This is a genomic window from Shivajiella indica, assembly GCF_042683085.1.
In the GTDB taxonomy this organism is placed as follows: Bacteria; Bacteroidota; Bacteroidia; order Cytophagales; family Cyclobacteriaceae; genus Shivajiella; species Shivajiella indica.
The window spans coordinates 1-230,264 of the sequence record NZ_JBHUIV010000002.1; the positions used below are offsets into that span (position 1 = coordinate 1).

Genomic DNA, 230,264 nt, shown 5'->3' on the forward strand with positions numbered 1-230,264 from the left:
TGGGAATGAAGAATGAAGAATTAGGAATTAAGAATGAAAGAATTAAGGATATAAAAAAATATTTTTTCCCTAAGCAATTAGGAAACTAAGAAACGGTCTATTTGATTTACTGAAAAGGCTGCCCGGTGTCCGGTCAGCTTTTTTTCTTTTTATGATGCTTTTGATCCGGAAATCTAATTGTTTCCTTTAGGATTGACATCGAGCTTTAAAATTCAAGAGGGCGAAAATACCTCCCTCCATCTTAAATAAAAAATATAACTGTTTATTATTTGTTTATATTACAAAAACTTCTGACTAAATAAGAAAATAAAAAAGGTAGGCCAAATTTGAATTTTTGATCTACCACTTTTATCCGAAAAAGAAAATTTTGCAAATAAAAAGGTAACCACTTTATTTCTTGGCCATCAATTTATCAGGTTTTTCTGAATAAGGAATGTTGGCAATTTGTTGTATTTTTTCGAGTTTCGCTTGATCGAAAGCCAATTTATTTTCAGGAAGTATTGGGTCTGAAGGAGGAATTTTCTCTTTAAGCCAATCAACTTGTTTGCCGTTTTTCCAGAATCTAAAACATAAATGAGGTCCAGTTGCAAGGCCTGTACTTCCCACATATCCAATGACCTGTCCTTGTTTTACCCTTGTTCCAGGTTTAATTCCTGAGCCGATTTTTGACATGTGAAGGTATTGGGTAGTATATGTTCCGTTGTGTTTGATTTTCACATAATTTCCATTAGCGCTGGTAAACCTTGCTTCCACTACTGTCCCATCACCGACTGATCGGATTTCAGTTCCAGTGGGAGCAGCATAATCGGTACCCAAATGGGGCTTATACCTTTTTTGAACCGGGTGGAACCTGTTAAGATTATATCTTGAACTTATTCTGGTATATTTTAAAGGGTCTCTAAGAAATGCTTTTTTAAAGCTATTCCCCTCCTGATCAAAAAAACTGACTTCACCATTTTGTTCGAAAGGGATTGCATGATAGGCCTGACCCATGTGTTCAAAAAAGGCGGTTTCAATATCTGTGATTCCTACTACTTGGCCATCTACCACTTTCTCTTTGTATACTACTTTGAATTTATCCCCTTTTTGTAACCTTTGGAAATCAACATTCCAGCCATATAAATCCGCAAATTGATCTATCAAATCAGGTGTTATTCCCAGTTCAGTCATATTTACATAAAGATTACTGCTGATTATTCCACCTACTTCTATAGGACGGTATTCCACAGGTTTTTCTTCTTTGTAAATCTCAATTTCATCCAATTTAAAAACCACATATTCGGCAGGATTCGGCTCATAAATAAAAAATTGTGCCTGTGAAGAATCTTTTGGGGACAGTACCGTGAATTTTTTGTTGAAAGCAATTTTACGGACATCAAAAATATCTTTCGATTTTTTGGCAATTTCATCGATGATCTGATAAGGGACATTGAAAGGTGCCAAAATTGTTGATAAAGTCTGATTTTTACCGACCACCCCTTCAATGACATCTAGTTCATTTATATTGATGCCATAAAGCAGATTTTCCTCAATGGGTTCTTCTTCAAAAACTAACGGTTCTTCTATTTGATAGGTCTTGGAATTGTAATGGTTATCTACGATATAGAAACCACCTGCCAATAACAATAATATTGCTCCGGCACTTATCCATTTTTTATTCATTATTACTTAAAATGTTATTTTGACGGGAAGTGATTGATCAAATAAATTTAAATTCTGGTCAAATTCCAAATTTTTAGAACTTTATCATGGAAATTTAACATTTGAAAAAAGTACTAAAATCCAATAAAGCATTGTTGGAATGGTATTTTCAATTTTAGTTTTTTCCAATAAAAGTGAGATTCTTTATCCTTTTTTTAGCTTTTTAAGCAAAAACGTTGCCAAGAAATAAACTTTTGTCCCTTTCTTTTCATCATTTTAGTATTCTGACAAAGCTTTTTTTATCTTTGTCCACTTTAAAAAAACAAGGCAAAATCATGCTTAGAACACACACTTGCGGAGAATTAAGGATAGGGCATATCAACCAAACGGTCGTGCTGACAGGTTGGGTGCAAAGAGTCAGAAATAAAGGAGGACTTATTTGGGTAGATTTAAGAGACAGATATGGCCTTACTCAGTTGATTTTGGAGGAAGGTTCCACGGATAAAGCATTATTGGAAAAAGCGGCCTCTTTAGGACGTGAATTTGTAGTTCAGGCTGAAGGCAAGGTAGTAGAAAGGGCATCCAAGAATGATAAAATGCCTACAGGAGATATTGAAATAAAAGTTGAGAACCTGCTTGTCTTGAATCCCGCAAAGGTTCCTCCATTTATCATTGAGGATGAGACAGACGGAGGTGATGAGTTGAGAATGAAATATAGATACCTTGATCTCAGAAGGAATGTGGTTAGGGAAAAACTGCAGCTACGCCATAAAATGATGCAGGAAACCCGAAAGTACATGGATGCTCAGGATTTTATTGAGGTGGAGACTCCTGTCCTGATTAAATCTACTCCTGAGGGGGCTAGGGATTTTGTAGTGCCTAGCAGGGTCAATCCGGGAGAATTCTATGCGCTTCCACAATCTCCACAGACTTTCAAACAATTGTTGATGGTCAGTGGGTTTGACCGGTATTTTCAAATTGTCAAATGTTTCAGGGATGAAGACTTAAGGGCTGACCGACAGCCTGAATTTACCCAAATAGACTGTGAAATGTCATTTGTCACTCAGGAAGATATCTTAAAGACCTTTGAAGGATTGGTGAAGCATTTATTTCTTTCTGTCAAAAAAATTGAATTGGAAGAGGTTAAAAGAATGACTTATGCTGAGGCCATGAAATTTTATGGAAATGATAAACCTGATCTTAGATTTGACATGAAATTTGTTGAGATTAATGATCTTGCCAAAGGGAAAGGGTTTTCCATATTTGATCAAGCAGAACTAATAGTTGGAATTTGTGCCAAAGGAGCAGGGGAATATACTAGAAAGCAATTGGATGATTTGACCAATTGGGTGAAAAGACCTCAGATCGGAGCAAAAGGTCTGGTTTATGTAAAATGCAATTCGGATGGCACCTTCAAATCTTCTGTGGATAAATTTTATTCCCATGATGACCTGAAAGTATGGGCAGATAAGATGGGTGCTAAAGCAGGAGATCTCTTACTTGTTTTGAGCGGTGATGAAAAATCTACCAGAAAGCAAATGTCAGAACTAAGACTTAAAATGGGCGAAGAACTTGGGTTGAGGGACAGGACAGTCTTTAAACCTCTTTGGGTGGTTGACTTCCCTCTTTTGGAATGGGATGAAGAAACTCAACGATTCCATGCCATGCACCATCCTTTTACTTCTCCTAAAAAAGAAGATATTCCATTGCTGGAATCAGATCCGGGATCCGTGCGTGCCAATGCCTACGATCTGGTGATCAATGGGGTGGAAATCGGAGGCGGTTCTATCAGAATACATGACAGGCCAACACAACAATTGATGTTCAAGCACTTGGGATTCAGTGATGAGGAAGCTCAAAAGCAATTTGGATTTCTCATGGAGGCTTTCGAATATGGAGCACCTCCTCACGGAGGAATAGCTTTCGGTTTTGATAGGCTATGTGCTATTTTTGGAGGGTCGGATTCCATCAGAGATTATATCGCTTTTCCAAAAAATAATTCTGGAAGGGATGTCATGATAGATACACCTAGTTCAATTTCTGACGAACAGCTGAAAGAACTATCCATTAGGTTAGCTTTAGATCAAAAAACGTAAAACAATACTCTTAGTTCAAAACCTTGAGGCCATCAATTTTTTATATGTTGATGGCCTTTTTATTCCCTTTATTTAAGGGATTTTTAAAATCTTTTTTTGCCTTTCAAACTTCTTTAAATCCATTTAAAATTTTGGGTATGCCCTAATTAAACTTTTTTGTATTTATCCATGTCTAAACGGCATCCTTTAACTTGTTTTGAAAATGAAAATTTCTACCCTTAAACTATTTTTATTTCTTTCTTTTGTCCTTTTTTCTCTGGATATAAAGGCCCAAAGACAGGAAAGGAGAGGACAAGATGTAGTCCTTAAAGGACAGGTAATTGAAGGGCAGACCAAAGAACCAATGATAGGAGCCAATGTTCTGGTAAAAACAGTAACAGATTCATTGTTAGTATCAACCGTGTCTGGAGTAGATGGAAGTTTCGAAGTAGCAAGGCCTATGATTCCAAGTGTAAAATTGGAAATTACTTTTTTAGGTTACCAAAAGATCACCAAAATTCATAACAGGGGAGATGCTTTGGATTTAGGAGTTTTGGTATTGGTTGAAGACAGTAAATTATTAGGTGAGGTGCTAATTGAGGGTCAGGTTCCGGTTGGGGAAGTCAAGGGAGACACCACCTCATTCAATGCGAATGCTTTTAAGACAAGGGAAAATGCAGATGCAGAAGACCTGGTCAGGAAAATTCCAGGGGTTACCATTCAAAATGGAGAAATCCAGGCAAAAGGAGAACAGGTTCAAAAAGTGCTGGTGGACGGGAGGGAATTTTTTGGAAGTGATCCCTTTTTGGCTTTGAGGAATTTACCTGCGGACGTGATTGACAGAGTTGAAATTCTTGACCAAAGATCAGATCAATCCAGATTGACGGGATTTGATGATGGGAATTACTCAAGGACAATCAATATTGTAACCAGACCAGATAAAAATAGTGGTCAATTTGGGAGGGTGTATGCGGGAGCTGGATCTCAGGATAGGTATTCACTAGGTGGCAATTACAATATTTTTAAAGGAACCAAAAGGATTTCAATAATTGGTCTTTTCAATAACATCAATCAACAAAATTTTTCTTCACAGGATTTGGTAGGAGTAACAAGTGGAGCAGGCGGAGGAGGTGGGGGAAGACCTGGCGGTGGGGGAGGTGGACGTCCTGGCGGCGGTGGTTGGGGCGGAGGCAACAACAACTTCCTTGTAGGGCAGGATCAAGGTATTATTACAACAAACAGCCTTGGGTTAAATTATAGTGATAAGATCGGCAAAAAGATGAACTTGACTGCCAGTTATTTCTTCAATTCCACAAAAAATAACCTTTTCAAGCTTACTAATCGGGAAATAATCTTATCCGAGACCAATAGGCAATATTATGAGGAAGTTTTGTTAAATACCATTAATAATAATAACCATAGGGTAAATGCCAGAATTGAATATGACATCAATGAAAAAAACGCATTGATTATTACACCTTCAATGAACTTTCAGAATAATAATACCTATTTGGAAAGGGATGCTTTGACTTTGACAGCTACAAGAGATCCTTTAAGTAGTCTGTTGTCCAAATCAGATGCCAATACCAATGGCCATAACATCTCCAATAATCTGGTCTATCGGTATAAATTCGAAAAACAGGGAAGAACAATTTCTACCACAGTGTTTACCACTTGGAATAAAAGGGATCAGCTTTCTGAATTGATTGCAGCTAACCGTGATTTTATAAGGGACATTCGGGATACCATCAATCAGGAGACCGTTGGTCTTTCTGATGGGTTTAATTACCGCGCTACTTTACAATATACAGAGCCTTTCCTTGAAAAAGGATTGATTACTGCTTCTTACCAAGTTGGAAATAATAAGACCTCAGCGGATCAAAGGACAATGAGTATGGTTCCAGAGCTTGGTATTATGGTTTTGGATACTGCATTGAGTAATGTGTTTGATAATAAATTCATTGTCCAAAGACCAAGTGTGGGGATGAGTTATAGAATTAAGGAATGGAATCTGAACGCCAATATTGATTACCAATATGCCGTCCAGGATAACGAAAGTCTGTTTCCTTTAGAAAGGACCTTCAATAGGTCTTTCAGCAATTTCCTTCCCGGAATGAATGCATTCTACAGGAATCAGGAAAAGGGAACCTCCTTCCGATTGAGGTACAGGACGAATACACAGGAACCCAGCGTCAATCAATTGCAAAATGTCATTAATAACCAAAATCCATTACAATTATCTATAGGTAACCCTAATCTTGGACAGTCTTTTTCCCATTCTGTATTTACCAATTTTTCAAAAATCAATCTAGAAAAATCAAAAACATTCTTCACCTTTTTATTTTTATCCCTTACTGAAGATTTTATAGGAAACAGTACTTTCATAGCCCAAACAGATACACTTTTGAATGGAGAAACACTATTGAGATCCGGTGGACAGTTGACAAGACCAGAGAACCTCTCGGGACAATTCAGGTCCCGATTGTTTGTCACCTATGGGACCCCCATACCAAAAATCAAATCCCAGTTTAATCTGAATTCCAGCGTCTCCTTCAATAGAACACCTGGTGTGGTGAATTTTCAAAAGAATTTTAACGATAATATCGATCTAAGCCAAGGTTTGACATTGACTTCCAATATTTCAAAAGATGTTGATTTTACCCTTTCCACAACTGGAACATATACCATTGTGAACAGTAGTTTGCAAACAACACTGGAGAATAATTATTATATTCAAAATTCTAATATAAGATTTTATTACTCCCCCAATAACGGGAAGCTTTTTGTTTCCAATGTTGTCAATAACATGTTGTACAGAGGTCTATCAGCCAACCTTGACCAATCTGTTTGGTTATGGAATATTGAAGCCGGCTATAGATTCCTAAAAGATAATAAAGGAGAACTTAAGTTGACCATATTTGATTTACTGAACCAGAACAATGCCATAGGCAGGACAATCACAGACGTTGCCATTGAGGATACATTTACCAGAGTTTTGACGAGATATGGACTGATTTCTTTTACGTATATCATCGGTAATTTCAAACCACAGGAAAGTAATCAGGGACCTCCCATGGGAAGACCATGGGGAGGAGGAGGAAGAAGTTGGTAAAAAGATACCCCAAGAAAATTTATTTTACCAAAACAGTGAAAAGCTCCATTTGGAGCTTTTTTAATAGCCTGTTTTTGATGCTTTATATCATTTAGTAATTCGGAAGAAAGTGTAATTCCCATCAATTATTTTAGATTTGTGGTTCCGAAAACAATTTATCACATGCACCAGGAAAAAATAGAAGCCATCAAGTCCTCCATTCATGCAGCAGATGCGGCCAACCAGGATGAGCTTGAAGCCTATAGAATAAAATTTATAAGTAAAAAAAGTGTGGTAGGAGAACTTTTTGCCTTAATGAAGGATATTCCGAATGACCAAAAAAGGGAGTATGGTCAATTAGTGAATGAAGTGAAGCAATTGGCAGAAAACAAATTCCAGGAACTGATTGAAAAGGTCAATTCATCTTCCAAAAAGTCTAAATCAATGGATTTGGATCTGACCCTTCCTCCCTCCGCTGTTGCTGTAGGAGGCATTCATCCCCTAACTGCCACCAGACAAAGGATTATAGAAATATTTGAGAGAATTGGGTTCAGTTTGTCAGAAGGTCCAGAGATTGAAGATGATTGGCATAATTTTACAGCTTTAAATTTCCCTGAAAATCATCCGGCCAGAGAAATGCAGGATACTTTTTTTATTGAAAAGAATCCTGATATTGCTCTGAGGACCCATACCTCTTCTGTTCAGGTTAGGGTGATGGAAAACCAAAAGCCGCCTATCCGTACCCTCTCACCAGGTAGGGTTTATAGAAATGAGGCCATTTCTGCCCGTGCCCATTGTATTTTCCATCAGGTCGAGGGACTTTATGTAGATGAAAATGTTGGTTTTGCAGATTTGAAAAATACCTTATACCATTTTGCTAAGGAAATGTTCGGGAAAGAAACCAAAGTGAGGTTCAGGCCTTCTTTCTTTCCATTTACTGAGCCCAGTGCAGAAATAGATATCAGTTGCTTGTTGTGCGGGGGTAAAGGCTGCAATGTTTGTAAAGGAGCGGGTTGGGTTGAAATCGGAGGTTCAGGAATGGTAGACCCAAATGTCCTTGAGAATTGTGGAATAGATTCGAAAAAGTATACAGGTTTTGCATTTGGGATGGGCATTGAACGAATAGCAATGCTCAAGTATCAGATTAAAGATTTACGGCTATTCACTGAAAATGATGTCAGGTTTTTGAAGCAGTTCCGGCCGATGATATAAATCAGATTTTCCAATTAAAAAAGGCTTCATGTTTAGCATGAAGCCTTTTTTAATTAGCCATTACCCTGGTAGATTCCAAAAATTCAGAAACTTCATAAAGTAGGTTTAAATTTTTTTCTGCTCCGTTTCCTATGACTACCAAGTCTGCTCCTGCCTGAAATGCTGATTTTATTTTGTCAAGACTATTGAGACCACCTCCTACAATCAGCGGTGCATCAATTTTCCTTTTAACCGCCTTAATAATTTCTGTGGATACAGGGAAAGGAGCTCCGCTTCCTGCATCCAGATAAAAATATTGAAGCCCTAAAAACTTTCCCGCCAAGGCAGTGGCAACGCTTAATTCCGGATGGTGATTGGGTAGGGGTATGGTCTGGCTTATGTAATGGACACTGGTCGTCTGACCTCCGTTTATCAACATGTAACCTGTAGGCAGAACTTCCATGCCACTCTTTTCCAAGAGGGGGGCTAGGCTTACATGCTGGCCGATCAATAGGTCTGGATTTCTTCCTGAAATGAGTGAAATAAAAAGAATAGCATCCGCTAGAGGGGAGAACTGAAGAGCGTTACCGGGAAATAAAATTACTGGTATTTCCACGCAAACCTCTTTGATTTTTTGGATGATTTCAGAAATCCTGTTTTGGTGGATAAGGCTTCCTCCCAAAAAGAAAAAATCAATCTTTAATTTATTGGCTTCTTGGAGCTGGGATTCGAATTTTCGGATGGATTGAAAATCGTCAGGATCGATCAACCAAGCAACTCCTTTATTGCCGCTTGTATGGATTGCCTGTAATTTTTCACTTACTTTTCTCATCCTGTACCTCCATTGGTCCACCTTCATTAAATTTTTTGATTATTTGTTCTCTACCATAATTGATGGCAATGGGTACCAATACCGCACTGAGGCGGCCTAAAAAGCCAGGCTGGTTTTTTTTGGTCAGCTTAGATTGTATTTCTTCATCCAAGAGGCCTTCTTTTTCCAATACTTTCAGAATTTTTTCTGTCTTTTTGTCTTTTTTTCTAAAGAACAAACGCACAGCTAAAAAGGCAATTACTCCACCCACCAATATGGCGCCACCAACCTTAGCAAAGTCCTCCGATTCTTTCTTGGCAAGGCTCAATTGCATCTCTAAGGTTTGCTCCAGTTCCTCTGCCTTTTTTTTTAGTTCTTCGTTCATGGCATTAATTTTCCTTTCTTTTTCTGAAAATAAAGTGCTTTAAAAATTTCTGGAATGATTCTACAATACTCTTTGCGTCTTTCAGAAAGTAAAAAAAGACAAAAATCAATACATAAAGGAGGGAAACATAAAGAAAACCTTTGTAAGTTGAATACAACAACTCACTTAAATAAAAGGCAAGGGAAAGACTGGCAAAAAGCAAAACCATAACTGAAACTGTGGCCATCAAAAGCAACAACATTATCCTTGTGAAAACTGAGGAAAGTTGTTCGGTAATTTCGTCTTGAATAAGTTGGATCCGGACTTCAACCAACTGCTTGATAGTTTGGATCATTTCAGAAATGTTTAGCATAAAAACCAATTTTTTTGGTGAATATTATCCCCAATATACATCAAAAAGCTTGCATCAAAAATTTTCCGATGTTTCAGGTTCCTGGTTTTCCTGGTAAAATTTATAAGTTAAAACGGCCTCAATGGCTTTTTTGATCGCTCTATTGATCGGCATTTGTTCAGAGGTCAATTGAAAATCAATGTTATACAGCTTAGAATAAGTACCGCTGCTGGAAGGTATGGGCATAAGTCCGTTGATTTCAACAGCAGCTTTTTGGTATTGGTCTTTTTTGTTCTCTTTTATTTTTTTACAGGTAATTATCTCTTTTTTACCCTCTTTATTTTTCCTATAAGAGGAACTGAACAACCTACATATCAAACCCCTGTTTTTGTAATCAGAGCAAAATCCCAACCCATTGTCTGGAGAGACTGACTTGTAAATAATACAATGGTCATCCTCACCCAAATTTTCAAGGAGTTCCAAGGCATTTTCAGCCTTCCCTTTTTCATACAGATCGAAGGCCAAGGGCAAAAACTCCAGTACTGATGCACTTACTTTTGGATTGGAACAGCAAAACCCGCAGCCGGTAATACAGGTAAGTTTACTTGCGTCTAAAAACGCTTTGATTTCAAGGTCAAGCTCATCAAACACTTGTCTAACTTCCTGGGATTTTTCCTGTAGATTCATGGATTGGAATTAAAAGCCTGCGAAAGTAAAAAGAGTTAATAATCAAAACAATAGGTGTCGAAAATGTATTTTAATTCCAAAACTTGGCTCATCTTGGGATTATCGGATTTCCGATTCATTTGAATTATTTGGAATGTTGTTTTCACCCAATATTTCTAATTTTTTTTCGTTTGGTAAGGAGCAATTGATCACCTTGATTAAATTTATCCCAAATATTCAATTACCTGAAATAACCTAACTTGAGAAGATATCATCTTTTTATTTTATACGGCCTAATAGCTGTTTTATTTGGAATTTTGCTTTATAAGCATTTTGAGCAGCCCCTCCAACAAGCTGATCAAGTGATTATTGAATCTCTTGATGGGGAAAGGGTTCAGGTATTGGTACCTGAGGCTAAAGTCCGGATTTTTGATTTACCGAAGAAGATTACTTTTGCAGGAGAACCCGTTCCGCTGGATAAGAGGGATGTGTTGGAAAGGTTTGAGCGGGAGATTTATGTGAATGCTTATTGGCAATCCAATATGGTATTATTAATGAAACGTTCTGCCAAATTTTTACCTATCATTGAAAAGATATTACATGAAAATGGTGTTCCGGAAGATTTTAAATATTTGGCTATGGCAGAATCCGGTTTGATGAATGTGGTTTCTCCTGCAGGTGCAAGGGGATTTTGGCAAATCATGCCGGCAACCGCAAAAGAGAATAACCTTGAAGTCAGTAATGATGTGGATGAAAGATATCATTTGGAGAAATCTACTTTAGCCGCTTGTAAATACCTAAAATCTGCATTTTCTAAATTTGGTAATTGGACTTCTGTTGCAGCTAGTTATAATATGGGGATTGCTGGATTGAGAAAAAGAAAGGAAGAACAAAGTTTTGACAATTACTATGATCTTTACCTGAATGATGAAACAAGCAGATATCTTTTTAGGATTCTAGCCTTTAAGGAGATTTTTGAGAATCCAGAAAGGTATGGATTTGAGTTGAAGAGCGTTGATTATTATGAGATGCCACTTTACAGGGAATTAAAAGTAAATCAAAGTATTCCAAATTTGGCCCAGTGGGCTATTCGTCATAACAGCAATTATAAAGAGCTTAAAATACATAATCCATGGCTGAGATCCTCTAAATTATCCGTTTCAAAAAACAAGGATTATATCATCAAAATACCCATAGAATAAATAATTAAATTTTAATTTTTGGATTATTTTTTTTGGTAATTTCAAGCACTAGTCCAATAAATATGAAGAAATTTTGGATTTTGCTTATAGGATTTTTTATACTAATACTTCTTATTTTAAGAGGTATACCATTTTTAATTAACCAATACCTTAATGCCAATGCAGACAGGATTGTTACCAATTTAATTACCAGGACAAGTTTTTTTGGAGGACATGAAATTTCATTTGGGAATATTCGTTTGGACTACAATTACTTTGGCACATACCTGAAAATAGAAAATATTAGAGTGTTTCCTTCAAAGGAATTGGCTGAAGATGATATAAAGGTTGACCTTACTATTGACAATTTGAATGTAACTGGATTCCAGTGGTCAGATTTTTTTATGAGGAATTCCATTTCAGTGGACTCCGCATTGATAAATAACATCCGGGTTGTTTCATCCGGCCCCCCAATAGATTCTTTGGATTTAAAACCAAAAAAGAAACCAAAAAAAGAAAAATCAAAAGATTATGATTTGATTGAGGTCAAGCACTTTGATTTAAACAAATTGAATATCGAAGTGGTCAACAACCTTTATGATTCGGTAAGGATTTCATTGAAGGACATGGATCTTCATGCCAATAATTTCCAATTGACAAAAGAGGATATTGAAGACCCAAAATCACTATTCCATGTAGATTGGGTCAAGGGTAGCATACAAGGGGCTGAATTTCACTTTGATAAATTCAGGCAATATGCCAAAGTTGAAGGAATAACCTTGGATACAAAAGCCAATACGATGTCTATTGGCTATTTGGGTTTATTGAATAAATTGGGCAGATATGAGTACACTTCACAATTTGCAGACAGGCAATCATGGACCCAAATTACCGAGGCACAAATGGACATGAAGGGGGTTCATTTCAGCAGTTTTTTTAGAAAAGGAATCGTTGAAATTGATACAGTTTATGCAAACAATATGCATGTGGAGATATTTGTGGATAAAAGGAAACCAGAAGATTTGGAAAAAAGACCACAGATGGTCCATCAGATCTTCGGTAACTTGAGACAGATTATTCATATCGATCATACTTTTATCAAAAATGGTTATTTGAAAATTGAAGAAAGACCGGATAATAAATCCCCAAGGTCGGGTTACTTGTATTTTTCAGATATGAATGCCCATGCAATTAATGTGTCGAACTATATTGAAAAAAGAGGAGAAAATAAATTATTAAGGTTGGAGGCCAGTGGGAAATTGATGGGACTAGGTTTACTGAATGCCGTTGTTCAATATGATTTAGAAAATGTAAAGGGTAATTTCAGCTTGAAAGGTTCTTTGGGAAAAATGGATCTGACTAGCTTAAGAACCATGATTGAACCACAGGCAAAAGCTAGCATTAAGTCCGGGCAATTAAACAATCTGAGTTTTGATATACAGGGTAATGATTATGACGGAACAGGAAAACTCACCTTTTTATATGAGAATTTAGAAGTCGAATTGCTTAACCAGGATTTTGAACGAGATAGGAATGTGTTTAGGCAAATTGGGGCCTTCATTGCCAATAATGTGGTAATCAAATCCAACAATCCTAAAAAGAACGGTGAAACCATGTCTGGAACCGTGTATTATATCAGGGATACTCATAAATCAATGTTCTCATATTGGTGGAAATTGATTTTTTCAGGGCTTAAATCTACTTTGACTGGGGATGATCTTGAAAAATTGAAAAAGAAAGAACTTGAGAGGGTATCTGGAGACAATGGTCCAAAGAATACAGAAAAGGAAAGTAATGCGCAAAATAAATCCCGACCTCAGGAAGAAAAACTCAGTCGAAAAGAAAAAAGGGAAGCCCGGAAGGAAAGTAAGAAATCGGATTAAATTTTTTTGATTAAAACCTTGTTGTTGAATTGAGGTTTTAATGATGGATGATCTTTGGGAATCCCTCAGTTAAATTCGTATTTTCGCAAGCTTAATAGAAATGCAAAATCCTCCATGTCAGACCTGTTGATAGAGAAAAAAGAAGAGTTTATCGAAATTTTTGGGGCCAGAGAACATAATCTCAAAAATATTGATATCAGTATTCCAAGAAATAAACTGGTCGTAATAACCGGTCTAAGTGGCAGTGGGAAAAGCTCCTTGGCATTTGACACAATATATGCGGAAGGACAACGTCGGTACATGGAAAGTTTTTCTGCCTATGCCCGGTCATTTTTAGGGGGGATGGAACGCCCTGATGTAGATAAGATCAACGGTCTTTCCCCGGTTATTTCCATAGAGCAAAAGACCACTTCAAAAAATCCCAGATCTACTGTGGGCACCGTTACAGAAATCTATGATTTTATGCGACTGCTTTTTGCAAGATCAGGAGAAGCTTATTCCTATCTTTCTGGGCATAAAATGATCAGACAAACTGAAGATCAGATCATAGAACAGTTATTTGGAAATTTCAAAGGGAAGAAATTATATATCCTTGCGCCGATAGTCAAAGGACGTAAAGGGCATTACAGAGAGCTTTTTGAACAGATTAGGAAAATTGGATTTTCTAAAGTCAGGGTAGATGGTGTAGTGATGGAAGTGGTGCCGAAAATGCAAGTCGACCGTTACAAAATTCATGACATTGAAATTGTAGTGGATAGGATCATTGCAGATGAGGAAGACAGATTCCGCATTACCCAATCTTTGAAAACTGCCTTACATCACGGGAAAGGAATAATGATGTTAAGGGATGAAGAGGGTAATATCCATCATTTTTCAAAATATCTGATGGATCCTACTACCGGTTTATCTTATGATGAACCAGCCCCCAATTCCTTCTCTTTCAATAGCCCATATGGAGCCTGTCCTACTTGTAATGGCCTGGGAATAATAGAAGAAATCACGAAAGAAAGTATTATTCCTGACCCCACTTTAAGCATTAGTAGAGGTGGTATTGCCCCTTTGGGGGATTACCGGGATATTTGGATTTTTAAGAAAATCGAGGCTATTCTCAAGCATTATAAGTGTAGCATCAGCACTCCCATTGAAAAACTTCCCGAAGAAGTAGTAGAGGTTTTACTATATGGGGACAAAATAGAAGTTGCTGTGGATTCGGTAAAATATCCAGGTACACAATGGCATACTACCTTTGAAGGAATTGTAAACTTTCTTCAGAAGCATCAGGAAGGAAGTTCTGATAAAATTCAGGATTGGGTGAGTGAGTTTACCATAACCAAAGTTTGTCCTGATTGTGAAGGTTATAGGTTGAAAAAAGAGGCTCTTCATTTTAAAATTGACAATAAACATATAGGTGAGCTTTCCATGATGGATATTTCAACTTTGGGGGATTGGTTTGATGGACTTGAAACCAGAATTTCGGAAAGACAACAAATAATCGCCAAGGAGGTCTTAAAAGAAATCCGTAAAAGAATAGGTTTCCTATTGGATATTGGTTTGGATTACTTATCCCTAAACAGACCCCTGAAAACGCTTTCGGGTGGGGAAGCACAAAGGATTAGACTGGCTACCCAAATAGGGACCCAATTAGTTGGAGTATTGTATATTCTTGACGAACCAAGTATTGGACTGCACCAAAGGGATAATGTGAAATTAATTAAAGCTTTGAAGGATTTGAGGGATTTGGGCAATTCAGTGATCGTGGTGGAACATGACAAGGATATGATGATGGAATCAGACTTTGTGGTGGATATTGGCCCAGGTGCAGGAAGGCATGGAGGTCAGATTGTGGCTGCTGGTACTCCAATTGAAATTTTAAAGAAAGGGAGTACAACGGCCAAGTACCTTTCCGGCGAACTTACTATAGATGTTCCCAAAACCAGAAGAAAGGGAAATGGTAAAACTTTATATTTAGAAGGAGCTTCAGGCCATAACCTCAAAAACGTAAATCTTAACTTACCGCTTGGAACAATGATGTGTGTCACTGGAGTTTCCGGTTCAGGAAAAAGTTCATTGATCCATGAGACCTTGTTTCCCTTATTAAACCAACACTTTTACAGGTCAAAAAAAGAGCCCCTTCCTTATAAAAAAATTGAAGGGCTTAACCACTTGGATAAAGTTATTGAGGTAGATCAATCTCCTATTGGGAGGACTCCACGGTCAAATCCGGCCACTTATACAGGAGTTTTTACGGATATAAGGGCTTTATTCACTGAATTGCCTGAATCTAAGATCAGGGGATATAAGGCAGGAAGATTCAGTTTTAATGTAAAAGGGGGAAGATGTGAAGATTGTGAAGGGGCAGGGATGAAACTGATTGAAATGGATTTTTTACCTGATGTCCATATTCCTTGTGAAACCTGTAAAGGGAAGCGGTATAATCGAGAGACATTGGAGGTGCGTTTCAAAGGAAAATCCATTTCAGATGTACTCGATATGACCGTAGAGCAAGCAGTTGAATTTTTTGAATTCCAACCTAAAATTCTCAGAAAAATAAAAACCCTGAATGATGTGGGATTGGGATATATCACCCTTGGGCAGCACGCAACTACTTTATCAGGAGGTGAGGCACAAAGGGTGAAATTATCTACAGAATTATCGAAAAAAGATACCGGAAATACCTTTTACATATTAGATGAACCTACAACAGGTTTACATTTTCAGGATGTGGAGCATTTGCTTGAAGTTTTAAATAAATTGGTGGATAAAGGGAACACCGTTTTGATTATCGAGCATAACCTAGATATTATTAAAGTGGCTGATCATATTATAGACCTAGGCCCTGAAGGAGGAGATAAAGGCGGGATAATCATTGCAGAAGGTACTCCGGAGCAAGTCTCTGCGCACAAAGGAAGTCATACTGCAAGGTTTTTAAAAGCAGAATTAGATTGGGCACCCTGATTGACCTATCATTGCTGAAATTGAACCCTGCTGTAAAAAATATAGGTGACCATATTATTGCTTGGTTATATTTGAAACCTCGCAATGAATAGAATACAGTTATATTGGAGTTTACAGATTTTAGGATGGTCCAGCTATGCCTTGATCAACCTGTTTTTTGTTTCCTTGGACAGAGGGATTTCCCCTGTTCAGGTGGGTGCTTTTTCTTCATTGGCTGCTTATTACCTTCTTTCAACCCATGGACTTCGTAAGATTGTTAAAAAATATGGTTGGTTCAACCTGACCTTCGGTCGCTTGGTGGTAAATACCCTCATAGCTCTGGGTATTCTAAGTTTATTGAACATGATCGCTCAGATCATCATCAATCTGATTTTTGATACTTTAGACCCGGAGGTAGACCTGAGGCCTTTAGTAATCTCTGTAAATATTTTTGTCAGTTTTCTTTTTTATGCGCTTTGGTCAATGCTATATTTTCTTTTTCATTTTTTGGACAACTATAACCAGTCTTTGAAATACCAAGCAAAAATCAATGAAATTCAATTGAATCACTTAAAAAGCCAACTTAATCCTCATTTCATTTTCAATGCCTTGAATTCAGTGCGGGCTCTGGTAGATGAAGATCCCAAAAAAGCAAAATTGGCAATAACCCAACTGTCCAATATTCTGAGGTTTTCATTGATGATGGATAAAAAAAGGACAATTGATTTTGAGAATGAAATCAATACAGTAAAAGACTATCTCAATTTGGAATCCATTCGATTTGAAGAAAGATTGATTGTAAAATATGATATTGAATCTTCTGCTTATGATTATAAAGTGCCGCCCATGATGCTTCAAACTATTGTGGAAAATGCCATCAAACATGGTATTTCAAATAGGGTAAAGGGTGGAAGCATTGAAATCAAATGCTATGAAGGAATTACTGATGATTTGATTATCCAAGTAAAAAATAGTGGACAACTTAGGCCTCATGCAATGAACAGAAGGAAGGAGGGGGAAGGCCATGGTATCAGCAATACAATCCAGCGTTTAAAATTGATATATGGCAATAGATCTTCCTTTAAAATTTTCAATTTTGGTAACGATTTTGTCATAACTGAAATAAAAATTCCAAAACAAACCCTTACATTAGTTTAAAATTCCAACAAAATGCGAGCACTAGTTATCGATGATGAAAGATTAGCCAGAAAAGAGCTGATCAACCTGCTTTCTCAATTTGACCAAGTTGAAGTGGTCGGTGAGGCCAATAATGTAGACGATGCAAAAGAAAAAATCGAATCTTTATCTCCTGATGTGGTGTTTTTGGATATTCAAATGCCGGAAAAAACAGGTTTTGATTTGTTGGAGGAATTGGACAATGTGCCACATGTTATTTTTACGACAGCCTATGATGAATATGCTTTGAAAGCTTTCCAGGTAAATGCTCTTGATTACCTTTTAAAACCAATAGAAACAAAAAGGCTTGGTGAGGCAATCGAAAGGCTACAGAAAAAAATCAATGAAGCTTCGGAAAGACATGATGAGGCTTCATTGGCCCATCAAAATAAAAAGCTGACTTTAGATGATCAGGTTTTTGTGAAAGACGGTGATAGGTGTTGGTTTGTGAAATTGTCCAATGTAAGGTTGTTTGAATCTGATGGCAATTACATCAAAGTGTATTTTGACAATAATAAACCCATGATCCATAAATCACTGAATGCATTGGATGAAAGATTGGATGAAAAATCATTTTTCCGGGCCAGTAGAAAACATATTATTAATTTAAGTTGGGTTGAGGCTATTGAGCCTTGGTTCAATGGGGGTTTGGTAGTTACCCTAAAGGGTGGAGACAGAATTGAGGTTAGCAGGAGACAAGCGGCAAGATTCAAGGATATGATGAGTCTTTGATCATTTTCATGGGCACAAAACGACAAAAATCAAAACATTTATTGATTGTCAAAAGTAAATTTTGTAAATAGGCATATATTCGTTTATATACATAAAAATTAATTTAATAATTTTAATACCGTATTATTTCCCACGAAGAACCTATGAAAGAGGAAAGAATTCTTATCGTTGAAGACGATGTAAATATTGCCGAAAATATTGAGGAGATTCTGGAGCTTTTGGGTTATGTTAACATAGACATCGCCAATTCAGCAAATCAGGCCATCAAAATAGTCAAAAAATATAAACCGGATTTGGTGTTCATGGACATCAAACTAAAAGGAGACAAAGATGGTATTGAACTTGGTGAGATCATCAAACAGATGATCGAAGTTCCTTTGGTTTATGTTACTTCCTATAGTGACCCTACCATTATTGAAAGGGCTAAAAGAATCAATCCAGCAGGATTTATTGTAAAGCCTTTCAATACCAACGATATTCATGCTATAGTTGAAATCGTTCTTTATAATAAGCGCACCAAACCATCTATTGAGGCAGTAGCCACCAAAGCAAAGGATGAAAGCCCTTACCTTGTTACTGATGCTGTCTTTATAAAAGCAGACAATGCTTACGAAAGGGTTCCATATACAGACATTTATTATGTGGAGGCCAATGGAAATATGGTGACGATTTTCACCAAAAACAGAAACTTTACCATTAGAAAATCCATGAAGGATATGGAAGATAAACTTCCATCTCATCTGTTTTTGAGGGTTCAGAAATCATTTATTGTTCAATTGGGCCAAATTGAAAGTTTCAATACAAAAGATATTAACCTCATGTCCGGAGCAGTAGTCCAAGTTGGCAGACAGTACTATAACAGTTTCTTGGCAAAACTGAATACAATCACTGAAAGTTAATGAACAAAAAAAGGTGAGTAAAACTCACCTTTTTTCACTTTCAAAAAACCAAACAATCAATAGAATTATCCTATAAGGTAAAATTCGTGCTTACCATATTTGGTAAGAATACTACTCCTTTCAAATGTTTCTTTAAATTTCTTTTCCAATTCACTTTTTTCACCGTAAAACTCCGCTACAACTTCACCGTATTTATTGATAAATGTGATAGTCGGCTCTGTTTTAATATCAGAAAGTTCAAATTCTATCATAGGTATAATTTCTTCCTGAGTAATTTCAAATCCCTCTTTCAATTCCATTGGGATTACCTCGTTGATCTGATCAACTTTCGCTTCCGCTTTTGCGGTCCATAAGATTGTCAAGGCCATCATAAATCCTAAAAAGGCACAGACATTTTTTTGAGTTAAAATAGTTGGTTTCATTTTCTTTTATTTTTTTGTTTTAATTTTCTGATTTTTACCACATCGGTGATGTTCGGTATTTGATATATGCCAAATTCTGGCCCATATTTTTTAAAACACTGAAAATCAGTATTTTAAATAAAATAAAGACTTTAGAATGTGTTCGGTATCGTACATGAATTTCTTGGTATTGATACATCTCTATAGACAAAAAATCCATAAATAAGGTTGCATAGCAATAGTTAAAAAATCAAAAAAACCGATAGAAAACAAAATATTCTATCGGTTTAATGAATTTGATGCCTAAAATTAAAACAATATTTTATTTAATATAATTATCGAATATATTAATGTAGGTGTAAGGATTTACTGACATTATAAAAGATCATTTGCCAAATTCGCAAGCTCTGAACGTTCACCTTTTTCCAATTTGATATGGGAATACAGGGGATGATCTTTGACCCTATCAATCAAATAGGATAAACCGTTACTTTGACTGTCTAGGTAAGGCGTATCAATTTGGAATATATCTCCCGTGAAAATGATCTTTGTGTTTTCACCAGCCCGGCTTATGATTGTTTTGATTTCATGTGGAGTCAGGTTTTGGGCCTCGTCAACGATAAAGAAAATATTTGAAAGAGATCTCCCTCTTATATAAGCCAAAGGTTGGATAACCAGTTTTTCCTGATTCACCAATTCTGTAATTTTTTGATATTCTTTGTCTGATTCTTTGAACTGATTCTGGATAAACTTAAGGTTGTCCCAAAGGGGTTCCATGTATGGGTTCAGTTTGGATTTAATATCTCCAGGTAAATATCCTATATCTTTATTGCTTAAGGGAACAATTGGCCTCGCCAGATAAATCTGCTTGAAATCCCTTCTTTGCTCTAATGCACCTGCCAATGCCAATAAGGTTTTTCCTGTACCTGCTACCCCTTGAATGGAAACCAGTTTTACCCTTGGATTCAGGATGGCATGAAGCGCAAAGGTCTGTTCAGCATTTTTTGGTTTGATGTTGTATGCTAATTTTTTATCCACCCTTTCCATGGTGTTATCCTCAGCATTATAATAAGCCAGTACGGAATTTTTTTCACTTTTCAGGATATAATAGGCATTGGCTTTTCTTTTCCGCGTTCCTAAAATTAACTTGGCTTCCACAGAATGGTTTTCATATAATCTGTTGATAATAGCAGGGTCAAGATCGTCCAAAAGAAACTTACCGGTATTTTCAAGTTCGGTTATGTTTTTGATTTTACCTGTTTCATAATCTTCGGCATGGATATCCAAAGATTTTGCCTTTAATCTCAGGTTAATGTCTTTACTTACAAGAATGACCCTCCTGTTTTTCTCGGTCTGTTTCAGGTGAAGTGCAGCATTCAGGATTTTATGGTCATTTTTTTCCTCACCAAAAATAATATTGGCATTGATATTATTGTCAGGGTTCATCAATACCCTGAAATTCCCCTTTGTTTTTCCATTCAAAGGCGTCCAATTATGGATCATATTATCTTTTGCCAAGGTGTCCAGCAGTCGAATAAATTCCCTAGCTTCAAAATTTTTGGTATCATTACCCTTTTTAAACTGATCGAGCTCTTCCAATACAGTAATAGGGATGACCACATCATGTTCGGCAAAGTTCATGATTGAATTATGTGCATATAAGATTACCGAAGTATCAAGCACAAAAATTTTGCGGTCCTTATCGGATTTAGCTCTAGCCATAAACAATGAAATTTTAGTTGCTATTAGTTAGCAATAAGTTAGAAAAATAAAATTTAGATAACCATTTTCCTAACAGAAATTAAGATTATTAATAAAAGTAAAATCTTATCTTTTTGACTATCAGAATGATTAAATTTTTCTTATTTTTCAACATGCACTGGAATGATGATCCTATCTATGTTTCTGCAATGCTTTGTATTGCAGTTTTTTTTGCCAGTTGGTTAAATGGATTCAAAGGCTGGAAAACAATTGGGACTCCGATTTTAGCCATCCTTCTTTGTTCAATAGCTGCTAATTTGAATATTATCCCAACTGCTACATCCGGCCATCCGATTTACAATGGGGTATTCATGTATATAGCTCCTTTGGGTATTTTCATTGCTTTATTGGAGGTGGACTTGAAAAGCCTCAAAAATGCCGGAATCCCCATTTTAATGATGTTTTTTCTCGGGACAATCGGCACTGTCACAGGGGTTTTCGTCGCTTGGTTCTTAGTAAACCCAGTCACTGAAATCGGAGCTTTGGCCCCAGCAATTGCCGGAATGTTTACAGGAACTTATATAGGGGGAAGTATTAATTTTAATGCAGTCGCTCTACATTACCAAGTGAATGACAGTGGAGCCCTCTTTGCCGCTTCTACAGTGGTGGATAACCTATTGGGTACACCTTGGATAATTGCTACTTTGTTATTACCTAAATACTTGTTTAAATTTTTCCCGCGTAAAAAACTGGAATCTTCAAAGACAGGAGATAAAATCAAAATGAATGAGCATATTTCAATTTTCTCACTTTCCCTTATTCTTGGTCTTGGATTATTGGGTATCACTATATCAAAAGTGCTCGCCAATTATTTCCCCCAAATCCCTGAAATAATTACCCTGACGACCTTAGCTTTGGTATTGGCGCAATTTGAATTTGTAAAGGGACTTTCTGGAAAGCACACTTTGGGCTTTTTCTTTATTCTGGTTTTCCTTGCAGTTATTGGTACTCTTTGCGACCTGGAAGCCTTATCAGGAATTGGTTCTTTGACCGGTACTTTGATTCAGTTCGTAGCGGTTATCATTTTGGTCCATGGATTGGTTATTTTTGGGGTGGGAGCACTGTTCAAAATGGATTGGGATGTGATAGCCGTTGCATCCCAAGCCAATGTTGGGGGCAATACCACGGCCCTTGCTTCAGCAGAAAGTTTAAACCGTCCTGATCTTCTGATTCCCGGAGTCTTGGTAGGAAGCTTGGGAAATGCCTTGGGGACTTATTTGGGATTTCTGGTAGCGGGTATATTGTGAATTTCCCCTTTTTCAGTTATTGAGTTATCGCTGCAGAAAAACAGGTTTCTTCTGCAGCGTAAATATTCTCTTAGGATTTGCTTAGGTGTTGTGACCTTACTTCCCCCTCTAGTTCCATCAAAAAAGTGTCAATGGTACCGGGTTTGACATGCGGCATCACTACAATTTTGTACCATTCCGGCTCAAACTCATAAGTATTTGCTACCAGATAGTATTTATTTGCAAGCTCCTTGCTCATGTATTTTGCCTTGATGGCTATGATATTGAGGTATGGATTCCTAAAATATTCTATCCCCATTCCTTCCAATTTTTTACAGATATGTTCTGTCTTGTCACAAAGAGTTTCCATCTTATATTTCCAACCTTCCGAACCATGGATCTGTAAAATCATCCATATGGAAATCGCATTGGCTCCTGACCGGCTTCCACTGATGGTGAAATCTTTCCCGGGAATATATTGGGCCTCATCAGTTTTTACATAATCAAAGAATCCTTTTCTAATCAAAAATAGACCAGTTCCGTAGGGAGTTTGCAACATCTTGTGGCCATCCGCTGTAATTGAATTCATATAGGGATTCTGAAATGTAAATCTGCTTGTAGGGTTTGTAAATGGATAGATGAATCCTCCATAAGCAGCATCTACATGGATCTTGAAGGGCATGTTCATATCGGTAAAGAAATCTCCTAGCATATCGATATCATCTACTGACCCAAACATAGTGGTTGATAGATTGGCAATGACAATAAAGTATTTAATGCCCTCCTGGATAGCTGCTTTAACTTTACCTTCCAATGATTCTTTTGTGATCTGTCTTGTTTCAGGATCAACTTCAAGAATTATACTGGTCAGATTAAGGATATTAGCCCCTTTTGGCATAGAGTAGTGGCTGTCCTGAGAATATACCAGTCCAATTTCCCCAATCCTAGCTCCAAATTCTTTTTTAAAGTAATTCCGGTATATCCACATGGCTTGAATATTGGCTTCAGTTCCACCTGTGGCTACATAACCATCCTGCTGGTTGGGGTCTCCATTGAAAATTTCCTCTGCTACTAACTTGATCAGCTCTTTTTCAATCTTCTGAGTTCCTTGAAAAACTTCCAACACAGATTGCTCACTTAAAGTATGAACGCCAATATGGTTGGGATTACGTACCATTGCTGACATATACGGTGCGTCTTTAAGGAAGGGAGCGTCAGGGTAAAATTCAGTAGTATCAAGATAAGTCCCAGGGATGCCCAATATAGGATGGTCTCCTCTATAATCGAGGTTTTCATCCAATGCCTTAAATATATGTTCCTTTACTTGTTCGTGTGATAATTTTTTCCAGTACATGATAATATATAAATGGGTTAAGAAATCAATTCCAAATCTTCCAGGCAGCTTCTGCCTGAAGTTGCAGCATTTCCAGTCCATTTTTTACTATTGCCCCCCTGGCTTCCAATGAGCGCATTAAAAATGTTTTTTCCGGATTATAAACCAAATCATATACCTTGTGCATTGGGGTGATACACTCGGGGTTAATATCCGGCATTTCTTCTGTTTTGGGATAGGTTCCCACAGGAGTAGTATTGATGATCAAATGATTTTGTAGGAGAATTGATGGATTATTTTTTAAGTCCTCGTAGGTCAATTGCTCGCTTTTTTCTGATTTGCTTCGGGAAACCAACTTATATGGGATTTGTAAATCCTCCAAAGCTTTTACTACTGCTTTGGAAACTCCCCCTGTACCCAAAACCAAAGCGGAGGGTTTTTCACCCTTAAGCCAATTTTCAAGTGAATTCCTGAATCCCAAATAATCAGTATTATATCCTGTCAATTGGTTTTTTTTTATCCGGATGCAGTTGACAGCTCCAATTTTTTCGCATGCAGGGTCCAAAAAATCCAAATAGGGGATTATTTTTTCTTTATAAGGTATTGTAACATTTAATCCTTCTAATTCCGGATTTTCATCAAGTACCTTAGGGAATAAAGAAATATCCTCAATTTCATAGAGATCGTATGTGCAGTCCTTTATTCCCTCTTTTTCAAATTTGTTGGCAAAATATTTTTTTGAAAAAGAGTGACCTAACGGGTAACCTATCAATCCGTACTTTCTCATTGTCTGTTGATATAATAGGCAGTTCTTTCAATTCCCACTACAAGGAAAATTCCTAATAGAAAGGCCAATGCTGCATATAGGATTAAGGATTCTTCACCTGTTACAGCAAGGTAATTATGGGGTAATATATTTTCGGTAATAAAGGGTTTTTGAGCCCCGGAGGAAGAAACCCTGTAAGAAATCACCTGCTTCCAAGGCCAAATTTTATTAATGGAACCCAGCATAAATCCTGACAACAATCCAATGGTAAGGGCATGGTAATTCTTCAAAAGCCAGGAAATTAATCTGCTGAATGATAATAAACCAACAATACAGCCCAAAGCAAATAAAGCAAGGGTCAAAATATCCTTGTCCGTTACAGCTTTAAGGATCCTTTCATATTGGCCAAGTATCAATAATAAAAAACTTCCGGAAATTCCGGGTAAAATCATGGCACAAATGGCTATGGCACCTGCAAAGAAAACAAACCAAAAGGCTTCAGGGCTACTCATGGGAGGTAAATCTGTTACCCAATAGGCTATTAAAGTTCCAATGATAATTGAAAACAGAACTGAAATATTCCACCTTTTGATATCCCTCAAAATGAGAACGGCAGATATAATAATCAATCCACAAAAGAAAGACCAAATAGGTATGGGGTGATTGTCCAATAAATAGGTGATAAATTTGGACAGGGTGAAAATACTGGTGAGTATACCAAGTAAAACTGTTATCAAAAAGTTTCCATTGATGTGACGCCAGAAAGCTTTGCCATCAAACCTAAGCAGAAATGACAATGCAGTTTTATCAATGGACTTGATGCTATCCAGAAGTTTTTCATAAATGCCGGTGATAAGTGCAATTGACCCACCTGAAACGCCAGGTACAATATCAGCTGCACCCATAGACATGCCTTTTAGAAATAAAAGAATGAAGTCTTTGAGGTGATGCATAGCAATAAATAAAAAGGACTGTGAGACCTAACGTAAAACAGTCCAGAATATTGAGTTTCTAAAATTTATGATCTCCGAGAAAATGATCAAAAGTATCTCCTCTTAAACCCAGCCGAATGGTTTCCAATGGGATTAACTCATTAGGAGCTATATTTCCAAGGTTCACGTTGGCTCCTAATAACTTAACAAACCAAACCTGTTGTTCTTTCTGGGGAGCTTCCCAAATTATTTTTTCTTCTGGGATTTTGGTCAATATTTCTTCTACCAAACCTTGTCGGACTTCTCCTGAATCCCTGAATAGACCCACAGTACCTCCCTCTCTTGCTTCTCCAATTACCTTCCATGAACCTGCATCCAATTCTTTTTGCATCTGTTCAATCCATTTGTAAGGAGGAATGATTTTAGCAGCATCTTTGGACCCAACTTCCGAAAGTACAGTCACATCCTGAGAGAGAACCCGAATAAATTCACATTTTTGATCATGGGGCATGCTGATTGATCCATCAGAAACTTCTGCAAAATTCAAATCATATTTTTCCAAGACCCTTCTGTAATCATCAAATTGATCCCGTATTACAAAGGCTTCAAATAAAGTGCCCCCAAAATAAACTGGAATCCCGGAATCTTTATAAATCTGGATTTTTTCTCCCAAGTTTTTTGTCAGGTAGGAAGTAGCCCATCCTAATTTAACAATATCTACAAAATCACTATTGGCACTCACAAAATTTTCAACCTCTCTTAAACTAAGGCCTTTGTCCATAACCATAGTAAAGCCATTATTACGTGGCTTTTCAGTACGTAAAGGCAGATTCTTAAGAACGTAATTCATCCTGCTGGAATTTCAAATTAGTAACCATTACTTTTAAGAAGATGCGGAATCTTCTCTAAACTGTGAGATAATCTTGAATATTGCTTTTTGCTTATTAATCTCAGGCATCAATTCATACAAGATTTTGTGTTTCTCAAAGTCCAAAGTTAATGCATTTTCCAAATATGTAAAGGCTTCCTTATATTTCCCTGTTTTCAGCAGGTAAACTACTATTCTGTAATAAAGCTCGGATTCCTCAGGTAATTCTTCAATACCTTCTTTCATTACATCAATTGTTTCTTCAAATCTGTTTTGATCGAAATAAATGATGGAAAGATTGATGTAAGTTTCCATAATTCCGGGTTCAAGATTGATGGCCTCTTCATAGGCCTCAGCACTAGCCTGTAAGTTGCCCAACTGATATTCAGCATCCGCCAGTCCTACCCAGTAATTGGGGTTTTCCCCACTCAGCTTTATGGCTTTCTTGAAATAATGTATAGCTTCAAAAAATTTTTCTCTTTTAAGCATACACATGCCTAAACCAAACCAGGCATCGTCATACTCCGGATCAAACTTTGCGGATTTTTTGAAATATTTAAAAGCAAGATCAATTTGATCCAATTTTTCATATGCAGCAGCCAAATAACAACAGTTTTCAGCATTGGCACCTTCGCAATTGATGGTATTTTGATAAGCTTCCAGCGCGAGATCAAATTGCTGGGTATTCATGTAAGCATTTCCCAGGTTAAAATAGGCCGAGGCAAAAGCGTCATCAATGATCAATGCATAGTCATAGGCTTTGATGGCTTCTTCATACCTTCCCAGCCTATTGTAAACTACCCCAAGATTATACCAAGCACCGGCACTGTAAGGATCCTGATCAATAAATTCCTGGTAAAATTGGAGGATTTCATTGAAGGAACCCTCTTCTTCAGTAATCATGGCCAATTGGAATAGCGCATCCTCATGATTTATCCGGATTTTTACGCATTCCTTATAATAATAAATGGCCTTTTCGGTGTCGTTTTCTGACCTGTAAAGGTTTCCCAATAAGTAAAAAACTTCTGCTTTATCATCTGCCAAAGGAATGAAATCTTCCAACATGGTGATTGCATCCTTTGAATTACCGGACATCATCAAAGCATTGGCATAAGCAAGTAAGATATCCTCATTATTGGGAGAAAGGTTATTGATGTTTTCAAGAATCTCTAACCCTTCATCCAATTCATCATTGAAAATCAGGCAGCTGGCTTTTAATAATTTAATTTCTATGCTGTAAGGAAACTTGCCTAAGGCGTATTCGGCGGCTTTTAACGCTTTGACAAACTTCTGTTGGTCAAAATAAAACCGGATGATATTTTCTAATTCTTCTTCTTCAAAATATAAATCCAGATTGGATTTTAGCGAGTTTTCAAACCTTTCTACTAACTCCCTGTCTTCTTCCCATTCGTTTTCAAAGTCTCCGGTCATCGGCTAAATTTTATTTGATAATTAAGATACCAAATTTATGGTTCTATCAAAATCCCTAGGAGATTATTTTTTACCAGGCTAAATGATTTTGGCAGATTTTTCTCCATACTTGTAGGTATCCTTCGATCAATAAACGGCGTGTCAGTTTATTTCGTTCGCTTTTGCCCAGGAGAAGGTATCTTCGAGCGGCCTGAAATTAAAATCCAAAAGTTCCAGAACTTTGCTGTTATCCATATACACCTCAAGTTGGGAAAGCATTGCAGTCTGTTTGTTGAGTGGGCTTTTTGACAAACCCAATTTTTTGCCAATCCAGGAAATTGCTATGACTAAATTCAGCATCCAAGGTTTTACTTCTTTATGAGGGGCTTTTGTATTGAATACTTCAGACATTTTCTCAAAAAATACTTTGTAGGGTAGACTTTCTTTGTTCAAAATATAGCCTTCATTCCAAACTCCCTTTTGATATAATTGCCAAACTATTTCTGCTGCATCCCTTACATCGATGTAGTTTACGCTGCCTTTTGGATAATAAGACCGGCCTTCAAGAACGTAATTATAAATTTGGGAACTGCTTCTTTGATCAGAAATTTTTCCCAATAGGACACTAGGGTAAACAATTAAAGCATCAATTCCTTCCTGTACCCCTCTCCAAACTTCAAGGTCTGCAAAATATTTGGAAGTAGCATAGGGTGTATTAAAATCAGATTTGGTCCATCTATTGGTTTCATTTATACTCTTTACTTCCGGACTTCTACCTAAGGCAGAAACAGAAGATATATGGATCAATTTCTTTATTCCCTGCTGAAGCATGGAATTGACCAAATTTGCTGTCCCTTCTGTATTTACTGACATCAACATTGAATCTTCTTTCGGGTCAAATGATACATGCCCTGCGGCATGGATAACCATATCCATATCTTTAAGGGCTTCTTCCAAAGAGACAACATCATTTAAGCTTCCTTCATGCCATATAATCTGATCAGAATAATCAGATATCAAGTCCTTGTTGCTATCTTTTCTAACCAAGGCATGAATTTCCGCATGAATGGCAAATTTTCTCACCAAATGATTACCAAATAAACCAGTGGCACCTGTAATGAGTATTTTCATAAAGTTCGATTGAGCAAGTCCAATTTTTGGATCTTGGCGAAATATTTTGATTGATTCAGACTTTCCAACATATCAAGATACCGGTGATTGTGGCAGTCAGTACCCATAAGTTTTACTCTATTTTCATCTATGAGCAATTCTGCAAAGTGCTTTACAGGTTTTGAATAGAACCCTGTTAATGACAAAAGGTTAATTTGAAAATAAATTTCCCTATCAAAAAGATCCTGCAAAAGTTTTTCGTCGTGAATTAAGTAATGATACCTTTCGGGATGGGCCAAGATAGGACGATACCCATTCATTTCCATTGCAAAAAACAATTCTAAAATGATTTGGGGCTTATTGATGAAACCTGTTTCTACTAAGACGTAATTATCTTTTATTGTGAGCAATTCCTCCCCAGATTCAATTTTTTCATAAAAAACTTCATCAATGTAATATTCTGCAGCGGCCTCAATATGTATATCAATTCCTTCTTTTTCCAAAGCGAATCTTACTTCCTTAAGACCCTTGCGGATGATTTCAGGGGTATTACGGTAATATTCGGACATAATATGAGGGGTGGTAATAATTTTTCTCAACCCGAATGATTTAAGCCTTTTTATCAGGGAAACAGAATCCTCTAGGGTTTTTGCACCATCATCGATTCCAGGGATCAAGTGGGAATGCATGTCCACTTCAAGCCATTTCAGGCTGAATTCCTCTGGAACTGCTTTCTCTTGTTTTTTGAAAAAATCAAAAATTCCCATCTTTACTTCTCTGTAGCCTTTATTTTGTCTAAAAAAAGCCTTTCTTTATTCTTAGGCAAATCTTTTTATTTGATTTTAAGTTATTCTGCCAAATTGGGTTAATAATTTAAACGAACCCTTCATTTAATTGTTAAAAACAGCATTCAAGTTATTTCTAATTTAAAAAGACATCATATTTCATTCTCCGTTCTAAAGGGTGCATTTAGGGAGACGGATAATGGGGTTTAAACTTTTTTTGTCAATAATATAGTATAATAACTTCAAATATAATAGGAATTCCCTCTAGGTTGGTAAATTTACCTCATAATCAAGGGGAACTAAATGGAACTTTCCAAGCTTCAGTTATTATATGAATAAATATTCCAAAAAACTCCAAAAATTATTTGAAACGGCCCCAAAGAAGGAAACCGCTGTTCTGGTAGCCATTATTCACCAAGGACAGACCGAACAACAAGTGGAGGAATACCTTGATGAATTGGCATTTTTGACTGAGACTTTAGGAGCTGAGACCGTCTATAAATTTACGCAGAGATTAGAAAAACCTGATATGAGGACATTTGTAGGTTCTGGTAAATTAGAGGAGATCATTGCCTATGTCCAGCATTTTGAGGTGGACATGGTCATATTCGATGACGATCTTTCTCCTTCCCAGATGCGTAACCTCGAAAATGAACTTAAAATTAAAGTATATGACCGCTCACTGCTCATATTGGATATTTTTTTAAACCGCGCTCAGACTGCTCAGGCTAAAACTCAGGTGGAACTGGCAAGGTATCAATATTTACTTCCCAGGTTGACCCGAATGTGGACTCACTTGGAAAGGCAAAGAGGAGGAACTGGTACAAGAGGTGGGGCTGGTGAAAAGGAAATTGAAACTGATAAAAGGGATATTAGGAATAAAATAACCTTATTGAAGGCCAAATTAAAAGAAATAGAAAAGCAAGGAGCAACACAAAGGAAAGGCAGAAAAGGAATTGTTAGGGTGGCTTTGGTGGGCTATACAAATGTGGGGAAAAGTACTTTGATGAACCTGATGACCAAATCCAATATTTTGGCAGAAAATAAACTTTTTGCCACAGTGGATTCTACAGTAAGGAAAGTTGTTTTAGATAATATACCATTTTTACTTTCTGATACGGTTGGTTTTATCAGAAAACTTCCCACACATCTTATTGAATCTTTCAAATCCACATTAGATGAAATAAGGGAGGCTGATTTATTGGTCCATGTGGTAGATATTTCACATCCCGGTTTTGAAGACCATATTTCGGTTGTTAAAAACACATTGAATGAAATAGGAGCTGGAGATAAACCCATGCTGTTGGTTTTCAATAAGATTGATAAAGTACCTAAAATGCCAAGCGAAGAGGAAATGCAGCATATGACAGATATAGAAATCGAGGAAAGTAATTACCTGGATTTTGATAAACTTTCCAAGGCTTATGAAAAAAAGACAGGAATAGCACCTGTTTTCATTGCGGCACAAGACGGCACAAACATCGATCAGTTTAGGAATTCCTTGATCAGGGAAGTGAAAAAGCAGCATTTGAAAATCTATCCACACTATTTGGAAAGTGAAACAATTGATTTGTCCCAGTTTGACGAACAATAAGTTTGAAGATTATTTATTCCTAATTCTCCACTCTTTGGGATAATAATTATTGACCCTGTTCCCAAGATTCTTGAGCCAACCAAGAGGAATATCTTTAAAAGTCACCAATATCCAGCCCTCATGTAAATCAGGAAGATGAATATCTTCTTTTCTGAGGAATGATAATGCTTGTTCTTTGTTCAATTCGAATTTTTCAAATCCATTTTTATCAAAAATACTGACTGCCCATTCATGATTGGGTATAAATTGATTCTTGTTGAATTTACCCAGTTCAATTCCAAAATACCTGATATTCAAAAACCTGGTGAGATATTCAAAAGAATATTGGAATGTGGGGTTAAACCAAAAATAACTTTCCTGAACGCTGTAAAGTATGCTTTCTTGGGGTAATCCTAGTTTTGCGATTAAATTTTGGCATTCCTGGTTCCCAATAGATTTAATATAAGGGTGTTTGAAGTCTTTGGTTTTTTTTGGGGCCATTGAAGGGGCTTTTTCCGGTCTTTTCAAAACAGTAATGAAAAATCCTTCCCCATCAACAAGATGGGGATAAAATCTGTAGCCATAATAGAATTTCCCATCTATTTCCAATTCACTTTCAACAATTCCCCATGAGGGATCATTTGAGATTCTCACCGGCTCATAATCAAATTCAGCACATATGAATTTCAACATCTCTTCATTTTCCTGGGTGTTGAAAGTACAGGTACTGTATAACAGGTAACCACCGCCTTTGACCAATCCTCCTGCCCTGTCTAAAATTCTTTCCTGCCTTAATGCACATAAACTTACATTTTCGGGAGACCATTCTGATCTTGCATCAGGGTCTTTTCGGAACATTCCTTCTCCTGAACAGGGGGCATCCACAAGGACTAGATCAAAAAAACCTTCTAAACCTGAAAAATGCTCTGGGTCATTTTGCGTCACCAATGTATTTCCCAAGCCCCATTTAATGATGTTTTCCTTAAGGATATTTGCCCGGGATTTGATAACCTCATTGGCAACTAAAAATCCATTCCCACCTAAATAACTGCTTAACAAAGTAGCCTTTCCTCCAGGAGCTGCAGAAAGATCCAGAAATACGCCTTCCACAGGAACCTTTATTTGGTTCAGAATATGATCGATATACATGGAGGATGCTTCCTGAACGTAATAACAACCTGCATGAAATAATGGGTCTAAGGTGAAGGAGGGTCTTTCCTTTAAAAAATACCCTGAATTTGACCAAGGGACTTTCTTATCCAGAAATTCGGGCTGAACTTTTTTAAAGGGGTTTAGTCTGACCGAAGTATTTGGTTCTTTTTCTAAGGAATCGGCTAATTTTTGGAAACCGTCCTCTCCAAGGAAATTTTTCATCCTTAATTCAAAAGCTTCAGGCAATCTGGTCTCAGGCATGGAGAATTTATAAGCTAAATTGGAATTTTTTATTGAACTGAAACGGTGTTTAAATAAACTGATTTTTTTAACTCCTTTTTTGATCTGATGAGTTCTTTGGTAAGGATTTTAAATTCCATAATTTCGGATTTACTTCTTTGGCTTTTTTTCAATCTTTTTATTCTTTGTTCCAAATCATTCCAATTACCTATTTTATTCTGCATTTCATCCAGGTAGGACAAATTCAGCTTTAATGAGCCCGCACTGAATTTGGACAGGAGAGTGTGTAAATTCAATATTACCTTAATTATTTTTCGTGCTTCATGGAAGTTTTCTTTGTTAAAGTATTTGAAAACTTCTGAAATACTGGTTTTTAAATACACAATTAGTTTTCCTTCAGGACAATTGGTAATTTTTGAGTCGATATTTGGATAGGTATTTTGCACAATATCAATCCATTTTTTCTTTTTTTTCAAGAAGCGAATAGTTTCTGCCTCTATTTGTTTGTTTAATTTTTTCGCTAAAAGTGATTTGTCTTTATTCTCTTTTTTTAATTTTTCAAAATGGATTTGTAGTTCCCTTATTTTACCTGCTTTTCGAAAAAGGGTTTTTACAGGTTTGAAACTTCTCTTAACCTCCTGGGATTCATTTAAATAAGCTATAAAAATAACAAGGGCATGAATTTTTTTTATATGGATCCGCATTTGGTGTAGGTCATTCATTTCCCTGGCGTTTAAAAACTGGGAAAAATGATGCCGCATATTGTGCCAATGGGTAAATAAATAAGATTTTTGCTTGGCTTTACTTGGCATTTTTTTAAATATTTCCTTTTCCCAATTTAATTTTTAAAATGTAAACCGCATAAAAAAGCCTTCCCTTTATTTAGGAAGGCCATCTTAAAATATCCAAGTTTTTCAGAGATCATCCTCTTCAAAATCATCCTCAGATGCACCCATATCAAACATTGAGCTAAAGAGGTCTTTAAACTGCATTCCAGTATCCAACAGTTTTTTACTCAACTGACTATATTCGGCCAAACCGTGCAGCAGAAATTCCATAAAAAATTCTTTTTCCCTATCCTTCAAACCTTTTATACCATTGGTTACAATCTCTTCCAAGCCCGGCACTTTGTACAAAGAGGACTTATATTCTTTGTCTGATTGTGAGGCCAAAATATCTAAGGAATTACCCTCCCCAAACCAAGATAAAGGCAATACATAGGGATTTCCTTCCTTGTCTTTCTTTTTTTGTTCAGGGGAAGGAAAATAATCAGTAAAAATGGTTCTGATTGCTTTACCGATTAAATTGTAAGCCACAAGACCGGCACCTTCCTGTTCCCCTTCATAAACCAATTCCACTTTTCCTGTTATCGCAGGGATGACTCCAATTAGGTCGGCAACCCTGACAACGGTATTTTCTTCATTGTTGAGATAAATTCTTCTTTCAGCCGCAGAGATCAAATTCTCATATGCTGAAATGGTCAGTCGTGCGGAAACCCCACTTTTTTCATCTACATATTCACTTTTCCTTGCCTCAACCGCAATCTGTTCAATCAAGTCCTTCATCAGTTCAGGGACATGAATTCTCTCAATGGGTTTACCATTTAGATTTGCTTCCTGAGATGTAATTCGCTTTCCAATTTCAATGGATTTTGGGTAATGGGTAATAATTTGACTTTCTATTCGGTCTTTTAAAGGGGTTACAATAGACCCTCTATTGGTATAATCCTCTGGATTGGCAGTAAAAACAAACTGTATATCCAGGGGCAATCTCAATTTAAAGCCTCTAATCTGAATGTCTCCTTCCTGAAGGATATTGAACAATGCCACTTGTATTCTTGCTTGCAGGTCAGGTAATTCATTGATCACAAAAATGGAACGGTTAGATCTTGGTACCAAACCATAATGAATGACTCTCTCATCGTTATAGGATAGCTTCATGGTTGCAGCCTTGATCGGGTCCACATCTCCAATAAGATCAGCGACAGAAACATCAGGAGTTGCCAGTTTTTCTGTGTACCTATCTTCCCTATGCCACCAGATAATGGGAGTGTGATCTCCTTTTGTTTTGATCAAATCTTTCGAATAGGTAGATAAAGGCATTAAAGGGTCATCATTCAATTCAGAACCTTCAACTACAGGGATAAATTCATCCAGTAATTGTGTCATCATTCTGGCAATCCTGGTTTTAGCCTGACCTCTAAGACCGAGTAAATTGATGTTGTGCCTGGAAAGGATTGCCCTTTCAATATCTGGTATGACAGTATCCTCATATCCCCAGATCCCTTCAAATACACTCTCCTTATTCCTTATTTTTTTTATTAGGTTTTTCCGAAGTTCCTCTTTGATGGATAGTGCCTGATACCCTGCAGTCTTCAGTTCACCAAGGGTCTTTATTTTTAATAATTCCTTACCTGGGAGTTTCTCGTATTCCATGATTAAAATTTTTTTGTTCGGTTTCTTCTATAATCTTCAAAAATTAAATTGCCCAAACCCTTTAAACTACTGTAATATGCATTGCCATTGTTCACTTTGGTGAATTCTTTGACAAATTCCTTTAGGTAGGGATCTGAAGCAATCATAAAGGTAGTTACAGGGATTTTCAATTTCCGGCACTGGGCTGCAAGTTTGAGTGTTTCACTTAAAATTTTACTATCTATACCAAATGCGTTTTTATAGTATTTGATCCCCACTTTCAAGCAAGTTGGTTTACCATCTGTTATCATAAATATCTGCTTATTGGGATTTTTTCTCCTTCTGAGCAAATCCATGGCAAGTTCCAAACCGGCCACTGTATTGGTATGGTAGGGACCAACCTGTAAATAAGGAAGATCTTTAATTTCAATTTGCCAGGCATCATTCCCAAAAACGATAATGTCCAGGGTATCTTTAGGATACCTGGTTTTGATCAGTTCCGCAAGGGCCATGGCTACTTTTTTAGCAGGAGTGATGCGGTCCTCACCATACAAAATCATAGAATGGCTGATGTCTATCATTAATACTGTGGAAGTCTGGGTTCTGAATTCTGTCTCAACCACTTCCAGATCATCTTCAGTTAAGAGATAATCTTCTGTAAATCCATGGTTCACTTGGGCATTGCGTATGGAGTCTGTTAGGGCTATCTGGTCCAAGTTATCTCCATAACTATAAGGTCTCCTGTCGGTACCTCTTTCCTCCCCTTCCCCAGAATGTGCGGTTTTATGCCTGCCGCCTTTTCCCTTTTTAAGTTTACCAAAGATTTCTTCTAAAGCATTTTTTCGGATAGTCTGTTCTGCTTTAGAGGTGATTTTTATTTCTCCTTTTTGATTTTCTTCAGTGAGATAACCTTTTGTTTTTAAATCTTCAATAAAATCCCCAATGCCATAATTTGGATTGGTGAGATTATAACGCTTATCCAAATTGCTTAACCAGGATAAGGCTTCGGCCACATCTCCTCCTGTCATGGTGATCAACTGAAGGAAAATATTTAATAGATTTTCAAACGTATTCTTCTCAGGATCCTGAGGGGGAACATATTGGGTGAATCGAAATCCTTTCATGATATTCCTGTAACAAATTGGAGGGCGTATGAGTTTATATAGTATACGTAATTAATTGATAATCATGAAAAACTATTTGTTTCCTGTATATTTAGTCACCTCCTTTCTGATGGTGTATGTGACAGCCATCCAGGTTAACCTTAACACAGGAATTATCCTGTTCTTCTTCTCTATTTCTCCCCTACCTATCATTTGGATGGTTTACAAGGTATTAACCGCTGATGTACAAGTAAACTCAACATTTGAAGAAAAATGGTACGAGGATATGTGATAAAAACCCTTAATAATATACAAATTTAAATCATTCTTCGTTAATTATAACAAATTCTAAATATTGTCAAGATAAAAATTAGTTGAATATAATTTTTTTCTAAAAAAAATTGTATTTACCGAATATAAAAACCTTGCTAAAATCTGAAAATGATTTTATATTTTTGTTAAAGCTTAATTTTCACCAAGAGTTTTATTCGACAGAATATGAACAGGCGTATAAAAGTGCATGGCAAGGTACAAGGTGTTTTTTTTAGAAGGAACACCCAACAAAAGGCTATTGAATTGGGGTTGAGAGGATGGGTTAAAAATGAAGAGGATGGAACCGTTACTGTAGAAATTGAGGGGGAACTACATTCTATCCTTGCCATGCAGTCCTGGTTAAGGGTTGGTCCACCTGATTCAACTGTTGAAGGTTTGGAAATCAGTCAGGGAGAAGACCAAGGCTATTTGGAATTTTTAATTTTGCAATAACCGGTTTTTGTAATCAATTTACGAAGGATTGATTTTTAGACAGCCATTTTAAATAGCGTTTCCCGGGCTTGTTGAACAGGCATCCATTCTCAATAATTTTACTAATTTTGCCCTTCAAAAAACCCCGTATATCATGCTTGATAAATTACAAGCAATAAAAGATAGATTTATTGAAGTTGGTCAGCTCATCATTCAGCCGGATGCCATGTCTGACATGAGCAAATACACCAAATTGACCAAAGAATACAAAGACTTGGAAAAAGTCGTGGCCTTGTATGATGAATACAAATTGGTTCTTGATAATATCGCTAGCACAAAAGAGATTTTGGAAAAAGAGAAAGATCCGGATTTCCGTGAAATGGCGAAAGTAGAATTGGATGAACTTAAGGAAAAGGAAGGACAACTTGAATCTCAACTCAGACAACAACTTATACCCAAAGACCCCAATGATTCCAAGGATTGTATATTGGAAATCCGTGCAGGGACAGGGGGGGATGAGGCTGCCATCTTTGCCGGTGATTTGTTTCGGATGTATGAGCGATTCTGCGAAAAACAAGGTTGGAAACTTACTGTCCTTGATTTGACTTTTGGTTCATCGGGGGGCTATAAAGAAATCATAAGCACTGTTAGCGGGGCCGATGTCTATGGTATGCTCAAATATGAGTCGGGAGTACACCGGGTTCAAAGAGTTCCTGCTACTGAAACCCAAGGAAGAGTGCATACCTCCGCAGCAACAGTAGCAGTATTGCCGGAGATGGATGAAGTGGAAGTGGATATAAATATGAACGATATCAGAAAAGATACTTTCTGTTCCTCAGGCCCGGGAGGACAATCAGTCAATACTACTTATTCTGCAGTTAGATTAACCCATAATCCTACGGGTTTGGTGGTAACCTGTCAGGATGAAAAATCCCAGATCAAGAATTTTGAAAAAGCTTTGAAAGTACTTCGTTCAAGGTTATATGAAATCGAATTGGCCAAGCATAATGAGGCAGTTGGGGCACAACGGAAGTCAATGGTAGCTAGTGGGGACCGTTCGGATAAAATCAGAACCTATAATTACCCTCAAAGTAGGGTAACAGATCACCGCATCAATAAAACTGTTTATAATCTTCCTGATGTGATGGATGGAAACATCGAAGATTTTATTTCTGCTTTAAGGTTTGCTGAAAATCTTGAAAAAATGAAATCCACTGGGATAGAGGAATAGAAAATAAACTAAATTCTTCCCTTTGATAATTTGGCCAATTTTAAAAATTGGTAGATGTAAAAAAATGGGAAATGTCTTTGAATGCCACAAAAGGGAATTAATTTAACGGGATAATGAAGATTGAAGGAAAGAAGAATGTAAGCTTGGTAACGTGGAATGATGGACATTTCCATCAGCTGTATCCTTTGGCCAATAATCCCAATATTGCAAAGAACCTAAGGGATAGATTTCCTTCTCCTTATACCATTCATGATGCCAGGCATTGGATAGAGCATAATATAAAGTTTAATCCTCCTCAAAATTTTGCAATTGAATATGAGGGTAAATTAGCAGGCTCAATTGGTTGTGAAATAGGTAAGGATGAATTGCGTACCAATATGGAGGTCGGTTTTTGGATTGGGCAGCCTTTTTGGGGCAAAGGGATAGCCACTGAGGCTTTGATTCTTTTTATTGAATATGCACTTGACAAATTTCCCGGAACGAAAAGGATTTTTTCCCAAGTTTTTGAAACAAATATTGCATCTATGAAAGTCTTGGAAAATGCAGGGTTTGAGCCAGAAGCTATTTTAAGGCATGCCTACATTAAAGATGGCAAAATCGGGGATCTTTTTCAATATGTAATTATCAGGGAAGAAGTAGAAAAACACCAATAAAAAAACCTCTTCTAGATGAGAGGTTTTTTTATAAATCAACAATTCTCCAGGGCTTGGGAAATATCCCAAATAATATCAGAATAATGCTCGACGCCTATGGATAGCCTAATCAATCTTTCACTTATTCCCATAGTTTCTTTATCTTCCGCTGAGACATCGCTATGGGTCATGGTTGCAGGGTGCTCGGCCAAAGATTCTGTACTTCCCAAAGAAACTGCCAGTTTTATCAGCTTTAAATGATTTAAAAAGGTAAAGGCTTCCTTTTTTCCACCTTTAATGTCAAAAGATAACATAGCACCCGCACTGAACAATTGTTTTTTGAATATGGCATGCTGTTTTGTTCCGGCCTCCAAATGACCTAGATAATAGACCTTTTCAACTTTTGGGTGATTCAACAAAAAATTAGCGACTTGCTCTGCGTTTTCGGCTTGTTGGGTCATCCTTACTTTCAAAGTTTCAAGGCTCCTCATCAAAAGCCATCCAGTCCAGGGTCCGGCCATATTGCCTAAAAATGTCCTTAAAGTCCTAACCCTTTTCATATGTTTGGATCGGCCCAAAACAGCACCTGCAATCAAATCTGAATGCCCCCCTATATATTTTGTAGCAGAATAAACCACCAAATCAGCCCCAAGTTTCAATGGATGTTGCCATAAAGGACCCATATAGGTATTGTCTACACAGACCACAATATCATTTTCCTCATTTGAAAATGCATCCGCTATTTTTCTGCATTCATCTAAATCGAAAAGTGCATTTGTCGGATTTGCCGGAGTTTCCACATATACCATTTTTAATTTTTGTCCCAATCCTTTGGTTTTCATTTCCATAATAATTTCTTCCGAAGATTGGGTATTGGTAAATCCAATTCCTTTAATCCCATATTGAGGCAATACTTTGTTGATGAAGTGATCTGTTCCTCCATATACGGGTTTGCTATATAATAAAATATCACCTGGCCTAAGGAACTCCAACATGACTGTGGAAATCGCAGACATACCGCTTTCAAAGACAGCACATTCGTCGGCTCCATCCCAAAGACAAAGTCTTTCTTCCAATATTTGAAGATCAGGATTATTTAATCGGGAATAGATCAGCCCTAATTCTTCATTGGGTCCTTTTTCCCTTTGACCATAGGCCACCTCAAAAAAGGCCTTACCTTCTTCTGCTGAATTAAAAACAAATGTGGAAGTTTGGAAAATTGGGCATTTGATGGCTCCTTCTGATAAAGCTGGCTTATAACCATGAGACATCATGAGGCTCTCTGGGTGAAAATATCTGTTGTCCATTAATTTTGGGTTTATGGACGTAAATCACCGTAAAAGCCCTGAAATAATCAAGTGGTGATATAAAATATTATTTTGATAAAACTAAAATCACATTGATTAAATTCTATAAAAACACAATTAAATTTTGCATATGAGGAAATAAAGAATTTTTATTTTTATCATTCGGTTTAGGAATCCTTTCTTGGCAATAAAATAAGGAAAGTCCCATTTTACCTGACCAATACTTTTTTGATATATTCTTTTTCCCTGGTTTGAATGATGATATTGTAATACCCTTGAGGCAAGTTTCGGAATTGGTAGTCATTAATTCCAATCTCTGGAATGACCTGGTTCAAGGTTTGACCGAATGCATTTACAATCCGAATTTGTTGGATAGTGGTGATTCCCTGTATATTGATTTTAAAATCGCCGGAGGATGGGTTTGGATAAACCTTTATATTTTCTTCCTGGAAGATTTCCTCGTCAATGGAAGTAATGATATTAACATTTACTGAAAGTTCATTCGATTCTCCCTCATTGCAGCCGTTCATTGGTGTGACAGTGATAGTGAAATCCCCTTCTCTCTCCCAAATTACAGTTATTCTGTTACTTCCCTGACCTTCCAAAACTCTTCCGCCCTGTCCGCTGATCGTCCATTGGAAATTCACCTCCGGTACTGAGGTTATTTCATAGATTTCTTCGGTAAAGCCAACCATTACCGGACCTGAAATATCAGATGGTTTTGAGGGAGGGGATTGAACAACAATTTCTTTAGTAAATGTCTGGCCCTGTCCACAAGGGTTGTTTGGAGTGACTTGAACATTGGATTGGGTTGTTCCTGTCCACCTTACTTTAATCTGGCTCTCTCCTTGTCCTTCCAATATTTCTCCACCCATTACTTCCCAAACGAATATGGTGCCCGGTATATCAGGAACAGCATAAACTTCCTCCGTATTCACACATACCGCCCCTTCGCCTTCAATTTCTCCAATAGTTTGAGGAGTAGTTGATACAATCACTTCCAGACCTGTCGTACCACTGTTGCCACAAAAGTTTTTGCCTCTTACCAAGACTGCATTCCTTCCAGGTATATCCCATTCCACCACGATTCTACTACTTCCCTGTCCTTCTAAAATGCGGCCACCGTCAACTCTCCATTCAAACTCCACTTCCAGGCCAATAGGTTCCTGAACAGTATATACCTGCTGACTTAGACACACATTGTTTTCGCCGAATATAAGGGTAGGTTGTTCAGGAACCTGACAATCATAGCTGAACAAAGTTCCGTTCTCTCCCACAGCAAATCCATTGCTTAAAGTACCAAAGCTGATTCCTGTAAAATCCTGAAAAGTAGCAGTCGTTAATTGTTCCCATGACTCTCCGCCATCTTTAGTCTGAATCATCAGACCTTTTTCTCCTGCAACAAATCCCACCTGTTCATCTAAAAAGGTCACATCATTAAAGTTCTGATTGTAAGCAAGATTGATTCTTGACCAGGAAACTCCTTTATCAATAGTTTTAAAAATTGTTCCTGACTTACCGACGATAACGGCCGAATTTTCATCTAAAATGGAAATGGCATTTATATCCTCTGTAATGTTTATGGATATTTTTTTCCATTCCCCGTTATCCAGAATTGCCACAAAACCGGATGAACCGATAATAATTCCTGATTCTTCATTGAAAAAAGCGATTTTACTGAAATTAAAGTTGGTGTTTCCAATTGAAATAGATTCCCAATTCACCCCTCCATTTTCTGTTTTGGTTAAAAAACCGCTGTCTCCAACGGCATAACCCAAATTGTTGTTGAAAAAATATAAGCCATTGATGTTTACATTAGTCCCCGGATTAAGTGAAGACCAGTTTACCCCTGAATTGGTGGTCCTCAGAATTACCCCCCCATTTCCACATACATATCCAAATGCATTTGTTGTAAAAAATAAGTCATTGAAAGTATTGGAAAGTGGTCTTGAACGATCAACTAGGGAGTTTCCTCCATTGCTTGTTACAAAAAAACTTCCATTCTCCCCAATAATGTAGCCTAAGGTGGCAGTCCTGAATTGTGTTCCCTGATAATCGATTTCCCTTCCCGATAACCTAAGTCCCCAGCTGCCCCCTGAATTGTTGGAAGTCAGTAAAAAGCCGTTGGTTCCTACGGCAAAAACCACATTGGCATTTGCCCTAAAACCTGCATCTACATAATTCTGTTGGTTGTTGACATTGATGGCATCGAAAGTTGTACCTGCATTCAAAGTTCTAAGTAAGGTGGCGTTTTGTCCTGTTACTACTCCTAGATTCGGGTTTGACCGGTTGAATGCCACTGCAAATAAATCTCTTTCTGTACCCGATGTAATTTCGGACCAAGTCTCCCCGGCATCTAAAGTCTTAATGATAGTTCCTTTTTGCCCTACAGCATAGCCAACTTGGGAGGTGACAAAATAAGTGTCATTGAGTCCATTTGTTTGTCCAGTTGTTTTTATACTCCAATTATTCCCACCGTTGAAAGTCCGTATAATTTCTCCTGCTGAGGTAGTAACATATCCAGTATCCGCGTTGAAGAAATAAAGACTTTTTAAGTCATCCAAAGTGCCTACGTTTTGTTTCGACCAGGTCTGACCAGCATTGGTAGATCTGTAAACTTCCCCATTATCTCCAACAATATAGGCTCTGGTCCCATTGAGGAATTTTACTTTGTTAAGCCTGATGTCTGCGCCGATATTAAGTAATTGCCAATTGGCCCCACCGTTGGTAGTCCTGAAAATATTACCGTTTTCTCCTACCATTAAACCAAGCGTTTCATTAAAAAAATCAACAGAAAGCATTCTGACCTTATCCGGTGCTTCCTGTTCGAACCAACTCAATCCACCGTCCAAACTTTTTAAAATGATCTGATTTCCTGAAATATATCCTACTTCTTCATTGACCCAAACAATTCCTGTGAATTGATTGCCCCATCCGCCTAATCTTCTCCAGGTCTGAGCTTCAAGTACAGAGAAAAAAAATAAGAATAAAAATGTGAGATATAAATGATGCCTCATTTGTTTTCAATCAACTAGATATTACAAAAATAGGATAATTAAGCTAAAATGAAAGGCTATTCAGGGAACAGAAATAAAAATATACTAATTTGTTAGTTTAATTATCGCATGAACTGCATTTAAGTTTTTAGAAATTCACAATAATGCGCTATTTTTAAGTAATGAATTCAATAAAGCTATGGGAAAAAATTTTTACATTCTTTTACTTTTAATCGGATTATTTGGCTGTGGGTCAAATGAAAAGGTGAGTAAAGAGGTTTTTGATCAGGTCAACAAAAGCATGGAAATAAAGAAAGTTAATGAAGCGGATTTGATAAAAGAAGCTTTGAAATGGGGGGATGAAATTTCCTTGGAAGCACAAAACCAATTGATAACGGCATTGCAAAATGCTATTGAAGAAAAAGGAGTACCAGGAGCCATTGATTTTTGTAATATCAGGGCATTACCAATTTTAGATGAAGTGGGTTCCCGGTATAACGTCAAGATAAGAAGGGCTTCCCATCGCTACAGAAATCCAAATGACAAACCTCTCGAATTCGAGGAATTGATATTGGATGCCTATGCTTACAATTTGGAAAATAATATTTCCAATGAACCTAATATTCAAAAATTGGAAAATGGAGAAATTCTTTTTTATTCTAAAGCTATTCAAATTCCCAGCACGCTCTGTTTAAATTGTCATGGAAATATTGGAAAAGAAATAAGTCCGGAAACGGAGAAAAAGCTGAAGGAACTTTATCCTGAAGATAAAGCTACTGGCCATCAATTGGGTGACCTTCGAGGCATGTGGAGTATTCAGATACCTAAAAAGGAAGTGGTAAAAAGAATGTGAGCGGTGACTAAAATTGAAATTGGAGAAAAGAAAGCCAATTATTTTTGCTTTTTTTATACATAATATTAACCTCATAGAATAAATTGCTTTTCATTCTTAGGGATTTGCTTTAATTTTCTTTTTTCTCACTAGAACCAAATGAATAATCTTCAAAAAATATTAAAGGCGATTTATTTGCCTTCAGCTTTAATTATTATCACGTTTTTGTTTGCGTGGAAGTTGCTACCTTTTATTCAGTTTGAGCCTTATACTCAGGAAATCCCTGATTCAAAGCAGACATTTCAAATGGTTCCAATTCCTGGAGGGACATTTAAAATGGGCAGTTTTTCCCAAGAAGATGAACAACCTGTCCATGAGGTAGAAATATCCCCATTTTGGATGGGGGCACATGAAATAACCTGGGATATTTTTGAATTGTTTTTGGATAAAAATTATGAACAGGCTATAGCAGATAAACCCTTACCCGCTCATGTTGATGGTCTTAGCCGTCCAAGTATCCCTTATCTGGACATGACTTTTGGTATGGGAAAGGAAGGTAAACCGGCCATTGGAATGACACAATATGGAGCCATCCAGTTCTGCAAATGGCTTTATTTAAAAACCGGGATATTTTACCGATTACCTACAGAAGCAGAATGGGAATTTGCAGCAAAGGCAGGAACTCAGACAAAATACTTTTTTGGAGATGATGAAAAGAGTTTGGGGGAATTTGCTTGGTTCGAGGAAAATAGTGGCGGTATCACCCATCAAATAGGACAGAAAAAAGCAAATCCCTGGGGATTGTACGACATTTTGGGTAATGTCATGGAATGGACGGCCGATCAGTATGTACCTGATGTATATAAAAAACGAACAGATGCTATTGAAAAAGATCCAAAAGTACTGATTCAGAATTTATATCCCGGAGCAATTAGAGGGGGGAATTATAAAAGTTCACCTGAAGAACTCAGAACCTCCAAAAGATTTTTTTCAAAGGCAGAGTGGAAAAGGATTGATCCTCAGATACCGAAAAGTCAATGGTGGTTTCCAGAGGCCCCATTTCTTGGATTAAGGGTTGTCAGACCCTTAAATCCTCCCAGTGAAGAAGAAATAATGAAGTATTACAACCGAGCACCAATAGCAGATTATTAACCATTAACGATAAACCTATGGAACAACTTAACAAAAATCCCAGGAGGGATTTCCTTAAAACCTCAGCAATCGTAACCGGAGGACTTATGTTACAGCCATTTTCCCTTCCAGGAGCCTTTGCTGCAGGGTCTGATGAGATAAAAATTGCTGTAATTGGTTGTGGAGGCAGGGGAACAGGTGCTGTTTTTCAGGCCTTTGATACTGGCCATAATATAAAACTTGTCGCCATGGCAGATGCTTTCAGGGATAGAATTGACAAGAGTTACGAACCTATTTTCAATAAATATGGCAAAGATAAAGTAGATGTTCCGGAAGAGAGAAAATTTGTTGGATTTGAAGGTTACAAGGAAGCTATCAAATTAGCAGATGTTGTCATCCTGGCAGCGCCTCCAGGCTTTAGACCTGATCATTTTGAAGAAGCTGTCAGGCAAGGAAAACAGATTTTTATGGAAAAACCTGTTGCTATTGATGCGACCGGGATAAGAAAGGTTCTGGCAGCTGCGGAAGAAGCTAAAAAGAAAAAGCTGAATGTAGTAGTGGGTCTTCAAAGACATTACCAGGAAAATTACCGGGAAACCATCAAAAGAATACATGATGGTGTGGTAGGTGATATTATAGGAGGTCAGGTGTATTGGAACGATGGTGGTGTTTGGGTCAATCCCCGTCAACCAGGGCAGACAGAAATGGAATATCAAATGAGAAACTGGTATTATTTCAATTGGCTTTGTGGTGACCATATTGTAGAACAACATGTACATAATCTTGATGTAGCCAATTGGGTAAAAAACAGTTATCCTGTAAAAGCCTATGGGACTGGTGGCAGGCAAGTTAGGACCGGTAAAGAATATGGAGAAATATTCGATCACCATTCCATTACTTTTACCTATGCCGATGGAACTGTAATATTCAGTGAATGCCGCCATTTTCCAGGTGCAACAAATAGGGTGGATGAGCGATTTCAAGGTACAAAAGGAAATGTTTACCTCAGTGCAGGAAATCACGGAATGTTAACTGAGTGGGGAGGGAAGGAAATATATAACCATAAAAGGGAAAACAACCCAAATCCATATCAGGTAGAACATGATGAATTGTTTGATGCTATTGTAAAAGGTGAATACAAATTTGCAGATGCTGAAAATGCTGCGAAGAGTACCATGACTGCTATTTTGGGTAGGTATGCGACGTATTCCGGTAAGGAAATTACCTGGGATGAAGCATTAAATTCCACTATGGACCTGATGCCTGAAAAATTGGCGTGGGATGCCATGCCAAAAGTGTTGCCAGATGAAGATGGCTTTTATCCATATGCAATTCCTGGTAAAACAAAAGTTATCTAGTTATGGAAAGAAGGTATTTTCTAAAAAACATAGGTTTTGCAAGTGTTGGAACAGCAATGGCAGTGAGTTCAACTGCCAATGCATTTTCCAGAAGTAACAAAGCCAATCCGGCATTTAATCTGGATTACGCACCACATTTCGGCATGTTTAAGGCTCATGCCGGTGATGATTTGGTAGACCAACTGAAATTTATGGCTGATCAGGGATTTAAATCTTTGGAAGATAATGGACTTCTAACCAGATCTGTAGAAGATCAGAATAAAATTGGCAGGACTTTGGAACAGTTGGGAATGAGAATGGGGGTTTTTGTCGTGGATGGTGGGGACAATTGGAAAGTTTCTCTAACTACTGGTAAACAGGAGTTCATTGAAAATTTTGTGAATACCTGTAAAAGGTCGGTTGAAGCAGCTAAAAGGGTCAATGCAAAATGGGCCACAGTAGTACCGGGCTTCTTTGAAAGGAGACTTCCTTTGGGAATCCAAACCGGAAATGTGATAGAAGCTTTAAAAAGAGGTGCTGAAATATTTGAGCCCCATGGCCTTGCTATGGTTCTGGAGCCTTTAAGTGATACCCCTGAACTTTTTTTAAGAAATTCGGATCAATCCTATGCTATTTGTAAAGCAGTGAATAGTCCTTCCTGTAAAATTCTTTATGACATTTACCATATGCAACGTAATGAAGGAAACCTTATTCCTAATATGGAATTATGTTGGGATGAGATTGGATACATACAAATCGGGGATAATCCAGGAAGGAAAGAGCCAGGAACTGGAGAAATCAATTACCAAAATTTGTTCAAATTTATTGATAATAAGGGTTTTAAGGGTATTTTGGGAATGGAACACGGTAATGCATTTCCTGGTAAAGAAGGCGAGGTTGCTTTGATTGCAGCTTATAGAAAAGCTGATCAGTTTAAATGAAAAATTTAAAACCCTTAATTTTTCCTTTAGTCTTGTTATTTGTTTTTTCCTGTGAAAAACAAAATAAAAAATCCGAAGTGAAAAATCCTCTTGGCTGGGATCTGTTGGAGACATCGGTAAATTCCTCCATCAGAGGGCTATCGCCTGTAACTTCCAATATTGTCTGGGCCAGTGGATCAGGAGGGATTTGGTTGAGAACACTGGATGGAGGTGTAACCTGGGATTCCGGAATAATTGATGGATTGGACTCAGTGGACTTCAGAGATATTGAAGGCCTGGATGCGGCTACAGCAGTAGCCGTTTCCGCTGGTCAACCAGCAGTGATATATAAAACAAAAGATGGAGGGATAACCTGGGAAAAGAAATTTCAAGGTTCAGAAAAAGATTTTTTCGATGGTATGGTATTTCATAAAAATCATGGGTTTGTTATCGGTGATGTCGTTGATGGATTATGGAGGATAATTTACACCAAAGATTTTGGAGAGACCTGGATTATCAGCGAAACTAGTCCAAAAGGAAAAATTGGATCCGGTTCTTTTGCAGCAAGTGGTTCAGGGATATTGGTCAATGAGGATGATTTATGGTTTATCAGCGGAGGAGAGGAAAGTAAATTATTCTATTCACCTGATAGAGGATTTCACTGGTCAGAATTTTCAACACCAATAATTCAGGGGGAACCCTCCCAAGGGGCTTTTTCTCTTACTTTAATTGATCAGAATGTATTGTTTGCAGTTGGAGGAGATTTTATGGAGGAAAATTCAAAAGTGAAAAATGCCATGATTTCACTGGATAAAGGAAAGTCATGGTCCCTTCCTGAAGGAAATCCTCCTTCAGGATATAGATCAGGAGTAACATATTATCCATTTCACCATTGGCTTATCTCAGTTGGCCCAAATGGTTCGGATTTTTCCAAAAATGGTGGTCATGATTGGGAGAGGTTTTCTGATGTTGGATTTCATGCGGTCTTTTTAGATAAATCCCAAAGTAGTATTTGGGCCTCAGGACCTGATGGGAAAATAGCCAGATTAAAGTTTTGATTTTATTGGTTAAGATGGTTAATAGGTAACTTTTTGGATTTTGTTCCGAATAATTTTCTTTATTGATTCATCAAATACACCTATCTTATATTATATTTAATAACTATTATTTTCCCAATACTTCAAAATCATACAAATTAGCACTAAATAATTTATCATGTTTGATATTATTCCTTCCATTTGGTTGATGAACGGAAAATGCGTCCGGTTAAAAAGAGGAGATTTTGCTACACAGGAAGTAATTTCCAATAACCCTCTCGAAATAGCCCAGGCATTCCAGGACCATGGGATTCGCTGGTTGCACTTGGTGGACTTAGATGGTGCGAGAAGAGGTTCGCCAAAAAACTACCATATCTTGGAAGCCATAGCAGGCTATACTGACTTAAAGGTGGATTTTACAGGAGGTATTGCTACAGATGGAGATGTATTGAAATCTTTTGAATATGGAGCCTATGCCATCACTGCAGCATCGGTTGCAGCAACTTTCCCAGAGCGTTTTGCACAATGGATCATGTCTTATGGGAGAGAAAAAATATTTCTTGCTGCAGATACCAATCCGGATGACCATAAGATAAAAGTAAGAGGCTGGACAAAAAAAACAGAAATTGACCTTTTTGACCATATTGATTTTTTTTATGAAAGGGGGTTGAAATATCTTAAATGCTCTGATGTTACCAGAGATGGGGTTATGGAGGGGCCTAATTTCGAATTATACAAAGAAATTGTAGATAAGTTCCCAACTATCCATTTGGCAGCTTCCGGAGGTGTTAGAAATACAGATGACTTTAAAAGGTTGAAGGATATGGGAGTTACTGCTGTTGTATTTGGACGGGCATTCTATGAAGGGATTATCACCCTTCAGGATTTGGATAAGTTTATGGCAGAGTATGGTCAATAATAAAAAGTAACCATCTTCAGGGATGGTTACTTTATTAGTGTTTTTTAGCCTCTATCCCATCTCACTTATATTCCAAAATAAACTCTGTTAAGTCCGGTTTTTGGTTCTTTTTTCTGTTCAGCTCCAACTGATAGAGATACTCTCCAAGCTCAGTGAAAAAAGGAAAAGCAATTTCATCATATTCATAGGAATCATCATTCAGAATTTCATTTTCATTGGTGTAAATGACTGCTGAAACAAAAAATTCGATTCCATTATCGAAATCCACAAAATAGGAACCATCCAACAAATGACCATAGGCATTCCCAGTTTTATTAAAGATCCTAAATTGAGCAGGTATGGGGCTTTTATTCGTGCCAAATTTGAAAAATTTGGAATAGCTGTCATAGTATTCCGGGAGACTGTAATGTGGGTAATCGCTTTCTCCGGGCAACATGGACATGTATTTTAAAATAAACTGCCGGTCAATCTCTGGTATTTGGAATCTCTCTTCCTCGATGAATTTTTGAGGGAAAATTATTCTTTTAATTGTTCCATGTAGGTCTGAAAGGGAATATTTATTTTTGTAGGTGAAATCCATTGGTGATTGAATCAGTTCTCCACCACTGTAATAGGATTTTCCAATAACGGGGTTATCATTATTAGCATATACGGATTCTGTATGTCTTTCCGGAAGATCTAAAATTGATTCCCCATTGGTTGTTTCAAAATGTATAGGGTTAAAATACCTGTTTTCTTCTTCACTCATAGGCATACTCAAACGGTGGTTTATAATGGTATGGGTCATGCCTTTTTCCTTCATTTTGCTATTGATATAATCCTGTCCCAATAATTCATATAAGCGATTGTAGGCATCATTATCGCTGACAAGAAGGATTTTTTTGATATAATGAGCAATACTAGGCTGCTTATTAAAAGATGAACTGTCATAGTAGGCAGGAATTTGGGAAGGCCTTACAGAATCAGTCAGCATTATAGATTCCTTATTCAGGTCATTATTCCTTTGCTCATTCAACCATTCCAAAGCCAAAATGGACACTGGTAGTTTTACTGTGGAAGCGGGGTAAAAATAAATGCCATCATCAAGACTGAAGCTGAACTCATTAAATTCAGGTTCATTGTTTTCATTTCTGTCAATTCGAGTGTATAATATTTGAACCTTATATTTTTCGGGATTATCTACGACCTTGTTAAGGACCTTAAACTCGGTAGGGATGTCTTTGAATGGAAGTTCTATGTTTTCTTTGCAGGAAGTATAGATCAAAGAGAAAATGAAGAATATCCCTACATGTATTTTCCTCATCGTATTATTTGAATTGCAGACTAAATTCATGCTTTCCTGGATTTATTCAGCCATTTATTGTCCCTGAATTTTCTCCAATGTTTCATATAGTTTTTTAAGATCGGCCTTTTCGTGATAGCCTGAAAGTACAATCCTATTTGTCCAAGGATCTGTCGGTTCCGGATATGGGAAAGAACTGACAATGATACCTTCGTTTTCAAGCAAGCTGACCCATTTCCTGTTTTCGAATGAAAATATTGGATAACCCAATTCGCCTTCCAAACCATTAATATTTCTGGTAATTGAATTAAAATATTGGGAGTTGGCCTGTAATTTTTCAAATCTTTGCTTATAAATATGCTGAGCATTTAAAAAAGCCCATATATATCCTTGTGGTGCCGGTGAAGCGGACCTAAATATCCTTCTATTGGCCATCCCAATGATGGGGCTTATAGGCCCTAAAGTCACACCACCTGGAATTCCCAATCCTTTTGCCAATGAACCAGAAACCAATAATTGGACGGGTAAAAATTTCCATTTTTTATAAGTTCCAAATATATCATCCCCGACAGTACCAAATGCATGACTGTCATCAATTAAAAAAGAATACTGGTGTTTACGGGTGAGGTGTCCTATCCATGAATAGTCATGAATGGAAGGTTTAAGCGCATCTACAGCATTTCCCAAAATCAAAACCCTTTGGGGTTTTAAAGTTTCAGTCATTTCCTGGACATATTGTACCCATTGCTTAAAGGTTTGGGATGTATCAGGAGAAAGTTCATCCGGCAATATGGCAGGATGTGTGTCCGGCGCCATAAAAATATAATCCGTCTCGTCTAATAAATAATTGACTGTTGCATATCCAGCCAGGTAACCACTGCTCCACAATAACCCTTTTTCAGCACCGGCTTTTTCGGCAAAAAATGTTTCAAATTGATCGTAAACATCAAGCCGGACGTTATTTATCCTGCTCAGTCCATGATTTATGCCCAATCTTTGAATCCCTTTGATAACCAATTCCTCAAATTCAACATTGGCAGCAAGACCCAAGTAGTCCGTACCACTGAAATAAAGATATTCTTTATTATCTCTTTCGATGGTTCTGCCAATTTTTGTTTGTAAATGGAATAAACTCATGGATGTTTTACCTAAATAGCAAAGAAATAAAAGGTGCTTATCAAATAATCAATCAATTAATCCATTCGATTGGACATTTCCAATAATTATTGATTAAAAATCTTCAACAGCCCCTATTACTCCAATTTTTCAGTGTAAATGTTCCCAAACCTGTCTATAACTTCGATCTCTAACTTCGAATTAAGAGAATTTGGTTTGAAAAAAAACAAATGGTCCGTCCTCTGTGCGTTTATCCAAGAATGTTTAGAATCTGAGCTTCTTTGGTTAAAAGTCTGTATGGCAAAAGGGTCATAAGAGGTTTCTCTCCTTGCTTCTCCTTGATAAAGCCCATCCTCTTTCCATCTTATTTTCCATGATGGGTCCCAGTTCCACACGTTGATACAATATTCCTCCAGGAAATCTGGATGCTGGCCAGGTAGGTATATTCTAAATTGAAAGGATTTTTCCTTTCCTATACTTTGATAATACCAAGACAGTTCATTTATAGATTTATATACACCATAACCCCTAGGAGTTCCATCATAACAAATATCAGCCACCCACCAAGCGCCACTTATTGCTGCTGTATTGTGTTCAAAAATATTCTCCTTAAGAATATTTTCATTCCAATGCACATGACCAGATATGAGATGGGCTTTGTAGTTTTTCAAAATTTCATATAAGGCATCCCTATTGATCAAAGATTCTTTATTTTTGTCTCTTCCTGGATTGTTTTCGACCACTTTTGAATAGGAGGGGATATGCAAAAATACAATCAGTTCTGAACCCTCATCTACAGATTCCAAGTCTTGCTCCAACCATTTTAATTGAGTTTCATTTAAGTAACCAACATATTGTTTGTCACCTAATAAATATACATCTGAAAGCACTATATAGTGCCTTTGCCCCCTGTTAAAAGAATAATAGGATGGACCATAGTGATTGGTGAATGGGTATTGGGAAAATTCATTTGACCGTGCCAAAAGGTCTATATCATGATTGCCCAATACCTGAAAAAACGGGATTCCAGTAGATTGGATGCCCTTATTATATTGTTCAAAAAGATCAAATTGGTCAAATACTAAATCTCCTAAACCCACCCCGAATAAATTGGGATCATTCAGCAAATTTTTGGTCTTTATCAGATCAGTGCAAGATTCACGGATAAATGAATTTGCTTCTTCATCAGTCTGTAACTGAGGATCCGCCAATGAAATAAAATGATGCTCTTCCTCAGGATAAGGATTGGGGACCAGGAAAAATTCTACCAAGTTCAATTTTTTTTCATAATCCAATTTTTTGAAAAAATCCACTGAACCGTTTTTCAGTACATTCAATTGATAACCTGCTGGATAGCTGAAGAAAACAAATGGCTGATCTGTTGAAAATTCAAATTTGCCTTCTTGATCAGACTGGTAAATATATTCTCCATCTGAAATGGAAACTTGAGGAATTCCGGTTCCATTTGCCGAAATTCTTCCCTTCACTTGGGTAAAATTGAATTTATGTTTTTCCTTCTTTTCTGCGATAGCTAAATATGGCAATGAATATATGCCACCTGTAAGTAAAGCACTGTTTTGAATGAACCTTCTCCTGCTAATCGATTTCATATGAATGGAATTTATAAGATGCTTAATTTAAAATTCAATTTATTTAAAGCCATAAAAAAAGCCCTCAATTTCTTGAGGGCTTTAATTTTTCAAATTTCAATTAATTGAAGATATATCTCAAACCAAATTGCATTCTCCAAACGTCAACCGGATTGGCAGTTGGTTGGAAAGTGGTAGAAATCAACTGATCTCCAAAGTTTCTCAGTCTAAACTGAGGTACACCACCTGAATTTGTGCCAGCTGGAATCAATGGAGAAGTTGAAGTTACAAAGTTACCTCCTCCCCAGTTATTGTTTAATAAGTTTCCAACATTAAGAATGTCAATTCTGAATTCCAAGGTGTTTTTCTTTCCTCCTAGGTCTGTAAACAATTGTTGTGCAAATGAGAAGTCAGCTCTATATACCATTGGAAGGAAGGCAGCACCTCTTGTGGCAACTTTTCCCCTATTGGCACTTAAATATTTATCCTGTTGGATAAATGCTTCCCATGCATCTGCTTGTTCAGCAGCAGTAAATGTTCTACCAGAAGAGGTAAATTCCTGGAATATCATTTCTCCTTTGTTTTTGTGAATGTAGATCAGGTCATTGGAGAAACCACCGTCTCCATTGAAGTCACCCCCATAAACATAGCTGTAATTTCCTTGGGTTCTTCCTTCCCAGAATAAGGAGAATGAAGTGTTTCCGAACTTGAAGAAGTTCTTATTATAACTGATGGCAGTGAATGCTCTGTGGCCCATTGTATTGGCAGAGAAACCAAGAGTTGGGTTATTAGGATCACCGTTATGAGGATTGTTATTCCAAGAACCAAAAGCGATTGATCCTGCGTCAACAGTATTTTTAGCTTCACCATAGCTGTATGCAGCTTTTACATACAATCCATTTGCGAATGGTTTTTCCAAGGAGATGGAAGCAACCCAAGAATTACCGATAGCTTGGTTGTTCAAGGTTACAGCATTATCAATTTTTTGGTTGATCCTTGTAGCTGAATTACCTCCAACCCATCTTGGTCTTGGATCAGCACCTCCAAATCTAAAGTTTGGAGCAGCAAGGTTGGCATTGTAGTAATTGACGCCATTGACATCAGCATTATAGATGAATTCTGCAGTACCGATAATTCCGTACGGTAATCTCTGATCCAATGCTATATTGGTTCTCCACACTTGAGGGAATTTGAAGTCAGGTTCTGTCAATGCCAATTCATACCTTTCAGCAGGAGCCCCGGTCACAGTAGCTGGTTTGTAAGCATCAGGGTTAGGGTTGAAAGGTCTATCTGTAGTATTGTCCAATCTGTCAAACCCAGTTAAGATACCATTGTTACCTACTTGGTTGGAAATCCAGACATAAGCCGGTCTTCCTGTAAAGATTCCGGATCCACCGCGGATTTGGGTAGTTCTATCACCCGAAAGATCCCAGTTAAAGCCTACTCTTGGAGACCAAAGAATGTTTGCATCCGGTAATTTGTCAGTTCTAAAACTTACATTTTCACCTGCCGGATTTCTGAAGTTTAATCCTTCAACTTCTGTGTTTCTCAATGCAGTATTACCAAAGAATGGGACATCAATTCTAAGTCCATAAGTCAAGCTAAACTGTTCACTGGCAGTCCATTCATTTTGGCCATAAATACCTGCATAGTTTACTTCCAAAGGTTGTAAAGGTTTTACTTGTCCTGGAACATTGGAATACCTCACCTGGAATCTTCTAAGTTCTGTATTTGGGGTAGTACCTGCCAAGAAAGCATTCGCATCTGCGTAGAAATCTTCGAGCGAATTATACACATAAGCAGACTGTGAACCTGGGAAGAATACGTTTTCAGACTGGTAGTTTTCATAACTGAAACCAAAAGTCATAGCATTTTTTCCTTTGAAGATCTGAAGGTTGTTCTGAATCTGGAAAGTTTTATACCTCAGTTCATTGTTCGGAGTAAATGGCTCAAATCCAAAAGTGGTGTAAACGGCATTATCTTTCAATATATCCACCATTGGGAAGAAAGTTCCTCTTGAATCACGGCTTTCATCCTGATAAGTGTAACCAATAATCAAATTGTTGGTCATGTTATCCCTCAATCTTGAGTTCAACTCACCAACAATTGATCTGATGTTTTCCAAGATGATATAATTTGAATTTTGGAAGTTAAGACCGTTTAGGTTGGATCTTCTGCCACCAAATCCAAGAGAAGAGGAATTGGAAAGCAACACATCTGTGGACGAATCCAAGTGGTTGTACCTCAAGCTAAATTTGTTTTTATCATTGATATTGTAATCCAATTTAATCAAGTACTTGGTTGCAGCAGTATTGTGGTCATATCCTTGATAAGGACCGGTCTGATAACCGAAGTTGGTATTTAAGAAATTTGATAATTGGTCTAGATCAGAAGCTAATACCCTTGTTACGTTACCTGCAGCATCCTCATTACCATTATTGGCCCTGAAGGTTGTTCCTGGCTCCGTTGTATTTTCATCCTCAAATGAAGCAAAGAAGAATAATTTGTCTTTGATAATTGGACCGCCTAATCTAAATCCTAATTGAGAGTAATTGAATTCTCCTGGATTGAAGGTGTTTTCTCCAGCTTGAGTTCCCACATTGTTTTGATTTCTCCATAAATAATATGCAGAACCTGAGAATTCATTGGTACCGCTTCTGGTAACTGTATTAACACCTGCACCTGTAAAGTTACCTTGTCTCACATCATATGGAGCCACGTTAACTGAAATTTGCTCTATAGCATCCAAGGAAACAGGAGAAACTCCAGTCCTGTCACCAGGCTGGCTACCCAAACCGAAGGAATTGTTAAAATAAGAACCATCAATGGTGATGTTGTTCAATCTGGAATCTTGACCTGCAAAAGAGTTACCGCTTGCTTGTGGAGTCAATCTTGTAAAATCGTCAATTCTTCTGGAAATGGTTGGTAATCTGTTGATTTGATCATTTCCAATTGCAGTTGTGGCTCCGGTCCTGTCAGAACTGAAAACTGAATTTTTTTCTCCCAAAATAACCACCTCTGCCAATTCAGCATCATCATCTCTCATGATGACATTGACGTTGGCAGCAATACCTAAGCTTAGGTAAACATTTTCAACAGATTGGGATTCAAATCCAATAAATGAAACTGTTACAGTATAAGGTCCACCAACCCTCATGCCCGGGATGGTATATCTACCTTCTATATTTGTCACTGCTCCATACCTTGTTCCGGAAGGTACGTGAGTGGCCACCACGTTAGCACCGGGAAGTGTTTCCCCGGTATTATCGGTTACCCTACCAGTCATACTGGAGGTTGAAACCCCTTGCGAAAATGCCATACTTGTTACAAAAACAAGCAGAAAAGCCGCAAAAAGACTTTTAAGTAAAGATTGCCTCATAATTTTGATTTTTGTGGAAATTGAATTAAAATATTAGTGATAGTCTTTGTTTCCGGATACAAATGTAACCTTGATATCCAAGTTTATTTTTTTGTAAATGTTAAATTTTAACATTTATTCACAATTTTACTTAACAATTTCTTAACATTGAAAAAAGAAGGAAATTTTATTTTTAGACAAAATTTTGCATTTCAATCTGTTTTTATGTGATTTTCTATCTCTATTTGTAGGAATAAGTTTTTTTTTAGCAGAATCGTGTTAAGAAATCTTTACCCAAATGTTAAGCTTATAAATGTGTAAAAACAACTGATTTTGGAGGATTAACTTCTTATATTTAGTGATAAAAATTGGATAAAAATGAAAAACAGAAATATAATTTGGCTTTATTTATTCCTGATTGTCAGTATTCTGGATATCCTATTTACTGCCAATGGAGAGAGAGAATTCCGGTATTATTCCAAGCCTTTGATTTTGGTCATGTTATGGCTTTATTTTTTCTTTTCAAGCAAAGCGTTTAATGGCACTTTATTACGTAAAACAATTTCATCCGCCTTGATTTTTTCCTGGTTAGGGGATGTATTGTTGTTATTTCCGAATTTATTTCTTTATGGATTGGGGGCTTTTCTTATGGCCCATATTTGCTATATCATTGGCTTTAAGGTAGCCCAGCATAATCCTTTTGCAATAGGGCAGGTCAATTTTATCAGGTTATTTTTCCTGAATTTACCAATTTACATATTGGCTGCATTTACTTATTATTTGATTCGAGGAGGCCTGGGGGAAATGCAAATACCTGTTGTCATTTATTTAATTGTTATCGTCATGATGGCGACCACCGCAAGAGAAAGATTCCGAAAGACTAATTCAGGAAGTTTTTGGCAGGTAATGATAGGAGCCATTTTGTTTTTAATATCTGATGCTGTATTGGCGATCAATATGTTCTTCAAATCCTTCCCTGAATCAGGCGTAATTGTCATGGGAACTTATATCACAGCACAATTATTGATTGTCAAAGGAATATTGACCCATTCGAAACCTTCATAACCAAAATTAAACCTTACTCATGATTTCGGGGTAACTGATACCCATATGGCTGTTGTCGTAAACAGCCTGTCCATCCTTAATCAGGATAATTTGAGGGGATTGATGAAACACCCCAAATTCATTTGAAATTTGGTCTGAAATATTCCTGTATCGGATGAGATCAAGGAAGAAAGGAGTGACCTTTTCTGTATCCTCCTGCTTCCAGTTTCTTAGCAGTCTATCGAATGCCATACTGCTAATAGAGCATCGTGTTGAATGTTTGAAAATCAAAACCGGCTTTTCAGCACTAATTTTTTTTATTTCTTCCAATTGAACGGAATTTTCCAATTTAATCCAATCCATTTCTTAATTATTCTTAATCCTTTGGAAAATCAAATAACTTTGGCCTGAAATTAGTTCCCGTTCACATGATTTCCTGATCAATAAAATAGGTTGTTTTACAACTAATTTCACATATAATAGCAACTTAAAAATTATCCATCTAAGGTTTAATAAGAAACAATGTCCTCTAAATATCCTTTATTCCTCATTTTTTTCATATTGATATTGGGTTCCTGCAAAAGCATAAAACCTGAAAATCCCCCTGCTCCCACAAATCAGGATGTTTTCTCCGCAAAATCCATTATTAATGTTCCTATAAGTATCCCATTGAGTCTTTTCGAGGAAAATCTCAATGAAAACTGGAACAGCCAATTGTTTTCGGATAAGGCTTTGAATTTGGGGTCAGGGCTTTTTGCTGATCTGGATGTGAACAGAACTGGGAAAATTTCCCTTAGAGCTTTGGGAAATAATTCCCTCCAGGTGAAAATCCCCATGAATCTTAAAGGTGATTTAAAGATTGAGAAAAAGGTTTTTGGTCAGGTTTTGTCTACCAGTATTCCTTTCAATGAAAATATCAGTCCGGAAATCAGTTTTGTTCCGGAGATTGGTAAAAATTGGGATCTAGTAGTAAAGAATCTAAATATTGACAATTGGGGGAGATCTTTGAAGTATAATCTATTGGGATTTGAAATAGACTTAGATCCAATAGTGAGAGGGCAGCTACACAATGTTCTCGACAAGCAGTTGTCTCTTTCCAATCTGAGCAGACTTGATTTTAAAAATATGGCCCAGGAAACCTGGAATGCTTTCTCAGAACCTTATTCTTTGGAATTTGGGGAAGTACAGGTACATTTTTATGCTGTTCCAACTAGATTAAAAGTGAGGGATAAAGTTTCAATAGATCAAAAATTGAATCTTTATTTAGGTATAGAAGGAGAAATGCATTCAAAAGTTGGTGCTAAGCCCCAATTGAAACCTGTTCCCTTACCCGATATTGAGGATAATGAAAACGAAGATAATGTTCTGGACATCGTTTTACCCCTGACTTTAAGGTACGAAGATTTGGATGTACAATTGAATAAAGCTATTTCAGGTCAAAATATAAGGGCAGATAAGAATACGGTTCTGATACCTGATAACCTTAAAACCCAACAATACGGAGATAAAATTTTGCTGGGAATGGATTTCAAAGCTATCAGAAATGAAAAAAAAGAAGTTAAGGGAAAAATTTTCTTTGCAGGGATGCCTGTATTCGACAGAGATTCAGAAAGCCTGAAGTTTGATAATGTAGAATTTGATGTTAAAACTTCTGATTTTCTGGCTAGATGGGGGATTAAGTCAAAAAGGAGAAAAATCCAAAAGCAAATAGAAAAGCTTGCCATAATTCCTTTGGGAGGTTTCCTGAAAGGAGCAAGTTCAGAATTGGCGCATCAAGGGTATTTGGAAACGGGCTTCGCCACCTTCAAAGTGGTTAATCCAAATCTGGTTGTAGAGGACATTACCAATACAGCTGAAACAATCCAGATTTTTTTGCGGGCAAAAGGAGAGATGGATGTTCAATTAAAGAGTCTGAAATAAAAGAAATATGGAATTTTCAGAAGCATATTTTTTTTTATAGTTAATGGAAGATTTAGCCATTAACTTTGTAAAAAAATTGAGGAGATGCAGGAGTATTTTCTGGAATTAGGAATACCAAAAGAAATATTTGATTATGCCATTATGCCTTTGCTTATTTTTTGTGCAAGGGTAATGGATGTATCCATCAATACTTTAAGGATCATGTTTGTTCTAAATGGGAAAAAAAATGTTGCTCCTATTCTGGGATTTTTCGAAGCCATGATCTGGTTATTGGCTATTGGACAGATTTTCCAAAATGTAAATAACCCTATGTCTTACGTGGGCTATGCTGGTGGATTTGCCATGGGCACCTATGTGGGTATGACCATTGAGGAAAAACTTGCGCTGGGAAGGGTTTTGGTAAGAGTCATTACTCCGGTGCCCATGCCCGAATTGATTGAATATATGAAGGAAAAGAATTTCAGGTTTACCAATGTCGGGGCAGAAGGTAGGTACGGCAAGGTTAATTTGCTTTTTACCGTGATGAAAAGGGAGGACCTGAAGGATTATATTGAGACGGTCAAATCTTTGAATGATAAGGCTTTTTACACTATTGAAAGTGTGAAAAGAGTCAGTGAAGATGATTTGAATGTAATGGAAGATAGGCCAAGGTTTACCACAAAAGTCTGGAGTAGAATCAGGAAGTAATTTTTATGTCCTTTAATCTTCCTGTTTTTTATTCGGCAAACTGCAGTCTAACCAGGTTCGCATAAAATCCATTTTCCTGAAGAGTAAGCTCCTCATGTGTACCTTTTTCCACAATTTCACCCTCTTTTAGGACATAAATTCGGTCAACTTTTCTAATAGTGGACAGCCTGTGGGCTATGATTATGGTGGTCCTGTTTTTCATCAATTCATCCAAAGCTTCTTGTACCAAAGCTTCAGATTCAGCATCCAAAGAAGAAGTTGCTTCATCCAAAATAAGAATAGCAGGATCTTTTAAAATGGCCCTGGCAATGGCTACTCTTTGCCTTTGCCCACCGGATAATTTTATTCCTCTTTCTCCCACCTTGGTATCCATCCCTTCAGGGAATTTGCTTATAAATTGCAATGCATTTGCTTTTTTGGCAGCATTGATGATTTCTTCTTCCGTAGCCTCTGGTTTGGCGTAAGCAATATTTTCGCGGATACTTCCGCCAAATAGCAATACTTCCTGTGGTACTATTCCGATATTGGATCTCAATTGCTTTAAATTCCAATCTTTAATGGATTTTCCATCAATTTCTACTGCTCCATTTTGGACAGGATAAAATTTGAGCAAAAGTTGAATTATGGTTGACTTTCCTGCTCCACTATGACCTGCCAGGGCTACTTTTTCACCGGCTGGAATGGTAAGATTGATGTTTTTCAACACTTCTACCTCTGGTCTTGTAGGGTAGTTAAACCTGACGTTTTTAAATTGAATAGTTCCTTTTACAGGAATTGCCTCGTGATCTGCAGTGGATTCCTCCGGAGATTCCTGGAGTATTTCCAATACCCTTTCAGAGGATCCGATAGCTTTTTGAATCTGTCCATAAATATCTCCTAATCCGGCAATTGACCCCCCGATAAAGGTGGTATAAAGTACGAAGGATACCAGATCGCCAATACTCATATCCCCTGAAGCAACCAGGGTTGCACCGTACCACATGACGGCCACAATACCTCCAAAGAGTGCAAAAATAATAAAGGAAATAAATGCCCCTCTGAACCCTGCAGCCTTAAGGGCTACATTCACTACTTTATTAAGACCTTTGCGATACCTGTTGGATTCATATTCCTCACCAACGAATGATTTCACCGTCATGATGGAGTGCAATGTTTCTTCTACAATAACGTTGGCAGCTGCTAATTCATCCTGGGTTTGTTTGCTTAACTTCCGTATAAATTTCCCGAAGATCATGGCAATAATGATCAATACAGGGAAAGTAGCCAGCATGAATAGCGTCAATTTTGGTGTGGTCACCATTAAAAATATTATTCCTGCCACAAGGGTGATAATCTGTCTGAACAATTCCGCCAAAGTAACCGAAAAAGTATCCTGAAGCATACTTACATCAGCCGTAATGCGGCTTATCAATTCACCGGTTCTCCTTTTGTCAAAAAAGGTCATGGGCAACTGAACAAGTTTGCTGTATAAAGCAATCCGGATATCCCTCATACTTCGCTCCGATACTTTTGCAAACAACCATACCCTAAAGAAGGAGAAAATGCTTTGAATTAAGAGTATCTCCAGTAAAATCAGAGCTATACTATTGATGTCATTTACAAGCCAGGCCTCACCTGATGCTGTATCAATCAATTTACCAGCTACAAACGGAAAAGTTAGAAGGGTTAAACTGGAAAGAAGAAGAAAAAGCATTCCAATAAAAAAATTAATCTTATATGGTAATATGAAGCGGAAAATACCCCCTAACTTACTCAAACTTTCCTTATTGAGTTTCCGCTTTTCATGTTCTTCAAGAGTTGCGCCTCTTTTTTTTGCCATCGATATGGTAATTTGAATTATTTCTAACCTTCAAATTTAGAAAATCTGTTTGGTTTTGGTTTGAGTTCTTTGATTTTCATTCAATATTTTCCAGAGTACAAGAGGGAAATTTATGAATGTCAATGTCTTAGAGCTATTTCTTGATTTTTCTTCCTGTAACTCTTCTTAAGAACTCTTTTTCTTTTTCCCAAAAGAAACCAAATTGACCAAATACAAATCCCCAAAACAGGAGTATTATCTGATACAAAGGAAGCACCAAAAGTAAATAAAGAACCGTTTTCCAAAACCCTCCCCTTTCCATGCTGACCCCCAGAAAATCAAAAATAGGCTTTTTGATAAATAGGATCGTGAATCCTGTCAAAGCAAATACGATTAAGACCAAAACCACTTGAAAAAGGCTTTTGAGTTTCCACTTGGTTTTCAGTTTTTCAAGGAAGTTTGGTTTTGGGTTTTCTGACATCGATTATTTACCAGGTGTTTTAAGGTGTATGTAGTAAATTTAGCGTGTTGATCAATTGGGATAAAATAAACGGTTATTTTTCCAATCTAAATACTGGATATCTATTATGTTCTTTTTCCTTCCAGGGAGAGTGTTCATAAACCCATCGCAATTGGGCCGGTCCTGAATTGGCCAATTCTGGGTTTTGGGATTTAGCCTGCTCTAATGCTTCCCGGATTTCCGGATTTTGTTTCAAAAATTCTGAAGCTAAATCTTCAAAAACATACGCTGAATAACCTTCCTTTGCCTGAAGGATAGTGTCAAAAAAATTCCAGGCAAAAAAACTGTCTTCACTTTCCGGCTCCAGGACTTCTACGATATACCGGTTCTTTTCTTGGTCCATCGGAACTATCCAATCTCCTTCCCTAAAATTGATTGTGGCTTTGGATTTCTCTACTTTTACATTGCTGTGGAGGTAATGGCCTTCATAAGGTCTTTGGGAAGTCTGGAAATCCACTATATGGTACTGGCTGACAATTATGGTGGTGTCATTTTTGAGAGCATTTAACCTAACCCCATTCCTTTGTAGATTTTCTATCACAGGGTACCATCCTTGGGGAATGATGTAAGCCTTGGGTTTTTCTATTGCAACTCCTTCTGCATAGGTATCAAAGAATTTTACTTCTTTGATGAAAGGTTTGTCCCTGTCATAAAATAATCTGGGATGGCCTGAAACTTCAGAGGGCTTTTGCCCTGATTCATATCCCATGTATTCTATTAATTTGTGTTGGTTACGGTCCAAGGTATGATTTAATGAAAAGTAACTTCTTTCCTTTTGGGATTCCCGGTCAATTTTTGCCAGTTCTATTATTTTTTTGCCATCTTGTGTGATAACATCAAAAAAGGTAAGAAAAAGCTGATAGGTAGATTTAACCCTTTGATCATAGGGTTTGAGCATATGAGTTTCTGGCATAAAGCTCAATGTACTGAACAAGGCAGCGTATCCGCTACTGTACCTTCCGCTATCTTTGAATTGCCCCCAACCATCTTCAGGTTTTCTTCCCCAAGCATTCACATAGGGAACCATCGGGAAGTTCTTTTCTTTCATTTTTTTATATAAAAGATGATTCAATTGTGTATCCAAATACTGTCCCAATTCTCCTCCAAGCCTGTGGTGCTGGGTGGAGATCAAAGTCATCACATGTTGGTAATCTGCTCCATTACTTACATGGGTATCAATAAAAATCTGGGGTTTGAGCCAGTTGAAAATCAATTGAAAGGATCGGGAATTTTTGGTGTCTGCCTTGATAAAATCCCTGTTCAGGTCAAAATTTCTTGCATTCCCTCTAAAACCGTATTCCTCTGGACCGTTTTGATTTACCCTGCTGTAACTTCCCCGATTAAGATGACCTCCGATATTGTAAACAGGGATAATTGCCAATGCCAAATCATTGGGTACCTCAATTTTGTCAAGAACCATATCTCTTAACAGCATCATGGAGGCATCTATTCCATCAGGTTCCCCTGGGTGAATCCCGTTATTAATGAATAAAACCAAACGGTCATTTTCATGCCATTTTTTGGGATCAAAATCTCTATTTTTGTCATAGAGTATGACATGAAGTGGAAATCCTGAATCGGTCATGCCCATCTCAATCATCGATACCTCCTCAAAGTCATCAGCAATTTTTTGGAAATAGGCAATTACTTCATCATAGTTTGGCGATTGATTTCCTCCGGTAAGTTCAAATTGCGTCTCATAGAGGTCTTGGGCTTTAAGTGAGAAGCAAATGATCAAGGGAAAGAACAATAAGGTCAAATTCTTCATGCCCAAATTTGGAGAAAATGTTCAGGAAATGCTAATAACGATAAAAGAGCTAGGTTTTCTTAAAATATTATTTTAAATTTCATATATTACGTTACGTAAAAATTGTAATGAAGAATACATTATGTATATTACGTAATTTTATAATAATTAACATATCTTTCCATGAAATCACCGGAAAATCCTTTTGTACTTACCAACCATATCGGAAAGAAGTATTTCTGTAACAGGGAAAATGAATTAAAATCCTTGCTCAGCCATGTAGAAAATAACAGAAACTTAATGATATATGGATGGAGGGGATTGGGGAAGTCTACATTGGTACACCGTTTTTTTGATAAGTTGGAAAACAAAGGTCAATTCGAGACGCTATTTATCGACATGTTACCTGCCAATTCTCTGGAAGACGTGATCAAGTTATTGGCCTCAGCCATTTTTGAAAAATATGGAAGGGGTAAACCTGGTATTTCATCTTCCATGAATAAGCTCTTTTTTGTATTGGGGGCAAGTATTCGATTTGATCCTTATTCTGATATGCCTGATTTACATTTAGGGCCAAGGCAATTGGGAAGAGAAGAGCAATCTTTACAGGCTTTGGGGGAATTTCTTAAAGAAAGGAAGAAGCAGGTGATTATTGCAATGGATGAGTTTCAACAACTAGATTTTTTTGAAGAAAAGAACACAGCATCTGTCTTTAGAAATTGGATGCTTAAATATCCAGAAATCCGTTTTGTTTTTTGCGGAAATCATCCCGGCAAAATGTTGGGAATTTTTGCTGAAAAATCCAGTCCCCTGTACCAAAGTGCCCAATTAATTCCACTATTACCTCTACAATTGGATCATTATACCGGGTTTATTCAAGATCATTTTAAATCTAATGGTAAATATATACCCACAGAAGTTATTGAAATGATTTTCAATTGGTCAAGGGGGCAGACTTACATCATTCAGTTGGTCTGCAATTATCTTTTTGCCCAATGCACAAATGTAAGAGCCGAGGATTTTATGAAAGTTTCTAAAGAAATCATCGAGCAATACCTTCCTGTTTTCGCCACTTTTCCGAAAATGCTTACCAAGGCCCAATGGAATTTACTCAAGGCAATAGCCAAAGAGGAACCTTTATTTAATCCTATGTCCAGCGAGTTTTTGATCAAGCATCAACTAGGTGCAGCAAGTACAGTGAGTACAGCTTTGAAATCACTTCAGAAACAAGAACTTGTTTTCGAGGAAGATGGAGGATTTTTTGTCCAAGAAGTATTGCTCTCCCGTTGGATGAAAAATTTATAAAAAAGGCTGTCCTCAAATTTGAAGACAGCCCTTATACTCCTTAGCTTAAGGTAAACTCCGGTAATGGGATGATTTTACCTCCCGCCATGGCTGATTCATGTGCCAGAATGCCCACGCAAGTAATATTTGCAGATTGCTTGGCATCAGGGTATGGAGCCCTACCTTCATTTAGGGCAGTTAAAAACTCATGTGCCAAATGAGGATGGGATCCTCCATGCCCTGCACCTTGTATGAAAGACAAATGCTGATTGTCATCTGAATCATATACCCCTGCTGTGGTGAAAGAAGCTATTTCTTTGGGGAGTAAATGAGCATAATCCGGGATTTTCACTCTTTCAGGAACTTCTCCAGTATGGATCACACTGTCCTCATGCTCTATCAATGTCCATTCAAAGGATTTTTTCGATCCGTATACATCAAAACTTTCTCTGTATTGTCTGGCGGTATTGAATAAGGAACGGGTAACTTCAGCGGATAGGTCCGAATCTTTCAATTTGATATGACAAGTTTCAATGGCAAAAGGAGATCCGTATTTGGAAATAAGATTTTCATCAATCCTTCCTGAACCAAAACAGGAAACATATTCTGCCTGGGCTTTTGGTAAAGCTAAAACAGGGCCTACACAATGTGTGGCATAATGCATGGGAGGCAAACCTTCCCAATAGCCCGGCCAACCAGCCATTTCCTGTTGGTGGGAAGCACGTAGAAACTGGATTTTACCCAATTCACCTTTTTCATACATTTCTTTTACAAATAGGAATTCCCTGGAATAAATCACCGTCTCCATCATCATATAGGTAAGTCCGGTTTCCTGGCAAGCTTCCACGATTTGCCTGCACTCTTCGACGGTGGTTGCCATAGGTACGGTACAGGCAACATGTTTCCCAGCCCTCAATGCCTTCAGAGATTGTTCGGCATGGGCCTGAATAGGGGTATTGATATGTACCGCATCTATATTTGGATCCTTCAACAATTCATCATAGTCGGTATATCTTACCTCTACCCCAAAAGCATCTCCGATCTGATTAAGTTTCTCTTCATTTCTTTGACAAATGGCATACATATTGGCCAGAGGATGTTTTTGGTATATGGGGATGAATTCCGCTCCAAAGCCAAGCCCTATGATAGCGATATTGATTTTTTTCTGAGTCATGATATTCTGGTTAAGGATTTAATATTTGGTTTAATGTGTAAAAGTCCTGCCTATGATCCAATCTTTCAGGAAGGCCAATCCCTCTTGGGCAAAACCGTCCTGACTTTTTGCCAGAGGTTTCCAAATGCAAACCGCACCGGCAAGTTCCTGTACATTTGGCGTAAAACTTTCTATGGAAATGACCCCGGAATAGTTCACAGCTTCAAGACCACGCTTGAAGGAAGCCCAGTTTGTTTGTCCTGTTCCCGGTATGCCACGGTGGTTTTCAGAAACCTGCACATGGATGAGTTTATCTCCCACATTTCTAAAAGCCTGTTCCAGGTCCCGTTCTTCAATAGTAAGATGAAATCCATCCAAAAGGACTTTAGCTGCCGGATGGTTGATGTCATGGATTAACCTCATCAATTCTTCCGTGGTATTGATAAGATCTGTCTCAAAACGGTTAAGCGTCTCCAAAGCAATTTGCTGACCTGAAGCCTCCGCCATCTGACAAACCTTATAGAGATTCCTGACTGCCCGATCCCATTCTATCTTTCTTTGTTCTTCTGAAACTAACCGTGCTTTACCGACTGCGGAATACATGGGGCCGGCAACAAACTTTGCACCTAATTGGGAGCTGATATCAAAGCATGCTTGCAGGTAGTCAAAACAGATTTGATGGTATCGCGGGTCATCATGTGTTAAATCCCTTGTTGGGCCGAAAGCACCACAAATTACCGGCTTAAGACCATTGTCCAAAAGGGCTTTTTGAACCTCTTTTACCTCTATCAAGGAGGGGTCTTCGACAGGAATTTCTACCGCATCAAAGCCCATTTCCTTGATTTTTGGAAATAAGTCAATGGTTTTATGGTTAAATGGAGAAGTCCAAAGCCAGGTACTTACTCCAAAACTTATATTTAAATACATCTTTTTTTACTTATTCCACAATCATTTTACCATTCATTATCCTCCAATGTCCTGGGACAGTACATACAAATGGGTATTCACCAGGCTGGCTTGGGGCCATGAACATCAAGGTTTCCACATTATCAGGGTCAACCAGTTTTGAAGCGATGATGATTTCAGGAATTTCAGGGATATAATTTTTCTCAATTCCTTTAGGATCTCTTGCCATTTCGTCAGCTGCTTTTCCAACTTTTTCCAAAGAACCCGCCTGAGCGATCAAAATATTGTGCTGCATGAAGTCCTTGTTTTCAAAATCAATGATGACAGGTTGTCCCGCTTTTACTTTAAAGCTGACAATATCATATTTCATTTCATGAGGGATCACTCCGATTTTTACCACTACAGCATTCTCCCTTGAAATAGATGAAGTTCCGGATTCAGTAGCTTTGGCCATGAGAGAACCTAGGTCAAAATCAGGATTCTTAAAACTTATATAGCTTGCCCTGCCCATTCTTCCTCTCAACCAGGAGAAACCTTCGTAATCACCCACCTGATTTTCTCCGCCCATGTCATTACCTACCCGAACATTGGCAGGGGTAACATTTCCCTGGAACAAACCCGGCGTTTTTGCTTTTCCGATTTGTTTATTGTCAATAAAGAGTTGCATTTCCCCATCCTTCAACAAACTGGCATTTACTGTAAAGAGGTTATTGGGGAGGCTTCCTTTAGGAGTAGTAATTTTGTAAGTTTTTCCTTCTTGCTTGACCACCCAGTTCAACATGTCTTCTTTAATGAACATGACATAACCATTCTGTTTGTTGCCCTGAGCCACAATTACACCTTCAATTCCATCATTGCCTTTTGCCAATTCAGCGCGAATATGAATTTCCTTTCCTTTTACATCAGGCGGAAATGCAATGGGCGCTCTTCTATCCAAATTGTATTCCTCTTCTACTATACTTTTGGCAATTCGGTCTGTTAAAGTGTATAAGGAATCCGCTTTTTCACCGGGTAATAAAGAGGCGAGATTAGAATCAAAATAATTTGGATGATTCAAGACACCCGCGAAAATGACCTGGGCTAAATAGGGATCTTTTCCATTAGCCTCATCCAGACTTGCCTGATATAGGAAGTTGCCTACATCATTGGATTTTGGCATTTGTGCAATTGCCTGGAAGGCGGATTTCCTCACATTCAAATCCGGATCCTGGTGAAGTTTGGCGGCTATAATAGCATGATATGTATCGACTGTTTTTGGCAATACTTCAATTGCATTTCTTCTGACCCCGGCAGATGGGTGGGTCAATGCCCTTTGCACAATTTGTAAAGTGTTTTTATCCGATCCATCCAATGTTCCCAATCCATGTAAAGCCCACATGGCATGTATAGATGCTGTATTTAAGCCTAGTTCATCCGTTTTCCTGTTGTCAATCAGCTTGTAAAGGTCTTTGACAATACTTGTATTCTGATTTTCTACAATCAATCTTTGCGCAGTCAATCTCCAAAACATATTGTCTGAGTTCAGCCCTGCGATTAGATCCTTGTTTTTGCCAGGATCAATTGACATTGTTTTATAATCGTTGTTTCCTTTGTAAACCAACCTGTAAATCCTACCATGTTTCGCGTCCCGCATGGGGTTAATGTAAGCATTGCCTGCTCCGTTTTCAAAGCCTCTGGGGGTGGGGTTATGCTGGATGATAAAATTATACCAATCTGCAATCCATAATGCTCCATCAGGCCCCACTTCAGCATGAACAGGTGAGAACCATTCGTCTGAACTGGCCAGTATATTGAATCCGTTTTTCTCCTTAAAACCAGAACCTTCTTTTTCAATGATTGCATTGTGCAGTACCCGGCCTGTTGGCTCTGCAACAAATGCAATTCTGTTCCAGTACTTTTTAGGGAAGTTTCGAGCGGTATAGAAGTTATGCCCCGCGGCTGCAGTATAACCACCGTGGTAATCTACTTGTCTCAAAGCAGGAGTTAAATGGGGCATGTCATAATGGCTATCAATACCAAATACTGTATTGTTCATCCCGCCACTGATTGGTCTTCTGACAAATTCATTACTCATGGCCAAATAGGCACTGTGCTGGCCGTTTGCCGTGGAGATGAATACATTAAAATCTTCAGAAAAACCTAAGCCCCAGGTATTGTTGCTGGTTGAACCCAAATATTCAAATTCAGAAGCATCAGGCGCAAAGCGGTATACTCCTTGTGAAAAGGTGAATTGTTTTCCACCAACTTCGCCGTTGAATCCTGAATAACCCAAAACCCCCCAAATTTTATTATCGAAGCCGTATTTAAGATTAGAAGGTCCTGCATGGGTATCACTTTTTCCCCATCCTGTAATAACTACTTCCCTTACATCTGCTTTACCGTCTCCATTCGTATCTTTTAGGAAGACAAAATCAGGGGCCATGGAAATCAGTATACCGCCATTGACTGCTACCATACTTGTCGGTATGTTTAATCCTTCTGCAAAAACCGTTACTTTATCCGCCTTTCCATCTCCATCGGTGTCCTCAAGTATTTTTATACGATCATTTCCCCCCTTTTGCCTCACTTCATTGGGATAATCCTCTGTTTCTATTACATAAAGTCTTCCTTTTTCATCCCAGCACATGGCCATGGGGTTCACGATATCCGGTTCTGAAGCGAATAACTGTAGTTCGAAACCTACGGGAATCTGAACCAATTTCATGGATTCTTCCGGACTCAAAGGGAATTGGTATTTTGGAGGAGGAACTCTGTTTTCATAATTAGGAATAACAGCCTCTTCAAATTTTGGCTGGGGGATTTCGAATGAGGCAACCTGATTCGCCACTTTTTCCCCAATGGCCCATAATACTCCATTTGCCACCAAGGTATGGAATTCCGGCTTGGACCAGGTTCTTTCATCATGACCATAAGCAGTATAAAAGACACGACCATTGCCTTGGTTTCTAACCCAGGTCCAAGGCTCCCTGTGCCCGTTTTCTTCTCTTTCCATCAAAACGGTCATATCAGGATTGATCATATGGTGCAGATAGGTTTCATCCCATGTTTCAAAAACATTCACTCCTTTCATGACAGGATGGTCAGGAGCGATGATGTCCACCGTAAATTCCCCTGTGCCATGAGATTTGAACTGGCCACCTACAGCTGAAACATACCAATCTGAATTTCTGAAACAATAGGAAGCAGAATGCAATGGAATAAAGCCTTTTCCGCTTTCCACATATTTTTTCAGAGCGGCTTCTTGGGCAGGAGTGATTTCATCATGATTGGCATATATCATGATACCATCATACATGTTCAGATTTTCCTCATTTAGGTCATTGGGGTCTGAGGTGTAAGTCAGGTTGATCCCTTTTGGGAATAAGGCTCTCGCCAGGATTGGCATAAGTTTCTCCGAGTCATGATGCTTGCTGTCATGCCCCAGGAAAAGTATTTCTGCCCTTCTGGGTCCGTCATGTAATGGATTGAAGCTGCTTTTGGATTGGCAGGCTATCAGAAAGATAAGGCCAAACAGGGTGAGTAAACTGTAAATTCTCATGTAGAATAATTTATTGGTTATTTGGGAATCTAATATGATCAAATTCCAATTGTTATTCTCACTGTATTTTAACCAATTCTGACTGTTTTTTGATATATAAATTGAATTTCTTCATTTTTTTTAACATTATTAAGGTAATTATGAAACAGGCGCTTGAAAAATCAAGGATCCCAACCAATAAGGCATTTGTTGTTAAGGAACTGATTGAACCCTATTTTGATAATCACTGGCACTTTCACCAGGAGTATCAATTGTTTTTGGTATTGGAAGGGAGAGGAACCCGGTTTATTGGGGATCAAATGAAACCGTTTAGGGAATTTGATATGGTTTTCACAGGACCAAACCTCCCCCATTTATGGAGGAATGATCCTGTGTATTTTGAAAAAGACAGTACTTTGACTACACATGGAATTGTTATTTATTTCGGAGAAGACTTTTTGGGAAATGCCCTTCAGGAAAAAGAGGAGTTTGAAACCATCCGCCTTTTACTACAGAAGTCTTTGAGAGGTTTGGAGATAGTTGGGAGTACCAATCTTAGACTTCGGTCAATGATGAGGGAATTGGTTCATTCCCAAGGATTGGAAAGTGTGCTGCTGCTTTTACAGATTTTGAAAATAATGGCAGAATCTGAAGAATGCGAAGCCATTACAAAAGTGGGATATACCAACAACAATAAGGAATCAGAAAAAGACCGGATGCGGAAAGTATATGAATTCGTTACAGAAAATTTCCAAAAAAAAATCCAGTTGAGTGAAATAGCGACTTTGGCTAATATGACAGAAAGTGCTTTCAGCCGCTATTTTAAATCCCGGATGAACAAACCTTTTTCAGAATTCCTTGCAGATGTCCGTATCAGTCATGCCTGCAAATTACTTCATGAAAGGGACATTAACATTAGTGAAATCGGGTATGAAAGCGGATTCAATACGCTTTCCAATTTCAATAAGCAATTTAAGGACAGGATGGGGGTTAGTCCATTGGTATATAGAAGTGATTACCAGAAGACTTTGGAGTAAATATGGGAAGTGTGAATTGGAAAAGCGGATTTCGGAATTGGTAAACCAAGCTATACTCACAATCTAATTTATTGAATCGTGAGTATAGCTTGGTCAGATATTAAAAAAGTGTTTATTTCAGAGATGTGTTTTCTTAATAAGTTTAATAATTGATTGTTCGAACAATTACCTTTTGTTATCCATATCAATTTTGGAGGAGGACCGTACAAAATAGTTTTATAGTAAAAATCCTTGTCTTTACTTAATATTGCATCAAAATTGTTTTTAGCAAATTCCCAAATTTCATCGTCTGAAGAAGTTTCTAATCCCAATTCAAAGACATGTCTGCTCATTGGGAAATCTTTTTCGAGTACCAGTTTTGCCAAAACCGAAATATTGTTGTCTATCAGGATTTTTGGCATAATTGATTATGGTGTCAGTTGTATCTTCCTTTCAACATCGGCAGCATAAGCTAAGCATGCCAAAATATCCTCCTTTGTCAGCATGGGGAAATTTTCAATAATTTCTTCCATGGTATCACCGGCTGCCATATAACTAAGCACATCGTATACTGAGATTCTCATTCCTCTGATGCAAGGTTTTCCGGAACGTTGTTCTGGGTTAATGGTGATATATTTTGTGTAGTCTATCATTTAAGTATCAAATTACCCTTCTAATTTACGATAAATGAGAATAGGAAGGCAAAATTTATGGATTAACTAAGGATGAACATTCCTTAATCAGCCGTTCCGGGTTTGATGATCTGCCCAAAGAAAACAGCATTGAGGAAGAGTTTATTGGTCCCATACCAAATGGCCCGGAAATTCGGGTTGTCCACCATTCCGATGACCCGGCCAGTTCCCAGCTTTTTTACTTGAATGATGGCGGTATTAGGGATTTTTGCAAGGTTTTCTGGATGGACATATCCGCTAGCCAAAGGCGCATCTGTATATACCATTGGATTGGCGTATTGGTTTTTTGCTGTTTCCAGGAAAAGATTACTGTTCCGGAATGTAAATAAAGACGCTTTTTCATATCCATAGCCAATGGGATGGGTGATGTCAAGTTTGGCATTGAAAATAGTCCCACTTGTCATCCTCGCTCCTGTATTTTTGGTGAAATCTGCATATAGTTCAGCAGGCTTTTTGGCCTCATTGTCATCTTCTTTAAATTCAAACTTCACCAATTCCTGACTGTTCAACCAACTCATGGCATTACCCCTTGCTATTAAGGTTCCACCTGCTGAAGTCCAGGATTTTATTTTCTCTGCATCCTCTTTTCCCAGTGAATTATAAGGCCCATTAGGCATCACGATAACATTGTATCTACTCAGGTCGGCTGACCCAATTCTTTCTACCGGAAGTAAGGTAATGGGCATTCCCATTCTTTGATCCAATAAATGCCATATTTCTCCTGCTTCCAAACTGACTACTCCCTGTCCCACCAAGAGGGCAACTTCAGGTTTCTTTAACACATCAATTTGAGGAGAACCCAAATTTATTCCTTCAGTATAACCGGTTTTGATGGCATGAATTTCCAACCCGGTTTCTGTTGCGATTTTTTGAAGATCCTCAAAGAGATTTAAATCCGGTTTTTCTTCCTTGGGAAGATTTACCAAAATGCTGCCTCTTTTCAATTCCTTTTTGCCTTCTATTTTGATGGCCTCATTCGTCACCCTTACCAAATACCCTTTTTTCATCAACTGATAGGCAGCTTTTGGGGCATAATAACCTTCCCATCCAAAACCGTAGGCGAAGGCATCTTTTTCACCTTGAATTTTGCCAGGAGTCATTTTGAAGTTTTCATCAAGGGGGCTGACATTTGCAAGATTCAGGATACGGCTACTCAAAGCCATATAGTCCAGATTGAAGGCCATTGGCATGGTCCAGGCCGAAACATCATAGAAAAGACTGTCCTGAAATTGATTTCTGGTTTCAAAAAGTGCCTTAATTAATCGGTATTGAGGCTGATTGAGAGGAACGATAAAGGCTTTGCCTGTCTCAAAAGGCACTCCATTGACCGTAATGTCTTCATTCAATGAAAAAACGTCTACCTCATGCTGGCGGATCATTTCTGCCAAATGGTAACTTCTGGCCCCATCATGCAAATCTCCGAATATGAAGGCTTTGTCTGTGTCTGCCTCTGCCTGTTGTAGACCCTCTTTGTAAAAATCCTGCATGAATTTGTTGAACTCATTTCTCATGGCCTTCCCTGCTTCAAAAGAGCTCAGGCTGGTACGGAACTGGTTGCGGATAGTGAAAGCAAAAGTCAAGGGTCCGTAATTGCTCTCCTGAAGATGACCTCTAGAGGATGCCTGCTCAAATAAAATCCCAATGGAACCCTGTATATCAGGATAAGTGGAACCATAACCGAAATAATATTCATCGAAACTTTCTTTTGCATAGTAGAGGGAGCCTATTTCTTCCATGGCTTTGGCATGGTAGGCTGCCATTTTTTCTGTGAGCTCTACTGTTTTCTTTGGGATCAAGGGGTGGTCACGGCTAGGAATACCCGGTTGGAAAAAGAAAGTGGAATTAGATCCCATCTCATGATAATCCAGGTAAATATTGGGAAGCCATTCCTGAAATTTTTTCACCCTGTTTTTAGATTCCGGATGCTGGGCCAATAACCAGTCTCTGTTCAGGTCAAACCAATAATGATTTCCTCTTCCCCCAGGCCAAGCCTCACTTAGTTCCCGTGTATTTGGATCCCCATTTAGATTGTAAGATCGGTGTGAATTTACCCATGAGGAATACCGGTTGTATCCATCCGGATTAAGGGAAGGATCAATTAATACAACAATATGCTTCAGATCTTCTTCTATTTCTTTGGCCGCAGCAAAATGATATGCTGCTAAAAGTGATGAATTGATACCACTGGCTTCATTGCCATGGACAGAGTAGCCAGCAGCCAAAACCAATGGCATTTCATCCAAGTTTACATTGGCCTTTGGATCCCTGAGCTTTTGTCTATCCTCTTTGATCTTTTCAATTTTTCCCAAATTGTCGGCAGAGCTGATGGTCAGCATTACCTGAGGCCGTTTTTCATAGGAATGTCCAAACACTTCAAATTTCACTCTTGGTGAAGATTCTGCCAGTTTTTCAAAATATCGGATGAGCTGGTCATAGTCTACGGTCCATTCGCCTACTTCAAAACCAAGTACTTGTTTTGGTGTTGGGACTTTTTCATCATAAGTATAATTGGAAGGGAGGTAATAATCCAGTGAAATATCCGCTGTACCTTTGGGGCTTTGCTGGGCAAAACCTATAGATGTTATAAAGGCAAATAGGAGAAAGAATAGATGTGTTTTTTTCATGATTCCTTGGGTATTTCCAATCTAAAATAGGCTAAAGATCAAATTTAATACAAAATGCAAATTTGTTGGTTTTGCTCAATACCAACCATGTAAAATCAACGAATAAGTTTTGTAATGAATCATGCTATCTTATTAAATTTAAGTTCACTGAATTAATTTATTCAATTTATGAAAAACTATATTCTTTTCTTGACCATAGGACTTCTTCTTTCTTGTGCTGGACGAAACCAATCAGGAGATACTTCTGAGAAAGCTGACCAATCGGTAGAAGTTGAATCCATTACGAAAAACACTCCAACTGAAGTAGAAGAATCAAATGCAGAATCTTTTGGTTTGATAGGTAAATGGACCATTCCTTCCTCTTTTGGTGGTGGGGAACTTAAAATTGAACACCATTTGGGTAAATATTATAAAAATGAGGAGTTGAATGATGGTACTGTCAATATTTCTGAGATGGTGATGAAGGAGGAGGGAGGAATGAAAATATTCAGTCTCAAAGACCAATCCTCCCAAGATACTTGGGTAATCACAGAAAGCGGGCGTTTGGAAGTTAGAGGGAAAGATGGTGTGATTTATTCCAGTGAGGCGATTTAAGTTAAAAATCCCGCAAAAAATTGTCGCGGGCATCAAGGAAAATTTCCGTGAGAATAAGATATTCCTTTTAAGAGCAGAAATTTAAAAACTCAAGCGTCGGTATAGAACATCACCCAGATCCTATAACCTGATTTGAGCTTAATTTAGGATACTAGGGAAGATTGGACAATAAAAATCATGTAGCATTGTGTAACATTTCTTTGTTACCTATTGATACATATTCCATAGGTTAGACAAATTCAGGGTTCTATAGAATAATAGGTGTATCTTTTGTCATCGGACTTTTTTACCCTTTTGATCAGATCTTTACCATTTGAGAACCTGTAATTGGTGTTAATGTCCATGATCATTCTTGACCTCCTGACCCTACGGTTGTCAAGATTAGGAATATTATTTATTCCCAAAATGTTGTCAAGGGCGTCAATGTCCAAGGTCTGACCGGAAACAGGCCCCAATTTTTTGATGATGCTGGTGACAACATCAATTTCAGTTTCGTCTCTGCTTGTTTCTTTTATAGGTTCTTTCTTCTTAAATTTTACATAAAAGAATGTGGATAAAAGAATCACTGAAAATCCCAAGAAGATGAGTAAAGGATATCTATACTGTTCAAAAATGTTCCCTGAATTATCCAGGATCTCAATATATCCTACTTTGGTCGAATTGTTGAACATAGACTCAATATCCATTGAATGATGAGCACCCAGAGTATTTTGATAAAAGAGAGTATTATCTATAATTTGTAAGTAGGGTGAACCATAGAGACTTTCGAAGGATACCCTTTTAAAAAAAATTTCAAGAGAATTTTTATCAACCAAGAATAAGCCCTCTTTACTTACGTCAGGGTCGATATTTTTAAATATGAAAAAATCTTTTAGCTCGATATGCCCATCATAATACATGGAGTTTCTAAATTCTAATCTGCTTTTCCTTTCAATATGAACTTTTATTTTATGCCATTCTTTGTTATTCCAATTTAAAAAAAAGCCATGATCTTCCATTTCATTTAACGGTATCCTGGGATTAACATGGTTGCCGAAAAGCACAAAAATGCCAGTATCGGAATTGAATGATTGACCCGTGTAATGCAAAGGTTGATTCAAGGTTGCAACAAATTCCCATGAACCTGTTGATTCATCAAAAACCAACAAATCTGAATTATGATTCCACATTCCATATCCTCCAAGATTATATATTTTTCCATCTCTTTCAAACATTTTTGGCCTACAGAGGTATCCACTGTTATCAAATTTATATAGATTCTCTATTCCATCTTCGGACAGTTGGAATAGGTCAAAAGTACAGCGTACATGGAGCTTATATCCCTTTTGGGAATTGAATATCAAATAAGTTCTTCCTATGTTATTGTAAACCTTATTTAAGCTATCCAAAAATTCCAGATTCAAACCTTCAGGTAAAAAAGAAAAACCATTGATTCTGTAATAATTGAATGGATCAGTTCTGAAAAAATAGTATTCACCGGCTTTGGTGACACCTGTAATAAAGAAAAGAATCAATATCAAAAATCTGGTTCTTCGAGTAAGGGTCATAAGTTCAATAATGGATTTCTACCAGTCTTGAATCCTAAAGTACAAAACAATTCCTTTTTATTGCATCATAGAAACATGATTTTTTAATGGGGAGTTTTCTAAAAATTAATGTGTTAAAAATTTACTCATTTATTGATTTAATGCTTATTTTCAGTTCATTATTTAAACTTATAAAATATCAGTTAGTATGGAAGAAAGAGACCAATACACCGAATATTTCAGTACAGGTGAAATCAAAGAGACCGGTGAAACTATCGAAGGCCAATCCCATGGATTTTTCAAATCTTTTTATAAAAATGGGAATGTTGAAACACAAGGCCATTATAAGGAAGGAATGAAAGATGGTTTATGGGAATGCTTTTTCCCGGATGGAAAGCTTGAAATCAGAGGGCATTATAAAGATGATCAATTCGATGGGGTTTGGGAAATCTTCAATGAGGAGGGGGAATGTATCTCCAAAACAGTGTATGATATGGGGAAGAGGATACAATCCAAAGAATAATATTTAGTAGATTGAAGTATAAAAAAGGGCTGCATAAGGTTGATGGGAGCAGTCTTTTTTATAAATTATTAACTACTATTTTCGTACTTAATTCTATTTTTTAAGTAAATAAAGAGAATGTTAATTTTTTCAAATTGAATTATGGTTTTTATGACCATAAAGAATTTTTCCACTCTCCATTAAATCCCTTTATTTAGATAAGTATCTATACATTAGTAACTTGTATAAAACATCTTTTCTTTGGTGGATAGATTAAGAATAATATTTTATGCCTTCCTCTAAAAAACGGTCTAGCCAAATTTTCATAATAGAAAGATTAAAAATGTGTAACAATATGTAACAGTACTTGTGTTCACAATGCTACACGATTTTTCCTTTTTTTTAACTATTGAAGTGTATTTTAGAATATGTGAACGGCATATTAAGCTGTTTTATGTTTAATTAAATTTTTAGGTCATGAAATCAATAAATTTATCAGGAAAGGCATTGTTGATTGCGGTGTTATTAGCAATGTCTGCATGTTTCGAGATCGAGACATTCACTTCAGAGAATGGCGTTGTGTCATTCAATGGTTTCGGCATAGAATTATTCCAGACCGGAGGAACTAATGACAGGGTTCTTGCAGAATCTACATGGAAGCATGTGTATAAGAATTCGGCCAAGATAGAGATTGAGAACAAGGTCAACGGACAGAAATATACCTTGGATTGCGACCCCAACAATTTTACCCAGGCCTACAGGATCACACTTCCCTATGGAAACTATGCTTTCAGCTCGGTAGTTGAGGGGGGAGAATTCGAGCCTTTTCTTCCTTTTGAGGTGTCGGGAGAATTCACTTTAAGTTCAGAAAGTATGGATATTATCCTGCAGGCCACTACGGATTATGGTTTGATAACGGTAAAGAATCAGTTTGTTACTAGTGCTGTTGTGTCTACGGGAGAAATTAGCCCTGTAAATCTGGCATTGCTTGGAGATGAATCTTTCCGGTTTATCTATGCCAGGGGAGGTACGCCTACCAAGCTGGAGATTATTGAATCCTATTCGGGCACTGCAATTGAAAGAAACCTTGAGATAGTGAAATATAGGCACTATAATTTCATACTCGAACTCAGTGAAGGCAATGTAAATTTTATAGATCTGGTGATGGGAGCATTTGATTATGAGGAGGAGGTAATCTCCATTGGATCAAATCTTCAAGTCGGGGATTCCTTTCAAGGCGGTATTATTGCCTATATCTTACAGCCGGGCGATCCGGGATATGTGGCAAATGAAACCCACGGCATAATAGCTGCTCCAAATGATCAAAGTACAGGTGCAGCATGGGGTTGTTTTGGAACTTTTTTTGATGGTACAAGTACAGCAATAGGAACAGGTGCAGCTAATACCAACGCTATAGTGAGCGGTTGTGCAGAAGCAGGAATAGCAGCTAAGTTATGTAACGAGTTAGTTTTAGGTGGTTATAGTGATTGGTATTTACCCAGCAGAGACGAGTTGAACAAACTTTATCTGAATAGAGTGGCAATTGGCGGTTTTGTTTCTGCCTCCTATTGGAGTTCCAGCGAGAACGATTGGGAAAATGCTAACGTCTACGCTTGGATACAGGGATTCGATAGAGGCGGCCAGGGCGGGCTCACTAAGAACTCCACGGCTAGAGTTCGTGCGGTTCGGGCTTTTTAACCATTTATCCGCTTCGCAGGCGAATTTTTGAGAAACTGGCAGGGAATAAAGTCCTTTTTAGTTTTTATTTTAAGATTAAGAAAAAACATGTAACAATATGTAAGACTACTTGTGTTCACAATGCTATATGATTTTTCCTTTTTTTGAAATATTGAAGTGTATTTTAGAATATGTGAACGGCATAATAAGCTGTTTTAAGTTTAATTAAATTTTCAGGTTATGAAAGCAATAAATTTATCGGGAAAGACATTGTTGATTGCGCTGTTATTAACGATGTCTGCATGTGTTGAGATTGATACATTCACTTCCAATACGGGTGATGTTGTATTCAAAGGCTTTGGCATAGAGTTATTCCAGACAGGAGGAGCTAATGACAGGGTTCTGGCAGAATCTACATGGAAGCATGTGTATAAGAATACGGCCAAGATAGAGATTGAAAACAAGGTCAACGGACAAAAATATACCTTGGATTACAACCCCAACAATTTTACCCAGGCCTACAAGATTACACTTCCATTCGGCGATTATTCATTCAGGTCGGTTGTGGAAGGGGGTGAATTTGAACCTTTTCTTCCCTTTGAGGCCTCAGGAGAATTCACACTCAGTTCAGAAAGCATGGATATTACCCTACAGGCCACCACGGATTATGGTTTGATAACGGTAAAGAATCAGTTTGTTACGAGTGCTGTTGTGTCAACGGGAGAAAATAGCCCGGTAAATCTGGCATTGCTTGGTGACGACTCCTTCCGGTTTATCTACGCCAAGGGAAGTACACCTACCAAGTTGGAGATTATTGAATCCTATTCAGGTACTACAATTGAAAGAAACCTTGAGATAGTGAAATACAGGCACTATAATTTCATACTCGAACTCAGTGAGGGAAACGTTAATTTTATAGACTTGGTAGTGGGGGCATTTGAGTATGAGGAGGAGGTAATTTCTATAGGATCAAATCTTCAAATTGGCGATTCCTTTCAAGGGGGTATAATTGCCTATATCTTACAGCCAGGTGATCCTGGTTATGATGCGAATGTAACCCATGGTATAATAGCTGCTCCAAGTGATCTAGGTAGAGCAGCATGGTACAACGGAATTTACATAACAACAGGGGCAACAGGAACAGCTTTGGGCACAGGGCAATCAAATACAACAGCAATAGTAAATGCTCAAGGAGATGGAATCTATGCGGCATCACTCTGTAATGATTTAGTTTTAGGTGGTTATGACGATTGGTATTTACCCAGCTTAGATGAGTTGAACAAACTTTATCTAAGTAAAGATGTGATTGGAAATTTTGTTGGAAACGGTGCCTCATATTGGAGTTCCACAGAGGCCGACTATATCAACGGCGCATGGGCCCAGAGCTTTACCTATGGGACCCAGTTCGACGACTCTAAGCTCTTCGACTACCCCTATGTTCGAGCAGTTCGGTCTTTTTAACAATTTATTTCCCGGTAGTTCCCAAAATTAACTATTTATTTATTACCTGGAATTTTGCTGTGTGAGGTCGAAGTAAGTGGTTTATTTTGAGAAACTGGCAGGGAGTAAAATCCTTATCAGGTTTTATTTCAAGGATAAGAAAAAAAACATATAACAATATGTAACACTACTTGTGTTCACAATGCTACATGATTTTTCCTTTTTTTGAAATATTGAAGTGTATTTTAGAATATGTGAACGGCATAATAAGCTTTTTTAAGTTTAATTAAATTTTCAGGTTATGAAAGCAATAAATTTCTCGGGAAAGACATTGTTGATTGCGTTGTTATTAACGATGTCTGCATGTTTTGAGATGGAAACATTCAATTCCAATACAGGTGATGTGGTATTCAAAGGCTTTGGTATTGAATTATTCCAGACAGGAGGAGCTAATGACAGGATTCTGGCAGAATCTACATGGAAGCATGTGTATAAGAATACGGCCAAGATAGAGATTGAAAACAAGGTCAACGGACAGAAATATACCTTGGATTACAACCCCAACAATTTTACCCAGGCCTACAAGATTACACTTCCATTCGGCGATTATTCATTCAGGTCGGTTGTGGAAGGGGGTGAATTTGAACCTTTTCTTCCCTTTGAGGCCTCAGGAGAATTCACGCTCAGTTCAGAAAGCATGGATATTACCCTACAGGCCACCACGGATTATGGTCTAGTGACGGTAAACAACCGGTATGTCAGCAGTTCGGTTGTGTCAACGGGAGAAAATAGCCCGGTAAATCTGGCAGTGCTTGGTGACGACTCCTTCCGGTTTATCTACGCCAAAGGAAGTACACCTACCAAGCTGGAGATTATTGAATCCTATTCAGGTACTACAATTGAAAGAAACCTTGAGATAGTGAAATACTGGCACTATAATTTCATACTCGAACTCAGTGAAGGCAATGTAAATTTTATTGATCTGGTGATGGGGGCATTTGAATATGAAGAGGAGGTGATAGAGTTGGTATCGGGAAAGTTTTATGATGCAAACGGCACGATCAAATGTCCGGATGCCCAACCTGGAGACAAGGGTATTGTAAAAGGTAAGATATACGAAGCAGTGGACAGGGAATTACTGATCCAAAGGAGGGATGAAGGTGCTGACCTTACCTGTGTTTGTACTTCTTTGGTGACGGATATGAGTTCTTTATTTGAAGGGAATTATGGTGATTTTATGGTTTATGGGATACAGTATGAATTCAACCAGTCAATATCAAACTGGGATGTAAGCAACGTTACAAATATGAGCTGGATGTTTTCTGTAAGTACATTCAATCAGCCAATATCAAATTGGGATGTAAGCAATGTTACAGATATGTTTTCAATGTTTTTGGGAAGTGAGTTTAATCAACCAATAGGTGAGTGGGATGTTAGTAATGTTACGGCCATGTCCGGGATGTTTTACAAAGGAAAATTTAATCAACCCATCGGTAATTGGGATGTAAGTAATGTTAAAAGTATGAACGCAATGTTCAAAGGCACACCATTTAATCAACCTATCGGTAATTGGGATGTAAGAAAAGTTACAAGTATGGTGCATATGTTTGCAGAAAGCCCATTTAATCAACCCATTGGCAAATGGAATGTTAGTAATGTTGAGAATATGGAAGGGATGTTTAAAAATTCAAATTTTGACCATCCTATTGGTGGTTGGGATGTAAGTAATGTTAGAATTATGATTTCAATGTTCGAATTTGCACCATTTAATCAAAATCTTGAAAATTGGGATATAAGTAACGTAGTTGGTATCAGTTTTATGTTTCTTGGTTCGTCATTTGATCAAAATCTAGGAAATTGGACATTAAATCAAAATATTTCCTCCATAGACAGTTTTCTTTCCTCAAGAACATCAAGATCAAATTATGAAAATACACTTCTTGGTTGGTCAAATAATGCTTTAACTCCCAAAAATGTGACTATGATATCCGGTCTTGAATACTGTGATGAAATAGGGAGAAATGTTTTGATAAACAATTTTGGTTGGGATATTATAGATATTAAAAATTGTGATTAACAAAGCAAATCATAATGTGTCAACGTATAAAGGGACTGCTTCAGGTTTTTGAAGCAGTCCCTTTTGACAATATCTCTATTATCTTGGTTTGTTTTTACTCCACCGTCACCGACTTCGCCAAATTCCTTGGCTGATCGACGTTACAGCCTCTCATGACTGCAATATGGTAGGACAGTTGCTGCAAGGGAACTACAGCCACTAGGGGAACAAAGGCTTCCTCGGTTTCGGGAATTTCGATCACATGGTCTGCCATATGTTTGACCGTTGTATCCCCTTCTGTCACCACTGCAATGATTTTGCCTTTTCTGGCTTTTACTTCCTGGATATTACTCACTACTTTTTCGTAGGAACTGTCCTTGGTAGCAATAAATACCACCGGCATTTCTTCATCGATCAAAGCAATAGGCCCGTGTTTCATTTCTGCAGCCGGATATCCTTCGGCATGGATATAGGAAATTTCCTTCAATTTCAAGGCACCTTCCAAAGCTACCGGGAAATTATATCCCCTTCCCAGGTAAAGGAAGTTTCTGGCATCTTTATATTCTTCAGCGATTGCTTTTACTTTATCATTCAATTTTAAGGCTCTTTCTACTTTGGATGGAATGGTTTCCAGTTCGCTCAATAACTGCATATACCTGCTTTCAGATAGTGTTCCTCTCTGATATCCTAGTTTTAAGGCCATCATAGTTAGTACAGAAATCTGTGCAGTAAAAGCCTTGGTAGAAGCCACTCCTATTTCCGGTCCGGCATGGGTATAGGAACCTGCATGCGTCGCCCGTGGAATAGAAGATCCCACCACATTACATACCCCGAATATGGTAGCTCCTTTGGATTTTGCCAGTTCGATGGCTGCTAAAGTATCCGCTGTTTCTCCGGATTGCGAAATGGCAATGACAAAGTCTTTTTCGTTGATTACGGGATTTCTATATCTGAACTCAGATGCATATTCCACTTCTACCGGAATTCTTGCGAATTCCTCAAAAAGATATTCAGCCACCAATCCGGCATGCCAGGAAGTACCACATGCTGTGATGATGATCCTGTCGGCATTTTGGAATTTGTTCATGTAGTCCCTTAATCCACCCAATACCAACCTGCCGTTTTTGGCATCCAACCTTCCTCTCATGCAATCTGCAATGGATCTTGGCTGCTCGTTGATTTCTTTCAACATGAAATGCTCATAGCCCCCTTTCTCAATGGCTTCAAGCTCCATTTCCAATTGATTGATATAGGGATTGGTTTCTACATTCTCAATGGTTTTGATCTGAAGTTTATTATCTCTGATGACCGCAATTTCATAATCATCCAAATAAACTACCTGATTGGTATATTCTATGATAGGTGTAGCGTCCGAAGCAAGGAAATATTCGTCCTTGCCTACCCCTATTACCAATGGAGAGCCTTTTCTTGCGGCAATCAAGGTATCCGGTTCTTCTTTATTCATGATCACAATCGCATAAGCCCCCACCACTTTGTGTAGGGCAAGCCTAACGGCCTCTTCCAGACTGCAGTGGTTATTGACATATACATCCTCGATAAATTTGATGAATACTTCTGAATCTGTTTCTGAATGAAATTGATATCCTTTATTCATCAGGTCTTTTTTCAGGACATCGTAGTTTTCTATGATGCCATTATGGATCATCGCAAACTTTTCGCTGGAAGAGTAATGGGGATGTGCATTGATATCATTGGGTTCACCATGTGTCGCCCAACGGGTATGGCCAATTCCAATTGTTGAATGAAGGTTCGTAAAACCGTTCAAATGGCTTTCAAGTTCCGATACCTTTCCTTTTTTCTTGTAGACACTTAAGCCCTCAGAGTTCAATAGTGCAATACCTGCACTATCATATCCCCGATATTCCAATCTTTTAAGGCCTTTGATGATGATGGGCAATGCTTCTTGTTGCCCTACGTAAGCTACTATTCCGCACATATTTAAAAATATTTAAAAATCAAATGTAAGTTTTTTAAACAAGCATAGCAAAAAAGAATCCAATAATTCAACTTCTTTAAAATTGAATCATTGGATTGCTATACTTTCTTAAAATTAATATTTTTAGAAGGCTCTGGTCCTAGAGTAATATATTTTTAGAACCGGGCTTTGGGAATCCATTACAAAATCTCTCATGGATTGCCTGTATTCATCCACTCCTCCTACTAAGGGATAAAGTAGGAAGTCGCGTCTTTCAATGTTTTTACGGTAAATGGCATTTACGTGGGATGTGATCGATTGCCGGTAAATATTCCTTTCCCTATCATGGGCCAAAAGGGAAGGTGAATCTGTATAAATAGGTTCACCCGTCGCAGGATCAACCTGAGGCCTTCCATCAGGCTGTACGGCCATTACCCTTCCATCATTCCTCAATATAACCCTATTGGTTTCATTAGTGAACAACATTTGATGGAATTGTGGGGGCCGGTTGGTTACCACATTTTTTTCCAAAGGACCCAATTCCAGGATAACCTGGTTGAATGTGACATTTTGAAGGGTATCCAGGAAAGCACCAAGGGGGCTCATGTCCAATTTGACCAAAAGACCGGTATTATTTTTGGATCCTGCCCTCCCTCCTAAATCATAGGCAACAAAAGGCTCTGTTATAGCCTCTGTAGGCGTTCCGGTTGGGTCATTGATCACCTGATTAAAGTGTCGGGCAATATTGGTATTAATACCTGTAGCAATTGGATAGGTTCTTGAGACGGTATCGCCTTCATTTCTGTAGAAAAACACAAAACCTGTGTTGTTTCCTGGTCTTACGGTGATAGAACCATCTTCTTGTTCATCTCCTTTAAATACAAGTCCTGGAAGATATTCCCTAAAGGTAAAGATGTCTGAAAATACTGTTCCGTCTTTGATTTCCTCAAAAAGCAATTTTGCAAATTCATTGTCGCTGAGGTTAAAATTCACCAAAGTGTCCTGACGTTCTGAAAAGTCAAATGAAGCCTTGAATATCGGATCTCCTTCGTATTCCAAGCTACTGAAATTATAATAATTAATGTCCTGGATTTGTTCATTCAGTCGATGGACCAGTATGCTTTTCGGAGTGGAAATATCATCCGCATTCACCGCTCTGACATTAAAATTGAACCTCACGGAATCCAGTACAGCATTGGCAAGAGGTCTAGGAACGTCCCTATTAAATAGCAACCTGGAATAGGCTATGCCTTCGGTTTTACCGAAAAAGTCACTGACATCACTACCAAATACCAAATTATCGGGATTGGTGGTCAATAAGGAATCTTGCTTGACAACAGTAAGAGATAGGGGTATCTCTTGGTAGACTACCCCTATTTGATTGTTGTTAGGATCCAATGCCAAACCAATATTGGAAGGATCTGCGCATGAACTTATTAAGTGAAAGATAATGAATAGACCTGAGGCCAGCTTAGCCGGCGAGGTCAGTATAGATGTTGTAGTAACTTTCAAAAAGTTGTTCGTCTTCTTCGCTGTTAATCTCACACTTCTTGTCTTTAGAGCACTCTTCTATGAGTTGGCTTAGGTTTTCGGATATTTCTTCGCTCTTGATGACTACATCGGCATATTCCATTCCAATTTTCAGGAACCCTTCGTAATCTTTTGATTTGAGAGGAGCAAGAATGGCATCATCGATATCTACCATTTTCACTTTTTCCAACAAATCGTCGCCAAATTTATGGGTAAATCCGGTATTATAAATAGCAAATACGGATTTTGTATCCTTAAATAATGGCTCATTTTTATAAGTTGTCTTCAAATACATCGGTATTAGGCTGGTCATCCAGTCATTACAATGTACCACATCAGGTGCCCAACCTAATTTTTTAACAGTTTCAATAACACCCTTGCAGAAGAAAATAGCTCTTTCGTCATTGTCTTCATAGAATTTTTCCTGCTTGTCATGGAAAACGCTTTTCCTTTGGAAATAGTCTTCGTTGTCAATAAAGTATACCTGAAGTTTTGCATTCGGGATAGATGCTACCTTGATAATCAATGGTTTCTCTTCCTCTCCTACGGCAATATTAATTCCCGAAAGCCTAACTACCTCATGCAATCTGTTTTTTCTTTCGTTAATTAGTCCAAATCTTGGTACAAGAATACGGATTTCCATTCCTTTTTCCTGCATTGCCTGAGGTAAGGCTCTCACGAAATTGGCTACTTCTGATGTTTGAAGAAATGGATTGATTTCACTTGCAACGTAGAGGATACGAAGTTTTGACATATCTTGTTGTTTTTATTGAGGGATAATAATCGCACAAAGTTACAAAAAAAAACTGGAAAAATCATTGTTTTTCTGAATTATAACATAGTTTTGCCTCTATTTTACGTTTCTTAAAAGCATTTCCGGTGATCATCCTCCACTCCAAAGAAGCCTTTAAATCCTTCAGACAAAATCTGGCAAAAGACCAAATTACCGTTGGTTTTGTGCCAACTATGGGCGCATTACACAATGGTCATTTGGAATTGGTGAAAAAAGCAAAAGATTCTACTCGTGTTGTCATCGTGTCAATTTTTGTAAATCCCACACAGTTCAACAATCCCAGTGATTTTTCAAATTATCCGAAAACGTTGGAAAAAGATTTAGAACTCTTGAGAGCTATGGCGGTGGATTGTGTATTTGTTCCTGATAATCAAGAGATTTACACCCATCAGCCCAAACTTAAAATGGATTTTGGAGATTTGGAAAGGGTACTGGAGGGTTCTTTTAGACCGGGACATTTTAATGGGGTAGGTATAGTGGTTTCAAAATTGTTAAATATTGTTAAGCCCCATAAAGCATTCTTTGGACAAAAGGATTTACAGCAGGTAGCGGTGATCAAAAGATTGGTAGAAGACCTTTCATTTGATGTGGAAATTGAGGTTGTGCCTACCGTTAGGGAAGAGGATGGATTGGCTTTGTCTTCCCGAAATTTGCGATTGGGTAAAGAAGATAGAATAAAGTCCCTGATTTTGTATAAAGCATTAACTTTTTCTAAAACTGAACTTTTAGCAGGGCGTGATTGGTTAGAAGTCCGAAATGTTGTTGAAAAGATGTTTGCTGCTCAGCAGGGGGTGGAATTGGAATATTATGAGCTAGTCCATACCAGTGAAATGAAAATTCTGGACTGTTTAGTGCCGGGAGTTCCAGTTTCCATTTGTACCGCTGCCTATGTTGGAGAAGTGAGGTTGATAGACAATATTTCAGTTTTAGATTAATTTTGCGCAAAATTTCAAAAAATGCACATTCAGGTATTAAAGTCAAAAATACATAGGGTGAAAATTACCCAAGCGGAATTACATTATGTGGGCAGTATCACAGTAGATGAGGATTTGATGGATGCTGCCAATATTATTGAAAATGAAAAAGTACAGATAGTAAACATCAATAATGGGGAAAGGCTGGAGACCTATGTTATCAAGGGGGAAAGAGGTAGTGGAATGATATGTTTGAATGGACCAGCAGCTAGGAAAGCCCAAGTGGGGGACATTGTGATCATAATTTCATACTGCTCAATGGATTTCACTGAAGCGAAAAAGCACAAGCCTGTGGTGATTTTTCCTGATGACCATAATAAATTGATTTAGGGTGAGATTAAATAACAAACAATGGATCCAGGTGTTGTTGTCATTTACAGTGGCTATCTGGATTTTTTGGTTTTTGTATAAGGATATTAAAATCCAAAGTCTATTGGCGGTTTTGAATGAAGCTTCCTTTAGTTGGATAACAGCATCCATATTGGTTTCTTTGTTAGGGTATTGGATAAGGGCTTGGAGGTGGAAGCTTTTATTGGAAGCAGGAGAGAAAATACAAATTAGAACCTTGAGGTCTTTTATAGCATTGATGATCGGCAACCTTACCAATTTATTGGTTCCCAGGGCAGGAGAAGTTGGAAGATGTGTGGTATTGAGCAAAACTGAAGATCAGCAAGTAGGTAAGATTCTGGGAACAGTAATCTTGGAAAGAACTATTGACATGTTTTTTTTAATATTGACCATGTTGCTGGCATTTGTTCTGGAAGGAGGGGTTTTTGTACAATTACTCAATGATTTGGTCTCCTTGGAAAGCTTGTTCAGGAAAATCATGGGCTATTTACCTTTATTAGTAGGAGGTTTATTGGTAGCTGGAATTTTCGTTTATTTTATTTTCCATAAATACAGAGATAGCGGATTTTTGAAGAAGATAAAACATTTTCTAAGGGATTTGGTCACCGGCTTTATCAGCTTGAAAAAAGTAAATAGCCAATTTGCTTTTTGGGCAAGTTCAGCTGCTATTTGGATAATTTATTATTTGATGATGCTTTTTGTAGCATGGGCGATTCCTTCTACTGCCAGTTTGTCATTAAGTTCTTTGTTAATGGTTATGGTAATGGGCAGTATTGGCATGATTGCACCTGTTCAGGGGGGTATAGGTACCTTTCATGCATTAGTGGCCTTTATTTTGATGACCTATGGTTTGACGAATGAGGCTGGGAAAATCTTTGCCGTAATTGTTCATGGAAGCCAGGTTTTGACTGTGATTGTGACAGGCCTTGTTTCTGTTGGGATTTTCTTTAAAATTACTGCGCAAAAGGCATCCAAAACTTATTAAATTCGTAACAAGAAAAGCAAAATTATTAAACTATGATTATACTAATTGTCATTGTATTCGCCCTTTTGGGCTTCGTAGTCAGCAGAAAGCTCAAGAGTAAATTCAATAAATACTCTCAGACAGCTTTAAGGGCTAATTTATCCGGAAAGGAAATAGCAGAATTAATGCTTGCTGACCATAATATTTATGATGTGAAGGTCCTCAGTGTGGAAGGACAGCTGACAGACCATTACAATCCATTGAATAAAACAGTAAATCTAAGTCCGGATGTGTATTATGGAAGAAATGCTGCAGCAGCAGCTGTAGCTGCCCACGAGTGCGGCCATGCTGTACAACATGCAACATCCTATGCCTGGTTAAAAATGAGATCTGCCATGGTTCCCATACAAAATGTAAGTGGTAAAATCCTCAATGTGGTATTGATTGCCTCTTTGTTTGGTGGCTTTGCGTTGGGATTTCCTTATGAATTGATCGGAGCAATTGTAGTTGGTGCTTATGGAGTAATGACTTTATTTACATTGATTACCCTTCCTGTGGAATTTGATGCCAGCAATAGGGCCTTGGCTTGGGTTCGCGACAGAAATATCGTTACCACCGATGAGTATGCCATGTCTAAGGATGCCTTGAAATGGGCAGCCATGACTTATGTGGTTGCTGCTTTAGCAGCTTTGGCTACCTTGGCTTACTACATCATGGTTTTCTTTGGAAATAGGGATTAAGTTCTTAGAAACTGAAAACCTACAAATGAGTTTACATTTAAGGGACAAGAAATTGTCCCTTATTTTTTTTGTTTTTAACTTCCAAGCTGAAATAATTTAAACCCAAATATTCATATGCATTTCGACTATACTGAAGAGCACCTGGCTGTCCGTGATGCAGCTAGAGATTTTGCCCGAACAGAACTTTTACCGGGAGTAATTGAAAGAGATACCGAAGCTAAATTCCCCTTTGAACAAATAAAAAAAATGGGAGAGTTGGGTTTCATGGGTATGATGGTAGACCCAAAATATAATGGAGGAGGAATGGACACCATTTCTTATGTTTTGGCGATGGAGGAAATTTCCAAAATTGATGCTTCTGCTTCCGTTTCCATGTCTGTAAACAATTCTTTGGTTTGCTGGGGATTGGAGAAATATGGTTCTGAATTCCAAAAGGAAAAATATTTAAAGCGTTTGGCGACAGGGGAAATCATCGGGGCTTTCTGTCTTTCTGAACCAGAAGCAGGCTCTGATGCGACTTCTCAGAAGACCGCAGCTGAAAATAAGGGGGATTATTATCTTTTAAACGGTACCAAAAACTGGATTACAAACGGAAGTTCTGCTTCTGTTTACCTGGTCATTGCCCAAACAGACGCATCCAAAGGACATAAAGGTATTTCTGCATTTATTGTTGAAAAAGGCTGGGATGGATTTGTTATCGGAAAAAAGGAAGATAAAATGGGGATTAGGGGATCGGATACCCATTCCCTAATGTTTACTGATGTAAAAGTACCGGTGGAAAACAGGATTGGGGAAGAAGGTTTTGGATTTACCTTTGCTATGGAGACCCTCAATGGAGGCAGAATAGGTATTGCTGCACAGGCTTTGGGAATTGCATCTGGAGCTTATGAACTTGCTTTGGCCTATTCAAAAGAAAGAAAAGCGTTTGGAAAAACCATCAGTCAACATCAAGCCATTCAATTTAAATTGGCTGATATGGCCACACAAATTGAAGCAGCAAGACTTATGGTACTCAAATCGGCATGGTTGAAAGATGTGGGTAAAGATTATGCCCATGCCAGTGCTATGGCAAAGTTATATGCTTCAGAAGTAGCCATGAATGTAACTGTTGAAGCGGTACAGGTTCATGGCGGTTATGGCTATGTAAAAGAGTACCATGTGGAAAGGTTGATGCGTGATGCTAAAATCACCCAGATTTATGAGGGGACCAGTGAGATTCAAAAAATAGTTATATCAAGAGGTATTTTAAGATAATCAAATAATAATTTGATGAAAAGGCATAAAATCTAAATTTTATGCCTTTTTTCATTTAATTTTAATTTTTTATTTACATAATTTACAAGAATGAATAAAATTATTATACTTTTACAGAAAAACTTTAACCTATTGTCTTCATGGAATATTACAATAAAGTCATAGAATCTGTCGGTGTACGTTTTTTAAAGGGGAATAATTTTAAGATAGAAAAAGCAGTATCTGTTTTGGATTATACAGAAACAGAAAATGCCATTATTCTATTGCATCAAGGAGTATTGAAATTTGGGGAAGAGCAGGAGTTAGTCAATGAAGGGGAAATTTTATTTATTCCTGCAGGAAGGCGAATCCCGATTTCTTTCGGATCTACCGGAAAGAAGAGTGAAATCAGCCATGAACATTTTGTTGAAAATAAAAGGAAGTACCTTCAAACGATAAGTTTCAAAGAAATAAAAAATCTGGAAGAGGACAGTATTACGCTTATCAATTTTGAAGCTAAGGTTTTTGATGTGGTTAATTTCTTCCATTCCTTGGGGATACCTCCTTTTGCCATTAGATTCAATGATAGAATTGCCACGATTATTGAGGATATAATTAAAGAATCTGAGCAAAACACTCCCGGTAAAGAAAGGGTGATGAAGATTCAGACTGAACTACTGGTTATTGAAATTGTACGGCATATCCTTAAAAACAGACTATTTGTGGAAGAATTATCCACGAATAGCACTTATTTTAAAGATCCAAGGTTGATTGATTTATTCAATTACATCAAAAAGAATATAGGTGGAGACCTGTCAAATAAAGTATTGGCTAAGGTTGCCAACGTATCTGAAGATTATGTTGGACAATATTTCAAAATGTTGACAGGGATTAATCCTCAGGATTATATTGAGTACCAAAGAATGGAGGCTGCTGTTGAGTTGCTGAGGACCTCTAAGAAAAGTATTAGGGACATTGGAAAAGAAGTCGGTTATAAAGATACCGCTTACTTCTGTAGGAGATTTAAAATGATGTACGGATTGCCAGCTGGAAAAATGAGAAGAAGGGAATCCTTGATTAATGTTTAAGAAAAACATGAATTGATAAAAAAACCTCCATTGTTTATCATCAATGGAGGTTTTTTATTACCTGTCTTTTAAGGCTTCACAGCGGTCATATGACGGGTCAATATCAATAAATACATCTTCTTTGGCAGAAACAAACCATTTACCTAAAATTTCCTCTTCTTTTCGTCTTTTTGTTGCTGCTTTTAGTTTCTCATAATCATCTTCCATATTTGCCCTATGGGCGGGGAATCTATCCTTATAAAATAATATCCTGACTTTGGTACCCTCTCTTTCATCTTCAAATCTCATCGGGGTGGTCAAAGTCCCGACTTTCATACTATCCAAGGTAAAATATAACACAGGATCCTCTAAGGTTCTTAAAGTAAGTCTTGTGGAAGCTGTCTGAGGATCCGTAAAAAATCCCCCATTATCAGAGGTAGCCCGGTCATCTGAATATTCCTTGGCAGCTTTGGCAAAATCTATATTTTTATCAATAATTTGGGTTCTGAGACTGTCAAGATATTTTTCTGCATTTTTAATATCTTCCTCCGAAGGCATTGGTCTTAATAATATATGACGGGTATTAAAAGTATTCCCTCTTCTTTCCAATAATTGGATCAGGTGGAATCCAAATACGGTTTCCACCGGGTTACTGATTTCACCTGGCTTTAAACCCAATGCAGTTGCCTCATATTCAGGAGCCAATTCCCCTCTTCTGAAAAAACCAAGTTCTCCCCCCATCAAAGCTGATCCCGGGTCTTCAGAATATTCTTTAGCCAAAGTCTGGAAATCAGCTGTTCCGTTCATTATCATTTCCTTGAATTCTTTCAAACGGTTCTCCATTTGACTTTTTACTTCTTTGTTGACCTCAGGTTTTTTTACGATTTGGCCCACAATAACTTCAGCAGAGAAAAATGGCAAAGAATCCCTTGGTATGGAATTATAAAATTTCTTAACCTCTGCAGGAGAAACTGCTAATCCCTCAGTAATTTTCTGTTGCATTTTTTGAATGATCATCTGCTCCTTTAGGGATTCTTCTATCTCCGTTTTCATCTGGTCTGCCGTTTTCCCATAAACCTCTGCTAACATACTTTCATCACCGCCAAATTGTGCCATGACCATGGAGAACCTTTGGTCTGCTTGGAAGACCACCTCAGCATCCGTCACGATTACTGAATCAATTTCAGCTTTTGCCACCATCAATTTATTGATCAATAAGGATTCGAAAACATCACACCTTGTAGGTGCCTCAAAACCTTGTTGGGATTGGGCAATTGCTTCCAGATAAGCCTTCTGCACATCTGATTCCAAAAGAATGTAATTGTTTACTTTTGCGACGATTTTGTCAAGTACCTGACCGGTTGGGACAGAGGTATTTTCTTCAGTATTTGTTTGTGAATAAGCGATACTTAAAGTTAATCCCAAAAAAACGCTTAGTATGAACTTTAATTTAATCATATATTTTGAACTCATTGTTTTCAAGTGCACGGTTGTAAATTTCTTTTTGTAATTCTTCGACGAGCTGTACTCTCTTTTTGTTGAGTAATATTTTAATTACCTCATCTTTTACAAAATCCAAAGGAGGAATTTGATCCTGGAGTTTGTAATCCAGAATTCTGAAATAATATTTATATCGATCATCTTCCACCAAAATCAGTTTTTCATTTCTAATCAGGCTTACCAGATTTGGATTGGTTGCCAATGGTGTATTTACTACAATGTCATCAATTCTTACCCAGGTGGAGTCTTCCAGAAAATAGTTGATGGCCTGTTGAAGGGCGATATTGTTGATAGCATCTTTTTGCTGTCCTTCAGGTAAGCGCAATAACCTTTCCAAATTTCTGTTTTGGTTATTGTTCTTTTCCATTTTAAGGAAATTAGTCCTTACAATGATTTCTTTCAAACTGAAATTCTTCTTATTCTCTTCATAATATTCTTCGATTGCCACATTGGAAATTTCTTTATCGAGATTCTTTTCCAAATAAGCTTTCTCAAACTCATAAACCATCAAGGTATATTTATAATCCAGGAGTTTCCTGTTAATTTCAGCCTCATCGAAGGCCATTGTTTTTGCAGCTTCTTTGATCATCAACTGCTTTTTTATCCATGATTGGATATACCTATTGATGATATTGGCGCTATCTACTGGAGATAAACCCTTAGTATTAACCAGATCCAAATCAGATCTCCTTAAATATTGCTGGTCCACAGAGACCATTATAGGATCATCTTCCAGGTCATTTTCTGTTTTAAACTTAAACAGATCACAGGAAGTGGTGATGGCAATCAGCAATAAAAGGGCTACCCTACTTTTCAACGGCGATATCGTAAAGCTTTTGTTTCTCATCCTCATTGATCCGGATGATATAATTTTCTTTTAAAGAAGCAATCAACTTTTCATCCAGAAATTGTTGGTAATCTTGTATGACTTTTCCTCTTGTTTCTGCAAATTTCTTTGGTTCAGGTGCTAACTTCTCCCCAATCAATATAAAATGGATTTTTTCATTAAATTTTAATTCCTGGAAGCTTTTGTTTAGGTCAGCTTTTTGTAAAACTGGATGGGATTCCCACTCAAATAATCCCTCTTCCATCACAAATGCCAGAGGATTATTCAAGAGGAAAGTGTTTTCCAATCTATCTGATAGATCAGGTCTGTATTTTTTGTCAGAAAGGAATCTTCTGACAGAAGCTGTGCTTTCTTCATTTCCCATGGTAACAATCAAAGCCCTGACTCTTTGTTTCCAGGTATATTTATCTTTGTTTTCTTCATAGAATTCCACTTGGCCCACACTATCCATCAAAGCCTTTTGCCAAACATTTTCATTCATCAGAGAAAACAACAAAATACCGTCCCTATATTCATTGAGCAATAACTTGTATTCTTTGTTATTTTCCATGAGATCTTTTTCTTCTTCATTGGAAAGGCTTATTTCAACAAACTTATCATACCAAGCTTCAAAATAACTTTGCATTCCCGGTCTGACATTTTGTTTTCCTGCCTGAATGAAATCCATGAAGTCAATTACAGAAGTTCCTTTTTCCTGTATTGAGAAAATGGTACTATCTGATAGATTCATGGAATCAATAATTTTTGGGACATCATTTATAGGATGTTGTGCATAAAGGTTCTGAATTTCATGAATCACAGGTTCATTCTCTTCAAAAGAATACCTTGATTTTTGGATAGCGACCACTTGTGACTGAATCAAGGTTGAACGGCTATCCCTGAGAATTCTTGATTTAATCACAGGTTCCATTTCCTCATAACTGGAAATGGGCCTCCTATCTTCCAATCTGATAATATGATAGCCATAAGGTGTTTTGACAGGAGGAGAAATTTCTCCTATTTCAGTCAATGAAAATGCCACCCGTTCAAATTCGGGAATTACCGAGCCCAAACTTAGCCAAGGCAAGAGACCACCTGAATTTTTGCTTCCCATGTCTTCGGAGAAAAGGCTGCACACCTCTTCCCAGTTGCTTTCCGGTTTTTGAAGTTCAGTATATATGTCCCCGACCTTGCGCAATGACCTTTCTTCTGCAATAGGGTCCTCTTCTTGGGTTCTGATAAGAATGTGGGACACACGAATTTCTCCGGGATTAGGTTTTCTATCTTCTAATTTGATGATATGATATCCAAAATTGGTAAGAACGGGATCAGAAATCTGCCCGATTTGCAAGGAATATGCGGCATCTTCAAATTGATGGACCATTTGTAAGGCGGTGAAGTAGCCGAGGCTTCCTTTATTATCCTTAGCGGAAGGATCATCAGAATACTTTTCTGCTAGTTCGTTGAAATCTGCACCGGCTTCAGCTTCTGCTTTTAACTTTTGGGCCATTCTAAAAACAGCAATGGTATCTTCCCTACTTGAATTATTTGGGAACTGTAGCAGGATATGGCTAGCTTTGACCACTTCCTTCATCCTGTTATAAGCTTTCATCAACTCCCCTTCCTGCAAAGAATTTTTGATTAGGAAGGGTTTGATTAAATCTTCTTTGAAAATTTCAAACTCCCTCTTGAATTCTTCAAGGGTATCTAGCCCCAAATTTTCAGCTTCTTTTACCTTAAGTTTATAATTGATGAATAATTCGAAATTCTCCTCAAATTCCTCTGGGCTTATTTTTTCACTTTTGTCCTGAAACTGCCTGTTTTTAGATAATAGGTATAGGAATTCATCGGCAAAAATATCCTCGTTGCCTATGGTCATTAAAGGAACCGGAATTTCCTGTGCTGTATCTTCCTTTACAATAGTAGGTTTGGGACTACACGAAAAGGCTAAGAAGAATATGGAATACCATATATACTTTTTATTCATATTGAATCATTTGCCAAAATGATACTGCAATGTTACAAATTATAATGAAGAAATTTTGGGCCAATCAAGATTATCCTTCAATTATTAACAATTATTTGGATTTCAAATTTTTAAACAATCTGCAGGTATTTTTTGTGCCATTGGACTCAAATTCTATTTTATCCATAATTTTCTTCACCAGCATTATTCCCAGTCCGCCTTTTCTCTTGCTTTTAATCACATGTGTTAAATCAGGTTCCTGGTATTCCAGTATATTGAAACCTTGGCCAAAATCATAAATTTCAAAAACAGCATGCTCATTTGAGATTTTAGTCATTATTTCTATAAATGAGGCAGGGTTACATGAATGGGAATGAATGATTAGATTGGCACAGATCTCCTCCACTGCAAGGATAACCTGGTGCTGTTCAACCTCACCCAAAGGAGTGGCATGTAGGGTCTTGTCTAAAAATTCCCTTAAATATACCAATTGGTTGGTATTGCAATATAACCTTAACTTATTGCTCATAATATAGCCTCAAGCGCCTCTTCCATGTTGGGTTTTAGAGTGATCAATTTGTCCAATCCCAAAATGACAAATACTTGTTGAACTTTTTCCAATAATCCAAAAATAACCAATTGAATACCTTTTTCATGAAATTCCTCCAAATAGGACATAAAAACACCCAATCCCGCCGAAGAGATGTATTCCAATTTGCTTCCATCCACCAAAATCCGGTTAACTCCTTGAGATAACATTTCCTGGATAGCAGCATCCAAATCCACAGAGTTGCTGGCATCCACTTCTCCTGAAAGATGTAGGATGGAATAGCCATCTTGTCTGATATTTTCAATGTTCAACATGATTTTATTATACGCTTTATATCTTCTTTGGTTATTATTTGAATTTTATGATCATTAAGGAATAATCATCATCTGCAATCTTGTTTTTACCGATAAATTTATACACCTCCTGAACGATTTTGTTTTGAATTTGCTCTACTTCCAAATCAGCAGAAGCATTTAATACTGCCTTTAATCTTTCATATCCAAACTCTATTCCTTTGCTGTTTTTTGCTTCCACAATCCCGTCTGTATAGAGGACTAAAATGTCTCCTGCCTGAAAAGAAAATGTTTTTTCATGGACATACTTTTTATAAAGGTTATTTCTTAACATACCCAAACCCATTCCCTCAATATTTAAATATTCTGATTCTTGTTTATTGTGATTGAAAAATAAGGTGGGACAATGGCCTGCACGACTATAGGTGATCAATTTCTTTTCTGTATCAATGATATAATAAGAGGTCGTAATAAAGTGGTTTTTTTCCAGGCATTGGCTCAAGGCATTATTTGCCATCATCAGGAAATCACTTGGCTTTGGCTGAAGCTGAACCAAACTATGGAAAATCCCTTTCATTTGGGACATGTTGAAGGCTGCTGATGTTCCTTTTCCGGATACATCTCCAATAATCAGCACATATTTATTTTCCCCCAATTTTTGGGTTTCATAATAATCCCCACCGACTTCATCGGCTGCAATGGAAAACCCACAGATATCAAAGGTTTCATCATGGTGAAGGGTGTCAGGCAAGAGGCTTCTTTGCACCCTTTGGGCAATTTTTAATTCTTCTTTATACCTTTCATTTTTAATGGCTTCATTCAATAACCTGTAATTTTCAACCGAAATACAGGCCTGTCCCACAAAGGTTGAAATGATATTTACCATTTCTTTATTGAATCCATCTTTCACCTCTTTTACCAAATAAATTCTTCCAATAGTTTTTTGATTGACCACCAACGGAACCATTAAGGCAGATTTATAAGATGAATCTGGGATTTTTCCCTGGAAAACCTTGTTTTCATTACTCTCATTTTCCCATTTAAAATTCACAAAGGGCTTGGTTTCATTAATCAGATCAAATAGTGGTTCCAGGTTTTTTTTACCAATATATCTTTCATGCATAAAAACTGATTCTTCATCATTTCTCAATTCCAGCCATCCGGCATCAGCATAAGAAGCACTCATACATGAATCTATCAAAATATCCAATACCTCATTTTCACTCTGTCCTGGTTTAATGGACTGACTTAAGCGCTGAAAATTTATCGCTTCTACAAGTTTTTGCTCAAAAACAGAGGAGGTTGGTAAATTGAACAGCGTTACCAGAAAACTGAAAAGGGAATAAAAGAAAACAAATGCAAAGAGCCCTATCAAAAAAAGGTTATCAGTGAGATTGACCAAAATCACTTTGGAATCACTATAAGACAAAACTTCAATAAACAAATAAGAAGTAGCCATAAGGATGATTATTAAAAATAAGATCGACTTCCATTTCTCTTTAAAAGTCAGATAGGGAATCCATTTTAAATTAATAGAAAGTGAAATGGAAAAAATGGTGATGAATACCAACCCAAACAAAAAGCTGTAGTCAAGGGTGTTCTTATTGAAGAATATAAAAAACATGCTTATCAATAAGAGAATTTCAAAGGCCTGCCATTGTTGGACGATTTTTTTTGTTTTTTGATATAAAATCAGACGCTTCCATAGTAAGGCACATGAAATCAGAAACAAGGTGGTCAGTCCAAAATTGATGTGATAGAAAAAATTCTTTAATAATGGATCTGTGGCCAAACGGGAATCACCGAGCAACAAATAAAATGAGCGTATAAGCAGAGAAACGCCTAAAGCTAGCAGTCCTGTAGATGCTCCCCTCCAAATCAAATTTAAAAATTCATTTCTTTCATTTTTGGCAATCGAGTGGTTATAAAAAATATAAACCATGATATAAAAGGTAATTTCCAGAATAAAGGATACCTCAGGAGCAACCCCTGACTCAAGTTGGTGCAATAGACCAAAAATTCTGGTGATATCCACAAATAAAAGGGATAGCCAGGTCAATATCGCAACCAAAACGCTAACTTTTCCGATATGTAGACTGGGAAGTTTTATCATTTAATTACCTAAGTCCACAATATTACCAAAACTAACTTAATTATCCTGACTACATTTAAAGTCAACTTTATAAAATAATGTTAAATCCAACTCACTTTATAATGCGTTTAAACCAGTTGATATTTGTCTTTTTTTGTGTCATTTTTTCTGCCTGTTCTTCATCTGATCTAAATAAAATTCTCCAGTCTGCAGGTTCTCAGGGTCCTCTGACCCAACAAGAAGTATCAGCAGGTTTAAAGGAAGCCTTGATCCAAGGAATAAGCAAAGGGGCAGATCAGGCAGCACAGACAGATGGCTTTTTCAAAAATGATCTGATCAGGATCTTATTGCCGGAAGATGCACGAAGAGTGGAGGCTACCCTAAGGCAAATGGGATTAGGGTCTGAAGTGGACAGGGCATTATTAGCCATCAATAGGGGTGCTGAAAAAGCAGCAATAGAAGCCAAACCAATATTTATCAATGCCATAAGGCAGTTAACTATTCAGGATGCTTTTAATATACTTAAGGGTGAGCCAGATGCAGCTACAAAATATTTAAGGAGAACTACTCAAAGTCAGTTGGTAACACTATTTCAACCCAAAATTCAGGAATCCTTAAACCAGGTGGGTGCAACCAAATATTACGGGGATATTGCCAATGCATATAATGCGATTCCTCTGACCAACAGGAAAATAGACCCTGACCTGAATGCTTATGTCACTGAAAAGGCAATTGACGGTTTGTTTATTCTGATCGCTGAGGAAGAAAAAAACATTCGTGAAAACCCCTTGGAAAGAACCTCCGCTCTGATGAGAAAAGTTTTTGCAGCACAGGATTGATTATAGAAAAACAACTTCGTTGATTACTCCCTTTCCAAATCTATTTTCAATCAGATCCAAAACTTTCGACCTGTTCATGGATAATTCATTCTTTACGGGCCCCGAACTTATTTTGACAAAAAGTTTTTTTTCTTTAACAAAAAGAGAATTTGTCCTAGAAGAAACGGTTTTGCCCATTAGTTCAGGCCAAGCCTGAATAACCATTCTTTCATCAAATTTATCTTTTAATCTGTAAGCCTTCAATAGTTCTTCAAAGGCTTCCTGTAAAGGTGCGACCTCTTTTTTTCTACCCGTATGATCTTTGTATTTGTCCATTAGACCAAAGTTAAGGTTAATTATTAAAAGAAAAGGGCTGAGGCTATGCTATCTGCCAATAATTTTCCCTCCTTCGTAAGAAGAAGTTTTTCTTTGTCAAAAAGAATCAATTTTTCATCTGAGAGTTTTTTTAATAGCTCTTTTTTTTCGGTTATCAGATCAAAATCAAAATTTGATTTCAACCAATTCAAATCGGTACCCCAAATCGTCCTAAGCGAGGTCAATATGTATTCATTGGCTAAATCTGTTCCCTTTAAATCCTCTTGTGTATAGGGTAATTTATCCTTTTCCAGTTCCTTAATATACAGGGAGTTGCTGGCAATATTATATCCCCTGTGTTTTCCGTCAAATGAATGAGCTCCCGGCCCAATCCCTAAATAAGGTATAGCCTTCCAATAATTGGTGTTGTGGATAGCAAACTGGCCCGTTTTCCCAAAATTGGAAATCTCATACTGAATATACCCTGATTTTTCCATCGTTTCCATCAGCATTTCAAATTGTTCTGCCTGAAAATCTTCTGATGCTTCTCGGAATTTTCCTTTTTTCATCCAATTTCCCAATGCTGTTTTGGGTTCAACAGTCAGTGCATAGCTGCTGATATGCCCAGGATCTATTTCCATTGCCAAAGTGAGGTCATTTTTCCAGATAGAATGATCTTCATGAGGGAATCCATACATTAAATCAATGGAAAGTTTTTCAAATCCGGCAGATTTGGCCAAATCAACAACCTTTAATGAATCTTCTGCTTCATGCGCCCTGTTGTAAAATGATAAAACCTTGTCATCAAAACTTTGAATCCCAATACTTAGCCTATCTATTCCCAAACTTTTATATCCAAGTAGTTTTTCTTTATTTAGGTCATCCGGATTGGCTTCAAGAGTGAATTCTTTGATGTCTAAGGTGTAGTGCTGATGGATTTGGGATAGAATTTTTTCCAATTGATCTAAGGACAATAAGGAAGGGGTGCCGCCTCCCAGATAAATAGTTTCTATTTTGAGATCTGATGTAAAAAACTTTTGGCGCAACTCCAATTCCTTTAAAATCATCATAAGCACCGGTTCTACCATTTTGGTGTTGGTACTAAAATGAAAGTCACAGTAGTGGCAAGCCTGTTTACAGAAAGGAATATGGATGTAGATGCCGGACAAAATGATTATTTTTAGCCAACAAAGATACGGGTAAACCCATTCGTTTCCATTGAAAAAATTATTACTATTCTTTATTTGTTTATCCCTATTCCTGCAGGGACCGCTATTTGCACAGCGTGGCAAGTGGGTTCAATATGAAATCCGTGGAGAGGTACTAAAAAAGGAAAGCCTTTCTTTTTCTGATTCAATGGAAATTGTTCAATTCAAAAAGGAGCTATTTAAAAATCTCCATCAACTTGGTTATCTGAATCCAAAATTGACCCAAGAGGAACTGGGTAAAGATTCTTTATTCTTATTTGTCAATACAGGGGAAAAATTCGAATGGGTCAGTTTATCCTCCGGAAACGTTGAACCCGTTTTCCTGGTCAAAGCGGGGGTGGATCTCAAACAGATTTCCGGTAAGCCCTTCAATTTTGCTGAAGTTGCCAGGATTTTTGACAACTTATTAAAGTCCTCAGAAAACCAAGGTTATCCATTTGCCTCCATTGGTCTGGATTCAGTGCGAAGAACCGACAGTAAATTTTATGCATCTCTTAATTTGGATTTAGGCCCGTTGATAAAATTCGATTCCTTAAATATTACCGGTAAGTCCAAAACCAAGAGGGAATTTCTCGCACGGTTTTTACAGATTAGACCTGGAGATGCTTTTTCACAGAAGAAAGTAAATGATGGGATTAGGCAAATCAGGAATTTACCCTATTTGAGATGGGCGGGGGAACCGGAATTGAGTTTCCAGAATGAGGAAGCTACCCTTTATTTGCCCTTGGACGACAGAAGGGTCAATTCAATAGATGGAATCATAGGCTTTTTACCCAATGAGCTTGAAGGTGGGAGGATGTTGGTAACAGGCCAATTTGATCTTGCCTTATATAATGTGGCAGGGAAAGGCAGGAATTATGAACTCCATTGGCAAAGGTTCAATCAATTTTCCCAAAATCTGAATATTTCGGCATTGGAGCCTTTGTTATTTGGTTCAGGGATTGATCTTAAAGCTTCATTTTCCTTATTGAAAGAAGATACAACATTTTTGACCCGGGATTTTCGTTTGGATTTTGGATATAGAATAGGATCAGGGTCATACCTAAGATTTTTTAGCAGGCGACAGGCTGGAGATTTGTTGGCTGTTTCAGGACTTTCAGAAGCCGTTGAATTACCTGAAGTGGGCGACTTTCGGTTTAACAATTATGGATTGGGTTTTGAACATTCTTGGTTAGATGACAGATTTTTTCCTAGAAGAGGCGCAATTGCAGGTTTTGAATTTGCCTTAGGAAATAAAAATATTTTGGTTAATACAGCCATACCTCCCAATCTTTATTCAAATATTGATTTAAATACCCTACAATATTATATCATGGGAAAGGTTGAAAAACATTTTTATAAAAACCAAAAATGGGGCTTAATGAGCAGGGTAGCGGCTGGCTTTTTGGACAATCCCAATCTGTTTGTCAATGACCTTTTCAGATTGGGAGGGTTAAGAACTATCAGAGGGTTTAATGAAAACTTCTTTTTTGCCAATAATTATATTTATTTGAACCTTGAACCTAGGTATTACTTTGATACCTATTCTTATTTTATGATTTTTGCGGATATGGGGAGATTAGAAAACCAAGTCCAGAAATTACCTACAGATTACCCCTATGCTTTGGGAGCTGGATTCAGTCTTGAAACAGGAAGTGGAATTTTTAACTTTGTTTATGCTTTGGGGGGATCGAATGCCCAGGATTTTGCACTGAATGTTTCTAAAATTCATTTTGGATATACCGGTAGATTTTAATGAAAAAAAGAGGGTTGTTTTTGATATTTTTCCTATTTCTTGTGGCAACGGCCCAATCTCAGATCATTGAAAATTATCAATCAAAATTAAGGATAGAAAGAGAAGTTGGTATTTTTTCAAAAAAAGAACGTGCAATTATTGGGATTGATGTCATTAATTTCCCCCAGAGTAGCTTCAGGTTTGAAATACCTTCAGGATCAACTGCTTTCTTAGGCGATAAATTGTGGTTTTTTACAGACAAAGACACTACATTTCAAATTGACCTATTAGAATTAAATAGACAATTTGAATTCGATGGAGCTGCTGAAATAGATTTAACCATTTTAAATGAAAAACTGGATCCAGGTGAAATTTCTGTGTTCAAAGGATTGTTTGAAGTGGGATCAGGGCAATTATTTGAAAGCAAAACCTTAGGATTGGATTTTTCAAAAAGAGAAATCTCGGATTTCAATGATTTTTTTACCATAGCCCTTGTAATTATCCTGTTTCTATTTGCAGTTTTTAAGCTGGTTTTTCCAATTGTCTTGGGTTTTATTGCAAAACCTCAAACCGTTTTTACTGCGGAAGACTTTTCAGAGACTGGAAGTTTACAGAAATTTTTCTCTGCGGATGTCTTATTTTATCTATTGCTGATCAACTTAGGCATTGGATTGATTTGTATGTTGGTCTGGAAAGTTTCCGGAAATCCAAACTATGCTGATTTTGTTAACAAAGATATTAACGGGCTTATTTTTTATTGGTTCTTGACTTCATTTTTCCTAGTTATTCTTTCGATTGTAAAATTTTTATCTCTAAAAGTGATGGTCTCCATTTTTGATTTAAAAAAGTTCGAATTTGCTCATTTTTTTTACCTTTTGAGAATAATATCCATCAGTTTGTTTTTGGTTTTGGGCTTCAGTACTTATTTCTTTTTCAATGATCAAACCTATTTACCAAAGGTTTTGCAAATTTCAATTACGGGCTTTTTTTGGGTGTATCTTTTTGGGGTCTTTTACATGTATGTCATCGGGGTTAATCGAACAATTTTTAAAAATTATCATTTATTTGCTTACATTTGCACCGCAGAATTGATTCCCTTTCTGATACTTTCTAAAATGGTTATAGGGTGAAGTTCTAATCATTAAAAATTAGGATAAGAACAAGATTATGAGTAAGACCACAAAAGACAGGCTAAATCCGGTAAAAAGTATTTTAGTTTCCCAGCCTAAACCTACAGATGAAAAATCACCTTATTTTCAACTGGCTGAAAAATATAATATTAAAATTGACTTCAGGCCATTCATCCAGGTTGAACCTGTTTCTATTAAGGATTTCAGAAAGCAAAAAATTGATATCTTAAAGCATACCGCAATTATTTTTACCAGTAGAAATGCCATTGATCATTTTTTTACCATCTGTAAAGAGCTTAAAGTAGAGATGCCAGCGGATATGAAGTATTTTTGTATCTCTGAGCAAACGGCCCACTACTTGCAGAAATATATCGTCATCAGAAAAAGGAAATTATTCGTTGGCCAGAAAACAGCATCTGATTTATTTGATTATTTTAAAAAGCATAAATCTGAGAAATATCTTTTCCCTTGTTCGGATATTAGAAAGGAAGATATTCCAACTTACTTGAGTAAGGCAAATATAGCTTATACAGAAGCGATAATTTATCATACAGTGGCAGCGGATTTATCTGATTTAAGAAATATTAAATATGATATCCTTGCATTTTTCAGTCCTTCGGGGATCAAGTCACTAAAACAAAATTTCCCTGATTTCCAACAAAATAATACCAGAATCGCCGCGTTTGGGCCAACAACGGCAAAAGAAGTCCTTGATCAGGGATTGATTTTGGATATTGAAGCGCCTATGCCAAATGCCCCGAGTATGACCGGCGCATTGGAATTGTATATTAAAAAGGCAAATAATTTGTGATCTTTTTAATCTTTTATGGAGAAATTCAGTTTAAATGTGTAGAATAGAGCTTTAAACCTTATTTCTTATCTTGGATGAAAGAGCTGAGTTTCCTTAAATCAAAGATTATTTATGTTTTTGTGGCATTTGCGGTGTCTATTACTGCATTACATGCCCAACAGGATGCTCAGTTTACACAATATATGTATAATGGGCTTTTTTATAATCCAGCCTTTGCCGGAAAGGATGGCGGTTATAAATTTTCTGCGCTACACAGGACCCAATGGTTAAATTATTCAGGAACAAATGGTCCTGCTCCAATTACGCAATTATTAACAGCAAGCGGAAGGTTAGATGATTTCAATGTAGGTTATGGAATCACTTTCGTAAACGATAATATAGGACCAGTAAATAATCAGGAGATTAATTTATCACTTGGATACCATAAAAACCTCAGAAGGGGAATATTGAGCCTTGGACTTTCCGGGGGGTTATTTTCAAGTACTTTAAAATATGATGAATTGATCGTCATCAATCCAGATCCCAATATCCCCACTTCAGGTAGAGAAACACAGATGAATTTCAATATTGGTGCTGGGGCTCTCTACGATAGGGGTAATTTTTATGTGGGATTGAGCAGCAAGCATCTTAACCAGCCTACTTTTGATTTTGGAGATGGGGCGGTTGACAATCAATTAATGAACCACTCCTATTTATTGGCAGGATATAGAATTAAGACATTTGCACTTTGGACATTTGAACCTAGCTTTTTATTAAAATCAGTATCCTTTAATAATTTTTCCTATGACCTTAGCGTTATAGCCACACACAATCAAAAGATCAGTGGAGGATTTGCATTCAGAGGAGAAGAGTCGGTATCATTATTGCTAGGCTATAGTATTCTCAGAGATAATTCACTGAGAATAGGGTATGCTTTTGATCTTGTAATTGGTGGACTTGAGGCTAAGTCTCCGACCAGTCATGAGTTCATGTTAACTTATAACTTGCAACCGGTATCAAGGGAATTTCAAAAAGTTATTCAAAGAACACCAAGATTTAGGTTTTAAAAAATTTTCGAAATTTCTTGTCAGATTTGCAAATTTCTAAGATTTTCCATTAAATTTCGAGATTATAAGTTAATGATTTGTGGTAAAATTTTATATCACTTAATTCATGTAAAACATGTATAGAGAAATGAATTTCAGAATTTTGTCCGTATTTTTATTCTTTTTTCTGTCCTTGATTTTTCAGGGATGCGGGCTGCTTGGCAAGAAAAGTTCTGCCAGCGAAAAAGAGAACCGTAGGGGGGAAGTTACGGGTGTCCCCAAGAGACAGATCTGGCAGCAACCCTTGCCGGCAGACATGGTGGCTATTAAAGCTGGGACTTTTTGGATGGGTCAGGCTGATGAAGACATAGGCTTCACTCAGTCAGCTTTCAATAAGCAGATTACTATTTCAGAATTTTTCATGGACAAGTACGAAGTGTCTAACAATAAGTATAGACAATTTGTAGAAGCAGTAAGATTGGGTGAGTATACCTATAGTACTCCGACCACTTTAAAAGAGCCTCCGGTTTTTAATTTGGACGAAGTGCTCCCGGATACAACCGTTTGGTCTACCAGTTTTACCTATCATTATGGAGATCCTCTGATGGAGTTTTATTTTGATCATCCTGCATTCGATAATTATCCGGTAGTAGGTGTCAGCTGGGAACAGGCCCAAATGTATTCTGAGTGGAGAACGTATCACATGAACGCCAATGACAAATCAGACTACGACTATCCTAGGTTCAGACTTCCCACTGAAGCGGAATGGGAATATGCGGCTAAAGGTGGTAAAGATGTCGCTAAATATCCCTGGGGTGGTCCGTACCTAAAAAATAGAAGGGGATGTTTGATGGCTAACTTTAAACCAGGAAGGGGTAACTACATAGATGATGGTTTTGCCTATACTGCCCCGGTTGACGTGTTCGCTCCGAATGGTTTTGGCCTATACAATATGTCAGGAAATGTTGCAGAATGGGTTCAGGATGCTTATAGTCCTGTTTCCAGCTCTTTGACCTGGGATCTAGATCCTAAATATGATGATCCAAATGAAAGACGAAAAGTTGTTAGAGGTGGATCCTGGAAAGATATAGCGCACTTTTTGGAAACGAGTACAAGAACATATGAGTTTCAAGATGTAAAAACAGCTCACATCGGATTTAGAACTGTAGTTACCTTCATGGGTAGATCCGGTTCTATGGATGTAAGTAATAACAGAAGAAGAAAAAGATAAAAGTAAAAAACGATAACAGCCCTAGTCAAAATTCACAGTAACAACTTAATCTATTTAAAATGGCAAAGCAGAATTCTTTTAAACACCAATTTTATGGCAGTGTTATGCCAAAAATCTATGGCATCGGCGCATCTATCGTTATTTTGGGTGCTATGTTCAAAATCCTTGATTGGCAAGGTGCAAGTTTAATGATCGGCGTGGGTCTAACCACAGAAGCAGCAATATTTTTCCTTTCTGCATTTGAGCCGAAACCTGAAGAAGTCGATTGGACCAAAGTCTATCCTGAACTGGCCAGTGATGAGCCAGTCACTCCAAAATCAAAATCTGTCGCTTCAGGTCCAGGTTTGACCCAGAAGTTTGACGAAATGTTGGAAAGTGCGAAAATAGGGCCTGAACTTTTTGAAAGCTTAGGAAAAGGCATGCAAAATCTGGCAAGTTCAGCAGAGAAAATGGGGAAATTGTCAGATGCCGCCGTTGCAACTAACGAATATGCTGAAAATGTAAAATCAGCTTCCAAAACTTTGGTGGATATCAACCAATCTTATGGAAAAACTGCCACCGCTCTAGTGGAGCTTTCTTCAGCCTCCCAGGATGCAAAGCAGTATCACTCTCAAGTGGTAGAAGTTACCAAAAATCTTTCAGCACTTAACAATGTGTATGAAATGGAACTTATTGATGCTCAAAACCATATGAAAACTTTGAACAAGTTCTATTCTAATGTGGCAACAGCTATGGAAGGTCTTGCTGAAGCAGGAAAAGAAACAGAAACGTTCAAAAGTGAATTGGCTAAATTGAATCAAAACGTAAGTTCTTTGAACAAAATATATGGCGGTATGCTCACAGCCATGAAAGGTTAAGCCTTTTTGATACACATGTTTAATCTTTTATTTTGAAATTATGGCTGGAGCAAAAGAGACACCAAGACAGCGGATGATCGGTATGATGTACTTGGTATTGACAGCATTGCTGGCATTACAGGTAAGTAATCAGATCCTCCAAAAGTTTGTATTGTTGAATGACGGTCTTGAAAGAACGTCCAAAAATTTTATCGGGAAAAATGAATTTACCGTTTCTTCCATTGCAAGCACTGTCGAACAACAGGGAAATAATCCCCGCGATGTTCCTAAAGTGGCTGCTGCAAGGGAAGTGAGGAAAATAACTGCTGAAGTTTACACTTATCTTGAAGAGTTGAAACAGCAATTGATCACTGAATCAAACGCTATAGATGAGCAAGGCTTGTATAAATCCTCAGCTTTGAAAAATGTGGATATTCCCGGTAATATCTTCAACAATAACCGTAAAGGTTTTGAGATGCAGGAAAGACTGAATACTTTTCCTACTCAAGTAAGTGAAATTCTTAAATCCATAGGTATTGAAATGTCCTTTCAGGATATTGCAAAAGATGCTAAGGATATAGAGATTTTTAAAAATGATAAAGAAGCCAGGAACAAAAGTTTTGTTAACCTCAACTTCGTTAAATCACCCGTAGGTGCCGTTATGGCATTGATATCCCAATATCAGAACGAAGTATTGAATATTGAAGGCGAAGCTTTATCTGCAATCACAAGTTCGATAGGTACTTTTTATTTCAAATCGGATGTTTTCAAAGCAAGTGTTGCTGCCAATTCTAATGTTGTGGCAGCTGGTACAAAGTTTGAAGGTAATTTGTTCATCGCTTCTTCTTCTTCTTCCGCAGCCCCAAAAATGACTGTGGATGGTAGAGAGGTTACTGTAGTAGATGGTTTTGGTGAAATTAGCTTCACCGTTCCACCCGCAGGGCAATATGATGATAGAGGTTTGGCCAAAAGAGTGTTAAAAGGTGAAATCACTGTCAATATTGCGGGTAAAGATTCTACATTAACGGTTGATTATGAGTATTTCGTTGCTCAACCTGTAATTAAGGTAACTTCTGAGGTGGTTAACCAACTTTATGCGGATTGCGCCAATGATCTTTCTATTGATGTACCTGCTTTAGGTAATTCTTATGCCCCTGATTTTACCGTATCCAATGGTAGCTTCATCAAGGGTTCAAAACCTGGTCAGGTTACCGTAATTCCCGGTAATTCAGGAAAAGTTGTTATTGGTGTAAGCAGTGGAGGCAATAAAATCGGAGATGTTTCGTATGATATTAAGCCAGTACCTGCTCCAACTATACGCTTATTTGATGGCAGAGGACCGATTGACCTAAGTCAGGCTTATCCGGCTCCTGGACCATCTTCTTTGGTAGTGGAAGCAATTCCTGAGCCTACTTTCGGAAGAACAATGGCCAGAGATTCGAATTTCGAAGTAACAGGTGGAGAAGTAATTCTTCTAAGAAATGAAGTTCCCCGTGAAAGAGTTAATATTTCTGGAAAAAATGTCGCCATTAGAAATTTATTGGCAGCAGCTAGAAGTGGAGATGCTTTGGTAATCAGAGTTACTGAAGTGACAAGAACTAACTTCCGGGGCAATAAGATCAGGTCTAATCAGCCTGAAATTATCAGGATGGCGATTAAATAAATAAATCTGGTAACCTCCAGAACCTAAACGATAAGGTTATGAATTTAAAAAATTATTTTATGGTAGCCCTAGCTTTCCTTGGACTTGTTCTTGGAACGGAAGTATTTGGGCAAGGAGCAACAAGTGTGAATCCCAATAATATGGGAGACAGGCGTTTCAAAGTTGACACGGTTTTTTCAGTAGTTCCTATTCGCGAAGATGATATCATGTTTCAGATTGGGGTTTGGAGAAGGATAGATTTAAGGGAAAAATACAATCATCCCTTGTATGGTTCCGGTGATACAAAAAACGATGGTATCGTGAACAATATCTATAAAGCTGTTGTGGAAGAAAATGCCTTGGAAGTATTTGCTGATGAAGAGTTTACTCAGCCTCTTTCTATAGCAGAATTTCAAAATAACTTTTGGATCTCAGCTAATGGTGACAGTATTTTCGTCAAGCAATTGTATTACCTGGATTTCAAAGAGGATTTCCTTTTTGACAAACATCACTCACAGATCAAATTTGATGTCAAGTACATTGAATTAGTGATGCCTTCACCTACCAATGCAAATGCCGGTCAGAAAACAATTGCCTATATCAGGTATAAGGATTTTTACAATCATTTTAAAAATCATCCTGATGCCAAATGGCTTAATTTCCAAAATGATTCAAAAAGCTTGACCTACGATCAGGCCTTTGACATGAGATTGTTCAGATCTGTTGTGAGGAAATATACCAATTCTGATAATGCTTTGATTGCAGATATGGTAGCTGGTGATAATCCAAATCCTGAATTACAGGCTTTCTTGAATGCCCTGGAATTTGAATATAAATTATTGGATTTTGAAAATGCCCTTTGGGAATGGTAATAAAAAGGCGGGTTTCTTACCCGCCTTTTTTATTTGCCAACCACGCCGAGAGTTTTTCTGATTTGGCTTTGCCGATAATCAATTCCAACTCCTCTTTACTAGCTTCTTTTACTTTTTTCACTGATTTGAAATGTTTTAATAATTTTTCCGCCGTTTCTTTACCTATGCTCTCTATCTCTGTTAACTGGGACCCAAATGCCTTTTTGCTTCTGATGTTTCTATGGAAAGTGATGGCAAACCTGTGGGCTTCATCCCTGATTTTTTGTAAAAGCCTCAAAGATTCTGATTTCTTATCTATATGAATCGGATATTGATCACCTGGGAAGTAAATTTCTTCCAATCTTTTAGCTATTCCTATGATGGGTATTTTTTCGTAAATGTCCAATGATTTAAGGGCTTCAACTGCAGAGGATAACTGTCCTTTTCCGCCATCAATTACAATCAACTTGGGAAGAGGCTTTTCTTCCTCAATCAATCTTTTATACCTTCTGCCTACTACTTCTTGCATGCTTGCAAAATCATTAGGACCTTCTACGGTTTTGATATGATAATGTCTATATTCTTTGATTGCAGGTTTCCCATTTAAAAAGCAGACCATGCTTGCGACCGGATTGGTCCCTTGGATATTTGAATTATCAAAACATTCAATATGGTCAGGCATTTCCTGTAGTGACAAATCTGTCTGAAGTTGTTTTAAAACTCTAAACTTCTTGTCTTTAACCTCACCTGAAGCCAGTAGTTTTTCCTGTTTGTAATATTTGGCGTTTTTTAAAGAAAGTTCAATCAGATTTTTCTTATCACCAATTTTAGGCAAATGAATATTAAGTCCTTCATATTCTTCTTCAATAGCTATATTGACAACAATTTCTTCTGCATCACTATTAAATTGATCCCTTAGACGAACAATGGCTGTTAACAACAATTCTGTTTCTGTTTCATCCAGTCTTTTCTTCAATTCTACCGTCTTAGTCAGTATTACTGCCCCATTTTTAACCTTTAAATAATTGACATATGCGTTTTTTTCATCAGTGACTATGGCAAACACATCCAAATCTTTAATAGAAGGATTCACTACCATTGATTTGGATTGGTATTTTTCCAATAATTCCAGTTTTTCTTTGAAATAATGGGCCCTTTCGAATTCAAGGTTAGCAGCCGCTGTTTGCATCTGTTCCTTGAAATGGGATTTGGCCAGGGCAAGATTCCCTTTTAAAATGTGTTTAGCCTGTTCAATATCTTTAAGGTAATCCTCTTCCTTTTGTTTTCCTTCACATGGGCCTAAGCAATTTCCTATATGGTATTCAAGGCAGACCTTGTATTTCTGTTCTTTTACTTTTTCAGGACTTAAATCTAATCTACAGGTTCTGATTGTAAATACACTCCTGATTAGATCCAAAACATTGTTCATGGCTTTTACAGAGGCAAAAGGCCCAAAATAAGTGCCTTTATGCGGAATTAATCTTCTGGTTGGGAAAATCTGAGGGAAGTGTTCTTTTGTCAATAAAAGATAGGGATAAGTTTTATCATCCTTGAGGAGTATATTATATTTTGGTTGGGTTTTCTTTATGAGATTATTTTCCAATAGTAAAGCATCGAACTCAGAATTGACTAGTGTTATCTCAATTCTGTCGATTTCCTTGACCATTCTTCGGGTTTTGTGGTTAAGACCTGTTCCCTTTACAAAATAGGAGGCCACCCTTTTTTTCAGACTTTTTGCTTTACCAACATAGATCAGCTCACTTTCTGAATTATAATATTTATAAACACCTGGCTGATCAGGAAGTAAATTGTATTCTTCAATTGTATAAAAGGGTACTTGCATACTACAAAAATATAAAAAAAGCCCCATTAGGGGCTTTAGAAATTATTTATAATGACCTAATTAAAAGTCTGTTTTGTTAGGATCAAAATCAAAATCTGTGAATTTACTGCTGTTCAATTCATATAAATCACAATCAATTTCAATGCTTAAAGGTCTTTCTGGTCTTGGGAAAGGCCCTTTTGTATAACCAAGACTTTGATCAGCATATACTTTTGACATATACTTTACCCAAATAGGCCTTGCCGTTTGGCTGCCCTGTCCACTGATCCAACTCCTGAAGTGTATTGCCCTGTCATCACCGCCAACCCAAGCACCTGAAACCAAATCCTTGCTCATGCCAATGTACCAGCCATCTGAAGCATTTTGAGTAGTTCCGGTTTTACCTCCAAGTTCATTTCCTTCATCTCTTAAGGTCCAAGGTACACCTTGGCTTGTGCCTTTGAATTCTTCAAAGCCTCCTCTCATCATATGGACCATCAAATAGGCGTGTTCTTCACTCATGGCCGGCTTTTTCTTAGGTGTAAATTGTTGAAGGACATTACCGTTTTTATCTTCAATTCTATCAATATAAAATGGAACGATATGCTCTCCCTTATTCACGAAGGTGCTCGTAGCCCCAATCATTTCATAAATAGATACGTCACTTGTTCCTAAGGCCAAGGCAGGAACTTCTTCCAAATCACTGGTTATTCCTAATCTGTGAGCGGTTTCCACAACTACCCTAGGTCCAAGCTTCTTCATCATAAAGGCCGTAACAGAGTTTACAGATTGTGCCATAGCCAGTCTGATGGTCATCTTTTCATAGGTGAATTTTCCATCCGCATTTTTAGGTGTCCATGAGGGCTGCCCTGGAATATTTACTTCAATCGGTTGGTCTATCACCGTATAACAAGGGCTATATCCATTCTCAATTGCTGCTGCATAAACAAAAGGTTTAAAAGTAGATCCAGGTTGGCGCTTACCTTGTTTCACATGGTCATATTTGAAGTGCTTATGGTTGATTCCCCCAACCCAGGCTTTGATATGTCCGGTATGGGGATCCATTGACATGAAGCCTGTCTGTAAATGTTTCTTGTAATGGCGTAGCGAATCCATTGTACTCATCAAAGTATCTATTTCTCCTTTAGCCCAGGAAAATACCTTCATCCTTTTCTTTTCATTCAATTTGATGTCTATGGAATCAGAATTTGCGCCATATTGCTTCACCAGATTTCTGTAAGCATCAGTTCTTTTTACTGCAGTTTCCAGAAAATTAGGGATTACTCTGCCCTCATTGTCGATCCAAGGATCTCTTTTGCCTGTTTCATTTTCAAATTTCTTCTGCAATTCCCTCATATGCTCATCCACAGCTTCCTCTGCATACCGTTGCATTCTACTGTCGATGGTTGCATAAATTCTCAACCCATCACCGAAAAGATCATACGGAGTTCCATCCGGTTTGAGGTTCTCTTTTGTCCATTTTATTAAATCAGCCTTGATAATCTCGCGGAAATAAGTGGCCAGTCCCTGATTTTGATTTTCAACCCTGTAATCCAATTCAATCGGCATCGCGGCAAGAGAGTCCATTTCAGCCTTGGTGAGGTAATCATATTTTTCCATTTGTCCAAGGACAGTGTTCCTTCTTCTTAAGGAATTTTCAGGATTAAAAACCGGGCTGTAGTAAGATGGAGCTTTAAATAAACCCACCAATGTGGCTGATTCCTGCACGTTAAGTTCGCCGGGACTTTTGTTAAAAAAAGTTTTGGCAGCAGTTTTTATTCCATAGGCATTACTACCAAATTCTGAGGTGTTTAAATAAAGGGTGAGAATCTCATTTTTAGTGTAGGATTTTTCCAGCTTCGTCGCAACAATCCATTCTTTGGTTTTGATAATCAGCATCCTTAAACCCGGAACCCTACTTAAAACTCCCTGTGATTCAAGATTTCTGGTTTTAAATAGGTTTTTAGCCGTTTGCTGACTTAGGGTACTGCCTCCTCCTGTAGATTGTCTCAGAATCAGTGATTTGATCAATACTCTTCCCATACTCTGTAAGTCAATGCCGGAATGTTTTTCAAATCTGACATCCTCAGTTGCAATCAGGGCATTTACCAAGTTTTGGGAAAGTTCGGAGTAGGTGACAGGGCTTCTGTTTTCACGGAAATAATTTCCAAGCAAGACACCATCTGCAGAGTAGAGTTCGGAAGCAACCTCACTTTTGGGATTTTCCAAAGCCTTGAAATCAGGTAATTCACCAAATAATCCAAGGAAATTGACACTCACTGCCCAAACAAAAAGAACAAAACCAATTATTCCGGCAGCGAAAACCAACCAAATTAGCTTAATGATTTTATCGGTCATTATAATCTTTAAGAATTATACTTTAATTTAATTTTTTTGCGTGATTCTATCCAAAGTCCACAAAGGAATTAGGAATATTTAACAGATGCGCTCTTTTGTCAGATTGCTTCATGGCAAAGGAATCCCACTGCCTCTATCCATTTCTTTATTGGTATACAGATCTGTAAAACTGTCGGTATTCATTCAGGTTTTTTCGTCGGTTAAGTTCCTGAAAATTTCCAATTGAAATCAGGAAGCAGTTTTCTTTGTCGGATGGTTCCAGAGAATTGGAATTGAAATCATTCATGAATTTATCTCTGTAGGATAAGGCTTTTTCAGCATTGCTGAATGGACTTACTATGAAAATCACTTCTTCACGGTTTAAGTTCATATTCCCGGTTCTCAGCCTCGCACTTGCAAAGTTTTGCATATGAAACGTTTCAAGATCTGCCAATAAATTCTTCGATTCTTTGGCTTTATCTGCGCTCAAGGAGATGACAAAGATATGGGTTTGATCAGGATTTTCACGGTAGGGTGAATCTTCTTCGGATTTGATCTCTTCTTCTATTTCTTCCACCTTTTCTTCTTCTACGGTTTCTTCTTTGCTTATGGTTTCAGTTTGATCCAAATCCTGACCTTTTTCCCCCGTTAATGCTAACAGCATATTTCTTGCCATTTTTACTAACTCAGGATTTTCGGTGGTCTGTATATAATTTTCCAACCTGCTTTTGTACCTGTCCTGATCATCAATTTTTCCAGACACCATGATATCCAATAACAAAAGTCTATCGGTATTTTTAGTTAAAGGATAAGACTCCAAGGTGCTCCTGATCAGATTTCTGGAATCTGAATAATTGCCCGCATAGTATTGTTCATAAGCTTCTTTATATTTTCGGGAAGACTCCAGAAAAGCCTGATTGCCCTTTACTGCATCGGGATTATTTACAGAATAAGTAAATGGAGATTCCGGGAATTCTCGGTTCAACCTTTGGGCATATAAGTTGGCATTGCCATTTATTTCTTCATTGGCTAAAAATAAAATATAATAAGCTTCGGCCTTTTTGTTGGAATTTGGATAGGTTGTTATCAGGCTTTCAAGATATTCTATGCTGATTTCAGGCTCTTTAAAATCAAAGAACAGCAATTTTCCCAGTTCAAAGTAGGATTCTTCCAATCCCAACTTTAAAGCATTTATTTCTTTTTCAGTTTTGGGAATTTGTGCAAGCAAACTTTCTATATCCGGAATTTGGCCTAACAAAGGATTCTCATTTTCCAATTGGCTTTGATCCATGTCAGAGACATCTTCAGAATCAGATGTTGTTGTTCCTCTGTCTGCCTGAAAGCCCTGTACATTTCTTCTCCAATTGTCATCTAAAGGTCTTGAACCCCAATTTCTATAAAAATCTATTGAGCCCTGCTGCATGGCTACTGAATTATCAAAATAGAAAGATTCACCTGAACCTCTTCCACCAAATGCCAGAAGGTTGTCAAAAATACCGGTAGATTTGGGCATTGCCTTTTCCTCAGCTTCTCGGATCAATCTTTGTTCTTCTTGCTTGATAAACATTTCAGCAACCAAACCCTGCTCCTCAGGACTCATCTGTGCCAGACGGATCAAACTGTCATTCTTAGAAATGGTTTCAAAGTGAATGACATAACTGTCGAAAATTCCTTTTTTTTCATTCACTTCCGCATAGATAACATCAGTGGGCCGAATATTGGCAAGTGCGGAGTCCAAGTAATATTTGGTGGACCTAAAATCTTTTTTTATCTCGTAACTGATCTCAGCAAGTTTTTGATAGATATATCCTTTCTGTAAAGGATTTCTTCCTTCTTCTTTTGCGGCCCGGATTAATAAGTTTTCAGCTTCTTCCACATCGTCCATTTTAAGTTCAAAAAGTGCCTTTTCATATAAAATGACATCTCTTAAGTCCAGATTTTTGCTATCCTTATAAAGGTTGTCATAATAGTCCCTAACCCTTTTTACATCCCGGCTTTTATTCAATTCAGCCACTTGCTGGGCAAATAATTGGGCAAAGAAACTTCTTTCATAGGGTGGATTTCCCTTTAAAGATTCATTATAATAACTATAGGCGAGGTTATCCAAGCCCTCTCTTTGGTAAAGCTGTGCAAGGATGAAGTTTATTCTTGATTTCTCTTTTTTGTCTTTCGTTAATTCCAAGGCCCTGTCCAATGCTCCGATTTTTCCGTTCACATCCCCCCTTTTGTCATAGTAATAGGCTAGGTTTTTATAGAGATGATACCTGTTTTCCTTATTGATCCCCGTTTCTTTTGACAAATAATCAATAACATATGCTGCGTCATCATAATTATTGAGATCGGTAAACTGCCTCATCAATTGGATAAGACTTTTATGTCTTACCCTTTTTTTCTTACTGTTCACATTTAGGTATCGGAAGGTATTGGAAGCATCATCAAATTTTGCTTCATAATAATCTGCCATCCCCAGAAAAAAATAAGAATCATCTACCCATTTGGAAATTTTATGCCACTCTATGGCCTTAGATGCAAATTCACGGATATCTTTAAGTTTATCTGCATTTTGATCGATCAACCCACTGTCAATAGGAAAAAATATTGGAAGAACCTGTGAATAATCTTCCCTGTGATCTTTTTCAATGGCATCTTCGATTTCATCCAAGATTTGTTGTGAATAAAAAACAGCATTATACCTTGAGGTGGTATTATGGAATACCCTGTTGGTAAATGTGTTCTTTTCAGAAGAACAAGCAGTAAACAATGTCGCTATTATAAATAAGCGGAAAAGAATTGGACGCATTATTGCTTAGGATTCAAAGGCACAAATTAGTGGATTTGTACTAAAATACTAAACGCTAATATTTATTATTATATTTTTGGAACCGTAAAACCAAATTTGATTGAATTGAAACTGACTAGAAAACTGGGAACATTAATAAGATCCAAATTTCTGTTTGTGATCAGGAGAGAGCAGGATTTTTCTGTGATTACATCTTTTAATATTTCTGCCTTGAGAATTGTGGCCATTATCGCTCTGATTCTAATTCTGGTTTTTGGAGTCTCTTTAGTCATTTCCAAGACATTGTTAAAGGTATGGTTTGACCCAGCTTATAAAGATTCAGAAAATACCGCCATGTTGATTCAGATGTCAGAGACAGTTGATTCATTAATTTTTGAAGTTGAAAAAAAAGACAGTTATGTAAAAAATATTCAACGTATCATGGCAGGAGAATTTGATGGTTCTGAGGATGTCGAAGGGCAGGATTCTGTTCTACTTAGTGAAAGAAGGTCTCCAGAAACGAATTTATTTGTGCCCAGTGAGGCTACTTTAAGTATTATCCAGGAAATGAGAGGTGTGCCTTTGGATATGAATACATCAGATCAGAATGTAGAAGGTTATTTGGGGGACAATTATTTTTTTCCACCTATCAAAGGAGTCGTAACTTCTCTTTTTGATCCGATTAAAGAACATTTTGGAATAGATATTGTAGCAAAGGAAAATGAAGCTGTAAAATCCATTGCAGATGGTACAGTAATCTTCAGCGCATGGACATTAGGCACCGGATATGTAATAGGAATTCAGCATGTCAATGAATTGATTTCTATTTATAAGCATAATTCTGTAATATTGAAAAACGTTGGAGATGTAATAAAAGGTGGTGAAATCGTTTCAATAATTGGAAACACTGGAGAGCTGACCACCGGCCCACATTTACATTTCGAAATTTGGTACAAAGGTTCTCCGCTTAATCCCCAAGATTTCATTTCTTTTGATTAATTATGTTTACAAAGCCCGAAGAAAAAAAATCCGTTGTTGATATGGTAAATTCCAGCAATGTGATCTCTAAAGAAACACGTATCAAAGGCGATATTGATGCGCAAGGAAACATCCGTATTGAAGGTACGGTAGAAGGACTGGTCAAGTCAAAAAGTAAAATAGTGATAGGAGATTCTGCCGTTATAAAAGGTAATTTATCCTCTGTTGAAGCAGAAATCTCAGGAAAAGTTGATGGCGAAGTTTGCTGTTCCGATATCCTATATTTAAAGAAGACCGCTTACATTACAGGCAATATTATTACAAAAAAACTTGTTGTTGAAAATGGAGCTGTTTTTGAAGGTAAATGTCAGATGAACAGTAAGCCTTTAAAGGTTACCGGTAAGGATGGAGAAGAGAAAGTCCTCAAAGAACAATTTGCCACAGGTTAATCCCTCCCTTTTCAAATACCTTGGCCTTTCCTTTCAAATGTTTGCAGTTATAGGTCTAGGTACTGCATTGGGATGGTATATCCAGTCTAAAAGCCAAATGAAATTTCCCATTTGGCTTTTACTTTTTTGTTTCCTTTCCATTGTTCTTGCTTTTTATCAGTTATATGTAAACATGAAAAACGATGAAAAGTCACAGGAGAAAAGGGAAAAAAAATCTTAGCTTTGCGGCCAAATCGATTGGCAATGAGAGAGATTTTATATCTAACAATTAAATTACTGATTCTAACCCTGATAATTGCAGGATTTGTTTACCTGATTGGAGATATACTTCAATTTAACTGGGTACACGAAAGTATCTGGAAAATTATTTCGTTTTTTTTATTATTGACCTGGATAACCGGTATTTTCTCTCATTATTTGCTAAAAATAAGCAAAGAAAATTCTGTAAATATTCTGCTTGGCGCCATTGGAATCCGATTTTTGAGCAGTATTGGGTTTATTGCCATCATGTTGATGATAGGTCAGGAAAATTTAATTTTGTTTGTGATCAATTTCTTTGTCATTTATTTATTCTATTTATTGTTTGATATATATACGCTTATAGCTAATTTGCGCCCAAATTCGAAGTAGGTACTAAAAAATCATTTGATGGCCCGTAAGTTTATTTGCCTAAGTATTTTGTTATCAGCAATTTGGCTTGGTTTTTCAAATGCTGCTCTGGCAGCCGGAGATGAGGAAGATAAGACAGGTTTTATCCTGCCTCACGTTATGGATAATTATGAATGGCATTTTGCTACCATTGGGCATACGCATATTACCTTACCTCTTCCAGTAATCATTTATTCTCCTGACCAGGGGCTGGAGTTCTTTCTTTCTTCAGATTTCCAAAATCATGATACCCACAAATTTGGAAGAGATTATGGTAAAAATGGGTACTATATTGATGAGGATTATACCCTGCATGCTGAAGATAGTTCCAGAACGTTCTATGATTTTTCAATTACCAAGAACGTCGCAATGATGTTTATTGTCATTGCAGTTATCCTTTATCTGATGCTTTCAGCTGCAAAGCATTATAAAAGGAACCCGGGCACTGCTCCAAAAGGGATTGCTTCTTTCATAGAGCCCATTGTGGTATTTGTGAGAGATGAAATTGCCCTTCCTAATATCGGTCATAAAAAGTATTTAAAATTCACCCCCTATTTATTGACCCTTTTCTTTTTTATTTGGGTAGGGAACCTTTTGGGATTGTTCCCAGAGGCTGCAAATTTTACCGGAAACATTGCATTGACTTTCACTTTAGCAATTTTCACCTTTATCGTGACCAATATTAATGGAAATAAGGATTATTGGAAGCACGTTTTCGCAACCCCTGGCGTTCCAGTTCCCTTGTTGTTGATTATAGTTCCTGTAGAAATTATCGGATTGTTCACCAAGCCTTTTGCCCTTATGGTCCGTCTATTTGTGGCGATTACGGCAGGCCATATTGTGATTCTAAGTTTTATCGCATTGATTTTTGTTTTCGAATCTTTTGCGGTAGGTATTGCCAGTACAGTGATGGTAGTTTTCATCAACTTCATTGAATTGTTGGTTGCTACTATCCAAGCTTATGTGTTTACCCTGTTTTCTGCCATGTACATCGGTATGGCAGTTGCAGAGCATGACCATCATTAATAATAGAATTTCTTTGTTCAATTTATAAACCTAACAAGTATGTTAACTTCAATCTTATTAACTGCCGGTTTTGCACTTATGGGTGCAGGTATCGGTGCCGGAATCGTTGCCATTGGTGCAGGTCTTGGTATTGGTAGAATCGGTGGTCAAGCTATGGAAGGTATAGCGCGTCAACCTGAAGCTGCTGGAAAAATCCAAACTGCTATGTTGATCATCGCTGCACTTATCGAAGTGGTTTCCCTGTTTGCAGTGGTAGTTTGTCTACTTATTGCTTTGGGTGAATACACTTTCTAAGAAAAAGCAATGGGATTGGCGCTAGGCCAATCCCTACTTTCTTTAATTGAACAAGTATTTAAAAATATTAAATTAATTCACTATGGGACTAATTACTCCAGGCTTAGGATTGATCTTTTGGTCTGCTCTTGGATTTTTGATCGTGCTCTTTATACTTACCAAATTTGCTTGGAAGCCAATCCTTGCTGCATTGAATGAGCGGGAAAAAAGTATTGAAGATGCCATTAAGTCGGCTGAAATCGCCAGAAATGAAATGTCGAATCTAAAAGCTGAAAATGAAAGGATTATTCATGAGGCAAAAATTGAAAGAGACAAAATGCTTTTAGAAGCCAGTGAAACTGCCAAACAAATGATCGAAACTGCCAAAGTTGCCGCCCAGAAAGAAGGTGCAATTATGCTTGAAAACGCCAAAGCAGCTATTGAAACCGAAAAGCAGGCTGCTTTGGAAGATGTAAAAGTCCAGGTGGGTATCCTTTCACTTGCAGTTGCTGAAAAGTTATTGAAAAGAAACTTCGCCTCTGATGCTGCCCAGCAACAATTGATTGAGGAATTGGTGAAAGACATTAAGTTAAACTGATATGTCAGATATTAAAGTTGCATCACGATACGCCAAGGCCTTGCTTGAACTTTCGCTGGAGAAAAACGCGCTTGAAGCAGTAATCAGTGATTTTAAAACAATTCTATCCATTGCAGAGCAAAATAAGCAAGTAAGTCTTGTTCTGGATAGTCCCATTGTCAACTATGATAAGAAATTCAACATTTTGAAGGCTTTGCTGGGAAAGTCAGCGAATGCAATTACCATCAGTTTCTTTGACCTTGTGACCCGCAAAAAAAGATCCGACGTATTGCTTTCTACTTCAAGGGAGTTTCTTAGACAATATAATGAGTACAATGGAATCCAGGTAGCGGAAATTACCACTACATTGCCTTTGACCAAGGAATTAAGACAACAGATCATTGAGATTGTAAAGGAAATTTCAGGCTGTCAAAAAGTTGAATTGATAGAAAAATTAGACAAAAATTTAATTGCTGGTTTTGTTTTGAAAGTAAATGATAAGCTTTGGGATGATTCCTTAAGCGGAAAATTGAGACAAGCAAGAATGAGATTTGCCCAGCGTTATTTTGTGAAACTATACTAGTATAAAAGATAAATTTTAATAAAAATACAATGGCACAAATAAGACCTGATGAAGTTTCAGCCATTTTGAGAGAACAGCTTTCAAATGCGAAGACTGATACTGAACTTGAAGAAGTGGGTACCGTACTCCAGGTAGGTGACGGTGTAGCACGTATATATGGACTTACCAAAGCTCAGGCTGGTGAATTGTTAGAATTTGACAATGGTTTAAGAGCGATGGTACTTAACTTGGAAGAAGACAATGTAGGTGCTGTACTCTTCGGTGATTCTAAGTTGGTCAAAGAAGGTGACAATGTAAGAAGAACCAAAAAAATTGCCTCTATTAAAGTGGGTAATGGTATGTTGGGCAGGGTAGTGGATACTTTGGGTAATCCAATTGATGGGAAAGGACCTATAGGAGGTGATTTATATGAAATGCCTTTGGAAAGAAAAGCTCCAGGGGTTATTTACCGTCAGCCTGTAAATGAACCACTTCAAACAGGTATAAAAGCGATTGACTCCATGATTCCGATCGGAAGAGGTCAACGTGAATTGATCATTGGTGACCGTCAGACTGGAAAGACAGCTGTAGCCATTGACACCATTTTGAACCAGAAGGAATTTTACGATAAAGGTGAACCCGTTTTTTGTATTTATGTTGCTATTGGACAAAAAGCATCAACTGTTGCGGGTATTGTTTCAGCTTTGGAAAAAGGCGGTGCATTACCCTATTCTGTAATCGTATCAGCTGCAGCTTCTGATCCTGCACCCATGCAGTTCTTTGCTCCATTCACCGGTGCCTGTATCGGTGAATTTGTGAGGGATACTGGTCGTCCTGCACTTATCATATTTGATGATCTTTCCAAACAAGCTGTTGCCTACAGGGAAGTGTCCTTGTTGTTAAGAAGACCTCCGGGGCGTGAAGCATACCCTGGTGATGTATTCTATCTTCACTCCAGATTGTTGGAAAGAGCAGCCAAAATCAATGATTCGGATGAAATTGCAAGACAAATGAATGATCTTCCTGAATCCATCAAACATTTGGTTAAAGGAGGAGGTTCACTGACTGCTTTGCCTATTATTGAAACACAGGCAGGTGACGTTTCAGCTTATATCCCTACAAACGTAATTTCCATTACGGATGGCCAGATATTCCTGGAGACCAACTTGTTCAACTCTGGTATCCGTCCTGCAATCAACGTGGGTATTTCTGTTTCAAGGGTAGGAGGTAACGCCCAGATCAAAGCCATGAAGAAAGTGGCAGGTACCCTAAAACTTGATCAGGCTCAGTTCCGTGAATTGGAAGCATTCTCCAAATTTGGCTCTGACCTTGATGCTTCTACTAAAAGAACCATTGAAAGAGGTAGAAGAAATCAGGAAATCCTTAAACAGCCCCAATATGCTCCAGTACCAGTGGAACTTCAGGTTGCAATTATCTATGTTTCCACAAAAGGATTTATGGATAGCGTTCCTGTGGAAAAAGCAAGACAATTTGAGGCGGAATTCTACAACCTGTTGAAGAGTAGCTATCCTGAAGCATTACAATTGATATTGAAAAATGATATTGATGCCGCAGGAAAGATTTTGGAAAAAGCTGCCAAAGACCTTTCTGCGAAATACGCAAAACAATAACTATTAAACTCTTGGCTTTAGAGGGGGATTATTCTCCCTCCAAAGTCTTCTCCTAATATCTCTTTTCTGAAAAGAAAATAATATGGCTAACCTCAAGGAAGTTAAACAAAGGATTACCTCAGTTTCCTCAACACAGCAGATAACCAAAGCTATGAAAATGGTAGCGGCTGCAAAATTGAGAAAAGCACAGGATAAAATTCTAAAAATGCGTCCCTTTTCCAAAAAGCTTACCGCTATTTTGAATGATGTGGTATCTTCTATGGGAGGTGAATTGCAAGTAGCTTATGCAGAACAAAGAGAAGTGCAGAATGTACTTTTGGTTTCAATGACATCAGATAAGGGTCTTTGTGGCGCATTCAACTCCAATGTAATGAAGATGACCAATAGCCTGATGGAGGGAGAATTCAAAGGGAAGAACATTACTATCCTGCCACTTGGTAAAAAATCATATGAATTTTACAGCAAGAGAGGTTTTAATGTTATTCCAGATTACTTTGAGATATTCAACAACATCACTTTTGACACTGTAAGGGCAATTGCAAACTTTGTGATGGATGGTTATACCTCCAAAAAATTTGATAAAGTTGTTTTGGTATATAACCATTTTAGAAACGTGGCTACTCAGGATGTGACAGTTGAACATTTCCTTCCTATGGGTAGTTTGGCATCTTCAACTCCCGGAACTGAGAATCGTCATACAGATTATATACTTGAACCTTCAAAGGAATTTATTGTTCAAGAGCTAGTGCCAAGTGCTTTAAAGACCCAATTCTATAAGGCCATTTTGGAAAGTAATGCTTCTGAACATGGGGCCAGAATGACCTCTATGGATAAAGCTACTGAAAACGCCAATGATTTATTAAAGGAATTGAAATTGCTTTACAATAGATCAAGACAGGCTTCTATTACAGGTGAAATCCTTGAAATTGTGGCAGGTGCCAATGCATTGGAAGGGACCTGATAATATTAGAATAACAATATAGCCCATAATAAAAAAAACCGCGATTAGCGGTTTTTTTTATTGGATGGCTTTTGCAACTTCGGCTGCCATTATTCCTAATCCTTCTTTATTGGGATGAACCCCATCAGGTAATAAATCGGATTTTTCGGTAAGAGGACTGTATAGGTCGATCATTTGTGATTTGGTTTTCTTGGCTATTTTCATCAACATCGGCCTCATTTCATTGACTAAAATATTTTCATTAATTCCCCAATTGTCTTGAAAAACAGGGACAGGAATGCAAATGTATACTTTGCCTTTTTTTGGCATGGATTTTTTGAATTCCTTGATCATTTGGATATAATCAGAAGTGAATTCATTTTTGAATTTCCAATTTTGGGGCTTGGAATCATTGGTACCCAATTTGATTACCAAGATGTCCGGTGAATATTCCTTTACCTCTTCAAATTGTGGTTCATTCCAATATGGATAATCCCCTTTTTTGAGTAGGGTTCTTCCGCTAACACCAAAGTTTTTCACATCATACCCAGTTCCAAGGTTTTGCTGCATTTGGAGAGGATAACTATCCGGATTGTCTCTTCCTGGTCCCTGAGTGATGCTATTGCCCACACAGGCAACCTTTATAGGATTTTGCCCAAATGATATGGAAGATATTGCCAGGAAAAGGCATGCCAAAAGGGTGAGTTTTTTCATAGATGTAATGGTTTATTGGTTTAAGATAGAAATTTAATACCTATTTTTTTGAGGGTAAGAATTAAAAAAATTTGACCTTATATTTGATCTATATGTATACGCTTAAATCAATCTGGCATTTTTTTAATATTCTTTCTTTGGATGTCGTAATAGGTGCCATGGCCGGGATGTTGTTTTTTGCAGATGTTCTGGATGTGGATTTGACCATTGAAACTTATTTACTTCTTGCTTTGGCAGTTTGGTCTGTATATACTTTAGATCATTTGGTGGATGCAAAAAAAATGATAGGAAATGCTTCATCTAAACGGCATCAGTTTCATCAACAGAATTTTCGGATTTTAAGTGGGGCACTTGTTTTCTGCGTTATATTGGATTTTGTCATTTTATTTTCAACCCGCTCATTGAATTTTATAATCATTCCGGGATTCGTCTTAGGTATGGTAATGTTAATTTGGATGGGCCAGATTCATTTTTTTGGAAGAAATGTATCCTGGTTAAAGGAAATTTCCACCGCTATTTTCTATGTTTTGGGCATTTCCCTTGCCCCATTTTTTAAACTATTTCCAGATGAAATCCCCTTTCCATTTTATTTGTTGCTTTTAGGCTATTTTACTCTGGCATTGATCAATCTGCTGATTCTGTCTTTTTTGGATGAGAAGGGGGACAAAAAAGATGGCTTTGGATCTATTTTACAGCATGTTCAAAAATCTCAATTAAAAAAGTACATTCAAATTTTGGGTTTGACTTCCGCTCTTATCACTTTGATGTTAATACTATTTTTACCTTCTTATTTTAAGATTCATGCCAGCATTTTATTCTTGCTAATCCTTTTCCATATTCTTGAATTTCAGAAAAAAGACCGATGTCTGACCAGGCAGAAACTGGAATTTTCATTCCTATTCCCATTTGTTTTGTTGCTTTTTTGAAGTTAAAAATATGTGTTTTTGGGTCTATCTTTTTTCTAAAGATTTTCTAGAGATAAAAAAGCTTATTTCAATCCTGGTAATTCCAGATGTTCAACATAATCTTAAAATCCATTTAAAGGATTCCAAATCAGTCATTCCTTTTTATTTCTTAGTTTTTTCTATTAATCTGCGGATGATTTCATCAAAATATGCCCCATTATACGGGCCGAACCAATTCATTTCCCGTGCCTCATAAAGCGGTTCATCATAGTATTCATCCGGTGTGATATAGCCTATATACCCTCCGTTAAAACAAGTGATGATCAAATTCAATCCCTGTTGATTTGCATATTTTTCCCAGCTTTCCATAAATACTCCTGAGATTTCCCCACTTGAACTGATTATCAATGTATTTCCCAAAAGAATCAGATCAAAATGTGCATTGGTTTCTCCAAACAAATTGTTGAATACCCAAGGTCTTACCCGTACATTTTTACCTAGTTTAAGATGGGCTTTCCTTAGGGCCAATGGAAAATCTGCAAATTCCAGATTATGCTCCTTGATATCAGGAAGACTATTTTCAGTGTTCTGAAAGAATTGGTATAAGTTTTTTGCATACTCCTTAGCATGTTCAGGTTCCTTTCCCCCGGCAATTGGTTTGTGACTGCCCACGGTTCCGGCAGCAAATAATGCCAATTCATATTCCTCACTTTCCATTATTTCCGACAGGTAATGAGGATAATCACCAGATAAACCCATAAATTTTGAGCTGATGATGGTAGAATGGGCTGAATAAGTCAAGATGGAAGCTTTTTCCTCATTCTTTTTTTGAAAGATCAATTGCCTTACATAAGGGTCAATGGGATCATTTGCAATAAGCCGATTAGCCACCAAACTATCGGTTGATATTTTATTGAATTGAATATTGACAGTATCTTTTCTTTGCAGGGATTGCCGCAATACCTGTATACTTTTTTCTTCCAACATACTGACTACCTGCTTATCATAACCTCCAAAGGCAATTTTTCCCAAAATACCTGGCATGTACCCTCCTATACCGCTATGGGTATGTGTGGCTGTAAAATAGACATGGTCAATTGGTAGTCTTTCTTGTTTAATTCTTTCTTTTATCTTTTGGTAAAGGAAGGGATGAACTATCATTAGTTCATAATTCAAAAATGCTACCTGTGCTTTCCCATTGCTGATGACAATACTTCTAATAAAACTGCTATCCTGAACAAATTGATATTTTCCGCGGGGTTTATAACCTACAAGATTGGCAGGTTTTGACGGGGTACTATTTATTTTTGACCAACCTGCAAGCCAAAATTCTCCATTACTTTGTTTAATATTCAAGGTATCCAGCCGGTTCATACTTTCCAGGTAATAGTCCATTTCCTGGTAAGGTCTCCTATCAATCTTGGTAAGTGTCGCCATTAAAATGAAAAAAAGAACCCCAAATATCCAGGCTAAAATTCTGAATAAAGGTTTAAACTTATTTGATGGCATTTTGGGAAAAGGTGAAGAATGAATATAAGGTATGAAAATCTAACATAAATTGGAAATTATACAGGCCAAATTCCCGGTCTTTTACCTTTAAATTTTTCGACTTTGAATACCATCATTGGAGTAAGGGATTAATTCCGTAATCAATATTCAAATGTTCCATGTATACCTTGGATGGTTACTTTTTTGCCATCAAAGGGCAAAACCCTGCCAATAATTTTTGCTTCAACACCCAAAGTTTCTGCTATATCGATCACTTCTTCCGCATAGCGCTCTTCCATGTAAATTTCTAATCTGTGACCCATATTGAAAACTTTATACATTTCTTTCCAATCTGTATTGCTTTCTTCCTGGATAATTTTGAATAGTGGAGGGGTTTCAAAGAGATTATCTTTAATCACATGGACATTATCAACAAAATGGAGGACCTTGGTCTGGGCACCTCCACTACAGTGGACAATACCATGGATCTGAGGGCGAAGGTATTTCAATACATCCACCAGTATAGGGGCATAGGTCCTGGTCGGTGATAAGACCAATTTGCCCATATCTACCGGTAATCCCGGGGCAGGGTCAGTTAGCTGGTATTTACCTGTATAAACCAACTCTTCCGGAACAGAAGGGTCAAAACTCTCAGGATATTTTGTTTTCAGAATCTTATGGAAGACATCATGTCTGGCAGAGGTCAGTCCATTGGACCCCATTCCTCCATTATAATAATCCTCATAAGTTGACTGCCCTGAAGATGACAGACCAACAATTACATCACCCGGTTGAATTTTATCATTGGAGATGACTTCATCCCTTTTCATCCTACAGGTGACCGTACTATCTACGATGATGGTTCTCACCAGATCACCTACATCGGCAGTTTCACCTCCAGTCAATACTACGTTCACACCATGGTCCCGCAGCATTTGAAGGACCTCTTCCGTGCCATTAATGATGGAAGAAATGACTTCGCCCGGAATAAGGTTTTTGTTTCTGCCTATGGTGGAGGAAACCAAGATATTGTTGATAGCGCCCACACAAAGCAGGTCATCGATATTCATGATGATGGCATCCTGAGCAATGCCTTTCCAAACACTCAAATCACCTGTTTCTTTCCAATACATATAGGCCAATGAAGACTTGGTGCCCGCCCCATCTGCATGCATGATGTTGCAGTATTCAGGGTCATTGCCAAGGGTGTCTTCTACAATTTTGCAGAAGGCTTTGGGAAAAAGTCCTTTATCTAATTTGGATATTGCCTGATGCACATCTTCTTTAGAGGCGGAAACACCTCTTTGCATATACCTTTCGTTCATAGAGGGATTTGATTTACTCATCATGTTACAAAGTTAATGATTCTCCTTAGATGAAATTCAGTTTTTTATTTCCCCCTTAAAACGTATTTTTACGCGCTAATTGAAATCTTGCAAATTACATAATTTATTATGCCTTATTTATTTACGTCGGAATCAGTATCTGAAGGTCATCCAGATAAAATAGCAGACCAAATATCAGATGCTTTGATTGATAATTTTTTAGCCTTTGATCCCCGGTCGAAAGTTGCATGTGAAACGATGGTAACAACCGGTCAGGTCATATTGGCAGGGGAAGTAAAATCTGATACCTATTTGGATGTTCAAAAAATTGCCAGAGATGTGATCAACCGGATTGGGTATACAAAAGGCGAGTATATGTTCGACGGAAATTCCTGTGGGGTTCTTTCAGCAATACATGAACAGTCACCGGATATAAATCAGGGTGTGGATAGAGACAATCCTGAAGAACAAGGTGCTGGAGATCAAGGGATGATGTTCGGGTATGCTACAAAAGAAACAGATAACTTTATGCCATTGGCCTTGGATCTTTCGCACAGGATATTGAAAGAACTGGCAGCCTTAAGAAAGGAAAGCAAAGAAATCACATATCTAAGACCGGATGCAAAAGCTCAGGTAACCATTGAATATTCTGATGACAATGTTCCTCAAAGGATAGATGCCATTGTAATTTCAACCCAGCATGATGAATTTGCGGATGAGGCTACCATGCTTACTAAAATCAAGGATGATATGATCAATATCCTCCTTCCCAGAGTGAAAGCGCAGTTGAAACCTGAGATTCAAGTTTTGTTTACTGAAAAAATTACCTTCCATATCAATCCAACAGGAAAATTTGTCATCGGCGGTCCACATGGGGATACCGGACTTACAGGAAGGAAAATCATCGTAGATACCTATGGAGGAAAAGGAGCACATGGAGGTGGAGCATTCTCAGGAAAAGACCCTTCAAAAGTGGATCGTTCCGCAGCATATGCAACCAGGCATATAGCAAAAAATATGGTGGCTGCTGGTGTGGCAGACGAAATGTTGGTGCAGGTTTCCTATGCTATTGGGGTAGCAAAACCTATGGGAATATATGTAAATACTTATGGAACCTCCAAAGTGCAGTTAAGCGATGGAGAAATAGCCAGAAAAGTTGAACAGATTTTTGATATGAGGCCTTATGCTATTGAACAAAGACTTAAACTAAGAAATCCCATTTATGAAGAAACTGCCGCATATGGTCATATGGGCAGAGAAAATGAAGTGGTGACCAAAACATTCAAAACCCCCGATGGTAAATCCATCACATTTGATGTGGAATTGTTTACATGGGAAAAACTGGATTATGTAGATACTGTTAAAAGGGTATTTGGGTTATAAAAAGAAAAGCGGCTGAAAGGCCGCTTTTTTATCATAAAAATATACTAATCCGAAGGAGTGATTTAAGAATAATTCTTTCTTACTGTCGAATCAATTCAGAGAAAAAATGGTTTTTGAATTAGAATAACCTGAGAAGCCAATTAATTTAAAATCGGAAATCATGAGTAAGTTACAGTTTAAAACAAATGTAAAATGCGGGGCCTGTGTTGCTGCCATTACACCTGAAATGGACAAGGTTGCCGAAGGTGCTTGGAAAGTTGATCTGACACATCCGGACCGGGTTTTAACCGTAGATAGAACTTTGAGCGAAGAAACAATAATTAAGGCATTAAATGACTCCGGATATCAAGGGGAGCGTATTTAATTTCTTGTCAATATTTTTCCAATTTCATCCATGATCAACTACCAACAATTCTATTTGGACAATGGCCTGCAGGTGCTGGTTCATGAGGACCATAGCAGCAAAATGGCAGTACTCAATATTTTGTATAAGGTAGGTTCTAGAAATGAAATTCCCGGAAAAACCGGACTGGCTCATTATTTTGAGCACCTCATGTTTGGCAGTTCCAAAAATGTTCCGGTTTTTGACTCAGCATTGGAAAGGGTTGGAGGCTCCTGCAATGCCTTTACCAATACTGATATCACCAATTACTATATTACCCTTCCTGCAGTCAATATTGAGACCGCATTTTGGTTGGAGTCTGATAGGATGTTGCAGCTTAATCTCAGTGAAAAAACCATCGAAACCCAAAGAAAGGTGGTCATTGAAGAATTCAAACAGCGGTACTTAAACCAACCTTATGGAGATGTGTTCCACCATATCCGGAAACTTGCTTTTAATTCCCATCCTTATCAGTGGCCGACTATTGGGAAGGATATTGAAGATATTATCAATTATAAACAAGAAGATGTAGAGGAGTTTTATTTCACCCATTATAGGCCTGATAATGCAGTGATGGTGGTTGCGGGAGATGTAACCTTAGAACAGGTCAAACAATTGTCGGAAAAGTGGTTTGGAGATATCCCATCGGGTAAAATCCCAAAGAAGACAATCCCACAGGAAATGCCGCAAACAGCTAAAAAAGTATTGACTGTTAGTGCTGATGTTCCTACTGATGCTTTGTACAAGGTATTTCATATGCCTGGTAAATTGCAGGAGGGATATTTACAAGCGGATCTGATTACTGATATTTTGGGATTTGGCCGATCTTCAATCCTTGAACAACAACTCGTGAAAAACGGTAATATTTTTGCTTCCATAGGGGCATATATCTTCGGTACAGTGGATCCAGGATTGATGGTGTTTTCCGGCAAAATGGAAAAAGGTCAAAGTGCAGAATTGGCAGAGAAAGCTTTGAATGAGGTGTTAGAGGAATTTGTTCAATCCTCCATTTCAGAAAATACATTGACTAAAGTAAAAAACCAGGCAGAAGCCATGAAAACCTATGAGTCGGTTCAGTTGTTAAACAGAGCGATGAGTTTGGCATATTACGCTCATTTAGGTAATCCCGAACTGTACCAGACCGAATATGAGAAAAAAACCCAGATTCCTGCTGGAAGCATCTTGGATTGGGGGAAAGAGATTCTCAAAGAGGAGAATGCTTCGGTAGTTTATTATAAATCTGCCTAGAAATCAATTTGAAATAGGGTAGATATAAGTTAGAAATAGATATTGGGATATTTTTGGTTAGTCTTAAGCCTTGCATCTTTTGTCTTAATTCTAATAGCAAAATAAATTGAACATTACTTGAAAAATATGAACAACTTCAGAATAGGATTTGGATATGATGTGCACCAACTGCATGAAGGACTGGATTTTTGGCTGGGAGGTATCAAGTTGGAACATAAAAAAGGAGCATTGGGCCATTCTGATGCGGATGTGCTGATCCATGTCATTTGCGATGCTTTGCTAGGTGCTGCCAATATGCGTGATATTGGTTATCACTTCTCAGACAAGGATCCGAAATACAAGGGCATAGACAGCAAAATCTTGTTACGTGAAGTCATGAAACTGATCCGTCATGAAGGTTATGAAGTCGGAAACATTGATACTACGGTTTGCCTGGAATTGCCCAAAGTAAACCCGCATATACCTGCTATCAAAGCCTGTCTTTCGGAAGTAATGGGAATAGAGGAAGGGGCCATCTCCATAAAAGCAACCACCACTGAAAAGTTGGGATTTGTGGGTAGAGAAGAGGGAGTTTCGGCTTATTGTGTGGCCTTAATTTATAAAAAGTAAGATGACAAGGGAAGTCAAAATCATTACCACTGAAGATGGTTCCCATTCTCTTTTTGTACCTGAATTGAATGAGACCTATCATTCTTTTCATGGTGCATACAGGGAGTCTGTGCATGTGTTTATGCTGTATGGATTGGAGGCCTGGTATATGAGAAATCCTGAAAATTTTCCAGTCCGGGTTTTTGAAGTGGGTTTCGGTACCGGATTGAATGCCTGGCTGAGTATGGTTTGGGCTGAGCAATATAAAGTTCCTCTTTTGTATCATAGCATTGAGCCTTTTCCTTTGGGAAAAGAGGTCTATGCCCAATTGAACTTTACCCAAGTCGATCCCACCATTGCTGAATATGCACTCTATTTTAACAAACTGCATCAAGCCCCATGGAATGAAGGGGTGATCATGTCTGAGTACTTCAATATGAAAAAAGACCTCACTACTTTGGAGGATGCGGTTTTGTATCCTTCAGATGTGGTTCTTTTTGATGCATTTGCACCAAGTAAACAACCTGAACTCTGGACCAAAGAAATGTTGTCCAAAGTGGTAGATACCATGAACCCTGGAGCTGTCTTTGTTACCTATTGTGCCCAGGGACAACTAAAAAGAAACCTAAAGGAACTTGGATTGGAAGTGGAAACCTTACCCGGACCTCCCGGAAAAAAGGAAATGACCCGGGCATGGAGAATCAATTAAATAATAAAATTCCCTACATCTAAGGGTAATGATTTTGAGAAATCTTAATTTCTATTTAATATGAAATACCTGACTTATGGTTTATTAAGTCTGATTTTGACAGGAATTATCAGCCTAAACCAGCTGTTAAGGAAATTATTGATTTGATGGAAAGGAGCAAAAGTTAGGAGTTCCACGGTCTTGGTTTGGGGATTTGATTGATTTTTGAAAGTACAATTAAAACTTTGCCCGATTCATCTTTCAGGTACCAATGCCCCTCGGATAATTCATATTGCTTGGTTAATAAAATTCTCCTATAAAATTCATCTTCTACTTTAGGCGAATAATTATCCATTTCAGGATAACAAGCTTTTGAAGTAATTGGACCGGGTAAAATGGATATTTCGAATTCTGTAATATTTTCCATGCGGAAGTGTGTTGAATTACAATGGTAAGAGGTGAACAATAATCTGCCTCTAGGATCGAAGATTGAATATTTTGGAAAATCCCAAATCAATTCTTTTTCATCAAAACCGGGGAGGTCCCCTAATTTCCACATGCCGCTAAATTTAATTGCCTCATCTTTAATTTTAGCGATTGTCTTATTCAGTTGATAGGTTATTTTCGGTGGTGAATTGGGCTTTGGACCAGCTGTTGTAAATAGCTTCACTTCCAAATTGAAAAAATAGCCAGGTTCTAATTCAAATCCTTCAATGGGCTGGTATAAATAATCCCATAGGGCATTTTCATAAGAATCTGTTTCACTGATCAAATAACATAATTCTTCAGTAACTCCAACCCCGCAGGGTACCAAGGAGCTATAAACCCAAAATTTTTTCAATTCAAAAGGAATTTCTTCCTTTTCCTGACAATTGACCAGTAAACTCATGGAAAACAGGATCAAGATGAATTGATGTAAGGATTTCATAGCTTAAAATTAGGTTTAAACAGCAGGAAATTAAAAAGATATGATTTTTGATTTTAGTAATTTTCAATAAAATGGAAAATATTATTTGCAGATTTTCATAAAAAGCATTTGTAATTCAGTGTTTGAAGGATTGGCTTAAATTTTAAACAGGTAAGTTGAAAGCCAATTATAGATTATTTTGGATTTTATCGGTTTTTATTAATTTCAACGGACAGGACAGAAATTTAAATTTCTGCTTAGAAAAATCTATTAGAGTTTATTGTAATATGGTGGGAAAAGACCAAATCAATTTGAAACTATGAATTATAACAGCGTTTTTTTCTTGTTTTCAATAACTTTCCTCCTAAGTACTATTCAAGTGATGGGTCAAGAAGAGAAAGCTAAAAACCCCATAATTTTTGCGGATGTTCCTGATTTATCCATGATTCGGGTTGGAGAAACTTACTACATGAGCAGTACTACTATGCATATGGCTCCAGGTGTCCCTATCATGAAATCCATTGATTTAACCAATTGGAAGCTTGTAAATTATGCGTACGAAACCTTGGTGGATAATCGGTCGATGAATTTGATTGAAGGGAAGAATGCTTATGGTAGAGGGTCATGGGCAAGCTGTCTCAGGTACTTTCAGGGGTATTATTATGTAAGCACTTTTTCCCAGACCAGTGGCAAAACCCATATTTTCAAAACCCAAGATATAGAACAAGGGCCATGGGATGAAATCAGTTTTGAACCTTCCCATCATGATCACAGCATCTTTTTTGAGGAAGATGGGAAAGTCTATATGATTTGGGGTGCAGGTACCATCAAAATTGTTGAACTGAAAAATGACCTTTCTGGAGTTGTGCCAGGAACGGAAAAGGTATTGATACAGAATGCCAGCGCCCCTGCAGAGGGGGAAATCATGCTTCCTGCCGAAGGTTCCCAGCTTTTCAAAGTCAATGGATATTACTATTTATTTCATATCGTATGGCCAAAAGATGGGATGAGGACTGTTTTGGTGCATAGGTCAAAAAATATAGAAGGACCCTATGAAGGAAAGGTGATGTTGGAGGACAGGGGAATTGCCCAGGGAGGCCTAATAGATACTCCTGATGGCAAATGGTTTGCCTACCTTTTTAGAGATTATGGAGCTGTGGGAAGGATTCCTTATCTGGTTCCTGTTACATGGAAAGAGGATTGGCCAATTTTAGGAGAGGATGGGAAAGTTCCTGAGAAGTTGGATTTACCAAAAAACCAAGGATTGATGCCTGGTTTGGTTGCTTCTGATGAATTTGATAGGACCGATGGGCAATCCAGACTCCTTCCCTTGGTATGGCAATGGAATCATAATCCAGTAAATGAATTTTGGTCATTGGAAGAAAGATCAGGATTTCTTCGATTGAAGACTAATAGGGTAGATAAAACCGTCCTTGAAGCCAGGAATACACTTACTCAAAGGACTTTCGGTCCAAAAAGCAATGGGGTGACCAAATTGGATGTTTCTGGGATGAAGGATGGAGACTATTCAGGTCTTTTGTTACTTCAGAAAGAATATGGATTTGTAGGTGTCAAACAAAGTGGTGACAAAAAATCAATAGTAATTGTCTTGGGAAATGAAAGTATGGAAAAAGAAGTGGAGGAACTCCCTCTTGAAAATTCAATACTTTATTTAAAAGCATCCTGCGATTTCGAGAATTTAAAAGATCAGGCTAATTTTTTCTATAGCTTTGATGGCATCCAATGGCATCCAATTGGTGAAACTCTCTATATGAAATATACCTTACCGCATTTTATGGGTTATAGGTTTGGTTTATTTTATTTTGGCACAAAAAGAACTGATGGATTTGTAGATTTTGATTTCTTCAGAATAGGTGAAGGCCAATAACTTTTTTGCTACTTTTAAATTTCACTATGCCATATTGATTCTGCTTAAGTGTATTTTTGTCCGTTTATTTCAAAGTTAAGTTTCTTTTTTTTAGGTTTTTGAGGAGGGTCAAAAAAAATTTTCTAAATAAATGTTGATATTACACTTATTATTACGATATTAGGTTTGTGATTAATTCTACCATTCAAAAATCAGTCACTTGATTTCAGAAGATGTCTTAGAATTGTTCATTGAAAAACTACCTCAAACCTATTAATCCTATTTTGATTACATTGATTAGTAAACTCGGTTATTTCCGGAAGAAAGTAAGCAAATTCAAAGACAGAATCCTGATCTTGTTTTTGGTTTGTTCACTTTGTTCCGGAATTTCTTTTAATGCCCAAACCCAGACAGAAAGGACTTTTAATAATCCCGTTTTGCCTGGTTTTTATCCAGATCCTGGAATGTTCAGGGTTGGTGATGACTTTTACTTGGTTACTTCCACCTTTACTTATTTTCCAGGGGTTCCCATTTTCCATAGCACTGATTTAGTCAATTGGAGACAAATTGGACATGTTTTGGACAGGCCTGAGCAAATTGATGTGGAAGGGTTAACTATTTCTGAAGGAATTTTTGCCCCTACTATACAACATCAAGAAGGAGTATTTTATATGATTACCACTTTGGTAGGAAAAGGAGGGAATTTTGTAGTCACCGCCACCAATCCGGCTGGACCTTGGAGTAATCCTGTATTTCTTCCTGCTGTCCAAGGAATTGACCCTTCGATTTTTTTTGATGATGATGGGAAAGCCTATATCATTTACAATGGGGATGCACCGGAAATGAAGCCACTTTACCGCGGACACCGGACTATCCGGATGATAGAATTTGATTATAAGAGCCTAAAAACTGTAGGAGACAATAAGATTTTAGTCAACGGTGGAGTGGATATCCATTCTAAACCGGTATGGATAGAAGCACCCCATATATATAAGACCCGAGGATACTATTATTTATGGGCTGCGGAAGGTGGAACCAGCGTGAACCATTCCCAAGTGGTATTCAGGACAAAAGACCTGAAGGATATGTTTATTCCTTACAAAAATAATCCTATTCTAACACAAAGACATCTTGATCCTGCCCGACCAAATCCGATTTCCGCTACTGGGCATGCCGACATGGTGCAGACAAAAAATGGTGAATGGTGGGCTGTTTTTTTAGCTACCAGACCTTATGATAGAGGGGATCACTATAACATTGGGAGAGAGGTTTTCTTGGCCCCTGTTACCTGGACTGATGACGATTGGCCTGTAATCAGTGCTGATTTTGAGGAGGTGCAGTATACCTATAAAGCCCCAAATTTACCGGAAGACAAAAGCAACATACCGTTTCCAATTACTGGAAGTTTTACCATTGTTGACAATTTTGATGGAGAAGAACTGAAGGACTATTGGGTTTTTGTCAGGGTACCAAAGGAAAAATGGTTTTCATTAAATCCCAAGGCAAAAAAATTAACAATCCAATTGAGACCTGAGACCGCATTTGGGAAATCCAATCCGAGTTTCCTTGCCAGAAGGCAGCAGCACAACAAGGGGTTTGTTTCGACAGATTTTTCATTCCAGCCATCCAATGAAGATGAAATGGCGGGTTTGCTTTTGTTCCAAAATGAAACCCATCATCTTTTCTTTGCCAAAGTGTTGGATAAGGATGGAGGCCAGTCTGTAAAAGTACTCAAAGCAACCAAAGACAATACTTATGAGGTCCTAGCTGAAAGAAAGCTTCAAAAGTCGGCTAAAGCTCCTTTATCCCTGAGGGTGGATTTTGAAAATGCACAGTACAATTTTCAAATGAAAGAGAAGGGGGATAAAAACTGGGAAACGGTATATGGTTTTCAGGAGGGTCAATATCTCAGTACCCGTGTTGCGGGAGGTTTTGTAGGGGTGACCATCGGACCCTATGCCACTTCTTCAGGAAAACCAAGTGGAAATAGTGCGGAATATTTCCAATTCACTTATTCCGGAAATTAGGTAATGGGATTCATATTTTTTTCTGATCTGGGTTTGTAACATTTTTTGATGTTTTCTGGAGACCAAAAAATGTAAAACCAAAAGGAAAGAACATGATAGTCCTTAAAAGACAAAAAGCAATTTATTATTTCTTTGCCCTAGGGTTGTGCCTGTTTTTCCAATCTGTAAAGGGGCAACAAGCAAATGTCAATCTTGATCACAATCCTCAAAAAAACAGCGACGGCCTTATTCCTTTCAGTGCCCCTTTGAACTCACCTGAAGTTCATGATGACCAAACGGTCACTTTCAGGTTGAAGGCACCAAAGGCCCAGGAAGTCAAATTGGCCGGTGTGGCTTTGTTGACAGGATTGGGAAGGGGGAATGAGCAAATGCCTTTTACCAAAGGGGAAGATGGAATTTGGACATTAACAGTAGGTCCCCTAAAGCCTGATATGTATGCCTATCATTTTAATGTGGATGGGATGCAAATCACGGATCCAAGCAATACCTATGCAGCTTTTACTGCCATGCCTCCGTATAGTCAACTGATTGTACATGGAAAGGAACCTGCTTATTACGACGCCAAAAATGTGCCCCATGGAAATGTAACCCGTCATATCTATTATTCGGATGTTACCCAAGGTCAACGTGAGATGTATGTTTATACCCCTCCAGGTTATGATTCCAATCAAAAATACCCCGTCTTGTATTTAGTAGGTGGAAGCGGGGAATTACCCTCCAATTGGATTTATGATGGTAGGGCAAATTTTATCATGGATAACCTTTTGGCAGAAGGAAAAGCAAAGCCCATGATCATTGCCATCCCCAACAATCAGGTAATTCACCGGAACCATCCCCAACACGCTGAATTGACCTTCGATATTTTTGAAAAGGAGCTCCGCAACCATGTAATTCCTCTGGTTGACCAAAATTACAGCACGATTTCATCTCCCCATGGGAGGGCATTGTCTGGACTGTCTATGGGAGGCCGGCATACCATGTTTGTGGGACTCCGTTCCCTGGATCTATTTGCGAATTTTGGTATCCTTAGTGCCGGAGACAAGGAGGCAGAGGCTTCACTGGCATATTTTCTGAATGATCCAAAGGCTAATGATAAAGTTGACTACCTATTTATAGGGCAAGGTACAGAAGAAGCAAAGGGATTCTTCGGGGAAAGGGTACGGGCTTTGCGTGATGCACTTGACAAGCATGGTGTCAATTATGAATACTATGATGGAGGTCATGGAGGCCATGATTGGGCCACTTGGAGACATTTGCTCTATTATAAGTTTTTACCAAACCTTTGGCGAACACATGATAATTAAATTAAACGCATGAAAAACTTTGTTTTATTGTTTATCACTTTAATCGGTATTAGTCTATCATCCTGCCAAGAGCCTATCCCTGGCCAGGTTAAGGTAAGTGGCGGAATCATTCAGGGTACTGTTATTGATGATTTGACCATATTTAAAGGTATTCCCTTCGCAGCTCCTCCAGTGGGTGATTTGAGGTGGAAAGCTCCTCAACCAGTGGTAAAATGGGAAGGGGTAAAACAGACCTTGGAATATGCCCCTGCACCCATGCAGGGAGGTAACCCTGCTTCAGGAAAGAGCGAAGACTGTCTTTACCTTAATGTTTGGACTCCTGCCAAATCTAAAAAAGAGAAATTACCCGTACTTGTGTGGATTTATGGGGGAGGCTTTAGTTTTGGTTCAACCTCTGATCCCGTCCACAATGGAGAGCACCTCGCCCGAAAGGGTGTGGTTTTGGTCAGCATAGCATACAGGGTAGGGCAATTGGGATTTTTGGCACATCCTGAATTAAGTGAAGAAAACCCAAATGTTGTATCCGGCAATTATGGTTTGTTGGATCAGATAGCCGGATTAAAATGGGTAAAGGATAACATTTCGGCTTTTGGGGGAGACCCGGATAAGGTGACCATTTTCGGTGAGTCTGCCGGAGGCATTTCAGTCAGCATGTTATGTGCTTCTCCTTTGGCCAAAGGTCTATTTCAACAGGCCATTTCACAAAGCGGTGGTTCTTTTGGTCCGACCAGGCCTACCACCTTTCCTGGGGAGAATATGAAAACTTTGGAACAAGCAGAGAGAGTTGGGCTGGAATATGTCCAAAAGTTGAATGCATCCTCCATTGCGCAACTAAGGGAAATTCCCGCGGAAGAATTACCTATGGGTATGGGTTTGGGAGGGGCTTGGCCAATAGTAGATGGTTATGTGATTCCTGATGACCAATACAAATTATATGAAGCAGGCAAATACAATAATGTGCCGGTATTGCTGGGTTATAATTCTGACGAGGGATTAAGCTTTTCACCCGGCCGCAATCCTGAGGAATACAAAGAAAATGTAAATAGACGCTTTGGTCCCTTTGCAGATGAATTGATGGAAGTTTATCCGGTTGGGGATACCATTGTTCCTCGAAGTGCCAGAAATCTGCTTCGCGATGCAGCTTTTGGATGGCATACCTGGTCCTGGGCAAAACTTCAGAATCAGACCGGGAAATCTCCGGTTTACTTCTATATTTTTGATCAGCATCCTGATTTTCCAGAGGATTCACCCCAAGCAGATCACGGTACCCCTCATGGTGTAGATGTGGCCTATGTGTTTCAGAACCTTGATCCCAACAATTCTAAAACTTCCCAAACCGATTTGGAAATCATGGAAGCTATGGGTAAGTATTGGACCAATTTTGCCAAAAATGGAAATCCAAATGGAGATGGCCTTCCTGAGTGGCCTGTTTATACCTCTTCCAATCCCAAAGTGATGTATCTAGGTCCCAAACCATATTTAGGAGAAGTTCCTGATGAAGCAGCCATGAATGTTTTGGACCGGTATTTTCAATGGAGAAGATCAGCTGAAGGAGCCGCTTGGGCTAAGTGATTTTATGGCTGAAACTATTTGAAATGGATTCTTTGGCAACTGGGCTGAATGAATGATTCAGTCCGGACCCTTAGAAATTGGAGCGGGTAATCGGTCTCGAACCGACGGCCTTCAGCTTGGGAAGCTGACGCTCTACCAACTGAGCTACACCCGCTTTATTCCCCAAATTTGAAAAATTTTTACTGCTTCATCAAGATGGATCGTAATTAGAATGAAAGAATTACGTAAAAACCTTAATTAAAATTTGCAATCCCACGATCCAATATGAGTTTATTGCCTTTTAAATTTTTATTCTACTCAAACTTATAATTGGCTTCTTTTTTCAATTCCAAAATAACAACACCATTTTTACCTTCTTCCCCATACATCTCCCAAGCTGAATTTCCTTTAAGGACTGTAATACTGTTGACCATATTGGGACCAACAGCATTGACATCGATATTCGAAACTTTTTTCTCCTTTAAACCTTGCTTAATGATGTAGATGGGTTGATTATTTCCACTTGAAACAACGGACATAATATTTTTTGAACCTTTGTCTGAATCGCTGCTACTTCCTGGTATGGCCTCACTAAAATTGGTAAAAGAAGTTGGAGTATACTTCAATATGTTTAACTCGGCCTTTTGGCTTTCGGTAAGTTCATTTTTGATGGCTATCATAGTATTTAGCTGCTTTTTCTTCAACTGGTTTTCCAATGATAAAACCAGGTCCATTTGTCTGTTTGCAACTGACTGATCAACTTTCTCTGCAGATAATATGCTTTTTAGTTTGGCATTGGCTCCGTCTAATTCCCATTTCAGCGTCCTGAAATCACTTGCATTTTGGCTATGGATGTTTTTGATTCTTTCTGCCTGCAGATCAGTCAGATTAATAGATTCCCTATTAGTCATGACAAGGTCAGCGGAATACAAAGTTTCTTTAAATATATCCTGTGCATAGCTCTGGGCCAAGACCAAAAAGAGACAAATTGTGAGTAACTTTTTCATGGTATATAGTAGTTGGTTTAAAATTCTGTCAACAAGGAACTACTTTGAGGTTCCCAAACATCCAAACTGGATTTCACCTCGATCACAAACTGTTGTTCCTGATTTTCATCCTCTATAAATGTGATGATGACCATATCTCCTTCTAAGTCAGTCTCCTTTGGTTTTGGAGACTGCATCCAAAATCCTACAAGGAAAGCGGCTGCAATCCCTAAAGGCAACCATTTCCAAATCCTGATATCGCTCTTTTTCTCATATTCAAATTCAGGAATATCCCGTTTTTTGTCTTCTTCTTTCCACTCTGAAAAAAACAACGCCAGTTCCTTTTCCTCTAAATTATCCGGCTTGTTCATGTGTGTTCTTTTTTAGAATTAATGTTTTCAAATTTTTCTTTGCCCTATCATAATGAGTGCGGGCAGTACCTACATGGATTCCCATGACCTCGGCAGATTTTTCCAAGGTAAGTTCATGATAAAACACCAGTAAAAGTACTTCCCTTTGTTTTTCAGGAAGTTCCATGATCAGCTTTTCATGATTTACTTTTGAAATTACTTCCTCCACCAATTCAACTTCTAATCCTTCCTCCAAGGGGAGGAGCTTTTTTTCCTTCTTAAGGTTTTCCATTGCGGTGTACCTGATTACTGAAAACAACCAGGTTTTTATGTTGGACTTTTCATGAAACCTGGCCTTTCCTTCGAGAATTTTAAGGTAAACCTCCTGAAGCACATCCTTGGCAAGCCAATCCTGAAAATTGCAGCACTGTCTTGACCAAAGGTAGGCCTCTGCATGCATTTCCTTGATGACTTGTTCCAGTTGGCTTGTCTTCATATCTAACTCTTAGTGTAAAAAATGCTCGGATATATGACAATTAACTAAAAATTTTTTAGAAAAAAACAAAAAATCAAAACGCAGAGGTAACTGGTAAGCCCTCAATTGAGATCAAAGACAGATAAAATATATTTATCTATAGTTCAACCATTACTTTGATTACATGTTCATTTCCAAAAAAAAGTCCTCCAAACTGCTCAGGCAATTCTTCAAAATTTATTCTGTGGGTTATCCAAAAATCAGTATTTACAATTCCACTTTCTATCAATCCAATAATTTCCTTAAAATCATTTCCAAGGGCATTTCTACTGGCCATCAAGGTCAATTCCTTTTTATGGAAAAGTGGGTCATGAAAAATGAAATCTCCCTGAAAAAGCCCAATAAAGACGATTTTACTTCCATGGGCAGCGAATTCCAAAGTTTTTTTCATCGAATCCGGATTACCTGTGGCATCGAAAATTACTGTTGGCAAATCACCATCGAAGATATTTTTTAAATTTTCAGGGTAATTGAAATCTTGGTTGTCAATATGGAGCGAACCTTTAAGGGCAAGATGCTTCTGACAGACATCTAATCTTTGTCGGTTGATGTCCATGATAACCACCTGTTTGTTGGTTAAAATTGCGAATTGGGCAGCAGCCATGCCTATTGGGCCTGCTCCGATTACAAGAATTTTGTCATCCTGCTCAGGTGAAGCTCTTTGTACTGCATGATATCCTATGGCCAAAGGTTCAATCAAGGCCAATTGATCAAAATTTAGTTTTTCTGATGGATGAAGATAATTGGCATCCACTTTAAAATAAGGTCTCATTCCTCCATCCTCATGCACGCCAAAAACTGAAATTTCTTCCCCACAATTAGTTTTTCCTCTTCTTACTGCCTGTCCCAAAGTTTTATTAAAATAGGGTTCAAGGGCACATTTATCCCCTGCTTTTAAATGGTTTACAGCAATCCCGGTTTCCACCACTTCCACACCAAGTTCATGTCCCAAAATTCTGGGATAATTAAAAAAAGGTTGCCTGCCCTTAAATGCATGGATATCGGTTCCGCAAATGCCTATCCTAAGGACTTTAACCAAAGCCTCGTTGGGATTGGGCTTGCCAGGGTTATCTATTTCTTCAAATACTAAATGCTCGGGCTTTTGTAAGACAATGCTTTTCATAGATTTTGGAATTCAAAATTGGACGAAGGGAATCGTTGGCTTTGAATTCCTTAATTTAATCTCTGAGATTGAAAGATTTTTGAAAAACAGAGAATAATTACTCATTCAAACTATTCCTCCAGGCAAAGGCCAACATGGGGAGCTGCTGATAACTGTTAATACCTGCTTTTACTCCTTGGGTCCTGAGGAAAAGATCATTGGATTTTCTGCTGATTTCCAAATTGATGGGTTTGATCTGCTCATTTGCCTTTTGGATGGAAAGCAGGTCATTCCTGATTCCTTTTGGAATGGTTTTATAGAATTCCCCGTATAGCTCCTTGGACATGCGGTACAGGTCATTCATTTGATAACGCAGCAAGCGGAGCTGACCCGAATATTGAAGAAGGGGATCATCAGAGTTGGAACAGATTACCCATGCGATAAAGTTGGCCTCCCCTTCATCAGTTACCCCATAACTATGGGCCATTTCATGGGCAATGGTAAAGGGTTTCTCTAAAGGATGAAGGGTAGGATCAATATAGCTTTCTCCTGTAAAAGGAAAATAGATACCCAAAATACCCATCTTTCTCATAAATCCTGCTGGATAAAACTGTTTGGTCCTGGGCTCTCCTGTAAAGTTCAGCCCCAACAAATAGAGGTTTTCCCTCATATTGGCCCTAACCAGTTTCTCTAGTTCAGGATAGGGCATGATTTGTTCAATAGCAATAGTATCTTCCTCAATGTTATACCTAAGATGGTTGACAATGTTTCGTGTCAATTCCATTTCCCCAAGCAATTGGTCCTGGTTAAGGGGAATGGGTTTCATGCCAATCTGTTGGAAGATGGGTATCCTTTGGTAATTAAATCCCCATAAAAACAGGAAAAAAAAGATCAAAAACCCCATTCCATTAATAAGAGATCTAATGGAAAAGCCCAAACGTTCCTTCCATCCATCTTTTTGAATGAATTGGTAAGTGAATAATCCAATAACCATAAAGACTGAAAATACAAAAATGTATACCGTAGCAAACGGTAACTGGGATATGGTTTTGTCAATCAGGTTCCTTATTCCCGGGAAAAAGCTTCTGGAATAGATTTCTTCTGTTTTTTCAGGGAATTTCACAGCAAAGTATCTGATCACCAATGCGATCAACCCCAAAATAGTCCAGGTCCAATTCCCTTTTAGCATGCCCAAAAATATTTACGAAAAAGGAAAGCACATCCATGTACTTTCCTAAAAATTCTTAAATGAAAAATTGCTTATGTATATTTTTAAACCCCTTCTGCCTGTACCTCCTTTACTTCCGGTAACATTCTTGTCAATAGGTTTTGGATACCGGCTTTTAGTGTAATGGTACTGGATGGACAACCTGAGCAACTACCCTGTAACAAAACTTTCACTATTCCATCATGGAAACTGTGAAAAACTATTGCCCCTCCATCCTGTTCTACTGCGGGGCGGATATATTCGTCGAGGATTCCTTTTATTTTTTTTACTGTTTCGCTGTCATTTTCATCGAAAAGAGGATCCTTGTCAAATATGGCCTGAACTGCTGCTTTTCCTGATTCCAGGTATTTCTTGATATGATCTCTGATAATATCCTGGATTTCCATCCATTCTACACCATCTGTTTTTGTAACCGTAATAAAATTTGAGGCAATGAATATCCTTTCAACAGCAGCGAAGTTAAATAGCTCTTTTGCCAAGGGAGAGCTTTGGGTACTTTCAGCATCCGGGTAGTCAAAACTCAAGCCTTCATCCGCCAGCATAAAATTAACCACAAATTTCAAAGAATTTGGGTTTGGGTTGGCTTCCATATAAATATGAACAGGTCTTTTCTGTGCTTGTATCATAATTGTGTTGTTTTGGCGATTCTATTTACTATTAACCCAAATTCAATGGATTAGTTCCTTTAAACTTAATTTTGGTTCTTCCTTTTTCGAATAAGGAATAAGTAGGTAATACTTATTTCCAATGTAGTGGAATTCATATCGAAAATTCTGTCCTGGGATTCAGGTCTTCCAAATTCATAAGCTAGCCTGACATCTCCTGCGAGAGTGGATTTGCCAAAGAGATTGGACAACCCGGCCCCTAGGGTCAGTCCGTACATAAATTTATTAGGATCGTCACCTTCTTGCCCATAAGTAGGAAGTCCGGTTGGAGGATTTTCATAGTCTCTTTGCACATCCACCGCATTAAGTAAGTATCCAAAATGAGGTCCAATTTTTATGTGAAACCGACCTCTGTTGCCAAAGTAGAAATTGGATAGTATCGGTACTTTGAGGTAATTCCATTCGGAGATGTTGACTCCCAGGGAATCGTTTTCCTGCGTATAACCCAAGGTAAGGGATTGTATTTCCAATTGAAGTCCGGCATTTTTTTGTCCAAAATATTCAATAACAAAAGCATAGGTAAAATCCCTGATCCCATCGGCATTGATTGCAGCTCTTCCTAATTGATACCTATAGGTCACAGAAGAGCTGCTGATCCCTCCCCTAAATCCAACACTGATCTGAGAGAACAATTGGGTAGAAAAACAGCTAAGTACCAAAAGGAATAAAATAGTGAATTTTAATCGCATGGCTCAAAAATACAGATTGTTTGCAAATCATTTGCTGATGGGGATGGAATATCTCCCATGTATTGGCTTGCCTTCTATGGTTATCCCCTCAACTTCTATGATTTTTTCCCCATGTGAATCATTGGTATAAAATTCAAAAGAAAACTTACCTGAGTCATTGTCGGTTACTATATACGGATTCCAATAAAGGGTAACTCTTTGATCAATTTCAGGCGCCTCTTCTTCTTTACTATAATCAAATGGAATAAAGTTTCCCGCAATTCCAAATCCATCAATGATGATGCTATTAAGCCCTGGTGTATTGTTGCTCATTAAAGGCATTTGCGAACCACCTCTTTTTAAGTAAATGGCGATAACCCCGTTTCTCCCTAGATCTCCCATCATGGAGCTCATCCTACTGACTACCTCAATTCTTTCAATGTCATTGGGGTTGATAGAAGCAATGTTATCCGCTGCCCTGAAACCTGGACCAGCCGGCATTGGGGCACCATCTATTATCACCAAAGGCTCCATGGAAAGGTTGGAGGAGGTGGCTCCTCCTCTGATTCTTATTTCCAATGTTGTAGTGACTGTCATGCCCGGGACCTGGGATTTAAGGCTCATCAACAGATCTGTAATGGTACCATTTTTGTTTAAATTTTCACTCCTGACCACATAATCTGGTGTTCCATATATTGCTTTTGAATTAGAGCGACTTTTATCCTCTTCAACCGTGATCTGTTCCAAGGGAATTGCGGAATCATCATCTTTCGGTTCATAAAAAATGGGCTCATTGGTTTTGGATATCTTTGGGAATTTGATGCTTTCGGGAATGAAAAATGGAGGGTTTAATTTTGGAATTAGCTCAAAAGTGCCGAAAGCATTTCCTTTTTTGTCCAAAGCCAAAAAAGCAAAATCCAACGGTCCATAAAAATCCAGATCTTCCAGTACAAAATTCCCTTCCTTATCTGTCTCCATTTCAATCATTCCCTCAAAATTATTGATGTAAACAGTGAAAGGAACCTGAGCTGGCTTTCCTTTTTCATTTAAAAATTTTCCTTGGACATTCCATTCTCTTTCTAAAGGATAAGAAAATTTCTCAGTGGTAAGTGTTTCAGGAATTTCTTTTAGCTGTAATGAATTTTCAATGGCTGGTCTTTTGAAAACATCCGGAGAAAAATAAACATCCCTTACAGATACTGATAAGTTGGCCGCCACTGGATTACCGTTTGCATCCGCCAACTGCATATTGACCACCACTTTTTCTCTTGGGCCATAACTTGGTTTGTCGGTATCGAAATTTATTTTTATCGTATTTTCGGAAATTTCAGGTTCTATTATCGAACTAATCCTGTCTTCATAATTTAGAATCGGTAAAGCTTGGATAAAATAGGTGTCAGGGCCATAATTCCTATTCCAGTTTGTATAGGACCTAAGATAATATTCATTTTGACTTAAGGTATCTGGAAGAAAAATTTCTCCCACCACTAGCCCATTTTCAACTTTAAACTTTTTCTGTATGATCAGATCCCTATCTGCGGAGATCAAATCCACATATAGGATTTTACTTAATTCCCGCTTTAATTCAGGGTTTCCATAATTAAAATAAGCTTTGAACAATAATTGGTCTCCTTTGTAATAGAAGGCTCTATCTGTATGAAGGTGTATTTTCTCTTGCATGCCTTTGGCATCTTTGGCTAGTTGTGTATCATCTCTTCGGCTCAAATTGGGTTCATAATCCAAAGGTAACAAGGAGGATATTTTACGTTTATCCATATCTCCGGAAAAGGTGACGTCTTTTTGGTTGACAATCATCCCATTGGAATTGACGGTGACATAATTTCCATTTACCTCGAGCCAAGAAATTGGATAAGGGGCATCCTTATAGGTATTGATGGTGCTGTAACCTTTTTCATAATGGATTTCAATCCTTCCTTTCAAAAATATACGATACTCCCCTGGTCTTCTTCCAGGCTGTACCAGGTTTTCCGGCTTATATTCCACGACAGATTTTCCCAGTTCGTTGGCAAAAACATCCGACCTGAGGCTCATACTTTCTGACCCTCCTGCTTTTTCTCCATAAAGGAAAAACCCCTCCTGATTATGTGAATTGGTAATCATAGACCGGAACATATTGGCAGGGGACTTCAGGTAAGTATCAAGTCTTTTTCTTTCCCACTCCACCTTAATGGCTTCATTTGGGGCTTCCAAATCAGTGAACCTTGTAGCTCCGGAGATGATGTAATAGCTTGGGGTAAATTGAAAAGTCTTCAAATCAAATGTCAATAGGTAACCCAAGGCCTTGTTTTCAATTTCAATTGGTTGGATTGCCTCTGCCCGGAAATTATTATTCGTATTGTCGGAAGGAAATTCAATTACCCAGGGATTCAGGATTTCGCATTTAGCAGCCATCTCGTCGTTGCCTAAAAAATAACTCTTAAACTTTCTCAAATCCCTTTCCCATGCCCTGTCTCTTGAGGCTTTGATCTCTACATCTGACAATTCCTGTTCTAAAGAAACCATACTTACATTGAAGGTAAGCTGACTACCGGGTTTGATAGAAGCCGGTTTTTGCTGAGCCTGGTATCCAATAAAGGAAAACCCAATCTCAAATTCACCTTCAGGTATTCCTTCCAATTTATAATTTCCATCCAAATCTGTAGTGGTAGAAATGGTTGTATTATTGATAAAGACGTTACAGAAGGGTAGACCTTCCCCTGTTTGTGAATCAATCACCTTTCCACTTATGACACCTGTTTGAGAATATCCAAAAATTGGTAAAAACAGTAAAAAGGTATAGCAAATTTTAAGTTTCATCCTTCTGTCCACTAATTATTACGTCGAAATATACTATATTAAAGTTGTTTGTTACCTCTATTATACTCAGAACCGATCAATTAAGATTAAAAATTTTTAATTATGGAAAAACTATTTGATGCTCATTTGCATCCCACCTTGAAAAACCATTTTTCAGATTCAGATAACCCGACCTCCCCTTGGGATAGTATTCTGTATAAGGAATTGACCGCCGGATTTAGGGCTTTGAGTTTGATCAAATGCCTGATAAGACCATTTTTGGAAAACACCATTGTCTCCCAATCTTCTTTGGAACAACTGATCAAGGGAAATTACAGGATTGTCATGGTCGCTTTATTTTTTCCGGATAGAGATTTGATGAAGGCCATAACTTCTAATTCGGCTTTTATGGATATCATTGAGAAAGGAAAGTTTGGAAAATTCCTGAACAGAGAAAGATTCGATTATTTAAAAAATACCGGGAATGGATTTTCAGTACTCAAAGAAGATATTGATCTTTTACAATCAGAGTCTGGAGGGAAAGGAAAGGTAAATTTTCTTCAAAAAGGGGATAGCTTTACTATAAGTCAGGAGAAAACGCTCGATTTGGTATTCACTATTGAAGGCTTACATTGTTTGAGAACTGACCTGGATGAGGTAAATCAGGAAAATATTTTTCAGGACATAAAAGGCAATCTGCTTTCGCTTCAACAACAGGTTTTCATTAGCAGTATTAACCTCACCCATATAGATAACAGTAATAATATCTTCTCCAATCAGGCCTATGCCATGGATGGTTTGAGAAATTCCGGTATGGACGACAGATTTTTAAGGCCCGTTGGAAAAGGATTGACTGAATTGGGGAAAAGAACGGTGGACCTTTTGGAAGAAAGAGAGGTTTTGACAGATATCAAACACATGAGTTGGGTGGCCCGCAGGGAGCTTTACGAATACAGGAAAGAAAAAGAAATACATTCTCCTATTGTATGTACCCATGCTGGATTTACCGGGATATGGTTCCAACATGCTACAGAAAAATTCACAGATTATATTCTGGGTACAGTAAAAAATGGGTTACAGTATGAACTGAAATTAGGTAAACCTGTTTTTTCCAATGCCCACAGGGTTTTTGATCAAGTATGTTTTAATCCAAGTACGATCAATCTTTTCAATGAGGACATCATTGAAATTTACAATTCTGATGGCCTGATAGGGATTTCATTGGATAAAAGAATTTTGGGGTACACGGAAGTGGAATGGAGGGATGGATTTTATACCAATACCTCAGAAAGTGTCCTTTATTTTGATGAAGGCACAGAAAGGGTTCCCCGTATCGTTGATGTTGACTTTATATCTGAGGAGGAGTTTAATATGGGTGGCTTTCATGCCGGAAGTCAAAATGGGAAAAACCAAAGAAAAACAGTTAGGGCAGACCTTTTTCATGATCGGATAAAAGCAGATCTCTCGTATGAATATGATATGCAATACCTTCATTTTATGGCCAATATCCTTCATGCTGTAAAAGTTGGGGGACTGATTGAAGGGAAGATGGGAATAGAAAAGATGCTCACGAAAATTTTATGTATTGGATCTGATTTCGATGGGTTAATCGATAGTATAGGCTTGGCTTCCAAGGCGACCAAAGTAAGTAATCTGAAGAAAAAATTTCAAAATGAATTCAGAAGACTAGCAAGGCAGGCAGGAATTGATTTACCAGGAAATCTTACCGGATCTTTTATTGCCAACCGGATTTTTTATGAGAATGGAAGGGATTTTGTGGGTAGAAGATTGGGTAGTTAGTGGGAAGTGAGGTGCAAATTGATTTCTGAAGTCGGATGTTGAACCCTGAATTTTTGTTTTGTTTTTTTTCCAATGATAGATAACCAAAAAAACCGGCCATAAGACCGGTTTTACCTATTTTTTCTTCTTTTTTCCCTCTTTGATTTCATCCAGGTCATCTCTATCCTTCAGTTTTTTATCTTCCACATTTTGGTTGAGAAATTCATTGAGTTTATCAATGGAGAAGGTACTGGAGATTTCTCCAAATGAATTGATATTCATTTTGAACCCTTCCAAATCCTTATGGACTTTTGGGGTTTCTTCTTTTTTAGGTTTTTTAGCCATCTCCAATAAGTTTATGTTCTATACTTGTTTTGGTAGTGCTTCAAAAGCAAAGCTGATTCTTTTGATCAGTTCCTCTTTACCGATGATGCTGAACACTGCCATCAGGTCTGGGCCCGCTCCTACACCGGTAATGGCCAATCTGACCGCCTGCATTACTTTACCCAATTTGATGCCATTTATTTCAGCTGCTTCTTCAAGTAAAGATTTGGCAGTTTCCGGATTAAAGTCTCCCTCAAATACTGACAATTTTTCCTTGTAAGTCTCTAGTACCGTAATCGCATCTTGGTTCCATTTTTTGGAAGCAACTTCCCCGTCAAATTCAGTGGGAGAGATCAACATAAATTTGCCCTCTTTCCACAAGTCAGCGGGGAAAGTAGCCCTTTCTTTCATGATATGGGCTATTTGACCTGCTTTTTCAGGTCTGATATGAATTCCCTCTTTTTCAAGGTCTGCAATTAAATAAGCCCCCAACTCTTCATCAGACTTTGCTCTCAAGTACTGTTCGTTGTACCATTTTGCTTTATTGATATCAAATTTGGTTCCTGATTTACCGATTCTCTCGATGGAGAAGGCTTCAATTAATTCTTCCATAGAAAAGATTTCCCGATGGTCCCCGGGATTCCAGCCCAGAAATGCAAGAAAGTTGAGGAAAGCATCATGGAGATAACCTTGCTCCTTGAAGCCAATGGCTTTTTCGCCGGTATTGGGATCTGTCCAATCCATAGGGAATACTGGGAACCCGTGCTTCTCCGCATCTCTTTTTGACAGCTTGCCATTTCCATCCGGCTTTAATAACAAAGGGAGGTGCGCAAATTGGGGCATGGTATCTTCCCAACCCAAATATCTGTATAGCAAGACATGCAAAGGTGCCGAAGGTAACCACTCCTCACCACGGATTACATGGGTGATTCTCATTAAGTGATCGTCAACAATGTTGGCCAAATGGTAGGTGGGCATTCCGTCTGATTTCATCAATACCTTATCATCAAGGGTAGAGGAATGCACCATCACCCAGCCTCTGATCAGGTCATTCAGTCTCACTTCTTCTTTCCTGGGTATTTTGATTCGGATCACATAGGGTTCTCCCGATGACAGCCTTGCTTTGACCTCATCTTCCGGAAGGGTCAGAGAATTTTTCATCTGGGTTCTGGTAATGGAATTGTACTGTGGAGATACCACTCGTGCGGCTGTCAATCTAACCCTCATGGCTTCGAGTTCTTCGGCAGTATCAAAAGCATAATAGGCATGACCTTTTTCAATCAGGTCCATGGCATATTGCATGTACATAGGTTTGCGCTCAGATTGACGGTAAGGTCCGCAATCCCCGGGATTCCAAGGACTTTCATCTGGAGAAATCCCCAACCAATCCAAGGATTCCTTGATATATTCTTCGGCACCAGGCACAAACCTGTTTTGGTCAGTATCTTCGATTCTCAAGAGGAATTTTCCTCCTGTTTTTCTGGCAAAAAGGTAATTATATAGGGCAGTCCTTACACCTCCAATATGTAAAGCCCCTGTTGGGGAAGGAGCGAATCGTACACGTACTTCTCTGTTCATGTTGGTTTTTCTTCTGTAATCCAACCATTTCAGGTCATGAAAGGTTAGTATGGTTTCTGAAAATCAGGGTGCAAAGATAATAAATTTAACCTATATTCTAAGATTAAAGTAAAGTTACAATAGCAAGTGAACTTGGATTATTCGATCGCCAAAGAGCCAAGTAAAAAGGTAAAAGGATGCCTCGCTTTTTGTTACACCGAGATACTCCGAGAAGGCACAGAGATTGAATATGAGCCAAGTAAAAAGTAAAAAGAATGGAGCTTGGTATGTTTTGGATATTAGTTCTTGAGGAGATAAGGAATTTTTGAACCGCAAAGGAAAGCACCAAGAAACCCAAAACATTAATGATTTTTTAGGGAATGTTTAATTCGGATCTCCAATCGTAGGAACTAGGGTTAAAAATGAGATTTTTTTTCCTGATAGAGGGATTTGTTCTTTTCCAATTGAACCAAAACCAAAAAAGGGAACCCAACCGGATTCCCTTTTTGAATAAGATTCTGTTGATCTTATTTGCTGTGTCTGATTCTCTCCTTGATTTTGGCAGACTTTCCTTGACGGCCTCTCAGGTAGAACAATCTGGCTCTTCTCACTTTACCCTCTCTCAGCAATTCGATTTTCTCGATTGAAGGAGAAAGGATTGGGAAAATTCTTTCTACACCCACACCATTGGATACTTTTCTTACTGTAAAAGTTTCACCATTGGTATTAGGGTTTTTTCTTTGGATAACAGTTCCTTGGAATTGCTGGATACGTTCTTTGTTACCTTCAGTGATTTTCACGTGTACATTGATGGTATCTCCAGCCTTGAAAGAAGGGAATTTGGCTCTTGCCTCACTGTATTCCGCTTCTACAAATTTTAATAGATCGCTCATAGCTTTATATTTTATTTGCTTGTAGCAACCGTGTCTCAACACGGTCTTTGTTAGACTCAATTGAATTTTTGCTTTCTTATTATCGTCTTAGAAATCTTTCCCTTCCAAAAGGTCAGGTCTTCTTTCCTTGGTCCGACGAACCGATGCGTCAAATCTCCAGGATTCGATATTGGCTTGGTGGCCTGATAAAAGCACTTCCGGTACTTTCATTCCCTCCCATTCGGCAGGTCTGGTGTAAACCGGTGGAGCCAACAGTCCATCTTGAAAAGAATCTGTCAGGGCGGATGTTTCATCATTCAATACGCCGGGGATCAATCGGATGATGGCATCGGCTACAACTGCCGCTGCTAATTCACCTCCTGAGAGGACAAAGTCCCCTATACTGATTTCCCTGGTGATGAATCTTTGTCTGATTCTTTCATCCACACCTTTATAATGTCCGCACAATATGATCAAGTTTCCCTTCAGAGAAAGTTCATTGGCCATTTTCTGGTTGAAGGTTTCTCCATCAGGTGTCATATAAATGACTTCATCATATTCCCTTTCGCTTTGTAATGCCTCAAGACATTTCGCGATAGGTTCTATCATCATGACCATTCCCGCTTCGCCTCCAAAAGCATAATCATCGACCTGCTTTTGTTTGCCGCTGGCATAATCCCTTAAATTGTGAACCCTGATGCTGGCCAATCCTTTATCTTCTGCTCTTTTGAGAATAGAATGGGAAAAGGGACCTTCCAACAAACCTGGCACAACCGTGATGATATCAATGTGCATCAGTCTTCCAAGTATATTTCAAGCAATCCGGTGGGTAAGTGGCAGTAAACTTTTTTAACTGCCTTGTCGACCTTTTGGATGATCTGATCCTGGATAGGGATCAAGACCTCTTTTCCTTTGTGGTCGACGCCCAATAAATCCTGGGTTTCCAAGTCATAAATGACTTTGACTTCCCCAATTTTTCCGAGGGATTCATCGATCACCTCGAAGCCAATCAATTCATGGTAATAATACTGGTCTTCTTTGAGGGGCTCCAGTTCACTAAGTGGAAGAAATAGGGCCGAACCGACCAGTTTTTCTGCATCTTCTACTGTGTCAAAATCCTCAAACTTTGCCAGAACCTTATTGCCGTGCGAAACGATAAAATGTTCAAGAAAGAAAGGGACCAGCCTGGATTTTTGCTCAACGAAGACATGTTTGAGGTCTTCATAATCTTCTGGATAATCCACATCCAGTACGACACCTACTTCACCATGAAGTCCATGAACTTTGGCTATATGGCCCAATTGAAAACAATTGTCTTTGTTCATGGCGATTGTGGGGTATTAAGCTTGGGTTTCTTCTCCTTCAGCAGATGCTTCAGGGGATTCAGCCTCAGCGTTGGCTTCGCCTGCTTCAGCAGCAGCTGCCGCTTTAGCTTCTTCTTCCTTCGCTTTTATCGCGTCCAAACGGGCCTGGTTTTTAGCAGCTTCAGCTTCTAAAGCTTTCAAGCGAGCATCTTCCTTGGCTTTGGACAACCTGTCAACTTTTCCTCCGATTGCTGCTTCTTTGGAAGATTTCCAAGCTTCGAATTTAGCATCGGCCTGTTCCTGGCTGATTGCGCCTTTCAACACACCGATCTGAAGGTGTTTTTTCAATAATACACCTCTGTAAGAAAGCATAGCCTTTACCGTATCGGTTGGCTGCGCACCATTCAACAACCATTTAAGAGCACGCTCATTGTTGATGTTAATGGATGCAGGGTCAGTGTTGGGGTTATAAGTACCCAATTTCTCAATAAAGCGTCCATCACGTGGAGCTCTAGCATCAGCGACTACTACGTCATAGATGGCCATTTTCTTTCTGCCTCTACGCGCTAATCTGATTTTTACTGCCATATTCTTTTGATATTAAGTGAATTGATGGATCCCGTCCATCGTAATTTTTGGACTGCAAAGATAGCGCTTTTAATTCGAAAAGCGCAAATGCCTGAAAATATATTTGCTTGAATGGGGGAGAATGATTTAAATTGCGACGCGTTTAAGAGTCAAGAAACAAGAGACAAGAGTCAAGACTGATTTTCGGAAGTCTAATCTCTAGTCTCTCGCTTCTAACAGTCTCAACATGGCCTCGTAGTTCAATGCCCGCCCGCCCGACTGGCACCTGCCGGGCGGGGATAGAATAGAAGTTTCCTAAACTTTAGATTACACTATAAAAGGTAGTCTAATTTAATGAGGATCAATTAAAATGGTTAGACAAAAGAAGTCTAAACAAGAAAATTTGAAATATGTCAACTAATTTGGCCTCGTAGTTCAATGGATAGAATAGAAGTTTCCTAAACTTTAGATACAGGTTCGATTCCTGTCGAGGCTACAATCTTTTTCAGCTTTTTTATGATGAAGGAAGTATTTTATGCTTACGTGTTAAAAAGTAAGCATCATGATTATTTTTATAAGGGCCATTGTAAGGAACTTCAAAAAAGGCTACTTCAGCACAATTCAGGTATGACAGATTCAATAAAGCCCATACATTCCTTTTGAAATTGTTTATTTTGAAGAATTTGAAACAATAGAAGAAGCTGTAAAAAGGGAAAAGTATTTCAAATCAGCAGCAGGAAGGAGATTTCTGAAATATAAGATTGGGTTACAATAAAATTCATCCTTTAGATGCGCCTTTAAAACCAAAACCTATTTCCAGTTTCCATTAAATATTCTTCTTTGACCTTAGGCTAGGGTTCGATTCCCCCGCCCGTACCGAACGGTACGTTCGGGCGGGTATCGAGGCTACAAAACTGAAAATCAGTTATTTATAAGGGGTTATGCACCCCTTTTTTTGTGTCTTTACCCCAACATTGCAGTTGAGATTGCAGTTGGGCGGGGGATTTTTTGGAAACTTTCTTTTGTGAAAAGGAAGTTTGGTGAATAACCTAAGCATTTGATGTCACTCTGGATATTTTAAAAAAATGGTTTTGGGTAGCATAAAATTCTCCAACCTAAGTAAGGATTGGTCAACAATCCTAATTGTCTCTAAAGAACAATTATACCCCGAACAGGGGATTTTTTTTTGGAAGGGAATGGGTAATTTTGGAAGAAGGGATATTTTGAAGATATTAATTAATATCTACTTCTAAGTAATATTTGAGAAAACAAATTTAAATTTAAAGTTTATCTTAGTTTTAAGCCAACCTATTTGGATGGCTTTGTGCTATAAATATGTTATAATAAGTAAGTTAGCTGGCATTGTAAAACAGAAAACTTTAACATATGATATTCGGAAAGACAATAAAAATATTTCTAATTGATGAAGGAGTATTGCTCAACAAAGGTGAATACTACGAATTTTCGGACGACTTTATTTTCAGCAGTCCATCTACTGCAGCCGTCATTGTAATGGGAAGAAATGCAAATGGGCTTACTGAATGGAAAACCAAGAACGGAAAAACATTAAAAGATGTTGAATCAAATGAAAAAGTAATAACTCCTAAAGAATAAATAGATAATGTTTCAAGAGCCAAAAAATTATACGGACAACGACCATTTCTTTTTCGAAGCAGACAAAGACTTAGAAAAAGTGTGCAATGCACCAAAAGATAAGGACGGTGTTTTTAAAGTTTTAGAATTACGAAATGGAAGAATTAATCTGGTTTATATCGGTTACTCGAATTCGGGAGGACTATTTAACGAAATAGTGAATGGAGTGCACTACGACAAAAACGCAAGAAAAACTGGATGGACTTACCAATTGCTAAAAGACAAAACTGACGCACTTGACATTTATTGGTACGTAACAACAGGAAAAGATGAACAGAAAAAAGAACAAGTTGAAATGCTAAAAGACTTTGTTGAGCAAACAGGAAAATTGCCTAAATGGAACAAATAGAAAACAAAGACCCGCTAACACATGGTATAGTGCTTGGGGGTTTCAGCAGTTTGCGAAGGTTTGTGGCTCGTAAAAAAAGTCGGTGTAAACTGATAGGAAATTGCCTCCTAATCCCGCACGACACCATACCATCAAATGTTTTGGCACATTTCAAAAGCCTATAGTGAATACGAAGTGACTTTTTTAATTATAGAAAAATCGTGTAAATTTGTATCCAAAAGAAGACATACAATTAAGTGTATTTTATTGAAAAGACTGTTGAATTTGACAAGTGGTTGAGAAAGTTGAAAGATCTAAGAGCAAAAGCAAAAATTTTGTTTAGGATCCAGAAACTTGAAATAGACGAACATTTTGGGGATTGTAAACCGGTTGGGGAAGGCATTTATGAATTGAGAATAGATTATGCTAAAGGATATAGAATCTACTTCAAGGAAAGAGAAGGCAAACTCATTATTCTTCTTCTAGGGGGCGAAAAATCAACTCAACAAAAGGATATTGAAAAAGCAAAGGAAATTTGGAAAAGGATAAAAAAATAAAAAATGGAAACATCAAAATTTGATATCGCAGATTATTTGGATAGCAAAGAAATGATTGCTGAATATTTGAATTCTGTTTTGGAGGAAGGAAATAATAATGATATAGTTGTTGCGCTTGGGCACATTGCAAAAGCAATTGGGATGTCCAAAATAGCGGAAGAAACAGGAATGAGTAGGCCAAGTTTGTATAAAGCCTTATCAACAGGATCTAAGCCTCAATTTGAAACAATAATGAAAGTATTGAAAGCTGTTGGTGGTCAAATAAGAATAAATCCTTTATCCACGTGAAAAGAAAACGATGCCATAAAATCACCTTGGATACAGCCTGCCTTTGTCGGCATACAGGCGGGCGGTTCAGAGTAAATTGAAAGTTTAGTATCTTTAAGAAGCTAGTAGTAGTCTGGAAGGGTACGGCTCAGAATGCCTACCCGCTGTCTCCAAGCTAAATCCCGTTAATGACAATATGAATAAAATGAAGATTCTTTTAATTGCTCTTTTATCAGTACTAATGGGATGTTCCAAAGTTCATGAGAAAGGGAATAATGAAACACAGAAAAAGGCTGAGATTAGACTCATGGTGTCCAATTACATCAAGACTGCTGAAAACATGGATTCAAAATCTATGGTTGAATATTTTTATGAATCCGAAGATTTTCATTGTTATTTAGATGGGAAAAGATACAGCAGAATAAAATAATTCTATTAAAGATAAGTTTAAGAGCACTTGTAGTGAAAGTGAGAGGCTTTCCAAAGGTGGTTCAAGTGACGGGCTGTGATATACGGTTTTCTTTCGAAGAATGAACTCGGATAAATTTCTGAAGAAAAAATTATATTGGAAAGAAAATATAGAAGCGTAGTTTAGCAACTGAAAATAACATCGTGTATTATTAAGTTCTGATAATCAACATTATCACCCGAAATTATCTCTTTATTTCTCGAAATGAAATTCCCCTCAATCCGCAACTAATCTTTTTCGCAAACCGTTCAAATTGATTTTAACTTATCCCTTCCCCTCCAAAAATCTCTTCATAATCTCAAAACTACCTGAAAATCCATGTCTCTCCCTGTGATAAATTTTTGTGGTTTGGACATTTGAATGGGCTAATACTTGGCGGATTTCTTCTTCTGAATGGCCTGAATAGGCCATATGATTGGGCAAAAATGACTTTAAAATATTATACGAATTAAATATTTTAACAAAGATTTTCATAAGACCATTCTTACTTGTTACCCGTATTTTCTTTTGCTTCTCTAATATCAATTTTCGCTTTAAAATTATGTTTCATGAGAAGATTTAAAAGATTGTCTCCATCAATTAGACTTATTGGCTTATTTTTCGCAAATTCATAGGCATCACCTCCAAAATGAGAGGTAGTGACCAATATCCCTTTACTGGCACCCTCATTTAGCATTGTCCCGTATAAATCCCGAACAGCTGAAACTCCAACTACATTTGTATATCTCTTTGATTGGATTACAATTTTACCTCCTCTAATTGGATCAGGATCAAAAGCGATGGCATCAATTCCTCCGTCTCTACTCGATTGCGTAATTTTAACCTCACCTCCAGTTAAATTAAACTCTTTTTCAAATAAGTCTCGGACAAAATGTTCAAAATCATCCCAAGGCATTACAGCTAGATTTGTCCTTTCATCGACAAGGTTAATTATATCCTTGCTTTCTATGAACCTTTTATCCTCTTTATTCAATAACAAAATTGGTCTTATCGGGATATTTTCAGAAATACTAGGAGCAGAAATTCCTTTAAATCTTTTGAAAGCAAGAACTAGGTCAATGTGGTTAAGATCGATCTCTTGAAACTCATTTCTTGATACCGTAAAAGATATAATACAGCTTTTGGTTTGTTTTCCAGTAGATTTATCTCTGTATTCTGCAAACCCATTTAAGAATATTTGATTTAGAGAAGAGTTCAATGAATTTTTAAAGAGCAATTCCGTCAAACCAAAAAGTATTGAAATACAAATTCTCCTATATTCATCTTCAAGCTTCTTGATAACAGGTTTATTAACCTTTAATTTTTCCTCTTTTAAAAAGTCGTCAAAAGAAGGTGTCAAAAAATCTAAAAGTAATAAATCGTTTTTTATATATAATTCATATTCAAACTCGTATAAGCAATTAATAATATTTTTATCCAATAATTCCTTTAATAAAAAATCAATACTTTTAATTTCAGGATTATCTGAACTTTCATTTTCTTTTAAACCATTAATATTTTTTTCAATAAGTTTAATGTTTTGAATTACGAAACTCGAAATCAATGTTTTGTAATTCTTAATTATTTCGACTTCATGTTTTTCTCTAAACTCTTGTTCTTCAAAGTGCTTTAGCCTCAGCCTTTCATAATCTTCTAGCTCCTTTTTGTATTGACCAGTTAATTTTGAGAAAAAATTTTCAACGGGCCTTTCAATGTTAAAATGGCTTTCAACGAAATTCTCTGTTGAGAATTCATAATCTCTTAAACATTCTAAATGAAAAACAATTTCTTCTAATAATTCAACTTTGGAGTATTCAGAAAGGAACAATTCTTCCAAATTTTCCGGCAAAAACTCCTCACTTTTTTTTGAATAATTTAAATAATAGGAAGCAAGTTCCTTAAATCGTATAGAGTCATTTTTTGAGGTTAAATTGAAAATGCAATAATCAATAAAATCTTGGTTCCATTGTAGTAAAGATTCCAAAATTGACAACTCAAATTTCTCCTCTAAATCTTTAATGCTTTTTGCGTTAATTAGTTTATTGTCAAAGGAATTATCAGCGGTATCATCTCCTTCAACATTAAATCGAATTATAGGTAAATTTAAAGTAAAACCAACATTAAGATTAATTGCATTTTCTAAAGATAATATTTCAAGACCCTCCTTGAGTTTATCAAAAAAAGATGTTGTGTATGTCAGCTGTTTAACCAAATCGAGTACATCATCATATTTATGATTAATTAAAAAATCCTTAAGGCCATCTTCGTTTATTCCTGAAAATTTAATTTCTGTTTTCATGGTTTAATCTTTTACCTAAATTTTAGCTTTAGTCAAAATTACAAAAAATTAAAGAATTAAGATTTTACATTTATAATGTCATTAATGTAAGAGCATCTTCTTATTTGTTTTGACAACCCAAGTGGATAGTTTTCCAATTTCTTAAAATAACCTGTGGGAAAACTCCTCATTTTCTTATAATTTAAGAGGGTATTCGTCTTTCAATGAACCGAAGAATCCTCAGTTTACTCTGCTATGTATTGATGTTGTATTCCTGCAGGCCGGAACTTCCGGAGGATATTCAGGCTGCCTATGAGGAATTGCCCGAAGCATTGGATTTCAATATTCATGTCAAGCCGATTTTGTCCGATAAATGCTTCGCCTGCCATGGCCCTGACCTGGCTGCCCAAAAGGCAGGATTAAGTTTGCACGATCCTGAAATGGCTTTTGCCTCACTTAAAGATTCTCCTGGAAAGGTTGCCATCAAACCAGGCAAGCTTCGCAAAAGTGAACTTTTTCACCGAATTATTTCCGAAGATCCTGAATACCGTATGCCCTCCCAGGAATCCAATTTGACCTTGAGCCCAAGGGAAAAAGCCATCCTGATCAAATGGATAGAAGATGGGGCTGCTTACAAAAAACATTGGGCCTTTATTCCTCCACAAAAAACTAATTTACCTAAAGTAAAGGACAAGTCCTGGGTTAAAAATCCCATCGACCTATTTGTACTGAGCAAACTGGAACAGGAAAAAATCAAGCCCTCCGTAGAGGCGGACAAGGAAACCCTTCTTAGAAGATTAAGCCTGGATTTGACCGGCCTGCCCCCGAGTTTGGCAGAAATTGATGCCTTCCTTGAAGATTCCTCTGAAGATGCCTATGAAAAGCAGGTGGACAGATTGCTCAATTCAGTCCATTATGGAGAAAAAATGGCCATGCACTGGATGGACATTGCGAGGTTTGCTGATACGCATGGGTATACCGTGGATAGGTATAGAGATGCTTCCCCATATCGGGACTGGGTGATCAGGGCTTTCAATAAGAATTTGCCGTATGACCAGTTTATCACCCATCAGTTGGCTGGAGACTTGCTTCCCAATCCTACCAAGGAACAGCTCATCGCCACAGCTTTCAACCGCATCCACCCACAAAATATGGAAGGAGGAATTGTGGAGGAGGAGTTTCGGGTGGAATATGTGGTGGACCGTACCAGTACCATGGGACAGGCTTTTATGGCCTTGACGCTTGGATGTGCCCGTTGCCATGACCATAAATATGATCCGATTTCTCAGAGGAATTTCTTTGAACTCAGCAGTTTTTTCAATCAGGTGGATGAGGCCGGGCAGATTTCCTGGGATGATGCCATGCCTGTCCCGACCATGCTTTTGACCAATGAGGAAAAGGATAAAATGCTGTCTTACCTGCTAGCCCATAAAGAAAAGGAAGAAAGGGAATTGGCTCAGATTGCAGAAGAGGAAGAGGTTGCCTTTCAAACATGGTTGACCTCCAATGCGCTTCAAAATATTGCCAAGCTGGAATTTCCGGCGAGCAGGGTAGCCTTTTATTCCTTTGACCAAAAGTCCATTCAAAACCAACTTTATCCCTTCCAAAAAGGGAGCATGGAAAGCAGTGAGGTGAAAAACCAAAAACCCGTCTATGTTGAGGGATTAAGGGGAAAAGGGGTACAACTCAATGGGGATTCCTGGTTGGATTTGGGAAGGTCAGGTATTTTTTCACGGAGTGAACCTTTTTCGATAAGTATTTGGGTTCTTATTCCAATGGATTTGAAGGATGGAGCCATCTTTCACAAGGGCTCGGGGGCTGTACTTTACAATTGGCGGGGCTATCACCTCAGCCTGAAAAACAACCGCTTGGAATTGCTGATGGCCCATACTGCTCCCTACAATGCCATTACCAAAATTACCGAAAAGGACATTCCAAGGGATCAATGGATCAATTTGACCATGACCTATGACGGTTCCTCCAAAGCCGATGGCCTGAGAGTTTTTCTTGATGGCCAGGAAATGCCTACCCAAACTACCCGTGACAACCTGTACAAAGACATCCTTTTCAATGGGCAGCAACCCGGTTTGCAGGTGGGAGCAGTATGGAGAGGCAAGGGGCTTAAAGGAGCCTTGGTAGATGAAATTTCAGTTTATGAAAAGGAACTTTCAGCCATTGAAGTGCTGCAGATTGCCAAACCTGAGGAATTCAAAGCGGTTATTTCTAAATCCCCGAGCCAACTCAATCCCCAGGAAAAACAGGCGCTTAAAAAACTTTACCTCAACAACCATTCTTTGGCTTATAGAGAAAAACTGAAAGTGGTGATTGCCCAGAGAAAGGCTTACTCGGATTCGGTAGAGCGCATACCTGAAATGATGATCATGCAGGACATGCAGAACAAGCGGTCTACCTATATTTTGACCCGGGGGGAATACAATCTTCCTGGAGAGGAAGTTTTTCCCAAAACACCGGAAAGTGTTCTCCCTATGAGAGAGGATCTACCCAAAAACCGACTGGGATTGGCCCAATGGCTGACTGACCCGGAAAATCCCCTCACTGCAAGGGTGGCAGTCAACCGTTTTTGGCAGAATTTCTTTGGCAGAGGGCTGGTCGCAACTTCTGAGGATTTCGGAAATCAGGGTGAATTGCCTTCTCATCTGGAATTGCTGGATTGGTTGGCATTGGAATTTCAGCATTCAGGTTGGGATGTCAAAGCCATGCAGCGGCTGATCGTTACATCAGCCACTTATCGACAGGCTTCGAAAAAAAGAGCGGAATTGGAAGAAATTGATCCTGACAATTCCTTTTTGGCCATGGGTCCTTCAGTCAGATTACCGGCGGAAATGATAAGGGATAATGCCCTTTTTGCCGCTGGATTACTGAATCCGGTTGTGGGAGGAAAAAGTGTGTTTCCTTACCAGCCGGATGGACTTTGGAAAGTCAATGGGGCCAATTATGTTCAGGATAGGGGTGAAAACCTATACCGCAGGAGTATGTATACCGTCTGGAAACGTTCGGTGCATCATCCCACTTTAGCCATCTTCGATGCACCTGACCACAGTGTTTCCGTGAGTAAGCGTCAAGAGACCAATACCCCGCTTCAGGCTTTGGTGTTGATGAATGATCCGACCTTTGTGGAGGCTTCCAAGGTTTTGGGAGAGCAGATGTTGGCTTATCCTGAAATTGCAATGTCCATTGAAAATACTTTCCGCAAACTTACCGGTAGGATGCCCAATCAAAAAGAGCTTGACATTCTGTTGGAGTTAAGGGAAAATGAATACCGGAAATTTAAGTCAGATCCAAAGAAACTGAAAGGTTGGCTCGCTGCAGGGGAATATCAGGTCCGATCAGACCTGGATCCCTCTCAGGTAGCTGCCAATGCCATAACTGCCAATGCCATTATCAATTCAGATGCATTCCTAACCAAAAGATAAGATGAGTCAGCACCACCACAATGCCCCATTGAGATCCGCAAATAAGGATCTTCAGGAAATTGAAAAGAAAATGGACAGAAGAAGGTTTCTGACCAAGACTTCTTTGGGTATTGGTTCCTTGGCTTTGGGTTCCCTAATAGGAATAGAAAAGATTTTTGCAGGAAATAATCAAGCTTCACCCTTACTTTCAGAGTCATCATATGGCTTACCAGGATTGCCCCATTTTATGCCCAAGGCCAAACGGGTGATTTACCTTTTCCAAAGTGGAGGGCCTTCCCAACTGGATTTGTACGACTACAAACCCAAGCTTACTGACCTACATGGACAGGAGTTGCCCGATTCGGTCCGGGACGGGCAGCGTCTCACAGGGATGAGTGCAGATCAAAGCTCTTTTCCCATGACCGCATCTGCTTTCAAATTCAATCAATATGGACAGAGCAGGGCCTGGGTCAGTGAACTGATGCCCCATACCGCTGAGATCGTAGACGAACTTTGTTTTATCAAAAGCATGCAAACCGGGCAGATCAACCATGATCCGGCCATTACGTTTTTCCAGACAGGTCATCAGCTTCCGGGCCGCCCATCCATGGGTGCCTGGCTGAGTTATGGACTGGGTTCAGACAACCAAAACCTACCTGCCTTTATCGTATTGGTTTCAAAAAATGCCGTACAGGACCAACCCCTTTATGCCAGACTTTGGGGAAATGGATTTCTGCCTTCCCAATACCAGGGAATCCAGTTCCGGTCCGGAAAAGACCCTGTGCTTTATTTGGGCAATCCTGAGAACTATGATGGACAGGACCGAAGGGAAATGCTGGATTATCTGAGATCACTCAATGAAATACAATTCGATACCTATGGTGATCCTGAAATCAGTGCCCGTATCGCCCAATATGAAATGGCCTTTCGAATGCAGACCTCAGTTCCTGAGGTGACCGATATGTCCAAGGAACCTGATTGGGTGTATGAGATGTATGGAGAGGACAGTCGGGACCCCGGAACTTATGCTGCCAATTGTCTCTTGGCTAGGAAGCTCATCGAGAAGGATGTGAAATTTGTACAGCTATACCATCAAGGTTGGGATCAGCATGGGAATCTGCCTGATGGAATTAAGAATCAATGTAAGAAAACCGATCAGGCCACTGCTGCACTGATCAAAGACTTAAAGCAAAGAGGTTTGTTGGAAGATACACTTGTCGTTTGGGGCGGTGAATTTGGCAGGACGGTGTACAGTCAGGGAACACTGACGCTGGATAATTATGGCCGGGACCATCATCCACGCTGCTTTACCAAATGGATGTGCGGGGCAGGGGTAAAGCCGGGTTTTACCTATGGAGAAACAGACGACTTTGGATATAACGTGGTCAAAGATCCTGTTCATGTACATGACCTTCAGGCTACGATTCTACATCTATTTGGAATAGATCACGAAAAACTAACCTATAAGCATCAGGGGCGGAGGTTCAGGTTGACTGATGTAGAAGGTCATGTGGTAAAGGGAATTTTAAGTTAGGAGGCTCAAATAATGACACAGGACCTGATCACTTTTATCGGCCGTTTTCATCCGGTTTGGGTTCATTTGCCCATTGGATTTTTGATGATAGCAGTTTTATTCAAGGTTTATGCTGTCTTTGGGAATAGGCAAGCTTTAGAGGAAGCTGTCAACTTTGCTTTGCTTATTGGAGCAGTCAGTGCCCTGATAGGAGCAGTTTTGGGATTTTTCCTTTCCCAATCTGGTGGTTATGACGGTGATCTTTTGGATGTTCATTTGGTGGCAGGATGGATTACAGTATTTCTGGCCGGGATTGCCTGGTGGGTGAACAAAAACCCACTTAAATTTTCAAAAGCAATCAATTATGCAGTTTTGGGCTTTTTGACACTTGCCCTCATAATTACAGGACATTTTGGGGGAAGCCTTACCCATGGAGAAGATTATCTGACTGCCTATGCACCTTTTGGGGGAAAACAGGAGGAAAGCAAAGGAAGGTTTTTGGCCAGCGTGGAGGAGGCGGAGGTATTTACAGATGTGATTCAGCCTATTTTTAAAAATAAGTGCCAGAGTTGCCACAGACCTGGAAAGGCAAAAGGGGAACTGAGTTTGGTTTCTTATAAAACATTGCTCAGAGGGGGTGAAAATGGTCCTGTAATTATACCCTCTGATGTGGAGAACAGTGAACTGATCAGAAGGGTAACTTTGCCGGCAGGTCATGAGGATTTTATGCCTGCCGAAGGGAAAAAGCCCTTGACGGAGGAGGAAATCCAAGTCATTATCTGGTGGATAGAAAGAGGGAATGCAGATCCTAAAGTCTCTTTAATGGAAGCAGAAGAGGGCCTGATCGCCTGGGCAAAACCAAGACTGAATGTTCAGGGAGAAGAAAAAGCTCTTACCTTTAGCATAGATACAGCTCAAATCAAGACTTATGAGAAAATGGGATTCCGGATCAGGGTGCTATCCTATGAGACAGGTGCCTTGGATGTGGTGTTGACAAAGGAATCTTTCAAAGGTCAGGTATCTGAGTTGGTTCAATCACTTTTGCCCATTAAAGATCAGATTTATTGGCTGACCTTGGCCGAAACGGGGATAAGGGATGCTGATCTAAGCCTGATTGCACAGTTTTCCAATTTGCAACGGCTCCGGATTGAAAACAATCCCATTTCGGATAATGGGATTTCAGCTTTAAAGAACTTTTCCAGGCTGGAGATTTTAAATCTAAATGGCACCGGGGTAAGTGCTGAGGGATTGGCCTCAATCGCAGAAATCAAAACTTTGAAATCCCTTTACCTCTGGAATACATCAGTCAGTCCTCAGGACGAATGGGTAATAAAAATGAAATCAAATCGAGTGAATGTGGTTTTTGGTATTTGAAATATCTGTCTATTTTCAATTAATACAATCTAATTAGTCAATTTATTCCGTGAGTACAAGTAATTACTTCACCACAAGAAAACCAATAGACCAATTTCTTTCAACGGTTATTGATTATTATTTTTTTATTGATGTTCCTCTTGACAAGCTATCACTCAACACTGAATTTATCATCCCTTTTCCCAGGATCACCTTAGGCTATTTTTTCAATCATTCCTTTAAAGCAAATAATCTTACGCGTAATGAATCACAGTCAGTCAACTGGGTTTTTTCCCGAATGACCACAGATAGGATAATTGTAGAGCCCCAAACAGAAAAGGTCAAAATCATTGGAGCGCACGCCCGACCATTTTTTCTTGCATACTTAACTCCAAAAAGTTTGAAAGATATGTCTTGGCTGATAGCAGCAGAAGAGTTGCTTTATATTTCCGAACAAGAAATCCAAATAAGGCTGAATGCTTGTGAAAATACCGCACTAATGTTCGAAGAATTGGAAAAGGTCCTCCTTGAAAAAATAATCCTAAAAGAATTGTCTCTCCTTGTCCAATCAATTGAAATAATTGAAAAAAGGGCCGGGAATATTGGGGTTACTGAGCTTTCTAGGCTTTTGGGAGTTTCTGACAGGACCATTAGAAATCAATTTTATGATTTCATAGGATGTTCGCCGAAGGATTATATTAAGCTGGTCAAATTAAAACAGGTGGCTTTTCAGTTGAGGTATTCAAATAACTCTTTAACAGATATTGCTCACGACAACCACTATTTTGACCAAGCACATTTTATTCATGAATTAAAAAACATAACCGGCCAATCCCCCAACCAATTGAGAAAAGAAATGGAGAATTTTCGTTTTCTACAATTTTAAGATTTTTCTTGCCGGTTTCTTTGTATTGGAAAATCTATATTCATGAAAAGGGAAGTCATTGTCATTGCACATATTATCTCTACAGTCATTGCAATTTTAACCATTGGATGCTTTTTTACTTTCTCTTTGTTGGCAGAAATTCAGGGAGAGGAGGCATTTATCAAGCAAGTAAAAAAAGGTATTTTGTTTGCTTTGCCCATCATGCTGATAATCATGCCAATGCTGAAAATAACTGGTGGAAAATTGGCAGGCAAATCCAAAAACCCTTTCGTTCAGCAAAAGCAAAAGAGAATGAAATTTATCCTTGTAAACGGGATTACTTTAATCTTCCTGGCATGTTTCCTCTATTACCGGTCCCATTATCTAGAGATTGATAGTGTTTTTTTGGTGGCACAAATAGCTGAACTGGTACTTGGATTTACCAACTTGTCATTGATACTAATAAATGCCAGAACTGGATTTCAACTTTCCCGTAAATACTTTTAAGGAACTAGCTTTTCTTAAAGAGAAAGCAATATCAACTAATTCAAGCCGAATGAAATTTTGAGAAAAAAGATTATCTTTCGTTATGATTTCCCAAGAACAAAAGAATATTATTAAAAAAGTCACTGAAAGATTTAATCCAACCTTTATCGGAGTTTTTGGCTCGTATGCACGAGGAGAGGAAAATGAGAAAAGCGACCTTGATATTTTAATTGACTTTAAAATGAAAATTGATCTTCTTGAATTAATCGGTCTTGAGCAAGAATTATCAGAATTAATTGGAGTGAAAGTTGACCTTGTTACTTTGCGTTCGGTAAGTCCATCACTTAAACCCTACATTGAATCAGATTTGATTAGGTTGGTATGAATAAAGATCCCATAATTTATATTGAACATATAAATTCTTGTATTAAGCGAATAATTGAATATACTGATGGGATAGGTGAGCAGGGATTTTTACAGAATAATCTAATTCAAGATGCAGTTATCAGAAATTTTGAAATCATCGGAGAAGCAACTAAAAAATTGAATATTGATTTTCGATCAAAGTATTCCTATATAGAATGGAAGAAGATTGCTGGAATGCGAGACAAATTAATTCACGATTATATTGGTGTTGACCTTTGGGCAATTTGGGCTGTAGTAGAAAATGTTATTCCAACACTCGAAATCCAAATTGAAGAAATTTTGAAAAAGGAGAGAGGTGAATGAAATTGAGAATACATTATTTGTTTTTTAAGTTGAGAGAATATAAATCCAAAAGATTCAGTTCCCACTAAATACGAAATGAGATTAGTTTTATTTTTGATGACTGTCTAGCAATATATGGTGAAACAATAACACCAATATGGTTATTTCCGTGAAAGCAAAACCCGAATTCTGTTCATTTCATTTTTCTGATTACCACATCATAAATTTTTAATGGCTATGGAAAAAAAAGAAAACCAATGGGTAAAACTCATTATATTCCCTGTGATTACCCAATTTTTAGTCTATCCAAAGTTCCCTGCTTGCCACCCTTTCGTCGGGCATTTATAGAATAAGTTAATTCCTATCCTTTCATCCAAAACTAAATGCCATTTTCCTGTAAACGGTAAAGTTTTTTAATTTTAATTGAGTAATTTTTGGAGTAGAAACCAAACCTGATAACCTATGAACCTGAAAAATTGCCCCCAACTGTTTGTTGGAGTTTTTTTTGTTGTGCTTTTCACTAACTGTAAGCCTTCTGGGCAGGAATGGGAAGCCAAAAACCGGGAACTTATCAAGCAATATGGACTCTCAGAAAAGGAAATTGAGGGACTTCCCAAAGAAACCGTACCTCCCAATCTAGATGCAGCAAAAGTCAAAAACCTGGAGGCATTTGAACAAACTGAATGGCATCCGGGTGTAAAAGGAAGAACCGTTTGGGGTAAAGGTGCCATGTTTGCTATTCTTGAATTAAACCCCGGTGCAATGATTCCGGAAGAATTATTGGAAGAAGAAAGGTTTGTATTGCTTGTGGAAGGATCCCTTGACTTAAAGGTAAATGGAGCGTCAATGAAAATGACTTCCAGAAAAAGGGAAGCCCAGGACGGTACCCATAGTGGAACCCCAAGAATGGATTTTATCTATTTGGAAAAGGGAACAAAACTTTCCATCACTGCAGGCTCGGAAGGAGCTAAAATTTGCCAGGTATTCAGTCCCCCACAATTGGAGTATATCCGGAAAACAGGCATAAAAGATCTTACTAAGGAAATTGAGAAGTATCAAGGCTTAAATTCCCCAAATATTGAGGCCAATAAGGTTTATGACCTCTTTGATATCCACTTGACAGAACTTGCCCCGGGGGCATTTACCAGGGTGTTAGGCGGTAGTAATATGATGTTAAGTTTTATTTCCATGCCTCCCAATTCCTCTTTTGGTCATCATATTCATCAAGAGGAACAAATTATGGCTATTCTTCGCGGGACAGTGAATGAAATTCTTTTGGATAACTCAGAACTGATGGAAACTCTTGATGTGGTCAGGATTCCTGGAAATTATGTTCATGCTGCCAATATTGGAGCTTTGGGCGCGGAGGCTTTGGACATTTTCTGGCCTTCCCGTTCTGATTATTTGGCAAAGGCAAATGAAAGTAAGGCAAGATTCCATGAATTTATTCCGGAAGATGCCAAACTGGAATTATTGATCGATGGTAAGAAAACCAAACCTGAGTTATTTTTTACCGAAGGGCCAAAGTGGATGAATGGGAAACTGTATTTTTCTAACATGTATTTTGACCAGGACTGGAACGGAGACCCTAAGCAAAGCTCTATTGTGGAAATGCTGCCTGATGGGAGTTACAGAAATATCACTCAGGGAAAAATGCAGGCCAATGGGCTTTATCCCTATAAAAACAACAACTTACTCGTATGTGACATGATGGGACATAAAGTGGTGGAAATGACAAGTTTAGGACAGATTATCAGGGTTTTGGTGGACCAATATGATGGCAAACCCATAGATGGCCCCAATGATATTATCACCGATACCAAAGGAGGGTTTTATTTCACGGATCCTCAATTCACCATGGAGGCGGAAAAATTTCAACCTGGAAGGGCGGTATATTATGTGTCTCCCCAGGGTGAAATTAAAAGGATCACCGAGCCCAATGAGTTTGCCATGCCCAATGGTATTCTATTATCCCCGGATGGAAAGACTCTGTATATCAATAATTGTTTTGATAAAGAATCCTGGTATCCTGTACAAAGCGAAAAAGAGAATTTCATCTGGGCTTACGATGTCCAAGAGGATGGCTCCATTAGCAATGGCCGTCAATTTGCTCAGGTTTTGTTGACAGAAGATGTTTTGAATAGGGAAGGGAGGTCTTCAGGAGCTGATGGCATGGCCATTGATAAAGAAGGCAATATCTATGTTGCCACCTTTTATGGAGTACAGATTTTTGACAATACAGGAAAGTTTGTTGGAATGATTAACTTGCCTTCCTTCCCGGTGAGTCTATGTTTCGGGGATGACGATATGAAAACCCTGTATATCGTAAGCTACAGCAAAGTATTTAAAATTAGGACCAACAAAGAAGGATATATCAATTACTTATAGGGGTAAAATTGTTGTAGATAATGGAATCAGAGGATACTGGGTTAAATTGCCAACATCCTCTGATTTTCCTCTTTTTAGTTCTTACCAGGTTCTTTTACTCATGATGCGATCCAGTTCCTGTCTGGTCATGGTACCCAGCTCTGGATGTATTTCAAGCCAATTGAGGAAAGCGATTTTGATTTCATCAGTCCATTGGTTGTCAATTTCCCCTGTGCTGTAAATATTGTTTCTTACCATTTCAAAACCGAATTTGTCTTTTCTGACCACAAATTCCGCAACTGAGACAACTTCTTCTGCCAAATGCGCAGGCACAAATAATACACCTTCAATGGTTGCAATGACGAGGTCCCCTGGGAGTACTATGGCATTTCCGATCCGGATAGGTGTGTTGAGTCCCATGAGCACCATTTCTTCTGTAAAGGAGGGATGGAAATCCCGTACAAATGCATTGAATCCTGGAATGTTTCTGATTTCCTGCAAATCCCTGGATGCGCCATCGAAAACCACCCCATTGCCTGATTTGCTGAAGATGGAATTGGCCAAGGTAGAACCCATAATAGGACCTCCACCGATTTTTCCAAAAGCATCCGCTACATAAAGGTCACCTGGAACAAGGGTATCTATCGGCCAGGAATTGGTATTACCTTTCCTGCCTTGTTTAGCACCTCTCTCCTTAATATTCCTTTCCACATCCGGTCTGCTGGGGAGATACATAGCCGTGACAGCACGTCCTGTCATTAAAGTTTCGTTTACCATTTTCCAACCGCCCTCATACTGGTTGTGATAACCTTCATTTCTTAAAGCATTCCAGGCATCATCAATCATGATATGCTTGGCCCTTTCCAATAAATCATCAGGTATTTTGGGCCTTCCATCTGGAAAACGCTCTCCTTTCCACTCTGAAGTAAGGAAAATCATCTCTTCTTTGGAAATGGTTTGGGCAGAAAGCCATCCCGTCAATAAAACAAAATTTAGAACCAGGATCTGTAATTTGATTTTCATTGAATAAGATTTTGGATAAAGAAAGTAAATATCAATAATTGTCATCGTCTCCCATCACATCATAGCCTTTCCATTTGAATTCTTTGGCGAGACCAGAGGCTGCAGGCCAAGCGATATCATGCTGTTTGCTGGCCACCCATTTCCTTCTGTTTTCTTCTGTATCAAAATAAATCATGATCTGGTAGTTGTAGGAGGTAGGTTCCGCCTGAATTTCCTTCGATAAATTTTCAGGGAACAAGCGCAGCAACTTGGAACCCAAATAACCCTGTTGGACCACCATGGCAGGAACATAAATGGAATAATACATTTCCTCAAAAGCTTTTGCGTTTTCTTTATCCACCACAAACTCCATCTGAAGCACCATGGCTTTAGGTTCGATCAGTGGTCTTTCAATGGCAAGGCTTTTCTGTTTAGGTGCGGCAATTCCTATGACCAAAAGTTCCAGATCTTCGCTTCCATCGTTTGTAAAGCTCAAACTTTCTCCTAAAGCCCCCCAAAACGCATCATGGGCTTTAAAACTTGAAACACTATTCCCAATGCCTAATTTTCCATTACCTTTGGTGACATAATAGACTTCTTCAAATCCTTCAAGCTTGCGGACAATTCCTTTAGTTCCCGCAGGAATAACCACATGGTCTACATGATTCCAATCGGTGCTGAATACTTCCGGTCCAAAAACCCTACGGTACATCACTCCCTCACCGGAATAAGCAGGATTATTACCCTTTAATTTTTCTTTTTCTAATCTTCCATTAACAAATGAAGGTACAGGATCAAGGCTTGCACCGACACGGGTATCACCAAGGTCAAAAGCATCTGTCTTTCCCTTGGTACGGCTGACAGCAAAGTTGAGCCAGGTAAGGTTATTGTCGGTAGGATTGTAAATGGCATGGGAATCGCCCATTTTGCAGGGAACCACAGCAGGGGCTTTGATTTTTGAGGTACGGCCATTGACAGTAAATTCTGCTTCCCCGTCCAGGATGACAAACATTTCCTCAATGGAATGGTGGAAATGATGTCCTATACCTGATTTCCCCTGAATTTGCCCGGCATGAAGGTAAAGGAAGTTGGTAGCCAAATCATTTCTACCGATCAGTTGGGTAAACCCCATTTTGCCTGCCCCTTCATGCACCGCAGACAACTCCCTATATTTTTCAGGATCATTAGATATAATCCTCTCTTTAAGGTCTTGTCCTTTTGTCTGGTAGGTTAGGAAAAGGATTACCAATATGAATATGTTTTTCATAGGTTTTATGGGTTTGGTTCAAATTATGAAAATCCTTAAAATTTACCAATCTCTATTTTTACTGGTTCCTAATAGGGATGATTTATTTACAATAAAAGGTTACTTTTTATCCGGTAAGGCATATACCACATATCCTTTTGGCAAAGCTCCTTGCTTTTTGGAGTGGTCATAGCTGTCTTTGGCAAAATTTGAGGTTGCATTGATGACGAGGTATTGTTTACCGTCCAACCAGTACATGCTGGGTTGGGCATTTACTTCATGGCTCAAAGTTTCCTCCCACAAAAGATCCCCGTTTTCAGCATCAAAGGCATATAATTTACCACCTTTTGCGGTAGCAAACACCAGTCCGGTTGAAGTGACAATCATACCTTTTCTCAGTACACCACTTGGAGCGCCCTTACTTTGATCTCCCTGCACATATAGGGAATCCTGACCTACAGGCTTCCTCCAGGCAATGGAACCATCATTCAAGTTGTAAGCCACCAAGGATGACCAGGGAGGTGCCGCCAAGGCAGGCCAGTCCAGCCCATATTCTGTAGTATAGCGCTCAGAAGGATGATCTACTTCCTCAGGGTAATCTGACATGGGTAATGCCCTGGTTTCATCGGGTATGATGGAGGCCCCTCCTGTTGCCACCACAGGTCCTTTTGGAATGATAGGTTCAAGGTTTCTTCGGAAATTGAAGCTCATGGGATTTCCTCCCAAATACCTGTACATGGCTTTTAAGGTTTCTTCATCCACATGAACAAATCCCGGCATCTGTCCCTTTCCATTGACCACTGTACTTCTGAATTCATCATAAAACAATTGCTCTCCGATTTTTTGAAGGGAAGGCCCTACACCACCGGACATGTCTTTGCCATGGCATGTCTGGCAAGTGGTATTATAAAGGGCTTTTACCCTTTGGAGTTCATTTACCGACAAGTCTACCTTTGGAGGTTCAACTTTATTGAGTTTGTAGATGGAAGCATGTTCCTGGGTCAGTATGTACATCATTCCATTAGTCGGATTAGAAGCCGTATTCCCATAATTTGCTCCCCCCAAGGCTCCTGGCATGGTGATGTTTTCATGTTTATCGGATAGAGGAATATAAAGTCCTGACTTTCCTATTTCCAATCTTTTGTACCAAAACTGTTTGATACTATCCGTGAAATAGGGGTTCAGTGTTTCTTTGGTCACTTCATTTCTTGTAAAATTGGGAAGTGAAGGAATGGGTTGTGTGGGCCAGGCTTCTTCTCCAGGCATTTCACTTGGGGGAAAGGGTTTTTCTTCAATTGGAAAAATCGGTTCACCGGTTACCCTGTCAAATACAAATACAAATCCATGTTTGGTGGCAACTGCTACGGCGTCAACCTTTTTACCATTTCGGTTGATAGTCAACAATTGTGGGGCTGAAGCGAGGTCATAATCCCATAAATCATGGTGAACGGTCTGGTAATGCCAGAGTCTTTCTCCTGTCCTGGCATCCAATGCCACAAGGGAATTTCCAAAGAGGTTGCTTCCGATCCTATCTGCTCCATAGTAATCATAAGTGGGAGACCCAACAGGGAGGTAAGCTATGCCCCTTTGGGTATCTACAGATATCTCACTCCAAACATTTACCCCTCCAATATATTTATAGGCATCTTTTGGCCAGGTTTCATAGCCAAATTCCCCAGGTTGAGGAATGGTATGAAAAATCCATTCCATATTGCCTGTAACTACATTATAAGCCCTCACATGACCGGGAGGGGAAAAATAATTCTCCCCCGGTGAAGAACCAATGATCAGTAAATCCTCAAATATCACACCAGGCATCATGGGCTGAATCCTTCTCATTGAACTGGGTTCACGTCCCAACCCTTCTCTTAAATCCACATATCCCTCCTTTCCAAAACTCAAAATGGATTTTCCTGTCACCGCATCAATGGCCTGAATAGTATTGTTAATAGTAAAGATCAGGCGTTTATCCTTTTTGTCTTTACTTTCCCAATAATTGATTCCCCTTCTGGTAAGACCATTGAGATTGGCATGAATCCAAATTTCTTTTCCAGTTACCACATTGACAGCAATGAGAGAGGAATGTTTCCCCATCACATACATGACTGTATCTACAATAATGGGACTGAAAAAATAAGGTGTTTCGTCTTCAGTTGGAAAAACCCAGGCTATTTCCAATTGATTGACATTTTCTTTTGTGATTTCCCTTGCATCAAAAAATCTCGATTGCTCCGGGGATCCTCCATAATGGGTCCATGTGGCATATTGTGAAGTAGAGTTTTCAGAATTGCAGGCAGATATAAAAAATACAGAAATACAAATAATCAACCTTGCAACAACGGTAAGTTGTGGCTCTTTTGGGAATAAATTCATTTTTTAATAGGTTTTAATAGGCTTTACTTGCGCAAAATCTTCCTTCTTGAATCTGCCATCAGAAAATGATTCTATTAGGTAAAATTTCAGACGGTAAAGATTTTTGAATAAGTTATTTCAATCAAAAATATGGGTAAAGACAGATTTTATCAATAATACCACAAGAACAATCGACCGTCCATAATAGATTTTGTTATGATATAATATAATTTTAAAATTTTGTTGAGGATTGAATGTACTGACCGACTTCAATTATTGCTTGTAAAGTTTTTTAACCTGTGAAAATTTCAAATAGAGTTGATTTTCATCAGATTAGGTAGTACATTCTAAACTTATTTTCATAATTCTTCCAAATCAAACCATGAAAGGACAGGGTCAAACATCAGTTGTTAAGGAAGGTACCCAAGGTGGCCACAAAGAGATACCTGGAAACCCATCTGTTGCCAAAAGCAGTAAGACCAAATTAAACGACAGATCCGATGGAAAGGCACTTAGGGTATTGAGTGAGGAAGATTGGCAATTCTGGAGGCAGAATGGATATGTAATTGTAAAAAATGCGGTCCCTAGGGAGCAGGTTGCCAAAACGGCTTCCTTTCTTTGGGAATTTTCGGAAAAAGACCCCGATGACCCCAGTACTTGGTATTCCAGGCCCAATCAGGATATGGAGATGAAAGAACTGGTGGGGACTGGAATGGTGGAGGTTTACAATCATCAGGAATTATGGAACAACCGGCAAATGCCAAGAATCTATGATGCCTTTGTTGACATCTGGGGGTCCGAAAAACTTTGGGTCACCATAGACCGGGCAAATCTCAATTTCCCGATAAGACCAGGTCATGAATACAAGGCATTTATCCATTGGGATTATGATCCTGAGACCAAACCTCAAAATGTTCAAGGGGTTTTGGCCTTAGCCGATCAGACCGATGAAAATATGGGAGGATTCCAGTGTATTCCTGAACTTTATAGGAATTATGATACCTGGAAGTTATCCCAGCCTAAAGACCGAAACTATTTTCAACCTGACATTTCGAGTTTGGAAAATGAAATTGTGAAAGTAAAACTAGAAGCTGGGGACTTGCTGATTTTCAACAGTCTCCTGCCACATGGTATAAGAGCGAATCATTCAGATAAAGTGCGTATTGCCCAGTATATTTCCATGATGCCTGCTGAGGAAGACAATGAAGAATTGAGGCAATGGAGGATCAATTCCTGGAAAAATAGAATAGCACCATCAGGTTATGCTTTTCCGGGAGATCCAAGGGACTGGGAAAGAACAAAATATACAACAGCGGTGCTTTCCGATCTTGGAAAAAAATTATTGGGCTTTGAAAGATGGTAAAGACAAAAAGCTTATCGATTCAAACTAACATGTCCCTAAAAGAAAGTTTGTCAAAGAACAGGATTTTACCAGCTGTCACCATTCAGGATGAAAGGGATGCCTTACCCATAGCTGAAGCATTGCTCAAGGGCGGTTTGGATATAATGGAAATTGCCTTCAGATCAAAAGCAGCAGAAGGAGCTATTGCCCAAATCAGGAAAAATTTTCCTGAAATGACGGTTGGGGCCGGTACTTTAATTAATAAAGAACAAGTCATAAAAGCAGTGAATGCGGGAGCTGCATTTGGCTTGGCTCCAGGTTTTAATCCTAAGGTTTGTAGGTTTGCTATGGAACAAAAGTTTGAAATGATTCCCGGGGTCATTACCCCTTCTGAGTTAGAAAATGCTTATGAAATGGGTTTTAGTATCCTAAAAATATTTCCCGTTGGGCAATTTGGCGGGGTTGAGCTTTTGAAAGCATTAAACGGACCCTATGGGCAATTGGGTATTCTGTATATACCTATGGGAGGGGTCAATCTTGGCAATTTAAGCGAATACCTTAATGTTAAAAATGTAATTGCAGTGGGAGGGTCCTGGATGGCTTCCGGAAAATTGGTTGAAACTAAAAATTTTCAGTTTATTCAGGAGAATGTTTTACAGGCTCTTTTGAAAATAAACCAGGCAGGCATTTGATATTCAGATATATCCAAGTATTTTTTCATAAGAATATTTGACTAGGGAAATACCAAAGAAAATCATTTATGCAATTTTTAAGCTGTGATTGGGGGACTTCAAATTTTAGATTGAGATTGGTGGAATCCAAAACCAAAGAAATCTTAAAGGAAGTAATAATTCCTGAAGGTATTTCAAGTGTATATTCTAGGTGGAAACAATCACTTTTGCCTGATTCTGAAAGGGTATCTTTTTACAAGCAGGTCCTCAGTAAAGCCATTTTATCTTTGGGCCAATTGGAAGTCACTCCTATACCCCTTATTCTTTCCGGGATGGCTTCTTCTTCTATAGGTTTGCTTGAACTCCCTTACATGAAATTTCCTTTTAACCTAAACGCAAAGCAGTTAAAGTTTGCCAATCTTGAACCTGATGAAGATTTTGAACATCCTATTTTTATTATTTCAGGAGCTTGCACTGAAGAGGATATCATGCGCGGTGAGGAAGTTATGCTGATGGGTTGCGCCAATGTTCCTAAAAAAGACGGGGTATATATTTTTCCAGGAACCCATTCCAAACATGTGATTGTCCAAAATGCAAAGGCAACTGAATTCAAAACCTACATCACGGGAGAACTATTTAACCTATTGATAAAGAAGAGCATTATCAGTAATTCTGTTGAATCAGGGGTAGATAGGTCATCTTTTATCCAAGGTGTTCAGGATTCTGGATCAGCAGATTTACTCCATCAAATATTTGCCATCAGGTCAAAAGATATCCTTAAGGGTAAGGACCCTGTTCAAAACTACCAATACCTGAGCGGTTTATTGATTGGAACTGAATTAAGAAAACTTGATTTTAGTCTATTTCCTATATATGTGGTCAGTGAAAATCCTTTGCTTTGTCTTTATGCAGCTGCATTATCTGAAATTGACGGGACCGTTGAAATAAAGTTGATGAGTTCTGACCAAGCATTGATTAATGGGCATCTGAATTTTCTCAATGAGTTGAGTTTGGTCCCTGTTTCCTGATTGATTTTTGTACAAAATCGGGTAAAAATAATATTCAGTCAATATTTTGATTAAGCAGTAAATTATTCATTATTTTGATAATATAAAGATTTTCAGGCTTATAGGTCTTTGTATTGCCGGGGAATAATCCTGAGTATTACATTATTCACCATAATTGCTTTTCAGCTCATGAAGGTTTTTGTAATTATTTCCTGGATTACTGCCATCGGGATTTTCCTTCAAGGTGAAATGACCCAAAAGGACATATTTAACCAAGATTCCCTTTCAAAGGAAAAAGTCAATTTATTGTCTTTAGCCAATTTGGCAGATAGCCTAGGTTTATTTTATGAAAAGTCAGGCCAATTTGGAATGGCAAAGGAGCGATTTCAGGAGGCACTGGTTTACTTTGAGCAGGTAAATGATACCTTGGAAATGGCCAAAACGCATGCCAAGCTTGCTTTGATTTATCATCAGGAAGATGAATTGGGGACGGCTGAATTTCATTTGAAGATTCAAGGTAAACTTGATTCTTTGGCCGAAAATAAGCGCGGAATTGGTTTTTTTTATGATCAAATGGGGGTTTTGAAAAGCAAACAGGGTTTTCAAGAAGAATCATATCCATTTTTTATTAAGGGTTTAAAAATCAGGGAATCATTGAATGATTCCATTGGGATGGGGGAATCCATTTCCCATATTGCCCAACTTCTTTTTGAATTGAGACAGTATCGTGAAGCCATAGGATATGCCTATCGTTTATTGGAAATTGCTAAGGAAGTAAAATCTTTAAAGCTAAAAGAAACAGCCTATTCTTTGCTTTCACGATCTTATGAATCAATGCGTTGGTTTCAAGCTGCACTCGATAACCAAAAGCACCTCAAAATCATTGCAGATTCATTGGCAAGAGGAGAATATTCCAGTTTAGATGCCCATTATCAATCCAAAATTGAATTGCTTGAGCAAAATCACCGTCATGCAATGGCGGAATTGGAAAACTTACCTAGGGCCGAAATTAGTGAGCCAAATAACACGCCTATTTATGCCTTACTAATTACTTTGCTTTTGCTTATTTTCTTATTGATCCTGATTTATTTTCTAAGAAGCAGGAATTTGGAACAGAACGAAGCACTTTCCATTTCCAAAGCTGAATACAAAATGCTTTTGAAGGAAGCTCATGAAAGAATGGAGGAAAGTCTTCAGCTTATCTCCGGTTTGCTGCTGTTACAGGATAAAGATAAAGTTTCGGGAAATGGTTTTGAAGAAGGATATGGAAGGGCCAAAACCGTGGCGCTTCTGGGAAAGAGCCTAAGCCAAAAAGAAAATCTTCCTAAAGTAAATGTTAAAGGCTATCTGCTCAAATTATGTTCAGGGCTATTTAAGACATATCACGTCAAGGAAGACCAGGTGAAGCTGATTTTGGAAATGGGAAATTTGAATTTGGATGCCACTACTATGGTGCCTTTGGCCTTGATTGTTCATGAATTGGTAACCAATAGTCTAAAATATGCATTTCCGGGAGGACAAAAGGGGGAAATAAGAATAGTTTTAAAAGAAAATGAAGGCAAGTTACAGCTTAGCGTAGAAGATGATGGGAAAGGGTTTAATCCTTCAAAGGTAAGACCGGATTCAATTGGATATCAAATCATCCATACCATGGTCAATCAGCTGCAGGGAAAATTGGAAATCATCAATCAGGGAGGAGCGAAAATAAGCATGGAATTTCAGTATCCATAATCCAATGAAAGATTATTTATATAATAATATCAAGTATTTTAGATTTGTGAATAAAGGGCCAAATTTTGTGTATAAACCAAAATATATTGTTGAAAAATTGTTGGTAAATAAATTGCAAAAAAATTGGTTTTCAGGGGTTTGTTAGCGAAATTTGATCATATCAAGTAAGAGATAAAAGATCGAAAGTAAAATTTCGGACTTAATTGAAAATATGCAACAGACAAAGGAGTTTTGACAGCGATGTTCGAAATTTGAGATGGCTTGACCACAGAAGTTTGATTGTTTAGTGGTTCGAAAGAATGCACTTATTTCATTAAGTTTTTTGATTCAGGAAACTGATCAAATGTCATAATAACTGTAGCTTGGCATGAGTTGGTGATTAAGATTATCAGTTCATGAAGCGGGAAATGTTCGAAAGGATATTTCCCGTTTTTGTTTTTAAAATATATTATTTTCATCAACTTATCTATTGGTCAAAAAGCCTTGTTTTTATTTTCCATTTCCTATATGATTTTTCAAATGGAACTACTAACTTCCTTAAAATTTCAAATCCCATGTCAAAGGAAAAAACAGTAAAAAAAGAGGAAAAAAAGAAGCCTGGGAAAAATCTTAAAGAAAAGCGGGCTGAAAAAAAAGCTAAAAAAGAAAGCAAAAAGCGGGAGGGGTAGCAAAAGAATCAGAATTTTGCTGTCCATGGATGACCTTATGGGTGATTTCAAATGTAAGAAACCAAAAAACCCTCTTCAAACAAGAGGGTTTTTCATTTTTGAAAATTGTATCGATCGAATTTGTATTACAATGCACAGCAATTTGGCAAAAATCCAGTCGTATTGGTTTGGATTAAAAAAACATCCCCACTTAATGGAAATTCCTTCAATTGAGATTCATTTAAGTTTTCCCTGGCGGTGGTGACCAAAAGTGTATCCAGTTTTTTCCCACCAAAAGCACATGAAGTAATATGGGGTACAGGTAAATGGATTTTTTCAATCAATTTGCCACTCATTGGATCCCATCGGTAAACGCCAGACCCGCCATAATGGGCAATCCATAATTTGCCTTCCTGATCAATGCACATTCCATCCGGCGTTCCCAGAGAATCAGGGATTTCAATGGCATTCCGGTCAAATTGGATTTCACCCTGTTCCAAATCAAAATGATAAGCTTTTACCTTTTGGGTTGGACTATCAATAAAATATAGGGTTTTATTGTTTCTGGTCCATGCCATTCCATTTGAAATAGTAATTTGGTCCAAATGTTTCTGAACCCTTAGGTTCTGATCCAGGCTATACAATGAACCTGCTCCCTGTTTGAATTTTAAATTCATGGAGCCTATCCACAAGCGGCCAAATGCATCACATTTCCCGTCATTTAGCCGGTTTCCTGAAAGACTATCTTCAATGGATACCAGCCAATCCAGGGTTTCTGTTTCCAGATTAAACCTTGCAATGTTAAGGTCTAATGCCAATATCAAATGATCCTCCTTTCCTTCCAGTACCAAACTGATCCGATGGGTAAAACTCCATGTTTTCACCTTTCGCTTGTCCATTGAATACTCGAAAAGAGTGCCTGTTTCAATATCCACCCAGAAAAAGCTATTTCTCTGTGCATGCCAGTAAGGCCCCTCTCCCAATATACATTGTGAGCTGTATAAATGAATTGCTTCCATATTCTATTATTTTCTTGGCCAGTATTGGTCTATTTTTTTCCTTAAAAAGGAAACGCTTCTTTTCAGTTGGTCCATCCCATCAACTCCGTCTTCGATGCTGATCCATCCGTCAAAGCCTACTCTTTTCAATTCTGTAAATATGGCGTCATAGTCATTCAATCCTTTGCCAATTTCTCCATGGCTCAATCTTTTAGCATATCCGATAGCGCCATCTTCCTCTTTTCGGAGATCCTCAATGGTACCATACTTTAGATACCTGTCACTCGCGTGCATGGTTACTACTCTATGGGAGACTTTTTTCAGTAATTCCAAAGGGTCCTCTCCTGCTAAAAAAGTATTGCTGGGATCATAATTGACCCCGAAATTGGGATGGTCAATGCTATCTACCAGCAAACAAAAAACATCCATCTGCTGGGCGAATTCCGGATATTCCCAAAAATCATCTTTGTAGTGATTTTCCAATATCAAAGTGATACTTCTTTCTCTGGCATAGTTCAGGCAATGCTGTATACTTTCGGCTGCTAATTTCACTCCTTCCTGAATGGAAAGTCCAGGCCTTCTTTGACCTGAAAGTACCCGGCAAAAAGACCCGCCCAAGACGTAGGTCATGTCAATCCAATACTTTTGTTTTTCGATTTCCTTTTTTCTGAAAGCTTTATTGGGATGGGTGAAATCCGGAGAACAGCACATCATGGGAATTACTTTGCCATTGTCTTCAACCATTTTCCTGAATATAGGCCATTTTTTTGAATCCTGCATTTCAAGAAATCCCGCATACCATTCCAAGCCTTCTATATCCAGCTTGCAGGCCATGTCAATCCAATTGGCCAATTTCATGCTTCCATCCTTGCATAGCGCATGCATAAATGCTTTTGGAAAAGCAGCTAATTTGGGCATAGTGTTGTGATATTTCGGTTATTTACCATGTATGGTGGAGGCGTCTTTGGGAGCATTCCTTCCCATTAAGGGGTGTTGTTCAAGATCAACTACCTGTCCACTGATAGGTCCACTTTCATCTGCCAGCCAATACACCGCAGCTGCTGCGATTTCAGAGGGCCAAAGTATTCTTCCTGATGGGGCGTACATGGCAGGTATTTCTTCATACCAGTTTTCAGACAGACCATGTTGCTTTTTTCTGATCATTTCCCTTTCGGTCAGCACCCACCCAGGATTGATCTGGTTCACCCGCACCCCATGGGTTCTGGGGAGTACATCTCCCAAATTCCTTGTTAATGTCATCAAAGCCCCTTTGGATACGCTATAAGCCAATAAATTGGGTTCACCGCTCCAGGCATTTACCGAACCAATATTCAGTACCACTCCTTTTGATCTTTCCAAATAAGAGAGTGCTGACTTTATCAAAAGAAAAGGAGCAATGCTGTTGATGTCCAAAACTTTTCTAAGAAATTCTTTATCTGTGGAGTTTATATCAGAACTGACAATCCAAGCGGCGTTATTAACCAATGCATCAAGCTTTCCCCAGGTTTTCACTGCCAAATCAACTAATCTTTGGGGGGTGCCATCATTATTGAGGTCTTCCACAAGCAAAACGGTTCTTTCACTGCCAAACTCCTCTATTGCCTGAATCCCTAAATCTTCCTCCAGTCCATGGACCACTACCTTGGCCCCCTCTGCCAATACAGCTTTTGCAATGGCCTTTCCAATCCCGGTAGTACTTCCGGTTACTATAATTACTTTGTCTTTTAACCTCATGCTAAACAGGCTTTAATACACTTTTCACCACTTTTCCTTCATGCATCAATTCGAAGGCTTTTTTCCATTCTGTTATTGGCCATACTCCACCTATGATTGGCTTTACATTCAATGCTCCGCTTGCCAAAAGACCTATAACTTTTTCCCAAATAGGCCAATTATGACTAAAGCTTCCCTGAAGCCTGACATTTTTCTGCACGATAGGATCTAAGGAGAAATTACAGGGCTGAGGTCCCCAACCGACTTTTGTGATCTGACCATTTGGACGGACCAAATCCATGGCAATTTTCAAAGTGGGACTTACCCCTGCGGCGTCCACAATCAGATCTGCACCTAGTCCATCCCTTTTTTTTGACCATTCCATCGCTGCATCACCAATCAGCGGGTCACATCCATATCCTTTTGCGATTTCCAATCTTGATTTATCTTTTTCCAGGCCCAAAATCCCTACTTCTGCCCCACAAAGTCTTGCTACTGCTGCACATAGAATACCAATGGTGCCTGGCCCGATTATCAAAACCCTGTCTCCAGGTTTAACATTGGAATTACCGACAACAGCATTATAAGCGACGCTGCAGGGCTCTGTGAGACAGGCTTCCTCAAAACCCAGTTGTTCAGGAACGTGGTGAAGGCACCTGGAAGGAACGCGGACAAACCTGGTCATGGCCCCATTAACTCCATATCCAAAACCCTTTCTTGTCGGATCCAGATTATACAGCCCAGTCCTGCTCATTGGATTAAGGGAATCAATCACAGCTGCTGTTTCACTGACTACTCTTTCTCCCACTTTCCATCCCTTTACCCTACTTCCCAAGGCAGCGATTTTTCCTCCAAATTCATGACCCAGTACTACGGGATAATTCACAGGCCAACTATGGTCCGAAGTCCATTGATGTAGATCACTTCCGCATACGCCTACATTTTCAACCTCCAATAAAATATCTTCTTCACCAATTTCAGGAATGGGGATTTCCCTTAATTCTACTGAACCTTTGGGTTCAGCGTAGTTAACTACTGCTACGGATTTATCAGACATGTTTTTGTTTAAGTTAGGGTTTAATCAAAGTTTTCCTGACTATGAATTGCCTCACAAATTTTTCTTAGGGATGACTCCAGGTCTCCATTGGCAGTTTTAAAAGCTTCTGCGTCAATAGTCAGGGGAGCGCCCAATACTACCAATGGAGCCCCCAGTCGTGGGCATTGAATAGCCTGCTCCAAACTCAAGCCACCAACAGCCTGTACAGGTATTTTCACAGCTTTCACTACTTCCCGCAATTGATCTAGGGGGCTGGGCATAGGTTTTCCCGAAGCTGCTATTCCCCTTCTTTCATCATAACCAATGTGGTGGATAACATAATCACAACCCAAATCCTCGAGTAATTTTGCTCCTTCCACCATATCCGGACAGCCCAGGTTATCTCCCATTACCTCAATCCCATAATCTTTGCCTGCTTTGACCACACACTTGATAGTTTCAACATGTGCTCTCGCCATTACCACTACATGGGTAGCACCTGCCTTTGCCATCATTGCTGCTTCAAGATATCCTCCATCCATTGTTTTGAGGTCAGCGACAATGGGCACTTTAGGGAAAGCCTCCCTTAATTTTCGGACGCCATGAAGACCCTCTGCAAGGATCAGGGGGGTGCCGGCTTCCAGCCAATCTACTCCTGCTCTTAGGGCCATAGCTGCAGTTTCCAGAGCCTCATCGATATTTGTGAGGTCCAAAGAGATTTGTACAATTGGTTTCATAAGCGCTCCCGGATTTTAAAAAGGCAATATCCAAGGTAGGATTTTGTTTCCTTATTTTCAAAAAGAAGCATAATAAAATCAATAGTGTTCAGGGTCAAGATTTTAACTTAAAACAAGCATTCTTATATGAGATATTTACGCTGAATAAAAATTGCCTTGCCCTTCCCATATAGCTTAAAACAATGCAATTTATATGTATCAAATGGTAGGTTTTTACTTAATAAATTGTGGATAATTGAAAATATTCTGTGGAAATATTGTTGATAAAAAAAAATTATAAATAATTGTTTATCAGCATTTTAATTACGTATTTTGATAATACCAAATGAGAGATAAAAGATTCGAAAGTAACATTTCGGACTTTGGGTGATGAAGGCAAGATAAAGTACTATGGAGCTAGAGCCCTAGGGTAGACAGTTTAAATCGGGAGACCGAATAGTACTTTATCCTTTTCCATCTTGTAACAATGCTGGACAAAGGTTTATTATCTAAAGTTGTGCTATCCGGGTAACTGGATGGATGATCACAATAACTGTAATTTGGCGTAAGTTAATGGTTACGGCTTTTAACAAACGAAGCGGGAAGCATTTCAAAGTTGCTTCCCGCTTTTGTTTTTTCATTTAAGTATTTTTGAAAAGGTCATATATGCTTCTTTATACCTAATGTTCCCCCGTACGTTGTCTTCATAAAGAATCTTTATTGTAAGTTTTCAAGAACTTTTTCCAGTTCTTCCCAAGTCAGACCTTTCAGACTTTCAAAATCTAATCTTGAACTTTCTGAACCATAAAGGATAACCAATCTTATATCAATCTCTCCTCCACCAAAGGAAGGGGCTAAATTATCTGAATCATAAGCCCATAATTGTAAGTTACCAGGGTTTTCGGTTGAAAAATTGGAATAAATGAACAACAAATTAGCGGTCCAATCACCAAAATTAAAAGAAAAAGGTAAGGGACTCCAAATACTTAAAATCCCATCTTCAGCAATCCTTGCGAAAGCTAATACAGCACCATTCGAAGTAACATCAGTTGTGATTTCTGGAATTGACTTTTCATAAATTAAGGAATATCCGGGTTCTCCTTCCTCCCCCAAAGCAGCCCAACCTTCTGTGGTAGTCCTAAAGGTTACAATATCGAACTGGCCCAATCCCGGAACACCTTGCTCTCCCTGTGGTCCCTGTGGTCCTTGTTGACCCTGTGGACCGGCAGGGCCTTGCGGTCCTTCTGGACCCTCACAGGACAAAGAAAATATCACAAAAAAGGTCAATAACCCCTGCCATTTAGTCAAATTTTTTATGTTTTTCATGTGAATTAAGATTAAAGTCGCTTGTTAAATTTAAATATTTTCCCGGTATAATGGAAAGTTTATTCCAGGTTAATTTTGGGGGATTTAAAAAGTTTCAAAAGTTGTATTTTAAAATCTATTCCTGCTTAATTTAGTAGAAATTTTTTTTCAGGAATTAGGTAGTTTAATAGACCATTAATTTCCCATTTTGGGGCTTTTATAAAAAAAATCCAACCCATTAAGTTGAATTCGGTCTGAAAATTTTCGAGTCTGTTCAAAGATTAATTATATTGGAACAATACCTCAACTATAAACCCGGAATGATACTTATTCTTACTATACTCCTAGCTTTGGCTATCATTTTACTTGCAATTGTAAAATTTGATATCCATCCGTTTTTAGCCCTTTTTGTTACAGCTATTTTATATGGACTGCTTTCCGGAATGTCAGGGGATATGATCATCAAATCCATTTCTGAGGGATTTGGAGGGGTTTTGGGAAGTATAGGTTTGTTGATTTTATTGGGAGTATTTCTGGGTACCTTTTTGGAAAAGACAGGAGGTGCAATTGTGATCGCTGAAAAAATCCTTTCATGGATTGGGAAGAAATCAGTAACAAAAGCGATGCTGCTCAGTGGCTATGTCTTATCCATACCTGTATTTGGTGACAGCACCTTTATCATGCTGAACCCTATCAGTAAATCTTTGTCCCTCAAAGGAAAAGTTCCTTATGCCGCTACCACCATTGCAGTTGCTTTGGGTGCTACCGCTTCCCATTCTCTGGTTCCCCCAACACCTGGCCCTATAGCTACTGCAGGGATTTTGGAAGCGGATTTGGGTATGGTGATTTTTTGGGGACTGATCATAAGTTTGATCACCTTGATTCCAAGTTATTATTTCATTAAAAAAGTGGCCTATCAAATTTCCCTAACGCCAACACTTGCCTCTGTGGATAAAGAAAAAGACAACAGGAAATATCCAAGTGCTTTTTCCTCCTTTTTACCTGTCATTTTACCCTTGACTTTGATAGTCCTGGCATCAATAGCCAAATACCCGTCCCAACCCTTTGGAGATGGCATTTTCACCACCATTATCACCTTTCTAGGTAGTCCGGTCATTGCCTTATTACTGGGAGTATTCCTTTCGTTTACTTTACCCGATAAATTCGACAGAAAACTACTGTCTTCTTCAGGATGGATCGGTGAAGCCATTTTAATTGCTGCCCCGGTAATCCTGATTACAGGAGCAGGAGGTGTATTCGGGAAAATGCTTCAAAATTCAGGAATTGGGGATTTGGTAAGTAACCATATGGGAAATGCAAGCTGGGGAATATTCCTCCCTTTTATTATTGCCTTTTCATTGAAAACAGCCCAAGGCTCATCAACAGTTGCCATGATCACCACTGCCTCGATAGTAGCCCCCTTATTAAGCTCATTGGGTCTGGATTCAGAATCCATGAGGGTATTTGCGGTGTTGGCAACGGGGGCGGGGGCCATAGCCATATCTCATGCCAATGACAGTTTTTTCTGGGCTGTAACCCAACTTTCCGGACTGAAAATCAGTGAAGGGAATAAGACCCATAGCTTAGGAACGATAATTATGTCATTCACAGCTATTGCCTTGATTTTTATCATTACCCAAGTATTCTATTCCTGATAAATTTATCTGGCTGTCCAGCCACCGTCTACAGTAATCATGGAACCTACCATATAGGTTCCTGCATCACTGGCTAAGAGCAGTGCGGCTCCCTGTATTTCCTGAAGTTTTCCCCATCTTCCCAATGCTGTTGCTCCAACTACGAACTTTTTTCCCTCTTCAGTATCTGCAATAGGCAGGTTCATTTCTGTAAGGAACGGACCAGGACAGATCGCATTCACATTAATATTGAATGGAGCCAATTCCAAGGCCAAAGCACGGGTCATCTGAACTACAGCCCCTTTACTTGAAGTATAAGGAGTCCGGTTTGACAACCCTACCAATCCAAGGGTACTGGCCAAGTTTATGATACTACCTTTATTGGCTTTTTTCATAAATGGGGCAACTGCCCGGCTACAAAGCCAGGTTCCGGTCACATTGGTGTCCATGACCTTTTGAAAATCCTCCAAACTGAGCTCATTGATTCCCCCTCTGATATTGATACCAGCACTGTTTATGAGAATATCTATTCTCCCAAATTCCTCCATAGCTTTTTCAGCCATGGCCTCAGCTTGCTCTTCCACACTCACGTCTGCCTGAAAATAAATTACCTTAACCCCATAAGCCTCAGCCAATTCTTTGGCTGATTTTTCACCTTCTTCTTTATTTCTGCTTACAAGCATAAGATTTGCACCTGCTGAGGCAAGCCCGGCACCCATGGCCAACCCGAGTCCTTTGGAACCTCCAGTGATGATGGCAGCTCTTCCTGTTAGGTTAAATAGACGGATTCCAGGCAGTTCACTTATTTCTGTATTTTTCATTTTTAAGGCTTTGATTGAAAAGATATTTTAAAAAGGGATTTTCCCTTAAATCAATTTTAAATTGTTTCTGCTATATTCCAGACATTGTAAGATATGTTCCTCTTCCAATGCAAGCTGGGCTTCATTACTCAAATTACTGATGGTTGGTAAAGAACCCGGATAGGATTTTTCCTTTACTATGTTGATGATGTTTGCCAAATCTTTGGCAGGCAGATCTTGGAATGTAGCCCAATATTTTTCTTTTAAATAGGGTATTTCAAGAGGATCCCTAGTGATCATTTCCAGGTTAAACTTAATCCCGGGGTTATATTTTCGAAGTATTTCCACAGCTTGTCCCAGGTCAACCACCCCTTTTCCAAGAGGGACTTCTGAAAGCAAAAATCCATTGTCATTGGCCTTTACTCCCATGTCTTTGATATGGGTAGAAAACGCATAAGGTGCTAAAGTCCGGATGACATAAGTCGGGTCCTCCAATAGGGAAATATTATTCCCGAAATCTAATGTTACCCCAACCCATTCACTGTCCATTAACTTTATAAGTTCAACCATTTCCTCTGCCCTCCAATCTTTATGGTTCTCTACAGCTAATTTCATTTTATGCTTTTTGACAATCTCTTTGGCCCATTGAAGAGATTGGATGGAACTATTTCGGAAAGCCTCAAATTCTTCTGCGGAATTAAAAGTTTCATACCGTCTTCCCCCAAGACAAACAGTTCTTAAAATGCTGATTCCGGCAGCTTTTGCTTGGATGACCTGATTTTCAAAATTTTCAAGATCTGATTCTGATTTTGGAAGGCCAATGCTTCCTTCCAAAAAAAGCCCAAGAGTTTCACTTTTTTGTCTGATTTCAGTCGCAAATTCCCGGGTCCAGCCATTTACGCCTACCTGTATTCCTCCAGCATTGATGGAATGACAATGTTCTAATAATTGCATGGCATTGGTAAATGGTGGATAAACTGGACTGTTTGCCTTGGAATTCCACCTTAGACCATATGAGTGCACTACTATTCCCATACGTTCCCCTTTGAGTATTTCCGGGTATGAAGGAAGAGGAAAATGTAAGGCCAAACCAAACAATCCAGCAGTATAAAGAAACTTTCTTCTACCTGTGGTTACTGTATATTGATTTTCGTGGGCTGGGTTCATTGTCTAAGGTAAAGTAAAGTTTTTTTTATTTAGGTTTCTCTAAAGATAGGGATTCCATATGTTTATTTAATTCATCAACATTCCAAGGATATACCCTGCCCTGGGAGGTATGCCTGGTGGTAGATACGGTTCTACCGCTAATTGCCGGAGCCTGATTTCCCCATTCATTCCGAATATAGGTAAGGATGGCAGCTATACTGGCATCATCCATGGTGGAATGGGAAGGCATCACCGGTAGGATTTCAGGGGAATCGTAGGTCTTTCCAGAAACTTCTATCGGTCCTTCTATACCATGTAATATGATCAAGGATAACCTGATTTCGTTGTCTGTTACCCAGTCCGATCCAGCTAGTGGGGGCCCCATCCTATTCACTCCTGTGCCATCCGACCCATGACAACCTGCACAGCTGGCTAAATATTTCTGTCTTCCTATAGCAAATTGCTTCAGTTCATTTTCATTTAAGCTTACTGCAAGCATTTCGCTGCTATGTGGGGTATGCCCCGGCCAGGAAAACATCCTTTTCAGCATTTGAACTTTGTTGGCAGGCAAAGGCAGGTCTTGGTTTTGAAAAAGTGGGGGAATTTGCCTGTAGGTTAAAAGTCCCAGATTTTTATTTTCTGCTGCCTGTATGGCCATACTGTTGAGGGTAACTTTTGTTTTCCAGTCTCCGGAATTTATCGGCTTTTCAAGCAAATTTACCAAACTTTTTATTTCTTCCCGGTCCTGCTTTTTGATGACCGAAGTGGTAAGCATTTCCAGAAATATTTCTTTATCTGCGCTGCTTTTTGACCAACTGTCTTCATTCCATAAATAGGTGAGAAATTTGAATTCCCTATTACTCAAACTGCTCATCACGGCATCCCGGATAAGTGCTTCCTCTCCAAACTTCTCCATAATGGTTTTTAAGATAAAAAATGAACTTTCATCATCCAGAAGATATGCGCTCAATGCATATTGAAGTCCTTTTTGTTTCCCTATTTTTGCAACAGTCGAAACCATATATTCTTGAAGTTCTAAAAGGTTAGCTTCATTTTCGGAAATTTGATTTTCTAGAAGTCGCAGAGCAGTATTGCTGATCCATGGAGATGGATCTGACAGGAGTCCAAAAAGGAAGTCAAACTCAAGGGCATTTAACCCTTCAAGTGCCCATAGGGCGTGATATCTTCCTAGTTCGTTATTTCCATTTTTTACTTTTTCCATTAATAATGGAACAGCGGATTTATCATTTCTTTCCACAATCAGGCGTTGTGCCATATCCCTTTGCCAACCAATATCATGTGAAAGTCGGGAGATCAGATTTTCTGTGCTTTCTTTCGATAAAGCTGGGGTCGGAGATGGTTTCCATTTTTTCGGAACAATTCTCCATATCCTTCCCATGTGTATGGGTAAGACCAAGTCCTTTTTTAAGGTTTGTTCTCTTAAGTAAGGAGTGACATAAGACCCATGCTGTATAAGCCCACGGTACATATCGGCGACATACATAGCACCATCCGGTCCTATAGTTAAGTGGACAGGCCTGAATCGCTCATCAGTGGAGGCAAGGAATTCCCTCCCTGAATTTGGGTCGAACGCTTCCAAAATAATTCCAGCTTCCTTGACCACATTTCTTTTGATCAGATTTCCTGCAGGTTCACAGACAAAAGCATTGCCATAATACTCCTTTGGAAAAAGATTACTTCTAAATACCAAAGGCGAACATGCTGCCGTAAATTCCAATAATTTTCCATCTTTATCCAAAGTACCTGGGATATACCCACGATTGACAGCCAAATTTGGCCTGATAGGAAATATTTTTCTATCAAGGGTCAAACCATGGTCAATCCCTGAGGAAGGAACATGGTTTACATTTCTTCCAAGGTTATTCGGAGGTACTAAATCGGCATGTAGCTGGGACCAGTTGTAATTGTAAAAGAGCCTCCCAAAATCGTCTTGACTCATTCCGTACTGCCCCCTTGCTTCTGTAATGTCCCTTAGCCATTCCCCATTGACCTGTTTATACCTTAACTTGGATTTGGCATTGTAATACCAATTGTCAATATTCCTCAAAAGTCCATTGTCTGAATGCTCCGGAATCCCATTTTGAGCATAGGTAGAATCAAAAAGTTCCTTGGTATCGGCAAGCAAATCCCCATTCAGGTCATAGGTAATCCAGAGAGCATTATTTTCTGCCACCAGGGCTCCTCCTTTTATCAGTCCTAATGCCCTTGGCATGATCAAGCTGTCCAGGTAAATGGTGCTTTTGTCCATCATACCATCCCCATTACTGTCCTCTAAAATGGATATTCTCCCTAAAGGCTGTGATTCTCCTTCTCCCTCAATGTCCGGCATAAAACTTCGCATCTCCACTACCCATAACCTTCCATCTTCGTCAAAAGCGATGAAAATGGGATCCTGTACTAAGGGTTCAGTTGCCACCAACTGGACTTCAAAGCCCTTTTCTATCTGAAATGTTTTGAGACTTTCCTTTGGACTTTTTGGTGGGGAAGGGGCATTTCCATCAATGGATTTTTCCTTTGCACATGAAAAAATCAAGGCCGAAAGCATTAGGAGAAGCAACAACCGCGGGATTTTCATCTTTCGGTTAAATTAATAGGTTACTAAGGGTTTTAGTCAGTTTGGATCCTTTTTTTAGGTCCAAACACAGTTTCCCTTAATTTGGCACATATTCCTGAAATGCACAAAATAGATTTACAGAAACGGCTAATTTATTGATTCATAATATGATCTGAACAGCTGATTTCCGATTTATTAGACGCTGTCTGAATTCCAGGCCTTTCGTAAAAAACGTAACCAGTTACCAAACATCACTTTTTCAATTTCCTTTGATGTGTAACCTCTTTTAGAAAGAAGTGAAGGGATTTTTTGAAGGTCGGAGATGCTGTCCAGGTCATAGGGACATTGCTCTTTTCCAAAAGCACCATCAAGGTCTGAACCGATACCGATATGGTCTGCATTGCCTGCTATTTGACAGATATGATCCATATGGTCAATCATCTTTTCTAGATTGCATTCCATTTTTAAAGGGTCAGATTTGCCTCTTTCCCAATCTGGAACCATCATCCAAGCATCTAATGCACCTCCGATAACTGAGCCTCTTTCAATCAGCACTTTTATTTGGTCATCGGAAAATTGCCGGTTATGATTGACCAGACTCCTGCAATTGTTATGGCTTGCCCAAACATGTCCTTGAAAATGATCCATGGCCTGCCAAAAAGCATCATCGCACAGATGGGTTGCATCCAAAATGATATTCAGCCTTTCCATTTCTTTTAATAAGTCCAAGCCTTTTTGTCCCATTTTTCCACTTGCATCTGTACCGTTGGCATACCTTCCAGGGCCATAATGGGCAGGACCCAAAGCCCTTAATCCATATTCATATGCCTTTTCCAAATAAGAAAGATTAACAAGGGAATCAGCACCTTCGAGAGAAAGAAGGTAGCCAATGGGTTTGGTCGACCAGGGAAGTTCATGTAACCATAGATGTAAATGTTTTTCAAGACTATCCAGATTGCTTATTTGCACCATCTCACCCAGATCTTCCATTGATTTGTACCAAGCCAATTGACCCTGGGTTTGTGCCCATGCCTGTTCAGGTGAATTCCATCCTGGCAAAGGGTTGTCTTTATCCACAAATCTTGCTATCTGGGTGGCCACCACAAGCCCTATATTTCCTTTCCTGAGTTCCGGCAAACTTACAGTTGCGTTTCCTCTATCAGGCTTGTCTTTTAATCCTTTCTCTCTTTTGTTGATCTCTGTGATGGGCTTTCTTAAATCCCTGTTCCATTCCAGGGCATTCATGCTGAGATCAAGATGGGCATCAATGGTGAACATAAAAATTTTCAATTATCAATTACCAATATTCAATTACCAATATTCAATTACCAAAAGATTTTATTTGAGTTTGATGTTAAATATCCAATTCGAAAAGGGCCTCAATTTCTACCGGAATATTGTCTGGTAAGGACCCCATGCCCACGGCACTTCTCACACCGATTCCATTTTCCTCCCCCCAGACAGCGGCAAAAAGTTCACTACATCCATTAATTACATATGGATGTCTTTCAAAATCAGGGGTGCAGTTCACCATTCCTAATACTTTTATTACCCGCTTGATCTTATTCAAGGAGCCAATATTGGCTTTGATGGTAGCGAGCATAGCCAGCCCTACCTGTCTGGCAGCCATTTTTCCGGCTTCAATATCCATATCTTCCCCTATTCGCCCAATGATTAAGGAACCGTCAGCCTGAACTGTACCATGCCCTGATAAATAGAGGTATTTCCCATCGATCAGGCAAGGCTTATATACGCCCAACGGTTTTGGCGCAGGGGGTAAGTTAAGGCCTAAACCTGCAAAATTTTCTTCAGCTGTATTCATTTTTTCTGGTTATCAATTTAGATGTTTGAATTCTGTAAAGAAATAAAATTGTTTCAAGAGACCTGATTTTCCAATTAGTGATAGCTAAAGAAAGGTACTTTGAAAGAGTTTGGTGTTCTTTGTTTGGTTTCATGAAATAATCAGATCCAATACCATCACTCCCAATAAACCCACTACAGCCACTATGGTTTCCATTAATGACCATGATTTGATTGTGTCTTTGACACTGACATTGAAATATTCCTTATACAGCCAAAAACCACCGTCATTAAAATGAGAAAACATCAGGCTTCCTGCCCCTATTGACAATACCAAAAGGTTAGGATCAACATTTCCGCTCATGACAATCGGGGCAATAATCCCGGCTGTAGTAAGGCCAGCAACAGTGGCAGAACCTACACATACTCTGATGATTGCTGTGATGGTCCATGCCAATACCAAAGGGTGAACATCCCATCCCTGAAGGGAATCCGCAATAGTTTGGCTAACACCGGAGTCCATCAATACTTGTTTCAATGCACCCGCACCGGCAATGATCAGCACAATCATTGCGACATCTTTGGAAGCGACCACATAGAGATCCATCAGATCGGCAATTTTTGATTTCATATGGATCCCTAATGTGTAGGTAGCGATCAATAGGGAAATCAACATCACCATGCCAGGGTCCCCAACAAATTTGATATAAGGTAGCAACCAATGGCCTTCTGTCATTTGAAAGGTTAGAATCGTGGTGCCAATCAGAAGAAAAACTGGGAAAAGAGCCGAAAAGAAACTGTTGAATTTTCCTGGCAATTCTTCTTCGGGTTTGGGTTGGGCCTGGAAAGTTTCTAAGGGTTTGGCATCAATTTTTTTAAGGAATTTTGCAAAGAATGGCCCAGCAACAATAATAGTAGGAATAGCAATGATCAGCCCATATACCAAGGTTAAACCCATATTGGCTCCGAATTGGGCTACCAGTGCAGCAGGGGAAGGATGTGGTGGAAGAAATCCATGGGTAACTGAAAGCGCAGCCAATAATGGCATTCCAACATAGACAGCCGGAAGTTTAAATCTATATGAAACAGTAAAGACCAAAGGTACCAATAAGACAAATCCAACATTGTAAAATAATGGGATACCCACTACCAAACCGGTCACCATCATTGCCCAGGTTACATTTTTTACTCCAAAAATAGACATGAGCACATCGGAGATCCTTTGGGCTGCACCACTTTCCGCAACAAGTTTTCCCAGCATTGCCCCCATTACAATCACTATGACCAGATCTCCCAATAAGCCCCCTATTCCTTTTTGGACTGAGCCGGCAATCTGTTCAGCCGGAATCCCCAATAAAAATCCTGCAAGAATGGAGGAAATCAAAAAAGCAATAAAAGGATTGAACTTCAGCCAGGTGATCAAGACTATCAATACCAGAATGCTGATCAATACAAATACAAGGGTCATAGGTCAGGTTTGGGTTAAACAACCAATTTAAAGAATTAATCCTAATTGATCTCGAGACCTTCCTTGATATTTTTATAAATGGTCATAAAAGGCTTTATCTTTTAAGTATTCTGCTCACCTGAATTTCATTATTAAATTTAAAAACCAGGAAATAGATGCCTTCATGAAGGTTTTCAAGATCTTTTTCAAGGTCTGCTTCATAAATAGAACCTTGTGAGTAAAGCAGTCCACTGCTATCAAATAGCTGGAATGAAATATCCTCCCCATGCCAATTCTTTGGGAATTCTATGTTTAATTTGCCATTTTGGTGGGGATTGGGCCAAATCAATAATTTAGCATCTTCCGTTTTTTGCCAGTCATCCAACCTAAATACCACACTGTAACTTTCCTTGCCATCCAGATCAATCTGGGCAATCTGGAAGTAAATGTCTGGATGGCTGAACCGCTCTTTATGTTTGAAATGATATTCTTGTGGCTCAGGATTATCACCTTTTGAAGGAATGATAGCTATGGGCTCAAAATTTGTAATGCCTTCCAGGGATCTGAAAAGGATGAATTTTTCATTGTTTTTTTCCCTTGCGGTAGACCAAGAGATCAGGGTCTCACCCTGATTTTCCCATGTTGCCCGGACATTCAACCAAACGACCGGTAAAACCGATAATTCTCTGAAGCTGCCTATGGTGAAAGTTTGTCCATTCAAATTTTCAAAAGCTAACAGCCTTCTCCCCCAAAGTTTGACCGGATCCTGACCTGGTAAATGAATTCCAGGAGAAGCCATACCATTGCTAACGATACGCAGGTCATCCACATCATCCACGATTAAATTTTCAGCTGAAATCTTCATTTCAATTTCTGAATTATCAGAGGCTGAACTTGAAATTTCAAAGTAACTGTTCAATTGATATAACATAGGAGTCCCGTCTGTATCTGAAAACAAGGGTTCCCAATTGGCCCCTGGAATCTCAATATATCGGATGTTTAAATTTCCTCCAGGGGAATTTCCCGTCAGTTGGACTTTCCTGATACCTCCCTGGTATGCGTCTTCGAATGGAAAAGTTGCATTTTGTTCCCCCAGCACATCAGGGATATTTTGATAGAAAAGGTGATGTAAATTGAGCCATGAACCGCCTTCATAAATAAGACTGCCATTACCTTCTGTATTGATATACAAGTCAAAGCCATTGAAATCAATCTGACCATTTTTTATGATCAAGTTGCCTTTTGTTCTGAGATCGGAGTTTAAGGAAAGGCTTCCGGAGGGTTTGTTTATTTCCACTTCTTCGATATTTACTTCCCAACCCTGCACTTCCTGAATGCCGTCTCCATCAAAAGTTATCCTCGAAACAGTTGCTTCAATGATAGCTACACCCGGGTCTACGATTAAATTACCCCTAATAGAGAGATTTTCAGGGAGTATTTTATCAGATCCATTTTCAAAAAAAAGGTTATGGTAAATAAATGGATTGCCTGAAGAAGGAAAGGTGGTCCTGGCAAGGTTTTGATTCCCTAATGATGCCCGGTAAATTACATTTCCTTCAAATAAGATCAATTCAGCATCGATTAAAGGATCATTGCCAAGGAATACAAGATTCCCTCCGGGCTTCACATGCATCAAGGAAGCAGGAATTGTCTCAGATCTTCTAATCATTTGGGCTAAGGGCGAAGAACATTCAGAAACCAATGTTGCACCAGGTTCAATAATCAGATCTCCATAAGGCCCATTTCCGTTGAATATCATCTGATTGTTAAATGAAAAGGTTGAACACGCGGGAATTCCAGCAGTATTGAGTGTTTGGACCACTGTCCCGGATTGAATGATAAAAGCATTTGCCTTGAAGGCAGAATTTACCCATAAGGTTTCCCCTGGTTCCGGATCAAACACCACCGTGAAGCGGCTGTTGGTAGTATTGGCGCTCCAAGTGGCCCTGTCCACTACATTCCTGGAGAATCCTTTAAATACAATTTTTCCTGTTTCGGGATAAATCCAGTCAATCAATGCATTGGTGACATTATTCGTATGAAAAACATTTCCAATTTTAGTCAAAGCCCTCAATGCTCCATAAACCTGTAATTCAAAATTCTGCAAATTGAGTTTTCTGCCGGGGCCTGCTGCACTGTACAAATAAACATTGTTGGCTTCCTCGTTTGCCAAAAGTTGTACTTCATGGTTTTGGTCAATAAAAATATTGTTAAACTGATTGGGTTTTTCTGTTGCCGGAATCCAATTTGTACCATCCCAAGTTTCCCAGATTTCATGATTGTTGTAATTTCCTGATCCAATGGTCCTGTAATCCCCAGGTTCCAGAATAACCTGGGCCAACAAATCGAAGGATATTATGAAAACAATCCAATAAAAAAATATCGGAATGCTGTAAATTCGTGGCAGTCGAGTTAACTTGAATAGTTTTCTTTTCGTCCAAAAAATCATTATTTGAAAAAGTTTTGATCCTATATAAAATTACTTTCATGCGCTCCCATTTAAAAAAACTGTTCATCATTTATCCGTTTATTTATTCGTTTATTTTTTTGGCCAATGCGCAGGAATATCAGATCAGCCTTCTGACCTGTGATCCTGGAGATCAATTGTATTCTGCTTTCGGCCACAGTGCCATCAGGGTCTTGGACAGGGTAAATAATCAGGATCTTGTTTTTAATTATGGGACATTTGATTTCAATACGCCCTTTTTCTATGTAAAATTCACCCAAAGGACCTTGGATTATATGCTGAGTGTTTCCACCTATGAAAGATTTCTTTACGAATACAATTATTACCAAAGGAATGTACGTGAGCAGGTATTGGACCTCAACCCGGAACAGGCAAGACAGTTGGTACAATTCCTTCAGGTCAATTATTTACCCGAAAACAGATTTTACCGCTATGATTTCTTTTATGATAATTGTGCCACAAGGATCAGAGATGCATTTGAAAGTATCTTAGGGAAAAAGCTGGATTGGAATGAAGAGGTTAACCCCGAGAACAAAACGTTCAGAAACCTGATTGATGAGTATGTTTATCCTCTCCCTTGGGCAGATTTTGGGATTGACTTGGCATTAGGCGCAGTCATTGATGTAAATGCAAAAGAAAGGGAAAAGCAGTTCCTCCCAGACTACATGGAAGCAGCATTTGCCAGGGCTATTATTGTTGGGGATGGGCCTAATAGGCCATTGGTGAAATCCAGTCATGTTGTCCTTGAATTCCCTGAAAGGGAAAGTGCGATGGAGTTATTTAACCCCTATTTTGTTTGGTGGATTTTGGCTTTAGGCGTCATGGTCCTGACCTTTCTTGGCTTCAAAAAGAAAAGGTTGTTTAAAGGATTCGATATCATATTATTTTCAGTCCTAGGGTTGCTTGGTTTATTGATTGTATTACTTTGGTTTTTCACTTTTCACTCCCAGACAAAATATAACTGGAATATACTTTGGGCATTTCCTGGGCATTTGTTTTTGGCTTTCGCCTTGCTGAGAAATAATATAAAGTCTTGGGTAAAAAAATACCTGCTCTTTGCCTTGATTTTAGCCAATATTGCCTTAATCTTTTGGATTTTTGGTTGGCAATCTTTCCATGCCAGTATTGTCCCTTTACTCTTGGTAATTCTTCTCAGAACCAATTTCCTATATTATAACTGGGAAAAATTCAAAACGCTGGAAAAAGAATAATTTATAGTGAACAAAACTATTTGACCCATTATTCTTGTTATACTTTGCTTAACTTGCTTTGAACCATGGAATTCAAACTTATTTCCGAATATCAACCCACAGGGGACCAACCTCAGGCTATTCAGCAGTTGACAGAAGGTATTAATAGGGGAGAACCATCGCAGGTTTTGTTGGGTGTTACCGGATCTGGGAAAACTTTTACCGTTGCGAATGTTATTCAAAATGTCCAAAAACCCACTTTGGTCCTAAGCCATAACAAAACTCTCGCGGCTCAACTATATGGTGAATTCAAGCAGTTTTTTCCTGAAAACGCGGTGGAGTATTTTATTTCCTATTACGATTATTACCAACCTGAAGCCTTTATTCCTACCTCAGGCACCTACATTGAAAAAGATTTATCCATCAACGATGAAATAGAAAAGTTACGTTTAAGTGCTACCTCTGCCCTGCTTTCAGGGAGAAGGGATGTCATTGTTGTTGCTTCTGTTTCCTGCATATATGGTATAGGTAATCCTGATGAATTTGGCAAAAATGTGATCCGGCTACAGGAAGGGGATAGGATACCAAGAAATCAATTGTTGTTCAAATTGGTGGACATTCTGTACAGCAGGACAAACAACGAATTAACCCATGGTACTTTTAGGGTAAAAGGAGATACAGTGGATATTTTTGTGGCCTACGCAGATTTTGCTTTTAGGATTTTTTTCTGGGGAGATGAAATTGAGGCAATCCAAAGGATTGATCCGGCAAGCGGAAGGAAGGTTTCAGATGAAAAAATCATTTCTATATTTCCGGCAAACCTGTTTGTAACGGGAAGAGATGTCATTGACACAGCAATCCATGAAATCCAGGATGATCTGATGGCCCAGGTCTCTTTTTTTGAAAAAGACATGAAGTTGATTGAGGCAAAAAGGTTAAGAGAAAGGACTGAATTTGATCTGGAGATGATAAGAGAACTTGGGTATTGCTCCGGGGTGGAGAATTACTCCAGGTATTTTGACCGACGAAAACCTGGCACCAGGCCCTTCTGTTTATTGGATTATTTTCCCGATGACTTCTTAATGGTAATTGATGAGAGCCATGTGACGATTCCTCAGATCCGAGGCATGTGGGGCGGGGATCGGGCCAGAAAAGTAAATTTGGTGGATTATGGTTTCAGGCTTCCATCGGCCCTTGATAATAGGCCGCTGAATTTTGATGAATTTGAGCATTTGATCAATCAGGTGATCTATGTGAGTGCCACTCCGGCGGATTATGAATTGAATCAGACAGAAGGAATTGTGGTAGAACAGATCATTCGGCCCACCGGATTATTAGATCCAATTATTGATGTAAGGCCAAGTGCCAATCAGATAGATGATCTGCTTGAAGAAATTGATGAAAGGGTAAAAGTGGGGGATCGTGTTTTAGTGACTACCCTGACCAAAAGGATGGCAGAAGAATTACAGAAATTTCTGGAAAGGGCAGGAGTCAAGAGTAGGTATATCCATTCAGAAGTGAAACCTTTAGATAGGGTAGAAATATTGAGGGAGTTACGTTTGGGAATTTTTGATGTTCTGGTTGGTGTAAACCTTCTAAGAGAAGGGCTGGATCTTCCTGAAGTATCCTTGGTGGCTATCCTGGATGCCGATAAAGAAGGGTTTTTAAGGAACGAAAGGAGTTTGGTACAGACAATTGGAAGGGCGGCCCGAAATGAAAACGGCATGGTGATCATGTATGCGGATAAGGTTACAGATTCCATGAAAATGGCCATTGATGAGACCAAAAGAAGGAGAAGCCTGCAATTGGCCTATAATGAAGCGCATGGTATTGTTCCAAAAACAATCATAAAGTCGAAGGATAAAATTCTGAGCCAAACCAAGGTTGCTGATTCCAAGAAAAATGCCAAAATATATGACGATAGGGTAGATGCAGAAGCAATGGTAGCAGCTGATCCACTTATCCCATACCTAAGCAAGGATAAACTGGAAAAACTCATTGTCCAAACCCAAAAGAACATGGAGAAGGCTGCTAAAGAACTAAACTTTATGGAAGCGGCCAGGCTTAGAGATGAATGGCAAGGTCTGAAAAACAGGTTGGAAGAGCTTAATAGAGGGGTGTGAAAAATTACCAATCATCAATTATCAATTATCAATTTGAAAAATTACAAAGTATACAAAATATACAAACAGCTGTAATTCATACCATTGAGTTAATCAATAAGCCCTAATCAGAATTCCCAAATCCGAAATTCGAAATCCCAATTTATACATGACGCTTCAAGAGGTCAATAAAATAGCGCAGCAGGGAGAAGGCTTGAAGGTTGAATTCAAGAAGAAAGCGGCATTTCCTGACAAAATAGTCAAAGAAATAATTGCTATGGCAAATACCGAAGGGGGGTGTTTACTTATAGGGGTGGACGATGATGGGACGGTAAGTGGTCAGCGATTTATTGAAGAAGAGGTTTTTGTGATGCAAAAAGCTATAAAAGACTTAATCAAGCCCCAATTGCTGTATGAAGTAGAGATAATTAAGCTCAATCCCAAGAAAGGGGTGGCTGTATTTTCAATTCCAAAGTCCTCGGAGCGGCCCCATTATATCTTAGAGGATAATAGGAAAAGAGCCTTTGTTAGGGTAGCAGATAGAAGTATTCAGGCAAGTAAGGAAATGTGGGAAATTCTTAGAAAGGGAAAACAGTCCAAAGATATGGTTTTCACTTATGGAGACAAGGAAACCATATTGATGAAAGCATTGGCGGAACATGGAAAAGTTACACTTAGGGAATTTCAACGTTTGGCTAAATTACCCAGATTTTTGGCTTCAAAAACCCTGGTAAGGCTGGTTTTGGCTAATGTTATCCAGATCAGCCCTCAGGAAAAAGAGGATTTATACCTTTCTAAAGAATCATAAAGGCAGGGAAAGGCCAAAGCGATGGTTGAAGCCAGTAAGACCCTGAAGGCCTCCTGTATGGATAGCGAGGATGTTTGACCCTGCTGGGAAATAGTTGTTTTTGATCAAATCCAGAAGACCCATCATCATTTTCCCAGTATAAACCGGGTCAAGGGGTATTCCAAATTCATCATAAAACCAACGGATAAAGTCCAACAGCTCATTTGTGAATTTACCATACCCTCCAAAATGAAAACTGTCCAAAACGGTATAGTGGCCACTCGGATTGATTTGAAATTTTGCAAGGATTGTATTTATTTCTGAATGGATGAATTCTCCCTTAAGAGATGAAAACCCCAAGAGCTTTTGGTTTTGTTTCAAGGATGCTGCAAGGCCTGCGAAAGTACCGCCTGTTCCAATAGAGGTACCTATATGGGTGAAAAATTGATCGTTCTCCTGAAGTATTTCAGAAGTTCCTTTGACCGCATAATTATTGGTTCCACCTTCAGGTATCAGATAGAAATTCCCGAAATTATTCCTCAATTGCTTCAAGAAGTCGGGATTATTTTTCCTCCGATATGATTGCCTATCAAGGTATTGTAATTTCATCCCAAAGGCCATGGCAGCCTGTAATGTTGGGTTAAGTGGTAAAGTCTCTTCCCCCCTGATGATTCCAATGCATTCAAAACCCTCTTCTTTTGACGCAGCAGCTGTTGCATATATATGATTGGAAAATGCACCTCCAAAAGTCAATAGGGTTTTAATTCCCTCTTTTTTGGCCTGCTCAAGATTGTACTTCAATTTGAAGAATTTATTCCCCGAAGCCAATGGATGCACCTGATCCAGTCTTTTTATTGACAGATGGATACTTCTATTCTTCCAAAGAGGATGATTCAATTCCTGGGTGGTAATTTCATTGGGTATTAGCATTCTTTTACCTTATTCCTCTACAAATATCAAAAACTTTATGAAATGCACTTATTTTTGTGCTATGTTGAGCGATTTTGAAACGGATAATTTCGATGATGAAGATGAAGTGGTGCTCTTTGAGCGCTTCAATTTCACTGTTGATAAAGGGCAGAGCCCGATGAGAATAGACAAATTTCTGACGGATAAAGTTGCCAATGCGACAAGAAATAAGGTTCAAAATGCCATAGATTTAGGCAATGTATTGGTAAACGGGAAACCTACAAAATCCAATTACAAAATTAAGCCATCAGATGAAATTAAGGTCTTTTTGGAAAAACCTCCCAGAGATACAGAAGTAGTACCTGAGAAAATCCCTTTGGATATTTTATTTGAGGATGAGCACCTTTTGGTAGTGAATAAGCCGGCAGGGATGGTAGTTCATCCGGCCCATGGAAATTGGACAGGTACCCTTGTCAATGGCTTGGTTTACCACTTCAATCAATTGCCAACATTGCCCGGGAATACCGGCAGGCCAGGACTGGTTCACAGGATTGACAAAGATACTTCCGGACTTCTTGTCATTGCCAAATCTGAAATTGCCATGACAGATCTGGCCAATCAGTTTTTTCATCATACCATTGAAAGGGCTTACCTGGCTTTGGTTTGGGGTGAGCTACAGGAAGATGAGGGTACCATTATTGCCCATGTAGGCAGAAGTGCCAAAGATAGAAAAGTGATGGATGCCTATCCGGATGGCTCTCAGGGAAAGCATGCTGTTACCCATTGGAAGGTATTGGAAAGACTTCGCTATGTATCTTTGATCCAATGTAACCTCGAAACGGGTCGAACCCATCAAATACGGGCCCATATGAAGTTTATGGGACATCCTCTTTTCAATGATGCCATGTATGGAGGAGATAAAATCAGGAAAGGAACACAATTCTCCAAATATAAATCATTTGTCCAAAACTGCTTTGCCATCATGCCACGTCAGGCTCTTCATGCCAAGTCACTTGGTTTTGTGCATCCTGTGACCAAAAAACACCTGTATTTTGAAGCACCTTTACCGGAAGATTTTTCCTCAGTACTTGATAAATGGGAAAAATACGTCACATTTGAGGATTAATTTTATGAAAAATCCTTGTTTTTACTTTGAATAGTTAAAAACAGCACCTTTTTTAATTCCTTTCAAGACCAAATTATCTTTTGGGAAACTTGATTTTCTTTAACAAGTTTTCAAATTCAGTATTTCCGCAATCGGTGACGGATAATGAATTTTTAAATTTTAGCCATAAAAATAAATTTACTGTAAATTTTGATCTAAATATTTGCAAAATTTTTAATATCTCTCTTTTGGTCTTAAATTTGTATCATAAAATCATGTAGGATTTATTTATTTGGCGAAGGATAATTCCTTCGGAGGTTCAAATCCTCCTCCTACATCTGGTTATTTTGGGTTTATTGTTAATTGACTAAAGCTGTGAAATTCTGTTTCACAGCTTTTTTGCTTTTCAAAGCTCCAATTTTGATTGAAAAATCCTTAATGAAAATGTCTTTTTTTATATTTTAAATATCGCATGCGTATTTATTCATGCATTTTATTGATAATAATGTAAATAAATGCTGTAAAAGTTTAATTTATTTTAATAAATGGTTCGTTTTATTAATTTTGACCCGTCTAGAAAAGCAGACAGAAACAATATTGTAGGATGTTGAAATTGGCAGACAAGCCCTCCTGTCTCGGGGGTGGGGATCCGTGGATAAAGTGCGTCAAGAGCTCTGATGTAACCTAACCGCCCCGTGGAGGTTCGAGTCCTTCTCCTACAGCTGGGATTGAGTAAAAATCAAAAAAAAGAGGTAAATTGTCAGGTTATCGTATTGACCTAAGCATTTTACCTCTTTTTGGTTTTGGTTAAAATAGGTTTGTTCATCCTGTCCGATTCCAATCCAATTGTATTACTTTTACTCTTGAATTTTTTATAAATGGAAGAGGAAACTAACGATAAAATCACCAAGGGAAGAAAAAAAGGAAGGTTGATCAGGATTTCAGGATCAATTTTTCTTGTCTTGGCTTTTTTACAGGCTATTTTTTACTTTGGATCGGATTTCCTTCTCAGAAATTATCTTCAAGAAAAAGTAAGAATAGCCTCAGATGAGAAATACGAAATAGAATTTGACCGTTTTTTTATCCTATTTATCCAAAGAGGGATAGTCTTTGAAGGGTTGAATATTATTCCCATAGAGGAGAATATTAAAGGAAAAGAGAATACAGCCTATTATAAAATCGGGTTGCCTGATATTAGAATCACCGGAATAAATTATTTATTTGGAAAAAGGGAACTTGTATTTGGAAATATAGAAGTAACCAATCCAAGTATAGATTTCAGTCTGAAAATTGAAGATATTTTTGAACAACAGGAGCTTGAAGATAGCCCCTTGAACATATTGCAGGAAGAAATCAAAAAATCATTTTTGGGTTCCCGCATCAATGAAATCCGAATCAAGGCCCTAAAAATTAATGAGGCGGATGTGCTCCTGAATAATTTTATAGCCCAAAGGAGAATTAAAGCAGAGAATACGAATTTTTATTTGGAAGATATTCAGCTGTTACAGACAAGAAACCCTTTAACTCCGCTGAATGCTGTAGGTTTTGATTTTGACTTTGAAAATTTTGAGATCCTTTTAGCCGATAGTGTACATACAGTTTTTGCTGAAAAAGTAAAAATTTCTTCCCTGGACCAATATGTTACAGTCCAGGACCTTAAAATTATCCCTGACTTTAACCAGTATTCGGATGCTTATTTTCAGCTCGACCTTAAGGATCTGAGGTTAGAGGATGCAGATATCAATAAGGTTTTTTATACCTCGCAAGTAGAAGTTGGAAGTTTGAAGCTGCAAAAACCGGAATTTGTTCATTATGTGAGGAAAAAGAGTAAAATTGATGCTGTTGGGGAAAAGCAGCCTTTTGATTTGTACCATTTAATAGAAGGGATATTGTCGTCTATTGAAGTGTCTGAATTTGAGATCGAAAATGGGATTTTTTCCCAAAGAAACGTCAATGAAAGAGACGGATATAGGATCAATGCGGTTAGAATAGACTTAAATATGGCTGATTTTTACATAGGACCTGACGAGTCAAAGAAAAGAAATCAGTTTTTTTACGCGGATCAGGCTATGGTGGAATTGCACCATGTTGACCTGGTTTTGGGGGATAGTGTACATCATATTAAAAGCGAATTTGTGAGACTTTCATCCCAGGAAGATGTCATCAAAATTGAGGGTTTCAAATTATTTCCAACCCTTGGGAAGGTGGCTGAAAAAGGTGTTACAATTCTTGATTTTGACGTGCCTCATCTATCAATTACTGATGCGAACCTGAAGAAAATTTATAATGAAGGGATTATTGATGTGAAGAGTATTATGGTTGAAAGTCCTGAAATTTTATTGAGGGATTTGCAGGAAAAAAGATCAGATCAGGATGAATCATTTGATATATCCTCTATCTATGCTGATTATCTTGATGCGATTTATGTCAAGAAATTTGAAATCAGAGATGGATCTCTGGTAGTAGACAATAAGCTTAGAAGTAGACAGGATAGTTTATCATTTGGGAAAATTAATTTGATTTTGGAAAATTTTGCTATTGATAGGCAGACCGAAAATGCTGATACCAGAAGTTTTTTTTGGGCTGAAAACCTTCAGTTGGAACTTGAGGATTATTTGTTGAAACTTGCTGACAACCTTCATGTTTTCAAAGCAGATAAGGTATTTTTGGACACAAAAACGTCTGCTATTAAGGTGGATGGATTTACCATACGCCCACACCATACAGATGACATTAAAAATATTCTGGACCGATATGGTAAAAGCACCGCATTAGACATTTTTGTCCCACAATTCTATGCCAAAGGTGTAGATATTACTTCTGCCTATTTTGACGAAATCCTAAAAGTAAATAGCATTACGGTTCCTTCACCAGAAATTAGCATTTATCGATATACCAATTTACCTCCCAACGAGGACGGAGAAAAGGTTGACCAAAGGGAGTTGTTACAATTGTTAATAAATTATTTCAAAGAGGTGGAAGTTGCTTCCTTGGTACTTGAAAGAGGTAATTTAAACTACGAAGATTTTGGAGCTGATAGAATGCAAGCTTTTTATGAAAACGATTTTTCCATTTCTATTAAAAAATTCAGGATTAATGAGGATTCGGCCCCAGAGGAACTCAAGTTTTTGTTTTCCCAAGAAGTAGATTTAAATCTGAATAATTATGTATTTAACATAGCAGATGGGAAATACAATATTCTTGCTGACCGCATTAATTTTAATTCAGCAAGAGAAGAAATTTTGGCCTCCAATGTTCGCTTGAATCCCGGAAGAATTTTTAAGGATAGGACAAGGGTGACTGCTGTCATCCCAGAAATGTCTCTTCAGGGAGTTGACCTTGAGGCTTTTCTGTTTGATAACACGTTGAATTTGGAGAAAGTAAGGCTTTCAGGATCTGATGTACAGGTGTTGATCAATAAAGATTTAGGTTTGGAAGATATACCTGCCTCTAGGAGACAGAGAAGGGAAAGAAATCTTCCAAAGACAATCGATGTGGTAGAAATTGACACCATACAGGCAGAAAAAGCCCAGCTTAGTCTGGCATTCAGGGAGGGAGGGGTACAAAGTGAATTGATCAACACAGGTATTGATTTATCATTTTATGGATTCAAATTGGATTCGGCAATAGTAAGTAAAAGTGAAATAACAGGCTTATTTGACGCCATGTCATTGGATATAGATGAATTTTGGCTGACCCTTGCAGATAGTGTTCATCAGATTACTTTTTCAAAAGTGGAGTTGGATACCCGGTATGAGGGGGTTTTGGTAGATAATTTCCGTATTATCCCAAGAGACCTTTCAGGAAAGCCCGGAAAACCTGTATTCTCAGGACATATTCCCACGGCATTGATTAAAACCAAATCCCTTTCAGAAATCCAAAGCAGTAAAGATTTATGGATTTCAGAATTTCGCTTGTTCAGACCTGACATTGAAATATTTGTAGACCAGGTTAAGAGTGAATCAAAACCCGGGGAAATAAAAGAACCCGGAACTGAAATCATTGAAAATCTTCAGATTGATGATTTTGAAATTATTGAAGGAAATATTGCAATGTTTCAAAAAGACGGTTCGGCGGAACCAAAGGGTATCAAAAAACTGAACTTGTCGTTGGAGGATTTGAAATTTAACATCAGTGAATTGGAGGCTATCAGAGAACAGGATTTGCTCAGGAAAAAATTCAAACTGGATTTTCCGGATTTTCAGTTGCTTTTAAAGGACAGTCTCAATAAGGTTAGCATTGGTTTGGTTACAGTCAGCAATGAGGAAATCAGAATGGAAAATCTGGAGTATCTACCAAGATATGGAAAATATCAATATGGCCGGATCGTAGGTGAACAAACAGATGTGGTTCAAATTAAGGTTCCCTTGGTGATCATCAGTAAACCTGATTTGGACAAGCTTTTTGAGGAGGAAAAATTATTGGCGTCCAAGATTTTGATTCTTGATGCAGATGGTGAGTTTTTTCGGGATAAGCGATATCAAAGGCCAAAGAATGTCTTACGCCCCATGCCTCAGGCGCTTATGAAAAAGGCGGGAATTGAACTGAAAGTTGATACCTTGTTAGTGGAAAACTCGCAAATCAGGTATATGGAATTTCCTGAACAGGGGATGGTTCCAGGGCAGCTGTATTTCAATGAACTCAGTGCTTCTTTGATACCTTTCCATACTTCAATTGATGAGAAAAACTTTCTTTTGGAAGAATCTTTGCTTTTGGCCAATGCAAAAATCAATGGAAGGGCTGAAATAAGTCTTCAGGGCCAGCTTTTCTATGAGTTTCCATATCCAATGAAAATAAATGCCCAGTTGGGTGCATTTGATTTAGAATCTATCAATTCCATTTTAAAACCAAATGCTTTTGTAAAGGTTAGAGAAGGCCGGGTTAACAGCGCGGATTGGTCGTTTGTGGCCAATGACAGAGATGCTGTAGGAAGCATGGAATTTTTGTATAATGATTTGAACCTTGAATTATTGGATGAAAGGACTTTGGAAAAAGGGAGGGGGAGGAAAGGTATTTTAACTTTTGTTTTAAATGTTTTTGCAGTAAGGTCAAATAATCCACGGAAATTCCTGAATACCAAAATCTCTTCCAAGATTTATTATCCAAGGGATAAAGAGAGGTTCATTTTTAATTATTGGTGGAAAACAACAGTTACCGGATTAAAGGGAAGTGTAGGGTTAGGGCAACCAAAAATTCCCAAAAGAAAGGAAGAAGATTAATGTAATTTATCTTCTGTTGCCGATCCAAACGCCTAAAATCACTGCAATTATGCCCACATAATGACCGGCTAGCAAAACCTCTCCATCCAATATACCCCACATGATAGCTACCACAGGAATAAGATAGGTTACAGAACTTGCAAATACTGGAGTAGCTACTTTGACCATGATATTGAATAATATCAGGGCAATGGCTGTCCCTACAATGCCCAATATTGCCAGGTAGAAGGCAGCCATAGGAGCTCCATCCACATGAAGGATCTTGAAAGAAAAACGGGTAAATGCAAAAAGATAAATTAAAGCAGCAGGTAATACTAAAGATAATGAAATGGCTGTGATGGCGACTGGTTTTAAGGTCACAAATTTAAATTTGATGATATTCAAATTTAATCCATAACAAGCACATGCCAATAAAACAAATAACGCATAAGCATTGATGTCATAAAAAGAGCCAAATCCTGCTCCTTCTTTTACAGTGAGTAAAATTACCACTCCAACAAAGGCGATAAATAAACCGATCGCATTCCTTCTGGTAATGGTGGAATTAAAGAACAAGGCCCCAATAATTACCACAAATAAAGGGGTCATGGCATTGAATACCCCTGTTAATGAGGAACTTAATTGAGTTTGGGCTTTAGCAAACAAAAATGCAGGTATGAAGCTGCCTACCAATCCGACAATTACCAGGTATTTGATTTGTTTTCGGTTAAGCTGTTTAAGCCTTGGCAATGAAAGTGGTAACAGGAACATTCCTGCTGCAACAATTCTGAATGCCCCTACCTCTCCTGGAGAAAACACTTCAAGCCCTCGTTTGATCAAGATGAATGAACTTCCCCAAATCAAGGCTAAAATAATTAGAAAGCCCCATGCTTTGAGGGAACTTTCGGCTTGGATATCTCTGGTCATGAATAGGTCAATGGGAGTACATAGGAATGAGATGGGAAGGTTGAGAAAATTTTTTCTTTTTTCTCAACCAATAGTAAAAATTTTAAAATAGATAATCTGCATATACCTCTCCTACCTCTTCTAATATTGCTGAAACTTCTTCATAAGTGTCAGCGGTTACCATCCTTGTTCGGTAAGGCTTAAAATTCGGCATACCCCTGAAATAATTGGTGTAATGTCTTCTCATTTCCAGAATACCTTGCTTTTCACCCTTCCACTTGACAGAAAAATCCAGATGTTTCTTGGTAACATTTATTCGCTCTTCCAAATCAGGGCCTAAAAGCTTTTCCCCTGTTTCAAGAAAATGCTTGATTTCATTGAATACCCAGGGATAACCAATTGAAGCCCTTCCGATCATCATTCCATCTACGTTGTATTTTTCTTTGTATTCTTTTGCTTTTTCTGGGCTGTCAATATCCCCATTTCCAAAAACCGGTATGTTTAATCTCGGATTATCTTTTACAAGATTCAAGTAAGACCAGTCTGCCTCACCTTTATACATTTGTTGACGGGTTCTTGCATGAATGCTTATGGCCTGAATACCCACATCCTGCAACCTTTCCGCTACTTCCACAATGCGGATGGTGTCATGGGACCATCCCAATCTTGTTTTAACGGTGACCGGAATATTGACCCTTTTGACAATTTCAGATGTCATGGAGACCATTTTGTCAATATCCAAAAGAATTCCTGCACCAGCGCCTTTGCATGCCACCTTATGTACCGGACATCCATAATTGATATCCAAAATATCAGGACCAGCAGCCTCTGCTATGGCTGCAGCTTCTCTCATGGAATCAATTTCATTTCCAAAAATCTGAATACCTATTGGTCTTTCATATTCAAAAATATCTAATTTTTGAAGGCTTTTGGCAGCATCACGAATCAATCCTTCAGAGCTGATAAACTCAGTAAACATCAGATCAGCTCCGTTTTCCTTACAAACTGCCCTGAAGGGAGGGTCACTTACATCCTCCATTGGCGCCAGCAACAAGGGAAATTCCCCCAATTCTAAGTTTCCAATCTTAACCACTTTTCAATTGTAATTTTCCTGTAAATTTACCGCAATTATGCAGATATATAAAACTAAAGCCCCAATAGCTTCAAGAAGATCCTGGTTTCTTTCTTTAATTATCGTTTTATTGATAACAGTGGGAGTAATGATCTTGTTGCAGGGATTGGGATTAATGCTTGTTCCTCCGATTTTCAATATCTCTTTGGATGAGATGTTGGCTTTATTCACCTCACCAAGCGATTTCCCAAATGCCAAATACGCCATGTATTTTGTTCAAGGCCTTGGTTCAGGACTTTCTTTTATTATTGCTTCATTAATCATTGCAAAATTGATTGATAAAGCGGACTTCGGAATTGAACAACAAATAGATCGCTTTAAGTTCAACGGATTTTTGATTTTACTCCTCATTATGTTTGGATCCCTTCTTTTTAATAGTCTGATCATTGATTGGAATGCAAATATGCATTTACCGGAGAGTATGGGAAAATTAGAGGAGTTCTTCAAAAGAACAGAAGACGAAAGGATGGTGATGACCAAATTCCTGACTGATTTTGAAAACCCTTTTGAATTTGTAGTAGCTGTATTGGTTATCGGGATTTTTGCAGGAGTAGGGGAAGAATTGTTTTTTAGGGGGGTTGTTCAGCCAAAGATGCTTATTTATACTCAAAATGGCCATTTGGCGGTTTGGATTACTGCTTTTATTTTTTCAGCCATCCATATTCAATTTTATGGGTTTTTCCCACGGATGTTGCTAGGTGCCATATTTGGGTACCTCTATTTATATTCCGGTAGTTTGTTTTATCCGATAATTGCCCATATTTTGAACAACACATTTACAGTAGTATTACTTTATTTAAGTAAGCTTGGTAAAATTGAATTTGATATTGATCAAACCGGACAGGTTTCCCTTCCATACGCTATTATTGGGTTGTTTGTACTTCTCCTTGGTATGAAGGTTTTTAAAGAAAAAGGCAAAAAGTATAAACTTGATGAAGAATTGGAAGAAAGTCTTTGAAGACGGATCGCCGGTCAGGGCTGAAATTGTAAAGGGTTTTTTGGAAGATTGCGGTATTCAAGCAGTCATTTTAAATAAAAAAGAATCGGTGTACCAAATTCACGGTCAATATGAGGTGATGGTGCCATACACAGAAGCCCTAAAAGCAATAAACATAGTAAAGAATGAGATCTCCTTTTAGAATGCGGGACAGATTTAATATCAGTAATTACAGTAATCTTGCCCAAAGGATTATTACAGCAGTTATTGGTGCAGCCATAATCATAGCAGGCTCTGTGATCAGTCCATGGCTTTATTTTTTGGTTTTCGGTTTAATTCTGGGATTCTCCCAAATGGAATTTTATAGGTTGACAGGGCTTGATGGGATGCTTCCCTTAAAGAGTTTTGGGACATTTTTGGGAATTACCATATTTACGCTGTCATTTTTGATTGGGTTAGGTCACCTGGATGATAAATATTATTTTCTCATTTTCCCTTTGGCTTCCCTGGTGTTCTTTATCAAACTTTATCGAAAATCCGACAAGAAGCCATTCACAGGGGTAGCTTTCACTTTCTTGGGTATTTTTTATGTAGCTGTTCCGTTCGCCTTGTTGAATGTAGCTGCTTTTTCGGTGGATGATGGCTTCCACTATGAAGTAATTGTTGGTTCCCTGTTTATCCTTTGGGCTTCAGATACTGGAGCCTATTTTGCAGGGACAAAATTTGGAAGAACCAAGCTTTTTGAAAGAGTTTCCCCTAAAAAATCATGGGAAGGATTTTTGGGAGGAGCAGCATTGGCTTATTTTGTGGCCTACATTTTGTCAAAATATTTTGACTCTATCCCGCAATGGCAGTGGTTATGTATTGCCACCATCATTATTATTGCAGGGACTTATGGGGATTTGATTGAGTCTTTATTTAAGAGAAGTATAGAGATAAAAGATTCCGGAAGGTCACTGCCAGGTCATGGTGGATTTATGGACCGTTTTGACGGATTGTTATTATCAGCTCCATTTATTGCAGCATTTTTGAAAATCTTTTAAAATCTCCTATTGGATATTAAAAAACTCATTAATATTGTACCATAATTGAACAATTCAACTAAATAAACCCAATATGGCTTACATTGAACCGGCTCCCATAAAGGACAAAGAAAATCCTTTGGAGTCCATGATGGAAAGATTTAACCTTGCAGCCGAAAAATTGGGCCTTTCCGATGAGGTCTACAACGTGCTGAAAAATCCTGCCAAGCAAGTAATTGTGTCCTTGCCTATTACAATGGACAATGGAAAGATCCACGTTTTTGAAGGTATAAGGGTAATCCATTCCAATATCCTTGGGCCAGCAAAGGGAGGAATCCGTTTTGCCCCTGACGTACATCTTGATGAAGTGAAAGCGCTGGCTGCTTGGATGACCTGGAAATGTGCGGTGGTTGATATCCCTTATGGAGGGGGAAAAGGCGGTGTTCGTTGTAATCCAAGAGAAATGTCAAAAGGGGAAATTGAGCGTTTGGTAAGAGCCTATACACTAGCTATGCTGGATGTTTTCGGACCTGATAAAGATATTCCGGCACCTGACATGGGTACAGGACCCCGGGAGATGGCCTGGTTGATGGACGAATACTCCAAAGCCCATGGGATGACAGTGAATGCAGTAGTTACGGGTAAGCCTTTGGTATTAGGGGGTTCTTTGGGAAGAACAGAAGCAACCGGCCGCGGGGTGATGGTATCGGCACTGGCTGCCATGCAAAAACTGAAAATCAATCCATTCCAAGCCACCTGTGCAGTACAAGGTTTTGGTAATGTTGGTTCTTGGGCTGCCCAATTATTGGAAGAAAGAGGATTAAAGGTAGTGGCTATTTCTGATATTTCAGGTGCTTATCACAACGAAAACGGGATCAATATCGTGGAGGCTATTGCTTATAGGGACAGCAATAATGGCACTTTAGAAGGCTTTACAGGGGCTGAAAAGCTAACTGATCCCATGGAATTATTAGAACTCGAAGTAGATGTTCTTGTTCCTGCAGCTGTAGAGGATGTGATCACGATCAAAAATGTAGACAAGATCAAGGCCAAATTGATTGTAGAAGGGGCCAATGGACCAACTTCAGCCAAGGCCGATACCATCATCAATGAAAAAGGTATCATGGCAGTACCGGACATCTTGGCCAATGCAGGAGGAGTTACGGTTTCTTATTTTGAATGGGTTCAAAATAGGTTGGGTTATAAGTGGACAGCAGAACGGGTAAACCGAAGATCCGATAGAATCATGAAAGATGCTTTTGATCATGTTTATGAAGCCTCAGTGAAATATAATGTACCGATGAGGATTGCAGCTTATATTGTGGCCATTGATAAAGTAGCTAAAACCTATACTTTCAGAGGAGGCTTCTAAAAGAGCAAAAAGGAAAGTTTTATTATATTTGGGGTGTGGAAGTAAGCTTCCTCACCCTTTTAAATTTAGACTGCATGACTATACACAAAGAAGGTAGAAAATTATTGTTTTGGTTACTGCTTATACTCGTAGCCCTCAATTTTGGTTTGGGTAGAGCTTTTCCCGAGGAGGAAAAACTGTTAAATGTTGTTTTATTGGTCAGTGTAATCATTTATTTAATTATACTTCAGTTTTTCAGGAATCCGACCATACAATTACCTAAAGAGGATAAATTGGTTTTTGCACCTGCAGATGGCAAGGTCGTCGTCATTGAAGAAACGATGGAGGGGGAATATCTGAATGAAAAAAGAACGCAAGTATCTATTTTCATGTCTCCGATCAATGTCCATGTCAACCGCTCGCCGATTGCAGGAATTGTGGAATATTTTAAATACCACCCCGGTAAATACCTTGTAGCTTGGCATCCCAAATCCAGTTTTGAAAATGAGCGCACCACCATGGTGATCAAACACCAAAGTGGCGTGAAGATTCTTGTCAGACAGATTGCCGGAGCTTTGGCCAGGAGGATCAAATGGTATGTCAAAGAGGGAACACCCTTGGTTCAGGGAGGAGAGTTTGGCTTTATCAAATTCGGTTCTAGGGTAGATGTTTTCTTGCCATTGGATGCGGAAGTTTTGGTAAGTATCGATGAAAAAACCCAGGGAGGAAGAACACCAATCGCAAGGCTAAAATAATATTAAAACATTCAAGATAAAGAGGCATAGGTTTGCAGCCTATGCTTTTTTTTTCGAACCACAAAAGTCCAAAAAGTCTACAATAGCAGGCTCTGATGAGGCTCATCGATGATATCCGGGACTTAAAATTCCCCTCTTTTGTGTTCCTTTTGTCCCTTTTGTGGTTCGTTAATTACTGCTTAAAATTTGTCTATTGCATCATTTAATCAAGCTAAAGTCTTCATATTTTTTTCGAACCACAAAAGTCAACAAAGTCAACAAAAGTTGGTTCTGATGAAGCTTATTGATACCATCTCAGAATTAAAAATTCCCCTCTTTTGTGTTCCTTTTGTCCCTTTTGTGGTTCATTAATTACTGCTTAAAATTTGTCTGTTGCATCATTTAATCAAGCTAAGGTCTTCATATTTTTCCCGAACCACAAAAGTCAACAAAGTCAACAAAAGAAGGTTCTGATGGGGGTAATCGATGATATCCGGGACTTAAAATTCCCCTCTTTTGTGTTCCTTTTGTCCCTTTTGTGGTTCGTTAATTACTGCTTAAAATTTGTCTGTTGCATCATTTAATCAAGCTAAGGTCTTCATATTTTTTTCGAACCACAAAAGTCAACAAAGTCAACAAAAGTTGGTTCTGATGAAGCTTATTGATAGCATCTCAGAATTAAAAATTCCCCTCTTTTGTGTTCCTTTTGTCCCTTTTGTGGTTCGTAATTCAATCCTTCAAGTAGGTATAATAATCATTCACATAGGTTTTTTGTCCTTCATGGTAAAGGTTGATCACATTAAAGTTATAAATGATCCCCTTTGGGGACTTCAACAGTTTCATGTAACTGATTAACCTAGCTTCATCAATAGGCGGGATGGAATCAATTGCTTTTAATTCAACAGTAATTAAATTTTCAATGAAAAAATCACATCTTAACTTGGATTCAATTGATAGTTCTTTGTAGGCTATAGGAATCCTCATCTCTGACAGAAACTGTAAACCCCGACACTCCAATTCATAAGCAAAACAATTGTGGTAGACACTCTCCAGCAAACCAGGGCCTAAATTTTTGTGAACTTCGATTGCCGCACCATTAATTAAATAGGTAAGGTCTTTAATTTTTGATTTTGTAACATCCATAAAAAGAAATTAAAAGTTGATAGATTAAAAATTTCATGTCTAAAAATTCAAGATATATAAAATTAAAAAATATTTTTCGAACCACAAAAGTCAACAAAGTCAACAAAAGTAGGTTCTTGAGATGGTAATCGACGATATCCGGGACTTAAAATTTCCCTCTTTTGTGTTCCTTTTGTCCCTTTTGTGGTTCGAAAAACAGCTATGTTTTCCTATTTTTCCTGCCTTTGAAATAAAGATAACCAAAACTGAGGGTACTCAGGAAAAAGATAAAAGTGGTCCACTCATACGTTCTCTTATCGGATTTTTTTTCTGCGACTGTCTCCTCCTTTTCTTCCAAGGCCCTTTTTAAAATGGCTATTTCCCTCTCCTGCTTTTGGGAAATGAATTTATAGTCGTTTTTCTCGTACGTGATTTCTGTTTTTTCTATTTCACTGAGCATTTTCAGCTCTTCCATGATCTGATTGTCCTTGTCTATGATCCTTGCCATCCACTCATTGGTTTCGATCATATCTTTTTTGGTTCGGTTACCAAAAATACCGCTTTTTTTACTCTCAGAGTTTCTCCACTCCTTATGCATTTTTTCCCTTTCACCTAGCATCCTTTCCAGTTTGGCCTGGGCAAATAGAGAAATAGGAAATAATAATACTAAAGTCAGAATAAGAATTAGGCGCATATCAACATATTGTTTTGTAAAAAACAAGTTATTCAAATAATATGCCGAATCGATTTCAAATCAGGGTATTATAAAAACTTTCTTCCTTGTTTCCGTTTAAAGGCTCCTTTTTTACGCTTACTGTTGGTATAGAAATTATATAAAAAGTTGATGGCAAAAACGGTGATAGTTAAGGGAACAAACATGTCAGGCAACATGATTTTTATTCCCAAAAGAATCAATAAAGTAGCGATGATACCCATTTTAAAAGTGGTATGACTCTCCGGGTATACACTACCGATAAGATAGAGACTTAGTCCTTCAATAATGGCCATGGTCACTACCAGGTAAGTCAACATGTCCTTTATTGTGGTGTCCTGGGACCATACCACCCAGGCCAAACCAGCAGCTACCAAAATTAAGCTAACGGATTGTATAGAAGTATTCAGTCTTTCTCTCATATTGCTTTTTTGGGTTCAACTTCGAAATAAGATAGGCAAATTATCCAAAACTTCAAAAATCCTAATTAAATGTAATGGGGATTCATGAATGATGAATTGTACCATCCGCCGCAGCGGACAAGATGTACCATATACCAAGCTCCAAGTAAAAAGCATGGTACTTTGTACATTGTACTTGGTACAAAAAATTACAGCTTTCTCTTTATAAAATCAGTCATCAAACTATACAAATGCCAAGTGGTATTGCCTCCATAAATACCATGGTTTCTGTTAGGATAGTACATGGTTTCAAACTGTTTGTCAGCTTTCACCAAAGCATCCACCAAATCCACCGCATTTTGGAAATGTACATTGTCATCCCCGGTTCCATGGATCAGGAGGAGATTTCCTTTTAGACTGTTAACATGGGTTATTGGGCTATAATTGTCATAGCCTGCAGCATTCATTTGAGGAGTTTGTAGGTATCTTTCCGTGTAAATGGTGTCATAATACCTCCATGTAGTCACAGGAGCCACCGCAATGGCAGATTTGAATACATCATTGCCGATCATCAAAGCCAGTGAAGACATGTAGCCTCCATAAGACCAACCCCAAATCCCGATTCTTGATTTGTCTACATAAGGTAAACTTCCCAGGTGTTTTGCTCCGGCGATTTGATCCTCCGTTTCAAATTTTCCAAGATTTGCATAAGTGATATGCTTAAAATCCCTCCCTCTGGCACCGGTTCCCCTATTGTCCACACAAACAACAATGTATCCCTCTGAAGCCAGGTGATGGTGCCAAAAATCCCGTGTTCCTCCCCAGGAATTGGTCACATTCTGGGAACCTGGACCCCCATAAACATACATCAATACCGGATATTTTTTGTTTCCATCAAAATCAGCCGGTTTAATCATATAAGCATTCAGGGAAGTGCCATCTACTGTATTGAAAGTGAAGAATTCCCTGGGTGAAATGTTATAATTGGCAATTGCTGATTTAAGCTCTGCATTTTCTTCCAACACCTTGACCAACTTTCCGGAGGCTTCGTTCAAAGTAACCCTTAAAGGACTGTTGGCACTGGAATGGTTGGCAATATAGTATTTGAAATCCCTGCTCATATTCACAGAAGTAGTACCTTTCTCAGGTGTGAGGATTTTCTTGCCCTTTCCATCCATATTGATGACATAAAGATTTCTTTCCAAAGGAGAAGCTTCTGTAGAGATATAATAGATTTTCTTATTTTTCTCATCCACTCCTACCAAATTGGTTACCTCCCAGTTTCCTGAAGTAATCTGACGTATGAGTTTTCCTTCATTGTCATGGTGATACACATGCTTGAAACCATCCTGTTCTGAAGTTCTTATAAAACCCTTATCACCTTCTAAAAACCTAAGGTCATCATTGTAATCCAAATCTACATAGGTATCTGCTTTTTCCTGTAAGATCAATTTGCTTTCCCCAGAATTGGCATTTGCATACATCAGATCCAATTGGTTTTGCAGACGGTTCATTTTTAAAAATGCCAGGGTTGATACATCTCCAGTCCAATAAATTCTAGGCAGATAGATGTCACTTTCTTCCCCAGTATCTACTTTAACTGTTTTTTTACTGTCTAGATCATATATATGGATACTAACCAAAGCATTTTTTTCACCTGCTTTGGGATATTTAAACCGATAGTCCTCAGGATACAGTTTGCCCCAAGTCTGCATATTGAACTCAGGTACCTCAGTTTCATCAAATCGGATAAATGCGATCTTCTTACCATCAGGGGACCAGTCAAATGCCTTGGACATGGAAAATTCTTCCTCATAAACCCAATCCGCTGCTCCATTGATAATATGATTCCTTTTCCCATCTAATGTGATTTGGGTAACCTCCTTGCTTTCCAATTCAATAAAATAAAGATTGTTATCCTTCACAAAAGCTACTTTGTCATTATCAGGTGAAAGAGTGGCGTACATAATCTTCTCGCCATCCATTAATTTTTGGGAAGATCCATTTTTCAGATCCACAACATGATAAACTCCCTTACTTGACCTGCGGTAAATACTTTCTACTTCTGAGGCTATCAGTGCTTTGGTCTCTTCCGGATTAAAGGAATAGCTTGAAAAGTTGATGCCTAAAGCACCCCCATCTATCAAGGTCTCCGATTCCTCCCCTGTAGTAACATTAATTTTAACCACTTTTGGACCAGTTAATCCTCTTTGTAAAGAAGAATAGTATTGGCCATCTTTCATCCAGTTGATACCATAAACTGACTTTTGGTTGAAAGTATTAGATTTGAAAACATCTTCCAGACTTACATTCTTTTTCTGCTGGGCATACGATTGGCCACTCCATAATATAAAAAAATACAGGAGCGCAGTTAATTTGAGTTTATTCATGAAATTCTTTGAGCTTATTTGGGCCTAAAAGTATAAAAAATGGCAATAACCAAAAAGTTAAAATGAATTAAGGGAATCAGGGAAATTTGAATTTCACCCCCTCCAAACTTCCCCTGTATAAGACACCATCTTCAATAATCAATATTTCACCGTTTACACCTTCTTTGATATTGGAATCGACTGCGATAAGTTTTCCATTATACAACTTGGAAACTGCTGGCAGTGAGGTGTGGCCTATAATCATCCGCTTTGATTTATAGAAATTCAATATCTTTTCCATTCCCTGTTCGCTAACCTCATTTTCTATAAAATAACCCCTATACCAAATAGGGCCTTCAGGACTTAACATAAAATCAATTTCTTCAAGTTGTTTTTCATTAGCAGGATGAAATCCTGAAATCTGGTCAAAGAAAAGTTTATTTACTTTCTTGGCTGTCAGTTTTCTCTCAATAAATGAAGGCGCTATTCCTGCGTGGACAATAAGATTATCATTAATGGTAACTATCGCAGGCCTTTTTCTTAACCAATTTCCCAGTACAGAATTTCCGCCATATAATTCATTGATGCCGACTCCCATTATTTCTGCAGCCTTCACATATTTTTCATTCAAATACCTCAAGTCATTCAATAAAACCATCAATTCATGATTACCTACCAAATAGTGGACTTTACCTCTTTGTAGGTTTGCCTGATTTTCGAGTTTATAAAATAGCCACAAAAGTTCTGTTACCTCATCACCTCTACCCATTACATCACCATTGACTACCAAATGACCTCTCCCATATATCCAATTAAGGTTTTCGTCAATTACTCCATGGTTTTTCAAGAGCTGGACTGTCAATCCGAATTGACCATGTACATCTGAAATGACGGTAATTTTTGATACTTTTTTAAATCGCTGGGCAATTGGGGGCTGGTATTGGAAATTACTTATAAAAAGATTCGTGGTCAAACCCTGGCCCAAGTGATTTTGGAGAAAATCAGAAGTCACATTTTCTTCTGATTTCAACTCTCCCTTTTCCACCCATTTGGCATGCCATTGCCCCTGGTCAAAAAATAGGTATGGCGCTTCAGAAAATGGAGTGTCTGATCCCTGGGCAGAAACAAAAATTGACCAAGAACTTAGCAGTAAATAAAGGAGCGATATTTTGAATATTTTCATCATAGAACTTCATTAAGTTAGGTACTTTTTAAGACAAAATCAAAACCTTCCTTATCCAATTATTTTCACTCAATTTTTATCAGATTCTTTATTTACAGTTCAATGAAAATTGAAGATTGATTTTTACTTTTACAGACTATGAAAAGAAAAATTGCCTTGGTTACCGGCGGGTTTACGGGAGAGTCAGTGGTATCGTTGAAAAGTGCCGCTGTAGTAGCCCGTACAATTGACACTGACAAATATGATATTTACAAAATTCTGATTTTCCCAGGGAATTGGTACCATGAAACTGCAAGTGGGGAAAAAATCCCTGTAGATATGAATGATTTTTCCATACAGTTAAATGGTGAAAAGATAAAATTTGATGGTGTTTTCAATATCCTTCATGGTTCACCGGGGGAGGATGGGAAGCTTGCAGGATATTTTGACATGTTGAACATACCCTATACCACATGTGATGCCCTTACATCCGCAATTACCATGAATAAAGGTTATACCAAGGCGATTGTAAAGGATATCCCTGAATTGTTTGTGGCAAAGTCTGTACAACTTTTCGGGAATGAAGTATCCCATAAAGAATCGCTTTTAAAAGAGCTCAGGCTTCCTTTGTTTGTAAAGCCGAATAACGGGGGAAGTAGCATAGGGATGAGCAAAGTAAAAGCACCTCAGGAACTTCAGGAAGCTTTGGATAAGGCCTTTGCGGAGGATTCCCAGGTTTTGGTGGAAGAGTTTGTATCCGGAAGGGAGTTTTCCATAGGGGTTTACCATGCAAAAGGAAACACAACCGTCTTACCTGCTACAGAAATCATTAGCAGTAAGGAATTCTTTGATTTTGAGGCCAAATATTCACCGGGAGTGACTGAAGAGATTACCCCTGGAAGAATGAATGAAGAAGAAGTGGCCCGGGTCAATAGGATCATTGAAAAAATATACCAAAAGCTTAATTGCAAAGGGGCTGTTAGGGTAGATTATTTTCTGGAACATGAAACCTCAAAATTCTTTTTTATAGAAATCAACACAGTTCCGGGCCAAACAGAAACCAGCTTGATTTCCCAACAGGTGAGGGCGATGGGTATGGAGGCAAAGGATTTTTATACTGAACTGATTGAAGAAATGTTTACCTGAGCCTAAGACTGTTGCTGACCACTGAAACTGAACTCAAAGCCATCGCTGCCCCTGCAATCATTGGATTGAGCAGAAATCCAAAGGCAGGGTATAATATACCTGCTGCAATGGGGATTCCTATGATGTTATAAATAAATGCCCAAAAGAGGTTTTGGCGGATTATTTTTACAGTTTTTCGGGTCAGTTCCAGTGTTTTGGGAATCTGTTGCAAGTCGGAATGAACCAAAGTCACCTCAGCAACCTCCATGGCAATATCCGAACCTTTGCCCATAGCAATACTCAGATCAGCCAAACTTAGCGCTTCACTGTCATTGATACCATCACCTGCCATGGCTACAGTTTTACCCTGTGCTTTTAATTCCTTGATATAGGCAGCTTTGTCGTGGGGCAACATGGAAGATTTGAAAAAATCCACGCCTGTCTGCGCTGCTACTCTTTGGGCAGCATTTTTATGGTCTCCTGTGAGCATATGGATTTCTATCCCCATTTTTTTCAAGGCTTTGATGGCTTCAAGGGATGTTTTTTTCACTGGATCGCTGATTTGGAAATAGGCAGCCAGGGTATCATTTTTGGAAACAAAAACCAAAGAGGCTCCATCGGCCATTAACTTTTCACTTTCGGCAAGCGTAGATTCCTGATATTGAAGACCGTTCTCCACCAACCAAGTCCAGGTTCCTATTTTATAATGGATATTATTCCAAGATGCACTCACCCCTTTTCCCGTGTCACTTTTGAAATCTTTGATTTCTATCTCTTCAATGACATCCTTTAAATAGAAAACTATCGCTTTGGCCAAGGGATGTTCAGATTTGGTTTCTATGGCCTTGATGGAGGCTGAATCTTTATTATTCCAGTTATCCAAAAAATAAGCTTCCACTACTTGGGGATTTCCTTCAGTGATGGTTCCTGTTTTGTCCAAAACCAAAGTGTTGATTTTTCTTCCCTTTTCCAGACTTTCAGCATCTTTGATCAGGATGCCCATTTCAGCTCCTTTTCCCATAGCCGCCATGATGGCTGTGGGTGTTGCCAGACCCAAAGCACAGGGACAGGCGATGACCAGGACGGTGATCATGGCCAGCATCCCCCTCAGCCAAGCGTCATCTACTCCGCTGAATCCCCAGATAAAAAAGGTGACCAATGCGATTCCAAGTACACTGGGTACAAAAACAGAGGCAACTTTATCTACCAATTTTTGAATGGGTGCTTTTGAAGCCTGAGCAGCTTTAACCCTTTCAATGATTTGGGAAAGAAGGGTTTCTTTTCCTACTTCTTCCGCAATGAAAGTAAAGCTACCTTCCTGGTTGATGGTTCCCGCAAAAACTTTGTCCTCTATGCTTTTTAATACAGGTAAGGGTTCACCGGTCAACAAACTTTCATCCACATAGGATTTGCCCTCTTTCACCTTGCCATCCAATGGAATTTTTTGACCCGGCTTGATTAAAATCAATTCACCAGGTTTAACTTCTGTGGTTCTTTTAAGTACAGATTTGCCATTTTCTATCACTGTCAGTTCCTGTGGCTGAAGGCCCATTAATTTTTTGAGAGCCGCGCTGGTTCCTGCCTTGGCACCTGATTCCAGAGTTTTTCCCAATAAAATAAAAAACAGGATTACCGCAGCTGCTTCAAAGTACACATGTGGTTCCAAACCCTTATCTATAAGAAATTGAGGAAAAAAAGTGTTGAAGCTGCTGTATAAGTAAGCAATACCAGTGCTCAATGCTACCAAGGTATCCATGTTGGATTGGAAATTTTTGGCAAGTTTCCATGCCTGAATAAAGAACTGGGAGCCGAATACCAAAAGAATAGGAGTGGTCAAGGCCCACATGATATAATTGCCAAATGGCATATGCATCCAGAACATGCCGATCAGAAATACAGGAAGAGCCAGTAGGCCGGCATATAAGGTTTTTCTTTTAAGCTTTTGATGGGCTTTAATTTGAATTTTTTCCAATTCTTCCTGTTGAATTTCTTCAATCATCAAATCATAGCCATTTGACCTTACGTTTTCCTGTAGCATTTCCGCAGAAGTCTCAGCCTCTTCCCATTCCACAAAAGCGGTATGGTTGGCGTAATTCACTGTGGCAGATTTCACACCCTTGCTTTTAGCTAAGGCTTTTTCCACTGCAACAGCACAGGCAGAGCAGCTCATTCCGGTAACAGGTATTTCTTTTTTTATGGTTGACATCGTTTTAAAATTTCAAAATCCAAAATCCAAGCTCGAAAATTCAAACTCCAAATTCCAAACACTAAAATCCAAGCTTAAAACCTGGCAGATAGGTAGATTGGTCCAGTTCCAGACATTCTTAATTCATCATTCTTCACTCTACATTTTTTTGTCTTTCAAAGATAACCTACATCCATCCCCCCACACTTACATAATTTTTGAAAATATTTAACCATGCATTAACCATTCTTGTAATTAAAAAAATTATACGAACTTTATCATTTGATGAGAAGTTTAATTCATTTGAACATTAAACAAGCACTTTGAACCCCAAATTCCATGATCAAGTCCACCATTGAACCTGAGTGTACCAGACAGTTTTCCCCTTTATTTTTAGATTATATCAAAGAAAAGCCTGATTTAAAGCCCTTTTACAATAAATTTCCAAGGCTTGAAAATTTTGAATTTTTAATCCAAGAGAAAAAATTTGATCAGGGAATTAGAAATGTATTGGTATCTTCTTTGGAAGCGCAATATCGGGGAATGGAAATATCAGAATTTACTTCAAATCAGATCCAGGCACTGAAAGGAAATAAAACTTTTACTGTAACAACGGGTCACCAACTCAATCTTTTCACAGGGCCGCTGTATTTTATTTATAAGATTGTATCTACCATCAACCTTGCGGAAAAGTTGAAAGAGAAATACCCGGACTTCCATTTTATTCCGGTTTATTGGATGGCCACAGAAGATCACGATTTTGAAGAAATCAATTACTTTAAGCTTGATGGTAAAAAGTACCAATGGCAAACCGATCAAATCGGTGCTGTGGGGAAGTTTAAAATCGATGAAAGTTTCAAAACATTTTTTCGGGAAGTTTCCCACTTTGTTCCGGAATTTTTCAAAGAGGCATATTTAAGTTCTGAGAATTTGGCGGAAGCTGTTAGAAAGTATGTACATCATTTGTTTGCGGACAAAGGATTGCTGATTATAGATGGGGATGACAGGGCTTTGAAAAATTTATTTAAGACGGTAATTTTTGAAGACCTGTTTAAACAAACCCCCCATGAACTTACGGTAAAGCAAAGTAGGAAACTGGAGGAACTTGGGTACAAAGGCCAGATATTTCCACGGGAAATTAACCTCTTTTATATGGTTGGTAATGTAAGGGAAAGGATAGAAAAAGTTGGCACTATATATAAGGTGTTGAATACTGATATTTCCTTTACTGAAGAGGAATTGAAAATTGAGGTAGAAACTTATCCGGAAAGGTTCAGCCCTAACGTAGTACTGAGGCCTTTGTATGAAGAAATAATTCTCCCCAATTTAGCTTACTTGGGCGGTCCGGCGGAAGTATCCTATTGGTTACAGCTGAAATCCGTATTTGACCATTTCAAGACACCTTTTCCTGCCCTACTCCCCAGAAATTTTGCTTTGGTGCTGGACGCTCCCATTCAAAGGAAAATTTCCAAACTGGGATTGGAAGACCGGGCTTTGTTCCAGCCTTTTGAGGAGTGGAAAAAGGAGTTTGTCTTGAAGCATGCCTCAATCGATTTTACTTTGGAAAGTGAAATGCTACAGCTGTCGGGTATTTTTGATGAAACCGGTAGAAAAGCAGAAGTACTGGAAAAAAGCCTTTCCCAGGCTTTTGAGGCAGGAAAAATCCGGGCTACCAAGATTTTGGAGAAATTGGGAAAAAAAATCAGAAAAGCTGAAGAAAAAAGGCAGGAGATATTTATTTACAGAAGAGAAGCTATTCAGCATTTCTTATATCCGGGGGAAAGTCCTCAGGAAAGAGTGGAAAACTTTATGAGGTTCTATTTGAATGACCATGAGTTTATTCAACAATTATTTGATCAATTTGATCCTTTAGATTTTAATTTTATCATTTTGAAAACTAATAATGAATAAAGAAACTATCAGGTCACACTTCAAGCAAAAGAGGGGAGAATTGAGTAAAGAAGAAGTCAGGTCTTTATCAGATCAGATAATTTCACTTTTTTTGGAATTTTTGTCCTCAAAGGAAAACATCAACCACATACACTTATTTCTTCCTATTGACCGTTTTAATGAAGTGGATACTTTTCCGCTGTTTTTTAAACTTCAGGAAAAAGGACTCCATATTTATACCTCCATTGTGAACAAAGCAAAAGATAATTTGGACACCTTGGAAATTACTAATAACACAAGATTTGTAAATGATGCCTGGGGAATACCACTACCTGCAGAAGCAATGAGAGTCAGTCCAGAAAATATACAATTGATACTGGTCCCCTTGCTTGCCTATGACAGAAGGGGATATAGATTGGGTTATGGAAAAGGCTATTATGATAAATATCTGGCAGGGATGGGCAATCAGGTGTTGAAAGTAGGGTTAAGTTTTTTCGATCCGATAGATTGGATTCCTGAAGAAGCCCATGATATTCCCTTGGATCTTTGTATTACTCAAAACGGGATCCTTAATTTTTAGCAACTTTATTGTTTTTTTTGATTTAAGTTTAAATTTGCAATGTTTTTATAAATAGACCGTTAATTATTTAATTGTATGAAAAGAATAGGTTTTTTATTGATCTTTTTTGTTGGCTTAGCGATCTCAAATCAAAGTCAGGCACAGTATACCACAGGAATTGGGATTAGGGCAGGTGTTTCGAGTGGATTGACAGTCCGTCATTTTGTTGGGCAGGAGTCTGCTATTGAAGGGATTTTAGCCACCAGGTGGGGTGGACTTATCACTACCGGGCTTTTTGAAATCCACAAAGACATAAGGGATGTCAAGGGATTACTTTGGTTTTTTGGAGGAGGGGCCCATTTTGGTACCTGGAATGCCAAAAACAGTAATCGTTCCTGGGGGGATAATAGGGTTAGTACTATTGCCTATGGATTGACAGGAATTGTGGGTTTGGATTATGCCTTTCCCAATGCGCCGGTTAATCTTTCTCTGGATTGGAAGCCTTCCATTAACATTGAGGAAGGGGGCTTTTGGTGGGATGATGTAGCGATTTCGGTAAGGTATATTTTTTAAGTCGGATGTCGGATGTAGAATGAGGGAAGTCCGATGTGGGATGTGGGATGTAAGATGTCGGATCTAGCTGTCACGTCCTGAAATAGCTTGACAGATTAAGTCAAACTAAAAACAGGAAAAAGATGACAAAAACGGTTCGAGAAATCAACAGGTACAGTATTAGCTTTAAGAAGCAAGTAGTGGAGGAGCTGGA

At 38.3% G+C, this 230,264-nt stretch carries 193 protein-coding genes and 2 tRNA genes; 101 read left to right on the plus strand and 94 right to left on the minus strand.

Annotated elements, in window-relative coordinates; translation table 11 throughout:
- Positions 1-390: 390 nt before the first annotated feature.
- Positions 391-1,662: a peptidoglycan DD-metalloendopeptidase family protein gene (locus ACFSKV_RS00015; RefSeq protein ID WP_380799424.1), complete on the minus strand. Its 1,272-nt coding sequence runs from the start codon at positions 1,660-1,662 to the stop codon at positions 391-393.
- A 314-nt stretch (positions 1,663-1,976) separates the two neighbouring features.
- Here ACFSKV_RS00015 and aspS point away from each other — a divergent pair, with 314 nt between their 5' ends.
- The 3 genes from aspS to pheS all read left to right on the plus strand — a co-directional run bounded on the left by aspS (position 1,977) and on the right by pheS (position 8,019).
- Positions 1,977-3,737 carry an aspartate--tRNA ligase gene (gene aspS, locus ACFSKV_RS00020; RefSeq protein WP_380799428.1) on the plus strand — a complete coding sequence of 587 codons (1,761 nt, stop codon included), beginning with the start codon at positions 1,977-1,979 and terminating at the stop codon, positions 3,735-3,737.
- Positions 3,738-3,939: 202 nt separating this feature from the next.
- Positions 3,940-6,828, plus strand: a complete 2,889-nt coding sequence (locus tag ACFSKV_RS00025; protein WP_380799431.1) for an outer membrane beta-barrel protein — start codon at positions 3,940-3,942, stop codon at positions 6,826-6,828.
- A 162-nt stretch (positions 6,829-6,990) separates the two neighbouring features.
- Entirely contained in the window at positions 6,991-8,019 is a 1,029-nt protein-coding gene (gene pheS, locus ACFSKV_RS00030; protein ID WP_380799432.1) for a phenylalanine--tRNA ligase subunit alpha, read from the plus strand.
- A 49-nt stretch (positions 8,020-8,068) separates the two neighbouring features.
- On the opposite strand, the gene ACFSKV_RS00035 is transcribed toward pheS, so the two are convergent.
- Genes ACFSKV_RS00035 through ACFSKV_RS00050 form a run of 4 tightly spaced genes read right to left on the minus strand, consistent with a single transcriptional unit; the run spans position 8,069 to position 10,212 of the window.
- On the minus strand, positions 8,069-8,830 hold the full coding sequence (locus ACFSKV_RS00035; RefSeq protein ID WP_380799434.1) for a phosphoglycerol geranylgeranyltransferase: 762 nt from the start codon (positions 8,828-8,830) through the stop codon (positions 8,069-8,071).
- Positions 8,814-9,194 (minus strand): hypothetical protein, encoded by a 381-nt coding sequence (locus ACFSKV_RS00040; protein ID WP_380799435.1) that lies wholly within the window; start codon positions 9,192-9,194, stop codon positions 8,814-8,816. Before ACFSKV_RS00040 ends, ACFSKV_RS00035 begins: the two co-directional genes overlap by 17 nt.
- 4 nt (positions 9,195-9,198) lie before the next feature.
- Positions 9,199-9,546: a phage holin family protein gene (locus ACFSKV_RS00045; RefSeq protein WP_380799436.1), complete on the minus strand. Its 348-nt coding sequence runs from the start codon at positions 9,544-9,546 to the stop codon at positions 9,199-9,201.
- Between the two features lie 54 nt (positions 9,547-9,600).
- Positions 9,601-10,212, minus strand: coding sequence for a YkgJ family cysteine cluster protein (locus ACFSKV_RS00050; RefSeq protein WP_380799437.1), 612 nt, complete (start codon positions 10,210-10,212; stop codon positions 9,601-9,603).
- Positions 10,213-10,451: 239 nt separating this feature from the next.
- Between ACFSKV_RS00050 and ACFSKV_RS00055 the strand changes: the two genes are divergently transcribed.
- From ACFSKV_RS00055 to ACFSKV_RS00080, 6 genes are all read left to right on the plus strand, one after another.
- Complete coding sequence (locus ACFSKV_RS00055; protein ID WP_380799438.1) at positions 10,452-11,393, plus strand: lytic transglycosylase domain-containing protein; 942 nt, start codon at positions 10,452-10,454, stop codon at positions 11,391-11,393.
- Positions 11,394-11,455: 62 nt separating this feature from the next.
- Positions 11,456-13,255 (plus strand): hypothetical protein, encoded by a 1,800-nt coding sequence (locus ACFSKV_RS00060; RefSeq protein WP_380799439.1) that lies wholly within the window; start codon positions 11,456-11,458, stop codon positions 13,253-13,255.
- 114 nt (positions 13,256-13,369) lie between these two features.
- Positions 13,370-16,210, plus strand: coding sequence for an excinuclease ABC subunit UvrA (gene uvrA, locus ACFSKV_RS00065; protein WP_380799441.1), 2,841 nt, complete (start codon positions 13,370-13,372; stop codon positions 16,208-16,210).
- A gap of 84 nt (positions 16,211-16,294) precedes the next feature.
- Positions 16,295-17,347 (plus strand): sensor histidine kinase, encoded by a 1,053-nt coding sequence (locus tag ACFSKV_RS00070; protein WP_380799442.1) that lies wholly within the window; start codon positions 16,295-16,297, stop codon positions 17,345-17,347.
- Positions 17,348-17,359: 12 nt separating this feature from the next.
- On the plus strand, positions 17,360-18,097 hold the full coding sequence (locus ACFSKV_RS00075; RefSeq protein ID WP_380799444.1) for a LytR/AlgR family response regulator transcription factor: 738 nt from the start codon (positions 17,360-17,362) through the stop codon (positions 18,095-18,097).
- Positions 18,098-18,240: 143 nt separating this feature from the next.
- A complete protein-coding gene (locus ACFSKV_RS00080; RefSeq protein WP_380799445.1) occupies positions 18,241-18,996 on the plus strand; it encodes a LytR/AlgR family response regulator transcription factor in 756 nt (251 codons plus the stop codon).
- A 65-nt stretch (positions 18,997-19,061) separates the two neighbouring features.
- On the opposite strand, the gene ACFSKV_RS00085 is transcribed toward ACFSKV_RS00080, so the two are convergent.
- Complete coding sequence (locus ACFSKV_RS00085) at positions 19,062-19,418, minus strand: hypothetical protein (protein WP_380799447.1); 357 nt, start codon at positions 19,416-19,418, stop codon at positions 19,062-19,064.
- 354 nt (positions 19,419-19,772) lie between these two features.
- The gene (locus tag ACFSKV_RS00090) at positions 19,773-21,119 is read right to left on the minus strand and encodes a PhoH family protein (RefSeq protein WP_380799448.1); all 1,347 of its coding nucleotides are present in this window, start codon (positions 21,117-21,119) and stop codon (positions 19,773-19,775) included.
- Positions 21,120-21,271: 152 nt separating this feature from the next.
- Here ACFSKV_RS00090 and ACFSKV_RS00095 point away from each other — a divergent pair, with 152 nt between their 5' ends.
- Positions 21,272-22,405 carry a DUF819 family protein gene (locus ACFSKV_RS00095; protein ID WP_380799450.1) on the plus strand — a complete coding sequence of 378 codons (1,134 nt, stop codon included), beginning with the start codon at positions 21,272-21,274 and terminating at the stop codon, positions 22,403-22,405.
- Positions 22,406-22,475: 70 nt separating this feature from the next.
- Here ACFSKV_RS00095 and ACFSKV_RS00100 read toward each other — a convergent pair whose 3' ends face one another.
- The 7 genes from ACFSKV_RS00100 to ACFSKV_RS00130 form a co-directional block, all read right to left on the minus strand.
- Positions 22,476-23,738 carry a pyridoxal-dependent decarboxylase gene (locus ACFSKV_RS00100; RefSeq protein ID WP_380799683.1) on the minus strand — a complete coding sequence of 421 codons (1,263 nt, stop codon included), beginning with the start codon at positions 23,736-23,738 and terminating at the stop codon, positions 22,476-22,478.
- A 25-nt stretch (positions 23,739-23,763) separates the two neighbouring features.
- The gene (locus ACFSKV_RS00105; protein WP_380799452.1) at positions 23,764-24,504 is read right to left on the minus strand and encodes a shikimate dehydrogenase family protein; all 741 of its coding nucleotides are present in this window, start codon (positions 24,502-24,504) and stop codon (positions 23,764-23,766) included.
- The gene (locus tag ACFSKV_RS00110) at positions 24,501-25,436 is read right to left on the minus strand and encodes a polyprenyl-phosphate transporter (RefSeq protein WP_380799454.1); all 936 of its coding nucleotides are present in this window, start codon (positions 25,434-25,436) and stop codon (positions 24,501-24,503) included. The genes ACFSKV_RS00105 and ACFSKV_RS00110 overlap by 4 nt, the downstream gene beginning before the upstream one ends.
- Before the next feature lie 58 nt (positions 25,437-25,494).
- Positions 25,495-26,265, minus strand: a complete 771-nt coding sequence (locus ACFSKV_RS00115) for a phosphosulfolactate synthase (RefSeq protein WP_380799457.1) — start codon at positions 26,263-26,265, stop codon at positions 25,495-25,497.
- Between the two features lie 33 nt (positions 26,266-26,298).
- Positions 26,299-27,714 (minus strand): tetratricopeptide repeat protein, encoded by a 1,416-nt coding sequence (locus ACFSKV_RS00120; RefSeq protein WP_380799459.1) that lies wholly within the window; start codon positions 27,712-27,714, stop codon positions 26,299-26,301.
- 141 nt (positions 27,715-27,855) lie between these two features.
- Entirely contained in the window at positions 27,856-28,824 is a 969-nt protein-coding gene (locus tag ACFSKV_RS00125) for an NAD-dependent epimerase/dehydratase family protein (protein ID WP_380799461.1), read from the minus strand.
- On the minus strand, positions 28,821-29,570 hold the full coding sequence (locus ACFSKV_RS00130; protein WP_380799462.1) for a tyrosine-protein phosphatase: 750 nt from the start codon (positions 29,568-29,570) through the stop codon (positions 28,821-28,823). The genes ACFSKV_RS00125 and ACFSKV_RS00130 overlap by 4 nt, the downstream gene beginning before the upstream one ends.
- A 349-nt stretch (positions 29,571-29,919) precedes the next feature.
- Here ACFSKV_RS00130 and hflX point away from each other — a divergent pair, with 349 nt between their 5' ends.
- Complete coding sequence (gene hflX, locus ACFSKV_RS00135) at positions 29,920-31,182, plus strand: GTPase HflX (protein WP_380799463.1); 1,263 nt, start codon at positions 29,920-29,922, stop codon at positions 31,180-31,182.
- Positions 31,183-31,191: 9 nt separating this feature from the next.
- Here hflX and ACFSKV_RS00140 read toward each other — a convergent pair whose 3' ends face one another.
- The 4 genes from ACFSKV_RS00140 to ACFSKV_RS00155 all read right to left on the minus strand — a co-directional run bounded on the left by ACFSKV_RS00140 (position 31,192) and on the right by ACFSKV_RS00155 (position 36,091).
- Positions 31,192-32,574 carry a methyltransferase RsmF C-terminal domain-like protein gene (locus tag ACFSKV_RS00140; protein WP_380799464.1) on the minus strand — a complete coding sequence of 461 codons (1,383 nt, stop codon included), beginning with the start codon at positions 32,572-32,574 and terminating at the stop codon, positions 31,192-31,194.
- Positions 32,575-32,603: 29 nt separating this feature from the next.
- The gene (locus tag ACFSKV_RS00145) at positions 32,604-33,365 is read right to left on the minus strand and encodes a CHAD domain-containing protein (RefSeq protein ID WP_380799465.1); all 762 of its coding nucleotides are present in this window, start codon (positions 33,363-33,365) and stop codon (positions 32,604-32,606) included.
- 102 nt (positions 33,366-33,467) lie between these two features.
- Positions 33,468-34,988 carry a magnesium chelatase gene (locus tag ACFSKV_RS00150; protein WP_380799466.1) on the minus strand — a complete coding sequence of 507 codons (1,521 nt, stop codon included), beginning with the start codon at positions 34,986-34,988 and terminating at the stop codon, positions 33,468-33,470.
- Positions 34,989-34,990: 2 nt separating this feature from the next.
- Positions 34,991-36,091: a vWA domain-containing protein gene (locus tag ACFSKV_RS00155; protein ID WP_380799467.1), complete on the minus strand. Its 1,101-nt coding sequence runs from the start codon at positions 36,089-36,091 to the stop codon at positions 34,991-34,993.
- Between the two features lie 64 nt (positions 36,092-36,155).
- Between ACFSKV_RS00155 and ACFSKV_RS00160 the strand changes: the two genes are divergently transcribed.
- From ACFSKV_RS00160 to ACFSKV_RS00175, 4 genes are all read left to right on the plus strand, one after another.
- Complete coding sequence (locus tag ACFSKV_RS00160; RefSeq protein ID WP_380799468.1) at positions 36,156-36,362, plus strand: hypothetical protein; 207 nt, start codon at positions 36,156-36,158, stop codon at positions 36,360-36,362.
- A 206-nt stretch (positions 36,363-36,568) separates the two neighbouring features.
- On the plus strand, positions 36,569-36,835 hold the full coding sequence (locus ACFSKV_RS00165) for an acylphosphatase (RefSeq protein ID WP_380799470.1): 267 nt from the start codon (positions 36,569-36,571) through the stop codon (positions 36,833-36,835).
- A 133-nt stretch (positions 36,836-36,968) separates the two neighbouring features.
- On the plus strand, positions 36,969-38,045 hold the full coding sequence (gene prfA / locus ACFSKV_RS00170; protein WP_380799471.1) for a peptide chain release factor 1: 1,077 nt from the start codon (positions 36,969-36,971) through the stop codon (positions 38,043-38,045).
- 113 nt (positions 38,046-38,158) lie between these two features.
- Positions 38,159-38,698 (plus strand): GNAT family N-acetyltransferase, encoded by a 540-nt coding sequence (locus ACFSKV_RS00175; protein WP_380799472.1) that lies wholly within the window; start codon positions 38,159-38,161, stop codon positions 38,696-38,698.
- A 35-nt stretch (positions 38,699-38,733) separates the two neighbouring features.
- On the opposite strand, the gene ACFSKV_RS00180 is transcribed toward ACFSKV_RS00175, so the two are convergent.
- Both ACFSKV_RS00180 and ACFSKV_RS00185 read right to left on the minus strand, forming a co-directional pair.
- Complete coding sequence (locus ACFSKV_RS00180) at positions 38,734-39,984, minus strand: cystathionine gamma-synthase family protein (RefSeq protein WP_380799474.1); 1,251 nt, start codon at positions 39,982-39,984, stop codon at positions 38,734-38,736.
- Between the two features lie 209 nt (positions 39,985-40,193).
- The gene (locus ACFSKV_RS00185; RefSeq protein ID WP_380799475.1) at positions 40,194-43,001 is read right to left on the minus strand and encodes a YCF48-related protein; all 2,808 of its coding nucleotides are present in this window, start codon (positions 42,999-43,001) and stop codon (positions 40,194-40,196) included.
- Positions 43,002-43,179: 178 nt separating this feature from the next.
- Here ACFSKV_RS00185 and ACFSKV_RS00190 point away from each other — a divergent pair, with 178 nt between their 5' ends.
- From ACFSKV_RS00190 to ACFSKV_RS00215, 6 genes are all read left to right on the plus strand, one after another.
- Positions 43,180-43,833, plus strand: a complete 654-nt coding sequence (locus ACFSKV_RS00190) for a Tll0287-like domain-containing protein (protein WP_380799477.1) — start codon at positions 43,180-43,182, stop codon at positions 43,831-43,833.
- Between the two features lie 138 nt (positions 43,834-43,971).
- A complete protein-coding gene (locus ACFSKV_RS00195) occupies positions 43,972-44,964 on the plus strand; it encodes a formylglycine-generating enzyme family protein (RefSeq protein ID WP_380799478.1) in 993 nt (330 codons plus the stop codon).
- A gap of 17 nt (positions 44,965-44,981) precedes the next feature.
- Complete coding sequence (locus ACFSKV_RS00200) at positions 44,982-46,301, plus strand: Gfo/Idh/MocA family protein (RefSeq protein ID WP_380799480.1); 1,320 nt, start codon at positions 44,982-44,984, stop codon at positions 46,299-46,301.
- A gap of 2 nt (positions 46,302-46,303) precedes the next feature.
- Positions 46,304-47,221 (plus strand): hydroxypyruvate isomerase family protein, encoded by a 918-nt coding sequence (locus tag ACFSKV_RS00205; protein ID WP_380799481.1) that lies wholly within the window; start codon positions 46,304-46,306, stop codon positions 47,219-47,221.
- Positions 47,218-48,258, plus strand: a complete 1,041-nt coding sequence (locus ACFSKV_RS00210; protein ID WP_380799482.1) for a WD40/YVTN/BNR-like repeat-containing protein — start codon at positions 47,218-47,220, stop codon at positions 48,256-48,258. The genes ACFSKV_RS00205 and ACFSKV_RS00210 overlap by 4 nt, the downstream gene beginning before the upstream one ends.
- Positions 48,259-48,415: 157 nt before the next feature.
- Entirely contained in the window at positions 48,416-49,156 is a 741-nt protein-coding gene (locus ACFSKV_RS00215) for a 1-(5-phosphoribosyl)-5-[(5-phosphoribosylamino)methylideneamino]imidazole-4-carboxamide isomerase (RefSeq protein WP_380799484.1), read from the plus strand.
- A 61-nt stretch (positions 49,157-49,217) separates the two neighbouring features.
- Here ACFSKV_RS00215 and ACFSKV_RS00220 read toward each other — a convergent pair whose 3' ends face one another.
- From ACFSKV_RS00220 to ACFSKV_RS00235, 4 genes are all read right to left on the minus strand, one after another.
- Complete coding sequence (locus ACFSKV_RS00220) at positions 49,218-50,489, minus strand: serine hydrolase (RefSeq protein WP_380799486.1); 1,272 nt, start codon at positions 50,487-50,489, stop codon at positions 49,218-49,220.
- A gap of 24 nt (positions 50,490-50,513) precedes the next feature.
- The gene (locus ACFSKV_RS00225) at positions 50,514-51,575 is read right to left on the minus strand and encodes an aminotransferase class I/II-fold pyridoxal phosphate-dependent enzyme (protein WP_380799487.1); all 1,062 of its coding nucleotides are present in this window, start codon (positions 51,573-51,575) and stop codon (positions 50,514-50,516) included.
- 116 nt (positions 51,576-51,691) lie between these two features.
- Entirely contained in the window at positions 51,692-53,164 is a 1,473-nt protein-coding gene (locus ACFSKV_RS00230) for a calcineurin-like phosphoesterase C-terminal domain-containing protein (protein WP_380799488.1), read from the minus strand.
- A gap of 100 nt (positions 53,165-53,264) precedes the next feature.
- Positions 53,265-56,522, minus strand: coding sequence for a TonB-dependent receptor (locus ACFSKV_RS00235; RefSeq protein WP_380799489.1), 3,258 nt, complete (start codon positions 56,520-56,522; stop codon positions 53,265-53,267).
- A gap of 357 nt (positions 56,523-56,879) precedes the next feature.
- On the opposite strand from ACFSKV_RS00235, the gene ACFSKV_RS00240 reads away from it, so the two are divergent.
- The gene (locus ACFSKV_RS00240; protein ID WP_380799490.1) at positions 56,880-57,566 is read left to right on the plus strand and encodes a lysoplasmalogenase; all 687 of its coding nucleotides are present in this window, start codon (positions 56,880-56,882) and stop codon (positions 57,564-57,566) included.
- 6 nt (positions 57,567-57,572) lie between these two features.
- On the opposite strand, the gene ytxJ is transcribed toward ACFSKV_RS00240, so the two are convergent.
- Positions 57,573-57,908 carry a bacillithiol system redox-active protein YtxJ gene (ytxJ, locus tag ACFSKV_RS00245; RefSeq protein ID WP_380799492.1) on the minus strand — a complete coding sequence of 112 codons (336 nt, stop codon included), beginning with the start codon at positions 57,906-57,908 and terminating at the stop codon, positions 57,573-57,575.
- A 159-nt stretch (positions 57,909-58,067) separates the two neighbouring features.
- Here ytxJ and ACFSKV_RS00250 point away from each other — a divergent pair, with 159 nt between their 5' ends.
- Together ACFSKV_RS00250 and ACFSKV_RS00255 are read left to right on the plus strand one after the other, a co-directional pair.
- Positions 58,068-59,465, plus strand: coding sequence for a DUF4403 family protein (locus tag ACFSKV_RS00250; protein WP_380799494.1), 1,398 nt, complete (start codon positions 58,068-58,070; stop codon positions 59,463-59,465).
- A gap of 84 nt (positions 59,466-59,549) precedes the next feature.
- Positions 59,550-60,152 (plus strand): DUF2179 domain-containing protein, encoded by a 603-nt coding sequence (locus ACFSKV_RS00255; protein ID WP_380799496.1) that lies wholly within the window; start codon positions 59,550-59,552, stop codon positions 60,150-60,152.
- A 28-nt stretch (positions 60,153-60,180) separates the two neighbouring features.
- On the opposite strand, the gene ACFSKV_RS00260 is transcribed toward ACFSKV_RS00255, so the two are convergent.
- The 3 genes from ACFSKV_RS00260 to ACFSKV_RS00270 form a co-directional block, all read right to left on the minus strand.
- The gene (locus tag ACFSKV_RS00260; RefSeq protein ID WP_380799497.1) at positions 60,181-61,971 is read right to left on the minus strand and encodes an ABC transporter ATP-binding protein; all 1,791 of its coding nucleotides are present in this window, start codon (positions 61,969-61,971) and stop codon (positions 60,181-60,183) included.
- Positions 61,972-62,104: 133 nt separating this feature from the next.
- Complete coding sequence (locus tag ACFSKV_RS00265) at positions 62,105-62,431, minus strand: DUF6787 family protein (RefSeq protein ID WP_380799499.1); 327 nt, start codon at positions 62,429-62,431, stop codon at positions 62,105-62,107.
- A 73-nt stretch (positions 62,432-62,504) separates the two neighbouring features.
- Positions 62,505-64,238, minus strand: a complete 1,734-nt coding sequence (locus tag ACFSKV_RS00270; RefSeq protein WP_380799501.1) for a M14 family metallopeptidase — start codon at positions 64,236-64,238, stop codon at positions 62,505-62,507.
- Between the two features lie 162 nt (positions 64,239-64,400).
- Here ACFSKV_RS00270 and ACFSKV_RS00275 point away from each other — a divergent pair, with 162 nt between their 5' ends.
- Complete coding sequence (locus ACFSKV_RS00275) at positions 64,401-65,522, plus strand: AAA family ATPase (protein WP_380799502.1); 1,122 nt, start codon at positions 64,401-64,403, stop codon at positions 65,520-65,522.
- 40 nt (positions 65,523-65,562) lie between these two features.
- Here the strand turns inward: ACFSKV_RS00275 and ACFSKV_RS00280 are convergent, their stop codons facing one another.
- Genes ACFSKV_RS00280 through ACFSKV_RS00290 form a run of 3 tightly spaced genes read right to left on the minus strand, consistent with a single transcriptional unit; the run spans position 65,563 to position 71,098 of the window.
- Positions 65,563-66,675 (minus strand): Gfo/Idh/MocA family protein, encoded by a 1,113-nt coding sequence (locus tag ACFSKV_RS00280; protein WP_380799504.1) that lies wholly within the window; start codon positions 66,673-66,675, stop codon positions 65,563-65,565.
- A gap of 30 nt (positions 66,676-66,705) precedes the next feature.
- Entirely contained in the window at positions 66,706-67,581 is an 876-nt protein-coding gene (locus ACFSKV_RS00285) for a sugar phosphate isomerase/epimerase family protein (RefSeq protein WP_380799505.1), read from the minus strand.
- Between the two features lie 10 nt (positions 67,582-67,591).
- Positions 67,592-71,098 (minus strand): PVC-type heme-binding CxxCH protein, encoded by a 3,507-nt coding sequence (locus ACFSKV_RS00290; protein ID WP_380799506.1) that lies wholly within the window; start codon positions 71,096-71,098, stop codon positions 67,592-67,594.
- 140 nt (positions 71,099-71,238) lie between these two features.
- Here ACFSKV_RS00290 and ACFSKV_RS00295 point away from each other — a divergent pair, with 140 nt between their 5' ends.
- Positions 71,239-72,114, plus strand: a complete 876-nt coding sequence (locus ACFSKV_RS00295; protein WP_380799507.1) for an AraC family transcriptional regulator — start codon at positions 71,239-71,241, stop codon at positions 72,112-72,114.
- Positions 72,115-72,182: 68 nt separating this feature from the next.
- Here the strand turns inward: ACFSKV_RS00295 and ACFSKV_RS00300 are convergent, their stop codons facing one another.
- From ACFSKV_RS00300 to ACFSKV_RS00310, 3 genes are all read right to left on the minus strand, one after another.
- On the minus strand, positions 72,183-72,515 hold the full coding sequence (locus ACFSKV_RS00300; protein WP_380799508.1) for a DUF5615 family PIN-like protein: 333 nt from the start codon (positions 72,513-72,515) through the stop codon (positions 72,183-72,185).
- Positions 72,516-72,521: 6 nt separating this feature from the next.
- On the minus strand, positions 72,522-72,746 hold the full coding sequence (locus ACFSKV_RS00305) for a DUF433 domain-containing protein (protein ID WP_465270304.1): 225 nt from the start codon (positions 72,744-72,746) through the stop codon (positions 72,522-72,524).
- 83 nt (positions 72,747-72,829) lie between these two features.
- The gene (locus ACFSKV_RS00310; RefSeq protein WP_380799509.1) at positions 72,830-75,409 is read right to left on the minus strand and encodes a M14 family metallopeptidase; all 2,580 of its coding nucleotides are present in this window, start codon (positions 75,407-75,409) and stop codon (positions 72,830-72,832) included.
- Between the two features lie 168 nt (positions 75,410-75,577).
- On the opposite strand from ACFSKV_RS00310, the gene ACFSKV_RS00315 reads away from it, so the two are divergent.
- Positions 75,578-76,003 (plus strand): hypothetical protein, encoded by a 426-nt coding sequence (locus ACFSKV_RS00315; protein ID WP_380799510.1) that lies wholly within the window; start codon positions 75,578-75,580, stop codon positions 76,001-76,003.
- Positions 76,004-76,242: 239 nt separating this feature from the next.
- Here the strand turns inward: ACFSKV_RS00315 and ACFSKV_RS00320 are convergent, their stop codons facing one another.
- Positions 76,243-77,550 (minus strand): Kelch repeat-containing protein, encoded by a 1,308-nt coding sequence (locus ACFSKV_RS00320; protein ID WP_380799511.1) that lies wholly within the window; start codon positions 77,548-77,550, stop codon positions 76,243-76,245.
- 187 nt (positions 77,551-77,737) lie between these two features.
- Between ACFSKV_RS00320 and ACFSKV_RS00325 the strand changes: the two genes are divergently transcribed.
- From ACFSKV_RS00325 to ACFSKV_RS00340, 4 genes are all read left to right on the plus strand, one after another.
- Entirely contained in the window at positions 77,738-78,052 is a 315-nt protein-coding gene (locus tag ACFSKV_RS00325; protein ID WP_380799512.1) for a toxin-antitoxin system YwqK family antitoxin, read from the plus strand.
- A 510-nt stretch (positions 78,053-78,562) separates the two neighbouring features.
- The gene (locus tag ACFSKV_RS00330; protein WP_380799514.1) at positions 78,563-79,729 is read left to right on the plus strand and encodes an Lcl C-terminal domain-containing protein; all 1,167 of its coding nucleotides are present in this window, start codon (positions 78,563-78,565) and stop codon (positions 79,727-79,729) included.
- 219 nt (positions 79,730-79,948) lie between these two features.
- Complete coding sequence (locus ACFSKV_RS00335; RefSeq protein ID WP_380799515.1) at positions 79,949-81,169, plus strand: Lcl C-terminal domain-containing protein; 1,221 nt, start codon at positions 79,949-79,951, stop codon at positions 81,167-81,169.
- A gap of 280 nt (positions 81,170-81,449) precedes the next feature.
- Positions 81,450-83,225: a BspA family leucine-rich repeat surface protein gene (locus ACFSKV_RS00340; protein ID WP_380799516.1), complete on the plus strand. Its 1,776-nt coding sequence runs from the start codon at positions 81,450-81,452 to the stop codon at positions 83,223-83,225.
- Between the two features lie 94 nt (positions 83,226-83,319).
- Here the strand turns inward: ACFSKV_RS00340 and glmS are convergent, their stop codons facing one another.
- From glmS to ACFSKV_RS00355, 3 genes are all read right to left on the minus strand, one after another.
- Positions 83,320-85,161: a glutamine--fructose-6-phosphate transaminase (isomerizing) gene (glmS, locus tag ACFSKV_RS00345; RefSeq protein WP_380799517.1), complete on the minus strand. Its 1,842-nt coding sequence runs from the start codon at positions 85,159-85,161 to the stop codon at positions 83,320-83,322.
- Between the two features lie 123 nt (positions 85,162-85,284).
- Positions 85,285-86,685, minus strand: coding sequence for a DUF4270 family protein (locus ACFSKV_RS00350; RefSeq protein WP_380799518.1), 1,401 nt, complete (start codon positions 86,683-86,685; stop codon positions 85,285-85,287).
- Entirely contained in the window at positions 86,612-87,424 is an 813-nt protein-coding gene (locus tag ACFSKV_RS00355) for a glycogen/starch synthase (RefSeq protein ID WP_380799519.1), read from the minus strand. The genes ACFSKV_RS00350 and ACFSKV_RS00355 overlap by 74 nt, the downstream gene beginning before the upstream one ends.
- A gap of 125 nt (positions 87,425-87,549) precedes the next feature.
- On the opposite strand from ACFSKV_RS00355, the gene panC reads away from it, so the two are divergent.
- The 6 genes from panC (at position 87,550) to ACFSKV_RS00385 (ending at position 92,810) form a co-directional block, all read left to right on the plus strand.
- Positions 87,550-88,398 (plus strand): pantoate--beta-alanine ligase, encoded by an 849-nt coding sequence (gene panC, locus ACFSKV_RS00360; RefSeq protein WP_380799520.1) that lies wholly within the window; start codon positions 87,550-87,552, stop codon positions 88,396-88,398.
- Positions 88,399-88,419: 21 nt separating this feature from the next.
- Positions 88,420-88,767, plus strand: a complete 348-nt coding sequence (gene panD / locus ACFSKV_RS00365; protein ID WP_380799522.1) for an aspartate 1-decarboxylase — start codon at positions 88,420-88,422, stop codon at positions 88,765-88,767.
- Position 88,768: 1 nt separating this feature from the next.
- The gene (locus ACFSKV_RS00370) at positions 88,769-89,770 is read left to right on the plus strand and encodes a lysylphosphatidylglycerol synthase transmembrane domain-containing protein (RefSeq protein WP_380799523.1); all 1,002 of its coding nucleotides are present in this window, start codon (positions 88,769-88,771) and stop codon (positions 89,768-89,770) included.
- Positions 89,771-89,802: 32 nt separating this feature from the next.
- Positions 89,803-90,489, plus strand: coding sequence for a zinc metallopeptidase (locus ACFSKV_RS00375; RefSeq protein ID WP_380799524.1), 687 nt, complete (start codon positions 89,803-89,805; stop codon positions 90,487-90,489).
- A gap of 114 nt (positions 90,490-90,603) precedes the next feature.
- The gene (locus ACFSKV_RS00380; protein ID WP_380799525.1) at positions 90,604-91,743 is read left to right on the plus strand and encodes an acyl-CoA dehydrogenase; all 1,140 of its coding nucleotides are present in this window, start codon (positions 90,604-90,606) and stop codon (positions 91,741-91,743) included.
- 140 nt (positions 91,744-91,883) lie between these two features.
- Positions 91,884-92,810, plus strand: a complete 927-nt coding sequence (locus ACFSKV_RS00385; RefSeq protein ID WP_380799526.1) for a helix-turn-helix domain-containing protein — start codon at positions 91,884-91,886, stop codon at positions 92,808-92,810.
- 57 nt (positions 92,811-92,867) lie between these two features.
- Here the strand turns inward: ACFSKV_RS00385 and ACFSKV_RS00390 are convergent, their stop codons facing one another.
- The 6 genes from ACFSKV_RS00390 to ACFSKV_RS00415 all read right to left on the minus strand — a co-directional run bounded on the left by ACFSKV_RS00390 (position 92,868) and on the right by ACFSKV_RS00415 (position 100,037).
- Positions 92,868-94,247, minus strand: coding sequence for a peptidylprolyl isomerase (locus ACFSKV_RS00390; protein ID WP_380799527.1), 1,380 nt, complete (start codon positions 94,245-94,247; stop codon positions 92,868-92,870).
- Positions 94,240-95,136: a peptidylprolyl isomerase gene (locus ACFSKV_RS00395; protein ID WP_380799529.1), complete on the minus strand. Its 897-nt coding sequence runs from the start codon at positions 95,134-95,136 to the stop codon at positions 94,240-94,242. The genes ACFSKV_RS00390 and ACFSKV_RS00395 overlap by 8 nt, the downstream gene beginning before the upstream one ends.
- The gene (locus ACFSKV_RS00400) at positions 95,096-97,102 is read right to left on the minus strand and encodes a peptidylprolyl isomerase (RefSeq protein WP_380799530.1); all 2,007 of its coding nucleotides are present in this window, start codon (positions 97,100-97,102) and stop codon (positions 95,096-95,098) included. The genes ACFSKV_RS00395 and ACFSKV_RS00400 overlap by 41 nt, the downstream gene beginning before the upstream one ends.
- A 91-nt stretch (positions 97,103-97,193) precedes the next feature.
- A complete protein-coding gene (locus ACFSKV_RS00405) occupies positions 97,194-97,610 on the minus strand; it encodes an ATP-binding protein (protein WP_380799531.1) in 417 nt (138 codons plus the stop codon).
- A complete protein-coding gene (locus ACFSKV_RS00410) occupies positions 97,607-97,945 on the minus strand; it encodes an STAS domain-containing protein (RefSeq protein ID WP_380799532.1) in 339 nt (112 codons plus the stop codon). Before ACFSKV_RS00410 ends, ACFSKV_RS00405 begins: the two co-directional genes overlap by 4 nt.
- Positions 97,946-97,979: 34 nt before the next feature.
- Complete coding sequence (locus tag ACFSKV_RS00415) at positions 97,980-100,037, minus strand: GAF domain-containing SpoIIE family protein phosphatase (protein ID WP_380799534.1); 2,058 nt, start codon at positions 100,035-100,037, stop codon at positions 97,980-97,982.
- A 101-nt stretch (positions 100,038-100,138) separates the two neighbouring features.
- Here ACFSKV_RS00415 and ACFSKV_RS00420 point away from each other — a divergent pair, with 101 nt between their 5' ends.
- Positions 100,139-100,855 (plus strand): DUF4197 domain-containing protein, encoded by a 717-nt coding sequence (locus ACFSKV_RS00420; protein WP_380799535.1) that lies wholly within the window; start codon positions 100,139-100,141, stop codon positions 100,853-100,855.
- Here the strand turns inward: ACFSKV_RS00420 and ACFSKV_RS00425 are convergent, their stop codons facing one another.
- A complete protein-coding gene (locus ACFSKV_RS00425; protein WP_380799536.1) occupies positions 100,856-101,170 on the minus strand; it encodes a DciA family protein in 315 nt (104 codons plus the stop codon).
- Between the two features lie 23 nt (positions 101,171-101,193).
- Positions 101,194-102,318, minus strand: coding sequence for a radical SAM family heme chaperone HemW (hemW, locus tag ACFSKV_RS00430; RefSeq protein WP_380799537.1), 1,125 nt, complete (start codon positions 102,316-102,318; stop codon positions 101,194-101,196).
- 49 nt (positions 102,319-102,367) lie between these two features.
- Here hemW and ACFSKV_RS00435 point away from each other — a divergent pair, with 49 nt between their 5' ends.
- The 8 genes from ACFSKV_RS00435 to porN all read left to right on the plus strand — a co-directional run bounded on the left by ACFSKV_RS00435 (position 102,368) and on the right by porN (position 111,618).
- Complete coding sequence (locus ACFSKV_RS00435; protein WP_380799538.1) at positions 102,368-104,092, plus strand: POTRA domain-containing protein; 1,725 nt, start codon at positions 102,368-102,370, stop codon at positions 104,090-104,092.
- Positions 104,092-105,201 carry a DUF4271 domain-containing protein gene (locus ACFSKV_RS00440; RefSeq protein ID WP_380799539.1) on the plus strand — a complete coding sequence of 370 codons (1,110 nt, stop codon included), beginning with the start codon at positions 104,092-104,094 and terminating at the stop codon, positions 105,199-105,201. Before ACFSKV_RS00435 ends, ACFSKV_RS00440 begins: the two co-directional genes overlap by 1 nt.
- Before the next feature lie 37 nt (positions 105,202-105,238).
- Positions 105,239-106,012, plus strand: a complete 774-nt coding sequence (locus ACFSKV_RS00445) for a uroporphyrinogen-III synthase (RefSeq protein ID WP_380799540.1) — start codon at positions 105,239-105,241, stop codon at positions 106,010-106,012.
- 74 nt (positions 106,013-106,086) lie between these two features.
- A complete protein-coding gene (locus tag ACFSKV_RS00450) occupies positions 106,087-107,058 on the plus strand; it encodes a PorP/SprF family type IX secretion system membrane protein (protein WP_380799541.1) in 972 nt (323 codons plus the stop codon).
- A 115-nt stretch (positions 107,059-107,173) separates the two neighbouring features.
- Complete coding sequence (gene porK, locus ACFSKV_RS00455; protein ID WP_380799543.1) at positions 107,174-108,268, plus strand: T9SS ring complex lipoprotein PorK/GldK; 1,095 nt, start codon at positions 107,174-107,176, stop codon at positions 108,266-108,268.
- A gap of 59 nt (positions 108,269-108,327) precedes the next feature.
- On the plus strand, positions 108,328-109,125 hold the full coding sequence (porL, locus tag ACFSKV_RS00460) for a type IX secretion system motor protein PorL/GldL (RefSeq protein WP_380799544.1): 798 nt from the start codon (positions 108,328-108,330) through the stop codon (positions 109,123-109,125).
- A 40-nt stretch (positions 109,126-109,165) separates the two neighbouring features.
- The gene (gene porM, locus ACFSKV_RS00465) at positions 109,166-110,767 is read left to right on the plus strand and encodes a type IX secretion system motor protein PorM/GldM (RefSeq protein WP_380799545.1); all 1,602 of its coding nucleotides are present in this window, start codon (positions 109,166-109,168) and stop codon (positions 110,765-110,767) included.
- A 38-nt stretch (positions 110,768-110,805) separates the two neighbouring features.
- Entirely contained in the window at positions 110,806-111,618 is an 813-nt protein-coding gene (gene porN, locus ACFSKV_RS00470) for a type IX secretion system ring subunit PorN/GldN (protein ID WP_380799546.1), read from the plus strand.
- A 16-nt stretch (positions 111,619-111,634) separates the two neighbouring features.
- On the opposite strand, the gene uvrC is transcribed toward porN, so the two are convergent.
- The 3 genes from uvrC to porW all read right to left on the minus strand — a co-directional run bounded on the left by uvrC (position 111,635) and on the right by porW (position 118,556).
- Complete coding sequence (gene uvrC / locus ACFSKV_RS00475; RefSeq protein ID WP_380799547.1) at positions 111,635-113,440, minus strand: excinuclease ABC subunit UvrC; 1,806 nt, start codon at positions 113,438-113,440, stop codon at positions 111,635-111,637.
- Positions 113,441-113,500: 60 nt separating this feature from the next.
- A complete protein-coding gene (locus ACFSKV_RS00480; RefSeq protein WP_380799548.1) occupies positions 113,501-115,777 on the minus strand; it encodes a penicillin-binding protein 1A in 2,277 nt (758 codons plus the stop codon).
- Between the two features lie 145 nt (positions 115,778-115,922).
- Complete coding sequence (porW, locus tag ACFSKV_RS00485) at positions 115,923-118,556, minus strand: type IX secretion system periplasmic lipoprotein PorW/SprE (protein ID WP_380799549.1); 2,634 nt, start codon at positions 118,554-118,556, stop codon at positions 115,923-115,925.
- 105 nt (positions 118,557-118,661) lie between these two features.
- Here porW and ACFSKV_RS00490 point away from each other — a divergent pair, with 105 nt between their 5' ends.
- The 10 genes from ACFSKV_RS00490 (at position 118,662) to atpG (ending at position 125,640) form a co-directional block, all read left to right on the plus strand.
- Positions 118,662-119,534 carry a M23 family metallopeptidase gene (locus tag ACFSKV_RS00490; RefSeq protein ID WP_380799551.1) on the plus strand — a complete coding sequence of 291 codons (873 nt, stop codon included), beginning with the start codon at positions 118,662-118,664 and terminating at the stop codon, positions 119,532-119,534.
- Positions 119,535-119,536: 2 nt separating this feature from the next.
- Positions 119,537-119,962 carry a bactofilin family protein gene (locus ACFSKV_RS00495; RefSeq protein ID WP_380799553.1) on the plus strand — a complete coding sequence of 142 codons (426 nt, stop codon included), beginning with the start codon at positions 119,537-119,539 and terminating at the stop codon, positions 119,960-119,962.
- On the plus strand, positions 119,919-120,182 hold the full coding sequence (locus tag ACFSKV_RS00500; RefSeq protein WP_380799554.1) for an AtpZ/AtpI family protein: 264 nt from the start codon (positions 119,919-119,921) through the stop codon (positions 120,180-120,182). The genes ACFSKV_RS00495 and ACFSKV_RS00500 overlap by 44 nt, the downstream gene beginning before the upstream one ends.
- A 23-nt stretch (positions 120,183-120,205) precedes the next feature.
- Positions 120,206-120,592, plus strand: coding sequence for a hypothetical protein (locus tag ACFSKV_RS00505; protein WP_380799555.1), 387 nt, complete (start codon positions 120,206-120,208; stop codon positions 120,590-120,592).
- Between the two features lie 18 nt (positions 120,593-120,610).
- A complete protein-coding gene (gene atpB / locus ACFSKV_RS00510; protein WP_380799556.1) occupies positions 120,611-121,636 on the plus strand; it encodes a F0F1 ATP synthase subunit A in 1,026 nt (341 codons plus the stop codon).
- Between the two features lie 39 nt (positions 121,637-121,675).
- Positions 121,676-121,930 (plus strand): ATP synthase F0 subunit C, encoded by a 255-nt coding sequence (gene atpE / locus ACFSKV_RS00515; protein WP_241124829.1) that lies wholly within the window; start codon positions 121,676-121,678, stop codon positions 121,928-121,930.
- A gap of 82 nt (positions 121,931-122,012) precedes the next feature.
- Positions 122,013-122,507 (plus strand): F0F1 ATP synthase subunit B, encoded by a 495-nt coding sequence (atpF, locus tag ACFSKV_RS00520; RefSeq protein ID WP_380799558.1) that lies wholly within the window; start codon positions 122,013-122,015, stop codon positions 122,505-122,507.
- A gap of 1 nt (position 122,508) precedes the next feature.
- On the plus strand, positions 122,509-123,069 hold the full coding sequence (atpH, locus tag ACFSKV_RS00525; RefSeq protein ID WP_380799560.1) for an ATP synthase F1 subunit delta: 561 nt from the start codon (positions 122,509-122,511) through the stop codon (positions 123,067-123,069).
- Between the two features lie 29 nt (positions 123,070-123,098).
- Positions 123,099-124,679: a F0F1 ATP synthase subunit alpha gene (gene atpA, locus ACFSKV_RS00530; protein ID WP_380799561.1), complete on the plus strand. Its 1,581-nt coding sequence runs from the start codon at positions 123,099-123,101 to the stop codon at positions 124,677-124,679.
- Positions 124,680-124,761: 82 nt separating this feature from the next.
- Positions 124,762-125,640 carry an ATP synthase F1 subunit gamma gene (gene atpG, locus ACFSKV_RS00535; RefSeq protein ID WP_380799563.1) on the plus strand — a complete coding sequence of 293 codons (879 nt, stop codon included), beginning with the start codon at positions 124,762-124,764 and terminating at the stop codon, positions 125,638-125,640.
- Between the two features lie 57 nt (positions 125,641-125,697).
- Here atpG and ACFSKV_RS00540 read toward each other — a convergent pair whose 3' ends face one another.
- A complete protein-coding gene (locus ACFSKV_RS00540; RefSeq protein ID WP_380799564.1) occupies positions 125,698-126,333 on the minus strand; it encodes a GDSL-type esterase/lipase family protein in 636 nt (211 codons plus the stop codon).
- Positions 126,334-126,425: 92 nt separating this feature from the next.
- Between ACFSKV_RS00540 and ACFSKV_RS00545 the strand changes: the two genes are divergently transcribed.
- Positions 126,426-127,259, plus strand: a complete 834-nt coding sequence (locus ACFSKV_RS00545) for a hypothetical protein (protein ID WP_380799565.1) — start codon at positions 126,426-126,428, stop codon at positions 127,257-127,259.
- A 141-nt stretch (positions 127,260-127,400) separates the two neighbouring features.
- Here the strand turns inward: ACFSKV_RS00545 and ACFSKV_RS00550 are convergent, their stop codons facing one another.
- Together ACFSKV_RS00550 and ACFSKV_RS00555 are read right to left on the minus strand one after the other, a co-directional pair.
- Entirely contained in the window at positions 127,401-128,675 is a 1,275-nt protein-coding gene (locus ACFSKV_RS00550) for a neutral/alkaline non-lysosomal ceramidase N-terminal domain-containing protein (protein WP_380799567.1), read from the minus strand.
- Between the two features lie 212 nt (positions 128,676-128,887).
- Complete coding sequence (locus ACFSKV_RS00555) at positions 128,888-130,051, minus strand: AIR synthase related protein (RefSeq protein WP_380799568.1); 1,164 nt, start codon at positions 130,049-130,051, stop codon at positions 128,888-128,890.
- A 129-nt stretch (positions 130,052-130,180) separates the two neighbouring features.
- Here ACFSKV_RS00555 and metK point away from each other — a divergent pair, with 129 nt between their 5' ends.
- The 5 genes from metK (at position 130,181) to mnmC2 (ending at position 134,361) form a co-directional block, all read left to right on the plus strand.
- Positions 130,181-131,434 carry a methionine adenosyltransferase gene (metK, locus tag ACFSKV_RS00560; RefSeq protein WP_380799569.1) on the plus strand — a complete coding sequence of 418 codons (1,254 nt, stop codon included), beginning with the start codon at positions 130,181-130,183 and terminating at the stop codon, positions 131,432-131,434.
- A 160-nt stretch (positions 131,435-131,594) separates the two neighbouring features.
- Positions 131,595-131,798, plus strand: coding sequence for a heavy-metal-associated domain-containing protein (locus tag ACFSKV_RS00565; RefSeq protein ID WP_380799570.1), 204 nt, complete (start codon positions 131,595-131,597; stop codon positions 131,796-131,798).
- Positions 131,799-131,828: 30 nt separating this feature from the next.
- A complete protein-coding gene (locus ACFSKV_RS00570) occupies positions 131,829-133,064 on the plus strand; it encodes a M16 family metallopeptidase (protein ID WP_380799571.1) in 1,236 nt (411 codons plus the stop codon).
- 126 nt (positions 133,065-133,190) lie between these two features.
- Positions 133,191-133,673 carry a 2-C-methyl-D-erythritol 2,4-cyclodiphosphate synthase gene (ispF, locus tag ACFSKV_RS00575; RefSeq protein WP_380799572.1) on the plus strand — a complete coding sequence of 161 codons (483 nt, stop codon included), beginning with the start codon at positions 133,191-133,193 and terminating at the stop codon, positions 133,671-133,673.
- Position 133,674: 1 nt separating this feature from the next.
- Positions 133,675-134,361, plus strand: coding sequence for a tRNA (5-methylaminomethyl-2-thiouridine)(34)-methyltransferase MnmC2 (gene mnmC2 / locus ACFSKV_RS00580; protein WP_380799573.1), 687 nt, complete (start codon positions 133,675-133,677; stop codon positions 134,359-134,361).
- 163 nt (positions 134,362-134,524) lie between these two features.
- On the opposite strand, the gene ACFSKV_RS00585 is transcribed toward mnmC2, so the two are convergent.
- Positions 134,525-135,268, minus strand: coding sequence for a DUF4377 domain-containing protein (locus ACFSKV_RS00585; protein WP_380799574.1), 744 nt, complete (start codon positions 135,266-135,268; stop codon positions 134,525-134,527).
- Positions 135,269-135,566: 298 nt separating this feature from the next.
- Between ACFSKV_RS00585 and ACFSKV_RS00590 the strand changes: the two genes are divergently transcribed.
- From ACFSKV_RS00590 to ACFSKV_RS00605, 4 genes are all read left to right on the plus strand, one after another.
- Entirely contained in the window at positions 135,567-137,135 is a 1,569-nt protein-coding gene (locus ACFSKV_RS00590; protein ID WP_380799576.1) for a glycoside hydrolase family 43 protein, read from the plus strand.
- Positions 137,136-137,407: 272 nt separating this feature from the next.
- On the plus strand, positions 137,408-139,141 hold the full coding sequence (locus ACFSKV_RS00595) for a glycoside hydrolase family 43 protein (RefSeq protein WP_380799577.1): 1,734 nt from the start codon (positions 137,408-137,410) through the stop codon (positions 139,139-139,141).
- Between the two features lie 92 nt (positions 139,142-139,233).
- A complete protein-coding gene (locus tag ACFSKV_RS00600) occupies positions 139,234-140,445 on the plus strand; it encodes an esterase (RefSeq protein ID WP_380799578.1) in 1,212 nt (403 codons plus the stop codon).
- A 9-nt stretch (positions 140,446-140,454) separates the two neighbouring features.
- The gene (locus ACFSKV_RS00605; RefSeq protein WP_380799579.1) at positions 140,455-142,017 is read left to right on the plus strand and encodes a carboxylesterase/lipase family protein; all 1,563 of its coding nucleotides are present in this window, start codon (positions 140,455-140,457) and stop codon (positions 142,015-142,017) included.
- A gap of 78 nt (positions 142,018-142,095) precedes the next feature.
- Here ACFSKV_RS00605 and ACFSKV_RS00610 read toward each other — a convergent pair.
- The 9 genes from ACFSKV_RS00610 to ACFSKV_RS00650 all read right to left on the minus strand — a co-directional run bounded on the left by ACFSKV_RS00610 (position 142,096) and on the right by ACFSKV_RS00650 (position 150,347).
- A tRNA-Gly gene (locus ACFSKV_RS00610) sits at positions 142,096-142,171 on the minus strand.
- A gap of 139 nt (positions 142,172-142,310) precedes the next feature.
- Positions 142,311-143,003, minus strand: a complete 693-nt coding sequence (locus ACFSKV_RS00615; RefSeq protein WP_380799580.1) for a Spy/CpxP family protein refolding chaperone — start codon at positions 143,001-143,003, stop codon at positions 142,311-142,313.
- Positions 143,004-143,020: 17 nt separating this feature from the next.
- Positions 143,021-143,353 (minus strand): hypothetical protein, encoded by a 333-nt coding sequence (locus ACFSKV_RS00620; protein WP_380799581.1) that lies wholly within the window; start codon positions 143,351-143,353, stop codon positions 143,021-143,023.
- Positions 143,337-143,828: an RNA polymerase sigma factor gene (locus ACFSKV_RS00625; protein ID WP_380799582.1), complete on the minus strand. Its 492-nt coding sequence runs from the start codon at positions 143,826-143,828 to the stop codon at positions 143,337-143,339. The genes ACFSKV_RS00620 and ACFSKV_RS00625 overlap by 17 nt, the downstream gene beginning before the upstream one ends.
- A gap of 136 nt (positions 143,829-143,964) precedes the next feature.
- Positions 143,965-144,990: a zinc-binding alcohol dehydrogenase family protein gene (locus ACFSKV_RS00630; RefSeq protein WP_380799583.1), complete on the minus strand. Its 1,026-nt coding sequence runs from the start codon at positions 144,988-144,990 to the stop codon at positions 143,965-143,967.
- Between the two features lie 97 nt (positions 144,991-145,087).
- Positions 145,088-146,158, minus strand: a complete 1,071-nt coding sequence (locus tag ACFSKV_RS00635) for a DUF3810 domain-containing protein (RefSeq protein WP_380799585.1) — start codon at positions 146,156-146,158, stop codon at positions 145,088-145,090.
- 83 nt (positions 146,159-146,241) lie between these two features.
- Positions 146,242-146,823 carry a NifU family protein gene (locus tag ACFSKV_RS00640; protein WP_380799586.1) on the minus strand — a complete coding sequence of 194 codons (582 nt, stop codon included), beginning with the start codon at positions 146,821-146,823 and terminating at the stop codon, positions 146,242-146,244.
- 65 nt (positions 146,824-146,888) lie between these two features.
- A complete protein-coding gene (locus ACFSKV_RS00645; RefSeq protein ID WP_380799587.1) occupies positions 146,889-147,551 on the minus strand; it encodes an outer membrane beta-barrel protein in 663 nt (220 codons plus the stop codon).
- Between the two features lie 27 nt (positions 147,552-147,578).
- Positions 147,579-150,347 (minus strand): carboxypeptidase-like regulatory domain-containing protein, encoded by a 2,769-nt coding sequence (locus ACFSKV_RS00650; RefSeq protein ID WP_380799589.1) that lies wholly within the window; start codon positions 150,345-150,347, stop codon positions 147,579-147,581.
- 102 nt (positions 150,348-150,449) lie between these two features.
- Here ACFSKV_RS00650 and ACFSKV_RS00655 point away from each other — a divergent pair, with 102 nt between their 5' ends.
- Entirely contained in the window at positions 150,450-152,126 is a 1,677-nt protein-coding gene (locus ACFSKV_RS00655) for a membrane dipeptidase (RefSeq protein ID WP_380799590.1), read from the plus strand.
- A gap of 114 nt (positions 152,127-152,240) precedes the next feature.
- On the opposite strand, the gene ACFSKV_RS00660 is transcribed toward ACFSKV_RS00655, so the two are convergent.
- The 6 genes from ACFSKV_RS00660 to ACFSKV_RS00685 all read right to left on the minus strand — a co-directional run bounded on the left by ACFSKV_RS00660 (position 152,241) and on the right by ACFSKV_RS00685 (position 156,750).
- Complete coding sequence (locus ACFSKV_RS00660; protein WP_380799592.1) at positions 152,241-152,450, minus strand: hypothetical protein; 210 nt, start codon at positions 152,448-152,450, stop codon at positions 152,241-152,243.
- An 18-nt stretch (positions 152,451-152,468) separates the two neighbouring features.
- Positions 152,469-154,007 carry a glutamate--tRNA ligase gene (gene gltX, locus ACFSKV_RS00665; protein ID WP_380799593.1) on the minus strand — a complete coding sequence of 513 codons (1,539 nt, stop codon included), beginning with the start codon at positions 154,005-154,007 and terminating at the stop codon, positions 152,469-152,471.
- 506 nt (positions 154,008-154,513) lie between these two features.
- Positions 154,514-154,879, minus strand: a complete 366-nt coding sequence (gene rplS / locus ACFSKV_RS00670; RefSeq protein ID WP_380799595.1) for a 50S ribosomal protein L19 — start codon at positions 154,877-154,879, stop codon at positions 154,514-154,516.
- A gap of 87 nt (positions 154,880-154,966) precedes the next feature.
- Positions 154,967-155,653 (minus strand): tRNA (guanosine(37)-N1)-methyltransferase TrmD, encoded by a 687-nt coding sequence (trmD, locus tag ACFSKV_RS00675; RefSeq protein ID WP_380799596.1) that lies wholly within the window; start codon positions 155,651-155,653, stop codon positions 154,967-154,969.
- A complete protein-coding gene (rimM, locus tag ACFSKV_RS00680; RefSeq protein ID WP_380799597.1) occupies positions 155,653-156,183 on the minus strand; it encodes a ribosome maturation factor RimM in 531 nt (176 codons plus the stop codon). The genes trmD and rimM overlap by 1 nt, the downstream gene beginning before the upstream one ends.
- Before the next feature lie 15 nt (positions 156,184-156,198).
- Positions 156,199-156,750: a 30S ribosomal protein S16 gene (locus ACFSKV_RS00685; RefSeq protein WP_380799599.1), complete on the minus strand. Its 552-nt coding sequence runs from the start codon at positions 156,748-156,750 to the stop codon at positions 156,199-156,201.
- 403 nt (positions 156,751-157,153) lie between these two features.
- Between ACFSKV_RS00685 and ACFSKV_RS00690 the strand changes: the two genes are divergently transcribed.
- The 7 genes from ACFSKV_RS00690 (at position 157,154) to ACFSKV_RS00720 (ending at position 159,964) form a co-directional block, all read left to right on the plus strand.
- A tRNA-Arg gene (locus ACFSKV_RS00690) sits at positions 157,154-157,225 on the plus strand.
- A gap of 23 nt (positions 157,226-157,248) precedes the next feature.
- Positions 157,249-157,392, plus strand: coding sequence for a GIY-YIG nuclease family protein (locus ACFSKV_RS00695; protein WP_380799686.1), 144 nt, complete (start codon positions 157,249-157,251; stop codon positions 157,390-157,392).
- Positions 157,393-158,115: 723 nt separating this feature from the next.
- Complete coding sequence (locus tag ACFSKV_RS00700; RefSeq protein WP_380799600.1) at positions 158,116-158,343, plus strand: DUF4357 domain-containing protein; 228 nt, start codon at positions 158,116-158,118, stop codon at positions 158,341-158,343.
- Between the two features lie 7 nt (positions 158,344-158,350).
- Positions 158,351-158,731: a hypothetical protein gene (locus tag ACFSKV_RS00705; RefSeq protein ID WP_380799601.1), complete on the plus strand. Its 381-nt coding sequence runs from the start codon at positions 158,351-158,353 to the stop codon at positions 158,729-158,731.
- Between the two features lie 236 nt (positions 158,732-158,967).
- On the plus strand, positions 158,968-159,267 hold the full coding sequence (locus tag ACFSKV_RS00710; protein ID WP_380799602.1) for a type II toxin-antitoxin system RelE/ParE family toxin: 300 nt from the start codon (positions 158,968-158,970) through the stop codon (positions 159,265-159,267).
- Positions 159,268-159,270: 3 nt separating this feature from the next.
- Positions 159,271-159,555, plus strand: a complete 285-nt coding sequence (locus tag ACFSKV_RS00715) for an addiction module antidote protein (RefSeq protein WP_380799603.1) — start codon at positions 159,271-159,273, stop codon at positions 159,553-159,555.
- A 175-nt stretch (positions 159,556-159,730) separates the two neighbouring features.
- The gene (locus ACFSKV_RS00720) at positions 159,731-159,964 is read left to right on the plus strand and encodes a hypothetical protein (protein ID WP_380799604.1); all 234 of its coding nucleotides are present in this window, start codon (positions 159,731-159,733) and stop codon (positions 159,962-159,964) included.
- Positions 159,965-160,487: 523 nt separating this feature from the next.
- On the opposite strand, the gene ACFSKV_RS00725 is transcribed toward ACFSKV_RS00720, so the two are convergent.
- Positions 160,488-162,281, minus strand: a complete 1,794-nt coding sequence (locus ACFSKV_RS00725) for a restriction endonuclease (RefSeq protein ID WP_380799605.1) — start codon at positions 162,279-162,281, stop codon at positions 160,488-160,490.
- Between the two features lie 203 nt (positions 162,282-162,484).
- On the opposite strand from ACFSKV_RS00725, the gene ACFSKV_RS00730 reads away from it, so the two are divergent.
- From ACFSKV_RS00730 to ACFSKV_RS00765, 8 genes are all read left to right on the plus strand, one after another.
- Positions 162,485-165,694 (plus strand): DUF1553 domain-containing protein, encoded by a 3,210-nt coding sequence (locus ACFSKV_RS00730; RefSeq protein ID WP_380799607.1) that lies wholly within the window; start codon positions 162,485-162,487, stop codon positions 165,692-165,694.
- A 1-nt stretch (position 165,695) separates the two neighbouring features.
- A complete protein-coding gene (locus ACFSKV_RS00735; RefSeq protein WP_380799608.1) occupies positions 165,696-167,207 on the plus strand; it encodes a DUF1501 domain-containing protein in 1,512 nt (503 codons plus the stop codon).
- Between the two features lie 12 nt (positions 167,208-167,219).
- The gene (locus tag ACFSKV_RS00740; RefSeq protein WP_380799610.1) at positions 167,220-168,560 is read left to right on the plus strand and encodes a DUF2231 domain-containing protein; all 1,341 of its coding nucleotides are present in this window, start codon (positions 167,220-167,222) and stop codon (positions 168,558-168,560) included.
- A gap of 49 nt (positions 168,561-168,609) precedes the next feature.
- Positions 168,610-169,425, plus strand: a complete 816-nt coding sequence (locus tag ACFSKV_RS00745; RefSeq protein WP_380799612.1) for a helix-turn-helix transcriptional regulator — start codon at positions 168,610-168,612, stop codon at positions 169,423-169,425.
- Positions 169,426-169,467: 42 nt separating this feature from the next.
- The gene (locus tag ACFSKV_RS00750) at positions 169,468-169,911 is read left to right on the plus strand and encodes a hypothetical protein (RefSeq protein ID WP_380799614.1); all 444 of its coding nucleotides are present in this window, start codon (positions 169,468-169,470) and stop codon (positions 169,909-169,911) included.
- Positions 169,912-169,993: 82 nt separating this feature from the next.
- Positions 169,994-170,275: a type VII toxin-antitoxin system MntA family adenylyltransferase antitoxin gene (gene mntA / locus ACFSKV_RS00755; RefSeq protein ID WP_380799616.1), complete on the plus strand. Its 282-nt coding sequence runs from the start codon at positions 169,994-169,996 to the stop codon at positions 170,273-170,275.
- Entirely contained in the window at positions 170,272-170,619 is a 348-nt protein-coding gene (locus ACFSKV_RS00760) for a HepT-like ribonuclease domain-containing protein (RefSeq protein WP_380799618.1), read from the plus strand. The genes mntA and ACFSKV_RS00760 overlap by 4 nt, the downstream gene beginning before the upstream one ends.
- Positions 170,620-171,060: 441 nt before the next feature.
- A complete protein-coding gene (locus ACFSKV_RS00765; protein ID WP_380799620.1) occupies positions 171,061-172,986 on the plus strand; it encodes an SMP-30/gluconolactonase/LRE family protein in 1,926 nt (641 codons plus the stop codon).
- Positions 172,987-173,067: 81 nt separating this feature from the next.
- Here ACFSKV_RS00765 and ACFSKV_RS00770 read toward each other — a convergent pair whose 3' ends face one another.
- From ACFSKV_RS00770 to ACFSKV_RS00780, 3 genes are all read right to left on the minus strand, one after another.
- Positions 173,068-173,988, minus strand: coding sequence for an RraA family protein (locus ACFSKV_RS00770; RefSeq protein WP_380799621.1), 921 nt, complete (start codon positions 173,986-173,988; stop codon positions 173,068-173,070).
- A 31-nt stretch (positions 173,989-174,019) separates the two neighbouring features.
- Positions 174,020-175,234: a cupin domain-containing protein gene (locus ACFSKV_RS00775; protein WP_380799622.1), complete on the minus strand. Its 1,215-nt coding sequence runs from the start codon at positions 175,232-175,234 to the stop codon at positions 174,020-174,022.
- A gap of 99 nt (positions 175,235-175,333) precedes the next feature.
- The gene (locus ACFSKV_RS00780) at positions 175,334-177,586 is read right to left on the minus strand and encodes an outer membrane protein assembly factor BamB family protein (RefSeq protein WP_380799623.1); all 2,253 of its coding nucleotides are present in this window, start codon (positions 177,584-177,586) and stop codon (positions 175,334-175,336) included.
- Positions 177,587-177,947: 361 nt separating this feature from the next.
- On the opposite strand from ACFSKV_RS00780, the gene ACFSKV_RS00785 reads away from it, so the two are divergent.
- The 4 genes from ACFSKV_RS00785 to ACFSKV_RS00800 all read left to right on the plus strand — a co-directional run bounded on the left by ACFSKV_RS00785 (position 177,948) and on the right by ACFSKV_RS00800 (position 182,316).
- Positions 177,948-178,928, plus strand: a complete 981-nt coding sequence (locus ACFSKV_RS00785) for a phytanoyl-CoA dioxygenase family protein (RefSeq protein ID WP_380799624.1) — start codon at positions 177,948-177,950, stop codon at positions 178,926-178,928.
- 29 nt (positions 178,929-178,957) lie between these two features.
- Positions 178,958-179,599: a bifunctional 4-hydroxy-2-oxoglutarate aldolase/2-dehydro-3-deoxy-phosphogluconate aldolase gene (gene eda, locus ACFSKV_RS00790; RefSeq protein ID WP_380799625.1), complete on the plus strand. Its 642-nt coding sequence runs from the start codon at positions 178,958-178,960 to the stop codon at positions 179,597-179,599.
- Between the two features lie 68 nt (positions 179,600-179,667).
- Entirely contained in the window at positions 179,668-180,606 is a 939-nt protein-coding gene (locus ACFSKV_RS00795; protein ID WP_380799627.1) for a 2-dehydro-3-deoxygalactonokinase, read from the plus strand.
- A 168-nt stretch (positions 180,607-180,774) separates the two neighbouring features.
- Positions 180,775-182,316 carry an ATP-binding protein gene (locus tag ACFSKV_RS00800; RefSeq protein WP_380799628.1) on the plus strand — a complete coding sequence of 514 codons (1,542 nt, stop codon included), beginning with the start codon at positions 180,775-180,777 and terminating at the stop codon, positions 182,314-182,316.
- Between the two features lie 793 nt (positions 182,317-183,109).
- Here ACFSKV_RS00800 and ACFSKV_RS00805 read toward each other — a convergent pair.
- The 6 genes from ACFSKV_RS00805 to ACFSKV_RS00830 all read right to left on the minus strand — a co-directional run bounded on the left by ACFSKV_RS00805 (position 183,110) and on the right by ACFSKV_RS00830 (position 188,752).
- Entirely contained in the window at positions 183,110-183,982 is an 873-nt protein-coding gene (locus ACFSKV_RS00805; protein ID WP_380799629.1) for an SMP-30/gluconolactonase/LRE family protein, read from the minus strand.
- A gap of 6 nt (positions 183,983-183,988) precedes the next feature.
- Positions 183,989-184,879, minus strand: coding sequence for a sugar phosphate isomerase/epimerase family protein (locus ACFSKV_RS00810; RefSeq protein WP_380799631.1), 891 nt, complete (start codon positions 184,877-184,879; stop codon positions 183,989-183,991).
- Between the two features lie 18 nt (positions 184,880-184,897).
- Complete coding sequence (locus ACFSKV_RS00815; RefSeq protein ID WP_380799632.1) at positions 184,898-185,695, minus strand: SDR family NAD(P)-dependent oxidoreductase; 798 nt, start codon at positions 185,693-185,695, stop codon at positions 184,898-184,900.
- A gap of 1 nt (position 185,696) precedes the next feature.
- On the minus strand, positions 185,697-186,731 hold the full coding sequence (locus ACFSKV_RS00820; RefSeq protein ID WP_380799634.1) for a zinc-binding dehydrogenase: 1,035 nt from the start codon (positions 186,729-186,731) through the stop codon (positions 185,697-185,699).
- Positions 186,732-186,751: 20 nt separating this feature from the next.
- Positions 186,752-187,447 (minus strand): orotidine 5'-phosphate decarboxylase / HUMPS family protein, encoded by a 696-nt coding sequence (locus tag ACFSKV_RS00825; protein WP_380799636.1) that lies wholly within the window; start codon positions 187,445-187,447, stop codon positions 186,752-186,754.
- Between the two features lie 696 nt (positions 187,448-188,143).
- Positions 188,144-188,752, minus strand: coding sequence for a hypothetical protein (locus tag ACFSKV_RS00830; protein WP_380799638.1), 609 nt, complete (start codon positions 188,750-188,752; stop codon positions 188,144-188,146).
- A 299-nt stretch (positions 188,753-189,051) separates the two neighbouring features.
- Between ACFSKV_RS00830 and ACFSKV_RS00835 the strand changes: the two genes are divergently transcribed.
- Positions 189,052-190,386 (plus strand): GntP family permease, encoded by a 1,335-nt coding sequence (locus ACFSKV_RS00835; protein WP_380799640.1) that lies wholly within the window; start codon positions 189,052-189,054, stop codon positions 190,384-190,386.
- A 5-nt stretch (positions 190,387-190,391) separates the two neighbouring features.
- Here ACFSKV_RS00835 and ACFSKV_RS00840 read toward each other — a convergent pair whose 3' ends face one another.
- The 7 genes from ACFSKV_RS00840 to ACFSKV_RS00870 form a co-directional block, all read right to left on the minus strand.
- The gene (locus ACFSKV_RS00840; RefSeq protein WP_380799641.1) at positions 190,392-191,186 is read right to left on the minus strand and encodes an SDR family NAD(P)-dependent oxidoreductase; all 795 of its coding nucleotides are present in this window, start codon (positions 191,184-191,186) and stop codon (positions 190,392-190,394) included.
- Between the two features lie 45 nt (positions 191,187-191,231).
- Positions 191,232-192,332, minus strand: coding sequence for a sugar phosphate isomerase/epimerase family protein (locus tag ACFSKV_RS00845; RefSeq protein ID WP_380799643.1), 1,101 nt, complete (start codon positions 192,330-192,332; stop codon positions 191,232-191,234).
- 25 nt (positions 192,333-192,357) lie between these two features.
- Positions 192,358-194,907: a DUF7133 domain-containing protein gene (locus ACFSKV_RS00850; protein ID WP_380799644.1), complete on the minus strand. Its 2,550-nt coding sequence runs from the start codon at positions 194,905-194,907 to the stop codon at positions 192,358-192,360.
- Between the two features lie 174 nt (positions 194,908-195,081).
- Entirely contained in the window at positions 195,082-196,164 is a 1,083-nt protein-coding gene (locus tag ACFSKV_RS00855) for a dipeptidase (protein ID WP_380799646.1), read from the minus strand.
- A 76-nt stretch (positions 196,165-196,240) separates the two neighbouring features.
- The gene (locus tag ACFSKV_RS00860; protein WP_380799647.1) at positions 196,241-196,708 is read right to left on the minus strand and encodes a RidA family protein; all 468 of its coding nucleotides are present in this window, start codon (positions 196,706-196,708) and stop codon (positions 196,241-196,243) included.
- A gap of 129 nt (positions 196,709-196,837) precedes the next feature.
- Positions 196,838-198,154 carry a gluconate:H+ symporter gene (locus ACFSKV_RS00865; RefSeq protein ID WP_380799648.1) on the minus strand — a complete coding sequence of 439 codons (1,317 nt, stop codon included), beginning with the start codon at positions 198,152-198,154 and terminating at the stop codon, positions 196,838-196,840.
- 94 nt (positions 198,155-198,248) lie between these two features.
- Positions 198,249-200,474, minus strand: a complete 2,226-nt coding sequence (locus tag ACFSKV_RS00870; protein WP_380799649.1) for a T9SS type A sorting domain-containing protein — start codon at positions 200,472-200,474, stop codon at positions 198,249-198,251.
- Between the two features lie 146 nt (positions 200,475-200,620).
- On the opposite strand from ACFSKV_RS00870, the gene ACFSKV_RS00875 reads away from it, so the two are divergent.
- The 3 genes from ACFSKV_RS00875 to ACFSKV_RS00885 all read left to right on the plus strand — a co-directional run bounded on the left by ACFSKV_RS00875 (position 200,621) and on the right by ACFSKV_RS00885 (position 204,700).
- Positions 200,621-201,811 carry an Lnb N-terminal periplasmic domain-containing protein gene (locus ACFSKV_RS00875; protein WP_380799650.1) on the plus strand — a complete coding sequence of 397 codons (1,191 nt, stop codon included), beginning with the start codon at positions 200,621-200,623 and terminating at the stop codon, positions 201,809-201,811.
- A 65-nt stretch (positions 201,812-201,876) separates the two neighbouring features.
- Entirely contained in the window at positions 201,877-203,913 is a 2,037-nt protein-coding gene (gene uvrB / locus ACFSKV_RS00880) for an excinuclease ABC subunit UvrB (protein WP_380799651.1), read from the plus strand.
- A 148-nt stretch (positions 203,914-204,061) separates the two neighbouring features.
- Positions 204,062-204,700: an AlbA family DNA-binding domain-containing protein gene (locus tag ACFSKV_RS00885; protein ID WP_380799653.1), complete on the plus strand. Its 639-nt coding sequence runs from the start codon at positions 204,062-204,064 to the stop codon at positions 204,698-204,700.
- Here the strand turns inward: ACFSKV_RS00885 and ACFSKV_RS00890 are convergent.
- The gene (locus ACFSKV_RS00890; protein ID WP_380799654.1) at positions 204,695-205,609 is read right to left on the minus strand and encodes a 1-aminocyclopropane-1-carboxylate deaminase/D-cysteine desulfhydrase; all 915 of its coding nucleotides are present in this window, start codon (positions 205,607-205,609) and stop codon (positions 204,695-204,697) included. The genes ACFSKV_RS00885 and ACFSKV_RS00890 overlap by 6 nt on opposite strands.
- A gap of 61 nt (positions 205,610-205,670) precedes the next feature.
- Between ACFSKV_RS00890 and ACFSKV_RS00895 the strand changes: the two genes are divergently transcribed.
- Together ACFSKV_RS00895 and ACFSKV_RS00900 are read left to right on the plus strand one after the other, a co-directional pair.
- Positions 205,671-206,714 (plus strand): RluA family pseudouridine synthase, encoded by a 1,044-nt coding sequence (locus tag ACFSKV_RS00895; protein ID WP_380799688.1) that lies wholly within the window; start codon positions 205,671-205,673, stop codon positions 206,712-206,714.
- Between the two features lie 857 nt (positions 206,715-207,571).
- Positions 207,572-211,912, plus strand: coding sequence for a hypothetical protein (locus ACFSKV_RS00900; protein ID WP_380799655.1), 4,341 nt, complete (start codon positions 207,572-207,574; stop codon positions 211,910-211,912).
- Between the two features lie 6 nt (positions 211,913-211,918).
- Here ACFSKV_RS00900 and ACFSKV_RS00905 read toward each other — a convergent pair whose 3' ends face one another.
- Both ACFSKV_RS00905 and dusB read right to left on the minus strand, forming a co-directional pair.
- Complete coding sequence (locus ACFSKV_RS00905) at positions 211,919-212,818, minus strand: DMT family transporter (RefSeq protein WP_380799657.1); 900 nt, start codon at positions 212,816-212,818, stop codon at positions 211,919-211,921.
- Positions 212,819-212,900: 82 nt separating this feature from the next.
- A complete protein-coding gene (dusB, locus tag ACFSKV_RS00910) occupies positions 212,901-213,890 on the minus strand; it encodes a tRNA dihydrouridine synthase DusB (protein ID WP_380799659.1) in 990 nt (329 codons plus the stop codon).
- A gap of 37 nt (positions 213,891-213,927) precedes the next feature.
- On the opposite strand from dusB, the gene ACFSKV_RS00915 reads away from it, so the two are divergent.
- The 5 genes from ACFSKV_RS00915 to ACFSKV_RS00935 all read left to right on the plus strand — a co-directional run bounded on the left by ACFSKV_RS00915 (position 213,928) and on the right by ACFSKV_RS00935 (position 217,994).
- Entirely contained in the window at positions 213,928-214,887 is a 960-nt protein-coding gene (locus ACFSKV_RS00915; protein WP_380799660.1) for a CPBP family intramembrane glutamic endopeptidase, read from the plus strand.
- Positions 214,862-215,068, plus strand: a complete 207-nt coding sequence (locus ACFSKV_RS00920) for a putative signal transducing protein (RefSeq protein ID WP_380799661.1) — start codon at positions 214,862-214,864, stop codon at positions 215,066-215,068. The genes ACFSKV_RS00915 and ACFSKV_RS00920 overlap by 26 nt, the downstream gene beginning before the upstream one ends.
- A complete protein-coding gene (locus ACFSKV_RS00925; RefSeq protein WP_380799662.1) occupies positions 215,052-215,909 on the plus strand; it encodes a phosphatidate cytidylyltransferase in 858 nt (285 codons plus the stop codon). The genes ACFSKV_RS00920 and ACFSKV_RS00925 overlap by 17 nt, the downstream gene beginning before the upstream one ends.
- A gap of 73 nt (positions 215,910-215,982) precedes the next feature.
- Entirely contained in the window at positions 215,983-217,260 is a 1,278-nt protein-coding gene (locus tag ACFSKV_RS00930; RefSeq protein ID WP_380799664.1) for a Glu/Leu/Phe/Val family dehydrogenase, read from the plus strand.
- A gap of 74 nt (positions 217,261-217,334) precedes the next feature.
- Positions 217,335-217,994 carry a phosphatidylserine decarboxylase family protein gene (locus ACFSKV_RS00935; protein WP_380799665.1) on the plus strand — a complete coding sequence of 220 codons (660 nt, stop codon included), beginning with the start codon at positions 217,335-217,337 and terminating at the stop codon, positions 217,992-217,994.
- Between the two features lie 708 nt (positions 217,995-218,702).
- Here the strand turns inward: ACFSKV_RS00935 and ACFSKV_RS00940 are convergent.
- From ACFSKV_RS00940 to ACFSKV_RS00960, 5 genes are all read right to left on the minus strand, one after another.
- Positions 218,703-219,116: a GxxExxY protein gene (locus ACFSKV_RS00940; RefSeq protein ID WP_380799667.1), complete on the minus strand. Its 414-nt coding sequence runs from the start codon at positions 219,114-219,116 to the stop codon at positions 218,703-218,705.
- A 199-nt stretch (positions 219,117-219,315) separates the two neighbouring features.
- Positions 219,316-219,789, minus strand: coding sequence for a Clp protease ClpB (locus tag ACFSKV_RS00945; protein WP_380799669.1), 474 nt, complete (start codon positions 219,787-219,789; stop codon positions 219,316-219,318).
- A gap of 68 nt (positions 219,790-219,857) precedes the next feature.
- Complete coding sequence (locus ACFSKV_RS00950; protein WP_380799671.1) at positions 219,858-220,229, minus strand: hypothetical protein; 372 nt, start codon at positions 220,227-220,229, stop codon at positions 219,858-219,860.
- Between the two features lie 188 nt (positions 220,230-220,417).
- A complete protein-coding gene (locus tag ACFSKV_RS00955; protein WP_380799672.1) occupies positions 220,418-222,598 on the minus strand; it encodes a S9 family peptidase in 2,181 nt (726 codons plus the stop codon).
- 76 nt (positions 222,599-222,674) lie between these two features.
- On the minus strand, positions 222,675-223,763 hold the full coding sequence (locus ACFSKV_RS00960) for a metallophosphoesterase (protein WP_380799673.1): 1,089 nt from the start codon (positions 223,761-223,763) through the stop codon (positions 222,675-222,677).
- A 135-nt stretch (positions 223,764-223,898) separates the two neighbouring features.
- On the opposite strand from ACFSKV_RS00960, the gene ACFSKV_RS00965 reads away from it, so the two are divergent.
- On the plus strand, positions 223,899-224,885 hold the full coding sequence (locus ACFSKV_RS00965; protein ID WP_380799675.1) for a D-alanine--D-alanine ligase: 987 nt from the start codon (positions 223,899-223,901) through the stop codon (positions 224,883-224,885).
- On the opposite strand, the gene ACFSKV_RS00970 is transcribed toward ACFSKV_RS00965, so the two are convergent.
- Complete coding sequence (locus ACFSKV_RS00970; protein WP_380799676.1) at positions 224,878-227,070, minus strand: heavy metal translocating P-type ATPase; 2,193 nt, start codon at positions 227,068-227,070, stop codon at positions 224,878-224,880. The genes ACFSKV_RS00965 and ACFSKV_RS00970 overlap by 8 nt on opposite strands.
- 318 nt (positions 227,071-227,388) lie before the next feature.
- On the opposite strand from ACFSKV_RS00970, the gene bshC reads away from it, so the two are divergent.
- The 3 genes from bshC to ACFSKV_RS00985 all read left to right on the plus strand — a co-directional run bounded on the left by bshC (position 227,389) and on the right by ACFSKV_RS00985 (position 230,071).
- On the plus strand, positions 227,389-228,960 hold the full coding sequence (bshC, locus tag ACFSKV_RS00975) for a bacillithiol biosynthesis cysteine-adding enzyme BshC (protein ID WP_380799678.1): 1,572 nt from the start codon (positions 227,389-227,391) through the stop codon (positions 228,958-228,960).
- The gene (locus ACFSKV_RS00980) at positions 228,953-229,519 is read left to right on the plus strand and encodes a 5-formyltetrahydrofolate cyclo-ligase (protein WP_380799679.1); all 567 of its coding nucleotides are present in this window, start codon (positions 228,953-228,955) and stop codon (positions 229,517-229,519) included. Before bshC ends, ACFSKV_RS00980 begins: the two co-directional genes overlap by 8 nt.
- A 75-nt stretch (positions 229,520-229,594) precedes the next feature.
- Entirely contained in the window at positions 229,595-230,071 is a 477-nt protein-coding gene (locus ACFSKV_RS00985; protein WP_380799681.1) for a hypothetical protein, read from the plus strand.
- Positions 230,072-230,264 lie beyond the last annotated feature (193 nt).

Excerpts from the sequence above, each read along its gene's own strand:
- ACFSKV_RS00770 (WP_380799621.1), bottom strand. The coding sequence starts at position 173,988 with ATGAAAATCAAATTACAGATCCTGGTTCTAAATTTTGTTTTATTGACG.
- ACFSKV_RS00935 (WP_380799665.1), top strand. The coding sequence starts at position 217,335 with ATGACTATACACAAAGAAGGTAGAAAATTATTGTTTTGGTTACTGCTT.
- ACFSKV_RS00305 (WP_465270304.1), bottom strand. The coding sequence starts at position 72,746 with ATGATAGACTACACAAAATATATCACCATTAACCCAGAACAACGTTCC.
- ACFSKV_RS00275 (WP_380799502.1), top strand. The coding sequence starts at position 64,401 with ATGAAATCACCGGAAAATCCTTTTGTACTTACCAACCATATCGGAAAG.
- ACFSKV_RS00725 (WP_380799605.1), bottom strand. The coding sequence starts at position 162,281 with ATGAAAACAGAAATTAAATTTTCAGGAATAAACGAAGATGGCCTTAAG.
- ACFSKV_RS00625 (WP_380799582.1), bottom strand. The coding sequence starts at position 143,828 with ATGAAGACAAGCCAACTGGAACAAGTCATCAAGGAAATGCATGCAGAG.
- ACFSKV_RS00090 (WP_380799448.1), bottom strand. The coding sequence starts at position 21,119 with ATGGCTAGAGCTAAATCCGATAAGGACCGCAAAATTTTTGTGCTTGAT.
- ACFSKV_RS00400 (WP_380799530.1), bottom strand. The coding sequence starts at position 97,102 with ATGAATAAAAAGTATATATGGTATTCCATATTCTTCTTAGCCTTTTCG.
- ACFSKV_RS00970 (WP_380799676.1), bottom strand. The coding sequence starts at position 227,070 with ATGTCAACCATAAAAAAAGAAATACCTGTTACCGGAATGAGCTGCTCT.
- ACFSKV_RS00785 (WP_380799624.1), top strand. The coding sequence starts at position 177,948 with ATGAAAGGACAGGGTCAAACATCAGTTGTTAAGGAAGGTACCCAAGGT.
- ACFSKV_RS00145 (WP_380799465.1), bottom strand. The coding sequence starts at position 33,365 with ATGCCAAGTAAAGCCAAGCAAAAATCTTATTTATTTACCCATTGGCAC.
- porN (WP_380799546.1), top strand. The coding sequence starts at position 110,806 with ATGAATTTAAAAAATTATTTTATGGTAGCCCTAGCTTTCCTTGGACTT.
- ACFSKV_RS00015 (WP_380799424.1), bottom strand. The coding sequence starts at position 1,662 with ATGAATAAAAAATGGATAAGTGCCGGAGCAATATTATTGTTATTGGCA.
- ACFSKV_RS00040 (WP_380799435.1), bottom strand. The coding sequence starts at position 9,194 with ATGAACGAAGAACTAAAAAAAAAGGCAGAGGAACTGGAGCAAACCTTA.
- ACFSKV_RS00905 (WP_380799657.1), bottom strand. The coding sequence starts at position 212,818 with ATGACCAGAGATATCCAAGCCGAAAGTTCCCTCAAAGCATGGGGCTTT.
- ACFSKV_RS00395 (WP_380799529.1), bottom strand. The coding sequence starts at position 95,136 with ATGAGAAACAAAAGCTTTACGATATCGCCGTTGAAAAGTAGGGTAGCC.
- ACFSKV_RS00795 (WP_380799627.1), top strand. The coding sequence starts at position 179,668 with ATGCAATTTTTAAGCTGTGATTGGGGGACTTCAAATTTTAGATTGAGA.
- ACFSKV_RS00550 (WP_380799567.1), bottom strand. The coding sequence starts at position 128,675 with ATGGCGACACTTACCAAGATTGATAGGAGACCTTACCAGGAAATGGAC.
- ACFSKV_RS00155 (WP_380799467.1), bottom strand. The coding sequence starts at position 36,091 with ATGAAAGGATTTCGATTCACCCAATATGTTCCCCCTCAGGATCCTGAG.
- ACFSKV_RS00295 (WP_380799507.1), top strand. The coding sequence starts at position 71,239 with ATGAAACAGGCGCTTGAAAAATCAAGGATCCCAACCAATAAGGCATTT.
- ACFSKV_RS00750 (WP_380799614.1), top strand. The coding sequence starts at position 169,468 with ATGAAAAGGGAAGTCATTGTCATTGCACATATTATCTCTACAGTCATT.
- ACFSKV_RS00855 (WP_380799646.1), bottom strand. The coding sequence starts at position 196,164 with ATGTTCACCATTGATGCCCATCTTGATCTCAGCATGAATGCCCTGGAA.
- ACFSKV_RS00175 (WP_380799472.1), top strand. The coding sequence starts at position 38,159 with ATGAAGATTGAAGGAAAGAAGAATGTAAGCTTGGTAACGTGGAATGAT.
- rimM (WP_380799597.1), bottom strand. The coding sequence starts at position 156,183 with ATGAACAAAGACAATTGTTTTCAATTGGGCCATATAGCCAAAGTTCAT.
- ACFSKV_RS00940 (WP_380799667.1), bottom strand. The coding sequence starts at position 219,116 with ATGGATGTTACAAAATCAAAAATTAAAGACCTTACCTATTTAATTAAT.
- eda (WP_380799625.1), top strand. The coding sequence starts at position 178,958 with ATGTCCCTAAAAGAAAGTTTGTCAAAGAACAGGATTTTACCAGCTGTC.
- porK (WP_380799543.1), top strand. The coding sequence starts at position 107,174 with ATGTATAGAGAAATGAATTTCAGAATTTTGTCCGTATTTTTATTCTTT.
- ACFSKV_RS00615 (WP_380799580.1), bottom strand. The coding sequence starts at position 143,003 with ATGAAAAAGTTACTCACAATTTGTCTCTTTTTGGTCTTGGCCCAGAGC.
- ACFSKV_RS00100 (WP_380799683.1), bottom strand. The coding sequence starts at position 23,738 with ATGTACTGGAAAAAATTATCACACGAACAAGTAAAGGAACATATATTT.
- glmS (WP_380799517.1), bottom strand. The coding sequence starts at position 85,161 with ATGTGCGGAATAGTAGCTTACGTAGGGCAACAAGAAGCATTGCCCATC.
- ACFSKV_RS00885 (WP_380799653.1), top strand. The coding sequence starts at position 204,062 with ATGACGCTTCAAGAGGTCAATAAAATAGCGCAGCAGGGAGAAGGCTTG.
- ACFSKV_RS00215 (WP_380799484.1), top strand. The coding sequence starts at position 48,416 with ATGTTTGATATTATTCCTTCCATTTGGTTGATGAACGGAAAATGCGTC.
- ACFSKV_RS00440 (WP_380799539.1), top strand. The coding sequence starts at position 104,092 with ATGAAAAAAAGAGGGTTGTTTTTGATATTTTTCCTATTTCTTGTGGCA.
- ACFSKV_RS00315 (WP_380799510.1), top strand. The coding sequence starts at position 75,578 with ATGAAAAACTATATTCTTTTCTTGACCATAGGACTTCTTCTTTCTTGT.
- ACFSKV_RS00210 (WP_380799482.1), top strand. The coding sequence starts at position 47,218 with ATGAAAAATTTAAAACCCTTAATTTTTCCTTTAGTCTTGTTATTTGTT.
- ACFSKV_RS00255 (WP_380799496.1), top strand. The coding sequence starts at position 59,550 with ATGCAGGAGTATTTTCTGGAATTAGGAATACCAAAAGAAATATTTGAT.
- ACFSKV_RS00565 (WP_380799570.1), top strand. The coding sequence starts at position 131,595 with ATGAGTAAGTTACAGTTTAAAACAAATGTAAAATGCGGGGCCTGTGTT.
- ACFSKV_RS00895 (WP_380799688.1), top strand. The coding sequence starts at position 205,671 with ATGTTGAGCGATTTTGAAACGGATAATTTCGATGATGAAGATGAAGTG.
- ACFSKV_RS00265 (WP_380799499.1), bottom strand. The coding sequence starts at position 62,431 with ATGTCAGAAAACCCAAAACCAAACTTCCTTGAAAAACTGAAAACCAAG.
- porL (WP_380799544.1), top strand. The coding sequence starts at position 108,328 with ATGGCAAAGCAGAATTCTTTTAAACACCAATTTTATGGCAGTGTTATG.
- ACFSKV_RS00185 (WP_380799475.1), bottom strand. The coding sequence starts at position 43,001 with ATGAGGCATCATTTATATCTCACATTTTTATTCTTATTTTTTTTCTCT.
- ACFSKV_RS00655 (WP_380799590.1), top strand. The coding sequence starts at position 150,450 with ATGGAAAAACTATTTGATGCTCATTTGCATCCCACCTTGAAAAACCAT.
- ACFSKV_RS00915 (WP_380799660.1), top strand. The coding sequence starts at position 213,928 with ATGCAGATATATAAAACTAAAGCCCCAATAGCTTCAAGAAGATCCTGG.
- ACFSKV_RS00095 (WP_380799450.1), top strand. The coding sequence starts at position 21,272 with ATGCACTGGAATGATGATCCTATCTATGTTTCTGCAATGCTTTGTATT.
- ACFSKV_RS00085 (WP_380799447.1), bottom strand. The coding sequence starts at position 19,418 with ATGAAACCAACTATTTTAACTCAAAAAAATGTCTGTGCCTTTTTAGGA.
- pheS (WP_380799432.1), top strand. The coding sequence starts at position 6,991 with ATGCACCAGGAAAAAATAGAAGCCATCAAGTCCTCCATTCATGCAGCA.
- ACFSKV_RS00075 (WP_380799444.1), top strand. The coding sequence starts at position 17,360 with ATGCGAGCACTAGTTATCGATGATGAAAGATTAGCCAGAAAAGAGCTG.
- mntA (WP_380799616.1), top strand. The coding sequence starts at position 169,994 with ATGATTTCCCAAGAACAAAAGAATATTATTAAAAAAGTCACTGAAAGA.
- ACFSKV_RS00115 (WP_380799457.1), bottom strand. The coding sequence starts at position 26,265 with ATGAATTACGTTCTTAAGAATCTGCCTTTACGTACTGAAAAGCCACGT.
- ACFSKV_RS00300 (WP_380799508.1), bottom strand. The coding sequence starts at position 72,515 with ATGCCAAAAATCCTGATAGACAACAATATTTCGGTTTTGGCAAAACTG.
- ACFSKV_RS00150 (WP_380799466.1), bottom strand. The coding sequence starts at position 34,988 with ATGGAATACGAGAAACTCCCAGGTAAGGAATTATTAAAAATAAAGACC.
- ACFSKV_RS00280 (WP_380799504.1), bottom strand. The coding sequence starts at position 66,675 with ATGACTCAGAAAAAAATCAATATCGCTATCATAGGGCTTGGCTTTGGA.
- bshC (WP_380799678.1), top strand. The coding sequence starts at position 227,389 with ATGATCAAGTCCACCATTGAACCTGAGTGTACCAGACAGTTTTCCCCT.
- ACFSKV_RS00845 (WP_380799643.1), bottom strand. The coding sequence starts at position 192,332 with ATGAACCCAGCCCACGAAAATCAATATACAGTAACCACAGGTAGAAGA.
- ACFSKV_RS00705 (WP_380799601.1), top strand. The coding sequence starts at position 158,351 with ATGTTTCAAGAGCCAAAAAATTATACGGACAACGACCATTTCTTTTTC.
- ACFSKV_RS00025 (WP_380799431.1), top strand. The coding sequence starts at position 3,940 with ATGAAAATTTCTACCCTTAAACTATTTTTATTTCTTTCTTTTGTCCTT.
- ACFSKV_RS00045 (WP_380799436.1), bottom strand. The coding sequence starts at position 9,546 with ATGCTAAACATTTCTGAAATGATCCAAACTATCAAGCAGTTGGTTGAA.
- ACFSKV_RS00480 (WP_380799548.1), bottom strand. The coding sequence starts at position 115,777 with ATGACCGATAAAATCATTAAGCTAATTTGGTTGGTTTTCGCTGCCGGA.
- ACFSKV_RS00410 (WP_380799532.1), bottom strand. The coding sequence starts at position 97,945 with ATGTTGAACATTGAAAATATCAGACAAGATGGCTATTCCATCCTACAT.
- ACFSKV_RS00945 (WP_380799669.1), bottom strand. The coding sequence starts at position 219,789 with ATGCGCCTAATTCTTATTCTGACTTTAGTATTATTATTTCCTATTTCT.
- ACFSKV_RS00325 (WP_380799512.1), top strand. The coding sequence starts at position 77,738 with ATGGAAGAAAGAGACCAATACACCGAATATTTCAGTACAGGTGAAATC.
- ACFSKV_RS00110 (WP_380799454.1), bottom strand. The coding sequence starts at position 25,436 with ATGCATCACCTCAAAGACTTCATTCTTTTATTTCTAAAAGGCATGTCT.
- ACFSKV_RS00825 (WP_380799636.1), bottom strand. The coding sequence starts at position 187,447 with ATGAAACCAATTGTACAAATCTCTTTGGACCTCACAAATATCGATGAG.
- ACFSKV_RS00195 (WP_380799478.1), top strand. The coding sequence starts at position 43,972 with ATGAATAATCTTCAAAAAATATTAAAGGCGATTTATTTGCCTTCAGCT.
- ACFSKV_RS00605 (WP_380799579.1), top strand. The coding sequence starts at position 140,455 with ATGAAAAACTTTGTTTTATTGTTTATCACTTTAATCGGTATTAGTCTA.
- ACFSKV_RS00355 (WP_380799519.1), bottom strand. The coding sequence starts at position 87,424 with ATGTCAAAACTTCGTATCCTCTACGTTGCAAGTGAAATCAATCCATTT.
- ACFSKV_RS00380 (WP_380799525.1), top strand. The coding sequence starts at position 90,604 with ATGCATTTCGACTATACTGAAGAGCACCTGGCTGTCCGTGATGCAGCT.
- ACFSKV_RS00340 (WP_380799516.1), top strand. The coding sequence starts at position 81,450 with ATGAAAGCAATAAATTTCTCGGGAAAGACATTGTTGATTGCGTTGTTA.
- panD (WP_380799522.1), top strand. The coding sequence starts at position 88,420 with ATGCACATTCAGGTATTAAAGTCAAAAATACATAGGGTGAAAATTACC.
- ACFSKV_RS00985 (WP_380799681.1), top strand. The coding sequence starts at position 229,595 with ATGAAAAGAATAGGTTTTTTATTGATCTTTTTTGTTGGCTTAGCGATC.
- ACFSKV_RS00955 (WP_380799672.1), bottom strand. The coding sequence starts at position 222,598 with ATGAATAAACTCAAATTAACTGCGCTCCTGTATTTTTTTATATTATGG.
- ACFSKV_RS00200 (WP_380799480.1), top strand. The coding sequence starts at position 44,982 with ATGGAACAACTTAACAAAAATCCCAGGAGGGATTTCCTTAAAACCTCA.
- trmD (WP_380799596.1), bottom strand. The coding sequence starts at position 155,653 with ATGCACATTGATATCATCACGGTTGTGCCAGGTTTGTTGGAAGGTCCC.
- ACFSKV_RS00130 (WP_380799462.1), bottom strand. The coding sequence starts at position 29,570 with ATGGGAATTTTTGATTTTTTCAAAAAACAAGAGAAAGCAGTTCCAGAG.
- metK (WP_380799569.1), top strand. The coding sequence starts at position 130,181 with ATGCCTTATTTATTTACGTCGGAATCAGTATCTGAAGGTCATCCAGAT.
- ACFSKV_RS00875 (WP_380799650.1), top strand. The coding sequence starts at position 200,621 with ATGCGCTCCCATTTAAAAAAACTGTTCATCATTTATCCGTTTATTTAT.
- uvrA (WP_380799441.1), top strand. The coding sequence starts at position 13,370 with ATGTCAGACCTGTTGATAGAGAAAAAAGAAGAGTTTATCGAAATTTTT.
- rplS (WP_380799595.1), bottom strand. The coding sequence starts at position 154,879 with ATGAGCGATCTATTAAAATTTGTAGAAGCGGAATACAGTGAGGCAAGA.
- ACFSKV_RS00840 (WP_380799641.1), bottom strand. The coding sequence starts at position 191,186 with ATGAAAAATACAGAAATAAGTGAACTGCCTGGAATCCGTCTATTTAAC.
- ACFSKV_RS00860 (WP_380799647.1), bottom strand. The coding sequence starts at position 196,708 with ATGAATACAGCTGAAGAAAATTTTGCAGGTTTAGGCCTTAACTTACCC.
- ACFSKV_RS00050 (WP_380799437.1), bottom strand. The coding sequence starts at position 10,212 with ATGAATCTACAGGAAAAATCCCAGGAAGTTAGACAAGTGTTTGATGAG.
- ACFSKV_RS00420 (WP_380799535.1), top strand. The coding sequence starts at position 100,139 with ATGCGTTTAAACCAGTTGATATTTGTCTTTTTTTGTGTCATTTTTTCT.
- uvrB (WP_380799651.1), top strand. The coding sequence starts at position 201,877 with ATGGAATTCAAACTTATTTCCGAATATCAACCCACAGGGGACCAACCT.
- ACFSKV_RS00415 (WP_380799534.1), bottom strand. The coding sequence starts at position 100,037 with ATGATAAAACTTCCCAGTCTACATATCGGAAAAGTTAGCGTTTTGGTT.
- ACFSKV_RS00495 (WP_380799553.1), top strand. The coding sequence starts at position 119,537 with ATGTTTACAAAGCCCGAAGAAAAAAAATCCGTTGTTGATATGGTAAAT.
- atpA (WP_380799561.1), top strand. The coding sequence starts at position 123,099 with ATGGCACAAATAAGACCTGATGAAGTTTCAGCCATTTTGAGAGAACAG.
- ACFSKV_RS00120 (WP_380799459.1), bottom strand. The coding sequence starts at position 27,714 with ATGACCGGAGACTTTGAAAACGAATGGGAAGAAGACAGGGAGTTAGTA.
- ACFSKV_RS00035 (WP_380799434.1), bottom strand. The coding sequence starts at position 8,830 with ATGAGAAAAGTAAGTGAAAAATTACAGGCAATCCATACAAGCGGCAAT.
- ACFSKV_RS00070 (WP_380799442.1), top strand. The coding sequence starts at position 16,295 with ATGAATAGAATACAGTTATATTGGAGTTTACAGATTTTAGGATGGTCC.
- atpF (WP_380799558.1), top strand. The coding sequence starts at position 122,013 with ATGGGACTAATTACTCCAGGCTTAGGATTGATCTTTTGGTCTGCTCTT.
- mnmC2 (WP_380799573.1), top strand. The coding sequence starts at position 133,675 with ATGACAAGGGAAGTCAAAATCATTACCACTGAAGATGGTTCCCATTCT.
- ispF (WP_380799572.1), top strand. The coding sequence starts at position 133,191 with ATGAACAACTTCAGAATAGGATTTGGATATGATGTGCACCAACTGCAT.
- ACFSKV_RS00570 (WP_380799571.1), top strand. The coding sequence starts at position 131,829 with ATGATCAACTACCAACAATTCTATTTGGACAATGGCCTGCAGGTGCTG.
- porM (WP_380799545.1), top strand. The coding sequence starts at position 109,166 with ATGGCTGGAGCAAAAGAGACACCAAGACAGCGGATGATCGGTATGATG.
- ACFSKV_RS00965 (WP_380799675.1), top strand. The coding sequence starts at position 223,899 with ATGAAAAGAAAAATTGCCTTGGTTACCGGCGGGTTTACGGGAGAGTCA.
- ACFSKV_RS00700 (WP_380799600.1), top strand. The coding sequence starts at position 158,116 with ATGATATTCGGAAAGACAATAAAAATATTTCTAATTGATGAAGGAGTA.
- ACFSKV_RS00960 (WP_380799673.1), bottom strand. The coding sequence starts at position 223,763 with ATGATGAAAATATTCAAAATATCGCTCCTTTATTTACTGCTAAGTTCT.
- ACFSKV_RS00735 (WP_380799608.1), top strand. The coding sequence starts at position 165,696 with ATGAGTCAGCACCACCACAATGCCCCATTGAGATCCGCAAATAAGGAT.
- ACFSKV_RS00635 (WP_380799585.1), bottom strand. The coding sequence starts at position 146,158 with ATGCTAAAAGGGAATTGGACCTGGACTATTTTGGGGTTGATCGCATTG.
- ACFSKV_RS00685 (WP_380799599.1), bottom strand. The coding sequence starts at position 156,750 with ATGGCAGTAAAAATCAGATTAGCGCGTAGAGGCAGAAAGAAAATGGCC.
- ACFSKV_RS00250 (WP_380799494.1), top strand. The coding sequence starts at position 58,068 with ATGTCCTCTAAATATCCTTTATTCCTCATTTTTTTCATATTGATATTG.
- atpH (WP_380799560.1), top strand. The coding sequence starts at position 122,509 with ATGTCAGATATTAAAGTTGCATCACGATACGCCAAGGCCTTGCTTGAA.
- ACFSKV_RS00230 (WP_380799488.1), bottom strand. The coding sequence starts at position 53,164 with ATGAAATCGATTAGCAGGAGAAGGTTCATTCAAAACAGTGCTTTACTT.
- porW (WP_380799549.1), bottom strand. The coding sequence starts at position 118,556 with ATGCGTCCAATTCTTTTCCGCTTATTTATAATAGCGACATTGTTTACT.
- ACFSKV_RS00235 (WP_380799489.1), bottom strand. The coding sequence starts at position 56,522 with ATGAGGCAATCTTTACTTAAAAGTCTTTTTGCGGCTTTTCTGCTTGTT.
- ACFSKV_RS00950 (WP_380799671.1), bottom strand. The coding sequence starts at position 220,229 with ATGAGAGAAAGACTGAATACTTCTATACAATCCGTTAGCTTAATTTTG.
- prfA (WP_380799471.1), top strand. The coding sequence starts at position 36,969 with ATGCTTGATAAATTACAAGCAATAAAAGATAGATTTATTGAAGTTGGT.
- ACFSKV_RS00640 (WP_380799586.1), bottom strand. The coding sequence starts at position 146,823 with ATGATACAAGCACAGAAAAGACCTGTTCATATTTATATGGAAGCCAAC.
- ACFSKV_RS00775 (WP_380799622.1), bottom strand. The coding sequence starts at position 175,234 with ATGAAAAACATATTCATATTGGTAATCCTTTTCCTAACCTACCAGACA.
- ACFSKV_RS00865 (WP_380799648.1), bottom strand. The coding sequence starts at position 198,154 with ATGACCCTTGTATTTGTATTGATCAGCATTCTGGTATTGATAGTCTTG.
- ACFSKV_RS00385 (WP_380799526.1), top strand. The coding sequence starts at position 91,884 with ATGGAATATTACAATAAAGTCATAGAATCTGTCGGTGTACGTTTTTTA.
- ACFSKV_RS00800 (WP_380799628.1), top strand. The coding sequence starts at position 180,775 with ATGAAGGTTTTTGTAATTATTTCCTGGATTACTGCCATCGGGATTTTC.
- ACFSKV_RS00405 (WP_380799531.1), bottom strand. The coding sequence starts at position 97,610 with ATGAGCAATAAGTTAAGGTTATATTGCAATACCAACCAATTGGTATAT.
- ACFSKV_RS00160 (WP_380799468.1), top strand. The coding sequence starts at position 36,156 with ATGAAAAACTATTTGTTTCCTGTATATTTAGTCACCTCCTTTCTGATG.
- atpB (WP_380799556.1), top strand. The coding sequence starts at position 120,611 with ATGGCCCGTAAGTTTATTTGCCTAAGTATTTTGTTATCAGCAATTTGG.
- ACFSKV_RS00260 (WP_380799497.1), bottom strand. The coding sequence starts at position 61,971 with ATGGCAAAAAAAAGAGGCGCAACTCTTGAAGAACATGAAAAGCGGAAA.
- ACFSKV_RS00375 (WP_380799524.1), top strand. The coding sequence starts at position 89,803 with ATGATTATACTAATTGTCATTGTATTCGCCCTTTTGGGCTTCGTAGTC.
- ACFSKV_RS00220 (WP_380799486.1), bottom strand. The coding sequence starts at position 50,489 with ATGAATTTAGTCTGCAATTCAAATAATACGATGAGGAAAATACATGTA.
- ACFSKV_RS00140 (WP_380799464.1), bottom strand. The coding sequence starts at position 32,574 with ATGCCTGAGACCAGATTGCCTGAAGCTTTTGAATTAAGGATGAAAAAT.
- ACFSKV_RS00645 (WP_380799587.1), bottom strand. The coding sequence starts at position 147,551 with ATGCGATTAAAATTCACTATTTTATTCCTTTTGGTACTTAGCTGTTTT.
- ytxJ (WP_380799492.1), bottom strand. The coding sequence starts at position 57,908 with ATGGATTGGATTAAATTGGAAAATTCCGTTCAATTGGAAGAAATAAAA.
- ACFSKV_RS00765 (WP_380799620.1), top strand. The coding sequence starts at position 171,061 with ATGAACCTGAAAAATTGCCCCCAACTGTTTGTTGGAGTTTTTTTTGTT.
- ACFSKV_RS00810 (WP_380799631.1), bottom strand. The coding sequence starts at position 184,879 with ATGCCCAAATTAGCTGCTTTTCCAAAAGCATTTATGCATGCGCTATGC.
- ACFSKV_RS00060 (WP_380799439.1), top strand. The coding sequence starts at position 11,456 with ATGAAGAAATTTTGGATTTTGCTTATAGGATTTTTTATACTAATACTT.
- ACFSKV_RS00600 (WP_380799578.1), top strand. The coding sequence starts at position 139,234 with ATGATAGTCCTTAAAAGACAAAAAGCAATTTATTATTTCTTTGCCCTA.
- ACFSKV_RS00180 (WP_380799474.1), bottom strand. The coding sequence starts at position 39,984 with ATGGACAACAGATATTTTCACCCAGAGAGCCTCATGATGTCTCATGGT.
- ACFSKV_RS00980 (WP_380799679.1), top strand. The coding sequence starts at position 228,953 with ATGAATAAAGAAACTATCAGGTCACACTTCAAGCAAAAGAGGGGAGAA.
- atpE (WP_241124829.1), top strand. The coding sequence starts at position 121,676 with ATGTTAACTTCAATCTTATTAACTGCCGGTTTTGCACTTATGGGTGCA.
- ACFSKV_RS00890 (WP_380799654.1), bottom strand. The coding sequence starts at position 205,609 with ATGCTAATACCCAATGAAATTACCACCCAGGAATTGAATCATCCTCTT.
- ACFSKV_RS00080 (WP_380799445.1), top strand. The coding sequence starts at position 18,241 with ATGAAAGAGGAAAGAATTCTTATCGTTGAAGACGATGTAAATATTGCC.
- ACFSKV_RS00555 (WP_380799568.1), bottom strand. The coding sequence starts at position 130,051 with ATGAACGAAAGGTATATGCAAAGAGGTGTTTCCGCCTCTAAAGAAGAT.
- ACFSKV_RS00330 (WP_380799514.1), top strand. The coding sequence starts at position 78,563 with ATGTCTGCATGTTTCGAGATCGAGACATTCACTTCAGAGAATGGCGTT.
- ACFSKV_RS00285 (WP_380799505.1), bottom strand. The coding sequence starts at position 67,581 with ATGTATTTAAATATAAGTTTTGGAGTAAGTACCTGGCTTTGGACTTCT.
- ACFSKV_RS00545 (WP_380799565.1), top strand. The coding sequence starts at position 126,426 with ATGTATACGCTTAAATCAATCTGGCATTTTTTTAATATTCTTTCTTTG.
- ACFSKV_RS00660 (WP_380799592.1), bottom strand. The coding sequence starts at position 152,450 with ATGGCTAAAAAACCTAAAAAAGAAGAAACCCCAAAAGTCCATAAGGAT.
- ACFSKV_RS00650 (WP_380799589.1), bottom strand. The coding sequence starts at position 150,347 with ATGAAACTTAAAATTTGCTATACCTTTTTACTGTTTTTACCAATTTTT.
- ACFSKV_RS00335 (WP_380799515.1), top strand. The coding sequence starts at position 79,949 with ATGAAAGCAATAAATTTATCGGGAAAGACATTGTTGATTGCGCTGTTA.
- ACFSKV_RS00390 (WP_380799527.1), bottom strand. The coding sequence starts at position 94,247 with ATGATTAAATTAAAGTTCATACTAAGCGTTTTTTTGGGATTAACTTTA.
- ACFSKV_RS00205 (WP_380799481.1), top strand. The coding sequence starts at position 46,304 with ATGGAAAGAAGGTATTTTCTAAAAAACATAGGTTTTGCAAGTGTTGGA.
- ACFSKV_RS00500 (WP_380799554.1), top strand. The coding sequence starts at position 119,919 with ATGGAGAAGAGAAAGTCCTCAAAGAACAATTTGCCACAGGTTAATCCC.
- hflX (WP_380799463.1), top strand. The coding sequence starts at position 29,920 with ATGAATAAATATTCCAAAAAACTCCAAAAATTATTTGAAACGGCCCCA.
- ACFSKV_RS00900 (WP_380799655.1), top strand. The coding sequence starts at position 207,572 with ATGGAAGAGGAAACTAACGATAAAATCACCAAGGGAAGAAAAAAAGGA.
- ACFSKV_RS00240 (WP_380799490.1), top strand. The coding sequence starts at position 56,880 with ATGAAAAACAGAAATATAATTTGGCTTTATTTATTCCTGATTGTCAGT.
- ACFSKV_RS00540 (WP_380799564.1), bottom strand. The coding sequence starts at position 126,333 with ATGAAAAAACTCACCCTTTTGGCATGCCTTTTCCTGGCAATATCTTCC.
- ACFSKV_RS00925 (WP_380799662.1), top strand. The coding sequence starts at position 215,052 with ATGAGATCTCCTTTTAGAATGCGGGACAGATTTAATATCAGTAATTAC.
- ACFSKV_RS00320 (WP_380799511.1), bottom strand. The coding sequence starts at position 77,550 with ATGACCCTTACTCGAAGAACCAGATTTTTGATATTGATTCTTTTCTTT.
- ACFSKV_RS00445 (WP_380799540.1), top strand. The coding sequence starts at position 105,239 with ATGAGTAAGACCACAAAAGACAGGCTAAATCCGGTAAAAAGTATTTTA.
- ACFSKV_RS00105 (WP_380799452.1), bottom strand. The coding sequence starts at position 24,504 with ATGAGAAAGTACGGATTGATAGGTTACCCGTTAGGTCACTCTTTTTCA.
- ACFSKV_RS00270 (WP_380799501.1), bottom strand. The coding sequence starts at position 64,238 with ATGAAGAATTTGACCTTATTGTTCTTTCCCTTGATCATTTGCTTCTCA.
- ACFSKV_RS00620 (WP_380799581.1), bottom strand. The coding sequence starts at position 143,353 with ATGAACAAGCCGGATAATTTAGAGGAAAAGGAACTGGCGTTGTTTTTT.
- atpG (WP_380799563.1), top strand. The coding sequence starts at position 124,762 with ATGGCTAACCTCAAGGAAGTTAAACAAAGGATTACCTCAGTTTCCTCA.
- ACFSKV_RS00630 (WP_380799583.1), bottom strand. The coding sequence starts at position 144,990 with ATGAAAAGCATTGTCTTACAAAAGCCCGAGCATTTAGTATTTGAAGAA.
- ACFSKV_RS00585 (WP_380799574.1), bottom strand. The coding sequence starts at position 135,268 with ATGAAATCCTTACATCAATTCATCTTGATCCTGTTTTCCATGAGTTTA.
- ACFSKV_RS00450 (WP_380799541.1), top strand. The coding sequence starts at position 106,087 with ATGAAAGAGCTGAGTTTCCTTAAATCAAAGATTATTTATGTTTTTGTG.
- ACFSKV_RS00780 (WP_380799623.1), bottom strand. The coding sequence starts at position 177,586 with ATGAATTTATTCCCAAAAGAGCCACAACTTACCGTTGTTGCAAGGTTG.
- ACFSKV_RS00190 (WP_380799477.1), top strand. The coding sequence starts at position 43,180 with ATGGGAAAAAATTTTTACATTCTTTTACTTTTAATCGGATTATTTGGC.
- ACFSKV_RS00715 (WP_380799603.1), top strand. The coding sequence starts at position 159,271 with ATGGAAACATCAAAATTTGATATCGCAGATTATTTGGATAGCAAAGAA.
- gltX (WP_380799593.1), bottom strand. The coding sequence starts at position 154,007 with ATGAACAGAGAAGTACGTGTACGATTCGCTCCTTCCCCAACAGGGGCT.
- ACFSKV_RS00290 (WP_380799506.1), bottom strand. The coding sequence starts at position 71,098 with ATGAGAATTTACAGTTTACTCACCCTGTTTGGCCTTATCTTTCTGATA.
- ACFSKV_RS00505 (WP_380799555.1), top strand. The coding sequence starts at position 120,206 with ATGAGAGAGATTTTATATCTAACAATTAAATTACTGATTCTAACCCTG.
- ACFSKV_RS00805 (WP_380799629.1), bottom strand. The coding sequence starts at position 183,982 with ATGGAAGCAATTCATTTATACAGCTCACAATGTATATTGGGAGAGGGG.
- ACFSKV_RS00760 (WP_380799618.1), top strand. The coding sequence starts at position 170,272 with ATGAATAAAGATCCCATAATTTATATTGAACATATAAATTCTTGTATT.
- ACFSKV_RS00125 (WP_380799461.1), bottom strand. The coding sequence starts at position 28,824 with ATGAAAATACTCATTACAGGTGCCACTGGTTTATTTGGTAATCATTTG.
- ACFSKV_RS00590 (WP_380799576.1), top strand. The coding sequence starts at position 135,567 with ATGAATTATAACAGCGTTTTTTTCTTGTTTTCAATAACTTTCCTCCTA.
- ACFSKV_RS00830 (WP_380799638.1), bottom strand. The coding sequence starts at position 188,752 with ATGAAAAACATAAAAAATTTGACTAAATGGCAGGGGTTATTGACCTTT.
- ACFSKV_RS00920 (WP_380799661.1), top strand. The coding sequence starts at position 214,862 with ATGAAGAATTGGAAGAAAGTCTTTGAAGACGGATCGCCGGTCAGGGCT.
- ACFSKV_RS00815 (WP_380799632.1), bottom strand. The coding sequence starts at position 185,695 with ATGAGGTTAAAAGACAAAGTAATTATAGTAACCGGAAGTACTACCGGG.
- ACFSKV_RS00695 (WP_380799686.1), top strand. The coding sequence starts at position 157,249 with ATGAAGGAAGTATTTTATGCTTACGTGTTAAAAAGTAAGCATCATGAT.
- ACFSKV_RS00310 (WP_380799509.1), bottom strand. The coding sequence starts at position 75,409 with ATGAAAAAAACACATCTATTCTTTCTCCTATTTGCCTTTATAACATCT.
- aspS (WP_380799428.1), top strand. The coding sequence starts at position 1,977 with ATGCTTAGAACACACACTTGCGGAGAATTAAGGATAGGGCATATCAAC.
- uvrC (WP_380799547.1), bottom strand. The coding sequence starts at position 113,440 with ATGCAAGTACCCTTTTATACAATTGAAGAATACAATTTACTTCCTGAT.
- ACFSKV_RS00165 (WP_380799470.1), top strand. The coding sequence starts at position 36,569 with ATGAACAGGCGTATAAAAGTGCATGGCAAGGTACAAGGTGTTTTTTTT.
- ACFSKV_RS00820 (WP_380799634.1), bottom strand. The coding sequence starts at position 186,731 with ATGTCTGATAAATCCGTAGCAGTAGTTAACTACGCTGAACCCAAAGGT.
- ACFSKV_RS00720 (WP_380799604.1), top strand. The coding sequence starts at position 159,731 with ATGAATAAAATGAAGATTCTTTTAATTGCTCTTTTATCAGTACTAATG.
- ACFSKV_RS00850 (WP_380799644.1), bottom strand. The coding sequence starts at position 194,907 with ATGAAAATCCCGCGGTTGTTGCTTCTCCTAATGCTTTCGGCCTTGATT.
- ACFSKV_RS00225 (WP_380799487.1), bottom strand. The coding sequence starts at position 51,575 with ATGAGTTTATTCCATTTACAAACAAAAATTGGCAGAACCATCGAAAGA.
- ACFSKV_RS00835 (WP_380799640.1), top strand. The coding sequence starts at position 189,052 with ATGATACTTATTCTTACTATACTCCTAGCTTTGGCTATCATTTTACTT.
- ACFSKV_RS00730 (WP_380799607.1), top strand. The coding sequence starts at position 162,485 with ATGAACCGAAGAATCCTCAGTTTACTCTGCTATGTATTGATGTTGTAT.
- ACFSKV_RS00930 (WP_380799664.1), top strand. The coding sequence starts at position 215,983 with ATGGCTTACATTGAACCGGCTCCCATAAAGGACAAAGAAAATCCTTTG.
- ACFSKV_RS00740 (WP_380799610.1), top strand. The coding sequence starts at position 167,220 with ATGACACAGGACCTGATCACTTTTATCGGCCGTTTTCATCCGGTTTGG.
- ACFSKV_RS00425 (WP_380799536.1), bottom strand. The coding sequence starts at position 101,170 with ATGGACAAATACAAAGATCATACGGGTAGAAAAAAAGAGGTCGCACCT.